This is a genomic window from Microbacterium sp. PRC9, from assembly GCF_031844125.1.
GTDB lineage: Bacteria > Actinomycetota > Actinomycetes > Actinomycetales > Microbacteriaceae > Microbacterium.
The window spans coordinates 56507-277310 of the sequence record NZ_JAUZUR010000002.1; the positions used below are offsets into that span (position 1 = coordinate 56507).

General features: G+C 70.5%; 221 protein-coding genes, 3 tRNA genes, 1 other RNA gene, 1 pseudogene and 1 riboswitch (2 of these 227 cut by a window edge). Of the genes and pseudogenes, 133 read left to right on the forward strand and 93 right to left on the reverse strand.

Annotated elements, in window-relative coordinates:
• From gabT to Q9R33_RS03795, 5 genes are all read left to right on the forward strand, one after another.
• Window positions 1-25, forward strand: the 3' end of a protein-coding gene (gene gabT / locus Q9R33_RS03775; protein WP_056369059.1) for a 4-aminobutyrate--2-oxoglutarate transaminase. 1337 nt of this gene lie to the left of the window's left edge; only the last 25 of its 1362 coding nucleotides appear in the window; its start codon lies off the left edge, out of view; it ends in the stop codon at window positions 23-25.
• A 98-nt stretch (window positions 26-123) separates the two neighbouring features.
• Window positions 124-1485, forward strand: a complete 1362-nt coding sequence (locus Q9R33_RS03780; RefSeq protein ID WP_311292919.1) for an NAD(P)/FAD-dependent oxidoreductase — start codon at window positions 124-126, stop codon at window positions 1483-1485.
• On the forward strand, window positions 1482-2363 hold the full coding sequence (locus tag Q9R33_RS03785) for a universal stress protein (protein ID WP_311292921.1): 882 nt from the start codon (window positions 1482-1484) through the stop codon (window positions 2361-2363). The genes Q9R33_RS03780 and Q9R33_RS03785 overlap by 4 nt, the downstream gene beginning before the upstream one ends.
• A complete protein-coding gene (locus Q9R33_RS03790; protein ID WP_200919480.1) occupies window positions 2363-3940 on the forward strand; it encodes an APC family permease in 1578 nt (525 codons plus the stop codon). The genes Q9R33_RS03785 and Q9R33_RS03790 overlap by 1 nt, the downstream gene beginning before the upstream one ends.
• Before the next feature lie 28 nt (window positions 3941-3968).
• Window positions 3969-5330: an NAD-dependent succinate-semialdehyde dehydrogenase gene (locus Q9R33_RS03795; RefSeq protein ID WP_310245099.1), complete on the forward strand. Its 1362-nt coding sequence runs from the start codon at window positions 3969-3971 to the stop codon at window positions 5328-5330.
• A gap of 154 nt (window positions 5331-5484) precedes the next feature.
• On the opposite strand, the gene Q9R33_RS03800 is transcribed toward Q9R33_RS03795, so the two are convergent.
• Window positions 5485-6099, reverse strand: a complete 615-nt coding sequence (locus Q9R33_RS03800) for a hypothetical protein (protein ID WP_311292922.1) — start codon at window positions 6097-6099, stop codon at window positions 5485-5487.
• Window positions 6100-6163: 64 nt separating this feature from the next.
• On the opposite strand from Q9R33_RS03800, the gene Q9R33_RS03805 reads away from it, so the two are divergent.
• The 7 genes from Q9R33_RS03805 to Q9R33_RS03835 all read left to right on the forward strand — a co-directional run bounded on the left by Q9R33_RS03805 (window position 6164) and on the right by Q9R33_RS03835 (window position 10836).
• Window positions 6164-6601 carry a pyridoxamine 5'-phosphate oxidase family protein gene (locus tag Q9R33_RS03805; protein WP_056369068.1) on the forward strand — a complete coding sequence of 146 codons (438 nt, stop codon included), beginning with the start codon at window positions 6164-6166 and terminating at the stop codon, window positions 6599-6601.
• Window positions 6602-6776: 175 nt separating this feature from the next.
• Window positions 6777-6849, forward strand: a tRNA-Trp gene (locus Q9R33_RS03810).
• 90 nt (window positions 6850-6939) lie between these two features.
• A complete protein-coding gene (gene secE / locus Q9R33_RS03815) occupies window positions 6940-7212 on the forward strand; it encodes a preprotein translocase subunit SecE (RefSeq protein WP_045300625.1) in 273 nt (90 codons plus the stop codon).
• A gap of 83 nt (window positions 7213-7295) precedes the next feature.
• Window positions 7296-8420: a transcription termination/antitermination protein NusG gene (gene nusG, locus Q9R33_RS03820; protein ID WP_056369070.1), complete on the forward strand. Its 1125-nt coding sequence runs from the start codon at window positions 7296-7298 to the stop codon at window positions 8418-8420.
• Window positions 8421-8551: 131 nt separating this feature from the next.
• Window positions 8552-8983: a 50S ribosomal protein L11 gene (rplK, locus tag Q9R33_RS03825; protein ID WP_045247325.1), complete on the forward strand. Its 432-nt coding sequence runs from the start codon at window positions 8552-8554 to the stop codon at window positions 8981-8983.
• A 14-nt stretch (window positions 8984-8997) separates the two neighbouring features.
• Window positions 8998-9690: a 50S ribosomal protein L1 gene (gene rplA, locus Q9R33_RS03830; RefSeq protein WP_056369071.1), complete on the forward strand. Its 693-nt coding sequence runs from the start codon at window positions 8998-9000 to the stop codon at window positions 9688-9690.
• Window positions 9691-9789: 99 nt separating this feature from the next.
• Window positions 9790-10836, forward strand: a complete 1047-nt coding sequence (locus Q9R33_RS03835) for a DUF561 domain-containing protein (RefSeq protein ID WP_311292923.1) — start codon at window positions 9790-9792, stop codon at window positions 10834-10836.
• Between the two features lie 65 nt (window positions 10837-10901).
• Here Q9R33_RS03835 and Q9R33_RS03840 read toward each other — a convergent pair whose 3' ends face one another.
• Window positions 10902-11177 (reverse strand): acylphosphatase, encoded by a 276-nt coding sequence (locus tag Q9R33_RS03840; RefSeq protein ID WP_310245104.1) that lies wholly within the window; start codon window positions 11175-11177, stop codon window positions 10902-10904.
• A gap of 63 nt (window positions 11178-11240) precedes the next feature.
• Between Q9R33_RS03840 and Q9R33_RS03845 the strand changes: the two genes are divergently transcribed.
• A complete protein-coding gene (locus Q9R33_RS03845) occupies window positions 11241-11594 on the forward strand; it encodes a DUF1801 domain-containing protein (RefSeq protein WP_311292924.1) in 354 nt (117 codons plus the stop codon).
• A gap of 15 nt (window positions 11595-11609) precedes the next feature.
• Here Q9R33_RS03845 and lysE read toward each other — a convergent pair whose 3' ends face one another.
• Complete coding sequence (gene lysE / locus Q9R33_RS03850; protein WP_311292925.1) at window positions 11610-12353, reverse strand: L-lysine exporter; 744 nt, start codon at window positions 12351-12353, stop codon at window positions 11610-11612.
• 71 nt (window positions 12354-12424) lie between these two features.
• Here lysE and Q9R33_RS03855 point away from each other — a divergent pair, with 71 nt between their 5' ends.
• The gene (locus Q9R33_RS03855; protein ID WP_311292926.1) at window positions 12425-13324 is read left to right on the forward strand and encodes a LysR family transcriptional regulator ArgP; all 900 of its coding nucleotides are present in this window, start codon (window positions 12425-12427) and stop codon (window positions 13322-13324) included.
• A gap of 97 nt (window positions 13325-13421) precedes the next feature.
• On the opposite strand, the gene Q9R33_RS03860 is transcribed toward Q9R33_RS03855, so the two are convergent.
• Both Q9R33_RS03860 and Q9R33_RS03865 read right to left on the reverse strand, forming a co-directional pair.
• A complete protein-coding gene (locus Q9R33_RS03860) occupies window positions 13422-14447 on the reverse strand; it encodes an NADP-dependent oxidoreductase (protein ID WP_310245108.1) in 1026 nt (341 codons plus the stop codon).
• 130 nt (window positions 14448-14577) lie between these two features.
• A complete protein-coding gene (locus Q9R33_RS03865; RefSeq protein WP_311292927.1) occupies window positions 14578-15771 on the reverse strand; it encodes an ROK family protein in 1194 nt (397 codons plus the stop codon).
• A 113-nt stretch (window positions 15772-15884) separates the two neighbouring features.
• On the opposite strand from Q9R33_RS03865, the gene Q9R33_RS03870 reads away from it, so the two are divergent.
• From Q9R33_RS03870 to Q9R33_RS03900, 7 genes are all read left to right on the forward strand, one after another.
• On the forward strand, window positions 15885-16991 hold the full coding sequence (locus tag Q9R33_RS03870) for a Gfo/Idh/MocA family oxidoreductase (protein WP_311292928.1): 1107 nt from the start codon (window positions 15885-15887) through the stop codon (window positions 16989-16991).
• Entirely contained in the window at window positions 16988-18562 is a 1575-nt protein-coding gene (locus tag Q9R33_RS03875; RefSeq protein ID WP_235560212.1) for a sugar ABC transporter ATP-binding protein, read from the forward strand. Before Q9R33_RS03870 ends, Q9R33_RS03875 begins: the two co-directional genes overlap by 4 nt.
• Window positions 18563-18567: 5 nt before the next feature.
• Window positions 18568-19659, forward strand: coding sequence for an ABC transporter permease (locus tag Q9R33_RS03880; RefSeq protein ID WP_311293253.1), 1092 nt, complete (start codon window positions 18568-18570; stop codon window positions 19657-19659).
• Window positions 19656-20732, forward strand: a complete 1077-nt coding sequence (locus tag Q9R33_RS03885) for an ABC transporter permease (protein ID WP_311292929.1) — start codon at window positions 19656-19658, stop codon at window positions 20730-20732. Before Q9R33_RS03880 ends, Q9R33_RS03885 begins: the two co-directional genes overlap by 4 nt.
• 2 nt (window positions 20733-20734) lie before the next feature.
• Window positions 20735-21946, forward strand: a complete 1212-nt coding sequence (locus Q9R33_RS03890) for a substrate-binding domain-containing protein (protein ID WP_056369089.1) — start codon at window positions 20735-20737, stop codon at window positions 21944-21946.
• 121 nt (window positions 21947-22067) lie between these two features.
• The gene (locus Q9R33_RS03895; protein ID WP_311292930.1) at window positions 22068-22925 is read left to right on the forward strand and encodes a sugar phosphate isomerase/epimerase; all 858 of its coding nucleotides are present in this window, start codon (window positions 22068-22070) and stop codon (window positions 22923-22925) included.
• 67 nt (window positions 22926-22992) lie between these two features.
• On the forward strand, window positions 22993-23289 hold the full coding sequence (locus tag Q9R33_RS03900; RefSeq protein WP_311292931.1) for a Dabb family protein: 297 nt from the start codon (window positions 22993-22995) through the stop codon (window positions 23287-23289).
• Between the two features lie 9 nt (window positions 23290-23298).
• Here the strand turns inward: Q9R33_RS03900 and Q9R33_RS03905 are convergent, their stop codons facing one another.
• Together Q9R33_RS03905 and Q9R33_RS03910 are read right to left on the reverse strand one after the other, a co-directional pair.
• Window positions 23299-23763: a MarR family winged helix-turn-helix transcriptional regulator gene (locus Q9R33_RS03905; RefSeq protein ID WP_056369903.1), complete on the reverse strand. Its 465-nt coding sequence runs from the start codon at window positions 23761-23763 to the stop codon at window positions 23299-23301.
• Between the two features lie 11 nt (window positions 23764-23774).
• Entirely contained in the window at window positions 23775-25535 is a 1761-nt protein-coding gene (locus Q9R33_RS03910; RefSeq protein ID WP_311292932.1) for an MDR family MFS transporter, read from the reverse strand.
• Between the two features lie 358 nt (window positions 25536-25893).
• Here Q9R33_RS03910 and Q9R33_RS03915 point away from each other — a divergent pair, with 358 nt between their 5' ends.
• Window positions 25894-26883, forward strand: a complete 990-nt coding sequence (locus Q9R33_RS03915; RefSeq protein WP_311292933.1) for a hypothetical protein — start codon at window positions 25894-25896, stop codon at window positions 26881-26883.
• Window positions 26884-27011: 128 nt separating this feature from the next.
• Here Q9R33_RS03915 and Q9R33_RS03920 read toward each other — a convergent pair whose 3' ends face one another.
• Complete coding sequence (locus Q9R33_RS03920; RefSeq protein WP_310245118.1) at window positions 27012-27698, reverse strand: helix-turn-helix domain-containing protein; 687 nt, start codon at window positions 27696-27698, stop codon at window positions 27012-27014.
• Between the two features lie 165 nt (window positions 27699-27863).
• Between Q9R33_RS03920 and Q9R33_RS03925 the strand changes: the two genes are divergently transcribed.
• The 6 genes from Q9R33_RS03925 (at window position 27864) to Q9R33_RS03950 (ending at window position 35646) form a co-directional block, all read left to right on the forward strand.
• The gene (locus tag Q9R33_RS03925; RefSeq protein WP_311292934.1) at window positions 27864-29639 is read left to right on the forward strand and encodes an amidohydrolase; all 1776 of its coding nucleotides are present in this window, start codon (window positions 27864-27866) and stop codon (window positions 29637-29639) included.
• A 43-nt stretch (window positions 29640-29682) separates the two neighbouring features.
• Complete coding sequence (locus Q9R33_RS03930; protein WP_311292935.1) at window positions 29683-31329, forward strand: ABC transporter substrate-binding protein; 1647 nt, start codon at window positions 29683-29685, stop codon at window positions 31327-31329.
• Between the two features lie 73 nt (window positions 31330-31402).
• Window positions 31403-32359, forward strand: coding sequence for an ABC transporter permease (locus Q9R33_RS03935; protein ID WP_311293254.1), 957 nt, complete (start codon window positions 31403-31405; stop codon window positions 32357-32359).
• Window positions 32359-33222 carry an ABC transporter permease gene (locus Q9R33_RS03940; protein ID WP_311292936.1) on the forward strand — a complete coding sequence of 288 codons (864 nt, stop codon included), beginning with the start codon at window positions 32359-32361 and terminating at the stop codon, window positions 33220-33222. Before Q9R33_RS03935 ends, Q9R33_RS03940 begins: the two co-directional genes overlap by 1 nt.
• Window positions 33219-35099: an ABC transporter ATP-binding protein gene (locus Q9R33_RS03945; protein ID WP_311292937.1), complete on the forward strand. Its 1881-nt coding sequence runs from the start codon at window positions 33219-33221 to the stop codon at window positions 35097-35099. Before Q9R33_RS03940 ends, Q9R33_RS03945 begins: the two co-directional genes overlap by 4 nt.
• A 43-nt stretch (window positions 35100-35142) precedes the next feature.
• The gene (locus Q9R33_RS03950) at window positions 35143-35646 is read left to right on the forward strand and encodes a 2'-5' RNA ligase family protein (RefSeq protein ID WP_311292938.1); all 504 of its coding nucleotides are present in this window, start codon (window positions 35143-35145) and stop codon (window positions 35644-35646) included.
• 24 nt (window positions 35647-35670) lie between these two features.
• Here the strand turns inward: Q9R33_RS03950 and Q9R33_RS03955 are convergent, their stop codons facing one another.
• Complete coding sequence (locus Q9R33_RS03955) at window positions 35671-36375, reverse strand: YqaJ viral recombinase family protein (protein WP_311292939.1); 705 nt, start codon at window positions 36373-36375, stop codon at window positions 35671-35673.
• A 113-nt stretch (window positions 36376-36488) separates the two neighbouring features.
• Between Q9R33_RS03955 and Q9R33_RS03960 the strand changes: the two genes are divergently transcribed.
• Window positions 36489-37124: a 4a-hydroxytetrahydrobiopterin dehydratase gene (locus Q9R33_RS03960; protein WP_056369109.1), complete on the forward strand. Its 636-nt coding sequence runs from the start codon at window positions 36489-36491 to the stop codon at window positions 37122-37124.
• 32 nt (window positions 37125-37156) lie between these two features.
• Here Q9R33_RS03960 and Q9R33_RS03965 read toward each other — a convergent pair whose 3' ends face one another.
• From Q9R33_RS03965 to Q9R33_RS03975, 3 genes are all read right to left on the reverse strand, one after another.
• Window positions 37157-37561, reverse strand: coding sequence for a heme-binding protein (locus tag Q9R33_RS03965; RefSeq protein ID WP_310245123.1), 405 nt, complete (start codon window positions 37559-37561; stop codon window positions 37157-37159).
• Window positions 37562-37608: 47 nt separating this feature from the next.
• Window positions 37609-38829 (reverse strand): formaldehyde dehydrogenase, glutathione-independent, encoded by a 1221-nt coding sequence (gene fdhA, locus Q9R33_RS03970; RefSeq protein WP_311292940.1) that lies wholly within the window; start codon window positions 38827-38829, stop codon window positions 37609-37611.
• A 168-nt stretch (window positions 38830-38997) separates the two neighbouring features.
• Window positions 38998-40623 carry a M28 family peptidase gene (locus Q9R33_RS03975; protein ID WP_311292941.1) on the reverse strand — a complete coding sequence of 542 codons (1626 nt, stop codon included), beginning with the start codon at window positions 40621-40623 and terminating at the stop codon, window positions 38998-39000.
• Between the two features lie 400 nt (window positions 40624-41023).
• On the opposite strand from Q9R33_RS03975, the gene rplJ reads away from it, so the two are divergent.
• From rplJ to Q9R33_RS04010, 7 genes are all read left to right on the forward strand, one after another.
• Entirely contained in the window at window positions 41024-41539 is a 516-nt protein-coding gene (rplJ, locus tag Q9R33_RS03980; protein ID WP_056369120.1) for a 50S ribosomal protein L10, read from the forward strand.
• A 44-nt stretch (window positions 41540-41583) separates the two neighbouring features.
• Window positions 41584-41970, forward strand: a complete 387-nt coding sequence (gene rplL / locus Q9R33_RS03985; RefSeq protein WP_056369123.1) for a 50S ribosomal protein L7/L12 — start codon at window positions 41584-41586, stop codon at window positions 41968-41970.
• Window positions 41971-42278: 308 nt separating this feature from the next.
• Window positions 42279-43205 (forward strand): carbohydrate ABC transporter permease, encoded by a 927-nt coding sequence (locus tag Q9R33_RS03990; RefSeq protein ID WP_056369125.1) that lies wholly within the window; start codon window positions 42279-42281, stop codon window positions 43203-43205.
• Window positions 43192-44115, forward strand: coding sequence for a carbohydrate ABC transporter permease (locus Q9R33_RS03995; RefSeq protein ID WP_310245129.1), 924 nt, complete (start codon window positions 43192-43194; stop codon window positions 44113-44115). The genes Q9R33_RS03990 and Q9R33_RS03995 overlap by 14 nt, the downstream gene beginning before the upstream one ends.
• 95 nt (window positions 44116-44210) lie before the next feature.
• The gene (locus tag Q9R33_RS04000) at window positions 44211-45548 is read left to right on the forward strand and encodes an ABC transporter substrate-binding protein (RefSeq protein ID WP_056369127.1); all 1338 of its coding nucleotides are present in this window, start codon (window positions 44211-44213) and stop codon (window positions 45546-45548) included.
• Between the two features lie 234 nt (window positions 45549-45782).
• On the forward strand, window positions 45783-47639 hold the full coding sequence (locus Q9R33_RS04005) for a DUF6807 family protein (RefSeq protein ID WP_056369128.1): 1857 nt from the start codon (window positions 45783-45785) through the stop codon (window positions 47637-47639).
• Window positions 47636-48742 (forward strand): Gfo/Idh/MocA family oxidoreductase, encoded by a 1107-nt coding sequence (locus Q9R33_RS04010; RefSeq protein WP_311292942.1) that lies wholly within the window; start codon window positions 47636-47638, stop codon window positions 48740-48742. Before Q9R33_RS04005 ends, Q9R33_RS04010 begins: the two co-directional genes overlap by 4 nt.
• Before the next feature lie 15 nt (window positions 48743-48757).
• Here the strand turns inward: Q9R33_RS04010 and Q9R33_RS04015 are convergent, their stop codons facing one another.
• The gene (locus Q9R33_RS04015; protein WP_056369132.1) at window positions 48758-49807 is read right to left on the reverse strand and encodes a LacI family DNA-binding transcriptional regulator; all 1050 of its coding nucleotides are present in this window, start codon (window positions 49805-49807) and stop codon (window positions 48758-48760) included.
• A gap of 244 nt (window positions 49808-50051) precedes the next feature.
• Here Q9R33_RS04015 and Q9R33_RS04020 point away from each other — a divergent pair, with 244 nt between their 5' ends.
• The 3 genes from Q9R33_RS04020 (at window position 50052) to Q9R33_RS04030 (ending at window position 53806) form a co-directional block, all read left to right on the forward strand.
• Window positions 50052-51392: an ABC transporter substrate-binding protein gene (locus Q9R33_RS04020; protein WP_056369134.1), complete on the forward strand. Its 1341-nt coding sequence runs from the start codon at window positions 50052-50054 to the stop codon at window positions 51390-51392.
• Window positions 51393-51485: 93 nt separating this feature from the next.
• Window positions 51486-52829, forward strand: coding sequence for a sugar ABC transporter permease (locus tag Q9R33_RS04025; protein ID WP_310245137.1), 1344 nt, complete (start codon window positions 51486-51488; stop codon window positions 52827-52829).
• On the forward strand, window positions 52829-53806 hold the full coding sequence (locus Q9R33_RS04030; RefSeq protein WP_056369141.1) for a carbohydrate ABC transporter permease: 978 nt from the start codon (window positions 52829-52831) through the stop codon (window positions 53804-53806). The genes Q9R33_RS04025 and Q9R33_RS04030 overlap by 1 nt, the downstream gene beginning before the upstream one ends.
• Window positions 53807-53889: 83 nt before the next feature.
• Here Q9R33_RS04030 and Q9R33_RS04035 read toward each other — a convergent pair whose 3' ends face one another.
• Window positions 53890-54564 carry a DUF305 domain-containing protein gene (locus Q9R33_RS04035; RefSeq protein WP_311292943.1) on the reverse strand — a complete coding sequence of 225 codons (675 nt, stop codon included), beginning with the start codon at window positions 54562-54564 and terminating at the stop codon, window positions 53890-53892.
• An 8-nt stretch (window positions 54565-54572) separates the two neighbouring features.
• Window positions 54573-55283 carry a DUF3105 domain-containing protein gene (locus tag Q9R33_RS04040; RefSeq protein WP_311292944.1) on the reverse strand — a complete coding sequence of 237 codons (711 nt, stop codon included), beginning with the start codon at window positions 55281-55283 and terminating at the stop codon, window positions 54573-54575.
• Between the two features lie 385 nt (window positions 55284-55668).
• On the opposite strand from Q9R33_RS04040, the gene Q9R33_RS04045 reads away from it, so the two are divergent.
• From Q9R33_RS04045 to Q9R33_RS04060, 4 genes are all read left to right on the forward strand, one after another.
• A complete protein-coding gene (locus Q9R33_RS04045; RefSeq protein ID WP_396654064.1) occupies window positions 55669-57024 on the forward strand; it encodes a multidrug effflux MFS transporter in 1356 nt (451 codons plus the stop codon).
• 203 nt (window positions 57025-57227) lie between these two features.
• Entirely contained in the window at window positions 57228-57887 is a 660-nt protein-coding gene (locus tag Q9R33_RS04050) for a phosphatase PAP2 family protein (protein ID WP_311292945.1), read from the forward strand.
• Between the two features lie 9 nt (window positions 57888-57896).
• Window positions 57897-59939 (forward strand): helicase HerA-like domain-containing protein, encoded by a 2043-nt coding sequence (locus Q9R33_RS04055; protein ID WP_311292946.1) that lies wholly within the window; start codon window positions 57897-57899, stop codon window positions 59937-59939.
• A 45-nt stretch (window positions 59940-59984) separates the two neighbouring features.
• Entirely contained in the window at window positions 59985-60671 is a 687-nt protein-coding gene (locus tag Q9R33_RS04060) for a DUF305 domain-containing protein (protein WP_311292947.1), read from the forward strand.
• 151 nt (window positions 60672-60822) lie between these two features.
• On the opposite strand, the gene Q9R33_RS04065 is transcribed toward Q9R33_RS04060, so the two are convergent.
• Window positions 60823-61569 carry a helix-turn-helix domain-containing protein gene (locus tag Q9R33_RS04065; protein ID WP_310245147.1) on the reverse strand — a complete coding sequence of 249 codons (747 nt, stop codon included), beginning with the start codon at window positions 61567-61569 and terminating at the stop codon, window positions 60823-60825.
• Entirely contained in the window at window positions 61566-63005 is a 1440-nt protein-coding gene (locus Q9R33_RS04070; RefSeq protein WP_311292948.1) for an APC family permease, read from the reverse strand. The genes Q9R33_RS04065 and Q9R33_RS04070 overlap by 4 nt, the downstream gene beginning before the upstream one ends.
• A gap of 251 nt (window positions 63006-63256) precedes the next feature.
• Between Q9R33_RS04070 and Q9R33_RS04075 the strand changes: the two genes are divergently transcribed.
• The 7 genes from Q9R33_RS04075 (at window position 63257) to Q9R33_RS04105 (ending at window position 71000) form a co-directional block, all read left to right on the forward strand.
• Entirely contained in the window at window positions 63257-64099 is an 843-nt protein-coding gene (locus Q9R33_RS04075; protein WP_056369161.1) for a hypothetical protein, read from the forward strand.
• A 17-nt stretch (window positions 64100-64116) separates the two neighbouring features.
• Window positions 64117-66018: a hypothetical protein gene (locus tag Q9R33_RS04080; RefSeq protein WP_311292949.1), complete on the forward strand. Its 1902-nt coding sequence runs from the start codon at window positions 64117-64119 to the stop codon at window positions 66016-66018.
• Between the two features lie 95 nt (window positions 66019-66113).
• Complete coding sequence (locus tag Q9R33_RS04085; RefSeq protein WP_311292950.1) at window positions 66114-66800, forward strand: DUF305 domain-containing protein; 687 nt, start codon at window positions 66114-66116, stop codon at window positions 66798-66800.
• A 122-nt stretch (window positions 66801-66922) separates the two neighbouring features.
• Window positions 66923-67423: a signal peptidase I gene (gene lepB / locus Q9R33_RS04090; protein WP_056369167.1), complete on the forward strand. Its 501-nt coding sequence runs from the start codon at window positions 66923-66925 to the stop codon at window positions 67421-67423.
• A 118-nt stretch (window positions 67424-67541) separates the two neighbouring features.
• Entirely contained in the window at window positions 67542-70052 is a 2511-nt protein-coding gene (locus Q9R33_RS04095; RefSeq protein ID WP_311292951.1) for an FdhF/YdeP family oxidoreductase, read from the forward strand.
• Between the two features lie 28 nt (window positions 70053-70080).
• Window positions 70081-70560, forward strand: coding sequence for a MogA/MoaB family molybdenum cofactor biosynthesis protein (locus Q9R33_RS04100; RefSeq protein ID WP_311292952.1), 480 nt, complete (start codon window positions 70081-70083; stop codon window positions 70558-70560).
• The gene (locus Q9R33_RS04105; protein WP_311292953.1) at window positions 70560-71000 is read left to right on the forward strand and encodes a molybdenum cofactor biosynthesis protein MoaE; all 441 of its coding nucleotides are present in this window, start codon (window positions 70560-70562) and stop codon (window positions 70998-71000) included. Before Q9R33_RS04100 ends, Q9R33_RS04105 begins: the two co-directional genes overlap by 1 nt.
• 327 nt (window positions 71001-71327) lie before the next feature.
• Here Q9R33_RS04105 and Q9R33_RS04110 read toward each other — a convergent pair whose 3' ends face one another.
• The 7 genes from Q9R33_RS04110 to Q9R33_RS04140 all read right to left on the reverse strand — a co-directional run bounded on the left by Q9R33_RS04110 (window position 71328) and on the right by Q9R33_RS04140 (window position 76386).
• Window positions 71328-71561 carry a MoaD/ThiS family protein gene (locus Q9R33_RS04110; RefSeq protein WP_310245158.1) on the reverse strand — a complete coding sequence of 78 codons (234 nt, stop codon included), beginning with the start codon at window positions 71559-71561 and terminating at the stop codon, window positions 71328-71330.
• Window positions 71561-71830 carry a DUF6457 domain-containing protein gene (locus tag Q9R33_RS04115; protein ID WP_056369179.1) on the reverse strand — a complete coding sequence of 90 codons (270 nt, stop codon included), beginning with the start codon at window positions 71828-71830 and terminating at the stop codon, window positions 71561-71563. The genes Q9R33_RS04110 and Q9R33_RS04115 overlap by 1 nt, the downstream gene beginning before the upstream one ends.
• Complete coding sequence (locus Q9R33_RS04120; protein ID WP_310245159.1) at window positions 71827-72453, reverse strand: NTP transferase domain-containing protein; 627 nt, start codon at window positions 72451-72453, stop codon at window positions 71827-71829. The genes Q9R33_RS04115 and Q9R33_RS04120 overlap by 4 nt, the downstream gene beginning before the upstream one ends.
• Window positions 72450-72941, reverse strand: coding sequence for a cyclic pyranopterin monophosphate synthase MoaC (gene moaC, locus Q9R33_RS04125; protein WP_310245160.1), 492 nt, complete (start codon window positions 72939-72941; stop codon window positions 72450-72452). Before moaC ends, Q9R33_RS04120 begins: the two co-directional genes overlap by 4 nt.
• Window positions 72938-74182, reverse strand: coding sequence for a gephyrin-like molybdotransferase Glp (glp, locus tag Q9R33_RS04130; RefSeq protein WP_311292954.1), 1245 nt, complete (start codon window positions 74180-74182; stop codon window positions 72938-72940). The genes moaC and glp overlap by 4 nt, the downstream gene beginning before the upstream one ends.
• The gene (locus tag Q9R33_RS04135) at window positions 74179-75312 is read right to left on the reverse strand and encodes a ThiF family adenylyltransferase (RefSeq protein ID WP_311292955.1); all 1134 of its coding nucleotides are present in this window, start codon (window positions 75310-75312) and stop codon (window positions 74179-74181) included. Before Q9R33_RS04135 ends, glp begins: the two co-directional genes overlap by 4 nt.
• A 96-nt stretch (window positions 75313-75408) precedes the next feature.
• Entirely contained in the window at window positions 75409-76386 is a 978-nt protein-coding gene (locus tag Q9R33_RS04140) for a phosphotransferase (protein ID WP_311292956.1), read from the reverse strand.
• Between the two features lie 116 nt (window positions 76387-76502).
• On the opposite strand from Q9R33_RS04140, the gene Q9R33_RS04145 reads away from it, so the two are divergent.
• Window positions 76503-78020: a protein adenylyltransferase SelO family protein gene (locus tag Q9R33_RS04145; RefSeq protein ID WP_311292957.1), complete on the forward strand. Its 1518-nt coding sequence runs from the start codon at window positions 76503-76505 to the stop codon at window positions 78018-78020.
• Window positions 78021-78044: 24 nt separating this feature from the next.
• Here Q9R33_RS04145 and Q9R33_RS04150 read toward each other — a convergent pair whose 3' ends face one another.
• Window positions 78045-78407, reverse strand: a complete 363-nt coding sequence (locus Q9R33_RS04150; protein WP_311292958.1) for an MmcQ/YjbR family DNA-binding protein — start codon at window positions 78405-78407, stop codon at window positions 78045-78047.
• 63 nt (window positions 78408-78470) lie between these two features.
• On the opposite strand from Q9R33_RS04150, the gene Q9R33_RS04155 reads away from it, so the two are divergent.
• The 7 genes from Q9R33_RS04155 (at window position 78471) to Q9R33_RS04185 (ending at window position 84680) form a co-directional block, all read left to right on the forward strand.
• Window positions 78471-79259: a hypothetical protein gene (locus Q9R33_RS04155; protein ID WP_311292959.1), complete on the forward strand. Its 789-nt coding sequence runs from the start codon at window positions 78471-78473 to the stop codon at window positions 79257-79259.
• A 60-nt stretch (window positions 79260-79319) separates the two neighbouring features.
• The gene (locus Q9R33_RS04160; RefSeq protein ID WP_310245170.1) at window positions 79320-79712 is read left to right on the forward strand and encodes a TOBE domain-containing protein; all 393 of its coding nucleotides are present in this window, start codon (window positions 79320-79322) and stop codon (window positions 79710-79712) included.
• A gap of 1 nt (window position 79713) precedes the next feature.
• Window positions 79714-80520 (forward strand): molybdate ABC transporter substrate-binding protein, encoded by an 807-nt coding sequence (gene modA, locus Q9R33_RS04165; protein ID WP_311292960.1) that lies wholly within the window; start codon window positions 79714-79716, stop codon window positions 80518-80520.
• Complete coding sequence (locus Q9R33_RS04170; RefSeq protein ID WP_311292961.1) at window positions 80517-81350, forward strand: ABC transporter permease; 834 nt, start codon at window positions 80517-80519, stop codon at window positions 81348-81350. The genes modA and Q9R33_RS04170 overlap by 4 nt, the downstream gene beginning before the upstream one ends.
• On the forward strand, window positions 81347-82435 hold the full coding sequence (locus tag Q9R33_RS04175) for an ABC transporter ATP-binding protein (RefSeq protein WP_311292962.1): 1089 nt from the start codon (window positions 81347-81349) through the stop codon (window positions 82433-82435). Before Q9R33_RS04170 ends, Q9R33_RS04175 begins: the two co-directional genes overlap by 4 nt.
• A gap of 16 nt (window positions 82436-82451) precedes the next feature.
• Window positions 82452-83063 carry a GNAT family N-acetyltransferase gene (locus tag Q9R33_RS04180; protein ID WP_311292963.1) on the forward strand — a complete coding sequence of 204 codons (612 nt, stop codon included), beginning with the start codon at window positions 82452-82454 and terminating at the stop codon, window positions 83061-83063.
• A gap of 66 nt (window positions 83064-83129) precedes the next feature.
• Window positions 83130-84680 (forward strand): SDR family oxidoreductase, encoded by a 1551-nt coding sequence (locus Q9R33_RS04185; RefSeq protein ID WP_056369200.1) that lies wholly within the window; start codon window positions 83130-83132, stop codon window positions 84678-84680.
• 10 nt (window positions 84681-84690) lie between these two features.
• On the opposite strand, the gene Q9R33_RS04190 is transcribed toward Q9R33_RS04185, so the two are convergent.
• The 5 genes from Q9R33_RS04190 to Q9R33_RS04210 form a co-directional block, all read right to left on the reverse strand.
• Window positions 84691-85635: a capsular polysaccharide synthesis protein gene (locus tag Q9R33_RS04190; protein WP_311292964.1), complete on the reverse strand. Its 945-nt coding sequence runs from the start codon at window positions 85633-85635 to the stop codon at window positions 84691-84693.
• Between the two features lie 38 nt (window positions 85636-85673).
• The gene (cydC, locus tag Q9R33_RS04195) at window positions 85674-87350 is read right to left on the reverse strand and encodes a thiol reductant ABC exporter subunit CydC (RefSeq protein WP_311292965.1); all 1677 of its coding nucleotides are present in this window, start codon (window positions 87348-87350) and stop codon (window positions 85674-85676) included.
• Window positions 87347-89041 carry a thiol reductant ABC exporter subunit CydD gene (cydD, locus tag Q9R33_RS04200; protein ID WP_311292966.1) on the reverse strand — a complete coding sequence of 565 codons (1695 nt, stop codon included), beginning with the start codon at window positions 89039-89041 and terminating at the stop codon, window positions 87347-87349. Before cydD ends, cydC begins: the two co-directional genes overlap by 4 nt.
• A 117-nt stretch (window positions 89042-89158) precedes the next feature.
• The gene (cydB, locus tag Q9R33_RS04205; protein WP_056369208.1) at window positions 89159-90193 is read right to left on the reverse strand and encodes a cytochrome d ubiquinol oxidase subunit II; all 1035 of its coding nucleotides are present in this window, start codon (window positions 90191-90193) and stop codon (window positions 89159-89161) included.
• 18 nt (window positions 90194-90211) lie between these two features.
• Window positions 90212-91657 carry a cytochrome ubiquinol oxidase subunit I gene (locus Q9R33_RS04210; RefSeq protein ID WP_056369209.1) on the reverse strand — a complete coding sequence of 482 codons (1446 nt, stop codon included), beginning with the start codon at window positions 91655-91657 and terminating at the stop codon, window positions 90212-90214.
• Between the two features lie 228 nt (window positions 91658-91885).
• Between Q9R33_RS04210 and moaA the strand changes: the two genes are divergently transcribed.
• Together moaA and fdhD are read left to right on the forward strand one after the other, a co-directional pair.
• Window positions 91886-92983, forward strand: a complete 1098-nt coding sequence (gene moaA / locus Q9R33_RS04215; RefSeq protein WP_310245185.1) for a GTP 3',8-cyclase MoaA — start codon at window positions 91886-91888, stop codon at window positions 92981-92983.
• A 1-nt stretch (window position 92984) separates the two neighbouring features.
• Window positions 92985-93899: a formate dehydrogenase accessory sulfurtransferase FdhD gene (fdhD, locus tag Q9R33_RS04220; protein ID WP_311292967.1), complete on the forward strand. Its 915-nt coding sequence runs from the start codon at window positions 92985-92987 to the stop codon at window positions 93897-93899.
• 12 nt (window positions 93900-93911) lie between these two features.
• Here the strand turns inward: fdhD and Q9R33_RS04225 are convergent, their stop codons facing one another.
• Together Q9R33_RS04225 and Q9R33_RS04230 are read right to left on the reverse strand one after the other, a co-directional pair.
• Window positions 93912-94520, reverse strand: a complete 609-nt coding sequence (locus Q9R33_RS04225) for an ArsR family transcriptional regulator (protein WP_311292968.1) — start codon at window positions 94518-94520, stop codon at window positions 93912-93914.
• A gap of 59 nt (window positions 94521-94579) precedes the next feature.
• Window positions 94580-94951, reverse strand: a complete 372-nt coding sequence (locus tag Q9R33_RS04230; RefSeq protein WP_235560214.1) for a hypothetical protein — start codon at window positions 94949-94951, stop codon at window positions 94580-94582.
• Window positions 94952-95279: 328 nt separating this feature from the next.
• On the opposite strand from Q9R33_RS04230, the gene Q9R33_RS04235 reads away from it, so the two are divergent.
• Window positions 95280-96695: an amidase family protein gene (locus tag Q9R33_RS04235; protein ID WP_311292969.1), complete on the forward strand. Its 1416-nt coding sequence runs from the start codon at window positions 95280-95282 to the stop codon at window positions 96693-96695.
• 119 nt (window positions 96696-96814) lie between these two features.
• Complete coding sequence (locus Q9R33_RS04240; RefSeq protein ID WP_056369219.1) at window positions 96815-97750, forward strand: SDR family oxidoreductase; 936 nt, start codon at window positions 96815-96817, stop codon at window positions 97748-97750.
• A gap of 13 nt (window positions 97751-97763) precedes the next feature.
• Here the strand turns inward: Q9R33_RS04240 and Q9R33_RS04245 are convergent, their stop codons facing one another.
• The 3 genes from Q9R33_RS04245 to Q9R33_RS04255 all read right to left on the reverse strand — a co-directional run bounded on the left by Q9R33_RS04245 (window position 97764) and on the right by Q9R33_RS04255 (window position 100140).
• Entirely contained in the window at window positions 97764-97985 is a 222-nt protein-coding gene (locus Q9R33_RS04245; RefSeq protein ID WP_157549640.1) for a hypothetical protein, read from the reverse strand.
• 114 nt (window positions 97986-98099) lie between these two features.
• The gene (locus tag Q9R33_RS04250; RefSeq protein WP_157549642.1) at window positions 98100-99116 is read right to left on the reverse strand and encodes a hypothetical protein; all 1017 of its coding nucleotides are present in this window, start codon (window positions 99114-99116) and stop codon (window positions 98100-98102) included.
• Between the two features lie 61 nt (window positions 99117-99177).
• Window positions 99178-100140, reverse strand: coding sequence for an alpha/beta hydrolase (locus Q9R33_RS04255; RefSeq protein WP_310245194.1), 963 nt, complete (start codon window positions 100138-100140; stop codon window positions 99178-99180).
• A 167-nt stretch (window positions 100141-100307) separates the two neighbouring features.
• On the opposite strand from Q9R33_RS04255, the gene Q9R33_RS04260 reads away from it, so the two are divergent.
• A complete protein-coding gene (locus Q9R33_RS04260) occupies window positions 100308-101051 on the forward strand; it encodes a sulfurtransferase (RefSeq protein ID WP_056369223.1) in 744 nt (247 codons plus the stop codon).
• Window positions 101048-101449 (forward strand): DUF3054 domain-containing protein, encoded by a 402-nt coding sequence (locus tag Q9R33_RS04265; RefSeq protein ID WP_235560215.1) that lies wholly within the window; start codon window positions 101048-101050, stop codon window positions 101447-101449. Before Q9R33_RS04260 ends, Q9R33_RS04265 begins: the two co-directional genes overlap by 4 nt.
• An 11-nt stretch (window positions 101450-101460) precedes the next feature.
• On the opposite strand, the gene Q9R33_RS04270 is transcribed toward Q9R33_RS04265, so the two are convergent.
• The 6 genes from Q9R33_RS04270 to Q9R33_RS04295 all read right to left on the reverse strand — a co-directional run bounded on the left by Q9R33_RS04270 (window position 101461) and on the right by Q9R33_RS04295 (window position 106460).
• A complete protein-coding gene (locus Q9R33_RS04270) occupies window positions 101461-101760 on the reverse strand; it encodes a hypothetical protein (protein WP_310245199.1) in 300 nt (99 codons plus the stop codon).
• A gap of 19 nt (window positions 101761-101779) precedes the next feature.
• Window positions 101780-103153 carry a hypothetical protein gene (locus Q9R33_RS04275; protein WP_311292970.1) on the reverse strand — a complete coding sequence of 458 codons (1374 nt, stop codon included), beginning with the start codon at window positions 103151-103153 and terminating at the stop codon, window positions 101780-101782.
• Window positions 103154-103301: 148 nt separating this feature from the next.
• Entirely contained in the window at window positions 103302-104213 is a 912-nt protein-coding gene (locus Q9R33_RS04280) for an ABC transporter substrate-binding protein (protein ID WP_056369229.1), read from the reverse strand.
• Between the two features lie 26 nt (window positions 104214-104239).
• Window positions 104240-104968 (reverse strand): ABC transporter permease subunit, encoded by a 729-nt coding sequence (locus Q9R33_RS04285; RefSeq protein WP_311292971.1) that lies wholly within the window; start codon window positions 104966-104968, stop codon window positions 104240-104242.
• Complete coding sequence (locus tag Q9R33_RS04290) at window positions 104965-105639, reverse strand: ABC transporter permease (protein WP_311292972.1); 675 nt, start codon at window positions 105637-105639, stop codon at window positions 104965-104967. Before Q9R33_RS04290 ends, Q9R33_RS04285 begins: the two co-directional genes overlap by 4 nt.
• Complete coding sequence (locus tag Q9R33_RS04295; protein WP_310245207.1) at window positions 105636-106460, reverse strand: ATP-binding cassette domain-containing protein; 825 nt, start codon at window positions 106458-106460, stop codon at window positions 105636-105638. The genes Q9R33_RS04290 and Q9R33_RS04295 overlap by 4 nt, the downstream gene beginning before the upstream one ends.
• A 153-nt stretch (window positions 106461-106613) precedes the next feature.
• Between Q9R33_RS04295 and Q9R33_RS04300 the strand changes: the two genes are divergently transcribed.
• The 4 genes from Q9R33_RS04300 (at window position 106614) to Q9R33_RS04315 (ending at window position 111051) form a co-directional block, all read left to right on the forward strand.
• A complete protein-coding gene (locus tag Q9R33_RS04300; protein WP_311292973.1) occupies window positions 106614-108032 on the forward strand; it encodes an NAD(P)/FAD-dependent oxidoreductase in 1419 nt (472 codons plus the stop codon).
• Between the two features lie 19 nt (window positions 108033-108051).
• Window positions 108052-108546: a DUF427 domain-containing protein gene (locus Q9R33_RS04305; RefSeq protein WP_311292974.1), complete on the forward strand. Its 495-nt coding sequence runs from the start codon at window positions 108052-108054 to the stop codon at window positions 108544-108546.
• 125 nt (window positions 108547-108671) lie between these two features.
• Window positions 108672-109229: a PadR family transcriptional regulator gene (locus Q9R33_RS04310; protein ID WP_311292975.1), complete on the forward strand. Its 558-nt coding sequence runs from the start codon at window positions 108672-108674 to the stop codon at window positions 109227-109229.
• 121 nt (window positions 109230-109350) lie between these two features.
• Entirely contained in the window at window positions 109351-111051 is a 1701-nt protein-coding gene (locus Q9R33_RS04315; RefSeq protein WP_056369239.1) for an AarF/ABC1/UbiB kinase family protein, read from the forward strand.
• 52 nt (window positions 111052-111103) lie between these two features.
• On the opposite strand, the gene Q9R33_RS04320 is transcribed toward Q9R33_RS04315, so the two are convergent.
• Window positions 111104-111649 carry an AAA family ATPase gene (locus Q9R33_RS04320; RefSeq protein ID WP_310245215.1) on the reverse strand — a complete coding sequence of 182 codons (546 nt, stop codon included), beginning with the start codon at window positions 111647-111649 and terminating at the stop codon, window positions 111104-111106.
• A gap of 55 nt (window positions 111650-111704) precedes the next feature.
• Between Q9R33_RS04320 and Q9R33_RS04325 the strand changes: the two genes are divergently transcribed.
• From Q9R33_RS04325 to Q9R33_RS04335, 3 genes are read left to right on the forward strand one after another with little or no spacing between them, the layout of a single operon-like run.
• On the forward strand, window positions 111705-112400 hold the full coding sequence (locus tag Q9R33_RS04325; RefSeq protein ID WP_310245217.1) for a DUF1345 domain-containing protein: 696 nt from the start codon (window positions 111705-111707) through the stop codon (window positions 112398-112400).
• Window positions 112401-112458: 58 nt separating this feature from the next.
• On the forward strand, window positions 112459-113547 hold the full coding sequence (gnd, locus tag Q9R33_RS04330) for a phosphogluconate dehydrogenase (NAD(+)-dependent, decarboxylating) (protein WP_310245219.1): 1089 nt from the start codon (window positions 112459-112461) through the stop codon (window positions 113545-113547).
• Window positions 113541-114164, forward strand: a complete 624-nt coding sequence (locus Q9R33_RS04335; protein ID WP_311293256.1) for a GyrI-like domain-containing protein — start codon at window positions 113541-113543, stop codon at window positions 114162-114164. Before gnd ends, Q9R33_RS04335 begins: the two co-directional genes overlap by 7 nt.
• A gap of 3 nt (window positions 114165-114167) precedes the next feature.
• Here Q9R33_RS04335 and Q9R33_RS04340 read toward each other — a convergent pair whose 3' ends face one another.
• From Q9R33_RS04340 to msrB, 3 genes are all read right to left on the reverse strand, one after another.
• Complete coding sequence (locus Q9R33_RS04340; RefSeq protein WP_056369248.1) at window positions 114168-115115, reverse strand: hypothetical protein; 948 nt, start codon at window positions 115113-115115, stop codon at window positions 114168-114170.
• A 134-nt stretch (window positions 115116-115249) separates the two neighbouring features.
• Window positions 115250-115804, reverse strand: coding sequence for a peptide-methionine (S)-S-oxide reductase MsrA (gene msrA / locus Q9R33_RS04345; RefSeq protein WP_056369249.1), 555 nt, complete (start codon window positions 115802-115804; stop codon window positions 115250-115252).
• Window positions 115801-116268: a peptide-methionine (R)-S-oxide reductase MsrB gene (gene msrB, locus Q9R33_RS04350; protein WP_056369251.1), complete on the reverse strand. Its 468-nt coding sequence runs from the start codon at window positions 116266-116268 to the stop codon at window positions 115801-115803. Before msrB ends, msrA begins: the two co-directional genes overlap by 4 nt.
• A 182-nt stretch (window positions 116269-116450) precedes the next feature.
• Between msrB and Q9R33_RS04355 the strand changes: the two genes are divergently transcribed.
• Both Q9R33_RS04355 and Q9R33_RS04360 read left to right on the forward strand, forming a co-directional pair.
• Window positions 116451-116684, forward strand: a complete 234-nt coding sequence (locus Q9R33_RS04355; RefSeq protein WP_311292977.1) for a FitA-like ribbon-helix-helix domain-containing protein — start codon at window positions 116451-116453, stop codon at window positions 116682-116684.
• Window positions 116668-117090 (forward strand): type II toxin-antitoxin system VapC family toxin, encoded by a 423-nt coding sequence (locus Q9R33_RS04360; protein WP_311292978.1) that lies wholly within the window; start codon window positions 116668-116670, stop codon window positions 117088-117090. The genes Q9R33_RS04355 and Q9R33_RS04360 overlap by 17 nt, the downstream gene beginning before the upstream one ends.
• A gap of 7 nt (window positions 117091-117097) precedes the next feature.
• Here Q9R33_RS04360 and Q9R33_RS04365 read toward each other — a convergent pair whose 3' ends face one another.
• On the reverse strand, window positions 117098-118600 hold the full coding sequence (locus tag Q9R33_RS04365) for a SulP family inorganic anion transporter (protein WP_311292979.1): 1503 nt from the start codon (window positions 118598-118600) through the stop codon (window positions 117098-117100).
• Window positions 118601-118760: 160 nt separating this feature from the next.
• On the opposite strand from Q9R33_RS04365, the gene Q9R33_RS04370 reads away from it, so the two are divergent.
• From Q9R33_RS04370 to Q9R33_RS04385, 4 genes are all read left to right on the forward strand, one after another.
• Window positions 118761-119969, forward strand: a complete 1209-nt coding sequence (locus Q9R33_RS04370; protein WP_310245228.1) for an MFS transporter — start codon at window positions 118761-118763, stop codon at window positions 119967-119969.
• A gap of 123 nt (window positions 119970-120092) precedes the next feature.
• Window positions 120093-122111: an acyltransferase family protein gene (locus Q9R33_RS04375; RefSeq protein WP_311292980.1), complete on the forward strand. Its 2019-nt coding sequence runs from the start codon at window positions 120093-120095 to the stop codon at window positions 122109-122111.
• Between the two features lie 71 nt (window positions 122112-122182).
• Window positions 122183-123142: an NAD(P)-dependent alcohol dehydrogenase gene (locus Q9R33_RS04380; RefSeq protein ID WP_311292981.1), complete on the forward strand. Its 960-nt coding sequence runs from the start codon at window positions 122183-122185 to the stop codon at window positions 123140-123142.
• 264 nt (window positions 123143-123406) lie between these two features.
• Complete coding sequence (locus tag Q9R33_RS04385) at window positions 123407-123751, forward strand: DUF2200 domain-containing protein (protein WP_045300220.1); 345 nt, start codon at window positions 123407-123409, stop codon at window positions 123749-123751.
• Here the strand turns inward: Q9R33_RS04385 and Q9R33_RS04390 are convergent.
• From Q9R33_RS04390 to Q9R33_RS04420, 7 genes are all read right to left on the reverse strand, one after another.
• Window positions 123682-124539 (reverse strand): FAD:protein FMN transferase, encoded by an 858-nt coding sequence (locus Q9R33_RS04390; protein WP_311292982.1) that lies wholly within the window; start codon window positions 124537-124539, stop codon window positions 123682-123684. The two genes, Q9R33_RS04385 and Q9R33_RS04390, sit on opposite strands and share 70 nt — an antisense overlap.
• A complete protein-coding gene (locus tag Q9R33_RS04395) occupies window positions 124536-125075 on the reverse strand; it encodes an FMN-binding protein (RefSeq protein WP_311292983.1) in 540 nt (179 codons plus the stop codon). The genes Q9R33_RS04390 and Q9R33_RS04395 overlap by 4 nt, the downstream gene beginning before the upstream one ends.
• 30 nt (window positions 125076-125105) lie before the next feature.
• Entirely contained in the window at window positions 125106-126527 is a 1422-nt protein-coding gene (locus tag Q9R33_RS04400) for a ferric reductase-like transmembrane domain-containing protein (RefSeq protein ID WP_311292984.1), read from the reverse strand.
• A 35-nt stretch (window positions 126528-126562) separates the two neighbouring features.
• Window positions 126563-127081, reverse strand: a complete 519-nt coding sequence (locus Q9R33_RS04405) for a hypothetical protein (RefSeq protein ID WP_311292985.1) — start codon at window positions 127079-127081, stop codon at window positions 126563-126565.
• An 84-nt stretch (window positions 127082-127165) separates the two neighbouring features.
• Complete coding sequence (locus Q9R33_RS04410) at window positions 127166-128203, reverse strand: HAMP domain-containing sensor histidine kinase (RefSeq protein WP_311292986.1); 1038 nt, start codon at window positions 128201-128203, stop codon at window positions 127166-127168.
• The gene (locus Q9R33_RS04415) at window positions 128200-128880 is read right to left on the reverse strand and encodes a response regulator transcription factor (RefSeq protein ID WP_310245244.1); all 681 of its coding nucleotides are present in this window, start codon (window positions 128878-128880) and stop codon (window positions 128200-128202) included. The genes Q9R33_RS04410 and Q9R33_RS04415 overlap by 4 nt, the downstream gene beginning before the upstream one ends.
• Window positions 128881-128957: 77 nt before the next feature.
• The gene (locus Q9R33_RS04420) at window positions 128958-129944 is read right to left on the reverse strand and encodes a lytic transglycosylase domain-containing protein (protein ID WP_311292987.1); all 987 of its coding nucleotides are present in this window, start codon (window positions 129942-129944) and stop codon (window positions 128958-128960) included.
• Window positions 129945-130192: 248 nt separating this feature from the next.
• Between Q9R33_RS04420 and Q9R33_RS04425 the strand changes: the two genes are divergently transcribed.
• Window positions 130193-131494: a M18 family aminopeptidase gene (locus Q9R33_RS04425; protein WP_311292988.1), complete on the forward strand. Its 1302-nt coding sequence runs from the start codon at window positions 130193-130195 to the stop codon at window positions 131492-131494.
• A 108-nt stretch (window positions 131495-131602) separates the two neighbouring features.
• On the opposite strand, the gene Q9R33_RS04430 is transcribed toward Q9R33_RS04425, so the two are convergent.
• Window positions 131603-133231, reverse strand: a complete 1629-nt coding sequence (locus Q9R33_RS04430) for an FAD-dependent oxidoreductase (protein ID WP_311292989.1) — start codon at window positions 133229-133231, stop codon at window positions 131603-131605.
• A 152-nt stretch (window positions 133232-133383) separates the two neighbouring features.
• On the opposite strand from Q9R33_RS04430, the gene Q9R33_RS04435 reads away from it, so the two are divergent.
• Complete coding sequence (locus Q9R33_RS04435; protein ID WP_311292990.1) at window positions 133384-134121, forward strand: CoA pyrophosphatase; 738 nt, start codon at window positions 133384-133386, stop codon at window positions 134119-134121.
• Between the two features lie 4 nt (window positions 134122-134125).
• Here the strand turns inward: Q9R33_RS04435 and Q9R33_RS04440 are convergent, their stop codons facing one another.
• Window positions 134126-134701 (reverse strand): DUF2510 domain-containing protein, encoded by a 576-nt coding sequence (locus Q9R33_RS04440; RefSeq protein ID WP_056369276.1) that lies wholly within the window; start codon window positions 134699-134701, stop codon window positions 134126-134128.
• Window positions 134702-134945: 244 nt separating this feature from the next.
• On the opposite strand from Q9R33_RS04440, the gene Q9R33_RS04445 reads away from it, so the two are divergent.
• Together Q9R33_RS04445 and Q9R33_RS04450 are read left to right on the forward strand one after the other, a co-directional pair.
• Window positions 134946-136619, forward strand: a complete 1674-nt coding sequence (locus tag Q9R33_RS04445; protein WP_311292992.1) for an ATP-binding cassette domain-containing protein — start codon at window positions 134946-134948, stop codon at window positions 136617-136619.
• Between the two features lie 44 nt (window positions 136620-136663).
• A complete protein-coding gene (locus Q9R33_RS04450; protein WP_310245256.1) occupies window positions 136664-137065 on the forward strand; it encodes a PPOX class F420-dependent oxidoreductase in 402 nt (133 codons plus the stop codon).
• A gap of 62 nt (window positions 137066-137127) precedes the next feature.
• On the opposite strand, the gene Q9R33_RS04455 is transcribed toward Q9R33_RS04450, so the two are convergent.
• Window positions 137128-138003 (reverse strand): SDR family oxidoreductase, encoded by an 876-nt coding sequence (locus Q9R33_RS04455; protein ID WP_311292993.1) that lies wholly within the window; start codon window positions 138001-138003, stop codon window positions 137128-137130.
• Between the two features lie 109 nt (window positions 138004-138112).
• Here Q9R33_RS04455 and Q9R33_RS04460 point away from each other — a divergent pair, with 109 nt between their 5' ends.
• Genes Q9R33_RS04460 through Q9R33_RS04470 form a run of 3 tightly spaced genes read left to right on the forward strand, consistent with a single transcriptional unit; the run spans window position 138113 to window position 140825 of the window.
• Complete coding sequence (locus Q9R33_RS04460; RefSeq protein WP_310245260.1) at window positions 138113-138475, forward strand: helix-turn-helix domain-containing protein; 363 nt, start codon at window positions 138113-138115, stop codon at window positions 138473-138475.
• Between the two features lie 35 nt (window positions 138476-138510).
• Complete coding sequence (locus Q9R33_RS04465) at window positions 138511-139740, forward strand: nucleotide disphospho-sugar-binding domain-containing protein (protein WP_311292994.1); 1230 nt, start codon at window positions 138511-138513, stop codon at window positions 139738-139740.
• Entirely contained in the window at window positions 139737-140825 is a 1089-nt protein-coding gene (locus tag Q9R33_RS04470; RefSeq protein ID WP_311292995.1) for a DNA glycosylase AlkZ-like family protein, read from the forward strand. The genes Q9R33_RS04465 and Q9R33_RS04470 overlap by 4 nt, the downstream gene beginning before the upstream one ends.
• Before the next feature lie 35 nt (window positions 140826-140860).
• Here Q9R33_RS04470 and Q9R33_RS04475 read toward each other — a convergent pair whose 3' ends face one another.
• Window positions 140861-141196 carry a cupin domain-containing protein gene (locus Q9R33_RS04475; RefSeq protein ID WP_056369289.1) on the reverse strand — a complete coding sequence of 112 codons (336 nt, stop codon included), beginning with the start codon at window positions 141194-141196 and terminating at the stop codon, window positions 140861-140863.
• Window positions 141197-141337: 141 nt separating this feature from the next.
• Between Q9R33_RS04475 and Q9R33_RS04480 the strand changes: the two genes are divergently transcribed.
• Complete coding sequence (locus tag Q9R33_RS04480) at window positions 141338-143095, forward strand: Na+/H+ antiporter (RefSeq protein ID WP_311292996.1); 1758 nt, start codon at window positions 141338-141340, stop codon at window positions 143093-143095.
• 15 nt (window positions 143096-143110) lie between these two features.
• Here the strand turns inward: Q9R33_RS04480 and Q9R33_RS04485 are convergent, their stop codons facing one another.
• The 3 genes from Q9R33_RS04485 to Q9R33_RS04495 all read right to left on the reverse strand — a co-directional run bounded on the left by Q9R33_RS04485 (window position 143111) and on the right by Q9R33_RS04495 (window position 145317).
• Window positions 143111-143722, reverse strand: coding sequence for a TetR/AcrR family transcriptional regulator (locus Q9R33_RS04485; RefSeq protein WP_056369292.1), 612 nt, complete (start codon window positions 143720-143722; stop codon window positions 143111-143113).
• Between the two features lie 66 nt (window positions 143723-143788).
• Window positions 143789-144145: an SPW repeat protein gene (locus Q9R33_RS04490; RefSeq protein ID WP_056369293.1), complete on the reverse strand. Its 357-nt coding sequence runs from the start codon at window positions 144143-144145 to the stop codon at window positions 143789-143791.
• Between the two features lie 140 nt (window positions 144146-144285).
• Window positions 144286-145317, reverse strand: a complete 1032-nt coding sequence (locus tag Q9R33_RS04495) for an LLM class flavin-dependent oxidoreductase (protein ID WP_311292997.1) — start codon at window positions 145315-145317, stop codon at window positions 144286-144288.
• Between the two features lie 136 nt (window positions 145318-145453).
• Here Q9R33_RS04495 and Q9R33_RS04500 point away from each other — a divergent pair, with 136 nt between their 5' ends.
• From Q9R33_RS04500 to Q9R33_RS04510, 3 genes are all read left to right on the forward strand, one after another.
• Window positions 145454-146407, forward strand: a complete 954-nt coding sequence (locus Q9R33_RS04500) for an aldo/keto reductase (protein ID WP_311292998.1) — start codon at window positions 145454-145456, stop codon at window positions 146405-146407.
• A 166-nt stretch (window positions 146408-146573) separates the two neighbouring features.
• Window positions 146574-147065: a bifunctional nuclease family protein gene (locus Q9R33_RS04505; protein WP_310245273.1), complete on the forward strand. Its 492-nt coding sequence runs from the start codon at window positions 146574-146576 to the stop codon at window positions 147063-147065.
• Window positions 147066-147199: 134 nt separating this feature from the next.
• On the forward strand, window positions 147200-148594 hold the full coding sequence (locus tag Q9R33_RS04510) for an FAD-binding oxidoreductase (protein WP_056369301.1): 1395 nt from the start codon (window positions 147200-147202) through the stop codon (window positions 148592-148594).
• A 116-nt stretch (window positions 148595-148710) separates the two neighbouring features.
• Here the strand turns inward: Q9R33_RS04510 and Q9R33_RS04515 are convergent, their stop codons facing one another.
• On the reverse strand, window positions 148711-149424 hold the full coding sequence (locus Q9R33_RS04515) for an MBL fold metallo-hydrolase (RefSeq protein WP_310245277.1): 714 nt from the start codon (window positions 149422-149424) through the stop codon (window positions 148711-148713).
• 98 nt (window positions 149425-149522) lie between these two features.
• Between Q9R33_RS04515 and Q9R33_RS04520 the strand changes: the two genes are divergently transcribed.
• From Q9R33_RS04520 to Q9R33_RS04535, 4 genes are all read left to right on the forward strand, one after another.
• Window positions 149523-150047, forward strand: coding sequence for a TetR/AcrR family transcriptional regulator (locus Q9R33_RS04520; protein ID WP_056369304.1), 525 nt, complete (start codon window positions 149523-149525; stop codon window positions 150045-150047).
• A gap of 148 nt (window positions 150048-150195) precedes the next feature.
• Window positions 150196-150534 (forward strand): metalloregulator ArsR/SmtB family transcription factor, encoded by a 339-nt coding sequence (locus Q9R33_RS04525; RefSeq protein WP_311292999.1) that lies wholly within the window; start codon window positions 150196-150198, stop codon window positions 150532-150534.
• Window positions 150531-151193, forward strand: a complete 663-nt coding sequence (locus Q9R33_RS04530) for a cation diffusion facilitator family transporter (protein WP_056369923.1) — start codon at window positions 150531-150533, stop codon at window positions 151191-151193. Before Q9R33_RS04525 ends, Q9R33_RS04530 begins: the two co-directional genes overlap by 4 nt.
• Before the next feature lie 46 nt (window positions 151194-151239).
• A complete protein-coding gene (locus Q9R33_RS04535) occupies window positions 151240-152121 on the forward strand; it encodes a metalloregulator ArsR/SmtB family transcription factor (protein ID WP_311293000.1) in 882 nt (293 codons plus the stop codon).
• 12 nt (window positions 152122-152133) lie between these two features.
• Here the strand turns inward: Q9R33_RS04535 and Q9R33_RS04540 are convergent, their stop codons facing one another.
• Entirely contained in the window at window positions 152134-152469 is a 336-nt protein-coding gene (locus tag Q9R33_RS04540) for a DUF6804 family protein (protein WP_056369308.1), read from the reverse strand.
• Window positions 152470-152527: 58 nt separating this feature from the next.
• Window positions 152528-152773 carry a hypothetical protein gene (locus tag Q9R33_RS04545; RefSeq protein ID WP_056369309.1) on the reverse strand — a complete coding sequence of 82 codons (246 nt, stop codon included), beginning with the start codon at window positions 152771-152773 and terminating at the stop codon, window positions 152528-152530.
• 317 nt (window positions 152774-153090) lie between these two features.
• On the opposite strand from Q9R33_RS04545, the gene Q9R33_RS20465 reads away from it, so the two are divergent.
• Together Q9R33_RS20465 and Q9R33_RS04550 are read left to right on the forward strand one after the other, a co-directional pair.
• Entirely contained in the window at window positions 153091-153258 is a 168-nt protein-coding gene (locus Q9R33_RS20465; protein WP_396654065.1) for a DUF2510 domain-containing protein, read from the forward strand.
• Window positions 153259-153363: 105 nt separating this feature from the next.
• Window positions 153364-153924, forward strand: a complete 561-nt coding sequence (locus tag Q9R33_RS04550) for a DNA starvation/stationary phase protection protein (RefSeq protein ID WP_311293001.1) — start codon at window positions 153364-153366, stop codon at window positions 153922-153924.
• Between the two features lie 78 nt (window positions 153925-154002).
• On the opposite strand, the gene Q9R33_RS04555 is transcribed toward Q9R33_RS04550, so the two are convergent.
• A complete protein-coding gene (locus Q9R33_RS04555; protein WP_311293002.1) occupies window positions 154003-154362 on the reverse strand; it encodes a PRC-barrel domain-containing protein in 360 nt (119 codons plus the stop codon).
• Between the two features lie 214 nt (window positions 154363-154576).
• Here Q9R33_RS04555 and dinB point away from each other — a divergent pair, with 214 nt between their 5' ends.
• A complete protein-coding gene (gene dinB / locus Q9R33_RS04560) occupies window positions 154577-155773 on the forward strand; it encodes a DNA polymerase IV (RefSeq protein ID WP_311293003.1) in 1197 nt (398 codons plus the stop codon).
• Window positions 155774-155884: 111 nt separating this feature from the next.
• Here the strand turns inward: dinB and Q9R33_RS04565 are convergent, their stop codons facing one another.
• Both Q9R33_RS04565 and Q9R33_RS04570 read right to left on the reverse strand, forming a co-directional pair.
• Window positions 155885-156574 (reverse strand): aquaporin, encoded by a 690-nt coding sequence (locus tag Q9R33_RS04565; protein WP_310245299.1) that lies wholly within the window; start codon window positions 156572-156574, stop codon window positions 155885-155887.
• Window positions 156571-156921 carry a metalloregulator ArsR/SmtB family transcription factor gene (locus Q9R33_RS04570; protein ID WP_056369322.1) on the reverse strand — a complete coding sequence of 117 codons (351 nt, stop codon included), beginning with the start codon at window positions 156919-156921 and terminating at the stop codon, window positions 156571-156573. The genes Q9R33_RS04565 and Q9R33_RS04570 overlap by 4 nt, the downstream gene beginning before the upstream one ends.
• Before the next feature lie 88 nt (window positions 156922-157009).
• On the opposite strand from Q9R33_RS04570, the gene Q9R33_RS04575 reads away from it, so the two are divergent.
• The 4 genes from Q9R33_RS04575 to Q9R33_RS04590 all read left to right on the forward strand — a co-directional run bounded on the left by Q9R33_RS04575 (window position 157010) and on the right by Q9R33_RS04590 (window position 160298).
• Complete coding sequence (locus Q9R33_RS04575; RefSeq protein WP_311293004.1) at window positions 157010-158323, forward strand: FAD-dependent oxidoreductase; 1314 nt, start codon at window positions 157010-157012, stop codon at window positions 158321-158323.
• Window positions 158323-158835 (forward strand): N-acetyltransferase family protein, encoded by a 513-nt coding sequence (locus tag Q9R33_RS04580; RefSeq protein ID WP_311293005.1) that lies wholly within the window; start codon window positions 158323-158325, stop codon window positions 158833-158835. Before Q9R33_RS04575 ends, Q9R33_RS04580 begins: the two co-directional genes overlap by 1 nt.
• An 87-nt stretch (window positions 158836-158922) precedes the next feature.
• Window positions 158923-159336, forward strand: a complete 414-nt coding sequence (locus tag Q9R33_RS04585) for an arsenate reductase ArsC (protein WP_056369328.1) — start codon at window positions 158923-158925, stop codon at window positions 159334-159336.
• 212 nt (window positions 159337-159548) lie between these two features.
• Complete coding sequence (locus Q9R33_RS04590; RefSeq protein ID WP_311293006.1) at window positions 159549-160298, forward strand: YhjD/YihY/BrkB family envelope integrity protein; 750 nt, start codon at window positions 159549-159551, stop codon at window positions 160296-160298.
• Window positions 160299-160848: 550 nt separating this feature from the next.
• On the opposite strand, the gene Q9R33_RS04595 is transcribed toward Q9R33_RS04590, so the two are convergent.
• Both Q9R33_RS04595 and Q9R33_RS04600 read right to left on the reverse strand, forming a co-directional pair.
• Window positions 160849-161184, reverse strand: coding sequence for a hypothetical protein (locus Q9R33_RS04595; RefSeq protein ID WP_311293007.1), 336 nt, complete (start codon window positions 161182-161184; stop codon window positions 160849-160851).
• Window positions 161185-161581: 397 nt separating this feature from the next.
• A complete protein-coding gene (locus tag Q9R33_RS04600; RefSeq protein ID WP_311293008.1) occupies window positions 161582-161998 on the reverse strand; it encodes a hypothetical protein in 417 nt (138 codons plus the stop codon).
• A gap of 820 nt (window positions 161999-162818) precedes the next feature.
• On the opposite strand from Q9R33_RS04600, the gene Q9R33_RS04605 reads away from it, so the two are divergent.
• Both Q9R33_RS04605 and Q9R33_RS04610 read left to right on the forward strand, forming a co-directional pair.
• Entirely contained in the window at window positions 162819-163394 is a 576-nt protein-coding gene (locus tag Q9R33_RS04605; protein ID WP_311293009.1) for a helix-turn-helix domain-containing protein, read from the forward strand.
• Between the two features lie 2 nt (window positions 163395-163396).
• Window positions 163397-163978 (forward strand): hypothetical protein, encoded by a 582-nt coding sequence (locus tag Q9R33_RS04610; RefSeq protein ID WP_311293010.1) that lies wholly within the window; start codon window positions 163397-163399, stop codon window positions 163976-163978.
• Between the two features lie 7 nt (window positions 163979-163985).
• Here the strand turns inward: Q9R33_RS04610 and Q9R33_RS04615 are convergent, their stop codons facing one another.
• Window positions 163986-164324: a hypothetical protein gene (locus Q9R33_RS04615; protein ID WP_311293011.1), complete on the reverse strand. Its 339-nt coding sequence runs from the start codon at window positions 164322-164324 to the stop codon at window positions 163986-163988.
• Between the two features lie 422 nt (window positions 164325-164746).
• Between Q9R33_RS04615 and Q9R33_RS04620 the strand changes: the two genes are divergently transcribed.
• From Q9R33_RS04620 to Q9R33_RS04630, 3 genes are all read left to right on the forward strand, one after another.
• Complete coding sequence (locus tag Q9R33_RS04620; RefSeq protein WP_311293012.1) at window positions 164747-165109, forward strand: hypothetical protein; 363 nt, start codon at window positions 164747-164749, stop codon at window positions 165107-165109.
• 84 nt (window positions 165110-165193) lie between these two features.
• Window positions 165194-165568, forward strand: coding sequence for a PadR family transcriptional regulator (locus Q9R33_RS04625; RefSeq protein WP_311293013.1), 375 nt, complete (start codon window positions 165194-165196; stop codon window positions 165566-165568).
• Window positions 165565-166251, forward strand: coding sequence for a hypothetical protein (locus Q9R33_RS04630; protein ID WP_311293014.1), 687 nt, complete (start codon window positions 165565-165567; stop codon window positions 166249-166251). The genes Q9R33_RS04625 and Q9R33_RS04630 overlap by 4 nt, the downstream gene beginning before the upstream one ends.
• Window positions 166252-166325: 74 nt before the next feature.
• Here Q9R33_RS04630 and Q9R33_RS04635 read toward each other — a convergent pair whose 3' ends face one another.
• On the reverse strand, window positions 166326-166703 hold the full coding sequence (locus Q9R33_RS04635) for a nuclear transport factor 2 family protein (protein ID WP_311293015.1): 378 nt from the start codon (window positions 166701-166703) through the stop codon (window positions 166326-166328).
• Between the two features lie 325 nt (window positions 166704-167028).
• Entirely contained in the window at window positions 167029-167907 is an 879-nt protein-coding gene (locus tag Q9R33_RS04640; protein WP_311293016.1) for a helix-turn-helix transcriptional regulator, read from the reverse strand.
• A gap of 150 nt (window positions 167908-168057) precedes the next feature.
• On the opposite strand from Q9R33_RS04640, the gene Q9R33_RS04645 reads away from it, so the two are divergent.
• From Q9R33_RS04645 to Q9R33_RS04685, 9 genes and pseudogenes are all read left to right on the forward strand, one after another.
• A complete protein-coding gene (locus Q9R33_RS04645; RefSeq protein WP_311293017.1) occupies window positions 168058-168897 on the forward strand; it encodes an SDR family oxidoreductase in 840 nt (279 codons plus the stop codon).
• Window positions 168894-169682, forward strand: a complete 789-nt coding sequence (locus Q9R33_RS04650; protein WP_311293018.1) for an SDR family NAD(P)-dependent oxidoreductase — start codon at window positions 168894-168896, stop codon at window positions 169680-169682. Before Q9R33_RS04645 ends, Q9R33_RS04650 begins: the two co-directional genes overlap by 4 nt.
• An 81-nt stretch (window positions 169683-169763) precedes the next feature.
• Window positions 169764-169901: pseudogene (locus Q9R33_RS04655) on the forward strand (aldo/keto reductase); the annotation flags it as partial.
• A 115-nt stretch (window positions 169902-170016) separates the two neighbouring features.
• Entirely contained in the window at window positions 170017-170763 is a 747-nt protein-coding gene (locus tag Q9R33_RS04660; RefSeq protein WP_311293019.1) for an aldo/keto reductase, read from the forward strand.
• Window positions 170764-170826: 63 nt separating this feature from the next.
• Complete coding sequence (locus tag Q9R33_RS04665) at window positions 170827-171198, forward strand: DUF2255 family protein (RefSeq protein WP_311293020.1); 372 nt, start codon at window positions 170827-170829, stop codon at window positions 171196-171198.
• A 66-nt stretch (window positions 171199-171264) separates the two neighbouring features.
• Window positions 171265-171786, forward strand: coding sequence for a cyclophilin-like fold protein (locus Q9R33_RS04670; protein ID WP_311293021.1), 522 nt, complete (start codon window positions 171265-171267; stop codon window positions 171784-171786).
• A 193-nt stretch (window positions 171787-171979) separates the two neighbouring features.
• Entirely contained in the window at window positions 171980-172207 is a 228-nt protein-coding gene (locus Q9R33_RS04675) for a DUF1653 domain-containing protein (protein ID WP_311293022.1), read from the forward strand.
• Between the two features lie 121 nt (window positions 172208-172328).
• Window positions 172329-172691, forward strand: coding sequence for an alkyl sulfatase C-terminal domain-containing protein (locus Q9R33_RS04680; RefSeq protein ID WP_311293023.1), 363 nt, complete (start codon window positions 172329-172331; stop codon window positions 172689-172691).
• A gap of 311 nt (window positions 172692-173002) precedes the next feature.
• Window positions 173003-173890, forward strand: a complete 888-nt coding sequence (locus Q9R33_RS04685) for a GNAT family N-acetyltransferase (protein ID WP_311293024.1) — start codon at window positions 173003-173005, stop codon at window positions 173888-173890.
• Between the two features lie 92 nt (window positions 173891-173982).
• Here the strand turns inward: Q9R33_RS04685 and Q9R33_RS04690 are convergent, their stop codons facing one another.
• Window positions 173983-174699 carry a hypothetical protein gene (locus Q9R33_RS04690; RefSeq protein ID WP_311293025.1) on the reverse strand — a complete coding sequence of 239 codons (717 nt, stop codon included), beginning with the start codon at window positions 174697-174699 and terminating at the stop codon, window positions 173983-173985.
• A gap of 19 nt (window positions 174700-174718) precedes the next feature.
• Window positions 174719-174898, reverse strand: coding sequence for a helix-turn-helix domain-containing protein (locus Q9R33_RS04695; RefSeq protein ID WP_311293026.1), 180 nt, complete (start codon window positions 174896-174898; stop codon window positions 174719-174721).
• Between the two features lie 129 nt (window positions 174899-175027).
• Here Q9R33_RS04695 and Q9R33_RS04700 point away from each other — a divergent pair, with 129 nt between their 5' ends.
• Window positions 175028-175609, forward strand: a complete 582-nt coding sequence (locus Q9R33_RS04700) for a hypothetical protein (protein WP_311293027.1) — start codon at window positions 175028-175030, stop codon at window positions 175607-175609.
• A gap of 71 nt (window positions 175610-175680) precedes the next feature.
• Window positions 175681-176844: a tyrosine-type recombinase/integrase gene (locus Q9R33_RS04705; protein ID WP_311293028.1), complete on the forward strand. Its 1164-nt coding sequence runs from the start codon at window positions 175681-175683 to the stop codon at window positions 176842-176844.
• Between the two features lie 463 nt (window positions 176845-177307).
• On the opposite strand, the gene Q9R33_RS04710 is transcribed toward Q9R33_RS04705, so the two are convergent.
• From Q9R33_RS04710 to Q9R33_RS04740, 7 genes are all read right to left on the reverse strand, one after another.
• Window positions 177308-177392: transfer RNA gene (locus Q9R33_RS04710), tRNA-Ser, on the reverse strand.
• Window positions 177393-177433: 41 nt separating this feature from the next.
• The gene (locus Q9R33_RS04715; protein ID WP_056369334.1) at window positions 177434-179713 is read right to left on the reverse strand and encodes a DUF3488 and transglutaminase-like domain-containing protein; all 2280 of its coding nucleotides are present in this window, start codon (window positions 179711-179713) and stop codon (window positions 177434-177436) included.
• Window positions 179700-180959, reverse strand: a complete 1260-nt coding sequence (locus tag Q9R33_RS04720; RefSeq protein WP_310245312.1) for a DUF58 domain-containing protein — start codon at window positions 180957-180959, stop codon at window positions 179700-179702. Before Q9R33_RS04720 ends, Q9R33_RS04715 begins: the two co-directional genes overlap by 14 nt.
• A 7-nt stretch (window positions 180960-180966) precedes the next feature.
• Complete coding sequence (locus Q9R33_RS04725) at window positions 180967-181992, reverse strand: MoxR family ATPase (RefSeq protein WP_235560217.1); 1026 nt, start codon at window positions 181990-181992, stop codon at window positions 180967-180969.
• Window positions 181993-182141: 149 nt separating this feature from the next.
• On the reverse strand, window positions 182142-182669 hold the full coding sequence (locus Q9R33_RS04730; RefSeq protein WP_311293029.1) for a hypothetical protein: 528 nt from the start codon (window positions 182667-182669) through the stop codon (window positions 182142-182144).
• Between the two features lie 3 nt (window positions 182670-182672).
• Complete coding sequence (locus Q9R33_RS04735) at window positions 182673-184760, reverse strand: primary-amine oxidase (protein WP_311293030.1); 2088 nt, start codon at window positions 184758-184760, stop codon at window positions 182673-182675.
• Between the two features lie 41 nt (window positions 184761-184801).
• Window positions 184802-186277, reverse strand: a complete 1476-nt coding sequence (locus tag Q9R33_RS04740; RefSeq protein WP_311293031.1) for an APC family permease — start codon at window positions 186275-186277, stop codon at window positions 184802-184804.
• Window positions 186278-186490: 213 nt separating this feature from the next.
• On the opposite strand from Q9R33_RS04740, the gene Q9R33_RS04745 reads away from it, so the two are divergent.
• The 3 genes from Q9R33_RS04745 (at window position 186491) to ffs (ending at window position 188809) form a co-directional block, all read left to right on the forward strand.
• On the forward strand, window positions 186491-187990 hold the full coding sequence (locus tag Q9R33_RS04745) for an APC family permease (protein ID WP_311293032.1): 1500 nt from the start codon (window positions 186491-186493) through the stop codon (window positions 187988-187990).
• The gene (locus tag Q9R33_RS04750) at window positions 187983-188681 is read left to right on the forward strand and encodes a helix-turn-helix domain-containing protein (protein WP_311293033.1); all 699 of its coding nucleotides are present in this window, start codon (window positions 187983-187985) and stop codon (window positions 188679-188681) included. Before Q9R33_RS04745 ends, Q9R33_RS04750 begins: the two co-directional genes overlap by 8 nt.
• A 31-nt stretch (window positions 188682-188712) precedes the next feature.
• An RNA gene (ffs, locus tag Q9R33_RS04755) (signal recognition particle sRNA small type) lies at window positions 188713-188809 on the forward strand.
• On the opposite strand, the gene Q9R33_RS04760 is transcribed toward ffs, so the two are convergent.
• Window positions 188804-189475, reverse strand: coding sequence for an NUDIX domain-containing protein (locus tag Q9R33_RS04760; RefSeq protein WP_056369337.1), 672 nt, complete (start codon window positions 189473-189475; stop codon window positions 188804-188806). The two genes, ffs and Q9R33_RS04760, sit on opposite strands and share 6 nt — an antisense overlap.
• 111 nt (window positions 189476-189586) lie before the next feature.
• On the opposite strand from Q9R33_RS04760, the gene pta reads away from it, so the two are divergent.
• The 4 genes from pta to Q9R33_RS04780 all read left to right on the forward strand — a co-directional run bounded on the left by pta (window position 189587) and on the right by Q9R33_RS04780 (window position 196304).
• Window positions 189587-191725, forward strand: coding sequence for a phosphate acetyltransferase (gene pta / locus Q9R33_RS04765; RefSeq protein ID WP_311293034.1), 2139 nt, complete (start codon window positions 189587-189589; stop codon window positions 191723-191725).
• A 4-nt stretch (window positions 191726-191729) separates the two neighbouring features.
• Window positions 191730-192956, forward strand: coding sequence for an acetate kinase (locus Q9R33_RS04770; protein WP_311293035.1), 1227 nt, complete (start codon window positions 191730-191732; stop codon window positions 192954-192956).
• Window positions 192957-193050: 94 nt separating this feature from the next.
• Window positions 193051-193782 (forward strand): HAD family phosphatase, encoded by a 732-nt coding sequence (locus Q9R33_RS04775; protein WP_056369343.1) that lies wholly within the window; start codon window positions 193051-193053, stop codon window positions 193780-193782.
• Window positions 193779-196304: a glycosyl hydrolase family 65 protein gene (locus tag Q9R33_RS04780; RefSeq protein ID WP_310245321.1), complete on the forward strand. Its 2526-nt coding sequence runs from the start codon at window positions 193779-193781 to the stop codon at window positions 196302-196304. Before Q9R33_RS04775 ends, Q9R33_RS04780 begins: the two co-directional genes overlap by 4 nt.
• A gap of 110 nt (window positions 196305-196414) precedes the next feature.
• On the opposite strand, the gene thiD is transcribed toward Q9R33_RS04780, so the two are convergent.
• The 3 genes from thiD to thiM form a co-directional block, all read right to left on the reverse strand.
• Window positions 196415-197890 carry a bifunctional hydroxymethylpyrimidine kinase/phosphomethylpyrimidine kinase gene (gene thiD, locus Q9R33_RS04785; RefSeq protein WP_310245325.1) on the reverse strand — a complete coding sequence of 492 codons (1476 nt, stop codon included), beginning with the start codon at window positions 197888-197890 and terminating at the stop codon, window positions 196415-196417.
• A complete protein-coding gene (gene thiE, locus Q9R33_RS04790; RefSeq protein WP_056369348.1) occupies window positions 197887-198561 on the reverse strand; it encodes a thiamine phosphate synthase in 675 nt (224 codons plus the stop codon). The genes thiD and thiE overlap by 4 nt, the downstream gene beginning before the upstream one ends.
• Window positions 198558-199376, reverse strand: a complete 819-nt coding sequence (thiM, locus tag Q9R33_RS04795) for a hydroxyethylthiazole kinase (protein ID WP_310245330.1) — start codon at window positions 199374-199376, stop codon at window positions 198558-198560. The genes thiE and thiM overlap by 4 nt, the downstream gene beginning before the upstream one ends.
• Window positions 199367-199461, reverse strand: a riboswitch (TPP riboswitch). Its footprint overlaps the gene before it by 10 nt.
• Before the next feature lie 155 nt (window positions 199462-199616).
• On the opposite strand from thiM, the gene Q9R33_RS04800 reads away from it, so the two are divergent.
• The 3 genes from Q9R33_RS04800 (at window position 199617) to Q9R33_RS04810 (ending at window position 203602) form a co-directional block, all read left to right on the forward strand.
• Window positions 199617-201896, forward strand: coding sequence for a DNA polymerase III subunit gamma and tau (locus Q9R33_RS04800; RefSeq protein WP_311293036.1), 2280 nt, complete (start codon window positions 199617-199619; stop codon window positions 201894-201896).
• Window positions 201897-201899: 3 nt separating this feature from the next.
• Entirely contained in the window at window positions 201900-202493 is a 594-nt protein-coding gene (gene recR / locus Q9R33_RS04805; protein ID WP_056369354.1) for a recombination mediator RecR, read from the forward strand.
• A 176-nt stretch (window positions 202494-202669) separates the two neighbouring features.
• Window positions 202670-203602, forward strand: coding sequence for a DMT family transporter (locus tag Q9R33_RS04810; RefSeq protein ID WP_056369356.1), 933 nt, complete (start codon window positions 202670-202672; stop codon window positions 203600-203602).
• Here the strand turns inward: Q9R33_RS04810 and Q9R33_RS04815 are convergent, their stop codons facing one another.
• Window positions 203603-204091, reverse strand: coding sequence for a hypothetical protein (locus tag Q9R33_RS04815; RefSeq protein ID WP_311293037.1), 489 nt, complete (start codon window positions 204089-204091; stop codon window positions 203603-203605).
• A 281-nt stretch (window positions 204092-204372) separates the two neighbouring features.
• On the opposite strand from Q9R33_RS04815, the gene Q9R33_RS04820 reads away from it, so the two are divergent.
• Window positions 204373-205674, forward strand: a complete 1302-nt coding sequence (locus Q9R33_RS04820; protein ID WP_056369929.1) for an aspartate kinase — start codon at window positions 204373-204375, stop codon at window positions 205672-205674.
• Window positions 205675-205717: 43 nt separating this feature from the next.
• On the opposite strand, the gene Q9R33_RS04825 is transcribed toward Q9R33_RS04820, so the two are convergent.
• Window positions 205718-206314, reverse strand: coding sequence for a TetR family transcriptional regulator (locus Q9R33_RS04825; protein WP_311293038.1), 597 nt, complete (start codon window positions 206312-206314; stop codon window positions 205718-205720).
• Window positions 206315-206388: 74 nt separating this feature from the next.
• Here Q9R33_RS04825 and Q9R33_RS04830 point away from each other — a divergent pair, with 74 nt between their 5' ends.
• From Q9R33_RS04830 to Q9R33_RS04850, 5 genes are all read left to right on the forward strand, one after another.
• Window positions 206389-206958, forward strand: a complete 570-nt coding sequence (locus tag Q9R33_RS04830; protein ID WP_056369361.1) for a dihydrofolate reductase family protein — start codon at window positions 206389-206391, stop codon at window positions 206956-206958.
• 198 nt (window positions 206959-207156) lie between these two features.
• Window positions 207157-208227, forward strand: a complete 1071-nt coding sequence (locus Q9R33_RS04835) for an aspartate-semialdehyde dehydrogenase (protein WP_056369363.1) — start codon at window positions 207157-207159, stop codon at window positions 208225-208227.
• 145 nt (window positions 208228-208372) lie between these two features.
• Window positions 208373-209887 carry a malate:quinone oxidoreductase gene (locus tag Q9R33_RS04840; protein ID WP_082497026.1) on the forward strand — a complete coding sequence of 505 codons (1515 nt, stop codon included), beginning with the start codon at window positions 208373-208375 and terminating at the stop codon, window positions 209885-209887.
• A 53-nt stretch (window positions 209888-209940) separates the two neighbouring features.
• A complete protein-coding gene (locus Q9R33_RS04845) occupies window positions 209941-211968 on the forward strand; it encodes a DUF2207 domain-containing protein (protein ID WP_056369365.1) in 2028 nt (675 codons plus the stop codon).
• Window positions 211969-212030: 62 nt separating this feature from the next.
• Window positions 212031-212678, forward strand: coding sequence for a thymidine kinase (locus tag Q9R33_RS04850; protein ID WP_056369367.1), 648 nt, complete (start codon window positions 212031-212033; stop codon window positions 212676-212678).
• Window positions 212679-212685: 7 nt separating this feature from the next.
• Here the strand turns inward: Q9R33_RS04850 and Q9R33_RS04855 are convergent, their stop codons facing one another.
• On the reverse strand, window positions 212686-213516 hold the full coding sequence (locus Q9R33_RS04855) for a DUF1295 domain-containing protein (RefSeq protein WP_056369368.1): 831 nt from the start codon (window positions 213514-213516) through the stop codon (window positions 212686-212688).
• A gap of 137 nt (window positions 213517-213653) precedes the next feature.
• Between Q9R33_RS04855 and Q9R33_RS04860 the strand changes: the two genes are divergently transcribed.
• Window positions 213654-214403: an FCD domain-containing protein gene (locus Q9R33_RS04860; RefSeq protein WP_311293039.1), complete on the forward strand. Its 750-nt coding sequence runs from the start codon at window positions 213654-213656 to the stop codon at window positions 214401-214403.
• An 18-nt stretch (window positions 214404-214421) separates the two neighbouring features.
• Window positions 214422-215870, forward strand: coding sequence for an alpha-hydroxy acid oxidase (locus Q9R33_RS04865; protein WP_311293040.1), 1449 nt, complete (start codon window positions 214422-214424; stop codon window positions 215868-215870).
• Between the two features lie 146 nt (window positions 215871-216016).
• Here Q9R33_RS04865 and Q9R33_RS04870 read toward each other — a convergent pair whose 3' ends face one another.
• The 6 genes from Q9R33_RS04870 to Q9R33_RS04895 form a co-directional block, all read right to left on the reverse strand.
• A complete protein-coding gene (locus tag Q9R33_RS04870; protein ID WP_056369374.1) occupies window positions 216017-216793 on the reverse strand; it encodes an HAD-IIB family hydrolase in 777 nt (258 codons plus the stop codon).
• 51 nt (window positions 216794-216844) lie between these two features.
• Window positions 216845-216921: transfer RNA gene (locus Q9R33_RS04875), tRNA-Pro, on the reverse strand.
• An 18-nt stretch (window positions 216922-216939) separates the two neighbouring features.
• Complete coding sequence (locus Q9R33_RS04880; RefSeq protein ID WP_311293041.1) at window positions 216940-218490, reverse strand: hypothetical protein; 1551 nt, start codon at window positions 218488-218490, stop codon at window positions 216940-216942.
• Window positions 218487-218741, reverse strand: coding sequence for a hypothetical protein (locus Q9R33_RS04885; RefSeq protein ID WP_056369378.1), 255 nt, complete (start codon window positions 218739-218741; stop codon window positions 218487-218489). Before Q9R33_RS04885 ends, Q9R33_RS04880 begins: the two co-directional genes overlap by 4 nt.
• A 103-nt stretch (window positions 218742-218844) precedes the next feature.
• On the reverse strand, window positions 218845-219777 hold the full coding sequence (locus Q9R33_RS04890) for a metallophosphoesterase (protein WP_056369380.1): 933 nt from the start codon (window positions 219775-219777) through the stop codon (window positions 218845-218847).
• Window positions 219777-220804, reverse strand: partial view of a transglycosylase domain-containing protein gene (locus Q9R33_RS04895; RefSeq protein ID WP_311293042.1) — the final stretch only. The gene runs 1795 nt beyond the window's last position; 1028 of the gene's 2823 nt are visible here — the last part of the coding sequence; its start codon lies beyond the right edge, outside the window — the gene reads right to left on this strand; the stop codon is at window positions 219777-219779. Before Q9R33_RS04895 ends, Q9R33_RS04890 begins: the two co-directional genes overlap by 1 nt.

Here is a 220804-nt window from a genome sequence, read left to right on the forward strand (position 1 = left end):
CGCCGCAGCACTCGCGGCTTCTTGATCAGGGATGCTGCGACCGCCGCACGCGCCGCGGTCGCAGCATCCGTCTCCCGCACTTCACGCAAGACCAACGCAACCTCGCCTGACGAAGGAGTCCGAATGACCGAGCTGACCCGTGACGTCGTCATCGTCGGCGCCGGCGCCGCCGGCACGACCGCTGCCAACGAACTGAAGAAGGCGGGCCTCTCGGTCGTCGTGCTCGAGGCGCGCGACCGCGTGGGTGGGCGCCTGTGGACCGATGTCGTCGACGGCGCGATGCTCGAGATCGGCGGGCAGTGGGTGTCGCCCGACCAGGACGCGCTCAAGGAGACCATCGCCGAGCTGGGGCTCGAGACGTACAGCCGCTACCGCGAGGGCGAGTCCGTCTACATCGGCAAGGACGGCGAGCTGACCCGGTTCACGGGCGAGATCTTCCCCGTCGCGCCGGAGACCGAGAAGGAGATCGTCCGCCTCATCGAGGTGCTCGACGGCCTGGTCGCGCAGATCGACCCCGACAAGCCATGGGAGCACCCCGACGCCGAGGCCCTCGACCGCATCTCGTTCGAGGCGTGGCTCGAGGAGCAGACCGACGACCAGGAGGCGCGCGACAACATCGCCCTCTTCATCGCGGGTGCGATGCTCACCAAGCCCGCCTACGCGTTCTCGACGCTCCAGGCCCTTCTCATGGCGGCGAGCGCCGGAAGCTTCTCGCACCTGGTCGACGCGGACTTCATCCTCGACGAGCGGGTGGTCGGCGGCCTGCAGCAGGTTCCCCTGCTCCTCGCCGAGCGTCTGGGAGACGACGTCATCCTGGGGCAGCCGGTGACCGAGGTGCACTGGTCGCAGGACGGCGTCCGCGTCGTCACCGACAACGGCCTCGAGGTGCGCGCCCGCTTCGTCATCCTGGCGCACGCGCCGATCCTCTACCCCTGGATCGAGTTCGCGCCGCCGCTGCCGCGTCTGAAGCAGCAGATGCATCAGCACATCTCGATGGGCTTCGTCATCAAGGTGCACGCGGTATACGATCGCCCGTTCTGGCGCGAGCAGGGCCTGTCGGGCACCGCCTTCAGCCCGTACGAGATCTCGCACGAGGCGTACGACAACACCAACCACGCCGACGAGCGCGGCACCCTGGTCGGCTTCGTGTCGGACCGCAACGCCGACGACCTGTTCCGCGTGTCGGCGGAGGAGCGCAAGGAGCGCATCCTCGAGTCGCTGTCGCACTACTACGGTCCCGAGGCCAAGACTCCGCTCGTCTACTTCGAGAGCGACTGGGGCGCCGAGGAGTGGACCCGCGGCGCGTACGCCGCGAGCTTCGACCTCGGTGGTCTCGCCCGCTACGGCGCGGACCTGCGCACCCCCGTCGGCCCGATCCACTTCGCGTGCAGCGACATGGCAGGCGCCGGCTACCAGCACGTCGACGGCGCGATCCGCATGGGCCGCCTGGTTGCGGCGAACATCGTCGAGGCGGCCCGCCGATGAGCGGCCGCATCGTCGTCGGGTACACCGCGACCGACGCCGGCGCCGACGCCGTCGCGCTCGGGGCACGCCTGGCCGCGGCCATGGACGCGTCGCTCGACCTCGTGCTGGTGCTCCCGGCCGAGGACCGCAGCGTCATCACCCCGCCCGATGCCGGCTACGACCGCTACCTCGTGACGCAGGCCGAGACGTGGCTCGCCGAGGCTGCCGCTTCGATTCCGGATGCGGTGACCCATGCGTCGCACGTGCGCTTCGGCGACTCCTTCGCCGAGGGCCTGATCGCCGCCGCGCACGAGCTCTCGGCATCCCACATCGTCGTCGGCGCGGCCAACGGCGGACTCCGTGGGCGTCACCGTCTCGGCACCGTCGCCAACGAACTGCTGCACTCGTCGGACGTGCCGGTCGTGCTCGCCCCCGAGGGATCACGTCGGCTGGAGGCGACCACCGTCACCCGCGTCACCGCCGCGATCGGCACCCGGCCGGGCGCGAGCGCGCTGCTCGACGAGAGCGTGACCCTGGCCACCGCGACCGGGGCGGAGCTGCGGCTGCTGTCGCTCGTCTCGGTGGACCTTCCGGTCGGCGTCGACACCGGCGTCATCCGCATCGCCGGCGCCGCCCACGCCGACGACGTGCTCGGCAAAGCCCTCGACGCCCTGCCCGAGGGCATCGAGGCAGATGTGGTCGTCGCACGCGGCGACAGCATCGAGGACGCCGTCTCGCACCTGAGCTGGGAGCCCGGCGAGCTCGCCGTGGTCGGCTCGAGCCGGCTGGCCCGGCGGCGGCGTCTGTTCCTCGGCTCGACGGCAGCGAAGATGCTGCACGAGCTTCCCGTACCCATGGTCGTCGTGCCCCGCACGCGCGGCAAGAAAGGCGCACGCTGATGAGCGCTTCCGAAACCCGCGGCACCCCGCCGCTGGCCCCATCCTCCGGCGCTCACGCCGGTGAGCTGTCGAAGAAGGGGCTGAGCGCCGGCGCGGTCGGCGTCCTCGGCGCCGTCGTGATCGGCGTCTCGACGATCGCCCCGGCGTATACGCTCACCGCGTCGCTCGGACCGACCGTGTCGGTCGTCGGCACGCAGGTGCCCGCGATCATCCTCGTCGGGTTCATCCCGATGCTGCTGACGGCGTTCGGCTACCGCGAGCTCAACCGTGCGATGCCCGACTCGGGCACCTCGTTCACGTGGGGCGTGCGAGCCTTCGGCCCGTGGATCGGCTGGATGACCGGCTGGGGGCTCATCGCGGCCACTGTCATCGTGCTGTCGAACCTCGCCGGCATCGCCGTCGAGTTCCTCTTCCTCTTGATCTCGCAGCTGAGCGGCAATCCCGACATCGCCGAGCTCGCCTTCAACCCGTTCATCAACGTCGTGGTGTGCCTGCTCTTCATGCTCGGCGCGACGCTGATCTCGTATCGCGACATGCAGACCACCCAGAAGTTCCAGTACATCCTGGTGACGTTCCAGGTCGTCGTGCTGGTGCTGTTCGCCGTCGTGGCCATCGTCAAGGCGGTCTCGGGCGACGCCCCCGACCCCACGGCATTCTCGTGGTCGTGGTTCAACCCGTTCGAGGTGCCGACGTTCAGCGCGTTCGCCGCGGGGCTGTCGCTGTCGATCTTCATCTTCTGGGGATGGGACGTCGTCCTCACCATGAACGAGGAGACCAAGAACCCCGCGAAGACCCCGGGCCGCGCGGCCATGCTCACCGTCGTGATCGTGGTCTCGCTGTACCTCCTGCTCTCGATCGGCCTCATCATGTTCGCCGGTGTCGGCACGGGCCCGCTGGGACTTGCGAACGAGGACATCTCGGCGAACGTGTTCTTCGCGCTGTCCGACCCGATCCTGGGGCCGCTGGCGTTCCTCGTCTCGCTCGCGGTGCTGTCGAGCTCCGCCGCCTCGCTGCAGTCGACGGCCGTCGGCCCCGCGCGCACTCTGCTGGCGATGGGGCACTATGGCGCCCTGCCGGCGAAGTTCGCCCGCGTGAGCCCGCGGTTCTTCACGCCCGGCTACGCCACCGTGGTGTCCGCGATCGTCGCGTCCGTGTTCTACGCCGTCATGCGCGTGATCAGCGAGAACGTCCTCACCGACACGATCCTGTCGCTCGGCATGATGATCTGCTTCTACTACGGCCTCACCGCGTTCGCGTGCGTCTGGTACTTCCGCAAGCAGTGGTTCGACTCGGTGCGCAGCTTCTTCTTCACCTTCCTGTTCCCGCTCGTCGGCGGTGCGATCCTCGCGGTGCTGTTCGTGACGACGCTCATCGACTCGATGGACCCGGCCTACGGCAGCGGGTCGAGCATCGGGGGCCTCGGCCTCGTGTTCGTGCTGGGCGTGGTTGTCATCCTCGCGGGTGTCGTGATCATGATCTGGCAGGCGATCAAGCGTCCGGCGTTCTTCCGCGGTGAGACACTCAGTATCGACGCTCCCGAAAGCCTTCGTCGCGCCCGCCGCCGGCAGGCAGACTGACCCACAACCATCCGATCGGAGAGTAAGCATGACCGACTACGCCGTCGTCAACCCGGCCACGGGCGAGACCCTGGCCACGTATCCGACCATCACCGACGAGGCCCTCGAGGCCGCGCTCGCGGGAGCGGATGCTGCGTACCGCACGTGGCGCGACCGGCCGGTCGCCGAGCGCGCTGCGGCCATCCGCAAGGTCGCGGAGCTGCATCGCGAGCGTCGCGATGATCTCGCCGCGATCATCGTGCGCGAGATGGGCAAGCCGCTCGAGGCGGCGCTCGGCGAGGTCGACTTCGCCGCCGACATCACCGAGTACTACGCCGACCACGCCGAGAAGATCACCGGCGACCAGCCGATCGACATCGACGGCGACGGCACCGCGGTCATCCGCCGCTCGCCCCTGGGCGTGCTGCTGGGCATCATGCCGTGGAACTTCCCGTACTACCAGGTCGCGCGCTTCGCGGCGCCCAACATCGTGGTCGGCAACACCATCCTCCTGAAGCACGCTCCGCAGTGCCCCGAGTCGGCCGCGGCCATCGCGGCGATCTACGCGGACGCCGGCCTCGAGGGCGTCTACACGAACGTCTACGCGACGAACGACCAGGCGGCGACCGTCATCGCGGACCGCCGCGTGCAGGGCGTCTCGGTGACCGGCTCGGAGCGCGCGGGCGCAGCTGTGGCTGAGATCGCGGGCCGCAACCTCAAGAAGGTGGCGCTCGAGCTCGGCGGGTCCGATCCGTTCATCCTGCTCTCGACCGACGACCTCGACGGGGCCGTGGAGGCCGCGGTCGCCGCGCGCCTCGACAACACCGGGCAGTCGTGCAACGCCGCCAAGCGCTTCATCGTGGTCGACGGCCTGTACGACGCGTTCCTCGAGAAGTTCACCGCCGCGATGTCGGGTGCGAAGGTCGGCGACCCCTTCGAGGGCGACACCGTGCTGGGCCCGCTGTCGTCGGTCACGGCGGCCGAGCGCCTGGCGGAGCAGGTCGACAAGGCCGTCGCTCAGGGGGCGACCCTCGTCGCCGGCGGGAAGCGTGACGGCGCCTTCTATCCGGGCACCGTCCTCACCGACGTCACGAGCGACATGGACGCCTACCGCGAAGAGTTCTTCGGCCCTGTGGGCGTCGTCTACAAGGTCGCCGACGAGGACGCCGCGGTCGCTCTCGCGAACGACACCAGCTACGGCCTGGGCTCCTACGTGTTCACGACCGACGAGGAACAGGCCCAGCGCGTCGCCGACAAGATCGACGCCGGCATGGTCTACGTCAACGTGGTCCTCGCCGACGAGCCCGGGCTGCCCTTCGGCGGCGTGAAGCGCTCCGGCACCTCGCGCGAGATGGGGCTGCTGGCCGCCGACGAGTTCGTCAACAAGAAGCTGATCCGCATCGGCGCCTGACCCTCTCCACGCAGGTCGCGTGACCCGTACGCAGAATCGGATCCGCACCTGCGGACGCGCGTGGCGACATGCCGGTGAGGGGCACCTCGAATCGGCGTGTCGCCGCAAGCGTCCGTACCTGCGGATCCGATGTTGACTCGCGCCGGGGCGGGGGTCAGAGCGCGGCGCGGGCCTCGGCGAGGGCTTCGTCGGCCCACTGCACCTGCTGCGGCGTGCCCCAGCGGGTCGCAGCATCCCGTGCCGCCTCGAACGAGGTGACCGCCTCGTCGGGGCGGCCGGCGTCGAGGAGGCGCCAGCCGGCGTTGTTGTGCAGCGACACGTTCCAGCGGAGGGTGCGGGGATCCGCGGCGCCCTCGAGCGCGCCGAGGGCCGCGGAGGTCCACTCCTCGGCCTGTTCGGGCTCTGCGATGGCGAGCATGTGCAGAGCGTCGACCTGCAGGAACGTCAGTCCGGCTCCAGACGCCGCATCCACGGCAGCGAGGAAGTACGGGACCGCCGCTTCGGGATCGCCCGCAGAGTTGCGCACGCGCCCGCGCTCCAGCGCGGCACGCGCCGCGACGGCGGCATCCTCGATCGCGACGGCGTCGAGGACCGCGTCGGCCTCGTCGAAGCGCTCCTGCAGGCCCAGGGCCCGCGCGACCTGCGTCTCGAGCTCGGCGCGGGCGGCAGCATCCGTCTCGTCTGCCGCCGCCGCGCGCAGGCGCGCTTCGGAGCCGGCCGCGTCGGAGAAGTCCCACAGCTCGTCGAGCCGGGTCTGCGCAAGGGTCATGCCGGAATGGTAATGCCGACATCCGGGGGTGTCGCCGACGGAGCGCGAGCGCGAGGATGGAGTCATGGCAGACACACCGGACCCCGTCGTCTCCCTCTCCGATGAAGAGTGCTGGGAGCGCCTGCGCACGCAGGAGCTCGGCCGCCTCGTCACGCATGTCGGCGATGTGCTCGACATCTTCCCCGTGAACTATGTCGTCGACGCAGAGAGCGTGCTCTTCCGCACCGCGCAGGGGAGCAAGCTGTTCGAGCTCACGGTCAACGACGAGGTGCTCTTCGAGGTGGACGACCACACCGACACCGACGCGTGGAGTGTGATCCTGCGTGGTCGCGCGCACCCGCTCGACCGCTCCGCCGACGTGGAGCGCGCCGACGGGCTCGGCCTTCGGCCCTGGATCCCGACGCTCAAGTACACGTACGTGCGCGTCGAGGCGACGTCGCTGTCGGGCCGCGCGTTCGAGCGTGCGCCCGAGCCCGACCGGTACGGCGTGCAGCAGTACTGAGCCGATGCGTGGGCGCGTGCGGAGCCGCCTCGGTTCGCGGGGCCCGTGGGCATGCCGTACACTGGATCGTGCAGTCGAAGTCTGCATTCTTTCGCTGTGCCCGGTCCTCGGGCACAGATCCTCAAGCCGCGGTGAGAGGGGAAGAGTGCGGGCTCCGCGAGACCTCCGGGTCTCTAGGGCGGTAGCTCAATTGGCAGAGCAGCGGTCTCCAAAACCGCAGGTTGCAGGTTCGATTCCTGTCCGCCCTGCGCGTCAGCGCAACGCCGGTGACATGCTGGTGGTTGACAACACAGTGTGCCGACCCGTGTCGGCTCACGGAAGGTAATCAGGTGGCATCGATGGTTCAGGACGAGCCGAAGGGCGAAGTCGTCCCCGCAGAGGGAACGGCCGCGCCTCGCGAGAAGAAGCCCAACGTCTTCGCTCGTATCGCCCTGTTCGTCCGCCAGGTCTTCGCCGAGCTCCGCAAGGTCGTCACTCCGACGCGCCAGGAGCTGCTGAAGTACACGGCGGTGGTGCTGGGCTTCGTCGTCGTGATGATGGCGCTCGTCTACGGCCTGGACGTGCTGTTCGTGTGGATCACGTCGTACGTCTTCGGTGTGCCCGGCGCCTGATCCCGAGCGCCTCCGACTCAGAGCGGTGGCATGACACGGGCGGACCGCAGGTCCGGCAGCGGACGGAACGGAAGAGAACTCACGTGACTGAAAGATATGTCGACGACGCCGATTGGGCGACCGCCGCGGAGCAGTCCTCCGAGGACGACGAGGCCCAGGAGGGCAACGTCCTCGCGGAGGAGGAGCGGTCGGTCGAGGCCGCCGAGCACGTCGCGATCCACATCGTGGACGACTCCGATGAGGACGACGCCGACCTGGACGACATCGACATCGACGACCCGGAGGCGGACGCCATCGTGAACGACGCTCTCAACCTGGACGAGGCCGCAGAGACCGAGGCCGCGGCCGAGGTCATCAACGACTCCATCGCGGAGGAGGTCGCCGAGCGCGAGGCCGAGGCCGCCGACGAGGTGACCCCCTACGACGGTCCCGACGTGAACGGCGATGAGGACGAGCCCGAGCTCGACGAGGACTTCGTCGCAGAGGTGGACGCCGCAGCCGCCGTCGTCGACGCCGCCGAGGCATCCGTGTCGCCGGCCGACGCCGCCGAGGCCCCCGAGACCGAGGACGACGAGGACGAGGACGAGGACCCCTTCGAGGCGTTCCGCGCGGACCTGCGCACCCTCCCGGGCAAGTGGTACGTCATCCACTCCTACGCCGGCTTCGAGCGCAAGGTGAAGGCCAACATCGAGCAGCGCAAGTCGACGCTCGAGGTCGAGGAGGAGATCTACCAGATCGAGGTCCCGATGGAGGACGTCGTCGAGATCAAGAACGGTCAGCGCAAGATGGTCACGCGCGTCCGTATCCCCGGCTACGTGCTCGTGCGCATGGAGCTCAACGAGGACACCTGGTCGGTCGTTCGTCACACGCCCGGTGTCACCGGCTTCGTCGGCAACGCCCACAACCCGACGCCGCTGCGCTTCGAAGAGGCCTTCAACATGCTGAAGAGCCTCGTCGAGGTCAAGGAGGTCGCCGGCGCCAAGGGCGGTGCGGCCAAGAAGGGCGCTGCTGCCGCGGCCCGCGTCATCCCCGCCGAGGTCGACTTCGAGGTCGGCGAGACCATCACGATCAAGGAAGGCTCGTTCGCGGGCCTGCCCGGCACGATCAGCGAGATCAAGCCCGAGAGCGGCAAGCTCACGGTCCTCGTCTCGCTCTTCGAGCGCGAGACCCCGGTCGAGCTGTCGTTCGACCAGGTCACCAAGCTCTGATCTACCACCTGGTAGACTCTGCAGGTTTGCGCGCGCCTTGAGCGTGCGCGTCTGACACCGCGTTCCGGAACCGCCGGATTCGCGGGAGAACCGGTTGCCCCGGCAGCCGTCGTTCGACGAAAGGAAGAAGAATGGCACCGAAGAAGAAGGTGACCGGCCTGATCAAGCTTCAGATCAACGCCGGTGCAGCCAACCCGGCGCCGCCGATCGGCCCCGCGCTCGGTCAGCATGGCGTCAACATCATGGAGTTCTGCAAGGCGTACAACGCCGCGACCGAGTCGCAGCGCGGCAACGTCATCCCCGTGGAGATCACCGTCTACGAGGACCGCAGCTTCACGTTCATCCTGAAGACCCCGCCGGCCGCGGAGCTCATCAAGAAGGCTGCGGGCGTGCAGAAGGGTTCGAAGACCCCTCACACGGTCAAGGTCGCCAAGCTCACCAAGGAGCAGGTGCGCCAGATCGCAGAGACGAAGCAGCCCGACCTGAACGCGAATGACATCGAGGCCGCCTCGAAGATCATCGCCGGCACCGCCCGTTCCATGGGCATCACGGTCGAGGACTGAGGGGGATAGGAAACATGGCTACCAAGTCCAAGGCCTTCCGGGCCGCCGCCGCCAAGATCGAGGCGGACAAGTTCTACAGCCCCACCGAGGCCGTCGCGCTCGCGAAGCAGACCGGCTCGGCGAAGTTCGACTCGACCGTCGAGGTCGCGCTCAAGCTCTCCGTCGACCCTCGTAAGGCCGACCAGATGGTGCGCGGCACCGTCATCCTCCCGCACGGCACCGGCAAGACCGCCCGCGTCATCGTGTTCGCGACGGGTCCGGCCGCTGAGGCCGCGATCGCCGCGGGTGCGGACGAGGTCGGCGGCGCCGAGCTCATCGAGAAGGTCGCCGGCGGCTGGACCGCGTTCGACGCGGCCGTCTCGACGCCCGAGCTCATGGGCCAGGTCGGTCGTCTCGGCAAGGTGCTCGGCCCCCGTGGCCTCATGCCCAACCCGAAGACCGGCACCGTGACCCCCAACCCGGCCAAGGCCGTCGAGGAGATCAAGGGCGGAAAGATCGAGTTCCGCGTCGACAAGCACGCCAACGTGCACTTCGTCGTCGGCAAGGCGTCGTTCTCGGCCGAGCAGCTCGACGAGAACCTGAAGGCCGCGCTCGAGGAGATCGTCCGCCTCAAGCCGTCGAGCTCGAAGGGCCGTTACATCCAGAAGGGCGCCGTGTCGACCACGTTCGGCCCCGGCATCCCGCTGGACGTCAACGCGATCGTCTGAGTCGTTCTCGTACGAAGGCCCCACCCGTCCGGGTGGGGCCTTCGTCGTTCCCGCGCAACTCACGGGCGCGGGCGCGAGCGCGAGAGTAGCGTCTGAGGCATGTCGAAGACGCTCCAGGACCTGTTCGGAATCGACGCGCCGATCGTGCTCGGCCCCTTCGGGGGACTGTCGTCCATCGAGCTGACGGCCGCGGTGAGCGAGCTCGGCGGACTCGGCTCGTACGGTCTGTACGGCTACTCCGCCGACCGCATCAGCGACACGATCGCCGCGCTCCACTCCGCGACGCGGCGTCCGTTCGCGGTCAATCTCTGGCTGCCGACGGGCGATGAGGTCACGCCGGGCGACATCGACCTGAGACCGGCGATCGAGGCCCTCTCGCCCCTCTACGACGAACTGGGTCTTGCCCACCCGACGCCTCCGATCGAGTTCCTGCCCGATCTCGACTCCCAGCTGACCGCGGTGATGGATGCTGCGCCCGCGGCGTTGAGCGTGGTCTTCGGCGTGCCGTCGGAGCACGTGGTCGCGGCGGCGCGAAGCCGAGGCATCTGTGTCATCGGCACCGCCACCACCGTCGCGGAAGCCGTGGCGCTCGAAGCGGCCGGGGTGGATGCCATCGTCGCGACCGGGGCCGAAGCGGGCGGTCACCGGGTCTCGTTCCTGCGGCCCGCCGAGCAGTCGCTCGTGGGCACGTTCGCGCTCGTGCCGCAGGTCGTCGACGCGGTGGAGGTGCCGGTCATCGCGGCCGGCGGCATCGGAGACCGTCGCGGCGTCGCGGCGGCGTTCGCCCTCGGTGCGTCGGGGGTGCAGGTGGGCTCGGCGTTCCTCCGCACGCGCCAGTCGGCCGCCACCGACGTGCACCGCCAGGCCATCGCCGACGCCGCCGACACCGCCACCGTGCTCACGCGCGCGATGAGCGGGCGGCTGGCCCGCGGCATCCCGAATCGGGCGATGCGCGAGATCGAGACGACGGGGATCATCGCGCCGTTCCCGGCGCAGAACTGGCTCACCGGCCAGTTCCGGGCCGAGGCCGGGCGCCGCGGCGACGGCGACCTCGTGTCGCTGTGGGCGGGGCAGGCGGCCGGGCTCGCGCCGAGCGACGACGCGGCCGAGGTGTTCGCCGAGCTCGCGGCCGGCGTCCCGGACTGACGTGCTCGGGGCTCACCTGTCACGAACTGTCGGGCGGGCGGCGTACCGCGACAGGTGAGCGGGGGTCAGTGGGTGGGGAGCACCTCGAAGCCCCGTTCGCCGGTGGTGGCGGCATCCGTCACCGTCGCCTGCTCGACGCGCGCACCGGGCGGGCCCTCTGCCATCCACGCCAGCACCTCGTCGATCTGACCGGGCGTGCCCTCGACCTCGGCTTCGACCGAGCCGTCGCGGCGGTTGCGCACCCATCCGGCCGCGCCGGCCTCGCGCGCGACTATGAGCATGGTGTAGCGGTAGCCGACGCCCTGCACGTCGCCGCGGACCGTCACGTGCACGCGTCTCATGCCGCCCATCCTGCCGTCGCGTGCGCCTTGCCGCGACCGGGGCACGTCGGCCAGGATGCCGACATGGGTACCGTCGACGAACTCCTGGAAGGACTCGACGCGGCCGACCGGCCGTCGGTCGAGCGGATCTACGCCATCGCGCGGGAAGAGGCGCCCGACGCGGAGCAGGGGCGCGGCTACGGGATGCCGGCGCTGGTGTACCGCGGCAAGCCTCTCCTCTCGGTGATGCGGGCGAAGAAGCACATCGGCGTGTACCCGTTCAGTCCCGACGCGGTATCGGCGGTCGCGGACACGCTCGCCAGGCACCCCGGCATCGGCCTCGACAAGGGGACGATCCGCTACCAGCCGGACCACCCGCTGCCCGACGACGTCGTGCGCGCCCTCGTGCGCGCCCGCAGGGAGCAGATCGACGGCTGACGGTGACGGCCCCGGTCAGTGCGGGAGCACGAGCGAGATGCCGAGGGCGATCATCACGACCGCGATCACCGCGTCGAGGATGCGCCAGGCGCGGGGGGTCGACAGCCAGCGTCCGAGCAGGCGCGCGCCGAACGCGAGGCCGAAGAACCAGATGACGCTCGCGGCCATGGCCCCTGCGGCGAAGAGCCAGCGGGAGTCGCCGTGCGTGTTCGCGACGGTGCCGAGGAGGAACACGGTGTCGAGGTAGACGTGCGGGTTGAGCCACGTCAGCGCCAGGCAGGTGAGCAGCACCGGGATCAGGCGTGCGTGCGTCGCGGGGGTGGCGGCGGTGCGGATGTCGCTGCGCACCGCGGAGGCCGAGGCGTCGGGTTCGAGGGCCTCGCCCGTGTGCGTGTGGGCGGGCGGCGCGGGTGTGGGCGCGCCGGAGGATGCCGACGGGCCCGAGTCCGCCGCGCCGGCACCGAGCGTCTCACCCGACGGGCGCCAGGCGCGCCGTGCCGCCAGCACGCCGTACACCACCAGGAACAGCGCACCCGCCCAGCGCACCACGTCGACGAGCCACGGCACGGCCTGCAGTACGAACCCGATGCCCGAGACGCCGAGCGCGATGAGCGCGGCGTCCGAGATCGCGCAGATCGCCGCGACCGCGAGGACGTGCTCGCGGCGCAGACCCTGGCGCAGCACGAACAGGTTCTGGGCGCCGATGGCGATGATGAGGGAGAAGCCGAGGCCGAGGCCGGCGAGGACGGGGGAGAGCACGAGTCGACGCTACGAGCCGCGGCATCCGTAGTCCAGCTCATGAATCTTCAGTACCATTAGCTGGACTTAATATGCGGATCCCGTTTGAGCTGGCTGAGACCCTGGCCGTCGTCGTCGACGAGGGCACGCTCGACGCTGCCGCACGCCGTCTTCACGTCACGCCGTCGGCGGTGAGTCAGCGCATCAAGGCACTCGAGGAGCAGCTCGGGCGGCTGGTGCTGGTGCGCTCCAAGCCCGCACGGCCGACGGCGGCCGGCATGTCGGTGATCCGGCTCGCGCGGCAGACGGCACTGCTCGAGCACGACGCGCTCGCGGAGCTCGGCGCCGGCGAAAACGAGGCCGCGCTCACCGTCGTGCCGCTCGCCGTCAACGCCGACTCGCTGGCCACGTGGTTCCTCGGGCCGCTCGCGCGGCTGGCCGAGCAGCATCCCGTCGTCTTCGATCTGCACCGCGACGACCAGGACTTCACCGCGGGACTGCTCGAATCGGGGACCGTCATGGGCGCCGTCACCTCCCGCGCCGCGCCGGTCGCCGGATGCCGCAGCTCGGCGCTCGGGGCGATGCGCTACGAAGCGGTCGCGACGCCCGCGTATGCGGCGCGGTGGCTCGGCGGGGACCGCGCGACGGCGTTGGCGCACGCGCCGCTCGTGGACTTCGACCGCCGCGACGACCTGCAGAACGAGTGGCTGTCCCAGCAGGGCGTCGACCCAGCCCAGCCGCCGCGGCACTACGTGCCCGCGTCGAGCGACTTCGCGTCGGCGGTGCGTCTCGGCCTCGGCTGGGCGATGCTGCCGCGGTTCCAGTCCCACGACGCCCTCGAGCGCGGCGAGCTCGTGCTGCTGGGCGGACCGCCGGTCGACGTCGCGCTGCACTGGCAGCAGTGGAACCTCCGCTCACCGCTGCTCGACGCCATCGCGGACGCCATCGTGGCGGAAGGGCGCCGCGTGCTCGCCATCCCCCCAGCCCGGTGAGACCACAGTCTGCGGACGAGACCCTGGGGTCGACCCGCGGTCTCGTCCGCGGACTGTCGTCTCACGGATCAGGCGCACCCTGCACGGGCCGACGCGGTCAGCCGTCGCTCACGCGGAGCACGACTTTGCCGCGCGTGTGTCCGGTCTCGATCGCGCGATGCGCGGCGGATGCCTCGGCGAGGTCGAACACCTGCTCGACGTAGACCTGGACCGAGCCGGAGTCGAGCAGGCGCCCGATGGTCGCCAGCGCGCCGCCGTCGGGGATCACCTTGTACGAGGTCGTGCGCACGCCAGCCTCGGCCGCAGCCTCGGCATAGCCCGGCCACGAGCCGGTCGGCACCAGCACGTAGAGCCCGCCGGGCCGCAGCACCTGGAGCGAGCGCGCGCCGGTCTCGGCATGGACGTTGCCGACGAGGTCGATGACGACGTCCACTTCGCCGACGACCTCTTCGAACCGCGTGGTCGTGTAGTCGATGACGACGGCGGCACCGAGTTCGCGCAGCCACGAGGCGTTGCGGCCGGAGGCTGTCACGGTGACGTGGGCGCCGAAGTAGGCGGCGAACTGCACGGCGAAGTGACCGACGCCGCCGCTTCCGGCGTGGATCAGCACGCGCTGCCCCTCGTGCGCGTGCGCGGTCTCGACCACGAGTCCCCAGGCGGTGAGCGCGGCGAGCGGCACGCCGGCGGCCTCGACGTGCGACAGCGACGCGGGCTTGCGTGCGACCGACAGCGACGGCGCGACGACGTACTCGGCGTACGAGCCGCCGGTGCGCGGGAAGGACGCCATGCCGAAGACCTCGGTGCCGGGTGCGAGCGGGTGCGCCTCGTACGGGCTCTTCACGACGATGCCGCTGAAGTCGTAGCCGAGGGTCGCGGGGTACGCCGCGATGGCGCCGGAGACGCCCCGGCCGCTGCGGGTCTTGGCGTCGATCGGGTTCACTCCGGCGGCGACGACCCGCACCAGAACCTCGCTCAGCACGGGGGAGGGGACGGGAACGGATGCTGCGTGCAGCGCGTCCGCGTCGCCCGGAGCGTCGACGACCATCGCCGTCATCTCGGCGGGCGGCGCCTCGACGGGGGCGAGCGGGGTCTCGGGTGCCGATCGCAGCGGTCGGATCCTCATCGTGCGCTCCTTCCGCGGGTGTGCCGCCTTCGGCACCAGAACTGAACCCCCGTGGTTACAGTCAACCCTGCCTTCGTCTCGCCCGTGTTACGCGGGTGCTACCGATCTCGCAAAACGTCGGGTCCGGCGGTCAGGCTCGGGCGGCGCGGAGTTCGACCGCCGCGGGAGAGAGCACCTGCTGGGTGACCATGATCGCCGCCCCCAGCACGCCGGCCGTCTCGTCGGCCTGGGACTGCACGATGCCCAGGTGCTGTGTGGCGAGCGGGATCGAGCGGCGGTAGACGACCTCGCGCACTCCCGCGAGCAGGTGCTCGCCGGCGCGGGCAACGCTGCCGCCGATGACGATGACCGACGGATTCAGCATGTTGACGACGGTCGCGAGCACTTCGCCGACCTCGCGGCCGGCCTGCCGCGTCGCGGTGATGGCGGCCCGATGCCCCGCACGGACGAGCGCGACGACGTCTGCGCTCCCGGCGGCGTCGATGCCCTGTGCGCGCAGATCGGCCGCGATCGCGGTGCCGCTCGCGATCGCCTCGAGGTCTCGCTGGTCGCCGGGCGGTCGCGGCGAGTCGTGGCTGTAGGGCACCTGCACGTGCCCCATGTCGCCGGCCGACCCCTGGGCGCCGCGCTGCAGCGCGCCGCCGGAGATGATGCCGGCGCCGATGCCCGTCGACACCTTGACGAAGATCAGGTCGGCGACGCCGGGCCAGCTCAGCGACTGCTCGCCGAGCGCGAGGACGTTGACGTCGTTGTCGACGAGGACCGGCACGTCGAAGGTGCGCTGCACGTAGTGCGGCACGTCGAAGCGGTCCCAGCCCGGCATGATCGGCGGGTTCGTCGGACGGCCGGTCGAGTGCTCGACGGGCCCCGGCACGCCGATGCCCACGCCGACGACGTGGGATGTCGCGATGCCCTGCTGTTCCAGCAGAGCCGCGCCCTCCGAGATCACGGCATCGAGCACCGCCTCCGGGCCGTCGGCGATGTCGAGGGGGTGCGTGTTCGACGTGAGGATGCTCGCGGCGAGGTCGGCGACCGCGACCGTCGCGTGGGTCGCCCCGAGGTCGACCGCGATCACGACCCCGGCCGACGGATTGAAGGCGACGCGCGCCGGCGGGCGTCCGCCGGTGGACACGGCCTCGCCCGCGGGCCGCAGGAGCCCGGCGGCCAGCAGCGTGTCGACGCGACCGGAGACCGTCGACCGGGCCAGGCCCGTCAGGGTCGCAAGCTCGGCTTTGGTGCGCGCATGGCCGTCGCGGAGGATCTGGAAGATCTCGCCCGCGCCGTTGCTTCCGACGGCTCCGCTGCCGCGCACTGCATCGACCATGGCGACAGTAAAGCACGGGCTTCTGACCGAAGTCAGCAGGACTTAAGGTCACGGCACGATCACTTTTGACGAAGTCCTAGCAAAAGTCGGATGCTGCGTGCCATGATCGCCGCATGACTACGGAAGTCATCGACACTGTCGTCGGCACGGTCCGCACCGGACTCGTCGGCGGCGGATTCATGGGGCGGGTCCATGCGGCCGCCGCGCGGCGGGCAGGTGCCCGGCTGGCGTCGGTGGCCTCCTCCAGCCGGGACCGCGCCGAGGCGGTGGCTCGAGAGCTCCGCGTCGCCCGCGTCGAGGACGACGCAGCCGGCGTGATCGCAGCATCCGATGTCGACGTGGTGCACATCTGCACCCCCAACGCCACCCACGCGGTTCTCGCCGAGGCGGCCCTCGCCGCCGGCAAGCACGTCGTGTGCGAGAAGCCGCTCGCGACCTCGGTCTCCGACGCGCGGGCGCTCGCCCGGCACGCCGCCGCGACCGGGAGCGTCGCCGCTGTCCCTTTCGTCTACCGCTATCACCCCATGGTCCGCGAGGCCCGCGCGCGCGTCGCCTCCGGCCGGATCGGAACACTGCTCTCGCTCGACGGCTCGTATCTGCAGGACTGGATGCTGCGGCAGAACGACGACGACTGGCGAGCGGATGCTGCGGCCGGAGGCCCGTCGCGCGCCTTCGCCGACATCGGCTCGCACCTGTGCGACCTGGTCGAGTTCGTGACGGGGGAGCGCATCGCGCGCGTGGCCGCCCGCACCCGCCGGGTGTTCGACGAGCGCGCCGGCCGGTCGGTCACGAACGAGGACGTGGCCGCGCTGCTGGTCGAGACGGAGTCCGGCGCGCTGGGCACGCTGCTCGTGTCGCAGATGGCTCCCGGCCGCAAGAACGCGCTCGTCCTCGAGCTGCACGGCACGCGCCGGAGCCTGCGCTTCGACCAGGAGCGGCCCGAGGAGCTGTGGGTCGGGGCACGCAAGGGCTCCCGGCTCGTGCTGCGGGATCCGGCCGCAGACCACCCCGACTCGGCGCGGCTGCAGACGGTGCCCGCAGGACATCCCATGGGGTACCAGGACGCCTTCGACGGGTTCGTCGCCGACGTCTACGCCGCCATCGGCGGTGCACAGCCGGACGGGATGCCGACGTTCGCCGACGGCCTGCGCGCGGCCGTCCTGACCGCGGCCGTGCTCGAATCCGCCCAGACCCGAACCTGGATCGAGGTGCCGGCATGACCGACACGATGCTCGCCGATACGCCGGTGCCACCGGGCGGCTCGGACGTGGTGCTCCGCGCCCGCGGCATCTCGAAGTCCTTCTTCGGCGTGCGCGTGCTCTCGGACGTCGACCTCGACGTCCGCCGCGGCGAGGTCCACGGGCTCGTCGGCGAGAACGGCGCCGGCAAGTCCACGCTCATGAAGGTCCTCGCCGGCGTCCACCACGCCGACGCCGGATCGGTCGAGTTCGAAGGGCAGCCGGTCGCGTGGGGCCACCCGCGCCAGGCGATGGACGCCGGCCTCGTGACGGTCTTCCAGGAGTTCAACCTGCTGCCCGAGCGCACCGTCGCACAGAACGTGTTCCTCGGTCGCGAACCGCGCCGCGGCGGCTTCATCGACAAGAAGGGCATGCAGCGCCGCACGCGCGAGCTGCTCGAGGGTCTCGGCGTCTCGTTCATCGACCCGGGCGCCCGCATCTCGTCGCTGACGGTCGCCGAGCAGCAGATCGTCGAGATCGTCAAAGCCCTCTCGTTCGACGCGCGCGTCATCTCGATGGACGAGCCGACCGCGGCGCTCAGCGACCACGAGGTCGAGCTCCTCTACGCGATCATCAGGCGCCTCACCGCACGCGGCGTCGCCGTCATCTACGTCTCGCACCGGCTGAAGGAGATCTTCGACCTGTGCGATCGCATCACGATCCTGAAGGACGGCGCGCTGGTGTCGACGGATGCCGCGACCGACCTCACCGACGCGGAGCTGGTCCGTCGCATGGTGGGCCGCCCGCTGCAGTCGTACTTCCCGGGCCCGGTCGAGGGCACGACGCTCGGCGGGCCCAGGCTGGAGCTCGACGACTGCGGCAACGAGTACGTGGACGGGGTCTCCCTCACCCTGCGCGCGGGGGAGATCGTGGGACTCGCGGGGCTCCAGGGGTCGGGTCGCACCGAGCTCGTCGAGGGCATCTTCGGCGTGCACGGCTTCACCCGCGGCGGCATGACCCTCGACGGACGATCGGTGCGGTTCACCAGCCCGCGGGCCGCGGTGCGGGCGGGACTGGCGCTGGTGACCGAGGACCGGAAGGCGCAGGGTCTCGCGCTCGGCCAGTCCGTGCTCGACAACTCGCTGCTCGTGGTGCGCAGCGTCTTCGCCGGACGAACCGGCGCCTCGCGCAAGCGGGTGCCCGGCATCCTGAGCTCGCTCGAGGTGTCGTCGCGCGGCGTCGATCAGGAGGCGCGGTTCCTCTCCGGTGGCAACCAGCAGAAGGTCGTGCTCGCGAAGTGGCTCGTCACCGACCCGCAGATCGTGCTGTTCGACGAGCCGACGCGGGGCATCGACGTCGGCGCGAAGGTCGCGGTCTATCAGCTCATGCGTCAGCTGGCCGCCGAGGGGAAGGCCGTGCTCATGGTGTCGAGCGAGCTTCCCGAGGTCATCGGCATGAGCGACCGCATCCTGGTCATGCGAGACGGCGAGCTCGCGGCGGAGCTTGCGGCGGGGTCCGCCGAGCACGAGGTGCTGGCGGCCGCCACCGGTTCCGCGGACGCGGAGGACGTGCCCGACGATCCGCGCACCGACGACGAGGGGAGCCGCCCGTGAAGCGCATGCGTGTCGACTCCACCGTGATCGTGCTCGGCATCCTGATCCTCGTCATCGCGATCGGCGCGATCCTCGTGGCGACGGTCGGCCGCAGCTTCTTCAGCCCCGGCAACATCCGCGACATCCTCACCGGCATGAGCGTGCTGGGTCTCGTCGCCATCGGGCAGACGCTCGTCATCCTCGGCGCGTCCCTCGACCTCTCGGTCACCTACGTCGTCAGCCTCGCGAGCCTCATCGCGGCCACCACGATGAACGGCAACCCGGCGAACATCCCCTGGGCGGTGACGCTCACGCTGCTGGTGTGCGCCCTCATCGGGCTCGCGAACGGGCTGATCGTCACCGTGCTGAAGGTCAACGGGTTCATCGCCACACTCGGTGTCGGGCTCATCCTGCAGGGCGTCCTGAACACGAACTTCCAGGGGAGCGCCGGATCGGTGCCGTGGGCGTTCCAGCTCATCGGCGCGACGGGCGTCGGGCCGGTGCCGGTGTCGACGATCATCATGATCGCGCTCGCCGCCCTGGTCTGGTTCCTGCTCGACCGCACCCGCACCGGCGCGCACCTGTTCGCGGTCGGCGGCGACCCCGAGGTGGCCCGCCTGTCGGGCGTGCGCACGCGGCCGCCGCTCATCGCGGCGCACGTGATCTGCTCCGTCTTCGCCGGGCTCGCCGGACTGCTGCTCGCCAGCAGGCTCGGCGTCGGCAGCCCGACCGTGGGCCAGCAGGGCGGGTACGCGCTGCTGTCGATCGCGGCCGTCGTGCTCGGCGGGACCCTGCTGCTCGGCGGCCGGGGGTCGGTCTGGGGCACGATCGGCGGGGTCGCGATCTTCGCGGTCGTCGACAACGTCATGAGCGTCATGCAGGTGAATCCCTTCCTCAAGGACGTCGTGCGCGGCGTCGTCATCGTCGCCGCCGTGGCCGTGTACAGCCGCCGCGCGATCGTCCGCCGCCGCACGCGGTTCGGCCCGGGAGGCACGAGGACCGGAGGCGACGCCCAGGCTGAGGCCGCCGCACCGGCGATGGTCGCGGCATCCCACGCCCTCGAGGCGGAGGCCGACGCCGCCGATGGCGGCGCCGCGACCCAGGGAGGTGCGCGATGAGGTTCCTGAAGGCGCTCGTGAGCCCGCGCGGCGCGGTGTTCCTCCTGCTCGTGATCCTGCTCGTCGCCATCATGCTGCTGAATCCGAACTTCGCCGAGCCCGGCCAGATCATGCGGTACATCCAGCGGGTCGCGCCCGTCGCGATCGTCGCGATCGGCCAGTACTTCGTCATCATCGCGGGGGAGTTCGATCTCTCGCAGGGTTCGCTCATCACCGCGCAGGTGATTGTCGCGGGCAATCTCGTCGGCCAGGACGATTCACGCACCGTGCCGGTCCTCGCGCTCATGATCGTGCTCGGGCTGTTCGTCGGGCTCGTGAACGGGCTGCTCACGACCCTCCTCAAAGTGCCGTCCTTCATCGTGACGCTCGGCATGATGCTCGCCCTCCTCGGCCTGGTGCTGTGGTGGACGGGCGGAGCGGCGACGGGAAATCCCGCCGACAGCTTCCGTCAGATCGGCCGCGGCGGCATCCGCGACCTTCCGGTCATCGACTTCCTGCCGTGGTCGGTGCTGATCCTCGCGGTGTGGCTCGCGCTCGGCATCTGGATCACCAAGCGCCCGCTGGGCAAGCTCCTGATCGCGATCGGCGACAACGCTCGCGCGACGCGCTACTCGGGGGCGCGCGACTGGTGGGTCACCACGCGCGCCTTCATGATCTCGTCGCTGTCGGCGACCGTCTCGGCCGTGCTGCTCGTCGGCTACGCGGGTGTGCACCCGTCGGTCGGACGCGGCTACGAGTTCGTCGCGATCACCGCCGTCGTGCTCGGCGGAGTCGTGCTGGGCGGCGGTCGCGGGTGGATCGTCGCCGCCGTGGCCGGCGCCTTCGTGCTCGAAGCGCTCTTCCTGCTGCTCAACATCGCCGGAGTGCCGTCGTCGCTGCGCGACGCGGTCCAGGGCGTCATCATCATCGCCGCCGTCGCCTACTCGGGACTGGTGTTCCGGTCCCGGCGGCGCAGCGGCCCACAGACCCCTCCCTCACCGGGGAAGGAACCCGACGCGCCCGACGGCGCCGAGGAATCGTCCGCAACACCGACCCTCGCAGGCGAGGGCGCAGCACACAACAACAGGAGCTAGCAATGCGACGATCAGTGAAGATCGCCACCACCGCGGTGGCGCTCGTCGGCCTCTTCGCCCTGGCAGGGTGTACGACCGACCCGAACGTGGCCCCGCCGGACTCGTCCGCCGCGCCGACCGAGGAGGGCGGCGCGAACGAGTGGTTCGACCAGGCGCTGTTCGACACCCAGATGGCCCAGCGCGAGGTCGTGCCCGAGGGGCCCGAGGACGAGCCGTACCTGCAGTACATCGACGCGGAGATGGTCGACACGTCGCAGTACGCGAGCAGCGGCCCCAAGAAGGCGTGCTTCGCGAACGCGTCGATCTCGAACCCCTGGCGCCAGACCGGGTGGATCACGATGAACGAGCAGCTCAAGGTGCTGCAGGAGGCCGGCGCGATCAGCGAGATGGAGACCCGCGACGCGCAGGACTCCGATGACACGCAGATCGCCGACATCGACTACTTCATCTCGGACGGCAACTGCGACGTCTTCATCATCTCGCCCAACAGCACGGCGGCGATGACGCCCGCCGTCGAGCGCGCCTGCGACACCGGCAAGCCGGTGATCGTGTTCGACCGCGGGGTCGAGACCGACTGCCCGGTGACCTTCATCCACCCCATCGGCGGCTTCGCGTGGGGCATCGACACCGCGCAGTTCCTCATCGACAACCTCGAGGAGGGCGACAAGGTCGTGGGCCTGCGCATCCTTCCGGGCGTCGATGTGCTCGAGCAGCGGTGGGCCGCGGCCGAGAAGATGTTCGCCGACGCGGGCATCGAGGCGGTCGACTACTTCACCGGCGCCGACCCGGCCGAGATCAAGAGCATCATCTCGGACGAACTGGCCAAGGGCGACGTGGCGGGCATCTGGATGGATGCCGGTGACGGCGCCGTGGCCGCCATCGAGGCCTTCGAGGACGCCGGCGTCGACTACCCGGTCATGACGGGCGAGGACGAGATGAGCTTCCTGCGCAAGTGGAAGGAGACGGGCCTCACCGGCCTCGCCCCGGTCTACTCGAACTTCCAGTGGCGCACCCCGCTGCTGGCGGCGCAGAAGATCTTCGCCGGCGAGGAGGTCCCGAAGGAGTGGGTGCTCCCGCAGAGCCCGATCACGGCCGAGGAGGTCGACCAGTACCTCGAGGCGAACGACGGCATGCCCGATGGGCACTACGCCAAGTTCGGCGGCGAGAACCTGCCGGGCTACCCCGAGGTCTGGCAGCAGCGCCAGATCCCGTAAGGGAGGTCCAGGGCGTTTCGTCTCGCTCCGCTCGCTCGACGACCGGTGCCCCCGGTCGTCGAGCGAGCGAGGAACGAGCGAGACGAAACGCCCCGAGCCGACGACGGACGAAAGGATCCGGATGCAGCGCACGATCGGCGTCAACACCTGGGTGTGGACCTCGCCGCTGACCGACGAGTCGCTGGCCGAACTCGCGCCGAAGATCGCGCGCATGGGCTTCGGCGCGATCGAGCTGCCCCTCGAGAACGCCGGGGACTGGGATGCTGCGCGCGCGGGCGATCTGCTCGGCTCGCTGGGTCTCGCTCCCGTCGTGATCGGCGCGATGGGCCCGGGCCGTTCGCTCGTCGATCGGGCGGGCAACGTCGCCGCGACCCAGGCGTACTTGCGCACGTGCCTGGCCGCAGCGCGCGGGGTCGGGGCATCCGTCGTCGCAGGGCCGTTCTATGCGCCCACCGGTGTGACGTGGCGGATGACCACGGGCGAGCGCACCGAGGTGGTGGCGCAGCTGCGCCGCAACCTCGAACCGCTCGTCGACGAGGCTGCGGCCGCCGGACTCGCGCTCGCCGTCGAGCCCCTCAACCGGTACGAGACGAGCGTCATCAACACCGTCGAGCAGGGCATCGACGCGCTGGCGCCGCTGTTCGGGCCGGGGCTCGGCCTCGCGCTCGACACCTACCACCTCAACATCGAGGAGAAGCGACCGGATGCTGCGATCCGCGCCGCCGCCGGCAACATCGCGCACGTGCAGGTCTGCGGCAGCGACCGCGGGCCGGTCGGCGACGATCACACCGACTGGCCGGAGACTCTCGCTGCCCTCGACGACGCCGGGTACGCGGGAATCCTGGGGCTGGAGAGCTTCACGGGCGAGAATGCCACGATCGCGGTCGCCGCGTCGGTGTGGCGGCCGCTCGCGGCGAGCCAGGACGACCTGGCCGAGCGCTCGCTGCGGTACCTCACGGCGCTGCAGGCGTCGCGCTGAGCTGTCACTGGCGAACCGCGGAGTCGGTCGTGGCCCCGGGCTGCCGATGATGCGGAAGACTCGGAGCATGCCGATTCAGCACACCGTCGTCTTCCGCCTCGCCCACCCTGCCGGTTCGCCGGCCGAGACGGCGTTCCTCGCCGATGCCCGCGCAGCGCTCACGTCGATCCCGGGTGTCGAGGATTTCCGCATCAACCGGCAGGTGAGCGCGAAGAGCGACCTCGCGCACCAGTTCTCGATGGTGTTCCAGGACGACGCCGCGTACCAGGCCTACAACGACCACCCCACTCACGTCGCGTTCGTCGCCGAGCGCTGGGTCCCCGAGGTGGCGGAGTTCCAGGAGTACGACTTCGTCGAGGCCTGATCCTCGGATTCAGGAGGCGGGGCTCTCTCCGGCCGTCAGTGCGTGGAGCAGGCGCGTCAGGTTCGTGATGTCGTCGAGCGGCCACTCCTCGAGCGCATCGACGAGGCTGTGCTCCTGAGGCGCTCGCGCCACTTCCAGGCGCTCGAGCCCGAACGGAGTCGGAGACAGCAGGCTGGACCGGCCGTCGTCCGGATCGGGCGTGCGCTGCACGAGTCCCAGCTGCTCGAGCTCGCGCACCGTGCGGCTGATCTGCCCTTTGTCGGCCATGAGCGATTCGGCGAGCCCCGAGAGGGTGATGCCCTCGCGCCGCACGATCGTGGTGAACACCTTGTAGGCGCCCGGCAGCATGCCCGGGCTCAGGCGGTTGGCGTTCTCGGTGATGATCCGCCGGAAGCGGTTGATCAGCTCCCCGAACTCCGCCTCGAGGGCGCGCACCGCTTCGGTGCGCGCCGCTCGGGTGTCGTCGGAGGTCATCAGGTTCGACATTAGCGTCGGGTGACGGATGCCTCGTCCGCGGCGTCCGCGGCGTCCGCGGCGTCCGCGGGCTCGGCGGTGCCGGCCGCAGTGCCGCGGGTTGCAGCATCCGTGTCCACCGTCGCTGTGGCGGTCAGCGTCTCCATGCCCTCGGCGACCGAGACGGTCGCGAGGTCGGCCTCACTCGCCTGGACGCGCTCGCTCGTCGTCATGCGGGTGAGCGGCTTGTTCGGCAGGAAGATGATCGCGATGAGGCTGATCACGGCCAGCGGCACGGCGATCAGGAACGAGTGGGCGATGGCCTGGGCGTAGATGTCCTCGACGATCACGCGGATCGACTCGGGCAGCGCCGAGACCTGCGGGATGGTGCCCGACGCGAGCTGCTGGCCGATGGCCGCGCCCTTCTCGCCGAGCGCCATGAGCGCGGCGCCGATGTCGTCCTTGCGGTCGGTGAACAGGTTGGTCGCCGAGGTCGCGAGGGCAGCACCCATGACCGAGACGCCGATCGTGCCGCCGAGGCTGCGGAAGAATGTGACGCCCGAGCTGGCGACGCCGATCTCGGACGGCTTGGAGGTGTTCTGGACGATGAGCACGAGGTTCTGCATCGTCATGCCGACACCCGCGCCGAGCAGGAACATGTACAGCGAGACCAGCACGAAGTTCGTGTCGTAGTGGATCGTCGACAGCAGGTACGAGCCGGCGATCAGCAGGACGCCGCCCACGATCAGGTACGGCTTCCAGTGCCCGGTGCGGGTCACGAGACCGCCGATGACGATCGAGGCGATCAGGAGTCCGCCGATCATCGGGATCGTCATGAGGCCCGCCTCGGTCGGGGTCGCGCCGCGCGCCAGCTGCATGTACTGGCTGAGGAACACCGAGGTGCCGAACATCGCGATGCCGATGGAGATCGACGCGATGACGGCGAGGGTGAAGGTGCGGTTGCGGAACATCGTGAGCGGGATGAGCGGCTCCTTGGAGCGCAGCTCGACGATCACGAAGAGCACGGCCGCGACGAGCGCGCCGCCGACCATGAGGATGGTCTCGGTGCTCCACCAGTCGTAGTCCTTGCCCGCGTTGGTGATCCAGATGAGCAGCAGCGAGACGGCCGTCGACAGCAGCACGATGCCGAAGTAGTCGATGCGCGCCTTCTTCTTGGGGCGCGGCGGCAGGTGGAGCGTCCGCTGCATGATGATGAGCGCGGCGACCGCGAACGGCAGCGCGATGAAGAAGTTCCAGCGCCAGTCGATCGTGTCGGTGATGAAGCCGCCGAGGAGCGGGCCGCCGACGGTCGCGACCGCCATGACCGCGCCGAACAGGCCCATGTACCGGCCGCGCTCGCGCGGGCTGATGATGTCGGCCATGATGACCTGGCTGAGCGCCGCGAGGCCCCCGGCGCCGATGCCCTGCACCGCGCGGAAGGCGATGAGCGTGCCGGGGTCCTGCGAGAAGCCGGCGGCCGCCGTGGCGAGCACGAAGATCACGATGGCGATCTGGATGAGCAGCTTGCGGTTGAACAGGTCGGCGAGCTTGCCCCAGATCGGGGTCGAGATCGCGGTGGTCAGCAGGGTCGCAGTGACGACCCACGTGAACGCCGCCTGGTCGCCGCCGAGGTCGTGGACGATGACGGGGAGCGACGTCGACACGACGGTCGACGCGAGCATCGACACGAACATGCCGAGCAGCAGGCCGGTGAGCGCCTGCAGGATCTTGCGGTGCCGGCGCTTCTCGTCGGCGATCGCGACCGACCCGGTCGCGGGGGTGGACGTAGCCATGAGAGTCCTTAGGAACGAGGAGTGGTGGTGTCGCGGCGACGTCGGCGCGCAAGAAGGTTGACGCAAGTCAACAGTTGATTCGCGTCAACTATACGCCGATGGTTGACGTACGTCAACCATCAGGTGAGTTGAGGGCGCAAGCGCGGGATGTTCACATCGGGTGCTCTCACCGAGATCACCCGTCGTGTGCGTTCACAACGCGTGCGCTCGGTGAGAGCACGTGATGTGAACGAGCGATGTGGGGCGGATGCTGCGGCCCGCGGCATCCATTCCTCCACAGGTCGTTGCGGGGACGAGCCGCGCACAGGCTGCGGGATCGGTCGAGCGTCCGGGTGCCGTCGCGGGCAGGCTGGGTCGCGTGCCGCGCCACCTGAGTCTCGACGAGGCGATGGCCGCGGTCCGCAGTCGCGAGCAGCTGCGGGCGAGCGGCATGACCGCGCGGGCGATCGGTGACGCGGTGGTGCGCGGGGAGCTGCGGCGGCTGCAGCGCAACCGATATGTCGGGGTGAAGCTCTGGAACGATCTCTGGCCGGAGTCGCGTCACCTCATCGAGGTGTGCGCCGCGGTCGCCGAGATGCGCGACGGCGATGGCGTCGCCTCCCATGAGTCGGCCGGGGTGGTGGCGGAGTTGCCCCTGTATCGGCACACGCCGTCGGCGGTCCACCTCCTCAAGCCCGAAGCGCGGCGCGGGTCCAGCCGCGTCGGGCTGCAGCACCATGCCGATCTGCTTCCCGCCGGCGACATCACGGTGGTCAACGGCATCCGGTGCACGACGCTGGATCGCACGGTGTTCGACTTGGTGCGCACCCTCAGCATGGAGGCCGCCGTCGCTGTGGCGGATGCCGCGTTGCGCCGCGAGGCGATGCGCGGATCCGCGTACGACGAACGCGCCGCGGAAGCCTGGCGTGAGCGAATGCTGCAGCGGTGCGAAGCCGCACGCGGTGGCCGAGGAGTTCGCCAGGCTGAGGCAGCGATCCGCTTCGCCGACGGTCGGTCGGAGTCGCCCGGCGAGGCGGTCAGCCGGCTGCAGCTGAGTCGTCTCGGATTCCGGGAGCTGCGGCTCCAGGTGCCGGTCAGCGGACCGGACGGGCGGACCTATCGCGTCGACATCGGCATCGAAGACGTGCGGAGCTTCTACGAGTTCGATGGCATGGGCAAATACGACGAACTCGCGCTCGCGTCGGGGAAGACGGTCAAGCAGGTGGTTCTCGATGAGAAGCGCCGCGAGGACTGGATCCGCGGCGCGACCCAGCGTCGGTTCGCGCGTGCGGAAGCCCCGCACATCCTGACGGCCGAGGCGCTCGGGCGCCGCCTCGCTGCCTTCGGGATCACCCCGCCGCGCCGGTGACCCTGCCGTTCACATCGGGTGCTCTCACCGAGATCACCCGTCGTGTGCGTTCATAACGCGTGCGCTCGGTGAGAGCACGTGATGTGAACGAGGGATGTGGGGCGGATGCTGCGGCCGCGGCATCCTTCTCAGGAAGGGCGGGCGGCGCGCTCGGCGGAGCGGATGACCGACTCGACGCCGAGCATGAAGAGCTCACGGTCTTTCAGGTCCAGCAGCTGCGCGGACATCTGCGCGATGTGGGGGTGCTTGATCGGGTCGACGAGCAGCGGGCCCTCGAACCACGGGCTGGAATCCGCGGAGGCGGTGGTGGTGCGCTCGGCCCGCGCGCGGGCGACGCCGGCGGCGATCGAGAGCACGTGGGTCGCCATGAGCGCGTAGTGCTGCACCAGGGCGTCGCCGGTGAGGCCCGCGCGGGAGAATGCGTCGAGCATGAACTCGATGGCGTCGAGCTCTCCGGGGCCGTGGGTGGTGAGGACGATCGCCTCCTGCCCCACGGCGGGGTAGCGGGCGAACTCGGTTAGCGTCGCCGACGCGAGCTGGCGAAGGCGCTCCTGCCACTCGTCGGGGTCGGCGGTGACGGCGGCGAGGCTCCGCAGGGTGAGCTCGTCCAGCAGTGCGCTCATCAGCTCTTCCTTGCCGCGGAAATGCCGGTAGACGGCGGTCGGGTCGGTGCCGAGCTTCGCGCCGAGGTCGCGGATCGAGAGGGAGGCGGAGCCCGTTGTCTCGGCGAGCTCGAGGCCCGCCGCGATGATGGTCGCGCGATCGAGGCGCTTCGCGCCCGGCTTCTCGGGCGTCGCCCCGGTGCGTGCCGCCATGATCCCCGCTTTCTGCGTCGCGTCCATCGTGCCACGCGGTCGTGTCTCGGCGTCGTGACGTCCCGAGCATAGTCGGCCTGTCATCGGATGTGTCAACACTGTTGACACGCCCGATGACAGCGGTCTATCGTCAAGCGATCCGTTCGACGACGAAGGAGAGGTCCCGTGGCCGCTGCCGTTCCTGCAGATGCAGACACCCCGTACGCAGACACCGTGTTCATCCGAGGCGCGCTGTTCAGCTCCGACCTCGTGCGGGCGGGAAGCGCCGACGCTCTGAGCGGCGTGGCCGTCGCCGTGCGCGACGGACGCATCGCGGCGGTGTGCGCCGAGGACGAGGCATCCGTCTTCATCGGTCCTGACACGGAGGTCGTCGACCTCGCGGGCGCGCTGCTCGCGCCGGGATTCCAGGACGCGCACGTGCACCCGATGTCGGGCGGCGTCGAGCTGCTGCAGTGCAACCTCACCGGCTCGGAGGACGCCGCCGACACGCTGGCGACGATCGCGCGCTACGCCGCCGAGAACCCCGACGCCGAGTGGATCGTGGGCGGCGGGTGGTCGATGGACCACTTCGCGGGCGGAGCCCCGCTGCGCGGCGCGCTCGACGCGATCGTGCCCGACCGGCCGGTGCTGCTCGCCAGCCGCGACCACCACTCCGCGTGGGCCAACACCGCGGCGATGCGCGCGGCCGGCGTCGACGCGGCGACGGCCGACCCGGCCGACGGCCGCATCGAGCGCGAGGCCGACGGGTTCCCCGCCGGCACCTTCCACGAGGGCGCGGCCGACCTGTTCGCCGAGGCGCGCCCGAAGGTCTCGGAAGACCTCGCCTACGCGGGCCTGCTGCGCGCGCAGGACGACCTCATCGCGCAGGGCATCACGGGCTGGCAGGACGCCCTCGTCGGGAACTTCCCCGGGATCCCCGGGGCGCTCGCCTCGTACCGTCGCGCGCTCGCCGAGGGGACGCTCAAGGCCCATGTCGTCGGCGCCCAGTGGTGGGAGCGCGGTGAGGGGATCGAACAGCTCGAGGGGATGATCCGCACGCGCGACGAGATCGCCGCGCTCGGGCGCGAGGACCGCTTCTCGCTGGGGTCGATCAAGTTCATGGTCGACGGCGTCGCCGAGAACCACACGGCCGCCATGCTCAAGCCGTACCGCGACGGGCACGGTCACTCGACCGACAACCGCGGCCTGTCGTTCATCCCGGCCGAGCGGCTGCGCGAGTACGCCATCGCCGCCGACGCCGCGGGTTTCCAGCTGCATTTCCACGCCCTCGGCGACCGGGCCGTGCGCGAGGCGCTCGACGCGGTCGAGGCGGCGGCGGAGGTCAACGGCGCGACCGACGGGCGCCACCACCTCGCCCACATCCAGGTGGTCGACGCGGTCGACGTGCCGCGCTTCGCCGCGGCCGGCGCCGTGGCGAACATGCAGCCGCTGTGGGCGTGCCACGAGGATCAGATGGACGAGCTCACGCTGCCGTTCCTCGCCGAGTCCGCCGCGTCGCGGCAGTACCCGTTCGGCGATCTGCAGCGCGCCGGGGCGCGCCTGGCCGGCGGCAGCGACTGGCCGGTCTCGAGCGCGGATCCGCTGGCCGGCGTGCACATCGCCGTCAACCGGGTCGCCCCGCTGTCCGACGACGAGCCGCTCGGCGGCGCCCACCAGCGCCTCGACCTCGCCACCGCGCTCGCCGCCTACACGTCGGGCACGGCGTACGTGAACCACCGCGACCACGACACCGGCTACGTCCGCGCGGGCTACCTCGCGAACCTCGTGATCGTCGAGCCGAACCCGTTCACCGTGCCCGTCGAAGACCTGTACCTCTGCCGCGTGGCCTCGACGTGGATCGACGGCGAGCGCGTCTACGCGCGGGCCGACGCCGACGCCGACGCCGACGCCGACGCCGACGCCGACGCCGAGGCCGACGCCGCAGCATCCATCCTGTCCTGAGTCCCTCCACCACCCGACACCGCCGTCACACCCGAGGAGCACCATGATCCGCACCCGACGCACCCGTCGCCTGCTCGCGTTCGCGGGCATCGGCGTGGCCGGGGCGCTCGTCCTGTCCGCGTGCAGCGCCGACACATCGAGCCCCGACGCCAGCGCCGCCCCCGAGTGGGAGTACACCGCCCAGACGGCCGCGCCGTCGGGCGACATCGACTCGTACTCGTGGGTGAGCTACTCCGAGCCGTACTCGCTCGACTACGCCTACGCGTTCGACTACGCCGACAACCAGGTGCTCGCGAACGTGTGCGAGTCGCTGCTGCGGCTGAACCCCGACTTCACGCTCTCGCCAGGCCTGGCGGAGGCGTTCGAGCACCCGACGCCCGAGACGTGGGTCTACACGATCCGCGACGGCGTCACCTTCCACGACGGCACGCCGCTGACCGCGGCCGACGCCGTCGCCTCCCTGAGCCGGCACCTCGATCCGGAGGTGGGTTCGTCGTGGTACTCGGTGTACCAAAACGTCGCGTCGATCGAGCAGACCGGCGACCGTGAGGTGACGGTGACCATGAACGGCCCCGACTCGCAGTTCAACCTCGCGATGGGCGGGTCGGCGGGCGTCGTCGAGTCCGCCGCGACACTGACCGAGAAGGGGGCCGACTACGGCAACTCGACGGGGCTCGTCAACTGCACCGGCCCGTTCGCGCTCACCGAGTGGAAGTCGGGCGAGTCGGTCACGCTGACCCGCTACGACGACTACTGGGACGACACGCTGCGGGCTCGCGCCGGCGAGGTCGACATCCTCTTCATGACCGACCCCAACGCGCGCGTCAACGCGCTGAAGTCAGGCGAGGTCGACGGCGGCTGGATGATCCCGGCCGACGCGATCGGGCAGCTGCAGGACTCCGGCAAGGGCGACATGTACTTCGGCCTCAACACCGCGGTCGGCAGCCTCAGCGTGAACAACCTGGAGGGTCCGCTCGGCGACGAGCGCGTGCGCCGGGCGCTGCTGATGGCGATGGACCGGCAGGGGATCCTGGATGCTGCGGCCCAGGGCTACGGCGAGGTCACGAACGCGCTCACCACCGAGTCGGTGTGGGTCGGCGCGAGCGGGGCGGGTCTGAAGGAGGCGTTCGAGGGGCTCGAGGAGTACCCGTACGACGTCGAAGCGGCGAAGAAGCTCATTGACGAGGCGGGGGTCGCGGGCGAGGAGATCGTGATCGCCGCCGCGCCGATCAGCAACGACTTCACCGTCATCTCGCAGGGGGCGGCCGCCGCCGCGCAGTCGATCGGCCTCACGGCGACCATCGAGACGGTGAGTCCGAGCGCGTACACGGCGCTGTTCTCCGACCCGAGCGCGCGCGAGGGCATCGACCTGTTCTACACGTCGTGGTACCTGTCGAGCCCGGATCCGCTCGAGATGTACAGCGTGCTGCGCACGGGTGAGTTCAGCAACTACGGAAACTGGAGCGACCCCGATTTCGACGCCCTCGTGAACGAGGCCGTCACGATCGACGACCCCGCGGCGCGCAGCGAGGTCACCGCCCAGGCGCAGCGCATCGCGAACGAGCAGCTGCCGTGGCTGCCGCTGTTCCAGGGCCCGATGACGCTGTTCCTCGGCGACCGGGTGACCGGTGTCGCCCCGTCGGTGGCGTTCATGTACTACCCGTGGGCGGCGACCATTGGCTCCCGTTGACGTGAGCGCGGGCCCGGCGGTCGCCGCCGCGCCCGGCCAGGATCGGCGGCGGGGCGGGGGCGGCGCAGGAGCGATGCTCGCCGTCCGCCGGATCGCCGGCAAGCTGGGCGGCCTGCTGCTCACGCTGTTCCTGGCATCCGTGCTCGTGTTCTTCTCGCGCTTCCTGGTGCCCGGCGATCCTGTGGCGTTCCTGCTGCGCGGCCGCAAGCCCAGCCCCGAGGCGGTGGCCCAGGTCACCGCGCAGTACGGTCTGGACCGGCCGCCGTGGCAGCACTACCTCAACTGGGTGGCAGGGCTCCCGCACGGTGACCTGGGGCGGTCGCTGCAGTACCGGCAGGACGTCACGGTGGTGCTCGGCGAGCGGCTGCCCGTCACCCTCGGACTGGTCGTCATGGCGGGCACGATGATCGCGGTCGTCGGCCTCATCGCCGGCGCGATCGCCGCCCTCCACCGGGGCCGCCTCGCGGACCGCTCGATCCTCATCGGACTCACCGTGCTCGGCGCGATCCCGTCGTTCGTCGGATCCATCGTGCTCATCGCGGTGTTCGCGGTGCAGCTCGGATGGTTCCCGTCGTTCGGGTCGGGCGAGGGCTTCTGGGACACGGTCTACCACCTCGTGCTTCCGTCGATCGCCCTCGCGATCGTGTTCGTCGTGCTGGTGGGCAAGGTGACGCGTTCGTCGATGATCGACCAGCTCGATCGCGAGCACGTGGAGGTCGCGATCAGCCGCGGCATCAAGCGCGGCACGGTGATCCGCCGTCACGTGTTCCGCAACGCCGTCGGGCCGATCCTGACGGTGAGCGGGATGCTGGTGGCCGGCCTCCTCGTCGCGAGCTCCATCGTCGAGGCGGCCTTCGGCCTCGCCGGCATGGGCTCGCTGCTCGTGCAGTCGGTCGACCGCCTCGACTTCCCGGTCGTGCAGGCGATCGTCCTCCTCGTCGTGACCGCGTTCGTGCTCGTCAACGCCGTGATCGACGTCCTCGAACCCTGGATCGATCCGCGATCCGCCGCCGGAGCCGGTGCCCGATGATGACCACGACGCCCACCCTCGCCGTCAAAGTGCTGCGCGCACCGCGGCTGCCCCGCACCAGCCTGACGTTCGCGATCGCACTCGCAGTCCTCGCCGCGATGACGCTGGCCGCGATCTTCGCGCCGTTCCTCGCGCCGTACAACCCGGACGCCGTCGACTTCGCCGCGGTGAACGCGCCGCCGAGTGCCGCGCACTGGCTGGGCACCGACGGTCTCGGCCGTGACACACTGAGCCGCCTCCTCTACGGTGCGCGCACGGCCCTGCTCGGTCCGCTCCTCGTGGTGATCGCGTCGACGGTGCTCGGCATCCTCCTCGGTCTCATCGCCGGCTGGCGCGGCGGCTGGATCGACTCCGTGCTCGGTCGCCTGTTCGACGTGCTGTTCGCCTTCCCGTCCCTGCTCATCGCGATCATGGCGGTCGCGCTCTTCGGCAAGGGGCTGGTCGCTCCCGTCATCGCGATGAGCATCGCGTACGCGCCGTTCGTCGCGCGCCTCACCCGCTCGCTCATCGCCGCCGAGCGCACGCGGCCCTACGTCGCGGCGTATCGCGTGCAGGGCTTCGGCGGTGCATGGATCGCGCTGCGGCGCGTGCTGCCGAACGTCACCCCGATCGTCGGGGCGCAGTCGACGCTCAACTTCGGGTACGTGCTCGCGGAGCTCGCGGCCCTGTCGTTCCTCGGCCTGGGCGTGCAGCCGCCCACCGCAGACTGGGGCGCGATGATCAACGAGGCGCAGGCCGGGCTCATCGGCGGGCACTTCCTGCCCGCGATCGTGCCGGCCGTGGCCGTCGTCGTGGTCGTCGTGGCCGTCAACATCATCGGGGAAGAGCTCTCCGACCGCATCGGTGGGGAGATCCCGGCATGAACGCAACCGAGACCTTCGCCGAACCTGCCGTCGCGCCGAATCCGGCCTTGCTCGGCATCCGCGACCTCACGCTCGACCTGCCCGACGGCACGCGGCTTCTGCACGGCATCTCGCTGTCGGTGGCCGCGGGCGAGACCGTCGGCCTCGTCGGCGAGTCCGGGTCGGGAAAGTCGCTGACCGCCCGCACCGTGCTGGGGCTTGTTCCCGACCGCTCCACGACCACCGGCGAGGTCGTGCTCGACGGCGCCGGAGTGCTCACCGCCGCCGCGCCCGAACTCCGGCAACTGCGTCGCCACGGCGCGGCGATGATCTTCCAGGATCCGCGGGCGGGCATCAACCCGGTGAGGACGATCGGCGATCACCTCACCGAGGCGCTCCGCCTCGCAGAGGGATGGTCGACGGATGCTGCGCGCGCACGCGCCGTCGAGCTGCTCGAGGCGGTGCGCCTCCCGCGCCCCGAAGACCACCTGCGCCAGTTCCCGCACGAGTTCTCGGGCGGGATGCTGCAGCGCGTCATGATCGCGGGAGCCCTGACGACGTCGCCGAAGCTCCTCGTGTGCGATGAGCCCACGACGGCCCTCGATGTGACCACCCAGGCGGAGATCATCGGCGTGCTCACCGAGCAGCGCGCGAGCCGTGGCATGGGCATGCTCTTCATCACGCACGACCTCAACCTCGCGGCGTCGCTGTGCGACCGCGTGTACGTGATGAGCGGCGGGCAGGTCGTCGAGCAGGGCCGCGCGCACGAGGTGCTGCGCGACCCGCGCGCCGAGTACACGCGGCGCCTCGTCGCCGCGACCCCGACCCTCGTCGGCGCCGCGCCGGGCTCGACCGCGGACCACAGCATCGGAGGCTCTGCGGAACACGCCGGGGCGCAGCATCCGTCCGCCGGCGTGTCGTCGATGACGTCCGATTCTGTGCACGACGACAGGGAAACGGATGCTGCGGCCACGGCCGCTCCCGCACGACCGATGCTCGAGGCGGCCGGGGTGTCGAAGACGTACGTCCGCCGGGGGAAGGAGCCGGTGCGCGCGGTGATCGGCGCGTCGGTCGCGGTGCCTCGCGGCGGCGCGCTGGGCGTGGTGGGAGAGTCGGGGTCGGGCAAGTCGACGCTCGCCCGCATGATCGTGGGGCTCGAGGCCGCCGACCAGGGCGACATCCGCATCGACGGTCGCGAGCGCACCGCGGTTCCCCGCAACCGGCGCGAGCGGCTCGCGCACGCACGCAGCGTGCAGATGGTGTTCCAGGATCCGTACCTGTCGCTCGACCCGCGCATCACGGCGGGCCGCGCGATCGAAGACGCCCTGCGCCTGCACACCCGAGTGAGCGCGACCGAGGCACGGGCGCAGGTGCTCGAGCTGCTCGCCCAGGTCGGACTGGGGGAGAAGCACGCCGCCGCGCGGCCGCGGACCCTCTCGGGCGGTCAGCGGCAGCGCGTCGCGATCGCCCGCGCCCTCGCGATCGAGCCGGACGTGCTCGTGATGGACGAGGCGACGAGCGCGCTCGACGTCTCGGTGCAGGCGCAGGTGCTCGACCTCGTCGACCGCATCCGACGGGAGCGCGGACTCACCGTGCTCTTCATCAGCCACGACCTCGCCGTCGTCAGGCGCGTGTGCGACGAGACCGTCGTGATGCGCCGCGGCGAGATCGTCGAGCGCGGTCGCACCGCGGAGCTCCTGGCAGCCCCGCAGCATGAGTACACGCGGCTGCTGATCGACTCGGTGCCGAAGCCCGGCTGGGACGCCGAAGCGGCGGGTGCCGAGGTCGAGGCCGCGGGTATCGATGGCGGCGTATCGGACGCGGGTGCGGACGACGGCGATGCAGAGGCCGCAGCAGTGGAGACGGCGAAGGTCGAGGCGGCCGGGCAGGCGCGGTGAGCCGGGTCCGGCGCAGGACGCCGGCGCGCGGGAGGATGGAGGGGTGTTCAGCGTCGAACTGATTCCGGATGACGAGATCGACCGCGTGGTGCGGGAGGACTGGGACCGGCTCCTCGGCGCGGATCTGCCGAGCTCAGGACGCAACCCGGCGCCCAGCAACCGCCCCCACGTCACGCTCGCGGTGCGGGAGCATCTCGAGCCGCCGGCCTTCGCCGGCCTCGCCGAGATGCTCCCCGTTCCCCTCGAGCTCGGAGGAGTGCTGCTCCTCGGCCACCGGGATCGGTACGTGCTCACACGCCAGGTCGTCGTGACCTCCGCCCTGCTGGAGATCCACCGCGTCGTGGCCGAGCTCGCCGGCAGACCCGAGCCCCGCTACTCGACCACGCGCATCGACCACTGGACGCCGCACATCACCCTCGCGCGCGGGCTGACCGCGGTACGACTGGCGACGGCGATGCGCACGATCAGCGCCCCGCACATCAGCGGGGAGGCCGTCGGTGCGCGGGTGTGGGATGCCGAGAACCGGCGCGTCATCACGATCCGGTGAGTGCGGCGCCGGCTGCCCGAGCGGTCAGTCCGCGAGGGCGAGCGCGCGGAACGGCTCGCGCGGCGCGGCGGGCGGCTGCGGAGTCCGTGCCGGCTGCCGTGCGCGCATGGTGCGCAGGTAGAGCTCGTCGATGAGGGAGGTCGCGAGGCGCACGAGCTTCGCGATCTCGGCGTCGTCGCGATCGACCCACGCGCACCGGGGCTCGTCGTCGACGGGTACGAAGCCGTCGTGCTGCTCCCACGCGACCAGCGTGCGCTCCGCGCCCAGCACGTGCTGCTGCCACCACACCTGGCGGAGGTAGCCCCGCGGGATGCTGCGCCACGCCTTGTTCGTCGTCTTGATCTCGGCCAGCGTGATGCGACCCGCGCTGTCGACACCGATGCCGTCGGGGGTCGCGAGGTGGCGCTTCTCGACGACCGCGTGGAAGAGCGCGGACGACGGCTGGATGCCGTGGGTCGCCGCGACCCACGCCGCGATCTCGGGCTCGCGGGCGCGTCCGTGCGCGGTGTAGGCGTTCCCCGAGAAGCCCGAGCCGAGGAGCTTCGCATCGGCCGCGCGGGCGATCGCCCTGTCGGAGGTGAGGGTGGCGACGTCCGTCGCGGTGATGCCCCGGGACCGCGCGCGCACCCAGGCCACCCGGTCGCGCGAGTCCGCGACGATGCGGGCGGCGACCTCCGGTGCCTGCGCCGCGAGCCCGGACGGGTGCGCGACGGAGGGAACGGGGTTCACCCTTCGAGGCTACGCCGCGAACCCGACATCCGCCGCCTGCGACGCACCGCGGTCGAGGGCCTGCGGCACGCAAGGGGGGTTGCGGTCGGCGGCCACGGTGGCATCCTCAGGGCATGGACACCATCACTTCAGGCGAGTTCCGCGCGTTCCCCGGTGTCGAGGACTGGCATCCGCGCGTGACCGGGGCGTTCGCGCTGTTCCGCACCGGCACGTTCGCCGCCGGGGCGCAGCTCTTCGGCGCGATCGCCGAACTGGCAGAGGCGGCCGACCACCATCCCGACGTCGACGTGCGATACACCTCCGTGCGCGTGCGGCTCATGACGCACTCGGCGGGCGGACTGACGCAGAAGGACGCGGCGCTCGCCGCGCAGATCTCGCAGGCCGCGCGCGAACTCGACATCCCGGCCGACACCGGGCGAATGCTCGACGTGATGCTCGCGGTCGCCACACCCGACCCCGGCGCCGTCGTGCCGTTCTGGAAGGCGGCGACCGGATTCTCGGAGGTGCGCGACGGCGTCCTGTTCGACAAGGACGGCCGCGGCCCGCTCATCTGGTTCCAGCCGGTCGACAAGCCGCTGCGGGGTCGATCGCACCTCGACGTCAACGGACCACGCGACGTCATCGAGAAGCGGCTCGACGCCGCGCTCGCCGCGGGCGGCGTCATCGTCGACGACTCGCACGCGCCCGAATGGTGGACGCTCGCCGACGCCGACGGTCACAAGGTCGATCTCTGCCCCTGGCGCACCTGACGTCGCCGGGGCGCCGGCCGGCGGCTGAGGCGTCAGAACGCCGCGGCGCCGGCCTCCGCCACGGTCTGGTCCTGCTCGCCCGAGCCTCCGCTGACGCCCACCGCACCGACGACCTTGCCGTCGCGGCTGAGCGGCACGCCGCCGGCGAAGATCGCGACGCCGCGGCCGTGTGCGTTGGTGGTGTGGATGCCGAAGAACTGCTGCGTCGGCTGCGAGTTGTCGCCGAGGTCCTTCGTCGAGATGTCGAACGCCTTCGACGTCCAGGCCTTGCTCATCGAGATCTCGATGCTGCCGATCCAGGCGCCGTCCTGGCGCACGTGCGCGACGAGGTTGCCGCCCGCATCGACGACGGCGATGTTCATGGGCTGGCCGATCTCGTCGGCGCGCTTCTCAGCGGCTTCGATCACGCGGCGGGCGTCTGCGAGGGTCACGGACATGGGGAGTTCCTTTCATAGCGGGACGGATGCCTCGGGCCGAGGCGCGGTCAAGCGGTCTGGATGTAGCCGTTGGGGTCGAGCACGTACTTCTTGGCGGCACCCTGGTCGAAGTCGGCATAGCCCTGCGGGGCGTCTTCGAGGCCGATGGGGGTCGCGCCGACGGCGTCGGCGATGTGCACCTTGTCGTGGAGGATCGCCATCATGAGCTGGCGGTTGTAGCGCATGACCGGGCACTGGCCGGTGGTGAACGACAGCGACTTCGCCCAGCCGAGGCCGAGACGCAGTGACAGCGATCCCACCTTGGCGGCCTCGTCGATGCCGCCCGGGTCGCCGGTGACGTAGAGGCCGGGGATGCCGAGGGCGCCGCCCGCCGCAGTCAGGTCCATGAGCGAGTTGAGCACCGTCGCGGGCGCCTCGTGCGAGGCATCCGATCCGTGTCCTCTCGCCTCGAAGCCGACGGCGTCGACGCCGCTGTCGACCTCGGGGACGCCCAGGATCTCGGCGATCTGGTCCTTCGGGTCGCCCTTCGACACGTCGACCGTCTCGCAGCCGAACGAACGGGCGCGGGCGAGGCGGTCGGCGTTGAGGTCGCCCACGATGACCACGGCCGCGCCGAGCAGCTGCGCGCCGACCGCCGCCGCGAGACCCACGGGCCCGGCGCCGGCGATGTAGACCGTGGACCCCGGCCGCACACCGGCGGTGTAGGCGCCGTGGAAGCCGGTGGGGAAGATGTCGGAGAGCATCGTCAGGTCGAGGATCTTCTCGAGCGCCTGGTCGCGGTCGGGGAAGACCAAGAGGTTCCAGTCGGCGTAGGGGACGAGGACGTATTCGGCCTGTCCGCCGACCCACCCGCCCATGTCGACGTACCCGTAGGCACTGCCGGGGCGGTCGGGGTTGACGTTGAGGCAGATGCCGGTCTTGCCCTCCTTGCAGTTGCGGCAGCGGCCGCACGCGATGTTGAAGGGGACGGAGACGATGTCGCCGACCTTGACGAACTCGACGTCGGGGCCGACCTCGACGACTTCGCCGGTGATCTCGTGACCGAGCACGAGCCCCGCCGGCGCCGTGGTGCGGCCGCGGACCATGTGCTGATCCGACCCGCAGATGTTCGTCGACACGGTCTTGAGGATCGCGCCGTGCGGCACCTTCCTGCCCACGTTCGCCGGGTTCACGCCCGGCCCGTCCTTCAGCTCGAACGTCGGGTAGTCGGTGTCGATGACCTCGACCTCACCCGGCCCCTTGTACGCCACCGCCCTGTTTCCAGACATCGTCGTCCTCTCCGTCGCTCGGCAGACGTGGTCGTGCGACTCTGTCGTGCTGGGGTTCGCGTCCGAGCATCGTCCTCCCGGGGGATCGGCGCAATGGGTTCCGATGTCGGGGCGCACGCGAAAGCGGGGGTGCCGAATCGGCACCCCCGCCTCGCTCAGCTCATCGACTCAGTCGACGTCGCCGTTCACGTGGTCGTGGTCGGGTGCGAGCCCCCCGCCACCGGGAAGGTTCACGGTGCCCTGGGGGCCGGCGGGAGCCGGGAACGTGAAGTTTCCCGGAACGTTCTTGCCGGGCACGCCGTTCACCGTCTCGGTGGAGTACGCGTACGTCATCACGGCTGCGGCGATCGCATCGGAGTTGACGTCGAGTGCGTCCAGCGCGAGGTTGTCGATGTCGTCGCACGCGAGGTGGTAGCACGGGTCGTACTGCTGGCCCGCCACACCGCCCCAGATCGCCTGCTGCTGCGCGGTCTTCGGCACCTCGGCGCCGGTGAACAGGCCGCCTGCCGGCACGCCGTTCAGGATGAACGCCTGGTAGTCGCTGCGGCCGCTGAACTGCGCGTCGTCGTACGGTACGCCCGCCCACGTGTAGTAGCTCTCGAACAGGTCCTCGATCTGGGTGGAGCCCTCGGGGATCGGCACACCGGCAGGCGCGTCCCAACCCGACTCGTCGCCGTCGTACACCATGAAGATGTAGTTCGGCGATGCCACCATGTCGAAGTTCAGGTAGAGCGCGACCTCGTCGAGGGTGCCCTCCGAGACCTGCTGGTCGACCCACGCGCGCGAGCCGAGCAGGCCGCTCTCCTCGGCACCCCACCACGCGAAGCGGACCGTGTTCTGGGGCTTGAGCTTCGAGATCTGCTGGGCGATCTCGAGGAGTGCCGACGAACCGCTGCCGTTGTCGTTGATGCCGGGACCGGCCAGCACGGAGTCGAGGTGCGCACCTGCCATGACGACGTTCGTGTCGTTGACGCCGGGCAGTTCCGCGATCACGTTGACCTGCGGACGCGACTCGGGCTCATCGACGACGATGTGCGCCGTCGAGCCCGCCTGGGCGAGCGCCGCGCCGTCGGCGAAGCTCGCGCCCACGACCGGGATGCTGAGTGGCGTCTGGTTGATGCCGAACAGCGTGCCCGTCACGAGCCCTTCGCGCAGCGGGGTGTTGCCCTGGTTGAAGATGATCACGGCCTCGGCGCCGGCATTCTGCGCGTTGATCGCCTTCACGCCGAACTCGCACGTGCCGCGCTGGATGAGCGCGATGTCGTTCGGCCCCGAGAAGTCGAGACCCACGAAGTCCGACGCGTCGCACGCGCTCGTGACCGGGTCTCGCGGCGGGGTGAGGACGATGTCGACCGGGATGACGTTGCCCGTGACCTCGCCGTACCCGGTTCCCGTGAACGTGCCGGAGCCGTACCCGGCGGCGACCGGCGTCAGCTGTTCGAGGACGGGCGGCGGCACGAAGGTGAACGGGAACTCGTCGAGCTCGACGTTCCAGCCCGCCGCCTTGAGTGTGTCGACCACGTACTCGACGCTCGCGGTGTAGCCCGCGGTGCCGGCCGCACGAGTCCCGCCGTTGGCACTCGCGATGGTCTGCAGCGCCTGCTCGTGTTCGAGGACCCCGTCGACGGTCACGCATGAGAGGAGCTTCTCGTACGTGTTGTTCGTGCGTGTCTCGCACGCCTGGGCGGGTGCCGCGAAAGCGCCGCCTGTCGGAACCAGCGCCAGGGCGGCGACCGCCGTCGTCGCGATCACCGCCACCTTGGCGCGCTTGGAAAGTGTTCTAGATGGGTACATCGTCTTCCCCTCCAACGCGGGCGTCATCGTTGACACCCGTCGCGAGGGAGCATATGCAAAGCGCTCTCCAAGGGGAAGTGAAGAAAGTGTGAGAATCCGGGCGGAGGCCTGCGCACATCGCCCGGAAACGCCTCTCCGTCTCGATTTGGCATTGGGTGCGACATCCTCTACCCTTGTGGAAGCCGAAGACCGCCGGTCATCGACGTGCGTGCGAACGCATGAAGATCGAAGCTCTGCAACGCAGGGGCCCGCGCAGGTGTCACGAACGATTCTCCTGGATTCAGGAATCCCGCTCCGTGCGCTTGCGCCGGAGCTTTTTTGTTGCCGCGACGAGGATGACCGGAAGCCTTCGGCCGGCGCCCCGCCACCGCGGAGCGTCTCATTCACACAAGGAGTGGCCATGGCGCAGAAGGAAGCATCGGTCGCCGAGCTCACGAAGCACTTCGAGGACTCGACCGCCGTTCTGCTGACCGAGTACCGCGGTCTGACGGTTGCCCAGCTCAAGGAGCTGCGCAACAGCATCCGTCAGGACGCGGAATACGCCGTGGTGAAGAACACGCTGACCAAGATCGCCGCGAACAACGCGGGGATCTCGTCGCTGGACGACGACCTCAAGGGTCCGTCGGCCATCGCATTCGTGCACGGTGACCCGGTCTCCGTCGCGAAGGGTCTCCGTGCCTTCGCCAAGGCACACCCTCTTCTCGTGATCAAGGGCGGTTTCTTCGACGGAAACCCCCTGAGCGCTGACGAGGTCAACAAGCTCGCCGACCTCGAGAGCCGTGAAGTCCTGCTGGCGAAGCTCGCCGGTGCGATGAAGGCCTCGATGACCAAGGCGGCATACGTCTTCAATGCGCTTCCGTCGAAGGCCGTCCGCACGGTCGACGCGCTGCGCGAGAAGCAGGAGTCCGCGGCCTGACACCGGGCCTCGGCGTAGCAAAACCACAATCAAGGAGAAACATCATGGCAAAGCTCAGCACTGAGGAGCTGCTCGACGCGTTCAAGGAGCTCACGCTCATCGAGCTCAGCGAGTTCGTCAAGGCGTTCGAGGAGACCTTCGACGTCACCGCCGCCGCCCCGGTCGCGGTTGCCGCTGCGGGCGCGCCCGCCGGTGCCGCTCCGGAAGAGGCCGAGGAGAAGGACTCGTTCGACGTCGTCCTCGAGGCCGCCGGCGACAAGAAGATCCAGGTCATCAAGGTCGTCCGCGAGCTCACCTCGCTCGGCCTGGGTGAGGCGAAGGCCGTCGTCGACGGCGCTCCGAAGGCCGTCCTCGAGGGCGCCAACAAGGAGACCGCCGAGAAGGCGAAGGCTGCTCTCGAAGAGGCCGGCGCGACGGTTACCCTCAAGTAATCCCGCGCTGCTTCTGCAGCGAACCCACGAAGGCCCCGGATGCACGGCATCCGGGGCCTTCGTCGTGCTGTCGGCGGTCCGCCGCCGAGTGAGACTGCGCATTCTGCGAAATCCCTTTCTCACGAATTGGTCACGCTCCACCGTTGATTTCACCGCAGGGCTTGCGCTGCAGCATCCGTTCTGACAAGAATGAGAAAGCGCATTCCAGAAAGCGCATTCTCACCCTCGAAGACGAGACCGGAGGATTCGGTGACGACGACGCACCGCCCCAGAACGCGGCCCCCGCGGCGCGCACGCGGAGCATCCGCATGAGCGCGATCAGCGAGCTCGGCAAGCTCAAGACAGCGAAGGGCGACGGCAAGAAGCAGAACAAGGCCGCCTACCTCTTCCTCGCCCCGTGGTTCGTCGGGCTGGCGCTGATCACGATCGGCCCGATGGTGGCATCGTTCGGCCTGTCGTTCACGCGGTACAACCTGCTCAGCCCGCCGAAGTGGATCGGCTTCCAGAACTACGCCCGCATGTGGGAGGACGAGCGGCTGCACTCCGCCCTCCAGGTGACGTTCACGTACGTGTTCGTGTCGCTGCCGCTGCAGCTCGCCGTCGCGCTGTTCCTCGCGATCGTGCTCGACCGGGGCCTGCGCGGGCTCGCCTTCTACCGGTCGGCCTTCTACCTGCCGTCGCTGCTCGGCGCGAGCGTCGCGATCGCGATCCTGTGGCGCCAGATCTTCGGCGTCGACGGTCTCGTCAATCAGGTGCTCGCGGTCTTCGGAATCGAGGGGCAGGGGTGGATCTCGAACCCTGACACCGCCCTCGGCACGCTCATGATCCTGAACGTCTGGACCTTCGGCTCGCCGATGGTGATCTTCCTCGCGGGCCTCCGCCAGATCCCGACGATGTACTACGAAGCGGCCGACGTCGACGGGGCCAGCAGGCGGCAGCAGCTCTTCCGCATCACGATCCCGCTGCTCACGCCGATCATCTTCTTCAACGCCGTGCTGCAGCTGATCGGCACGTTCCAGTCGTTCACCCAGGCGTACATCGTCTCGGGCGGCACCGGCGGGCCGGTCGACTCCACGCTCTTCTACACGCTTTACCTGTACCAGCAGGGCTTCACGAACTACAACATGGGCTACGCATCGGCCATGGCGTGGTTGCTGCTGGTCATCATCGGCATTCTGACCGTCCTGATGTTCTGGACCTCGAGATTCTGGGTTTTCTACGATGACCAAGATTGACGACGCCGCCACGACGGCCCCGCTCGCGACCGAGACGATCGTCACCGGACGCCAGCCGCGCACCCGCCGGCGGAGCCCCTTCCGCAGGCCGATGACGAGCATCGTGCGCCACACCCTGCTCATCGCGCTCGCGCTCGCGATGCTCTATCCCGTGATCTGGATGGTCGTCAGCTCGCTGCGTCCGAACGACGAGATCTTCCGCGATCCGAGCATCATCCCCGACAGCTTCGAGGTCTCGAACTACACCGACGGCTGGAACGCGCTCGCCTACCCGTTCAACGTGTACATGTGGAACTCGGCGCTGATCGTGCTCGGCTGCATCGTCGGCAACCTGGTGTCGTGCTCGATGGCCGCCTACGCCTTCGCGCGGCTGTCGTTCACCGGCAAGCGGTTCTGGTTCGCGGTGATGCTCCTGAGCATCATGCTCCCGATCCACGTGATCATCGTCCCGCAGTACGTGCTGTTCTCCCAGCTGGGATGGGTCAACACCTTCCTGCCGCTGATCGTGCCGAAGCTCCTCGCCACCGACGCGTTCTTCATCTTCCTGATGGTGCAGTTCATCCGCGGCATCCCGAAGGAGCTCGATGAGGCCGCGCGGATCGACGGCGCAGGTCACCCCCGGATCTTCCTCCAGATCATCCTGCCGCTGATGGTCCCGGCGCTTGCGACGACGGCGATCTTCACCTTCATCTGGACGTGGAACGACTTCTTCTCGCAGCTGATCTTCCTCACCAAGCCCGAGCTGTACACCGTGCCCCTGGCGCTGCGGTCCTTCGAGGACGCGCAGAGCTCCACCAACTACGCCCAGATGTTCGCGATGAGCGTCGTCTCGCTCATCCCGATCTTCCTGATCTTCCTGTTCGGCCAGAAGTTCCTCATCAAGGGGATCGCGACGACCGGGATCAAGTGACGCTCGCGTCACGCACCGCTTCGCGGGCCGCCGGGCCCACCCTCATCACAACGCACCAACACCACTCACCGACTTCGGTCGAAAGGATGCAAGACATGCGACGCACCACAACCGCACCGCGCTGGTTGCTGCTGACCTCCGTCGGCGCAGCGACGATGCTGACGCTGACGGCGTGCGCGGGTCAGGCGGAGACCCCCGCCACCGGCCCGACACTGTCCGACGAGCCCGTGACGCTCAGCTTCACCTGGTGGGGCAACGACGTCCGCCACGGGATCACCGAGGAGCTCATCGCGGCCTTCGAGGCCGAGCACGAGAACATCACCATCGAGCCGCAGTACACCGACTGGGCGGGCTACTGGGACAAGCTCGCCACCACGGTGGCGGCCGGCGATGCGCCCGACATCATCCAGATGGACGAGAAGCAGCTCTCGACGTACGCCGCGAACGGCGTGCTGCTCGACCTCGGAACCCTCGGCGACCAGCTGCCCACCGGCGACTTCCCGGAGTCGGTGCTCGGCACCGGAGCGCTCGACGGCACGCAGTACGGCATCCCGGTCGGCATCAACACGTACACATATATGGCGAACGTGGATGTCCTCGAGAGCCTCGGCATCGATGTTCCCGACGACGAGACGTGGTCGTGGGACGACCTCAACGAGATCGCCGAGGAGGTCACCGCCGCCAGCGGCGGCGCGGTCGTCGGCTCGCAGTCGTGGGGCTTCGAGGACGGCGGCCTCAACAACTGGCTGCGTCAGCACGGCGAGTCGCTGTACGCCGAGGACGGATCACCCGAGGTGACCGCGACCGAGAAGACGCTCGCCGCCTGGTGGCAGAACCTGCTCGATGTCACCGAGGCCGGCGGCACGCCCGTCCCCTCTGCGACGATCGAGCGCGAGTCGGCCGGACTCGCAGAGTCGTTCACGGCGACCAACCAGTCGGCCTTCGGACCGTGGTGGTCGAACCAGGTCGCGGCGCTGCGCGACGCGAGCGGTCAGAACCTCGTGCCGCTCATGGTGCCGACGCCGGACGAGGGCGAAGACGCCGCCGCGTACTACAAGCCGTCGATGTTCTGGTCGGCGTCGGCCAAGACCGAGCACCCCGCCGAGGTCGCGCTGTTCCTCGACTTCCTCGCGAACAGCGAGGAGGCGGCCGACCTGCTGCTCGCCGAGCGCGGCGTGCCGGCCAACGAGAAGATCCGCGAGTACATCACCCCCAAGCTCGACGAGGTCAACCAGGAGGTCGTCGACTTCCTCGACAAGATCGCGCCGCGCGTGGGAGACGCGCCCCCCGCCACCCCGCCGGGCGGTGGAGCCATCGAGACGATCATCGACCAGCACACCCAGCGGGTGCTGTTCGGCGAAGTGACGCCCGAGGACGCCGCGGCGAGCTTCATCGCCGAGCTGCAGCGGGCGCTCGACGACGCCGCCATCTAGCCGACGAGCGGGGTCGCGCCCATTCGAGCGCGCGACCCCGTCGTCCCCAGGACCGCGCGGGGCCGGACCGAAGTGATGAGGGGTCCGGTCCCGGGCGGGCACACGCCCCGGGGACGGCGGACTGCGGCCCGGGACGAGCGCCCACGGCGGGCAGGTCGCCCGCCTGCATGTCATCGGTCCGAATGCGCCGCACCGGGTCCGAACACGCCCACTATTGAGAGAGGAGGGGATTCCTTGAGCGAGGTCACGTCGCGCCCGATCACGATGGCGCAGGTCGCACAGCACGCCGGTGTGTCGCAGGCATCCGTCTCGCGCGTCCTCAACGGCGTCGCCACCGTCGACCCCGCGATCGTCGCGAAGGTCAACCGCGCGGTCGCCGCACTGAACTACTCGCCGAGCGAGGCGGCGCGCAGCCTCGTGCGGGGGAGCAGCCACACCATCGCGCTGCTGGTGCCCGACCTCGAGAATCCGATGTTCCAGGGCGTGCTCAAGGGCCTCACCGTCGCGGCAGCCCGCGACGGCTACCGCGTGCTCGTCGCCGACAGCGCCGAGGCGGTCGGCGTCGAGGCCGACATCGCGAGCGAGGCCCGCAGCAAGTGCGACGCGCTCGTGCTGGTCTCGCCCCGCATGCCGGACGCCGAGCTGCGCGATCTGATCCAGCGCACCACGCCGGTCGTGGTGGTGAACCGTCGCGTCGACGACACTGCCGCCGCGCAGCTGTCGGTCGACTACGCCACTGCCGTCAAGGAGCTGGGGATGCACCTGCGCGGCTTCGGCCATCGACGTATCGCGTACGTCGCGGGCCCGGCCCTCAGCTACGCGAACGAGCAGCGGGCCCTCGGACTGGGGGAGCTCGCCCGGGAGTACCCCGACCTCGAGTTCCTCACCATTCCGGCGGGATCGAGCATGGAGGCGGGCTACGACGCCGCCGACGCCGTGCTCGAGACCGGGGCGACCGCCGCCATCGCCTTCAACGACCTCGTCGCGCTCGGGCTCATGTCGCGCCTGCGCGAGGTCGGCGTGGAGGTGCCCGAACAACTCTCCATCGTCGGGATCGACGACATCCCGCAGTCTCGTTTCGCCGCCCCTCCGCTGACGACCATGTCGGTCCCGCGGATCGAGATCGGGCGGCAGGCTTGGAATCGCATGCGTCAAGCGCTGGACGGCGAGAGCGCCGACCACCCCCTGTTCTATCGGCCCGTCCTGGTCGCGCGCCACAGCTCCGGTCCGGCGTCCCACGCCAGCGGCTGGGTGGGGCCCGCGCGTCCGGTCCTCCGGCTGGGGTCCACCGTCGTCGCCCAGTACGAGGAGGGCGTGAACGTCGACTCGGTGCTGTCGCCGCGGCCCTATCTCGACGCCGTGATCTCCCGCACGGGCACCCCGCTCACCGTGACCGAGCCTACGGACCACCCCCACCACCTGGGCGTGAGCCTCGCCATCGCCGACGTCAACGGCACGTCGTACTGGGGCGGGCGCACCTACGTGCGCGGCGAGGGATCGGTCATGGTGCCCAACCACGGACGCCAGCGCCGGGACCGCCTCCACATCGAGGGGCACGCGCTCGACGAGCGGCTCAGCTGGGTCGACGAGCACGGCACCACGCAGCTCGTCGAAGTGCGGGAGCTCCGCTCCGCCGAGCTCGCGAACGGCTGGGCGCTCCGCTGGCGCAGCCGTCTCAAGGCGACCCTCGACGCGATCACGTTCGGCTCCCCGGCGACGAACGGGCGCGACGGCGCGGGCTACGGCGGCATCTTCTGGCGTTTCGCCCCCGAGATCGCCCGCGTCTTCAGCCCTGCCGGCGACACCGAGCGCGACGTGCACGGCGCGGCGACTCCGTGGCTCGCCTTCACCTTCCCCGAACGGGGCACGACCGTCGTGCTGACCCAGGGCGACGAGCGCCTGCCGTGGTTCGTGCGGTTCGCCGAGTACCTGGGCGCAGGGCCGTCCGTCGCATGGGACGAGCCCCGGACGATCCCCGAGGGAGGGGAGCTCAGCCTCGAGCTGACGGCGTACGTGCTCGACGAGGAGCTCGCCGACGCTGCGGCCGTCGAGGCGGCCCTTCCCGCGCTGCGCGCCGAGGCGGGGCTGTGACCGGAGGCCTCCGCGTCGGCGTCGCCGGCGTCCACGGCCACGGGCGCCGCCACGTCGACGCGGTGCTCGCCGCTTCCGACCTCGAACTCGTCGCCGTCGCCGACCCCCGGGGCGGCGGCGACGTTCCCTCCTCAACGCAGGTGTTCGCCGACGCCGTCGCCATGATCGACGCCGTCCACCTCGACATCGTCGTGCTCAGCACCCCGATCCCGACCCATGCAGGCCTCGCCCGGCTGGCGCTCGCGCGCGGCGCGCACGTGCTGCTCGAGAAGCCGCCGGTGCCGTCCGTCGCCGATCACCACGAGCTCGTGAGCGCGGCGGATGCTGCATCCCGAGCCGTGCAGGTCGGTTTCCAGTCGCTGGGGAGCGCCGGTGTGGCGGCGACGGCCGAGGCCGCAGCATCCGGGATCATCGGCGACGTGCTCCACTACGGGGCGGTGGGGCAATGGGCGCGGTCCGAGGAGTACTGGCGGCGCGCGCCGTGGGCGGGGCACCGCGTTCTCGATGGCCGGCTGGTCGCCGACGGCGTCGCGACCAATCCGCTGGCCCACGCGATCGCGACGGCGCTCGCGATCGCCGGTGCCGCCGCCCCCGAGGACGTCGTCGGGATCGACGCGGACCTCCGTCGCGCGAACGACATCGCGACCGACGACACATCGTCGCTCGTCATCGACCTGCGCGGGGGAGCGCGGGTGGCGGCCGGCCTCGCGGCGACCGCCGGGGAACGGCATGAGCCGTACGTGCTCGTGCGGGGCAGCCGGGGCTTCCTGGTGTACGTCTACACGCTCGACACCCTCCACGTTCACCGCGACGGAGCGGCGCTGCCACGCACCTACGCGTTCGAGCGCACCGAGCTGCTCGACAACCTCGTCCGGCACGTCCGCGGCGCGGAGGGGCTGCTCGCCCCGCTCGAGCGCACCGGTGCTTTCACCCGGGTGCTCGAGGAGATCGTCACCGGTCCGCCGCCGACGCCCATCGCGCCCGCGCTGGTGCGGGTCGAGGCGTCCGCCGGCGAGACCTTCCGCGTCGTGACCGGCGTCGAGGACGCCGTGGAGCGCGTGGCGTGGGAAGCTCGCACCTTCCGGGACCTCGCCGTGCTCTGACGCACGGTCCGAGGCTCAGGCGGTGCCGAGCGGGCCGACGCCGATGATTGCGGACGCGTCGTCGTCGACGGAGGCTGTGGAGTTGCGCACCACGAGCGGTGACGACTCGTACATGCGGTGGGTGGGGGCGTCGGGGTCGTCGAGCTGCCACATAAGCAGCTGCACGGCGGCGCGTCCCTGCTGGTGCGGCCGCTGCTGCAGCGTGGTGAGCGAGAACATCTCGGCGTAGGCGTGGTCGTCGATGCCGACCACGCTGAGCCGCTCCGGAACCCGGATCCCCAGCCGTCGCGCGGCGATGATCGCGCCGACCGCGACCTCGTCGCACACCCCCACGATGGCCGTCGGCCGCGTGCGGCGGTCGCCGAGCAGTTCGACGGCCGCGCCGTACCCGCCGGGCATCGTCACCTCGGACTGGACATGGCGAGCGGATGCCTCGAACCCTGCCTCGCGCATCGCAGAGCGATACCCGTCCAGGCGCCGGCCGTCGCCGAAGCTGGTGCGGCGGCCGTCGGGGTCGCCCCCGAGGAAGACGATCTCGTGGTGCCCCAGGCCGATGAGGTGGTCGGTGGCGATCCGGGCGGCCGCCTCGTCGTCGATCGAGACGGCATTGGTGCCGATGTCGTAGCCCCCGACGGCGACGACCGGCTTGCCGAACGCGACGAGGCGCTCGAGCTCGCGTGCGCTGGGCTCGATGCCGACCGCGATCAGCCCGTCGAACCTCTTGCGGGCGAGGAAGTGCTCGAACATCTCGCGGCGCGCAGCCGACTCGGGTGGCGCGCCGTAGAGGGCGAGGTCGTACCGGCGCTCGAGCAGCGCGTCCTGGATGCCTTCGAGAACCTGGGCGAAGAACCACCGGTCCAGCGACGGCATGACGACACCGACGGTCTGGGTGCGTCCCGTCACCAGGCTCACGGCGCTCGTCGTGGGCACGTAGCCCAGGGCGGTCGCGGCATCCCGCACCCGCTGGCGAGTGGCGGCGGAGACGTACCCCGAGCCGGTGAGAGCCCGCGAGGCCGTCGACTTCGAGACGCCTGCCGCCCGCGCAACATCGGCGATGCCCGCCATCGGGTCCTCCTCGCGCTCCCGGAGACGCCGACGTCACCCGGGATCCTGGAACCGGTTCCAGGGGTCATCATGCCGTGATCGCGCACCTCGCACCAGTCCCGGTGACGGTGTTTACCGAGTTGTGATCCCGGGTCATTGTGCGCTCTGGCGGCATCCCCTAGTTTGAGCATGGAATCGGTTCCCGATCTCACATCTGTGGAGCCCGAGAGGCGTGGCTCCGCGTACTCAAAGAGGAGGCAGACACATGACTGCACTGCGATCACGTCGTCGACACGGCTACATCGCGCTGGGACTGACGGCCGTCGCAGCACTCGCACTCGCCGGATGCGCCGAGGGCGGCGACGACGGCGGCGACAGCGGCTCCGTCGAAGGAGAGACCGTTCAGATCGCCGGCGGCATCACCGGCTCGGAGGCGGAGAACCTCCAGAAGTCGTTCGACCAGTTCACCGAAGACACCGGCATCATCGTCGAGTACACAGGTGACAAGGGCTTCGAGGGCAACATCGTCACGAAGGTCGCGGGTGGCTCCGCGCCCGACATCGCGATCGTGCCGCAGCCCGGCCTCCTGCGCTCTCTCATCGAGACCGGAGAGGTCAAGGAGGGCACCGCGGAGGTCGAAGCGAATGTCGACGAGTACTGGGCTCCGGCATGGAAGGACTACGGATCGCTCGACGGCACGTTCTACGCCGCGCCGATGCTCGCGAACCTGAAGGGCTACGTGTACTACTCGCCCCAGAGCTTCGCGGAGTGGGGCGTCGAGGTGCCGACGACCTGGGACGAACTCCTCACACTCACCGACACGATCCGGGAGAAGACCGGCCAGCCCCCGTGGTGCGCCGGGTTCTTCTCCGAGGCGGCGTCGGGATGGCCGGGAACGGACTGGGTGGAGGACCTCGTCCTGCGTCAGGCCGGCGCCGACGTCTACGACAGCTGGGCCGCCGGTGACACCCCGTTCACCGACCCCGACATCGAGGCGGCGTTCGACTCGGTCGGCGAGATCCTGCTGAACCCGGACTACGTCAACGCCGGCTTCGGCGATGTCAAGAGCATCAACCCGACGGCGTTCGGTGACCCGATCGCAGCTGCGGTGGCAAACGGAACCTGCGCGCTCACGCACCAGGGCTCGTTCCTCACGGCGAACTTCCTCACCGCGCAGACCGCGGACGGACAGACGCCGACGATCGCGCCGGACGGTGACATCTACGCGTTCATCCTCCCCGGCGTGAAGGAAGGGGAGCTCGCGGTCGAGGGCGGTGGCGAGTTCGTCACGCCGTTCTCGGACGACGCCGCCACGCAGCAGGTGCTCGAGTACATGTCGACGCCCGAGTTCGCCGACGCGCGCGTGGCGCTCGGCGGCGCGATCTCGGCCAACACCGGCGCCGATCCGACGCTGGCATCGAGCGAGTTCCTGACCGAGGCGATGCAGATCGTCCAGGACCCGAACACCGTGTTCCGTTTCGACGCCTCCGACCTGATGCCGGCGACCGTCGGTTCGGGCTCGTTCTGGCGCGGCATGGTCGACTGGATCGACGGCAAGCCGACGCCGCAGGTCCTGAGCGATATCCAGGCGGGATATCAAGACTGATCCACCGCATCCTGGTGCCGGGTCCGCGCGGGCGACGTGCGGCCCCGGCACCGGGGTGATTCATCCGTCGAGGTCGACGGGGGAAGGCAGAACATGTCTCAGACCACAACATCGGCGGCCGACCAGGAGCAGGGCGCGACGCCACCGGAACGCGGAGGAAGAAAACCTCCGTCGCGGCGGACCACGCGACTCGGCGTCGCGATCGGGTTGATCCTGATCGCAGCGCTGGTGATCTTCCTCCTCCTCAGCCCTCCCAACCCGGACGCGCGTCCGGTCTCGCTGGGCTTCTCGTACAACTCGTTCTTCCAGTGGCTTGGCAATCTGGGGCCGATCGTCCAGATCCCCATCGTCCTGGTCGTCTTCGCCGCGGTGGTCGGCATCCTGCTCGTTCTCATCGAGTTCGCTCCGCGCGCCGGCAGAGGCTACTTCTGGCTGCGGCTCATCTCGTGCTTCGCGATCCCATTCCTCGCGTTCATGCTGCTGCGGCCCTACCAGGGCGCCGTGATCTACGTGATCGCCATCGCCCTCGTCGCCGGAGGCCTGCTCTTCTGGGCGGACTACCGGGCGAGCCAGGGCGCCGGGTACATGTACCAGCTGACGCTGTTCATGGCGCCGGCCGCGATCGCGATCCTCGTGGGTCTGGTGTACCCGAGCATCGCGACCATCGTCCAGTCGTTCTTCGACAAGACCGGCGAGAACTTCGTCGGGCTGGAGAACTACGTGTGGGCCTTCACCAACCCTCAGGGGTTCTGGTCGATCATCAATACGCTCATCTGGGCGATCTTCGCCCCGATCTTCGCGACAGTCGTCGGCCTGGCGTACGCGGCCTTCATGGAGCGGGCGCGTGGTGAGCGGCTGCTGAAGCTGCTCGTCTTCATGCCGTTCGCGATCGCGCCGGTGAGCATCAGCCTCATCTGGAAGTTCGTCTACGACTATCGGCAGGGCGAGCAGATCGGCACCCTCAACGCGATCGTGGTGGCCTTCGGCGGCCAGCCGGTGCCATGGCTCGACATCTGGCCGCTGGTCAACACGTTCTGCCTTCTGTTCGCATTCGTCTGGGCACAGACCGGCTTCGCCATGGTCGTTCTCTCGGCGGCGATGAAGGCGGTGCCGGTGGAGCAGCTGGAGGCTGCACAGCTCGACGGCACCTCGGCCTGGCAGCGGTTCATCAACGTGACGGTGCCGGGCATCCGAACGTCGATCATCGTCGTCCTGACGACCGTCACGATCGCAGCCCTCAAGCTGTACGACATCGTGGCGGTGATGACAGGCGGACGGGCGAACTCGACAGTGCTGGGCTTCGAGATGGTCAACCAGCAGCAGCGGTTCCAGAGCTACGGCCACTCGGCGGCGCTCGCCGTGCTGATCTTCGTGTTCGTGACGCCGCTGATCGTCTACAACGTGTTGCAGCTGCGCAAGCAGAGGGAGGTGCGGTGATGACCGCCGTCGACTCCAAGTCCACGCCGCAGAACACCAAAGCCGAGGCGCGCAGGGTTGCGCGCGAGACGCGGCGCAACGAGGCGCTGGCACACAAGCGGCTGACGTCGCCCCTTGCCACCATCTTCGCCGTCGCGATCGCGTTCCTCTGGACGATCCCGACGCTCGGCCTGCTCATCACGTCGTTCCGGCCGGGCGCGGACTCGGCGACGACGGGCTGGTGGACGGTCTTCACCAACCCCGACTTCACGCTCGGCAACTATCAGGACGCACTGACATCGGGGGGGACCGCCCTGACGCTGGGCGAGTCGTTCCTCAACTCGCTCGCGATCACGATTCCGGTCACGATCTTCGCGCTCGCGGTCGCGTCTCTCGCCGCGTACGCGTTCGCGTGGATGGATTTCAAGGGCCGCGGCTTCTTGTTCGTCGCGGTGTTCGCGCTCCAGATCGTTCCGATCCAGATGGCGCTCGTCCCGCTGCTGAGCCTCTTCTCGAGGGGGCTCGAGATCGGCGACGTGCAGATCTTCCCGGGCCTCGAGATGCGCGAGGTCGATCACAGCTTCGCCACTGTGTGGATCGCCCACGTCATCTTCGCGATGCCGCTGGCGATCTTCCTGCTGCACAACTTCATCGCCGAGATCCCGTCCGACGTCATCGAGGCGGCTCGCGTGGACGGCGCCGGGCACGGGCAGATCTTCTTCCGGATCATCCTGCCGCTCGCGACGCCCGCGCTCGCGTCGTTCGCCATCCTCGAGTTCATCTGGGTGTGGAACGACCTGCTCGTCGCGACGATCTTCGCCCCGACGACATCGCTGCCGATGACGCAGACGCTGAACTCCTTGTCCGGCACCTGGGGCAACCAATGGTTCCTCGTTTCGGCCGGTGCGTTCCTCGTGCTGTTCGTGCCGATCATCGTGTTCCTCGCGCTGCAGCGGTTCTTCGTGCGCGGACTCATGGCCGGCGCGACGAAGGGCTGATCGACAAGAGACAACGATGCCGCGGGCCTGCGTCTCACGCAGGCCCGCGGCATCCGTTTGTGGTGCTGTACTCGCGGTCGGCGTCAGCCGGTGCAGCCGAGGCGGGTCTGGATCGATTTCATCGCGTCGATCTCGGCTGTCTGGCCGTTCTTGATCGCGGTGGCGACCTCGAGGGCGCGCGGGTCGGTGCCGAGCTCGAGAAGGGCCTCCGCCATCGGGATGGCGCCCTCGTGGTGGCGGATCATCAGAGTGAGGAACTGACAGTCCGCCGCCATGCCGGTCGCCGCCTCGAGTGCGGCGATCTCGTCGTCCGACGCCATTCCCATCGCGGCGTGGGCCTCATCGTCGGTCATCGGGCCGGCGGACGAGCCACCGTGCGCGTGGCCCGCGGCGGAGGCATCCATCCACTGCATCATCGGTCCGCCGGACTGGGGGAGCCCCCATCGCACGAGCCAGTCGAACATCTCGCCGCGCTGGCCGGCCTGACCGGTGGCGATGTCGTATGACAGCACACGCAGCTCGTCGTCGTCGGTCTTGCGATAGATCTCCATCGCCATCTCGATCGCCTGCGCGTGATGCACCTGCATGTCTCGCGAGAACCCGGCCTCAGGCGAGCTGGTTCCCGGACTGGACGCAGTCGCCTGTGAGCCGAACGTCGAGAAGCGCCCCACCGCGAACGCGAGGCCCGCGATGAGGATCAGTGCGACGGCGACGACGAACCATCGCCGGGAACCTCCCGCCGAGGGCTCGTCCGACACGCGGCGGCCTACTTCTTGCCGGGAGCGTCGTACGCGCCAGTGCAGGCGGCGTTCGGCTCGGGGGCGTTGGTGCTCCTCCAGTACGCCTTGATGAATTCCTCGATGCGCTCGTCGTCGGCGGAGTCGACCTTGAGCTGGGCGTTCCAGGCGCTCAGGGCGATGGGGGTGTCCATGTCGTTGTAGGGCGAGAGCACCGTGTAGGTCGAGGGCAGTTCGGCCTCGAGCTTCGCGATGTCGTCGTCGGACACCTGCGCGGGGTCGTAGGTGACCCACACCGCACCGTGCTCGAGCGCGTGGACGGCGTTCTCGTTCGGCACCGGCTCCGTGTACACGCCGCAGTTGAGCCACATGGCGTTGTGGTCGCCGCCGGCCGGGGGAGTCTGCGGGTACTCGACGGCGCCCTCGACGTGGTTGGCCGTGTTCGTGAAGGTCTCGACGCCCTCGATGCCGCTGCCGTCGCTGTCGCCGCGGGCGTACGACGGGGCCGGGGTCGGCGCGAAGACGATCGACGCGACGATGGCCGCCACGACCAGCACGGCGGCGGTCGAGCCGACGATCCACCACACGAGCTTGCCGCGCTTGCGCTTGGCGAGCTGCTTCTGGTACTCGGCGAGCTTCTCCTGGCGCTTCTGCTCGCGCTGCTGCTTGACGGTGAGGTCGATCTTCGCCTGGGTGGCGGGGTTGCCGCTCTGGCGCTTGTCGTCGGGGGTCGGGGTCATGCTCGTGATCTCTGCCAATCGATGAACAGGGGTCTGGGCGCCCGGCGCGAACCGCTCGAGGGCGGTTGACGGGTTGCCCTCATCCTATGCGAGTGCATGAGTCCGCCCCCTGGGAAGGAGCCGACAGCGGCGGGGCGAGAGGTGGGCCGGCGCAGCCGCGGGATTCCGCTTGCGGGCAGGCTGGAGGCATCCGTTATCATGGGTACTCGAATCGATTCGACCTCCACGGTCGATCGCGGGCCCCGGTGCCGATCGGCAGCGCCGGACGACCCGCGTCATCTCGGTCCGTTCCTCCCTGCGCGCCCAGACCGGCTCAGCCGGTGTCGACGCCGTTCCGCCTCGCTCGCCGCCCGTCGAACCCCTTGCCACGAAACGAAGTCCACTGTTGCTCGACACCGCCTCCATCCCCACGCAGAAGCCCGAAGCCCACCTCCCCGCCGCGCCCAAGCCCCAGCCGACGTCCACGGGTGCCATCCGCACCCTCGGCAGCAACCCGGCCACCGCGCCGATCGTCCTCCACCCGGGCGACTCGATCCCGCACCGCCGCCGCGTCCTCTACATCGTGCTGCTCGGCGCGCTCACCGCGCTCGGACCGTTCACGATCGACCTCTACCTTCCGGCGTTCCCGGTGCTCGAGGCGGACTTCCAGACCACGGCCGCGATGATCCAGCTGACCCTCACGGGCACGATGATCGGCTTCGCCCTGGGGCAGCTCATCGTCGGCCCGCTGAGCGACAAGGTCGGCCGGCGCATCCCGCTGCTGTCGGTGACCGCGCTGCACGTCGTGGCCAGCGTGGGGGCAGCGCTCGCGCCCACGCTCGAGCTGCTGTCGGTGGCCCGCGTGCTGCAGGGCGCCGGCGCCGCGGCCGGTGGCGTCGTCGCCGCCGCGATCGTCCGCGACCTGTTCGGCGGGCGCCGCCTGGTGGTCATGCTCTCGCGGCTCGCCCTCGTGTCGGGTGTCGCCCCCGTGCTCGCGCCGCTCGTCGGCTCGGCGCTCCTCGCGGTCATGCCGTGGCGCGGGATCTTCGTCGTCCTCGCGGTGTACGGCGCGGTCATGCTCGTCGCATCGATCGTCCTGCTCCCCGAGACGCTGCCGCCCGCACGCCGCCACGACAAGGGCGCCACGACGGTCTGGCAGCGCTACCGGAGCGTCTTCGGCGACCGCGTCTTCATCGGGGTGCTCATCATCGGCGGCATGACCTTCTCGGGCCTGTTCTCGTACCTGTCGAGCTCGTCGTTCCTCTTCCAGCTGAGCTACGGCCTCTCGGCGCAGCAGTACGGGCTGATGTTCGCCGTCAACTCCCTCGGCGTCGTCGTCGGCGTGCAGACCGCGTCGCGGCTGGCGGCGCGCTTCGGCCCGCAGTGGGTCATGGCCTGGTCGACCGCGGTGCTCGTGGTCGCAGCATCCGCCATCATCGTGACCGACCAGCTCGGCCTGGGCCTGTGGGGCACGATCGTGCCGCTCTTCGTCTTCATGACCGCCTGCGGATTCACGTTCCCGTGCGTGCAGGTGCTCGCGCTCGACCGCCACGGCAAGGCCGCGGGCACCGCGCAGTCGATCATCGGCGCGACGAACTTCGGCGTCGCCGGCCTCATCTCGCCGCTCGTGGGCTGGATCGCAAAGGACGCCGGCATCACCGCCACGACGATGGCGGCGGTCATGGTCGGGTGCGCCGTCGTCGGCGTGCTGGCGCTCTGGTTCGTCGTGCGCCCGCGCACGGTGGAGCGCCTCGCGCCCTGAGCCGGCGTCAGGCCGGTGCCGCACGCGCTGATGAGACCGCACGATAGCACCGGGCTGCGTTCGAACCCGGTGCTATCGTGCGGTCCCGCGCGGACCGGCGGCGCCTTCGGACCGGTCACGGCGACGTGGTGCGGGGGGTGCCATGCGGCGCGCCCGGTCCGCAAGGGGGTGGCGGGGACGAGCCTTCCGGGCAGAATGGGGCGATGACGACAGTCCAGCGCCGCGTGGCCACGCCGGTCATCGCCTACCTCGCGGTGGGATCGACCCTGGTGGTGCTGTCGTGCCTCCTGGGCTGGTGGATCTTGGCACGCGGCGACGAGCCGTTCGTCATCGACACGGCGTGGAATCTGCTCGTGGCAGAGCTGTGGCACCCGGTCCTGACCGGGTTCTCGCAGGTCATGGACTTCGTGGGCGGCGGATGGTTCAGCGTGCTCGCGGTGCCGATCGGCGGCGCGATCGCCCTCATCGTGCTGCGGCGGCCGTGGGCGGCCGCGTACTTCCTCGCCGCCGAGGCGGTCTCGGCAGCCGGGGTGCAGGTGCTGAAGCACCTCTTCGGCCGCGTGCGCCCCGAAGACATCCTCGTCATCTCGGATTACGGTTCATACCCGTCGGGGCATGTGGCCAACGCCGCCACGATCGCCGTCGCCGCGGTGGTCATCTTCCCGCGCGTCTGGGTGGGCGTCGTCGGTGCCGCGTGGGTCGTGCTCATGGCCTTCAGCCGCACCTACCTCCACGCGCACTGGCTGAGCGACACGGTCGGCGGGGCGCTCCTCGGCGCCGGCGCGGCGCTGCTCGTGGCCGCGGCGTTCGCCGTTCCGATGGCACGGGAGGGGATGGATGCCTCGGCCAAACGCCGTAACTAGGCTGAGCGCATGACCGCCTCCGCGCCCGATTCGCCCCCGCCCGATCCGGCCGTCGCCGCCGCCGAGGCCGAACTCGCGCGACTTCGCGCCGAGGCCGAGGCCGCAGAGGCCCAGTTGAAGGCCGCCCAGGCCAAGGCCGCGCTCGTCGCCGCCGAGGCGGCGGCCGCGAAGGCCAGGGCCACCGCCGCACCCGCGCCCACCGCATCCTCATCTGAGGGCGAGAGCCGAGATGCGGAGACTTCGGGTGGAACTGCTCCTCAACTCGGCGCAGATCCTCAATTGAGGACAGCGGAGGCGGCGGAGGGTTCGCAGGCCCAGGGGCCCGCGCGAGCGCCCGCCTCGGACTCGACCGCGCGGGAACAGAATCCGAACGGATCAGCCACGCAGCCGACGCACGACGGCCCTCTCGCCGCACCAGAGGTCGAGAAGGTCACCGCCGGGTACACCTTCGACGCCGCCACCGCGACCCTCGATCTCGGCGCCCTTCTCAACGGGGACCCCGTCCCCTCGGCGCAGATCCGCATCCCGCTGCCGATGATGAACCGCCACGGGCTCGTCGCGGGTGCGACCGGCACGGGCAAGACCCGCACCCTGCAGGGCCTCGCCGAGCAGCTCGCGGCGAAGGGCGTGCCCGTGTTCGCCGCCGACATCAAGGGCGACCTGTCGGGCGTCGCGACGCCGGGGGAGCCGAGCGAGAAGCTGCTCGCCCGCACCCGGGCGATCGGTCAGGACTGGAAGCCCGAGGCATCCGTCACCGAGTACTTCGCGCTGGGCGGCGTCGGCAAGGGCGTGCCGGTGCGCGCGACGGTGTCGGGCTTCGGTCCTCTGCTTCTCAGCAAGGTGCTCGGCCTGAACGACACGCAGGAGTCGAGTCTCGGCCTCGTGTTCCACTACGCCGACGCGAACGGCCTGGCGCTCGTCGACCTGTCGGATCTCCGCGCCGTGCTCACACACCTCACGAGCGACGAGGGCAAGGCCGAGCTCAAGGAGCTCGGCGGCCTGTCGGCGGCGACGGCGGGCGTGATCCTGCGCGAGCTCATCACCTTCGCGGATGCCGGAGCCGACGTGTTCTTCGGCGAGCCCGAGTTCGACGTCGCAGACTTCATCCGCACGGCGCCCGACGGCCGGGGCGTCATCAGCCTGCTCGAGGTGCCCGGTGTCATCGACAAGCCGGCGCTGTTCTCGACCTTCCTGATGTACCTGCTGGCGGAGCTGTTCGAGATCCTCCCCGAGGTGGGGGACGCCGACAAGCCGAAGCTGGTCTTCTTCTTCGACGAGGCGCACCTGCTGTTCAAGGACGCCTCGAAGGACTTCCTCGCGGCGATCGTGCAGACGGTGCGCCTCATCCGTTCGAAGGGCGTCGGCGTCTTCTTCGTGACGCAGACCCCGAAGGACGTGCCCTCCGACGTGCTCGGCCAGCTCGGCTCGCGCGTGCAGCACGCCCTGCGCGCCTTCACGCCGGACGACGCCAAGGCGCTGCGCGCGACGGTCGGCACCTACCCGAAGTCGGGCTACGACCTCGAGCGCGTGCTGCAGGAGCTCGGCACCGGCGAGGCGATCGTCACGGTGATGAGCGAGAAGGGCGCCCCGACGCCGGTCGCCTGGACGCGGCTGCGCGCGCCGCAGGGCCTCATGTCGCCGACGCCGGAGCCGGCGATCGTCGCGGCCGTGAACGCGTCGCCGCTCCTGGCCAAGTACGGCACGGCCATCGACCGCGAGTCGGCGCGTGAGATCCTCGCGAAGAAGATGCAGGCCGCCGACGACGCGGCCGCCGCCGAGGACGCCGCACTCGCCAAGGCGAAGGCCGATGCCGAATACGCGAAGCAGAAGGCCGCGATCGACAAGCAGCAGGCCGCGGCCGACAAGGCGAGCGCCGCGGCCGAGAAGAAGGCCCAGCAGGAGTACGAGCGCCTGCTCAAGAAGACGGCCGGCACGAGCCGCACGTCGCGGTCGGCCCAGAAATCGCCGATCGAGCAGATTCTCAACTCGAAGTCCACCCAGACGATACTGGGTGGGGTGATCCGCGGGATCTTCGGCACCGACAAGCGCTGACGCATCCCGACCCCGGCGGATCGCTCCCGATCCGGAAGGTCTCGCGTGCGCCGCAGAGTGGTTCTCGTCGTCGCGCTGACGCTCGCCCTGGCGACAGCCGCGGTCGGCGTCTGGCTCGCGGTCGCCGCGACGGCGGGGAACACGATCCCCACGGCCACTCCACCCGCCGCTGGCGCGTCGGGCGGAGCCTCCGGCCGCGTGGGCCCAGCCGCCCCCTCGGCGTCGGCGTCGCCCGCGGCACCGGTGACGGCCGACGACTACTGCTACGTCGAAGCGATGATCTACTACCGGGTCAAGGAGCAGGAACTCGCGGAGACCCTGCTGCGCGCGCAGGGGATCGACGCCGGGGCGAGCGGATTCGCCACCGGCATCGCGGCGCGCGACGAGGACGAGCTCGAACGGCTGCGGGCGTGGTACCTCTCCTGGGCGGATGCGCGCCCGGCCGAGCCGCCGTCCGACGGCCCGTGCGGCGGGCATGGCACCGATCATGCGCAGATGCCCGGCATGCCGTCGTGGAGCACGCTCCAGGGTTTCGTCGACGCGGAGCACCCCGACGCCGAGCGCCGCTTCGCCGAGATCCTCCAGGTGCAGAATGCCGGGATGATCGCTCTGGTCACGCTCATCCTCGAGGGAGACCCGCATCCGTCGGTGGCGGAATCGGCCGAAGAGGTGCTGAAGCAGGCAGAGGCCGATCAGGGGACCCTGCAGGGCATCCTCGACTCGCTGCCGTGATCACCTCCGCTCGGGTTCGCGCGGATGCAGCGGTCCACAGCATCCGTGTTCCCCCTCCTCCGACAGGTCAACCGGGCTTCTGCATGACCGGGGAACGCGTTCCGGTCCTGTGCAAGCCCGGTTGACCTGTTGAAGGCGGTGAGGCGCGACGTCACCAGCCGCTGAGGGAGCCGAGAGGAGCCAGCGCACGCGCCGCGTCGCGCAGCGCGCCGACGTGGCGGGCCGCAACGGAGAGGCGCGAGATCGACGTCGACAGCGTGACGGCGCCGACGGGTCGCGCCGCGTCGTCGTGGATCGGCACCGCAAGGCAGCCTCGATCGGAGGTGAGCAGGGCGACCTGCTCGGTGTAGCCGCGGACGGCGTACGCCTCATGGATCGCGCGCACCTCGTCCGCGGGCGGCGCGACGCGCCAGTTCGGCGCCTGCGGCAGCCGGCGGTCCGGGTGCGCGACCAGCCAGAGGTGACCGATCGCCGAGCGCGTCGGGTCAGCGAGGAGGGCGTCGGGGTCCGACAGGGGCCGCGTGGCGTCCTCATCGAGCACCATGAGGCCCGAGCGGTGGAACGCGAACAGATGCACGGCCTCGCCGGTGTCGTCGCGCAGCCGGTCGACGACGGCGGCGTGCTCGGGCCGGGTGCGCGCGCCCACGATCGCGGCGAGCTCCAGCACGCGCGTGCCGAGGAGGAACCCCGAGAAGTCGCCGCGGCGCACGAGGTACTCGTCGCGCACGAGCGAGTTGACGACGCGGTAGACCGTCGCGCGGGGCGCACCGACGGCACGGGCGATCTCGGCCGCCGAGGCGCCGCGATCGTCGCGCGCGACCTGCTCGAGGATCTCCAGGGCCAGGCCCAGGCCCTTCTCCGGCAGGCGGGTGTCACCCGCGAGGCCCGCGCCGCTCACGTTCGCGCCGGCCCGTCGATGCAGTCGGCGTCGGTCGGCCAGTCATGCACGCCGACTCTGGCGGCGACACGCGGATGGCGCGCCATCCGCACCGACCCGGCCACCACGACCGCGGCGAGGATGCCCACGGACCACAGCAGACCCGCCGGGTTGTCGCGCAGCGTCGCGGCGAGGTAGAAGCCCAGTACGCACAGGAGCCCGGCGAGCGGCACGACGCTGAGCAGGACGGCCCGGACGGTGAGCTCGCCGATCCGTGCGAGGAACACCGGAGCCGCCGCACAGACCAGTGCATACGCGAGCACGAACCCGAGGATGGACGCGGGCGAGGTGACGATGCGCATGTCCTGCCGGCTGCCGCCCCACGCGAGGATCGCGACCGGCACCAGCGTGACCGCAGAAGCAAGCAGCACTCCGCCGATCGCCGGCACCCCGCGCCGCGACACACGTCCGAACGCCGCGGGCATCAGCCCCTCGCGGCTCATCGCGAAGACCAAGCGCGTCGCGGCGTTGGTCATCGCGAGCGCGCACGCGAGGAACGAGATCGCCACGATCACGTCGATGAGGGTCGCCATTCCGGTGACGGAGGCGAGGGATGCTGCACCCGGCCGCTCCGCGACGATCGACAGCTGCGCCGCGGTGCCGACGAGCATCACGAGCCCCGTGGCTCCGACGCTCACCATGATCGCGCGCGGGACGGCGGCGAAGGGGCGACGGGTCTCGGGACCGAGCGCGGCGCCGCTCTCGAATCCGACGAAGCCGATCAGGGCGAAGGCGACGCCCGTGATGATCGCCTCGAGCGACACGTCCGGGGCGCGGGGGATGAGCAGACCGATGTCCCAGCGGGTGAGGCTGAGCGCGGCGATGGAGAGCCCGAGCACCGTCACGACGGCGATCGATTCGAGCACGAGCAGAACGCGCGTCGACATGCGCAGCCCACGGGCCACGACGAGGGCGATCACCGCCCCGAACCCGGCGATGAGGGCGATCACGAGCCACGGGGGCGCGTCGCCTCCGCTCAGGATGTTCGCCAGTCGCGTCGACCCGGAGGCGAGCGTGTTCATCGCCACGGCGAGGTAGCCGATGCCCAGCGCCGCACCGGTGATGAGACCGGCGTGCGAGCCGAGCCCCCGCACCGCGAACGTGTAGAGGGAGCCCGTGCTCGCGATGCGTCGCGCGAACATGCCGATCACGAGGCCCACGCCCACCACGAGGGTGATCGTGATCGCGATGTCGAGGAAGGCGAAGGACCCGCTGCGCGCGAAGGCGGCGGCGGGATGGATCAGCAGCACGCCCGCGGGAGCGGTGGCGGCCACGGACTGCGCGACCACGTCGATCGTGTGCGCGTGGCGTCGATGGAGTCCTGCGAACGGAGAGCTGGCTCCGAGATCGTTGCGCGGGCGAGCCCGTTCGATCGCGTCCGCGAGTGCACTGCTCACGCGACCTCCTCACTTCCGGCGCTCGCCGCCGTGCGGCTGGCCGTGACGCTACCGGGTGCGCGTTGCCGGGAAAGACGGGGCATGTTTCGGCCTCGTGACGAGCCGTGGGACCGAAGGACGCCAGGCGCGCGCCCGCGTCTCACCAGGTTTTCGCCTGGCGTTCGCAGCACCGAATCATCGGGAAACGGCGGCGTCCAAGAATCGGCCTCGATGCGGGTGCGAGCCGCGTCATCGCCGTCGAAAGGAACCCTGTGACCGAACAACAGCTCTCCACCGAGGGGGACTCGCCGCCCTCGGACCCGCGGCCCTCGAGGCGGGGCCGCTTCCTCACTCCCCGCACGCTGGGCATCGGCTCGGCGCTCGCCGCGACCGCCGCGGCTGTCGCGCTGGTGTTCGCGACGCAGACCGCGGTTCAGGCGACCTCGTCACCTGAATCGCCGGCGTCCACCCCGATCGCCGCCGACAGCACCGACGAGGACGCCCCCGAGAAGGCGACGGAGGTTCCGAAGCCGACCACCGTCGCCGCCGCATACGACGGCCTCACCGGTGCCGAGGTCGAGTACGTGCGCTTCCTCGGCGCCCAGGACGCCGCCTTCGCCGCGGGCAAGGACCTGTTCGGCGAGCCCGGCCTGCAGTTCCTCTCGACCGACGTCGCCGACCCGCAGGCGTACTCGGACGGGCACCGCCGGCTGCTCTCGCTGTACTACGACTACGCCACCAACGAGCTGGTCAGCATGATCGTCAACGTCACCAACGGCGCGATCGAATCGGTCGACCGTGCGTCGGGCACGCAGCCCGCGCCGACCGACGCCGAGACCTCGTTCGCATGGGAGCTGCTGCTCGACGACGACGCGGCGCAGCCCGTGGTCGACGAGTTCGCCGCCCTCACCGGTGGCTCCGTCCTGACCCCGGCGTCCGCCGAGGTGCTCCTCACCGCCCACTCGTTCGTGACGGACGCTGGATCCTTCGGCGCCGAATCGTGCGGCATCGACCGGTGCGTGCAGGTGCTCGCCCAGGTCGACGGCGGCGCCTTCCTCACCACCAGCACGTACGTCGTCAACCTGTCGACGCGTGCCGTCCTGTCCATCTCATGACCATGGAGACACCCCCGATGAAACGAACCTCCCTCCGCCGGCTTCTCGGCGCGGGCACCGCGATGGCCCTCCTCGCGGGCGGCCTCGTGCTGTCGGCGCCGGCCGCGGCATCTGCGCAGACCGTCACCGAGGCATCCTGCTCCGGCGAATCCCTCGTCTCGGAGACGCTGGAGTCCGGCTCGAGCTGGCAGATGTGCTGGCGCCTCGACACCTACCGCGGCCTCGTCCTCGACAAGATCGCCTACCAGCCGCGCGATGACGCGGCGCCGATCCTCGTGCTCGACTCGATCGCGCTCGCGCAGCTCAACGTGCCGTACGACACCGGCGCCACCGAGTACAACGACGTCACCACCTACCAGGTCGGCGGTCGTCGTCTGCAGGCGATCGAGGCGGTCGACTGCCCGGTCGGCGAGGTCTTCAACGCGTGGGCCGACCCGACCCGCGGCGCGATCCCCGCGCTCTGCATCGGCGAGGAGGACTCGGGTCTCGCGTACCGCTCGAACATCGCCCGCGACGCGCTCTACGCGGCGCAGGGCACCGACCTCGTGCTGCACACGGTGTCCCGCATCGGCTGGTACGAGTACCAGACCGAGTACCGGTTCCACGACGACGGCGAGATCTCGGTGCGCCTCGGAGCGACCGGCGACCTGTCGCCCAACGACTACGTGAACGTCGTCAACCAGGGCTGGCCGATCGCGCCGGGCCAGGAGGACTTCGCCGTCAACCACTACCACTCGGCCTTCTGGCGCGTGGACTTCGGCATCGACTCGGGCGCGAACCAGGTCGTCGAGAAGTTCGCCACCACCCCGACGGGCGAGTACGGCACGACGGGCGACACCGGCCACACCGCGATCCTCGAGACGCAGCTCACCCAGATCACGAACGAGACCAAGACGATGGGCGCGAACCGCGAGGCGTACCGGGTCGTGAACCCGGAGAGCCTCAACGCGGACGGCCACGCCCGCTCGTACGAGATCATCGTGCCGCGCGACCAGGCCTACAACCTCAACCCCGAGACCGACTTCGACATCGCGTTCACGTCGGCGAAGTCGGACGAGGTCCACGCGAGCCACAACCTCATCCCGTCGAAGGCGGGCCAGATGGTCACCGACTACATCGCCGACGGCGAGTCGCTCGAGGACCCGGTGGCGTGGGTGAACGTCGGCTTCCACCACATCAACCGAGACGAGGACCAGAGCCCCATGCCGATCCACTGGCAGGGTTTCACCCTCTACCCGCGCGACTTCGCCGCGCAGAACCCCAACATCCCCGAGGGCCGCAAGTGGGTCAACGGCGACATGCGGGGCGTTCCGAACCCCAACATCACGCCGACGCCGACGGCGTCGCCCACGCCCACCCCGACGACCGAGCCGACGGGTGAGCCCACCCCGACCGCGACGCCGACCACGCCGGGCAACGGCAATGGCAACGGGAACGGCAACGGAAACGGGAACGGGAACGGCAACGGCAACGGGAACGGGAACGGGGCTACGCCGGCCGCCGCGCCCGTGACGTTCGGCTCGGGTGAGGTCGCTCCGGGGGCCGCGCAGACGGCCACAGCCGGCGGCTTCACCCCGGGAGAGACGGTGAGCGCCGTGCTGCACTCCGACCCCGTCGACGTCGGCACGTTCGTCGCCGACAGCGAGGGCGTCGTGAGCGCGCAGTTCGTCGTCCCGTCGGCCACGCCGGCCGGCGAGCACACCCTCGTGCTGACCGGACAGACCTCGTCGGCGGTGGCGCAGGGCACGTTCACGGTGGCGTCCGCGTCGCCCGCGGCGGTGTTCGGCGCTCTCGCCACCACAGGAACCGACGCGAACCGCTGGGCGCTCTCGGGGCTCGTGCTCCTGGTCGCCGGGGCGGGCCTCGCCGGCACCTCGTGGTACCTGCGGCGTCAGCAGAGCCTGAAGGCTCACGCCTGACCCGCTCCCGCGGGGCGGCGCCCGGCGCCGTCCCGCGGGACCCTCCCTCGGCGCACCTCGCCGGGGACGAGGCATCCGACAGAAAGGGACCACTGTTGCGCAACCGCATCGCCGCACTCGGCGTCGTGCTGGCCCTGTCGACCGTGATCGTCGGCGGTGCCGCGGTCGCGCTCGCGCTGACGACGCCGAAGGACTCGGCTCCGCAGGCGGCAGCGTCAGGTGCGATGACGGATGCCGCCACCGCCGCCTACCCGACGCTCGAGGACCACTGCTACATCGAGGGCATGATCCCGCACCACGAGCAGGCGCTCGAACTGAGCGGCCTGGTGCTCGAGGCCGCTGGCGTGCGCGAGCGCACACGCGCGCTCGCCGAGTTCATCGTCGCGGACCAGACCGCCGAGATCGACACGATGCGCGCGTGGCAGACCGCGTGGCGCGGCGCCATCCCCGCCGAGGGTGCGGCCGTCGGCCACCAGGGTCACGGCGGTGCCCCGGCCGCCGCCGGTGCGATCCCGACCGGCTGCGGCGACCACGCACACTCGGAGATGAAGGGCATGGCGACCGCCGAGCAGCTGGCCGCGCTGGCCGCGGCCGACGGGGCCGCCGCCGACCGGATGTTCCTCGAGCTGATGATCGCGCACCACGAGGGCGCGCTCGAGATGGCCGAGAGCGCCGTCCGCGAGGGGTCGAACGCGTTCGTCCGGAACTCCGGCAAGCATGTGCTCGTCGAACAAGAACGCGAGATCGCCGCGATGACGGCGCTGCTCGCCGAGGCGCCGTGATCTCGGTCGCTCAACAGGTCATCAGGGCTTCGACAGGCGATTCGCGCCGGGTCGGATCCTGCGAGACCGCGGTTGACCTGTCGAAGCGTGGCGGCGGCGCGCGGGGCGGCCGCAGGCGGGGCATGCTCGTGGCCATCGGAGCGGTTGCGGCTCCCGTCGTCTCCGCGCTCGTGGTCGCCGCCGCCTTCGGCGTCGCAACGGTGCGCCACGACTCGATGAGCCCGACCCTGCACAGCGGCGCCACCGTCGTGTTCGATCGCTGGAGCGCGCCAGCCCGCGGCGATGTCGTCCTCCTCGTCGACCGCGAGGGCTGGTCGGGCACGCCCGACACGCTCATCGTGAAGCGGATCGTCGGCGTCGGCGGAGACATCGTGGTCTGCTGCGAAGCGGGCAGCGGTCGGCTGCTCGTCAACGACCATCCGCTTGACGAGCCGTACGCCGGCGAGGTGCGTCCGGGTGGCGCCATCCCGTTCCGCGTCACCGTGCCCGAGGGGTCCGTCTGGGTCATGGGCGACAACCGCGCCGGCTCGGCGGACTCGCGCCTCTCGGTGTCCGAGCCCGGCCAGGGCGCCGTGCCGCTCGGCGACCTCCGGGGGACGGTGCGTCTCTGGTGGGGTGCCTGATCCCTTCACCTTTCGGACGACGGTGAAACGTGGGGCGCAGCATCCGTCATCCAAAGTCGAACCGGCTGCGAGGCGGGTGCTCGGCCCTCGAGAGCCGAGCGAGGCATAGCCTGGAGGCATGGCGACGAAGCCCCCGACAGCCGACATCGACGAGACCCGCGTGCACGTGTCGCGACCCAAGAAGGTCGCGGTGGGCGTGCCGGCGGTGCTGCACGCGCTCGGGATCGCGAACGAGCAGATGGGGGTCGCGCGCTCGGTGCAGACGCTGATGCGCGTCAACCAGAAGGACGGCTTCGACTGCCCCGGCTGCGCGTGGCCCGAGGAGGACAAGCGCCACATCGCGGAGTTCTGCGAGAACGGCGCGAAGGCGGTCGCCGAGGAGGCGACGCTGCGCCGCGTGGGTCCGGAGTTCTTCGCGGCGCACTCGCTCGACGAGCTGCGCGCCCACGACGACTGGTGGCTCGGGCAGCAGGGGCGCCTGACGCACCCGATGGTGCTCGAGGACGGCGCGACGCACTACCGCCCGATCTCGTGGGACGACGCGCTCGCCCTCGTCGCCGACGAGCTCAAGGCCCTCGACGACCCCGACGAGGCGGTCTTCTACACGTCCGGCCGCACCTCGAACGAGGCGGCGTTCCTCTACCAGCTGCTCGTGCGCGGCCTCGGCACCAACAACCTGCCCGACTGCTCGAACATGTGCCACGAGTCGTCGGGCTCGGCGCTCACCGAGACGATCGGCATCGGCAAGGGCACCGTCTCGATCGAGGACGTCCACGAGGCCGACCTGCTCATCGTCGCCGGCCAGAACCCGGGCACCAACCATCCCCGCATGCTGTCGGCCCTCGAGAAGGCCAAGCAGCGCGGCGCGACGATCATCGCCGTCAACCCGCTGCCCGAGGCCGGGCTGATGCGGTTCGAGAACCCGCAGACGGTGCGCGGCGTCGCGTTCGGTGGCACGAAGCTCGCCGACGAGTTCGTGCAGATCCGGCTGGGCGGCGACCAGGCGCTGTTCCAGGCCATCGGCAAGCACCTCCTCGAGGCCGAGGCCGCCGAGGGCGGGGTTCTCGACCACGCCTTCATCGCGGAGCACACGAGCGGTTTCGACGCCTACCGTCAGGCGATGACGGATGCTGCGTGGCGCGACCTCGTCGTCGCCACGGGGCTGCCCGAGAACGCGCTGCGACGGGTCGGCGAGGCCGTGCGCACGTCGAAGGCCACGATCGTCTGCTGGGCGATGGGTCTGACCCAGCACAAGCACTCCGTGCCGACGCTGCGCGAGGTCGTCAACGTGCTGCTGCTGCAGGGCAACATCGGACGCCCGGGCGCCGGCGTGTGCCCTGTCCGCGGGCACTCGAACGTGCAGGGCGACCGCACCGTGGGCATCTATGAGAAGCCGTCGACGGCGTTCCTCGACGCGCTCGACGCCGAGTTCGGGTTCGCCGCGCCGCGCGAGCACGGCTTCGACACGGTGCAGGCGATCCGGGCGATGCGCGACGGGCAGGTGCGGTTCTTCATGAGCATGGGCGGCAACTTCGTCTCGGCCACGCCCGACACCGCCGTCGTCGAGGCGGGGATGACGAGGGTGGGGCTCACCGTGCACGTGTCGACGAAGCTCAACCGATCGCACGTGGTCACCGGCCGCCGCGCCCTCATCCTCCCGACGCTCGGGCGCACCGACCGCGACCGCCGCGGCGGACGCGAGCAGCGGGTCACGGTGGAGGACTCGATGGGCGCTGTCCACTCCTCGCGCGGGCGACTCGCCCCGCCCTCGGAGGAGCTGCTCAGCGAGGTGGCGATCGTCGCACGGCTGAGCGCGCTGGTCTTCGGCACCGCGGAAGCCTCGGCAACGCCGTCACGAGCGGAGGAGATGTCGCGAGCGGAGGACGGCTTCGCAGCATCCGCTCCTCCGATCCCCACATCCCCTCCGCTCGTCACCACCGAGCGGGGCAGTGGCAGGCCGCAGTCCGACCACGGGCTTCCCGAGCACGGCGCCGCGGAGGCCGAGCGTCCGGATCCGGCCGGGGTGCAGCATCCGTCCAACGTCCCGCAGGCGGACTGGGCGGCGCTCGAGGCCGACTATGCGCTCATCCGCGCGCACATCGAGCGGGTCGTGCCGGGCTTCGACGACTACGAGGAGCGCATCGACAAGGGGCGCACGCTGCACCTGCCGAACGGCCCGCGCGACGCGCGCCGTTTCGCGACCGTCGACGGCAAGGCGCGGTTCACGGTGAACCGGCTGGAGTATCCGGTGATCCCGCGCGGTCGGGTCCTGCTGCAGACCCTCCGCTCGCACGACCAGTACAACACCACGATCTACGGCAAGGACGACCGGTACCGCGGCATCCACGGGGGTCGTCGCGTGGTGCTCGTGAACGCGAAGGACATCGTGTCGCTCGGCTTCGCTGAGAACGACGTCGTCGACCTCGTCTCGGAGTGGACGCGCCCCGACGGCACGATCGAGGAGCGCCGCGCCGAGGAGTTCCGCATCGTCGCCTACCGCACGCCGCGGGGGAACGCCGCCGCGTACTATCCCGAGACGAACGTGCTCGTGCCCCTCGACTCGGTCGCCGACGTCTCGGGCACACCCACGTCGAAGTCGGTGATCGTGCGGCTCGAGCGCCGCGCGTGATCTGCGCGCCCGCGCCTAGGCTGGACGCATGACCCGAGCCGCTGTCGTCACCGTGTCGGACCGCTCGGCCGCGGGTTCGCGGACGGACGCGAGCGGACCGCTCGCCGTCGCCGCGCTCCGTGAGGCCGGCTTCGACTGCGCAGATGCCGTCGTCGTCCCCGACGGCGCCGACAGCGTCGAGCGTGCTCTCACCGCGGAGGTCGTCGCGGGCGTCAAGCTCATCGTCACGACCGGCGGGACGGGGGTCTCGCCGCGCGATCAGACGCCCGAGGGCACGGCGCGCGTGGTGACCCGTCAGATCCCCGGCATCTCCGAGGAGCTGCGTCGTCGCGGTGCCGCCGAGAAGCCCGTGGGCATGCTCACGCGCGGGATGGCCGGCGTCGTCGACCCCCACGGGGTGCTCGTGGTGAACCTTCCGGGATCGCCCGGGGGCGTGGCATCCGGCATGCCCGTCGTCGTCTCGGTCGCCCGCCACGTGCTCGACCAGCTCGGCGGGAGCGACCACTGATGGCCGTGTCGACCGATGCCGTCCGGGTCGCGGCGATCAGCGCCGAGCCGCTCGACCTCGACGCCCACCTGCGCGCCGTCGACGACGCGCACATGGGCGCCGTCACGACGTTCGTGGGGCGCGTGCGCGATCACGATCCGGATGCCGCCACCGCCGTCGTCGCCCTCGAATACTCCGCTCACCCCGACGCCGCGGTGACGCTCTCCCGGCTGGCGGCGGCCGCCATCGGCTCGACCGGCGCCCTCGTCGCGGTGTCGCACCGGGTCGGAACCCTCCAGGTCGGCGATGCCGCCGTCGTGATCGCGGTCGCCTCGGCGCACCGGGCGGAGGCCTTCGAGGTCTGCCGCACGCTCATCGAGACGATCAAGACCGACCTCCCGGTGTGGAAGCGTCAGGTCGAGTCCGACGGCACCGCGACCTGGCTCGGCCTCGGCGGCTGATCGCGCACGCCGGCGCCGCCCGCGTTCATCCTCGGATCCGCAGCAGCGGATGCGGGCGTCGACACGCCGGTGCGCGGCAGGCGGTGTCGGCGTGTCGCGTGCTCGGTCCGCAGGCGCGGATCCGCAGCAGCGGATGCGGGCGTCGGCACCCCGGCACCGCTCGCGCCCATCGTCGGATCCGCAGCAGCGGATGCGGGGGCCGACACGCCGGTGCGCGGCAGGCGGTGTCGGCGTGTCGCGTGCTCGGTCCGCAGGCGCGGATCCGATTGTGTGTTCGAGGGTGCGAAGGGTGCGTGGGCCGGAGGGTTGCTGGGGCGGAGCGGCTCGTCAGCCGCCGGCGAAGGGCGGCAGCACGTCGACGAGCTCGTCGGCGCTGAGAGGGGTGTCGTCGTCGACGCGCGAACCGCCGACGAGCACGGCGCAGCGGGGGAGGATCCCGCCGAGGCCCGGGTGGGCCGCCGAAACCGCCTCGCGCAGCTCGCCCAGCGTGGTCTCGGAGCGGCGCTCGGAGTCGAGGCCGGTCGCCTCCTGGGCGGCGGCGAAGTAGCGGACGACGGCCACTAGACCTCCCACTCGTTCGCCATCGCGGTGATCGCGGCTACCGCGGCCGCCGTGTCTTCGGGCGAGCCGCCCGCGCGACCGGCGACGAGTCCGGCGGCGAACGCGCTGAACGGGGCCGCCGGGCGTGCGACCCCGAGCGCGACGTCGCGTGCCAGATCGAGGATCAGCGCCACGGGAAGCTCTTCCGGCGCGAGGTCGAACCGCTCGCGCAGCGCGTCGGCCCACGCGTCGAGGGCCTCGGGCGGAAGGGTGCGGGACTGCTCGCTCATGACGGCTCCTCCGATGCGTGCTCGGCCCTCCTTCGGGCCTCCTCCAGATCCTCCCACGTGTCGACGTCGCGGGTCAGGTCGTCGGGCGCTGCGACGACCGTGATCGCGAGATCGTCGAGCAGCGCGCGGACGGGGGCGTCACGACCGGCATCGGGAAGAACGGATGCCGCGGCCCGCAGCGCGCTCGTGCGATAGGCGCCGATCAGCCACTGCGGCCGGCTCGACGCGTCGGCCAGGCAGAGGCCGTCGCTCTCGGCGGGGAGGAGCAGGATGTCGTCAACCAGCCGCCGCACCGCGGCGCCGACGCCGGGGAGGTCGCATGCGAGCAGGAGCGTCCACGTCGGGTCGTCCTCCTCCCGCCAGGAGGCGAGTGCCGCGACCACGGCCGCCGCCGGTCCGGTGAACGGCGGGTCCTCGCGCACCCAGGTGACGGGCAGCGTCTCGTCGAGGACAGGCGCCACCACCGTGAGCGGCCGGGCTGCCGCATCCGCCGCTGCTGCCACCGCTGCCGCCAACAGGGTGCGTCCGCCCACATCGAACAGCGGCTTCGCCGCACCGTCGACGCGAGACGCGCGGCCGCCGGCGAGCAGGATCGCGCCAAGGCCGCCGAGAGTCGAGGTCATGCCTCGCCCGGGCGGTGCCAGTCGCCGCTCTTGCCGCCGGTCTTCGTCACGATGCGCACGTTCTCGATCGAGGTGCCCTTGTCGAGGCCCTTCACCATGTCGACGACCGCCAGCGCGGCGACCGAGACCGCGGTGAGCGCCTCCATCTCGACGCCGGTGCGGTCGGCGGTGCGTACCGTCGCCTCGATGCTCACCCCGTGGTCGACGATCGCGAGGTCGACCGTGGCGCCGTGCACGCCGATGACGTGCGCGAGGGGCAGGAGCTCGGGGGTGCGCTTTGCGGCCTGGATCCCCGAGATGCGGGCGACGGCGAGCACGTCGCCCTTCGGCACCGAACCGTCACGCAGCGCGGCGACGACGTCGGGAGCGCACCGGACGAACCCGCGCGCGGTGGCGGAGCGCACCGTCGGCTGCTTGAGGGTCACGTCCACCATGCGGGCGTGTCCCGCCTCGTCGAGGTGCGTGAACGTCGGCTGCTCGGTGCTCATGAGATCAGCATGACATCGACGAGGTCGCCCGCCGCGACGGCGTCCACCTCCGCCGGCACGACGGCGTACGCCTCGGCGCGGCCGAGTCCGCCGGCGAGGTGTGATCCGCCGGTGGTCGCGGGGATCACGCGCCATGCGCTGGGGTCGGTGCGGTCGATGATGACGGGAAGGTACTGCCGCCGCCCGGGCGGCGTGCGCCAATCGGTGGCCGCGGGCAGCGTGAGAACGCGGTGTTCCCGCACGAGCCGACCCTGCATGAGCAGCAGGGTGGGCCGCACGAAGACCTCGAACGACACGGCGGCGCTGACCGGGTTTCCGGGCAGACCGAACAGCAGCGCGCCCGAGGGCAGGCGGCCGAAGCCCTGGGGCTTGCCGGGCTGCATCGCGACTTTCGAGAACGTCATCGTGCGCGCGAGCGTCGTCTTCACGACCTCGTAGGCGCCCGCGCTCACACCGCCCGAGAAGACGACGACGTCGGCAGGGTGCGCTGACCGCGGATCGGTCACCTCCGACAGCACCGCGTCGAGGTCGCCCGGCTCGTCGGGAACGCTGGCGCGCCGCACGACCTCGGCGCCCGCGTCGGTGGCGAGGGCGGCGAGCAGCAGGCTGTTCGACTCGGGGATCTGCCCGCGGCGCAGCGGCGCCCCGGGCTCGACCAGCTCGCTGCCGGTCGAGATGACCGCCACACGAGGTCGCCGCGAGACGGCCACCTCCGCGACGCCGCACGCCGCGACTGCCGCGACCTGCAGCGCGCCGAGCACGACGCCCGCGGGGAGCACCTCGTCGCCGGTACGCGCGTCTTCTCCTGCACGGCGCACGTGCGCGCCGACCGCGCGCGGCGCGCGCAGCACCGAGATCGACCCCAGTGAGTCGGCGAGTCCGCCGGCCGTGTCCTCGAAGGGCACGATCGCATCGGCGTCGGACGGGACGGGCGATCCCGTCATGATGCGGGCGGCCTCACCGGATGTGAGCGGGGGATCGGCGGCGGTCCCGGCAGGCAGGTCGGCGACGACCTGGAGGCTGACCGGGGCGTCGGGGGCGGCATCCATGACATCCGCGAAGCGCACGGCGAAGCCGTCCATGGCGGAGTTGTCGAACACGGGGATGTCGACGGCCGCCCGCACCGGCTCGCTGAGCGTGCGGCCGTGGGCGTCCGCGAGAAGGATGCGCTCAGCGGGCAGCGGCCGGGCGGCGGCCAGCACGTCGGCGAGCTGCTCCTCGACGGCGCGGAGCCCGCTCACGCGCGCACCGCGCTGATGTCACGGCTGTACGCGTCGATGCCTCCGGCGAGGACGGATGCCTCGACCCCGGCGTCACGCAGAGCCGCCGCTGCGCGCTGCGCGCGCATGCCCACCTGGCAGACGACGACCACGGCCGGCGCCCCGACCCGCGACGGGTCGGCGAGCACGTCGCCGAGGGGCAGCAGCATCGAACCCGGGATGACGCCCCGCTCGGTCTCGAAGGGCTCGCGCACGTCGAGCAGCACGGTGCCGGCGCGTTGGGCGGCCAGCGCCTCCGCAGGGGAGAGCTGCGGGATGGCGGGGCGCGGTGCCGCATCGCCGTGGCTCGATGCCGGTGCCGTGGGTGCAGCCGCAGTGCCCCTCGACGCCGGTCGCAGCGGCACCTCGTCGGTGCGACCACGGAGCGCGTCGATCACGAGCACCCGGCCCAGGAGCGGCTCGCCGACCCCGGTGATCAGCTTCACGGTCTCGGTCGCGAGGATCGACCCCACCTGCAGGCACAGGGAGCCGAGCACGCCGACCTGCGCGCACGACGGGGCTTCGCGCCCGGCGTCCGGCGGGTACAGATCCGCGAGTCCGACCGGTCGCTCACCCTCGGGCGGGGCCGACCAGAAGACGGTGACCTGCGCGTGGAACTCCTGCACGACACCCCACACGAGCGGCACGCCCAGCTGCTCGCAGGCCGCGGCGACAGCCTCGCGGGTCTCGAACGTGTCGGTGCCGTCGACCACGATGTGCGCGTTCGACAGGAGCTGCGCGGCGTTGTCGGGCGTGAGCAGCGCCCGCACCGGACGCACCACGGTGGTGGGTGAGAGGTCTGCGGCGATGCGCACCGCGGAGTCGACCTTCGGCGCCCCCACATCGCTCACCCGATGCATGACCTGGCGCTGGAGATTGGATGCCTCGACCCGGTCGTCGTCGATGACGGTGATGGTGCCGACCCCCGCGGCCGCGAGGGCGAGCACGACGGGGGAGCCGAGACCGCCGGCCCCGACGACCGCGACGTGTGCCGCGGCGAGCCGGCGCTGGGCGATCTCGCCGAAGCCGGCCAGCACACGGTGACGGGCGGTGCGCGTGCGTTCGGCGTCGGTCAGCTCGGCGACCGGCTCGACGAGCGGGGGAAATGCCATGTCCTCAGGCTAGCCGCGCCCGTCGCCCGAAGGCCGGTCGTCCGGCAGCTCCGATCTGTCCTTCGCCGGTCGCCCGGCCCGCCGGCGGGGCGCAGCTCAGCGGTGTTCGCAGGCGTCGAGCATCTCGAGCGACCAGTCGTCGACGATGCCGAGTCTCGCCGCGAACGCCGGGTTGACCTGCGCTGTGCCGGTGTACCAGAGCCCGAAGCCGACCTGACGGACGGCGATGTAGTCGTCGACGCGCGAGAGGTCGACCGAGCGGCGCGTCTCGTACCCCGTGCGCAGCGCCTCGACGTACGCGGGGTAGTCGTCCTCGAGGCGGTACTCCCACAGCGCGACCGCCAGTTCGTACAGCCGCGGCCCGGTGCCGCAGTCGTCGAAGTCGATCAGCTTGACCCGGTCACCCTCGAAGAGCACATTGCCGAGGTGGAGGTCGGCGTGGATGAGGCCGACGTCGTCGCCGGCCGCGAAGACGTCGGCCATGCGGTCGGCGACGGCTTCGAACCGGACGCGGACGGGCGTCGGCAGCAGCCGCCAGCACTCCGCCGCGGGGATGCCGCCGTAGATCATGCCGTCGCCGAAGAAGGTCTCGTGGTCCCACCGGATCCGCACGAAGTCCTCCGGCGGAGTCCAGGCGTCCGCGTGGTCGTGCAGCGCCGCCATCGCGGCACCCAGCCGCCCCAGATGCACCGGGCGCGCGGACTCCTCGTAGATGCGGCCGTCCATCCAGCGCAGCACCGAGCAGACCCGCGTCTCTCCCGCCGCGGTGGCGATGACGGTGACCGCCCCGTCGTTCGCTGAGAGCGCCTCCGGCACCTCCAGGGTCGTTTGGTCACGGATGCTGCGCAGCCACGCGATCTCGGAGGCGATGGCACTCGCCGAATCAACGCCATCGCCGTGGCGCTGGGGTCGATGCACCCGGACGAGGTGGCGGCCTGCCGTGCTGTCGTGCCGGAACGTCGTGTTCTCGCCATGCGTGACGAAGGTCAGCCGCCCTTCGGGCAGCGGGTACCCGCGAAGCGCCGCCAGCGCGACCTGCCGCATCGCGGCGATCTGCTGGCGGCGGGAGAGCATGACACCTACTGTGCTCCGCGACGGTTTCGCCGGCAAGCACGTCATGGGGCGACGCGCGGGGCCGCGCGACGTCATGTTCCGTCGCGGGGGACGGGAGCGCGGCCTAGCCTGCGTTCATGGGTGACGTGGTGGGTGTCGTGTCGCGGACGGGCCGGGCGGTCACGCGGGTCGACCAGCGAGAGCCGCCGGTGCTGGAACGAGTCTGGGCCGAGGCCCTCCCGGAACTCTCCCGCCCGGTCGCTCCCGTCCGCACCCCGCAGCCGCGGGTGCTCGTCCTGAACGACGATGTCGCCGGCGAACTCGGCCTCGATCCCGACGACCTGCGAACGCCCGAAGGGGTGCGCTTCCTGACCGGTGAGTCGCTCGGGTCGGGATCCGTCCCCGTGGCTCAGGTGTACGCGGGACATCAGTGGGGCGTCTTCAAGCCGATCCTCGGCGACGGTCGCGCGGCGCTGCTCGGTGAGCGGCGTGACCGCGCGGGACGACTGCGCGATGTGCACGTGAAGGGGATCGGCCCCACGTCGATGTCGCGGGTCGACGGGTTCGCCGTCGTCGGGCCGATGCTTCGCGAGTTCCTCATGACCGAGGCGATGCACGCGCTGCGCGTTCCCACGACGCGGGCGCTCGCCGTGATCGCCACCGGTGCGCCTCGCGACCACGACGCTCGCGTGCTGCCCGGCGCCGTGCTCGCACGCACCGCGGCCAGCCACGTGCGGTTCGGCTCGTTCGAATACGTGCAGGCGCGGGGCGACTCCGAGCTGTTGCGCCGGCTCGCGGATCACGTCATCGCACGCCACCACCCGGCGGCGGCCGACGCCGATCATCCGTATCGAGCGCTGCTCGACGGGATCGTGGACGCGGTCGCCGCCCTCACGGCGGACTGGATGCGCACCGGCTTCGTGCACGGCGTGCTCAGCACCGACAACGTGCTGGTGTCCGCGGAGACCATCGACTACGGACCCTGCGCCTTCCTCGACGCGTACGACCCCGGTGCGTACTTCAGCTCCATCGACGAGTTCGGCCGCTACGCCTACGACAGGCAGCCCTCGATCATGCGATGGAACCTCGAGCGGCTCGGCGACGCCCTGGCGCCGCTGCTTGCCGACGATCCCGTGGCCGGGAATCTCGTCGCCGCGGAGATGGTCGACACGTTCGACGCGCGCTATCGGTCGCACTGGGCCGTGGCGTTCCGGCGGAAGCTCGGCTTCGACGATCGGATCGACGCGCACCTCGCCGCCGAGCTCGCGCAGGCGGCGCTGGACCTGCTCGCCGACCACGAGGTCGACTTCACCGGGTTCTGGCGCGATCTCGCGGCGACTGCCGAGCAGGATCAGCAGCCGCTGCGCGATCGCTTCCTCGGTCGGGTGCCCGCACTGGACGCGTGGCTCGCCCGATGGTCGGCGCTGGCGCCGGATGCCGCCCTCATCCGGGCGACGAACCCGCTGTACATCGCCCGCAACCACATCGTCGAGGAGGCGCTGCAGGCAGCGACGGACGGAGATCTCACGCCCTTCGAGCGGCTGCTCGACCTGCTGCGCGACCCGTACACCGAGCGATCCGGGAGCGCGTACCGCCGCTTCGCGCGGCCCGCACCCGACGGGACACCGCGGCACCGCACCTTCTGCGGCACATGACCTCGGGCTCGACCCTGCCGGGGACTACTCGGCGTCCGGACCGCGGTACTTCTTCGGCAGTCCTGCGACCACCAGTTCGTAGGATCGGTCGATCGCCTCGCGAAGCTCGTCATCGGGAATGCCGCCGCCGGTCCTGAGCCGGTTCCAGCCGGAGCGACCGATATAGGCCGCGACGCTCGCGTCGTCCGGATAGCGCGTCAGCCAGTCGTCGGCCTCGTCGCGGGTCGTCGCCGCCTTGACGACGATCGAGCTGCCATCGCCGAGGAAGACGAAGATCTTGCCGCGTTCGCCCGGACCCACCTTGAAGACCGGGTCGTCCTCCCAGGGCACGTCCTCCCACGCTCCCCACTTCACTGCGCAGTACGCGCGGATCTCCTCGGGCGTCACGCCCTCAGTATCCTCGCTCGCCGGACACTATGGGGAGGCTGGACTCGGGTGTACGTTGCGGTTGTGGACGGATCGTCCGCCGGATCAGACTCCGACCCGGAGCCGCTCGGGCTCGCGCGTGGACATTCACGGCCGTCAGCAGTCGACCGCGAACTGGCCGACCTGCGCGCGCGTGCGTACGGCCCCGACGCCGACATCGAGGGCGACCCTGCGGCCTTGGCGAGGTTGTGGGAACTCGAAGCGGTGCACCTCGCCGAGGTGAGCGTCGCCCCCGTCGCCCCCGGAATCGCCGCGCCAGCCGGCCCCTCGCGGGCGACCACTGCGCCGGGCGCCGGTGCGACCACGCCCGCTGCGGACCCCTCACAGTCGCCGTGGCTGCGCGTCACCGCCACACGGAGCCTCCTCCCGTTGATCGCGGAGTCGGTCGTAGTCATCGCGATCCTCGCCTACGCCACGACCTGGCTGCTCGCGCCCCACCCGGATGCGACGCTGCAGCTTGCCGAGACCGAGCAGAGCGTGAGCGAGACCGGGCCGAGCGCTCTCGTTCTCGAGGTGCTCGACAACATCGGCGCCAGCGTGGAGCCGGACACGCTCCGTCAGTTCGAGCCCTATCGCGGCATCAACGTGTTCTCCGTCGAACACGGTGTTCTGCCGGGGACCTGCGTCGTCGTCTCGGACCCTCACAGCGGCAGATTCGACTATCACTGCGTCCCGCACGGGGTCGAGCCGATTCTCCACGAGTGGGTCGGTGAGCGCTTCGCCGAATGGCTCGCGGAGGGGAGCGTCATCAGTTTCCACCTCCACGAGAGCACAATCGATGTCTACCTCCATCCTCCACCCGCCGAGGGCTGACTCCGCATGTGCGGCGATGCCGAAAAGATATGCACGCATCTGCGGTGCTAGCGTGAGGGCGTGAGCAGCTACAAGATCGCCGAAGCGGCGCGCCTTCTCGGCGTGAGCGACGACACCGTCAGGCGGTGGGTCGACGCGGGGACGCTGCCGACGACCGGGGCATCGCCGATCGAGATCCCCGGCGACGCCCTCGCGGCGCACGCGGTGGGGCTGGCCGCGACGCCGAAGGACCCGGCCGACGTGCTCTCCAGTGCCCGCAACCGGTTCGTCGGGCTCGTCACGCGTGTGCAGATCGACGGCGTCATGGCGCAGGTCGACATCCAGTCCGGACCGCATCGCGTGGTCTCGCTCATGTCGTCCGAGGCGGTGCGCGAGCTGGAGCTCGAGCCCGGCTCCCTCGCCGTCGCCGTGGTCAAGGCCACGAACGTCATCGTCGAAACCCCGAAAGGCTGACATGCCGCGCTCCGCGCTTCGGCGCACCGCCGTCGTCCTCGCCTGGCTCGCGCTGGTGCTCACGGGCTGCGCGACCGGCGCCGATCAGGGTCCGGCGGCGACGTCCGCACCGACGACCTCGGCCGAGCCCGAGCTCGCCGGCGACCTCACGGTGTACGCGGCGGCATCGCTGAAGGCCGCGTTCGATGAGCTGGCGACCCAGTTCGAGGCGCAGCATCCGTCCGTCGATGTCCAGCCGATCACGTACGACGGCTCGTCGACGCTCGCGACCCAGATCATCGAGGGTGCTCCGGTCGACGTGTTCGCGTCGGCCGACGAGAAGAACATGCAGAAGGTCGTCGACGAGAAGCTGGCGTCCGGCCCGCAGCTGTTCGCGACCAACACGCTCGTACTGGTGGTGCCTGCCGGCAACCCGGGCGGCGTGGAGAGCCTCGACGACCTCGCGAACGCCGATCTCACCATCGTGCTGTGCGCCGCGGAGGTGCCGTGCGGGGCGGCGGCCGCGACGCTGCTCTCGAACGCGGGCGTCACGGCGAGCGTCGACAGCTACGAGCAGAACGTGACGGCGGTGCTCACCAAGGTCGCCGCCGGTGAGGCGGATGCGGGTCTTGTCTACGTGACGGATGCGGCGACCACCGCTGATGTCGACGCGATCGAGGTCGACGGCGCCGACGACATCGTGAACCGCTACCCGATCGTGGCTCTCTCCGCCGCGGCGGACCCCGAGGTCGCTGACGCGTTCGTCGCGTTCGTGCGGGGAGGCAAGGGCCAGGAGGTGCTCGGGGCCCTCGGATTCGGGGCCCCGTGACCACCACCGAAGCGGCGCACGCGTCCGCACGCGAGGAGCGCGCGGGGTTCGTGCCGCGTGTGCTCGCCGTACCCGCGGTGATCGGGCTCGCACTGCTCATCCTGCCGCTGGGCGCGCTCGTGCTGCGGGTCGAGTGGGGGACGCTCTGGAGCGACGTCACCTCGCCCGAGGCGCTGTCGGCCCTGGGACTCTCGCTCGCGACCGGCGCGGCGGCCACGGTGGTGTGCGTCGTGCTGGGGGTGCCGCTCGCGCTCCTCATCGCCCGGAGCACGGTGCGCACGGCAGCCGTATTGCGGGCCCTGGTGACGGTGCCGCTCGTGCTGCCGCCCATGGTCGGCGGTGTGGCGATGCTGTTCCTGTTCGGCCGGACGAGCTGGCTCGGCGGGATCCTCGCGGAGTGGGGCATCCGCATCCCGTTCACGACGACCGCCGTCGTGATGGCTCAGACCTTCGTCGCGCTGCCCTTCCTCGTGCTCGCACTCGAAGGAGCATTGCGGTCGACGGGGGTCGGCTTCGAGCAGGCGGCGGCAGGCCTCGGGGCGGGGCGCTGGACGATCCTCGCCCGCGTGACGCTTCCGCTCGCCGCCCCGGGGCTGGTCGCCGGCATCGTGCTGTGCTTCGCGCGTGCGATCGGCGAGTTCGGGGCGACCGCGCTGTTCGCGGGGAACGCCCCCGGCGTGACGCAGACCATGCCGCTCGCGATCTACACCGCCTTCAACGGCGCGGGCGTCTCGCAGGGCACGGCCGTCGCGCTGTCGCTGCTGCTGCTCGTGACCGCCGTCGGCGTGCTGCTCCTCGTGCGCGCTTGGCGAGCAGAGGCGCCGCGATGAGCGCGGTCGTATCGGAGCGAGGGAGGGATGCCGCGCCCGGCGCCGCAGCGGGCCTCGACGCCCGCGTGGTCGTGCGTCGCGGCGGATTCGCCCTCGAGGCCGTTGTGCAGGTGCCGGGCGGATCCGTGGTCGCCCTCATGGGTCCGAGCGGCGCCGGCAAGTCGACGCTGCTCGGGGTGCTCGCGGGGCTGACGGGGTTCGACGAAGGTCACGTGCGTCTCGGCGGTCGCACGCTCGACGAGTCTCCCGCACGCCGCACACCGCCCGCGTCGCGCGGTGTGGTGCTGCTCGGGCAGGATCCGCGCCTGTTCCCGCACCTCAGCGCGCGCGACAACGTCGCGTTCGGGCTGCGCGTGCACGGCGCGACCAAAGCCGCCGCCGCGGACGGAGCCGTCGACTGGCTCCGGCGCGTCGGCCTCGAGGATCTCGGCGGGCGCCGTCCCGCGCAGCTGTCGGGGGGCCAGCAGCAGCGCGTCGCGCTCGCGCGTGCACTCGCGACGGCGCCCGCCGCGATCCTCCTCGACGAGCCGCTGACGTCGCTCGACACCGAGACCGCCGGCGACGTGCGCGCCCTCCTGCATCAGCAGCTCGCCGCGACCGGTACCACGGCGGTCGTCGCGACCCACGACGCGGTCGACGCGGTGGCGCTTGCGAGCCGCCTCGTCGTGCTCGAGGACGGCCGCGTCACGCAGTCCGGTCCCGTCCGCGAGGTGCTCGCGTCGCCGGCGACGCGGTTCGCCGCGGCGGTGGCGGGGCTGAACCGGGTGGTCGGAACGGTGGATGCTGCGGCCTGGCGTGCGGGGAACCTCGTGCTGCCGCTACCCGCGGGGGCGCAGCATCCTTCGCTCGCGGCCGTCTTCCGGCCGAGCGACGTGCGGGTCGTCGACGGGGCGCCGAGCGGTGCGGCGGAGTGGACCGCGCACATCGTGCGGCTCGAGCAGACGCCCGCGGGCGTGCGGGTGCGCACCGCCGATCCCGACGTCGCGGTGGACGTCACCGCCGACCGCGCGGCGGGGCTCGCGCCCGGGGATCCGATCACTCTGCGGGTGGACCCGGCCGACGTGCGATTCGTGGTCGAGGCCTGAGCCGTAGACTCGGCCGGTGATGCGAATCCGTCCCTTCCGGCCGGGTGACGAGCCCGCCCTCGCCGAGATCTGCCTCAAGACCGCGGACGCCGGCGCCGACGCCACCGGCCTGCTCGACGACGACGATCTCTGGGCCGAGATCTTCGTGCTCCCGTACGCGGCGCGTCACCCCGAGTTCGCGTTCGTCGTCGAGACGGACGACGAGCGCGTCGTGGGCTACGTCGTCGGCGCGCCGGACTCCGCCGCCTTCGAGGACTGGTTCCAGACCGAGTGGTGGCCGCGGTTCGCCGAGCGGTGGCCGAAGCCGCAGGGGGACCCCCTGCCGGCGAGCGTCTCCCGGCAGGACGGCATCGTCCGCTACGCGTACGCGCGCCGCGGCGGCGCGCAGCCGTTCGGCGACGCGTATCCTGCGCACCTGCACATCGATCTGCTGCCCGAGACCCAGGGGCAGGGGCTCGGCCGCCGCCTCATCGAGACGCTCGAGGCGGCTCTCCGCGACGCAGGCGTGCGTGGCCTCCACCTCGTCGCGTCGTCCGACAACACGGGTGCCATCGCGTTCTATCCGCGCGTCGGCTTCGACCCGCTGCCGTCGCCGGAGGGCACGCAGGTCTTCGCGACGCGTCTCTGACCTACGCCCTCGGCACCCCGCCGTCAAGCCATTGGGGAGGCCGGAGGGCTCCCGTAGTCTGCGGACGTGGACGATGTCTCGGCGCCGACCGGCCGTGAGCCGGAACTGATCGCTGTGCCGCGTGCGGACGGCTCCGCGCCGCGCGCGCTCGTGCTCGGGGCCACCGGCTACATCGGCGGGCGCCTGGTGCCGCGGCTGCTGAACGCCGGGTACGAGGTCCGCGTGCTGGCGCGCGACCCTGCCCGCGCCGCGGCCTTCCCCTGGGGCGACCGCGTCGAGATCGTTCGCGGAGACGCCACCGACGCGGCATCCGTCGGTGAAGCGGTTCGCGACGTCGACGTGCTGTACTACCTCGTCCACTCGATGTCGGGCGGCACGAAGTTCGCCGACGCCGATCGTCGCGCTGCCCAGACGGTCGCGCAGGCGGCGACCGAGGGGACGGTGGGCCGGATCGTGTATCTCGGCGGGCTGCACCCCGACGACGTCACGCTGTCGCCGCACCTGCGGTCGCGCGTCGAAGTCGGCGAGACGTTCCTCTCGAGTGGGGCGCCGACGATCGTGCTGCAGGCGGGCGTCGTGATCGGGTCGGGATCGGCGTCGTTCGAGATGGTGCGCCACTTGACCGAGGTGCTGCCGTACATGCCGGCGCCGAAGTGGGTGCGCAACCGCATCCAGCCGATCGCCGTGCGCGACGTGCTGCACTACCTGCTGGGCGCTGCGCGTCTGCCCGCCGACGTGAACCGGGCAGTCGACATCGGCGGGCCGGATGTGCTGCGGTACGGCCAGATGATGAACGGCTACGCGGTCGAGGCGGGGCTGCGGCAACGGCCCATCGCGGCGCTCCCGGTGCTGACGCCACGGCTGGCCTCGCACTGGGTGAACCTCGTGACCCCGATTCCGCGCTCGATCGCGCGACCGCTCGTCGAGTCGCTGCAGAACGAGTGCATCGTCAAGGACCACGCGGTCGACGCCCTGATCCCGCCACCCGAAGGCGGACTCACGCCCTACCGGACGGCGGTGCGGCTGGCGCTCGGCCGGGTCGAGGCCGACGCGATCGAGACCAGCTGGCAGGACGCCGAGGTGCTGGGCGCGCCGAGCGACCCGCTGCCGAACGACCCCGACTGGGCGGGACGCGTCGCATTCACCGATGTGCGCACCGCGCACACTCCCGCATCGCCCGCTGCGCTGTGGGCCGTGATCGAGGGGATCGGCGGCGAGAACGGCTGGTACTCGTCGCCCCTGCTGTGGGCGATCCGCGGATGGATGGACCGCCTCGTCGGCGGCATCGGACTCGCGCGCGGACGACGCAGCAAGGGGCGGCTCGCCGTCGGCGACGCCCTCGACTTCTGGCGCGTGGAGGCTCTCGACCCGGGACGGATGCTGCGCCTGCGCGCCGAGATGAAGGTGCCGGGGCTCGCCTGGCTCGAACTGAAGGCGTCGCCCGACGGCGATCGCGGCGGCTCACGCTACGATCAGCGCGCCGTGTTCTTCCCGCGCGGACTGGCGGGGCGCCTCTACTGGCTCGCGGTGGTGCCGTTCCACGGGTTCATCTTCGCCGGGATGGCGCGGCGCATCACCGCGACGGCGGAGGCCGCGGCCGAGTCCGCCCAGCCATGACCGCGTCGGTTCAGCCGGCGAGGAGCGGTTCGCCCGACACCAACCTCTCCAGCACCGAACCCGTCGGCACGTCGTCGTACTTGTAACTGAGCTTCTGCACGATCGAAGCTCCGGCGACGAAACGGAGGGGATCGGGATCCCACGGCTGCATCATCCCGAGCTGCAGAAGGTGGCTCGCGGCGCTCGACAGCGTGGACGCAGCATCCCACTGGCCGTGGAACTCGGGGACGAGGTCGAGGAGCACCTCGAAGATGCGGTGGTACAGGAAGTAGTCGGGGATCCCGCCGTCGTGCTCCCACCATGCCTCGAGCGCGAGCCGCTGCAGCCGGATCAGCGGCGTCGCGGGCACGGCGGCGATGAACCAATTGCCGATCTGCCGGTGCGTCCAGCGTGGGTAGAGCGCGCCCGCGGTGAGGAGAGGAGCCACCGCCTCAGGCAGGGGCGCCGGCGCCCAGCACGTCGCGTCCACCCAGATGCCGCCGAGCCGGTCGAGCACGCTGATGCGGACGAAGTCGGAGAAGTGCGCGGGGTGGTCCTTCTCGAGGGCGTCGGCGACGGGGTCGGGGATGTCCACGAGCTCCCGCGCGGAGCGGCCGTCCAGGACCGTCAGCGGCGTCGGCAGGTCGGCGTGCAGCCGCGTCATCTCGCCGACGCATGCCTGAACCAGGGGCGGGGCGGTCTGGAGGGGGGTGTTCCAGAACGTGTAGAGGTTGAGCGCGGACGGGTCGACGCGCTCGCCGTCCCTCTCGGCGATGAGGCGGCCGTCCCGGCGCGTGCCGGGCTGCTCGGGGAGTCCCGCGGCCACGCGCAGCTCGGGCAGGCGCGGACGCAGGAAGTCGGTGAACGTGCGGTAGGCCGCGATCGCGGCGACGGGGTCGACCGCGTCACGGAACCTGTCGGCACGCCGCAACTGCGCCTCGAGCCCCTGCAGCGGGTTCGGGATGCCGTCGCTCACGATGCGAGCCTATGCGCTGGTGCCGGCCGGAACCGGGATCACGCGACCAGGCGTCCGTCCTCGATGCGCACGACGCGGTCGACCTGGCCGTCGGGTACCACCACATGTGAGATCAGCACCACGGCCTGGTCGTCACGGACGGCGCCGAGCAGATCGGTGAGCAGGCGTTCGGAGGCCTCCGGGTCGACACCCGCAGTCGGCTCGTCGAGCACCAGGACGGGGAAGCCCCGCAGGAGCGCCCGCGCCAGCGCGATCCGCTGCGCCTGCCCTCCTGACACGAGCGCGCCGCGCTCGCCGACGCGGGCGCCGAGACCCCCACGCTCGCGCAGCCACGGCCCGAGGCCGACGCGATCGAGCGCGGCCTCGAGCTCGGCGTCCGTCGCGGTGTCGCGCGCGAACAGCAGGTTCTGGCGGATGTCCTCGTCGAAGAGCATCGGATGCTGCTCGCACAGGCCGACGGTGAGCCGCACGTCGTCGGGAGAGAGGTCGTGCACCGAGCGGGAGCCGACGTCGTAGCCGCCCTCGGTCTCGAGGAACCGCACGAGCGCGTGCGCGAGGGTGCTCTTGCCGGCGCCGCTCGATCCCATGACGAGGACGCGCTCGCCGGGCCGGATGGTGAGGTCGACATCGTGCAGCGCGGGCTGGGCGGCGCCGGGCCACCGCACGCCGGCGGCCTGCAGGCGGATGCCGTCGCCGAGCGCCGGGGCGTCGCCGGTGGGCTCGACGGTCTCGGGCGCGAGTTCGGCGGGCGTGGCGGCCGGCAGCGAGTCGGCGATGCGCCCGGCCGACGCGCGGACCTGCCGCCACGCCGACGCCGCCATCGGCACGGACGCGAACACCTCGAACACCGCCATCGGCACGAGCACGGCGACAGCGAGCGACGGGCCGGTCAGGGAACCTGACGCCGCTCCCGGCGCGGTGACCAGCACCGCGGCGATCGATGCGGCACCGGCGAGGAGCGACACCAGGGCGGCGGTGCCCGCCTGCGCTCCCGAGCGGCGGACGACGGCGCGCCGCAGGTCGGCGTCGGCCCGGGCGATGCGCTCCCGGCTCTGCGCCTCGGCGCCGAACGCCGTGAGCACGTCGAGGCTGCCGATGTGGTCGAGCACCGCGTCGGCGAGGCGGGCGCGCAGGGGCGCGATGGCGCGCTCGGCGCGGGCGCCCGACATCCATCCCCACAGCGTCGCGATCGCGGCGCCGACCACGAGGCACGCGAGCAGGGTCAGGGCGGCCGGCCACCACACGAACGCCACCAGCGCGACGGCGCCGAGCGCGACGAGCGCCGACGCGACGAGCGGCTGCACGACCCGCAGCGGGAGGTTCTGCAGCTCGTCGACGTCGTCGACGAGGGCCCCGAGCACCGAGCCACGGCGGGTGCGGGCCAGTCCGTCCGGGGCCAGGGGGACGAGTCGGCGGACGAGGTCGGCGCGTGTCGAGGCGAGCTGCCGCAGGGCGGCGTCGTGGCCCGTGAGTCGCTCGAGGTAGCGGAACGAGGCCCGAGAGATCGCGAAGAACCGCACGCCCACGACCGCGGCAGACAGGTACAGCACCGGCGGCTGCTCGCTCGCGCGCACGATGAGCCAGGCGCTCACCGCGAGGAGGGCGACCGCCGAGGCCTCCGACGCGAAGCCGGCGGCGAGTGCCCACCAGAACCGCCGCGCGGGAGGCATCGCGCCCCTCAGCACCGACCCTGGCGTCGCGGCCTGCGCGATCATGCGAGCACCTCGCTCGACTCGAGCCGCACGACGTGGTCGGCGATGGCGCGCGCCGACGTGCGGTGCGAGACCAGCAGGACCGTCGCGCCCTCGTCGGCGAGGAGACGGATGCCTCGCCACAGCCGGGCCTCCGTCTCGGGGTCGAGCGCCGAGCTGGGTTCGTCGAGCGCGATCACCGGGGCGTTCCCGCGCAGGTGCCGGTAGAACGCGCGGGCCACCGCGACGCGCTGGGCCTGGCCGCCCGACAGCCCCGCGCCCTGCACCCCCAGCTCCTGGGCGGGATCGAGCGTGCCGGCGCACGCGAGGTCGAGCGCACGCCGGATCGCCGCCGGATCGGGTGCCGCGTCGCCGAGCGTGACGTTGTCGGCGATGCTCCCGGTGAGGAGCCCCGGCCGCTGGCCCGCCCATGCGAGCCACGCGGACGGCGCGAGGGCGCGCACGTCACAGCCGTCCCAGGAGGCATCCCCGTCGAACATCGCGGCGCCGCGCAGTGCGGCGAAAAGGCTGGACTTGCCGGCGCCGCTCGGTCCCTCGATGAGCGTGACGGTGCCCGGCCCGGCCGTCAGGTCGACGGGCGGCAGCATCCGCTCCCCGCGTGTGACGCGGACGCCGTCGAGCACGAGGTGTGCGCCGGGTGCAGGCGTTTCGTCTCGCGCGTTCCTCGCTCGCTCGACGAGCGGGGGGAGGGGCGCCGCAGAAACGGCCCGGGCCGCATCCAGCACGTCGAACACGTCGTCGGTCGCGGCGACGCCCTCGGACGCGGCGTGGAACTGCACGCCGACCTGGCGCAAGGGCAGGTACGCCTCGGGTGCGAGCAGCAGCACGAAGAGGCCTACGGCGAGCGTCAGTGCTCCGTCGATGAGCCGGAAGCCGATCGACACCGCGACGATCGCGACGGCGATCGACGCGAGGAACTCGAGCGCGAACCCCGACAGGAACGAGACCCTCAGCACCCGCATCGTCTCGCGGCGGTACTCGCCGGTGACCCGTTCGATGGATGCCGCGGCCCTGTGCTGCCGACCGAACACCTTGAGCGTCGAGAGCCCCTGCACGGTGTCGGCGAACCGCGAGGCGAGACGCTGGAGCGTGCGCCACTGCCGGTGCTGCACCGAGCGCGTGGCGAGGCCGATGAGCACCATGAAGATGGGGATCAGGGGGAGCGTGAGCAGGACGGTCAGCCCGGAGATCCAGTCCTGCCACCACATCACCGCGAGGATCAGCGGTGTCGCGACGACAGTCTGCACGAGCTGCGGAAGGTAGCGGCCGAAGTACGCCTCGAGCGCGTCGAGGCCTCGTCCCGCGGTCACCGCGAGGGCGGCAGAGTTTCGGGCGCCGAGCCACTCGGGTCCGAGCACGCCGATCGCCTCGACGAGCCCTGAGCGCAGCTGTCCCTGCACCCGAGCGGCCGCGCGGGCGGCGACGGCCTCGCGCGCCCAGAGCAGTGCGGCACGGAGAGCGACCGTGATCGCGAGCGCGCCGAGCGTCGCGGCGAGCTCGGCCGACGGCAACCCGTCGATGGCTCCGGTGACGGCACGCGTCAGCAGCCACGCGAACGCGACGATCACCGCGGTCTGCGCCGCGGCGATCGCGGCGATCGCGACGAAGAAACCGCGAGAGGCGCTCGCGTACCTCAGCAGCCGCGGGTCGACGGGCTTGCCGTTCACGCGAGGCGGGGCATCCGTCTCACTCATTCCTCTTCGACCCTACCCATCCGTCGCCCTGTCGCCGACGCGCTCGCCGGTGGCGCCGGTCGGCGAGCTGACGCGGGAGGACGGATGCCTCGGCCCGAGGCATCCGTCACCCGCACGTCAGTGCGCGGGCGCCGCAGCCGCCTTCTCGATGCGGGAGCGTGTGACGCGCTTGCGGAAGATCCAGTACGTCCAGCCCTGGTAGGCGAGCACCAGCGGCAGGAAGACGAGGGCCGCCCACGACATGATCGTCAGCGTGTAGTCGGTGCTCGACGCGTTCTCGATCGTGAGCGAGCCCGCGGGGTCTCCGGTCGAGGGCATCACGTACGGGAACAGCGCGAACCACACGGCGAGCACCGCGGTCACGATCGTGAAGGCGCCGAACCCGAAGGCCCAGCCCTCGCGCCCGCGGGCGTTCGAGATCCAGGAGGCGATGAGGAGCACCGCCGCCACCGCCGACAGGATCGCGGTGACCATCGCGAAGTCGCGGCTCTCGGAGAACGCCATGACGACGGTCCACACCAGGAATGCCGCGGCGACGACGATCGTGAGGAGCCCCGCGCGTCCGGCGAGCCGGCGTGCGTCGGCCGCGACCTGGCCGTCGGTCTTCAGCGCGACGAAGTACACGCCGTGCGTGAAGAACAGCAGCAGCGTCGTGAGGCCGCCCAAGAGCCCGTAGGGGTTGAGCAGGGTCAGCAGCGAACCGGTGAATTCGTGGTCCACGTCCAGCGGCACACCCTGCACGATGTTCGCGACGGCGACGCCCCACAGGAAGGCCGGCACCGCGGAGCCGACCACGATCATCGTGTCGAAGCCCTTCTTCCAGCGGAGCGAATCGCGCTGGTGACGGTACTCGAACGAGACGCCGCGCAGGATGAGCGCGAGCAGGATCAGCAGCAGCGCGAGGTAGAAGCCGCTGAAGAGCGTCGCGTACCACTCGGGGAACGCGGCGAACAGGCAGGCGCCGGCGACGATGACCCAGGTCTCGTTGAGGTCCCACACGGGGCCGATCGTGTTGATGACCTGGCGGCGGCTGATGTCGTTCCTGCCGAGGAACGGCAGCGACATGCCGACGCCGAAGTCGAACCCATCGAGCACGAAGTAGCCGACGAAGAGGAAGCCGACGATCCAGAACCAGAGGTAGGCGAGATCCATGATGTGCTCCTGCAGCCCTTAGTAGACCGTCGTCGGGGTGTCTTCGACCGCCAGGTCGCGCGCATCGGGCGCTCCGGGCTCGGGGAGGGGCTCCGGGCCCTTCTTGGTGGTCTTCAGGATGAGGCCGAACTCGACCACCGCCAGCGCCGCGTAGATGAGGGTGAACGCGGTCAGCGAGATGAGCACGGTCCATCCGGGCACCGAGGGTGAGACGCCGTCCTCGGTGAGCATGAGGCTGAACACGATCCAGGGCTGGCGGCCCATCTCGGTGAAGACCCAGCCCACGAGGATCGCGAGGAGTGAGGCCGGCCAGGCCCAGATCGCGAGGCGCCAGGCCCACGCGGGAACCTCGCGCTTGGCCTTCTTGCGGGTGAGCCAGAGCCCCACGACCGCGACAAGCGCCGCGACGCCGCCGAGGCCGATCATCCAGCGGAACGCCCAGTACGTGACCCAGAGGATCGGCGCGAAGTTGCCGTCGACCTGGTCGGCGAACTGTGGGAACAGCTCGGTCGTGTAGAGGTTGTTGAGGTCGTTGATGCCCTCGACGCAGCCGTCGATCGAATGCGTCGACAGCAGCGCCAGCAGGTACGGCACGCGGATCGAGAAGAGCTCGCTCGTGCCGTCGGGCGTGCCGAGCGTGAAGATCGAGAACGAGGCGTCCGCCCCGCAGGCGCTGTCGAACATCGCCTCGGCGGCCGCCATCTTCATCGGCTGCGTCGCCACCATCACGAGGCTGAGCTGGTCGCCCGAGATCGCGACGCCGGCGAAGGCGGCGATCAGGCCCCAGAGGCCGAACTTGAGCGACGAGCGCATCATCTCGACGTTCTGTTTGCGCAGCAGGTGCCAGGCCGAGATCGAGACGATCACGCCCGCGGTCATCATGAACGCCGCGAAGAGGGTGTGGGGCAATGCAGCGAGCGCCACCGGGTTCGTCAGCACGGCCCAGAAGTCCGTCATCTCGGCGCGCGAGCCGTCCTCGGCCATCTTGAAGCCGACCGGGTTCTGCATGAAGGCGTTCGCGGCGAGGATGAAGTACGCCGAGAACCATGCGCCGATCGTCGCGATCCAGATGCTCGCCAGGTGCAGGGCCTTGGGCAGCTTGTCCCAGCCGAAGATCCACAGCCCGATGAAGGTCGCTTCGAAGAAGAAGGCCATGAGTCCTTCGAAGGCGAGCGGGGCGCCGAACACGTCGCCGACGAACCGCGAGTAGGACGACCAGTTCATGCCGAACTGGAACTCCTGCACGATGCCCGTGACGACGCCCATGGCGAAGTTGATCAGGAAGATCTTCCCGAAGAACCTCGTCAGGTGCAGCCACTTCACGTTGCCGGTGCGGAACCAGGCGGTCTGGAAGATCGCGACCGTCAGCGCCATGCCGAGCGTGAGGGGGACGAAGAGGAAGTGGTACAGCGTCGTGAGGCCGAACTGCCAGCGCGCCAGCAGCAGAGGGTCCAGCAGATCCACGATGCGATTCTCCGATCGTTCCGGACTGGGTCTGATCACCGTAGCATGTGGTCAGACCACACGGGCGACGAATCCCCAGGGGCGCCCGGTCGTCCCAGATTCCCAGGAATTCGGGACGGAGGCGAGCGTCCCCGCCGTGAATAATGAGGTTGCAGCGGCGCCCGTCGTCCGCGGCGCGACTACCCTCGGAGACATGGCGAGCCGGGCACAGCGATCGGAGCCGGACGCGTGAGTGCGATCCCGGTGACGATCGGGCGACGGATGCCTCTTCCCGCGGCATCCGCGGACCTCGGCGCGTTCGAGGGAACGGCGCCGGTGGCTGCGATCGGTGCACCACTGGTCGACACGCACGGGCGTGTGCATCGCGACCTGCGGATCTCGCTGACGGATCGCTGTTCGCTGCGGTGCACGTACTGCATGCCCGAGCAGGGCAACGAGTGGCTCGCGAAGACGAGCATCCTGACGTTGGACGAGATCGTGCGCATCGCGCGGGTGGCCGCGGCCGACGGCATCACGACGTTCCGGCTCACCGGCGGCGAACCGCTGCTGCGCACCGACATCGTCGACGTGGTCCGCCGGCTGTCGGCGATCACGGGACCGGACGGCAGGCCCGTCGAGATCGCGATGACCACGAACGGCATCCGGCTGCCCGAGCTGCTGCCGGGACTGGTGGAGGCCGGGCTGACCCGGCTCAACATCTCGATCGACACGCTGCGCCGTGATCGGTTCCACGCCCTGACCCGCCGGGACCGGCTGGACGATGTGCTGGACGGGATCGCGGCGGCCGGAGCATCCGGTCTGCGGCCTCTCAAGCTGAACGCGGTGGCGATGCGCGACGTCAACGACGACGAGCTCGTCGACCTCGTCGAGTTCGCGATCGCGCATGATGCGCAGATGCGGTTCATCGAGCAGATGCCGTTGGACGCCGGCCACACGTGGGATCGGTCGCGCATGGTGACGCAGGACGAGATCCTCGCCGCGCTGTCCGCGCGGTGGACACTGACGCCGGTGCCGGGTCGGGGTGGGGCGCCCGCGGCGCGGTGGACGCTCGACGGCGGTCCGCATTCGGTGGGGGTGATCGCGTCGGTGACGGCCCCGTTCTGCGGCGACTGCGACCGACTGCGGCTGACCGCGGACGGGCAGCTGCGCAACTGCCTGTTCTCGACCACGGAGTACGACCTGCTGCCGATCCTCCGCGCGGGCGGTGACGACGGCGAGGTCGATGGGATGCTGCGCTCCTGCGTGCACGGCAAGCTGCCGGGGCATGCGATCAACGACCCGTCGTTCCTGCAGCCTGCGCGGGGCATGAACGCGATCGGCGGCTGAGATGGGCCGCATCACCACGCGCACCCCCGTCACCCGCATCGTGCTGAACGACGGAGACGTCGCGGTGCGCCGCCGCGCCGACACGCTCGTCGTGGAGGAGCCGCTCGAGATCCGCATCGCCGGTGAGCCGCTCACCGTCACGATGCGCACGCCCGGCAACGACCTCGACCTCGCCGCCGGATTCCTGGTCTCGGAGGGCGTGATCTCGGCTGCTGCAGACCTGCGTTCGGCGATCCACTGCGGCGGGCCGGGCACCGCGGCTGTGCCGTCCACCCCTCTGCTCACGATCGGCGTCGGTCCCACGCAGCCGACGACCTCGAACGAGAACACGTACAACATCCTCGACGTCGCGCTCGCGCCCGAGCTCGCACCGCTCGTCACCGACATCGCCCGCAACTTCTACACGACGAGTTCGTGCGGCGTGTGCGGCACGGCATCCATCGAGGCCATCGAGAAGCAGTCGCGCTACGACGTCGGGACGGATGCCGCAGCCGTCGACGCGACCATGCTCGCCGGTCTTCCCGACGCTCTGCGCGCCGGACAGACGGTGTTCGACAAGACCGGAGGTCTGCACGCCGCCGCGCTGTTCGACGCCGCGTCCGGTGAGCTGCTCGTGCTGCGCGAGGACGTGGGCCGGCACAACGCCGTCGACAAGGTGATCGGGTGGGCGCTGCTCGAAGACCGCCTGCCGCTGAGCGCAACGGTGCTGCAGGTGTCGGGTCGGGCGAGCTTCGAGCTCGTGCAGAAGGCCGTGATGGCCGGCATCCCGATCCTGTCCGCCGTGTCGGCACCGTCGTCACTGGCCGTCGAGCTGGCCGCGGCCTCGGGGCTCACGCTCGTCGGGTTCGTGCGCGGGTCGTCGATGAACGTCTACGCGCGGCCCGACCGGGTGCGGGTCACTGCCGCGGTGCGCTGACCGCGCCGGGATTCAGCCGTGCGAAGCGGCGAGCTGCACGACGCACTGCGTCGGGTCGCATGACGGTGCGATGCCCTCGACGCGCAGCGGGCCGCCGGCCTGGGCGAGCACGCTGTCCATGAGTCCGATGTGCACGCTGCACAGCACGCCGCGGTGCTCGGCGGCCGGCACGTGCGGGCAGGGCGTGAGATCGACCGTGAGGTCGCGCTGGTCGACGAGAGGGTCGAAGCCGGCGTCGCCGAGGTCCTCCACCAGCGCGTCGAGCTGGTGCAGCGCGTCTGCGCCGAGTTCGGCATCCGTGTCGGATCCGTACACGCGACGCAGCAGATCCCCGCGACGAGCCGCCTCCTCCGCCCGGCGGACGGCGACAGGGCTCGATGCCTCGTCGGAGCCGGTGGCCGCGGAGTAGAGCACGCGCGGGCGTCCGCGCGTGGTGCGGCGCTCGGTCTCGGCGATCACGTACCCGGCGTCGATGAGGCGCTGCACGTGCTCGCGCACGGTGTTGGCGTGCAGACCGGTTGCCTCGACCAGCTCGGAGATCGCCCGCTGCGGGCGCTCCTGCAGCAGGTGCATGATCTCGACGCGGGAGTAGCTCGAGATCGCGCTGTACCCGGTCGTCATGGACCCATTATCGCGGGGCGCCACCACGACCGGGTGCCCGCAGGTTCACCCGTGTCGGATCAGAACAGCTGGCCGAGGATGAGGATCGCGATGAAGAACACCGCGACGATGCCGACGATGATCGCGAGCGTGCGGCCGGAGAGCTTCGCGACGCCCCAGCCGACCAGCACGGGGATGGCGAAGAGGAACAGCGCGACGATCCACCAGAACGCGGAGTAGGCGCCGCTGGTCGCGTCCTCGAGGCGTCCGCCGAACAGCGACTGCGTCGCCGGGTGCGTCGCGAAGCGGACCGCGATCGAGATGGGAACCGCCACGAACACGAAGACGACGAGTCCGATGAGCCAGCCCCAGAGGGTGGAGCTTCCGCCGCCCGAGAGGACGCCGCCGTGGAGCTCGGGTTCGGGCTTCTGCTGCTGCTTGCCTGATGCCATGGGCATGACTCTAGTGGCGCGCGGTGGCGGGGCATCGCATGATTCGCATGATGATGTCGCCCGGACATGGCGCTGTCCGCCGGCGGGGAGGGGCGGACAGCGTCGGGGCGCCGGGGAGAACCGCCATGGGGGGAGCGATCTCCGCGCTCACCATCCACGATCGCCGTCCGTCAGGGGGTGAAGCGTCGGGGCGCGCGGTCGCGGGGTCTGAGAGAGAAGCTACGCCCGCCGCCGGTGTTCGCAAGGGGGATTGCCTGTGCGTCCCCTGAGTGCTACTCGGCCGCGCCGATCGCGGGTGTTCGCGCGCTCGTGGTGGGATGGGACCGACATGAGCGAGCCGCCTCCTCCCCTCGATTCCGCCACCGCGATCGCCGCTGCCGTGCGGCAGGGGGAGGTGACCGCGCAGGAGGTCGTGGAGGAGCATCTGGCCCGCATCACGAGGGTCGATCCCGCACTCAACGCGCTCACCGTGGTCTTCGCCGACCGTGCGCGGACCGCGGCCGCTGAAGTGGATGCCGCGGTCAAGGCGGGTCGCGACCCCGGGCCTCTCGCGGGCGTGCCGATCTCGGTGAAGGAGAACATCGACCTCACCTGGTCGGCGACGACGAACGGCTGGCGAGGACTGACCGACGCCGTGCCGGCGCGAGACGCCACCGTCGTGAGGCGGTTGCGGGGTGCCGGGGCGGTGCCCGTCGCGCGGGGCAACATGCCCGACTTCGGGATGCGGTGGGACACGGACAACGACGTGTTCGGTCGCACCCTGAACCCGTGGAACCGCGCTCGCAGTGCCGGCGGGTCCAGCGGAGGAGACGCCGTCGCCGTGGCGACCGGGATGAGCGCCATCGGCCTCGGCAACGACTTCGGCGGCTCGCTCCGCCTCCCCGCCTACGCGGCAGGCGTGGTCGGACTCCGCCCGTCGCAAGGGCGTGTGCCGCGCGCGGCGGTGCGTGAGCAGCCGGTGGCGCTCACGCTCCAGCAGTTCTCCGTGAACGGGCCCCTGGCGCGTCGCGTCGACGACGTCGCGCTCGCACTCGGGGTCCTGCAGGGAGGGGATGCCGACGACCCGGTGTCGCTCGCCGCGCCCGCGGTGCACCCCGACGCGGTGCCGCGCCGCGTCGGCGTGGTGCGCGATCCGGCGGGCCACGAGGTGGACCCGGAGGTGGCGGCCGGAATCGACCGGGCCGCGGCATCCCTCGCGCGTGGAGGCTGGGAGGTCGTCGACGTCGGCGTCCCTCTGCTCGAGGAGGCGGCCGTGCTGTGGCGGCGGCTGTCGTGCACCGACATGCTCATCTCGCTCGACCCCGCGGCCCTCGGTCTGCCGCTCGGGCGTTCCGCCACGGCATTCCTGCGCGACAGCACGGCGGCGGCGCGCCCGTACGAGTCGGCGCGCGAGTACGCGCAGGCGTGGGCACGGCGAGCCGCGATCGCGGCGGAGTGGCGACGGCTGCAGGTCGACGTGCCCGTGATCTTGGGACCCGTGTCGACCTCGCGGATGCGCGAGCCCGACTACGACCTGGGTGGTCAGGAGGCCGCGGACCGCGCGTGGCGCGATCTGTGGCTGACGGTGGTCGTCAACTTCCTCGGACTGCCCGCGCTGGCCTTGCCCACGGGTCTCGGCGCCGACGGCATGCCCACCGGCGTGCAGCTCGTCGGCCCCGGGTTCGGCGAGGAGGTGCTGTTCGAGGCGGGGCGTGCGGTCGAGGCCGGAGTGCCGGCCCTTCCTCCGATTCCTTCGCCGGTCTGACGCGACCTCTGGCGCCCGCAGGCGCCCCTGCGCCAGGCTGAGGCAGGCCCGCCGGGGTGCGGGCCGGTATCAGCGGCATCCGTCCGTCCTCCTCCGAGACGGAGCCGAACGGAGGACCCATGTCTCGCACGCAGGCGTCGCCGGTCACGCTGCCCGATCTGCGGGGGCGCACCGCACTGGTCACGGGCGCGAGCGACGGCGTCGGCGTCGAGATCGCGCGCGGCCTTGCAGCGGCGGGCGCCGATCTCGTGCTGCCGGTGCGCAATCGCGTCAAGGGAGAGCGGGCCGTCGAACGCATCCGGGAGAGCGCGCCCGACGCGCGCGCCGAGCTGGTCGACCTCGACCTCGCGCGGCTGGACTCGGTGCGCGCGCTCGCCGCCGCGGTCCTGGCCGAGCGGACGCCCCTCGATCTGGTCGTGCTCAACGCCGGCATCGTGCTGCTCGGCGACCGTGTGCGCCATATGAGCGCCGATGGTTTCGAACTGCACTTCCAGACGAACTTCCTGGGGCACTTCGCGCTCACGACGGCGCTGCTGCCGCTGCTGCAGCAGCGGGGAGCGCGCGTCGTCGTGCAGCTGAGTCTGGCCGCCGGCGTGTCGCGCCTCGCCTGGGACGATCTGCAATGCGAGCGACGCTACTCCCCGCTGCGCGCCTACGGCGCGTCGAAGGTGGCGCTGGGACTGTTCGGCTGCGAACTCGCCCGGCGCGCGGCGGCGGGAGACGGGGGCGTGACGGTGCACCTCAGTCATCCCGGCGTGGTTCCCGACACCGGGATCGCGCCGGCCATGCGCGCCCGCGATCGCGGCGGTCTCGGACGCCGACTCGCCGACGGCCTCGGCAATACGCCCGCGCAGGCCGCGCAGCCGGCGCTGCTGGCCGCGGTGACGAATGCGCCGGCCCCAGGCTTCTTCGGCCCTACGGGAGCGCTGCACTTCGGTGGGGCGGCCGGCCCCGTGCGCCCGTATCGACGGCTCGCCGACCCTGTCGACGGTGCGCGGATGTGGGCGGTGGCCGAACAGCTGCTGCAGGACCGCAGCGACGCCGTGCGCGCCTGACCCGGAGCGTCGCCTACGGTCCGGGCGTCTCGGGCGTCTGCGGGAACGGCGGTTCCTCCGGGTGGGGCGCCAGCGGCTCATCGGGCCAGGGCGCCAGCGGCTCATCCGGCGGCAAGGGGATGCTGGGGCCGGGACCCGGGTCAGGGCTGCCCGGTCCGGGAGAGCCCGGTCCGGGAGGCATCTCACCCGGAGGGGTCTGGCCCGGCAGCGGCTCGGGGGTGGTGGGGTCGGTCATGAGGTCTCCTGGGAGGAACGAGGGCCGCGCATCGTGCCCTGCATCGACCCCAGCCTGCGGCGCGGACGACGACGCGGCGAGGCCCTTGACCGCGAGGCGATGCGGGTCTACGGATCAGCGGCCGGGATCGAACCGCGCGTGCGCCAGCCGGTGCAGCATGAGCGCGACGTCGAGGCGTGTGCGCCCGCGCGCTGTCGACGGGTCGTACCCGAGCCGCGTCGGAAGCTCGTGCAGCCGTGCGCCCATCGTGGAATGGTGCACGCCGGCGTCGGCGGCCAGCGAGCGCTGAGAAGCGCCGTTCGCCAGGGCGCGCAGCATCCGTTCGCTCCACGCGGTCGCGAGCAGCGCGTCGATCCCGAGCACGTCGGGATGCGGCGATGCGCGCAGGTCCTCGGTCTCGGCGAGCTGCAGCAGCGGGCCGAGGTCGGCGGCGCGCACGACGGGCTCGTCGTCGTCGGCGAGGCGCAGCGCGACGAGGGCGGAGCGCCACGACTCGCGCAGGTCGGACAGCCCGGAGGCTGCCGTCCCGATGCCCGCTCGGGGTGCGGGCGCGCGATCGTCGGGCGAGAGAGCGGCGCGCGCGAGGCCGAATCGCGTCGCGACCACCGCGTGGGCGAGAGGACGGTCGAGGCGCACCGTCGGCGGCACGGCGACCGCGTGGATCGCGGTGTGGGCGCCCAGCGACAGCCGGGCGGCCGCCTGCTCGCGCTCCTGTTCCGAGGCGTCGCCCGCCAGCAGCACCTCGACCGCGCGACGCGTGGGCGCGCTGGTGTCGAGCCGCACCGACTGGATCGACAGCGCGATCGCCAGCCGTTCGAGCACCATGGCGTCGTTCGCGTGAGCGGCCCCGGCGCGCTCGAGCCACACCGTCGAGCCGTCGGCGGAAGGGACAGCCGGCCAGTCGTCGGGACGGCCCGGCGCCAACTCGGCACCATCCACGCCGAAGCGGCGCCCCTCCGCCTGACCGGCGCGCACGTGCCCGATCGGCGCGCCGCTGAGCACGGCGGCTCCGCGCAGCATCCCCTCGGGGCCGACGCGGCCGTCGACCAGCGCATCGAAGTACGCGATGACCTTGAGCGTCTCGCTCGCCTCGGGATCGAGGGCGCTGAGCCTGCCCACGAGTTCCTTCATCGGCATCCCCCTCGACGCTGCTGAGCCCCACCCTACGCGGGCGGGGGTTCAGCAGCGTGGCTCAGGCGTCGAGCATGCGGGTGAGCCAGCGGTTGCGCGTCTCGATCATCGCCATCGAGATCTGGGCCTGCGGGGCGAACCCATCGAACCCGTGGAAGCCGCCCGGCCACACGTGCAGCTCGGCGATCCCGCCGGCCGCCCAGATGCGCGACGCGTACGCGACGTCCTCGTCCCGGAACACCTCGGCGCTGCCGACGTCGATGAAGGTGGGTGGCAGATCCGAGAGGTCTTCGGCGCGGCCGGGAGCGGCGTAGATCGACACGTCGTCGGTGCCGCGGCGGTCGCCGAGCAGCGCGTTCCATCCGGTGAAATTGCTCGTGCGGTCCCACACGCCGATTCCCTGGATCTGCAGGGCCGACACCGACTCGTTGCGATCGTCGAGCATGGGGTAGATGAGCAGCGAGGCGCGCAGCGGCGGGCCCTGGCGGTCGCGGGCCAGCAGCGTCACTCCGGCCGACAGGCCGCCCCCCGCGCTCGCCCCGCCGACGATCAGCCGAGTCGGGTCGATGCCGAGCTCGTCGGCGTGCTCCGCCGTCCACACGAGGCCCGCGTAGCAGTCCTCCACCGGCACCGGGTCGGGGAATTCCGGCGCGAGGCGGTACTCGACGCTCACCACGACGGCGTCGTGGCTGGCGATATAGGGCAGGAAGGCCTGCACGCCCATGAAGCGGTTGCCGATCACCATGCCGCCGCCGTGGATGTGGTAGATCCCCGGCCCCGTCGTGGTCTGGCCGGGGCGACGGTAGATCGACAGCACGATCTCGCCGCCGTCGTGGCCGGCGATCGTGCGCTCCTCGTGGACGGCGCCGACGGCAGCGACCTGCTCATCGAGCGTCGGGTCGGCGGGCATCTCGCGCATCAGCGGGATCATGTCGGGCGTCAGTGTGGGCTTGATGACCTCGGCGATGAGGTCGAGCGCGGCGTGGAGCTCGGGATCGAAGGGTGGTGCGGTCAGTTCGGGCATGGGGTCTCCGTCGTTCTGGTCCGCCGCGGCGCTGCGGCGTACGTCGATCCTCACTTCATGGTGACGGATGCCGCGACCGCCGTGTGCGGCGGTTTCAGGGCGCTGAACCCGCCAGGTGCGCGGCCGCTCCTGCGCAGGACGCCGCGGGGGCTCCTTAGGCTGGAGGGGTGGCATCCGTTCTCAACATCTCGGCGTACCTCTTCACGCGCATCGACGACACCGGCGAGCTGCGCCCGCTGCTGCGAGAGCGCGCGGTCGCTGCCGGATTGAAGGGCACGATCCTGCTCGCCGAGGAGGGGATCAACCTCTTCCTCGCGGGCGACGCCCAGGGGGTGCGCGGCTTCGTCGCTGAGCTGCGGGCGGATCCGCGCTTCGCCGCGCTCACGACGAAGGACAGCTGGTCGGACGCGCAGCCGTTCGGCAAGATGCTCGTCAAGGTCAAGCGCGAGATCATCCGCATGGACCACCCCACCATTCGCCCCGAGGGCGATCGCGCGCCCGCCGTCGCTCCCGCCACGCTGCGCCGTTGGCTCGACAGCGGTCACGACGATGACGGCCGCGAGGTCGTGCTGCTCGACACCCGCAACGCCTTCGAGGTCGACTACGGCGCCTTCGACGGCGCTCTCGACTGGCGCATCGAGAGGTTCACGCAGTTCCCGGATGCCGCGGCCGCCGCAGCGCCCGACCTCGCAGGCAAGACCGTCGTGAGCTACTGCACCGGTGGCATCCGATGTGAGAAGGCCGCGATCTACCTGCGCGAGGCGGGCGTCGAGGCCTACCAGCTGGACGGTGGCATCCTCGGCTACTTCGAGCACGTGGGCGGCGACCACTGGAGCGGCGACTGCTTCGTCTTCGACGAGCGGGAGGCCCTGACGCCGGGGCTGGCGCCGCGAAGGGGAGCCGTCGCGTGACCGCGCAGGAACCGGTGGCCGCTGCTCGTCCCGTCAGTCGCGCCGCGGTCCTGGTCGCGCTCGGGGTCGACGTCGTGCTGGTGATCGCGTTCGCCGCCATCGGTCGCGCGAGCCATGACTCCGACGTCTGGACCGGCCTCGGGCAGACCGCCTGGCCGTTCCTCGCCGGCCTGGGCGTCGGCTGGCTCGTCACGCGAGCGTGGCGTGCACCGGCGGCGCCGGTGCGCACCGGCTTGGGCGTCTGGGGGATCACCGTCGCCGGTGGGATGCTGCTGCGCTGGGTGTCGGGTCAGGGCACAGCGCTCGCGTTCATCATCGTGGCGGCGCTCACGCTGCTGGTTGCGCTCGTGGGCTGGCGGGTCATCGTCGCGATCGTGCGTCGCGTGCGCCGGCGCTGATCGGAGCGGTCTCAGGCGGTCTTGCGGAGGCCGGTCTCGATCACGATCCGGTTGCCCTCGATCACGCCGGGGCCGTCGCCGGGGAGAGGGGCGGGTGCCGGCGTGATCTGCTCCGCCTCCCACACCGCGCGGGCGTTCTCCGCCGTCGGGTAGAAGAACTCTTCGACCCCGAGCAGTCCGCCCGACGAGTGCGACGGTGTCTCACCGCGCCGGCGACGGCGGTGCGTGTCGAACGCGAACCACAGGAAGTACACCGGCAGCGCGACGACCGCGGAGACGAATCCCCACACCATCGCGTCGCCCACGGTCATGACGACAGCGTACGTCGCGTCAGCGGTGAGCGGAGGCCTGGAGGGTCACGTCGGGAGGTAACTCGGCGAACCACGCCTCGAACGGCACCGGGGTGCCGTCGCCGGGCACCTCGTCGACATACGCGGTGGCAGCGCGCACGATGCGGCCGTCGGTCGCCCGCGCGACCACGGTGACGGCGACGTAGCGCTGGTCGTCTGCGAACCGCCCGCTCACGGTGCCGGTCGCGGCGCCCGGCGGTGTTCGTGTCGATGTGCCGCCGGGATCGGGCGCGCCGGTGAGCCCGTCGACGCTGAACGAGCCCGTCTCGTCCCCCGGCGAGAGCGTCGCTTCCGGGGCCTCGGGCACGGTCACCTCGATGGCGTCGATCAGCGCTTCGCCCTCGATGGTGAAGTAGCCGACGACCGCGGTCTGACCCGACAGGAGGGTTGCGACGGCGGTCGAGGAGCCGATGACGGCGCCGTCCTCGGCGTACGCCTGTGCGTCGAGGAAGGCGTCGAACACATAGTCGGCATTCGGGTTGTCGACCACGACGACGTACCACCAGATGTCGCCGAAGTCGTGCCCGAACGCGGTCTCCGTCACCGTCGGCCGCTGGGGCGCCGGGAACTGCGCGCCGGGGTCGGGCTGGCCGTCCGTGCCCGGCGCGGCGACGCCGGGGATGGCGTAATCGTCGTAGTAGCCGTCGCCTGGGTTCGAAACGACGTCATCGCCGGAGGAGGTGCCGAACGGTCCGAGCCACGCGACCGCGATCACGATGGACACCAGGCCGCCGAGGACCGAGGTCACCAGCGCGCCGACGCCGAAGCCTTTGCCTCCCTGGTGCCGGCTGAGGAGAGCGACCAGCGACAGTACGAACGCCGCGAGGAGCAGCAGGGGAGCGAGCAAGCCGGAGCTCGACCCGAGCCCTGCACCGGCGAAGAGCAGGAGCACACCGGCGCCCGCGAGGACCAGCGCGACGATGGCGAGCGCCTTGGGTCGGCTGTCACGGGCTCCGGGCACGGGGTACCCGGCTCCACCGGGTGCCGTCGGAGAGCCTGGCGCGGCAGGGTACGCCGAGGTCGTGGGGTAGCCGGGCCCGAGGGGGTGCCCGGATGCCTGGGCCGCGCCGACCCGTGCATAGGGCGGGAGCAGGTGCTCGGCTCCGCGCGGGTCCGTGCCGGCGAGCGCGTAGCCGTGCGGCGCCGCGTAGCGGCCCGGGGTGCCCGACGCCGTGGGCGGGGGTGCGGCGTCGCCGGGTTCCGGCGCCGCGTACGCCGGGACCGCGTACTGCGGGGCGTCGAGGTCGGGTGTGCGATAGCGCCGCGGGGTGGGTGCGCCGTCCGGAGTCGACGCGTCGGCGGGCGCGCCCGGAGTCGCCGTGTCGGCGTCGCCCGGAGGCAGGGGATCGGGCATGAAGCTCCTGTTCGCGGTCTCCTGGGTGCCCAACCTAGCGAAGGTCCGTGCCCGTGGTCGGGCGCCTGAGCGCGCCGGCACGACGACAGCGCCCCCTGCGCAGCCCTGGACGGGCGACGCCGGAGGCGCTGTCGGTGGCTTCGCGGTGTCAGCTCAGGCCGTTGTCGGCGAGCCAATCCTTGGCGATGTCTTCGGACGAGCGCTGGTCGACCGTCGATTCGACATTCAACGCGACGAGGCCCTCGGGCGTCAGCGCGGCGCTCACCGCGTTGATCACGTCGGCGATCTCGTCGGCGATATCGGCGTTCACGACGGGCACGACGTTGGACGCCAGGAAGAGGCCCTTCGGGTCTTCGAGCGTCACCAGCTCGTCGGTCTTGATGCGGGGGTCGGCGCTGTAGACGTTCGCGACTTGAATGTTGCCGGCGACCAGCTCGTCGACGGTGGTGTCGGCGGTGGCGCTGAAGGTGACGTCCACGTCGTACAGATCCTTGAGACCCTTGGGGCCGTAGGGACGCTCCTCGAGCTCGGGCGCACCGCCGAGCACCAGGCCGTCGATGCCGGCGAGGTCGGCGATCGAGGTGATTCCGTTCTCCTCGGCGAAGGCGGCCGTGACGTTGTACGAGTCCTGATCGGTGGCAGGCGACTGGTCGAGGACCGTCAGCCCGTCCGGCAGGGCGCCCTCGAGGGCTGCGTAGACGTCATCGGGAGTAGTCGCGGTCGTGTCGGGCTCGAAGTACTGCAGCAGGTTGCCGGTGTACTCGGGGAACAGGTCGATCGAGCCGTCCTCGAGCGAGGGGATGTATACGTCGCGCTGTCCGGTGTTGAAGTTTCGCTCGACGGTGAAGCCGGCGCCCTCGAGCGCCTGCGCGTAGATCTCGGCGATGATCTCGTTCGAGTAGTACGCCTGCGAGCCGATGACGATGGTCGACGAGTCAGCGGTGTCGCCGCTGTCGCTGTCGTCGCCGAGGGGGTCGCTCGAGGCGCAGCCCGCGAGGGCGAGCGCCGCGATCGCGGTTCCGGCCAGGGCGACCGCGAGGCGGGTTCGTGCTGTGGACATTGTCGTACCTCCGGTGTGGTGGGGGATCAGTGGGAGACCTGCAGCGAGCGGACCGTGTCGGTGCGGGCGGCTCGTGACGGCCGACGGCGAGGGCCGTCGGTGTGAGGGACGGCGAAGCGGGCGAGCAGGGCGAAGAGCCCGTCGAGAACGAGGGCGAGGACGACGACGATGATCGAGGCCCCGAGGATCTCGGCGAAGTCGCGCAGCGCGATGCCCTGGAGGATGTAGAACCCGAGGCCGCCCACCCCGATGTACGCCCCGATGGTCACCGTGGCGACCACCTGCAGCGTTGCGGAGCGGAAACCACCGATGAGAAGAGAGAGTCCGAGCGGCACTTCGATCCGGAACAGGATCTGCCGCTGGGTCATTCCCATCGCGCGCCCGGCGTCGATCACCGATCGGTCGATCGCCTCGATGCCGGCATACGCTCCGGCGAGGATCGACGGGATGGCGAGCACCACGAAAGCGGCGACGGCGGCCTCGGTCTTGAGCGAGACCCCGAACAGCAGGTAGAGAAGCACGACGAGCCCGAGCGCGGGCAGCGCGCGGGCGGCCCCCGACAGGAACACCGCTACCTCGCGACCCTTGCCCGTATGACCGATCATCCAGCCGACGGGGACGGCGATCACGGCCGCGATCGCCACCGAGCCGAACGTGTACGCGAGGTGCTGGGCGATCGCGGTCGGCACTGGCAGGGAGCCCGCCAGCCGCGCGGGGGAGAAGATCCAGGCGAACGCCTCGGCGAGCAGGTTCATGCGGTCACCGCCCGGGGCCGGGCGCGGCGCGGCGCGGCGATGCGCCGGGTCCACGGCATGAGGGCGCGCCCCGCCAGCATGAGCAGGAGGTCGATGACGACCGCGATCACGACGACCGCGACGACCCCGGCGAACACCTCGGCGATGATGCGTCGCTGCGACCCGTTCGTGAACAGGTAGCCCAGGTTCTGAACGCCGATGAGCGCTCCGACGGTCGCCAGCGAGATCGTGGACATCGCCGTCACGCGCAACCCTGCGAGCACCACAGGGCTGGCGAGGGGGAAGTCCACCGTCCAGAAACGTCGCCAGGCGCCGAAACCGACCGCGACCGCGGCGGACCTCGTGCCGGTGTCGACCGAGGCGAGCCCGTCCGTGACGGATCGGGTCAAGATCGCGACGGCGTAGATCGTGAGCCCCACCACGAGGTTCAGCTCGGATTGGTAGGGGATGCCGAACAGTGTGGTGAGCAGCGCGAAGAGCGCGAACGACGGGATCGTGTACAGCAGGCCGACGACGGTGAGCACGGTGCCCCGCAGCCTCGTGTACCGGAAGGCCAGCCACCCCAGAGGCACCGACAGCACGAAGCCCGCGATGATCGCGATGGCGCTCTGCCGCAGATGATCGAGCGTCAGCGCCCAGATCAGGTCGACGTTGTCGGCGACCCAGCTCACGGCTCGTCCTCCACGAGCACGCCCTGTGTGCGGCCGGCGTCGTCGACGAGCACCGTGCCGCGTGCGGTGCGCTTGGCGCGCAGCGCCCGCGTGCCGCGCTCGACGCCGATGAAGTCGGCGACGAAGTCGCTCGCCGGGTTCTCGATGATCTCGCTGGGGCTGCCGATCTGTGCGATGCGCGCGCCCTTTTCGAGGATCACCACCTGATCGCCGAGCAGGAACGCCTCGTCGATGTCGTGGGTGACGAAGACGATCGTCTTGTCCAGCTCCTTCTGCAGGCGGAGCGTCTCTGTCTGCAGTTCGCGGCGGACGATGGGGTCGACGGCGCCGAACGGCTCGTCCATCAGCAGGATGTTCGGGTCGACGGCGAGGGCGCGCGCGACGCCGACGCGCTGCTGTTGACCGCCCGAGAGCTGGCTCGGATACCGCTTGGCCAGACCGCGCTCGAGGCCGACGACATCCATGAGCTCCAGGCCCCGCTCGCGCGCCTTCGCCTTCGGGACGCCGTTCAGCACCGGCACCGTCGCGATGTTGTCGACCACCGAGAAGTGGGGGAGGAGGCCGGCGTTCTGCAACACGTAGCCGATGCCCCGGCGCAGCGCGACGGGGTCGCGCTCCGAGATCGGCTCGTCGTCGATCGTGATGACGCCGCCGGTGGGGTCGACGAGCCGGTTGATCATGCGCAGCAACGTGGTCTTGCCGCTGCCGGACGAACCGACGAGCACCGTGGTCTTGTGTGCGGGGATGAGCACACTGAAGTCCTCGACGGCGGCCGTGCCATCGGGGTATCGCTTCGAGACCCCACGGAATTCGATCGCCATGCTGCCCTTTCGGCCGGGGTTCCCAGATAACCACAGGCCGCGGACATGGCGGCTCGGACTGGACAGACGCCGTAACCTGCGCCATCCTTCCGTCTGCAGGCGCCGCAGGCAATGGCTTCGCCGCTGTCACCGGCGGCCGCTACCGTGGGGCGCATGACTGCTCGGGAGTACGACCTCATCGTCATCGGCGGCGGTCCTGTCGGCGAGAACGTCGCCGACAGGGCGACCCAGGGCGGCCTGTCGGTCGTCGTGGTCGAGAGCGAGCTCGTCGGCGGCGAGTGTTCGTACTGGGCCTGCATCCCTTCGAAGGCGATGCTGCGCGCGGGCGCCGCGGTGCGTGCCGCGCAGCGCGTGAAGGGCGCCGCCGAGGCGGTGACCGGAGACGTCGACGTGGCCAGGACCCTGGTGCGCCGCGACGAGTTGGTGCACAACTGGGACGACACATCGCAGGTCGAGTGGCTCCAGGGGGCCGGCATCGATCTCGTCCGCGGGCACGGGCGCCTGACCGGCGAGCGCGAGGTCACCGTCACCGGTGCCGACGGTGGTGAGACCGAGCTCGTCGCCCGCCACGCGGTCGTGGTGTCGACCGGTTCGGCGGCGCTCCTGCCCGACATCCCGGGGCTGCGCGGGGTCGCACCGTGGACCAGCCGCGAAGCCACTGGCGTCCACGACGTCCCGGCCTCGTTGGCGGTGCTCGGCGGCGGCACCGTCGGAACCGAGATGGCGACCCTGTACGCGTCGTTCGGCTCCAACGTGACCGTGATCGCCCGTTCCGGCCTGCTGCGAGGCGTCGAGGCCTTCGCGGGCGAGGCCGTCGAGAAGGCACTGACGGAGGCCGGGACCACCGTCAAGACGGGCGTCGAGGTCGAGCAGGTCTCGCGTGACGACGCCGGCGATGTGGTGCTGGCGCTGTCGGACGGATCCGAAGTGCGGGCGGCCGAAGTGCTGGTCGCCACGGGCCGGGTGCCGCGGACCGAGGATCTCGGGCTCGAGGCGGTCGGGCTCGAGCCCGGTTCCTGGCTCGACGTCGACGACACGCTGCGCGTGCGCGGCGTGGACTGGCTCTACGCCGTCGGCGACGTCAACCACCGGGCGCTGCTGACGCATCAGGGCAAGTACCAGGGCCGCGCTGCGGGCGATGTCATCGCCGCGCGCGCGAAGGCCGCCGACGTCGACGACGCCCCGTGGGGCAGGCACGTCGCCACGGCCGATCACACGGCGGTCCCACAGGTGATCTTCACCGACCCCGAGGTCGCCGCGGTGGGGCACACCGAGAAGTCGGCGCGCGAGGCAGGCCTCCGCATCCGTGTCATCGATTACGACCTGTACTGGATCGCAGGTGCGAGCGAGGTCGCCGACGACTACCAGGGGCGAGCACGGGCGATCGTCGACGAGGAGCGCCGTGTGCTCGTCGGCGCCACGTTCGTCGGGCAGGACGTCGGCGAGATGCTGCATGCGGCCACGATCGCGATCGTCGGCGAGGTGCCGATCGAGCGCTTGTGGCACGCCGTGCCGTCGTATCCGACGATCAGCGAGGTGTGGCTGCGCTGGCTCGAAGAGTACGGCCGCTGATCCCGTGAGGAGGACTGCCATGCGACCCGAACCACTGCCCGCCGGTCCCGGCCAGGAATCGGTCTGGGACTACCCGCGCCCGCCGCGTCTGGAGCGGGTCGGGCGCCGCGTGCAGATCCGGCTGGGCGGCGAGGTCATCGTCGACACCGACGACGTCATCCGTGTCCTCGAGACGAGCCATCCACCGGTCTACTACCTGCCGATCCAGGCGTTCGCCCCGGGGGCGCTCATGCCCGGCGAGGGGTCGTCGTACTGCGAGTTCAAAGGTGGTGCCGCCTACTTCGATGTGCACGGAGGCGACCAGGTGCGCCCGCGCGCGGCGTGGACGTACCCGCGCCCCTCCGCGGGGTTCGAGCAGCTCGCGGGTCGGGTCGCGGTGTACCCGCGTGAGATGGACGGCTGCACGCTCGACGGCATGGAGGTCGTGCCCCAGCCCGGGCGCTTCTACGGCGGCTGGATCACTCCCGACGTCGTCGGTCCCTTCAAGGGTGAGCCGGGCTCGCTGGGCTGGTGAGACACCCGGATGCGGCGACATCCGTCCTGAGAACTGCACAGCGAACGCTCAGGCCGGACTCTTGTTCACCGATATATCGCTAGGTATCGTCAGGGTGTCGGCACACGCTCGTTCAGGAGGTCGTCATGAGCGGTTCGTTCCAGGGATTCGGTTCGCGTCCATCAGGGCAGGGCTCGGGGCTTCCGAGCAGCTTCTGGGATGCGATGGACCAGTTGAAAGACACATTCGAGAAGAGCTTCTCGCCGCGGGCCACGAAGGGAGACGTGCGCGCAGCGGTGCTCGCGATCCTCGCCGAGAAGCCCATGCACGGGTACCAGATCATCCAGGAGATCGAGGAGCGCAGCGACGGCGCGTGGAAGCCGAGCCCCGGCTCGGTGTACCCGACGCTGCAGATGCTCGCCGACGAAGGACTCGTCGCCGCCGAGGAATCGAACGGCAAGAAGACCTACTCGCTCACCGAGGCGGGTCGTGCGGAGGCGTCGGCCGCCGAGGGGCAGTCGGCCCCGTGGGAGGCGGCGGGGGCGCGCGACTCCGGACGCACCGCGCTTCCGAAGGCCGGCGCGAAGCTCGCGCAGGCGGCGGCGACGGTCGGTCGCAGCGGCACGTCCGAGCAGGTGGCCAAGGCCGTCGAAGTGCTCGACGACGCGCGGCGTAAGCTCTACTCGATCCTGGCTCAGGACTGACGGCCGGCGTGCGGGAAGACGGCGTCGACCCGGGTCCGCGGGTTCGGCGGGGCACGCGATCCCGGGCGACCGGGATCGCAGGCACCCCTAACCGCTGAACACCACCGTCCGAGGAGCTTCGATGGCCGACGTCGGGAACCCGCGCGCCCGCTACCGCCGGATCCTGCGCTTCGCCGGCCGGTACATCGCGCAGGCGTGGTGGTACGAGCTCGTCCTGCCCCGGTTCGGCTTCGGCGCGCTCGCCGCGCGCGGCCGCACGCAGCGCCTCCAGAACATCGCCCGCCGGTTCCACGTGCTGGCCGTCCAATACGGCGGGCTCATGATCAAGGTGGGCCAGTTCCTCTCGTCGCGGCTCGACGTCCTGCCGCCCGAGATCACGAAGGAGCTGGAGGGGCTGCAGGACGAGGTCCCGCCGGTGGCCTTCCCGGCGATCCGCGCCCTCGCGGAGGCGGAGCTGGGCATCCCGCTCGGCCGGGCATTCGAATGGGTCGACGAGACACCCGTGGCCGCAGCATCCCTCGGCCAGGTGCATCGTGCGCGACTGACGCCGGCCGACGCGGCCGAGACCGGGTTCGCCGGCGTCGTCGTCAAGGTGCAGCGGCCCGGGATCGAGGAGATCGTCGACGTCGACCTGGCGGCGCTGCGCCGCGTGGCCGGCTGGCTCACCCGCGTGCGGATCGTGCGCGATCACGTCGACCTGCCCGCGCTGGTGGAGGAGTTCGCGCACACCAGCCGTCAGGAGATCGACTACCTTCACGAGGCGCAGAACGCGGAGCGCTTCGCGACGGACTTCGCGGGCGACCCGCGCGTCACGGTCCCCGAGATCGCGTGGGAGCGCACGACGCGCCGCGTGCTGACGCTCGCCGACGTCACCGCGATCAAGATCAACGACGTCGACGGACTGCGGGCCGCGGGCATCGATCCGGCGGAGGTCGCCGTCGAGTTCGCGAACGTGATGTTCGACCAGCTCTTCCTGCGCGGCTTCTTCCACGCCGATCCCCACCCCGGGAACATCTTCGTGACGCCGGTCACGAGGGCCGCCGGCGACACCCGGCACTCGTGGACCCTCACTTTCATCGACTTCGGCATGATGGGCGAGGTCCCCGACAAGCTGCGCCACAACCTGCAGCGGCTCATGATCGCGGTCGCCTCGCGCAACAGCGCGCAGATGATCGACAGCATCCGTGCCGTCGGCGTGCTCCTCCCGTCGGCGGACACGGTCGAGCTCGAGCGCGCCATGACGGCGCTGTTCGGGCGCTTCGGGGGCATGGGGTTCGCGGAGCTGCAGGAGGTCGACCCGCGCGAGTTCCGCCAGTTCGCGAAGGAGTTCGGCGACGTCATGCGGTCACTGCCGTTCCAGCTGCCCGAGAACTTCCTGCTCATCATCCGCGCGGTCTCGCTCACCAGCGGCATGTGCAGCTCGCTCGACCCCGCCTTCAACGTATGGGACGCCGTCGAGCCGTATGCCGCGCGCCTGCTGCGCGACGAGCGCGGCAACGCCGCGAAGGCGATCGCGCAGGAGGCAGTATCGACCGCCGGCGTCATGGCCCGCCTGCCACGTCGCCTGGACGACATGGTCACGCGCATCGAGGATGGGCGCCTGGTCGCCGACGTCCCCAAGCTCGACCGGTGGCTGCGCCGTCTCGAGCGCCTGATCCGGCGCGTCGTGGCGGCCGTGCTGTTCGCCGGGCTGCTGATCAGCGGGGCGGTGCTGCGCGCGGAGGACCTCACGATCGGCACCGTGCTCATGATCGGCTCGCTCGTGCCGCTGCTGTACGCACTGTTCGCAGGCTTCTCCGGCAGGCGCGGCCCGCAGGGCTGAGCGCGCATCGGCAGGTCGAGAAGTCGGGCGACGGATGCTGCGCCCCGGCGCGTCAGCGGCCGTCGAGGTCTGCGATCGCCGCCTCGACCTGCGCCAGCCGAGAGTTCGGGTCGCCGGTGACCTCGATCACGCGAGTGCCACCGAGCAGGTCGGGGTCGTCGGAGAGCTCGAGCAGCGCGTCATCCATGGCCTCGCGCAGCTCCGGGTCCTCGTCCTCGGGCACCCGGATGTCTCCGCCGAGCGGCAGGAGCACGAGCAGGTCCACGTGCGCCATCGCGGCCACGGTGAGGTCGACGGCTCGGGCCGGGTGACCGCCGGGGCGCGACGGGCGGCCGAGCTCGTCGAGGGCGGTGAGGTAGGCGAGGAAGTCGAGCGGGCCCCGCTCGGCGATGACCTTCGCGCCGTTCTCGAACTCGGTGAGGCGCCGGGCCGAGATGCCGAGCTGGGCGAGGAACATTCCCGCAGCGGGCTCGTCGCCTGCCTCATCCAGGAGTTCGTAGGGGTCCGACAGGACCTCGTACCCGGGGTGCGTCGCCGAGAAGTCGCCGATGAGGGTGCTCTTCCCGCTGGCATGGGTGCCCGAGACCACGATCCGCATGATCGGAGCATACGGGTGGCGCGCGTCCGGCTGGGCAGGCTCCCCACCCGCTACGGTGGCACGCAGGAACTCGTCCTCGGGGGTGCGTGTGGTCTGGGCGGTGGTCGTGCGGGTCGCAGATCTGCTGGTGCAGCTCGCCCTGATCTGGCTCGGGCTCCAGATCCTCCTCGTGGATGACATCGAGCCCACCCTTGACGCGCTCGCCGCATGGTGCGCGCTCGGCGGGCTCTACTGGCTGGCATCCGTGATCGCCGTCGGCGTGAGTGCGAAGCGATCGCGGATCGCCGCCCCGCGGTGGATCGGACAGTTCGACGCCCATCCGGTCGTCGCGGCGATCACCGTGTCTGCGACCTTCCTCGCGAGCATCGTCGGAATCGTGGCGGCCATCGAGATCGTCGTGCTGCGGGGCGACCCGGACTGGGCCGGCTGGGTGGAGCCGGTCGGCGTCCTGGCGATGCTGCTGTCGTGGGGGCTGTACCACTGGGGCTTCGCGCGCATCTACGACCGCCGCTACCGCCTCGCCGCCAGTCCGCCGCTGATCTTCCCCGGCACCCCGAACCCGCGCCTGGCCGACTTCGTGTACTTCTCGTTCACGAACGCGACCACGTTCTCGGTGTCGGACGTGCAGGTGGTGACGACGCGGATGAGGTGGACCGTGGTGTGGCACACCACGACCAGCTTCTTCCTCAATGCGCTCATCATCGTCCTCGCGTTCAGCACCATCATCAACGCCGACCTGACGGCTCCCTAGACTTTCGAGCACGGGCGCCCGCGCACGGCGCCCTCGACAGGTGAGCAGAGGAGCGGCGATGCAGCTGGGAATGGTGGGCCTCGGCCGGATGGGCGGCAACATCGTCCGGCGTCTGATGCGGGACGGTCACGAATGCGTCGTATACGACGTCAGCCCGGATGCGGTGTCCGCTCTCGCGGGTGAGGGCGCGGTCGGATCCGAGAGCCTCGCTGACCTCGTGTCGAAGCTGGAGGCACCGCGCGCCGTCTGGCTCATGATCCCCGCAGGGCTCACGGGCAAAGTCGTGGACGAGGTCGCCGCGCTGCTCGATCCTGGAGACATCGTCATCGACGGCGGCAACTCGAACTACCGCGACGACGTGCGCCGAGCGGCCGCGCTGCGCGAGAGCGGCATCCACTACGTCGACGTCGGCACGAGTGGCGGCGTGTTCGGCCTCGAACGCGGGTACTGCCTCATGGTCGGCGGGCCCGACGAGGCTTTCGCCCGCATCGAACCCATCCTGCGAACGATCGCACCGGGGAACGGCGACGTCGAGCGCACGCCCGGCCGCGCCGGAGACTTCGCCCCCGAGGAGCTGGGGTACCTCCACTGCGGGCCGTCCGGCGCCGGCCACTTCGTCAAGATGGTGCACAACGGCATCGAGTACGGGGTGATGGCGGCGCTCGCCGAAGGTCTCAACATCCTCGAGCACGCGGATGCCGGTGTTCAGGAAGCCGAGCACTCCGCCGAGGTCGCACCGCTCGAGGAGCCCGAGTTCTACCAGTTCACGATCGACACCCCGAAGGTCGCGGAGCTGTGGCGCCGGGGTTCGGTGATCTCGTCGTGGCTCCTCGACCTGACCGCGGCGGCGCTCCAGGGCAACCCCACCCTCGACGGCCTCGCGGGGCGCGTCTCGGACTCCGGCGAGGGCCGCTGGACGGTCAAGGCAGCCGTCGACACGGGGGTGCCGGCGCCGGTGCTCGCAGCATCCCTGTTCGAAAGATTCGCCTCGCGCGGCGAGGACCATTTCGCCAACCAGGTGCTCTCGGCCATGCGGCTGCAGTTCGGCGGCCACCAGGAGCTGCCCGCCGGCGACGTGCTCGAGGCGGGCTCGCGCAAGTCGGAGTCGTCGAGCGGCGGTCAGCCCGGGACCGACGGCGCATCGTGACGAAGGCCGACCTCAAGAAGTCGATCGCGGCGTACACCGCCCCCCGTGGGTCGTTCGAGATCGTCGACGTTCCACCGATGCAGTACCTCATGGTCGACGGCCACGGTGACCCCAACACCTCGGACGAGTACGGCGAGGCGGTGGCGGCGGTGTTCGGGGTCGCCTACAAGCTGAAGTTCCTGAGCAAGGCCGAACTCGGCCGCGACTACGTCGTGATGCCGCTCGAGGGCTTGTGGTGGTCTGACGACATGGCGGCGTTCACGTCGGAGCGCGACAAGTCCCGGTGGAGCTGGACGATGATGAGCCTCGTCCCGGAGTGGCTCGACGGCGGCCATTTCCAACGCGCGCGGGACGCGGCCGTCGCCAAGGGCACGTCACCCGCCCTGGAGCGGCTGCGCCTGGCGGAGCTCGCCGAGGGCCGGTGCGTGCAGACGCTCCATGTCGGGTCGTACGACAACGAAGCGCCGGTGCTCGCCGAGATGCACGAGCGCTTCATCCCCGACGCAGGGCTGCGCATGCGTGGGCTGCACCACGAGATCTACCTCGCCGACCCCCGCCGCACGGCCTCCGAGAAGCTCCGCACGATCCTGCGTCAGCCCGTCGACCCCTCGCGCTGACGTTCAGGCGGTCGGCGGCTTCGCGGCGTCGGGCGCGTCCTGCGCCGAGTGGCCGTGGGCGCCCTCCGCCGTGCTGCCCGGACCGCGCGAGATGAGGTTCGTCGCCCATCGTTCGTTGAACCCTGCCAGGAATCCGACGGCGCCCCAGAAGAACCAGCTCGCGATGTGATCGTCGGGGACGGTGAAGATGCCCGCGAGCAGGCCGCTCTTCAAGAAGAACACCACGGCCGCGGCGAAGAACCAGCCGAGGAAGATGCGGTAGATCGCCGCACCCCGGGCGGCCGACTCGATCGTCAGATTGTGCATCCGGTGCATGCGCAGCATGACGCTCACGCAGGCGCCCGCCGCGCCTGCTCCGACGGCGACCAGCACATCGCGCAGAGCCTCGCTCTGGTCCGCCGGCATCGGCCCATGGCGCCACAGCGTGATGACCGCCACGCCGCCCGCGCCGATGAGCAGGAGGAGGAAGAACGTCATCGTGACGCCGCCGAGCAGGCCTCGCGCGTACCGTCGGCGGGCGATCTCGCCCTCTCTGCGCTGGAGGAAGTCTGCCGCGTAGATGATGCGGCCGTTCAGCGCGGTGAGCTCCGAGGTGTGTGGGCCCGGTCCGTCGAGGCCGATCGCGGCGATTCTCACCGCTTCGTGCACGAGTTCGTCGAGCGTGGCGACGTCTTCACCGCGCAGGACGAAACGGCCGCGCAGGATGATCTCGTCCAGCCTGCCGAACTGCTGCGGGGCGCTCACGGCGACGATCAGGGCCGCCTTCTGGAACTGCGCGTCGTCGACGTGGAGGAGGCCGATCGGCTTCTTCCGCGAAGTCGCTCTCTTGCGTGCGGCCGCGCGTGAACGCGCAGCCTCCCGCATCCGTCCGATCTCGAGGGCGATCCACGACCTGCCCTCGGGGATCTTGATGCCGACGGTGGGTGGCGCCGGCAGCGTCGCATCAGCCACGATCGCTCTCCCTTGGCCTCGCGGCGCGGGTTGCGCCGCATGCTGTGAGGAGAGCGCTCACGCGCCTCGTGATACCCCGACGGACGAACGGATGCCGCGACCCGGCCGGTCGCGGCATCCGTTTCTCGTCTTGCTTACGCCGTGGCGCCGGCGCGCTTGGGAAGCACCCAGCCGGCCCGCGGGAAATGGCACGTATAGCCGTTGGGGATGCGGATCAGGTAGTCCTGGTGCTCGGGCTCGGCCTCCCAGAACGGGCCCTCGGGCTCGATCGTGGTGACGGCCTTGCCGGGCCAGAGACCCGACGCGTCGACGTCTGCGATGGTGTCGCGCGCGACCTCGGCCTGCTCGGGGGAGAGCGGGAAGATCGCGGAGCGGTAGCTCGAGCCGATGTCGTTGCCCTGACGGTTCAGGGTAGACGGGTCGTGGATCTGGAAGAAGAACGCAAGGATGTCGCGGTACGAGGTCTTCGTGGGGTCGAAGACGATCTCGACCGCCTCCGCGTGACCGGGGTGCTTGCGGTAGGTCGCGTGCGCGTTCTCGCCTCCGGTGTAGCCGACACGGGTGTCGAGCACGCCGGGCTGGCGGCGGATGAGGTCCTCCATGCCCCAGAAACAGCCGCCGGCGAGGACCGCCGTCTCGGTGCCGGGGGTGCGGGTGATCTCGCCGGTGTCGAAGGGACCGCTGGTCATGATGCGTGCTCCTGGTTCTCGGTGGTGAAGAGGTGTCGGTAGGCGCCGTAGCCCTCGTCCTCGAGCGACGAGGCGGGCACGAAGCGCAGTGCGGCCGAATTCATGCAGTATCTCAGGCCTCCCGCCTGGCGTGGGCCGTCCGGGAAGACGTGCCCCAGATGGCTGTCGGCGCCCGACGAGCGCACCTCGGTGCGCGGCAGGAGCAGCTTCCAGTCCTTCTTGGTCGAGACGGCGTCGGGCTCGATCGGCTTGGTGAAGCTCGGCCATCCGGTTCCGCTGTCGTACTTGTCGGTCGACGAGAAGAGCGGCTGGCCCGAGACGACGTCGACGTAGATGCCGGGCTCGTGGTTGTTCCAGTAGGCGTTGCGGAAGGCGGGCTCAGTGCCCTCCTCCTGCGTGACGCGGTACTGGGTGTCGGTGAGGCGGCTCAGCGCCTCGGCGGTCTTGCGGTACTCGTTGCTCACGATTCCTCCAGGTTCGACGCGGCTGGCTGCGGCGTCATAGAGGAGAACGGATGCCTCACGGGTTTTGGTCCCGCGAACCTGGGAGCGCGCCGTGAGTTCCGTTGCACGCCCCTAGCTGCGATCGACCCCGGGGCGACCGAGGAATGAATGCATTCTGCAGGCGTGGAAGGTATTATGCATGCATGGCCGTCACCGTCACGATCCGCAATGTGCCGGACGACGTGCGCGATGAGCTCGCCGCTCGCGCTGCGCGGTCCGGCAGGTCGCTCCAGGAGTACTTGAGCTTCGAACTTCGCCGCCTGGCGACGACGCCGAGTGCTGCCGAGGCCATCGCACGTGCGCGCCTCAATGCGCAGACGTACCCGCAGCTGAAGATGGATGAGATCGTGGGCGCCGTCGATGCCGAACGGCCCTGATGCTCCCGGCATCCTGGTCGTAGATGCGAGCGTCGTGGTCGCGCTCGTCGCAGCACAAGCCGCACGCACGGCGACGCTCGCGGGCCGGATCGGCAGTGCGAGCCTGCATGCGCCGGCCATCCTCCCGATCGAAGTGGACAGCGCGCTTCGTGGCCTCGAGCGCGGAGGGCGGCTCAGTGCGGCGCAGGCGTCGGCAGCACGTCTGCATGCCCACGCTCTTCCGATCGAGCTGTGGCCATGGGAGCTGCTCGCTGATCGGGCGTGGGCCTTGCGGGCGGACCTTTCGACCTCCGACGCCGGCTACGTCGCGCTCGCCGAGCGACTCGGTGGGACTCTTCTCACCGGCGATCGGCGCATCGCCTCGGCCCGCGTCGCGGGCTGCCCCATCGAGGTCGTCGGCATCTGACCCGGGCTCAGGCCGAGCCGAGCTCGCCGCTGAGGCGGCGGTGGAAGCGCGCCGCAGCATCCGTCATCCCGTGCAGCTCGACGCTCGTTCCGCGCGCCTCGTACTTCGTGACGACGGCGTCGAGGGCGGCGACCGTCGAGGCGTCCCAGACGTGGGTGCGCGAAAGGTCGATGACGACGTGGGGCGGGTCGGCGGCGTACTCGAACTGCGTGGTGAGGTCGTTGCTCGAGGCGAAGAAGAGCTCGCCGTCCACGCGGTAGCGGGCGGTGTGGCCGTCGACCTCGCGCGTCACGGTCGTGAAGTGAGCGACGCGGCGGGCGAACAGCACCATGGCGGCGAGCACGCCGAGGATCACGCCGACGGCGAGATTGTGCGTCCACACCGTGGCCACGACGGTGACGAGCATGACGAGGGTCTCGCTGAGCGGCATCCGCTTCAGCGTCGACGGACGGATGCTGTGCCAGTCGAATGTCATGACCGACACCACGATCATCACGGCGACGAGCGCCGCCATCGGGATGAGCCCGACGATGTCGCCCAGAGCGACGACCAGGATCAGCACCCACACGCCCGCCATGAACGTCGAGATCCGCGTGCGACCGCCGGACGTCTTCACGTTGATCATCGTCTGGCCGATCATCGCGCAGCCGCCGGTGCCGCCGAAGAACGCCGAGGCGATGTTGGCGACGCCGAGTCCCCACGCCTCACGGGTCTTGCGCGAGTGGGTGTCGGTGATGTCGTCGACGAGCTTCGCGGTCATCAGCGACTCGAGGAGCCCCACCAGCGCGGCGGCGAACGCGTAGGGCGCGACGATCTGCAGCGTCTCCCACGTCAGCGGGACGTTCGGGATGAGGAGCTCCGGAAGGCTCCGGGGCAGCTCGCCCTGGTCGGCGACGTTCGGCACCGCCGAGAGGCCGAACACCACGACGACCACCGTCAGCACCGCGATCGCGATGAGCGGTGCGGGGATCGCGCGCGTGATGCGCGGCCAGACGAACAGGATGCCGAGACCCGCGGCGACGAGCACGTACACCGCCCAGGGCACGTCGACGAGCTGCGGCATCTGCGACAGGAAGATCAGGATCGCGAGGGCGTTCACGAAGCCGACCATGACGCTGCGGGGGATGAACCTCATGAGCCGGGCGACGCCCAGCACCGCGAACAGCACCTGGATGAGGCCGGCCAGCGCGATCGTGACGATGAGGTAGTCCGAGCCGTACTCGCGCGCGACGGGTGCGATCACCAGCGCGACCGCGCCCGCGGCGGCGGTGATCATCGCCGGGCGCCCGCCGGTGAACGCGATGACGACGGCGAGCACGAGGGATGAGAACAGTCCCACCCGCGGGTCGACGCCCGCGACGACCGAGAACGCGATCGCCTCGGGGATGAGGGCGAGCGCGACGACGAGGCCGGCGATGACCTCGCGCGTGACGAGCCGAGGGCGCCGCAGCGCCTGCAGCACGGTCGGCTCGCTGCGGTAGCGATCGGCGGAATCGGCGACGGCGGACACGGGCACTCCTCGGGTTTCGCGCGCACCGTTGCGCCCGCACGGGGTGGATGAGGGGAGGGATGCCGCGACCCGCGCGGCCCTTCGACTCTAGCCGCGCACCCGACGACGCCAGCGATCTCAGGGGTCTCCCCGTCGGTCGCGCAGAGTAACGTGGAGGCCGATGTCGGCCTCCGTGTTCACAGGGCATCTGCCCGGTGATCGGGCGTACCGCCGGCTCATCGCGGGACTGTTCTTCGCCGGCGTCGCGACGTTCGCGCAGCTGTACTCGCCGCAGGCGGTGCTGCCGCTGATCGCCGCCGAGTTCGCCGTCCCGCCCGCGACCGCGGCGCTCACGGTGTCGGTGACCACGCTCGCGCTCGCCGTCACGGTCATTCCTTGGTCGGCCGTTGCCGACCGCGTGGGCAGGATCCCCGCGATGACGGTCGGAATCATCGCCGCGACGGTGTTCGGCCTGCTCGCCCCGTTCAGTCCGGACTTCGGCACGCTTCTCGCGCTGCGCCTGCTCGAGGGTGTGGGTCTCGGCGCGGTTCCGGCGATCGCGCTCGCCTATCTCAGCGAGGAGGTGGATGCTGCGCACACGGCGGCCGCCGCGGGCAGCTACATCGCCGGCACGACGATCGGCGGGCTCGCGGGCCGGATCGTGGCGGGACCGGTCGGCGACTTCGCAGGCTGGGAGATCGGGGTCCTCGTCGTCGCCGTCGTGTGCGCGGTCTCGGCGGTCGCGTTCCTGATGCTGGCGCCGAAGGCGCGCGGATTCATCGCGCTGCGGCATCGCCCGCACCCGGGACCGTCGCTGCTGCACCGGCTGGCAGAGAACCTGCGGTCGCGGCGGCAGCTCGCGCTCTACGCGCAGGGATTCCTGCTGATGGGCGGCTTCGTCGCGCTCTACAACTACCTCGGCTTCGCGCTCGCCGAGCCGCCGTACTCGATGCCGCACTGGGCGGTCAGCCTGCTGTTCCTCGCGTACCTCGCCGGCACGGTCGCGTCGCCGGTCGCGGGAACGCTCGCGTCGCGCTTCGGGCGCCTCCCTGTGCTGCTGATCTCGAGCACCGTGATGGCGGCGGGAGCGGCCCTCACGCTCGTGCCGGCCGTCCCCGTCGTCCTGGCGGGCCTCCTCGTCTTCACCGCCGGCTTCTTCGCCGCGCACGCCGTCGCGTCGGGCTGGGCGCCGGTCGCGAGCACCCCGGACGCGAGGGCGCAGGCCTCGTCGCTGTACTACCTCGGCTACTACGGCGGCTCCAGTCTGTTCGGCTGGGCGTTGGGCCTCGTGTTCGTCGCGGCGGGATGGGACGGCGTCGCGGTGGCGGTGCTCGCCCTGATCGCGACGGCCGTGCTCCTGGCGGTGGCGTGGCTGCGGCCGACGCCGTGATGCGCGCAATGAGGGAACAGCGGATGCCGCGGGCCGAGGCATCCGTGGCCGAATGGTGGAGTGCAGCCGCGCTCCCGTCAAGGGGGTGTCAGCTGTTCACCTCGCCGACCTAGAGTCGCTCGAGTGGTGGACCGAGCCCGCGCCCAGCCCGACCACTCGGGCTTTCGCGCCGATATCCAAGGACTGCGTGCGATCGCAGTCGGGTCGGTCCTGCTCTATCACGCGGGCCTGCCGTTCCTGCCGGGCGGCTACGTCGGAGTGGACGTGTTCTTCGTCATCTCGGGCTTCCTCATCACGTCCCACCTCCTGGGACAGCTCGAGAGCCACGGCACGCTGAGATTCGGGGAGTTCTACGCGCGACGTGCGCGTCGGATCCTCCCGGCGTCGTTCGTCGTGCTCGCGCTCTCGGTGGCCGCCGCGCTCATCTGGTACCCGCCGCTGCTGATGAAGGACCTCTGGGCGGCGGCCGTCGCCACGGCGCTGTACGTGCCGAACTACTTCTTCGCCTCCGCGAACTCCGACTACCTCGCCGAGTCATCGAACCCGTCGCTGTTCCAGCACTACTGGTCGCTCGGCGTCGAGGAGCAGTTCTATCTCCTGTGGCCGGTGCTGCTCGCGCTGGTGTGGGTGCTGGTCCGGTCGCGACGAGCGCTCGTGGGTGTGCTCATCGCGGTGGTGGCCGCGTCGTTCGCGCTCTGCGTGTGGCTCACGTTCGCCGCGCAGCCGTGGGCGTTCTTCTCGCTCCCCTCGCGCGCGTGGGAGCTCGGCGTCGGGGGACTCGTCGCCGTGCTGCTGCAGCGGCGGCCCGGGATCGTGGGGGAGCGATGGGCGGCACCCCTGGGCTGGGCGGGCATCGCGGCGATGGCGGCATCCGTCTTCCTCTTCTCGTCCGAGACGCTCTTCCCGGGCGCGGCGGCCGCGCTCCCTGTGCTCGGCACGGCTGCCGTGATCGCGGCGGGCGAGTCGCGCCGCGGACCGACACGGATGCTGTCGGCCCGGGGCATGGTCTTCCTTGGAACGATCTCGTACTCGCTGTACCTCGTGCATTGGCCGGCACTCGTGCTTGCCGGAACCGCGCTTCCGGGGGAGCAGCCGCTGTGGACGACGCTCGGCATCGCCATCGCGTGCGTGCCCGCGGCGTGGCTGCTGTACCGGTTCGTGGAGGATCCGGTGCGCCGGACGCCGCTGCTCACGAAGCGGCGGGCCCGCGTCACGCTGGTGGGCGCGCTGGCCGGCTCGCTCGCGTGCCTGGGGCTCGCCAGCGCCGCGTATGCGGTGGCAGACACCCGGTCGCTGCACGCCGAGCGCGCGGCGTCGAGCACCGTCATCGCCGACGCTCCGCGCGGCACCGACTTCGTGCCCGACAACCTCGCGCCCGCGCTGCGGGACGCGCGCGACAGTCTTCCCGAGGTCTACGACGACGGCTGCATGCTGGGCATCGCCTCGACGGACGCCGAGGGCTGCGTCTACGGGGATCCCGCGGCGCCACGCATCGTGCTCTTCGGCGACTCGCACGCCGCGCAGTGGTTCCCGGCGCTCGAAGGGTTCGCGAGACCGGCGGGGTACTCCGTCGAGGTGCACGCCAAGAGCTCCTGCCCCGCCGCCGACATCGCGTCGCTGCGCCGGGGTGCGCCGTACCCGCAGTGCCCCGAATGGCGCGATGCCGTGATCGACCGCATCAACACCTCGCCGCCCGCCCTGGTGCTCGTGGCGACGTACACCGACCCCGAGCTCGCCCCGGGCGTCGACGACGATGCCGAGACGTGGGCGGCGGCGTTCGGCCGCACGCTCGACGCGATCGACGCGCCCGTCGCGATGATGGCCGACACCCCCGACATGCGGGAGGATCCGGCGCCCTGCCTGTCGGCGCATCTCTCCGACGCGGCGGCCTGCGCGCAACCGCGGACTGTCGCGCTCGAGGGGCCGGCGCGTGACGGCGAGGCGACAGCGGCCGCGAAGCGCGGCATCCCGCTCGTGGATCTCAACGAGTACCTCTGTGACGCCGACGCCTGCCCGCCGATCATCGGCAACACGCTCGTCTACCGCGACTCGCACCACCTCACCGCCGCCATCAGCGCCGACATGGCCGACGTGCTCGGCAGGGCGCTGCAGCCGCTGCTGCCGCCCGCTTCGGGCGGCTGATCGGCGCGACGCCCAGCCGCCGGCAGGACGGCCGTTGCGCGCGGCCCCTCGCGCCCGGAACGATGGGGGACATGCGCGCGGTCGTGTACGAGCGGTACGGGTCGCCCGAGCGGCTCGAGCTGCGCGACGTCCCCCGGCCGGTGCCCGGCGCCGGCGAGGTGCTGGTAGAGGTCGTCGCGACGTCGGTCAACCTGTCGGACTGGGAAGGGCTGCACGGCAGTCCCGCCTATGCCCGGCTCGGCGGGCTGTTCCGGCCCCGCCGGAGGATCCTCGGCTCCGACATCGCCGGCCGGATCGCGGCCGTCGGCGACGGCGCGACCCGCTTCGCGGTCGGCGACGCGGTGTTCGGCGACATCATGCCCCGCTACGGCGGGTTCGCCGAGTTCGTCGCCGTGCCCGAGTCGATGCTGGCTCCGAAGCCTGCCGAGCTGTCGTTCGCCGAGGCGGCCGCTCTTCCGCAGGCTGCGGCGATCGCGACCCATGCCGTCGCGCTGGCGAAGCCGGGAGCACGGATGCTGCTCAACGGCGCCGGCGGAGGCTCGGGGAGTCTCGCGATCCAGCTCGCGGTCCAGCAGGGCGTGCAGGTGACCGCGGTCGACAACGCGGGCAAGCTCGACTTCCTTCGCGCACTCGGTGCGGACGAGGTGATCGACTACCGCCGCGACGACTTCACCCGACAGGGACCGTACGACCTCATCGTCGACCTGGTCGCCCGCCGTTCGGTGTTCGCCTACGCCCGCGCGCTCGCGAAGGGCGGCCGGTGCGTGATGGTGGGCGGAACGGCGAGGACGCTGATACGGATGCTGACCGCCGGCGCGCTGCTCGGAGCACTCACCCGCAAGCACCTGGGTGTGCTCTTCGTGCGCCAAAGGCCCTCCGCGTTCGTGCCGGTCGCCGAACGCTGCGCGGCGGGGGAGGTGCAGGTGCACATCGATCGCGTGTTCCCGCTCGACCAGGTGCCCGAGGCTCTCGCGTGGCACGGTGAGGGCCGCGCCCTCGGCAAGGTCGTGGTGGCGGTGCGCGGGGAGTGACCTCTCAGGGCCGCAAGGCTGCGGTTATCAGTCCGGCGCGGAGCGTGTCAACGGGCAGACGGATCCGGGTGTCGATGCATAACCTGGCGGAGCAACACAAGCAGTTCAACGCGTTGCGGTCGAGCTTCGGCGTTCGGGTCGCCGTACCGTCTCCCGTCGACGCGTGATGGTCCCGGTGGGAGGGCAACCCACCGGGACCGTCTTCTTCGTCGGGGCCTCCGGATGCCGGGTGCCGAGGCATCCGTCCGGCATTAGCCTGTCGGCATGCACCGGATCTTCACGATCAGCTTCGCCTCGGTCTACCCGCTCTACGTCACGAAGGTCGAGAAGAAGGGACGCACGACCGCGGAGCTCGACGAGGTCATCGAGTGGCTCACGGGATTCGACGATGCGGAACTGAAGCAGCACATCGACGAGCACACGACCTTCGAGGACTTCTTCGCGGACGCCGACCTCAACCCGAACGCCTCGCTCATCACGGGCGTCATCTGCGGCATGCGCGTCGAGGAGATCGAGGACCCTCTGATGCAGAAGATCCGCTACCTCGACAAGCTCGTCGACGAACTCGCCCGCGGCAAGTCGATGGAGAAGATCCTGCGCGCCGCCTGATCGACCGGGTCGACGCCTACCTCGACGCCGTCGAGCCAACGGCGCACGCGCCCGGCGTCGTCGACGATCAGGCCGGTCGTCGGGCCGGCGCGTCCGATCCACCCGAGGTCGTCGAATCCGGCCACGACAGCCGCGGTGGCCAAGACATCGGCGTGGGCGAGGCTTGCCGACACCACCGTCGCCGACGCGGCTCCCGTCGCCGCGCGGCCGGATCGCGGATCGATGATGTGCGCGCCGCGCTCCGCGCTCCCCGAGGTCGCTACGGCTCCATCGCGCACGGGCACGGTGGCAAGCATCCGAGTGCGGTCGAAGGGATCGACGATCGCGACGTTCCAGGTCCAGTCCGCTCCCGGCGCGGTGAACAGCTGGAGGTCGCCGCCCGCGTTGATCCCCGCGGCGATCACGCCCGGGCACTCGAGCAGCGGGGCGAGGTGCGCGCGGGCGGTCCGCTCCGCGGCCCATCCTTTGACATACCCGGTCGGGTCGAACACCCCGGCCCATGTCGCGGTGAACAGGCCGCCGGCGTCGGACTCTGCGTGCACGCATGCCTGGGCGACCTCGGCGACCCAGGGCGAGGCATCCACCATCGCGAGCTCGCCGCGCGCCACGCGCAGCAGGTCGGAGTCGTCGCGATACGGCGAGAACACCCGATCCACGAGGCGCAGCTCGTCGAAGAGGGCGGCGGTGGCGGCGGCGAACACGTGAGAGTCGACGTCACCGATCACGTGCACGCTGATCGCCGTGCCCATGATGTCGGCGACCTCCACGTGCCGGGGCGGACGTCTCATGCCCGGGCCTGGTCGATCGCGCTCTGCAGGGACTGCAGGTAGCCCTGGCTGGTGTACGTCGCGCCCGACACCATGTCGATGTCGGAGGACTGGGCGGCGGTGGTCTCGGCGACGAGCACCGGCAGTGCGCGCTGGTTGATCTGGCGGTCGCGAGGGTTGCCCGACGGGTACTCCGGGACCTGGACGTCGGTGATCTGCCCGCCCGAGACCGTGATCTGCACCTGGACCGGGCCGAAGCGGGTGTTCGCCGACGAGCCGGTGTAGGTGCCGTCGGAGAGTCCGGTCGACGACCCGGCGCCCGGATCGCTCGAGTCGCTCGAGCCCGCGTCGGTCTGGGCGCCGCTGCCGGTCTGAGTGCCGTTGTCGGTTTCGCTGCCCGTCGAGCCGGACGAGCCGGACGAGCCGGATGAGCTCGACGAGGTGCTCGCGGTGTCTGCGGCGACCGGTTGGATCGCGTCGATGTGCGAGGTCCGGTAGCTGAACAGCAGCACCAGGCCGCTGATGGTGGCGAGGACGGCGTAGACGATCTTCTTCATCGCGGACTCCTGGAACGGTGCATGACGGCCTCAGATCGTGAAGGACTCGGTGTGGATGCGGGCCGGTGCGACGCCGGCCGCACGCAGGTCACGGGTGACGGCATCCATCCACGGCTGCGGACCGCAGACGAACACGTCGTACTCGGCGAGGTCGGGCGCGAGGTGGCGGAGGGCCTGGGCGCCGTTCCATGCGGCGTGCGACGCGGGCAGCCACGGCGTTGCGGACGACGCGCGCGGCCCGTCGAGCCGAACGAGCCGCACCCCGCGATCACGCACGAGCGCGGCGATGGCGGCGCCCCGCAGCGCGGCGTGAGGGGTCGAATCGCGGGTGACGAGCGTCGCCTCGCCCGGGGCGTACGGCTCGGACTCGAGCAGCGACACGAGTGGGGACACCCCTGCGCCGGCGCCGACCAGGAGCAGCTTGCGCCCGCGGCGCTCCTCTCCGGTCATCCGGCCGTACGGACCCTCGATGAGCACCCGTGTGCCAGGGCGCAGCCTGGCGAGCCGCGCGGTGCCGTCCCCGACGATCCGTGCCGAGATGGCGAACTCGTCGCCGCGGGGTGCCGCGGAGAGGGAGAGCGGATGGCCGCGCGACCACCCCGCGCCGTCGAGGAAGCGCCAGACGAAGAACTGGCCGCCGCGTGGGGCGAGGCGATCGAGCCGGCGTCCGCTCATCCGCACTGTCACACCGCCCGAGCCGTCGGCTTCGACGGCGGCGACCCGCAGACCGTGCCGCCACGACCGCACCGCCGGGACGCCGAGCCGGAACACGACCACGGCGGCGGCCGCGAGCGCCCACAGGGTCCACCAGTAGACGGTCGCCCACGCGGACGCCGTGAAGTCGGCGCCGGCCCACAGCTGGTGCGGCAGCGCGATGCCGACGCCGACATACGCGTACAGGTGGAGCAGGTGCCACGACTCGTACCGCAGCCGGCGCCGTGCCCGCCGGATCGACGTGACCGCGACGAGCACGATGAGCACGGCGCCCGCCGTCGCGAGCAGCATGCCGGGGTACTCCCACACGAACTCCCACAGCTGCACGAACGGGCTGATCTGCGCGACCGCAGCGTAGCCGGCGACGAGCAGCGCGATGTGCGCGAGCATGAGCCAGAACGACCAGAATCCGGCGATGCGGTGCATCCTCGTGATGCCGTCGCGACCGAATCCCCGCTCGAACAGCGGCACCCGCGCCATGAGGAGCACCTGGTACAGCAGGAGGTTCGCCGCGACCAGGCCGCACAGGCGCCCGACCGCGTTGAGCGCCTCCGCGCCGCCTCCGAGGACCGCGTCGACTCCGCCGCCCGACACCCACAGGGCCGCCACGAACAGGCTCGTCAGCCAGATGACGACGATCGCGCCGGCATTCCACGCGGCCGCACGGCGCGGGCCCGTCGAGACGGCCGCCGGATGCCGCAGGCCGACCGGTGCGGTCGGTGACGCGATCGTCGCCATGACTGCTCCTCAGGATTCGGGTGGGTGGGGAAGGGTCAGGACCCGTCGGAATCGGTGCCGGAATCGGTGTCGGAGTCGGAGTCGGAGCCGTCGCCGCGCGGGTCGCCCTGACCGGGACCGCCGTTCTGCCAGTCGTCGTCGGGGCCGCCGCGCTGCCCGGACCCGTCTCCGGGCCGGCCCGGCGCGTTGCCGTCCTGGTTCCAGCCGACCGGGCCGCCGGCGGGTCCGCGAGAGCTGCCCGCCGCCCAACCGGTGCCGAAGCCGACGCCGAGGAGCAGGACGGCGGCGACCGCGGCACCGGTGACCTTGACCCACGTGCGCCGCAGGAACGGCGCCTTCTCCCCGGCGGGTGCGGGGGCGGTCGCTTCGGCCGGAACGGCGTGGGCCGGCTCGTGCGCGGCGGGCGCAGACGCGACGGGGGGCTGCGGCGGGAGGGGTGTCGCCGGCGGGGTGGGCGCCGCAGGTGCGGGAGGGGCGGGCTCGGGCGTGACCGGCTCGGTGGGTGCGGCCTCGTCGGGCGTGCCGGCGGGGTTCTCAGGGGTGCTGTCGGACATGACCACACTGTCCCGCCGCGGTTCCAAGAATGCTCAAAGAGTCGGTCGATCTGGGCATTCTCATAAGTTCCCGCCTCGGAAGGCTCAGCGTTCCCGCGTGTGCCGGCCGCCCGAGGGCAGATCCAGCAGGAACGTCGTCCCGGCGGGCGACGTGTTCTCCACGCGCACGCTGCCGTCGAAGCGCGTGACGATGTCGCGCACGAGAGCGAGGCCCAGCCCGAAGCCACGTCGCCCGTCACCGCCCGGCGCGTCGTTCGAACGGGCGAAGCGGGCGAACAGTCGATCGGGATCGATGCCGGCGATGCCGCTGCCCTCATCGACGACCCTGATCTCGACGCGGCGGCCGGCGGGTCGTGCGCGGACCGTGATTGTCGAGCCGGCGGGGGAGTAGCGCACCGCGTTGTCGAGCAGCGCCATCACCGCGCGCGTCAGCGACGTGTGGTCGGCGGCGACGTGCAGATCCGCGGATGCGTCGGCGACGAGTGCGACGCCGCGCTCGACGGCTCTCGGCTCGATGACGGCGATCGCGTCGTGCGCGGCGGTGGCCACAGATGCCACGGCGTCGTCGTCGCCGGCGCGGGCGCCGGCGGTCTCGGCCGTGAGCAGCAGGTCGGTGAGCACCGCGTCCATCACCGCCGCGTCGCGGCGCAGGTCGGCGAGGACGGCGTCGACGTCGCCACCGCGTTCAACCCGATACTGCGCGAGCTGGATGCGGCTGGTCAGGGTGGTGAGGGGCGTGCGCAGTTCGTGGCTGGCATCGGCGACGAAGGTGCGCTGCACCTCGAGGGCGTCCGCCAGCGGCTGCGCCGCCCGTTTGGACGCCCACCAGGCGACGAAGCCCAGCGCGACGACGCCGATCAGGCCGATCAGGATCGCGAGCGGAACGACGTCGTCGAGGTCGATCACCCGATCGCCCGGTCCGTCCCATCCTCCACCGCCCGGGCCGGGGTGCGGCGGACCGTGTTCGGGGCGCGAGGTCGCGAACATCACGGCGACGATGACGGTCGTGATGATCGCGACGACCGCCGCCGCGGCGACGGCCACCCAGACCCCGGCACGCAGGGCAGCCTGCTGCACGCGCCGCCGGTCGGCGGCGGTGGCAGCATCCGTCCGCTCGCTCATCGGGGCGTCCCGCTGCGATAACCGCGCGCGCGGACGGTCTCGATGATCTCGGGCGTCGACTTCCGGCGTACGTAGTGCACGTAGGTGTCGACGGTGGTGGCCGAGCCGCCGGGGAACACGTGGGCGAGGATCTCGTCGCGCGAGAACACGTGCTCGGGGCTCGAGGTGAGGAGCTCCAGCAGCTCGGACTCGGCCTGCGTGAGCGGGATGCGGCCGTCGGCGGGGGAGTAGAGCGCCTGCGAGGCGGGGGTGAACACCCAGTCGCCGAGCTCGCGGCGATCCCCGGCTCCGCGCCCGCGGCGCAGCGCCCGCAGCCGCGCGCGCAGCTCGGCGAAGTCGAACGGCTTCACGAGGTAGTCGTCGGCGCCGGCGTCGAGCCCGGTCACACGGTCGTCGACCGCGCCGAGCGCCGTGAGCATGAGGGCGGGCGTCGCGATGCGGGCCGTGCGGACCGCGCCGACGAGATCGACGCCCGACATCCCGGGCAAGCGGCGATCGACGACGATCACGTCGTAGCGGCGCCCGAGTGCAAGGCGCAGGCCCTCCTCGCCCGTCGACGCGTGGTCGACGTCGTACTCATCGCCCAGCATCTCGACGACGATGCCGGCGATCTCGGCCTCGTCCTCGACGTACAGCAGGCGCGGCGCGGCCGACGGCGGAGACGACGAAGAGGGCACGTCCACAGTCTGGACGTGCCCTCTTCGAGGCTGTCAGGCGAGCGCTATGGATCGCCTATGAGCTTGGTGGGCTGTGATCAGTACCAGCCGGTCGACTGCGAGTGGCTCCACGCGCCGCAGGGGCTGCCGTAACGGCCCGAGATGTAGCCGAGGCCCCAGGCGATCTGCGTCGCCGGGTTGGTCTGCCAGTCGGCGCCGGCGCTGCCCATCTTGCTGCCGGGCAGTGCCTGCGGGATGCCGTACGCGCCGCTGGAGCGGTTGTAGGCCTGGTAGTTCCAGCCCGACTCCTTGTTCCACAGCGACACGAGGCAGCCGAACTGGTCGTCGCCCCAGCCGTAGCCTCCGAGCATCGATCGGGCGGTCGCCTGCGCGTCGGCCGGGCTGGTGCCGCCCACGGCGCCGCCGGTGGCGAACACGGGCGCACCGCCGCCGGACGAACGCGGCGCCGACGACTTCTTCGCCGCGGCTGCCGCCGCGGCCTCCTCGGCGGCCTTGGCGGCTGCGGCGGCCTCGGCCTCCTTGCGGGCCTTCTCCTCCGCCTCGCGCTGCGCCTTGAGGGCGATCGCGGCGTCGAGCTTGCCGCGCAGTCCCTGCGCCTGCTCGTTGACCGAAGCGGAGAGCGTGGTCACCGCATCCGTGACCTCCGTCGTGTACTCGGCCGGGAGCGACTGTGCGCGCTTCAGCTGAGCGACGGCGCCCTCGAGCTCGGTGGTGTCGACGGTCGTGTCGGGCGTGCCGACGTCCAGACCCGACGCGGCGATGTCGGCGGCGACGGTGGTCGCGGCGGTCACCGCGGCGTCCGCGTCGGCGAGCGTCTTCTCGAAGGCGCTCGGGGCGGCGGCGGTCTCGGCCGTGACGGACGCGGTGGAGTACGACGCCAGCGCGAAAGCGGTCAGCGAACCGGACGCCTCGGCCTGCGATGCGGGGGTCGCCGTGCTGAACGCGGCGGTGGCCAGCACGCCTACTGCGAGCGTCGCGGCGACGAGCACCGGGCGGCGGCGGAGGCGGCGTTCGGCGCGGCGGAGAGTGCGACGTGCGGGCAGAAGAGACGTGTGGGAGCGCATATAAGACCGGGTTCCGTATCAGCGAAATGCGCCATCGGGAGGCGCGTCGTGACCGTTCGGGCGGGCACAAGTCCCCGAGTCTCCCGGGCCTTTCTGGACGCTTCCGGTGCGTTACCTGAACGTTACATGTGAGTGGAATGTTCGAAAAGACCAGATCAAGGGGTCGGATCCTGGGTTGCAGGGCCGCCTGGGAAGGTCCTCCGAACTACGATCGAAGCACCCGCCGCACGTCTACAGGAGGCTCATCCGTGCCCTCGTCCACTGTTCCCACCCGCCCCGCAGCACTCGCGCACGCCGACGATCTCGCCGCGTTCGTGGCGGCGTCGCCGTCGAGCTTCCACGCCGCTGCCGAGGTCGCGAGCCGACTCGAGAACGCGGGGTTCACGCGTCTCGACGAGGCGGCCGAATGGCAGGCTCCCGCCGGTGGGAAGTTCGTCGTGGTGCGCGACGGCGCGGCGATCGCGTGGGTCGTGCCGCAGGGCGCGTCGGCATCGACGGGTGTGCGCATCTTCGGCGCCCACAGCGACTCGCCGGGGTTCAAGCTCAAGCCCAAGCCGACCACCGGCAGGCTCGGCTGGCTGCAGGCCGGCGTCGAGATCTACGGCGGCCCTCTCCTCAACTCGTGGCTCGATCGCGAACTGCGGCTGGCGGGTCGCCTCGTGCTCGACGACGGCACGGACGTGCTCGCCGCGACCGGCCCGCTGCTGCGGCTGCCGCAGCTCGCCATCCACCTCGATCGCGAGGTCAACGACCACCTCGCCCTCGACAAGCAGTCGCAGACCCAGCCGGTGTGGGGTCTGGGTGAGGCCGAGTCCGCCGACATCCTCGGGGAGCTCGCGCGTGAGGCGGGCGTCGACGCCGCGCGCATCCGCGGCTACGACGTCGTCACCGCCGACGCCGCGCGCGGTGCGACCTTCGGGCTCGACGACGTCTTCTTCGCCTCCGGCCGCCTGGACGACCTGGCATCGGTGCACGCGGGCGTCGTCGCGCTCGAGAACGCGGCCGACGGCCACGACGCCGACCACATCGCGATGCTCGCCGTCTTCGATCACGAAGAGGTCGGCTCGGGCACCCGGTCGGGTGCGGCCGGTCCCTTCCTGTCGGACGTGCTCGAGCGGCTGTGGCTGTCGCTGGGCGCCGATCGCGAGCAGCAGCTGCGTGCGCTCGCCGCGTCCTGGTGCGTCTCGAGCGACGTGGGCCACTCGGTGCACCCCAACTACGCCGACAAGCACGACCCCGTCGTGCAGCCGGTGCTCGGCTCCGGCCCGATCCTCAAGATCAACGCCAACCAGCGGTACGCCACGGATGCCGCGGGCGCGGCCGCCTGGAACGGGTGGTGCGCCGCGGCGGGCGTCACCAGCCAGGAGTTCGTCTCGAACAACGCAGTGCCGTGCGGATCGACGATCGGCCCGATCACGGCGACCCGCCTCGGCATCCGCACCGTGGACGTCGGCATCCCGATCCTCTCCATGCACTCGGCCCGCGAGCTCGCCGGCGTGAGCGACCTGTGGGACCTCGCCCGCGTCGCGGAGACCTACTTCCGCGGCTGAGTCCGCGCCGGTGGCGGTGGCATAGCGTCGGAGGTCTTCGGCGACATGCAGGGGGACGGATGCCGCCACCCGGCGTGTCGCGCGAATCCTCCGATGCTGTGCATGGCGTCAGGTACCGGCCGCGCCGAGGGCGAGGTACTGGTGCGTGAACGCGATCGCGGCGCCGCCCTCGCCGACGCCGGCGACGACGCGCTTCACCGAACCCGACCGCACGTCGCCGATCGCGAAGACGCCGGGCACGGTCGTCTCGAGGGCGAACGGGCGGCGCCCCTCGCGCCACGAGCCCGACTCCGCCGCATCTGCTCCGGTGAGCACGAACCCGCGCGCGTCGCGGGCGATCTCGGCCGGCAGCCACGCGGTCTCGGCGTCGGCCCCGATCATGACGAAGAGCACGTCGACGTCGCGCTCCGCGACGGCGCCCGTGCGCCGGTCGGCGATGTCGGCGGAGCGGAGCGCATCGCCGCCGTGCAGTCCGACCACCTCGCTGCGCGTCTCGACGCGGATGGCCGGGATCGCCGCGATCTGGTCGATGAGGTAGCGCGACATGCTCGCCTCGAGCGACTCGCCGCGCACGAGCATCGTGACCGACCGTGCGTGCCGGCTGAAGAACAGCGCCGCCTGCCCGGCCGAGTTCCCGGCGCCGACGATGCAGACGTCCGCGCCCTGCGCCACGGCCGAGTCGCTGCGGGCGGCGCCGTAGTAGACGCCGCTGCCGAGGAACCGGTCGACGCCCGCGACCGGGAGCGTCCGCCACACCACGCCCGTCGCGAGGATGACGACCTCGGCGCGCACGACGTCGCCGCCGTCGAGTGTCAGCTCGCGCGTCTCGGGGTCCAGCGCCTCGACCGTGCGGGTGACCACGATCTCGGCGCCCAGCCGCTGGGCCTGCGTGAACGCCCGTCTCGCGAGGTCGTCTCCCGAGATGCCGAACGGGAAACCGGTGTAGTTCTCGATCCGTGTCGAGGTGCCCGCCTGGCCGCCGGGTGCGAAGGTCTCGACGACGAGCGTCCGCAGACCCTCGGCGGCGGCGTTCACGGCGGCGGTGAGACCGGCGGGGCCGGCACCCAGGATCACGACGTCGTAGTGGCCGGCTGCGGGCGTCACATCGAGCCCGACCGCCTCGGCGATCTCGCGCATCGTCGGATTCTCGAACCGCGCGCCGCTCGCGAGCTCCAGCACCGGGTAGTGGGCGGCGTCGGCGGCGGCATCCACGTCCACGCGCTCGAAGTCGACCTGGTTGCGCGTGAGGAACCCGATCACGCGATGCGCGCGGGCGCTGCGCCGTGGCTGGATGAGCCGGACCTCGTACTCGTGCTGCTCGGCGGCCATGGTCTGCAGCGAGTCCAGGTAGCGCCGCGCGAGCCCCGCGACCCGGTCGGGCACCGACGGCGCAGCCGCGGCGAGGGAGTAGTAGACCGCGGGCTCGAGTTTGAGCACGCGCGTCGGCTCCCCGGCGCGGCCGCTCGCCGGAAACGGCGTGCTGAGGGTCATCGGGACCTCGCCGAAGAACTGACCCGGCCGGCGCGTGCCGATGACGCGCTCCTCGGCGCCCACCACCTTCGTGATCTCGGCCAGCCCTTCGATCACGACGAAGAGGGCGCGGGTGTCGCCCTCGTGCGCGAAGTACTCGCCCGTCGCGAGCCGGATGTCTTCCACCGCACCGGCGAGGGAGGCGAGGGCCGCGTCGGGCACCTCGGCGAAGACGTGCAGCGCCCGAAGGCCTTCGACGGTGATCATGCGGCTCCCCAGCAGCGCAGGCACACGCGGCGCGGTGAGCCCGATGGCGCCGGTGCGCCACGGGGCGAACGTAGCGGCACGGCCGAGCGGCGGTCAACAGCAGGTTCCCTCAGCAGCGACCGCGTGTCGGTGATGCGGCGTAGCCTGAACGGATGCCGCAGCCGTCGACTCCGCAGACCGGCGAGGCACGTCCTGGTCTCGCCCTCGGCGCGCGTGCCCAGCTCTCCGCGCTCGCCGACGCGTCCGCGACCGGCGCGGGCGCGCTGCTCGATCTGCCCTCACCGGCCGATCCGCGCCCGGCGGCGGTGCTCATGCTCTTCGGGGTGCTCGACACGCTCCCCAGCGACCACGACACGCAGGCCCACGCGGTGTCGCGCGATCTCGACGTACTGCTCCTGTCGCGCGCGACGACGCTGCGCGCGCACCCGGGCCAGGTCGCCTTCCCCGGCGGCCGTATCGATCCGGGCGACGACGGCCCCGTGGCCGCGGCGCTGCGCGAGGCCCGTGAAGAGACCGGCCTCGACCCCGCCGGCGTGGAGGTGCTCGGCGAGCTCGTCGACATCCCCCTCGCGTTCTCGCAGCACGTGGTGACTCCGGTGCTGGCGTGGTGGCGGCATCCGTCACCGGTCCGCGTCGTCGACGAGGCGGAGTCCGCCGACGTCTTCCGCGCGCCTGTCGCCGATCTGCTGAACCCGGGGAACCGGGGTGTCACGGTGATCCGCCGCGGCGGCCAGGAGTGGCGGGGCCCGGGATTCCTGGTGCGGCATGCGACCGGCGAGCACCTGGTGTGGGGGTTCACGGGCATGGTGCTCGACGCGCTGTTCGGCCGCCTCGGGTGGACCGAGCCGTGGGACGAGGAGCGGGAGCTCCCCCTCACGGTTCCCGACTGATGCGTCAGCGGTAGCGGTAGTGGTCGGCGCTGCTGTTCACCCAGGTGATGAAGCGGCGGGCCTCGGTATCGCGCGCCGGCGGGAACGGCACGACCCACAGCTGCGGGCCCGCGATCACGAGGTGCGGGGCGACGCGCGTGATCGCCCGGTTGAGCGTGCGCGGCGTGATGGGACCGGCGGGCCCGAACATCCGCCGCTCGACCGCCGCCTTCGTGAACTCCGCGCGTCGCAGCAGCGCATCGCCCGAGTCCGCCGAGGCGGCGACCTCGCTCACCGGCTGGCTCAGGTCGCCGAAGTGGATCCATCGGCCGTCGATCACCACGCCGGCGAAGTCCTGCTCCTGGCCGCTGTATCGCACCTCGCCGGTCCAGCGGCGGCCGTCCCACCACCGCGTGCGTCCGCGCTGGTCGTCGTACCAGCCCGCCTGCGCCGGCCGGGAGGCGGCGGGACCGGCGTCCGTCCGCAGCGCGGTGTCGCGCTCGCGCAGGTCGATGTACTGGTCGGTCCAGTGCGTGCCGTCCCACCAGCGCTGCTTGCCGGAGCCGTCGTCGTACCACCCCGGTGCGGGCTGCGTCGCCATGGTCCGAGCGTAGTTCGTGCCCGGGCGGTGTCCAGCAGCGGCGGCTATGCTCGACCCGTGCATTTCTACTTCTTCATCTGATCCGACGGCGCGGCCACGCCCGCACGTCGCTCGTCGAGTCATCCGAGCGACGCGTGCCCGCAGCATCCGGCCCCTTCGGGCCCTCCGTCAGATCATCCGCACGCGCGCGCCCCCGGGCCCGGCGTGCCCGCAGAGACCTCGGTCTCGGAAGTGGACACACCACATGCCTTCCCTCACGCACACTCCTGCGCGCGACCGCGCGCAGCTCACCGCCGCGCGCGTCTCGTTCTCGCGTGCGGGTCACCGGATCCTGAACGACGTCGACCTCGTGGTCACGCCCTCCGCGCGCATGGCGATCGTCGGCGAGAACGGCCGTGGCAAGTCCACACTGCTGCACCTGCTCGCCGGCCTGCTCGTGCCCGACGCGGGCGACATCGCGCGCGTGGGCACCCTCGCGCTCGCCGAGCAGGAGATGCCGAACGGCGATCGCCGCACGGTGGGCGACGCGGTGGCCGAGGCGATCGCGGACGCCCTTGCGGCTCTCGACGCGTTGGACGAGGCATCCGTCGCCCTGAGCACGGATCACCCGACAGGCGCTGCTGCCGACGCGTACGCGGAGGCGCTCGACCGCGCCGTCGTGCTGGACGCCTGGGATGCCGAGCGGCGTGTCGAGGTCGCGCTCGAAGCGCTCGGGGCCGAGACGGACCGCAAGAGGCCGCTGGCGGAACTCTCCGTGGGGCAGCGCTATCGCGTGCGTCTCGCGTGCCTGCTGGGCGCGGACCACGACTTCCTGCTGCTGGACGAGCCGACCAACCACCTCGACCGGCAGAGCCTCGACTTCCTCACGGCGCAGCTGCGCGCGCGGGCAGGCGGCGTCGTCGTCGTCAGCCACGATCGTGCGCTGCTCGCCGATGTGGCCGACACGTTCGTCGACCTCGACCCGACGTCCGACGATCGTCCGCGCGTGTACGGCGGCTTCGACGCCTACCGCGAGGGGCGCGAGGCCGAACGTGAGCGCTGGGAGCAGCTGTACGACCGCGAGCAGGCCGAGCGGACACGGCTGCAGGACGACCTGAGCGCGGCGCAGAACCGGCTCGTGACCGGCTGGCGGCCGGAGAAGGGATCGCCGAAGCACGGGCGGGCCACCCGCGCCGCGGGCATCACGCAGACGGTGCACCGCCGCCGCGCCGCGCTCGAGGCGCACGCCGTCACCGTGCCCCCGCCGCCGATGCGGTTCGCATTCCCGGCGCTGCCGTCCCGCGGCGCGGCGGCGCTGCTGGTCGCCGAGGACGTGCACCTGGACGGACGGATGCCGCGGCCTGTCTCGCTGGTGCTCCACAGCGGCGCGCGGGTCGTCGTCACCGGCCCCAACGGCGCCGGCAAGTCGACGCTGCTGGCGGCGCTGGCCGGCGCCGTCCACTCCCACGATGCGGACGCTGCGGCCCAGGAAGCGGGTGCCCTGGGGGGCGCGGTGCGCCGGGGCGGCAGCATCCGTCTCTCCCTGCTGCGTCAGGAGTCCGTGCTCGATCCCGACCGGCGTGCGTCCGAGCTCTACGACGAGCGGATCGGGAAGGCAGTCGCGTCCGGCGCGCTCGCGGCGTCGCAGGCGACCGGCCTGAGTGGGCTCGGGCTGCTCACGTCGCGGGAGACCGGGCGCCGCGTCGGAGAGCTGTCGATGGGGCAGGTGCGCAGGCTCGATCTCGCGCTCGCCCTCGCGGTGCGCCCGCACGTGCTGCTCCTCGACGAGCCCACGAACCACCTCTCATTCACGCTCGTCGACGAGCTGACGGCGGCGCTGCAGGCGACGGATGCAGCCGTGGTCGTGTCCACCCACGACCGGCAGCTGCTTCGCGACGTCGTCGAGTGGGACCGCATCGACCTGGGGGTGCGTGTGTGACACCGTTCGACCCTCAGCCTCCGGAGCAACGGCAGACTGGAGCCATGCCTCACGTCGACGACATCGTCCCCGCTGACCGCCGCCACCTGCTCGCGCTCCCGGTGTACGCGCACCTCGGGACCATCCGGCCCAACGACACCGTGCAGGTCAACCCGATGTGGTTCGAGTTCGACGGGGAGCACGTCCGGTTCACGCACACGAACTACCGCCAGAAGTACCGCAACCTGCAGCACAACCCGTCGATGTCGCTGTCGATCCTCGACCCCGACTCGCCGTTCCGGTACCTCGAGGTCGCGGGCAAGCTCGTCGACGTCGTCCCCGACCCCGAGGGTGCGTTCTACGTGCGGCTCCAGAACCGGTACGGCAACCCGAGCTCCACCCCGCCCCGCGACAAGGAGGACCGCGTGATCCTCGTGATGGCGATCGATCGCGCGACCCGGCAGTAGGGCCGACGGCGAAGGGGAGGGATGCTGCGGCTGCGGCATCCCTCCCCTTCGTTGTCGGCGGGTCAGGCGTTGACGCGCGATGCCTGCACGGCGGCGCGCAGGCCCTCGCCGACCGGCGTGGTGGGGCGGCCGAGGAGGCGCGCGAGCGTCGGGTCGGCGCCGGCCAGGACGCCGCGCGCGATGCCGGCCTCCATCTCGGCGACGAAGCCGACGGTGCCCGCATCGAGGCCCGCCTCGGCGAGCGCCGCCTCGAGCTGCTCGCGAGAGACCGGCACATAGGCGACCTCGCGGCCGAGCACCTCGGCGGCGGCCGCGGCGAGGTCGGCGTACGACACGGCGGTGTCGCCCGAGAGCTCGTAGGTGCGGCCCAGGTGGCCGTCGTCGGTGAGCACGACGGCCGCAGCCTCGGCGTAGTCGGCACGGCTCGCGGCGGCGACGGTCGCGTCACCGACGGACGCGGCGATCGCACCGGTCTCGGCGGCGCGCAGCACATCGGGCGTGTAGTTCTCGGTGTACCAGTTGTTGCGGAGCACGACGGCGGGGACGCCGCTGGCGGCGAGGTACTCCTCGGTCGCCTTGTGATCCGGCGCGAGCACGAAGTCGACGGAGTCGGCGTGCGCGAGGCTCGTGTACACGACCTTCGCGGTGCCCGCGGCCTTGGCCGCGTCGATCACGTTCACGTGGCCCTCGTAGCGCCGGCCGGGCTCGGACCCCGAGATGAGCAGCAGGGCGTCGACACCCTCGAGCGCGGCGGCGACGGACTCGGGAGCGTTGTAGTCGAGCGGGACGACACGGATGCCGCGGTCCACCAGATCGGCGACCTTCGAGGTCGTGCGGGCGCCGGCGACGATGTCGCCACGGGCGACGCCGCGATCGAGGAGCGCGTCGATGACGAGGTGGCCGAGCTGTCCGCCGGCGGCGGTCACGAGGATGGTCATGGGTGTCCTTTCGGTGGGGAGGCGCCTTGCGCACTCACCCCAGGCCAACGCCCGCGGCGACCAGTGACATTCCAGACGGAGGGTACCCACTTTGAGGTAAGGTACCCACGTGGTGGTGAGTTTTGCGGAAATCCGGGCAGAGATTCCCGGCGTCTTCGACGAGGCGTGCCCGACGCGGGTCGTCCTCGACCACGTCATGAGCAAGTGGGGCGTGCTCGTGCTCATGGCCCTCACCGAGGGCACCATCCGGTGGGGCGAGCTGCGTCGCACCGTCGAGGGCATCAGCGAGAAGATGCTCGCCTCGACGCTGCGCACCCTCGAGAAGGACGGCTTCGTCGCGCGCACGTCGTATCCCGAGGTGCCGCCGCGCGTGGAGTACTCGCTGACGCCGCTCGGCGACGAGCTGATGGAGCGCATGATGCCGCTCATGGCGTGGATCGGCGTGCACGCGGGCGACATCGTCGAGCGCTGAGACGCCCTGGGCGGTCCGCCTGCCAGGATGACGGCATGGCGACCGTCCTCTTCTGCCCCGTGACGTTCAACCTCGCCGAGGTGACGCGCATGATCGAGGTGGCGCGGGCGCTCGATCCCGCACATCGGGCCGTGTTCCTGGGGTACGAGCCGGACTTCGCGCATCTGATCACCGACGCGGGCTTCGACTACCGCTCGACCGAGCCTTCGATGAGCGCCGCGCAGCGGGAGCAGCTGATGCGGTTCGACCAGGGCAAGACGCTGCGCAGTCCGCTCACCGACCAGCTGGTGTCCGCACGGGTGGACGCCGAGCGCGCGCTGATCCGGCGGACGGAAGCCGCAGCCGTCGTGATCGGGTCGAACGTGACGTCGATGATCTCGGCGCGGGCAGAGAAGGTGCCGTTGTTCTATGCGGTGCCGTTCGCGCTGACTCGCCCGCAGGTCGCCCAGACCGTGCGGCTCGGGATGGTGCGGGGGAGCGGCCGGATCGCCCACGCGCTCGACCGCGTGGCGACGAGCGCGCTGCGCCTGGCCTACAACCGGCTGCCGCTCGCGCCCCGGGCGTTCGGCCGGGTTGCGAAGGCGAACGGTGTTCCGCCTCTCACGACCGTGGTGTCGCTGCTCGAGGCCGACCACAACCTCCTCACCGTGATGCCCTGGGAGCTCGAGGGCTACACGCTTCCTGCCGCCTACCAGCGGGTCGGACCGATCTTCGCCCACATCGACGTGCCGATGCCGCCCATCGTGGCCGAGCTCGCGGAGCGCTCCGAGCCGCTCGTCTACCTCGGGCTCGGCTCGTCGGCGAACCGGGAGATGGTGCTCGCGGCCGCGTCGCAGCTCGGCACGCTTCCCGTGAATGTGATCGCGCCGGTGCAGCACTACCTGCGGGACGACGACGCTCTTCCTCCGAACGTCCACGTGACCGGGCTCCTGCCGGCGCACCGCCTCGGCGGGCTCGTCGACGCGGCGGTGCTCCACGGCGGGCAGGGAACGGTGCAGACGGCCTGCGCTGCCGGCATCCCGTTCGTGGGCATGGGGCTCCAGCCCGAGCAGGTCTGGAACGTCGACCAGTGCGTCCGGCAGGGCAACGCTCTCGCGCTGACGCCGAAGCAGGCGGGCACGCCCGCGCTCGCGGACGCCGTGCGGCGGCTGCTGGCGGACGAGGGGATGCGCACCGCGGCCGAGCGCGTGCGCGCCGCGTATGCCGGCGAGGACGGGGCCGCAGCATCGGCCCGCGTCATCGAGAAGAGCATCGCGACGCTGTGACGGCGCATCAGCTCACGCGGGATCAGGCGCGGCGCATCGTGGTGCGCGCGCAGCTGCTCGACGCCGAGCGGCCCGGTGACGTCGTCGAGGTGGCCGAGCAGCTCGGCTACATCAAGATCGACCCGACCGCGACGATCGCGCCGTGCGAGCACACCGTGCTGTGGTCGAGGATCGGCTGGTCGTATGAGCCGGGTCAGCTGCGCAAGGTCGTCGAGGACGACCGGCTGCTCTTCGAGTTCGACGGCACGTTCCGGCCGATGAGCCTGTTGCCGCTGATGCTTCCGGCGATGCGCCGGTGGCCGCAGCGCGAGAGCAGCCGGCAGTGGCTGGAGGCGAACGCGGGGTTCCGCGCCGACGTGCTCGCACGGCTGCGCGCCGAGGGTCCACTCCTCGCGAGCGACATCCCCGACACGGCACAGGTGAGCCGCGCGCCCGACGGCTGGTCGGGATCGAACCAGGTGCCCCACATGCTGGACTTCCTGCTGCGCCAGGGCGAGGTCGCGGTCACCGGCCGTGAAGGTCGGCACCGCGTCTGGGACCTCGCCGCGCGCGTGTACCCGCAGGACCTGCCCGTGTACGCGGACGACGAGGCCGCTGAACTGCTGGCGGCGCGCCGACTCCAGTCGGCGGGACTCACGAAACCCCACTGGCACTGGAGCGGCGTCGCGAAGGACACCGGCGAACCCGCCGTCGTCGAGGGCAGCACCACGAAGTATCGCGTCGACCCCGAAGCGCTCGCCGCGCTCGACGAGGAGGACTCCGGCGGTCGTGTGGCCTTCCTGAACCCGTACGACAGCCTGCTCTTCGACCGCAAGCGGCTCGAGGAGGTCTTCGAGTTCACCTACGTGCTCGAGCAGTTCAAGCCGAAGGCCCAGCGGCGATACGGCTTCTTCGCGCACCCGATCCTGATGGGCGACCGATTCGTCGGGATGCTCGACGCCGAGGTCGACCGCGAGCGCGAGGTGCTCAAGATCAACGCGCTGCACGAGTTCCTGCCGTTCGAGCCCGAGGAATCCGAGATGGTGCGTGCCGAGATCGCCGAACTCGCAGAATGGCTCGGCGTCTCGGTCACGGGACTGCCCTGAACGGGGCCAGGCGGCGGGGCACCGGAGGCCGAGTGTCAGGGCACGCGGTTCGAGACGGTCAGCAGCACGACCGAGTCCTCGAGCGCAGCAAGGCTGTGGCGCTGCGGCGGCACCGTGAGGTGATCGCCGGATGCTCCGTCCCACGCCTCGTCGCCGGCGAGGAGTCGCACCCGCCCGCGCAGCACCTGCAACGTGGCCTCGTGCGGGCTCTCGTGCTCGGCGAGCTCGTGACCGGCGCACAGCGCGATGACGGTCTCGCGCAGGGCGTGCTCATGACCGCCGCGGATGGTGCGCGCGGCGCGCCCGCTCGACGCGTCGCGCGCCTTCGCGGTCAGGTCGTCGATCAGATCGGCCAGATCCGTGCTGTCCATCCGCGTCGCCTCCATCGCCTCGACAGGCCGGAGTCTACCCGCGCGGCCGCCGACTGAGACAGGCCCTGCGGCCGCCGGCATCGGGAATCCCTTCGCCCCGTGCGCGGTTGCGTGGATCATTGCACTGAAGGGAGACCGCGCATGAACGGACTCGAAGTCACCGTGCTCGTCGGGATCACTGTGCTCACCGGCGCGATCCTGGCGCCCCGGCTCCGGGTGGCGGTTCCGCTGCTGTTGGTGGTCGCGGGGCTGGCGCTCGGATTCATCCCCGAGGTTCGCGAGATCGAACTGCCGCCTGAGACCGTGCTGCTGCTGTTCCTTCCCGTGCTGCTGTTCTGGGAGAGCCTCACCACCTCACTGCGGTCGATCCGCCGCGACTTCCGCGGCATCTTCTTGATGAGCACGGCGCTGGTGGTCGCCAGTGCGTTCGCCGTCGCCGGCATCGCGTACCTGCTCGGCCTGCCGTGGGACGCCGCCCTCATCCTGGGGGCGGCGGTCGCCCCGACGGATGCGACCGCGGTGGCGGCGCTCGGCCGCATGCTGCCGCGTCGCAACTTCATGAACCTCAAAGCCGAGAGCCTCACCAACGACGGCACGGCGCTCGTCATCTACGGGGTGGCCGTGGGAGTGGCGGTCGGCGGCACGTACACCCCGCTGGACGTCACCGGCCTCGTCGCGCTGTCGTACGTCGGCGGGGCGGCCGCGGGTATCGTCGTCGCGGGTCTCGCCTACCTGGTGATGCGACGCACCCGCAACACGCTGAACCTCAATATCGCTCTGCTGCTGGTGCCGTTCACGGCGTTTCTGGTGGCCGAGCTCATTCACGCGTCGGGCGTGCTCGCCGTTGTGGTCGCGGGCCTCATCATCGCCTACATCCAACCGCGCATCAGCACCGCCGCCTCGCGCCGGCAGGCCGCATGGACCTGGCCCCTCGGCTCCTTTCTGCTCAACGGCTCGCTGTTCGTGCTGATCGGGTTCGAGGTGCAAGCCGTCGCTCATGAGATCCCCGGCCGCGAGATCGGCTGGCTGGCGGTGATGACCGTCGCGGTGTGGCTCGTGCTGCTCGTCGCGCGGTTCGTCTTCCAGACGACGTCCGTCATGATCATCCGCCTGCTCGATCGCCGGCCCTCGCAGCGTCTGCGCCGCACGACCTATCGGGCGCGGATCGTGAGCGCCGTCGCCGGGTTCCGCGGTGCGGTGTCGCTCGCGATCGCCCTGTCGGTGCCGCTGACCGCCGCCTCGGGGGAGGCACTGCCCGGCCGCGACGAGATCATCTTCGTGACGGCCGGCGTCATCCTCCTGACGCTGCTCGTGCAGGGACCTCTGCTGCCCACGGTCGTCCGGTGGGCGCGCCTGCCCGACGACATGGCGATGCAGAAGGAGCTCGAACTCGCCGAGCGCGCGATCACGGGTGCCGCTCTCACCGCGGTCAAGGAGATCGCGCTCGACCATGGCATCAGCGAGGAGACGCGAGATCGGCTGACTCGCGACTACTACGAGTTCCTCGAGCGCAACAACGAGCGCGCGCAAGCGCGAGAGCAGGCGGAGGTCGACCGCCAGATCGCCGACCTCGACCGCAGGATAGGGGAGACGGGTGACGCCGTGCCGGATGCGGCGACGGCTGCCGGCTTGTCCCGAGCGGGCGCAGAGCGGCCGGAGGCGGCGGAAGAGGCATCCGCCACGGCCACGGCTCTCCTGGAGGCGCCCGCCCCGCTGCCCTCGCCCCGTGAGCGCGACGAGGAGTACTCGCGGCTGCGCATCGCGGTGCTCGATCGCAAGCGCGAGGTGCTCTATCGCCTGCGCCGCGAAGGCGCGGTGGATGATGCCGTCGTGACGCAGATCCAGACGCGTCTCGACGTCGAGGAGCTGCGGATCACCGGCATCGAGACGCTCGACTGACGCCCGTCGGCGGGTTCACACCGCAGTGTCGCGCAGGCCGGCCGAGATCAGGTCCGCGAGGGCGGGCAGGTCCGCCGACTCCGCGGAGTCGATGGGCATCTCCTCCTCACCCGTGATCGGCTCCTCCTCGCCGAGGCGGTCGAGGAGCGTCGGCGTCGTGATGATCGCCACCCAGGCCGCCGCCGCGGTGCGCACCCGGCGCGCGGCGATCGGGTGGAGGATGCTCGCGCCGAGCACACGCTCGACGAGCGCCTGCAGCTGACTGCGGTAGTCGTGGAGCTTCTCGCGCACCTCCGGGTGCGTGCGGTGTTCGCGCCAGACGATGACCCGCTGCACCGCCGACTCTGCCTGCAGTTCACGCAATCGGTCCGTCACGTTCAGCAGGGTCTGTGCCGGATCCCCGCGCGCGATGAGTCCGGAGGTGTCGATCGGATCCAGGTCCAGGCGCTCACCCACCAGGGCGCGGAGCAGATCGGTCTTGGTGGGGAAGTAGTAGAACAGCAGCCCTTTGGGCACACCGGCGAGGTCGGCGATCGCCGTCGTCGGCGTGGCATCGAAGCCGCGCTCTGCGAAGAGGCGCTCGGCGGCGTCGAGGATCAGCGTGCGGCTCTCGCGACTGCGGGTCATGTCGAGTCCTGGAAAAGGTCGGCGGGGGCGTCGGTCTGATCCGGCGCCCCCGTCTCGGCTCGCACCTCAGTGCGGGAGGGCCTGGTCGTGCATGTGCATGGCGGGTCTCACGGCGAGCGCGGCGACGATCACCGCGACCGCTCCACCGATCCAGCTGACCCAGGCGGCGCCGGACTGCATGTCGGCGTATCCGCCCAGCCAAGGAGCCACGAACAGCAGCGCGCCGAGCGCGAGCTGCACGTACTCCATCGCCACCATCCCCGGCATCGCGAGGTTGGCGACACCTGCGGCGATCAGCAGGACGCCGACGATCAGCATCCACGGCATCGACGCGCCCATCTGCGGCAGGGCGAACGCGCACACCACGGCGATGAGGCCGACACCGGCTGCGACCCAGTCCTCCCAGCGAGTCCACTTCTTCATTCGGATCTCCTCCTTTCGAGATCAGATGGCTCCCGATCGGGGGTCGATTCGAACGGTACGCCCGACTGACCGACCGGTCAAGAACCCGCCCGCGCGACGATGAGGGGTTCCGCGGCGCCTCGAGGAGAGAGGGAATCCGGTCAGACGCGCGTGGACTGCCAGCCGAGCGCTGGTGCGACGTACTTGGCGAACGACTCGACGACGCGCAGGTTGAACTCGACGCCCAGCTGACTCGGGATCGTGAGCATCAGCGTGTCGGCCGATGCGATCGCGGCGTCCTCCTTGAGCTGCTCGACGAGCTCGTCGGGCTCCGCCGCGTAGGTCTTGCCGAAGGTCGAGCGGATGCCGTCGATCACCCCGATCTGGTCGCCGTCCTGACGACCGCCGAAGTACATCCGCTCCTCGGCGGTGGTGATGGGGAAGATCGACCGGCTCACCGACACCCGCGGCTCTCCGGCGTGCCCGGCTTCGCGCCACGCGGCGCGGAACGCGTCGATCTGCTGCGCCTGCAGCAGGTCGAACGGGGTGCCGTCGGCCTCGGTGAGGAGGGTCGACGACATGAGGTTCACGCCCGTCCGGCCGGCCCATTCCGCGGAGTCGCGGTTGCCGGCGCCCCACCACACGCGGGAGCGCAGGCCGGGGGAGTGCGGCTCGATGCGCTGCAGCCCGGTGGTGCCGGTGCCGAAGGGGGACGAGGCATCCCGTTCCGCCAGCCCTTCGCCGTCGATCGCTCGCAGGAGGAGGTCGAAGTGCTCGCGCGCGAGGTCCGCGCCCCGCGGGTCCTCCGAGCCGGTGTAGCCGAACGTCTCGTAGCCGCGGACGACGGTCTCGGGTGAGCCGCGGCTCACCCCGAGCGCCAGCCTGCCGCCCGAGATGAGATCGACGGATGCCGCCTCCTCAGCCAGGTAGAGGGGGTTCTCGTAGCGCATGTCGATGACGCCGGTGCCGACTTCGATGTTCTCGGTGCGTGCGGCGATGGCGGCCAGGAGCGGCATGGGGGAGGACTGCTGGCGCGCGAAGTGGTGCACGCGGAAGTACGCGCCGTTCACCCCCAGCTCGTCCATGCCCTGGGCGAGGTCGATCGCCTGCAGCATCGAGTCGGCGGCGGTGAGCTGTCGCCCGCCGCCGAGCGGGCCATAGTGTCCGAACGAGAGGGTTCCGAAACGCTGCATGTCGTCTGCAACCGTACGCGCGCAGCATCCATTCCGGTGAATGCACTCGCGCCACGGCCGATGCCGCGGCCGGTCGCGAGGCGTCATGTCGCGTCATCGGGGAAGCGATCGGCGCACCCCATGGTTGCCTCGAAGCATGACCTTCATCGGAACCAGCTCCCTCGACGTCCTTCCCCTCTCGCTCGGCGGCAACGTGTTCGGCTGGACGGCCGACCGCGACGCGTCGTTCGCGATCCTCGACGCGTTCCACGCCGGCGGCGGCAACTTCATCGACACCGCGGACTCGTACAGCGCGTGGGTCGACGGCAACTCCGGCGGCGAGAGCGAGACGATCATCGGCGAGTGGCTGGCGGCGCGGAGGCCCGAGAACGTCGTCGTCGCGACGAAGGTCAGCCAGCACCCAGGATTCAAGGGGCTGTCGGCGAAGAACGTGCGGGCTGCTGCCGAAGCGTCGCTGAAGCGCCTCGGCGTCGACGCGATCGACCTCTACTACGCCCACTTCGACGACGAGGCGGTTCCCCTGGAGGAGACCGTCGCCGCCTTCGGCGAGCTCGTCACCGACGGACTTGTGCGCTACACCGCGGTCTCGAACTACAGCGCCGACCGCATCCGCGAGTGGGTCGGTCTCGCGCAGGCCGCCGGCAGTGCGCTGCCCGTGGCCGTCCAGCCGCACTACAACCTCGTGCACCGCAATGACGTCGAGGAGCACATCATCCCGCTCGCGCAGGAGTTCGACCTGAGCCTGGTGCCCTACTTCTCGCTCGCGAAGGGCTTCCTCACCGGGAAGTACCGGTCGACGGATGCTGCGGGCCAGTCCTCCCCGCGCGCCGGCGCCGCGTCGCAGTACGCCACCGCCCAGGGGCTCGAGATCCTCGACGCGCTCGAGGGCATCGGCCGCGCCCACGGCGTCTCGATCGCGGCAACGGCCCTGGCGTGGCTGCGCGCGCAGCCCACGGTGGCCGCCCCGATCGCGAGCGCATCGCGCGTGGAGCAGGTCGCCGATCTGCTCGACGGCGCCCGCGTGGAGCTCACGGCCGATGAGGTCGAGGCGCTCACCCGCGTGTCGGAGTGGACGCCCGCGGCCGTCTGATCACCCTGCAGTGCGGCGACGACGAGCACGGTGCACGTCATCGTCGTCCGACCCGGCCCTCGAGAACGCACCGCGCGCGCACCCCCTGTCCCGGGTGCGCGCGCGGTGCCTACGATGGCCGAGAGAAGACGGCGCCGACGGATGCCGCGAGCCGAGGGGGTGCGCAATGGTCCAGGTCCGGGTGGCCGGTGTGGCGCTCGACGCGTCGGGGCAGCACGTGCTGCTGCTCAAGCCCGTCGACCAGATCCCCGGCGACGGCTTCGTCCTGCCGATCTGGATCGGTCAGCTCGAAGCCACCTCGATCCTGGTCGCCGTCGAGAACGCCGAGGTGCCGCGACCGCTCGCGCACGATCTGATGGGGCTCATCCTCACCGCCCTGGATGCGGTGGCCGTCAAGGTCGAGGTGACCCGCATCGAGGACGGCACGTTCTACGCCGAGATCACACTGTCGATGGCGCTGGGCGAGCGGATCGTCGACGCGCGTCCGTCGGATGCCGTGGCCCTCGCGTGTCGCGTCGGTGCGCCGATCTGGGTGGCCGACGCGGTGCTGGCCGAGGCGGGCGTGCCCGACGTGCTGACCGAGACCGATGCGGCGGAGCGGCTGGACGAGTTCAAGCGGTTCCTCGACGAGGTCGAGCCGGAGGACTTCGAGAGCTGAGCCGGATTCGCGCCGCCGTGTATCTGGGGCGGCGGAGCCCGCTCTTTCGTGGGGTGGCCGCCGCGTGTGGCGCGGCCACGCGGACGGAGCCCGTCGTGATGCTCCGCTGCGCTCCTTCACCGAAAGGCATCTCCATGTCCCTCAACGACCTCGCCCTCGACGTGCCCCACGCTGCCGTGGCCGCCGCCGCGGCCGAGCTGCGCGCCGCTCTCGGTGACCGCGCCCTGCTGCGCGGCGACGCCGGGTACGACGCCGCCCGGACGCCGTGGAATCTCGCCGTGGCGCAGCATCCGTTCGCCGTCGTGATCCCGGAGTCCCCGCAGGACGTCGTCGACGTCGTGCGTGCAGCGACGCTCTCGGGGCTGCGCATCGCGCCGCAGTCGACCGGCCACGGTGCGGGCGCGCTCAGCGACACCGACCTCGCACATACCGTGCTGGTCTCGCTGCGGGCGCTGCGCGGCGTGACGGTCGACCCGAAGACGCGCACCGCGCGCGTGCTCGGCGGCTCGCTCTGGAACGACGTGCTCGAGGCGGCCGCCCCGCACGGACTGACGGCCCTCCACGGCAGCGCCGGCGACGTGTCGGTCGTCGGGTATTCGCTCAGCGGCGGGCTGTCGTTCTATGCCCGTGCGCACGGCCTCGCCGTGAACGCGGTGCGTGCCGTCGAGGTCGTGACGGCCGACGGCTCGCTGGTGCGCGCGACCGCCGACGAGCACCCCGAGCTGTTCTGGGCGCTGCGCGGCGGATCGGGCTCGTTCGGCGTCGTCGTCGCGATCGAGATCGAGCTGCTCCCGCTCGCGGAGGTCTTCGCAGGCATGCTGCTGTGGGACGCGTCGCGCGCTTCGGAGGTCTCGCACGCGTGGGCGCAGTGGACGCAGTCCGCGCCCGAGACCGCGACCACCACCCTGCGCATCCTCCACATCCCGCCGATGCCCGAGCTGCCGCCGTTCCTGTCGGGTCGGTCGGTCGTCGTGATCGACGGGGCGATCGAAGAGACGGATGCCGCGGCATCCGCTCTGCTCGAACCGCTCCGTGCGCTGCAGCCCGAGGTCGACACGTTCGCCCGCATCCCCGCGCCCGCGCTCGTCGGCGTGCACATGGACCCGCCCGAGCCTTCGCCGTCGGTGACGTGGCACGCGGTGCTGAGGGAGCTGCCGGCACGTGCCGTCGACGCCTTCGTCGAGGCGGCTCAGACCCCGGGGATCTTCGTCCAGGAGCTGCGTCACCTCGGCGGCGCCGTGAATCGGCGGCCGGAGGGCGGCGGCGCGATCGCCTCGCTCGACGGGGAGTATCTCGTGCACTCGATCGCGATGGTGCCCGCGCCCGAGGCCGTGGCCCCTGCGACGGCTGCGGTGCGCGCGGGTGTCGCGGCCATGGTGGCGTGGCGGGTCGATGCGCTCGCCCTGACCTTCGTCGACGCTCCCGGCGCCGATCGCTCGGTGGCGTTCGGTGCGGCGTGGGCGCGGCTGCGTCAGCTCAAGCTCGACTACGACCCGGCGAACCTCTTCGCCGCCGCACGGCCGGTCTGAGTCGACGCGTCCACGTCGAGACCGTGGATTCTCGCCGAGACCAGGGGTCACGTCCCCGGTCTCGCCGAGGGTCCCGGGTTTCAGCGATCGGCGGTGGGTGTCGCGGTGGATGCGGCTCAGGCCGCACCCACCCGAACGGCTGCCGCGACGTCGGCGGGCGATCCCTTCCAGGGTGCGCCGTGACCGGGGAGCACCCACGAGGCCTGCAGCCCGGCGAGGTGTTCGAGCGATGCCAGAGCCTCGGCGGGGTCGTCGGTGAACGGCGCGGGCTGCATTCCCTCGCGGCCGGTGAGCACATGGCGCGTCGTGAGCGCGTCGCCCACGAACACGGCGTCGGCGACGGGGATGTGCACCGCGATGCTGCCCGGCGAGTGGCCGGGCATGCCGATGATCACGGGGGAGCCGGGCAGATCCAGCACATCGCAGTCGTGCACCTCGACGACCTCCGACACGTAGGTCGTCGGCATCGCGCGCTTGCGCAGCGCGTATGCGAAGAACCCGAGCGTCGGCCCGAGCTTCATCGGCCCCGTCGACACCTTCGGCTTCTCGCCGGTCCGGGCGCGCTCGGCATCGTCCGCGTGCACGTAGACGGGCACGCCATGGTCTCGGCGCAGGCGCTCGGCGAAGCCGATGTGGTCACTGTCTCCGTGGGTGAGCACGACGCCCTTGACGTCGGCGGGGGAGAGGCCGAGTCCCTCGAGCTCGCGCACGAGGTCTTTCCAGTGGCCGGGAAGGCCCGCGTCGATGACGGTGACGCCGTCGTCCGTCACGACGAGGTAGGCGGCGACGATGTCGTTGCCGATGCGGTGCAGGTGGGATGCGAGCTTCATGGGGGATCCTTCGCGGGAGCCGTCGGTTTTTCCGGGTTGGCATGGCTACGATACGTAGCTATCATGGCTACTGTCAATAGCCATCGAAGGAGGCTTGCATGCCGACGCCGGAACGCACCTCGTACGCCGAGATCGTCGCGGCGGGACGCGACATCCTGGAGGAGTCCGGCCCGACGGGCCTGACGATGCAGAGCGTCGCGCAGCGCGTGGGAGTGCGGGCGCCGTCGCTCTACAAGCGCGTGCGGGATCGCGATGCCCTGCTCGAGGCCGTCGCCGCCGCGACCGTCGACGACCTGACCGGCCGGCTCGAGGCATCCGATCGCTCTCTCGAAGGTCTCGCCCGTGCCTACCGGGCGCTCGCGCACGAGCGCCCGGAGGGATTCCGGCTGATGTTCGCGGCCGCCGCTCCTCAGGAGCTGCTCGATCGCGCGGGGATGACGATCGTCGACAGCGCCGCGGTCATCGCCGGTGAGAAACACGCCCTCGACGCCGCGCGCCTCGTGACCGCGTGGGCGACGGGGTTCATCCACATGGAACTCGCCGGAGCCTTCCGGCTCGGCGGCGACGTCGACGGCGCGTTCGACTACGGTCTCGCCGCACTGCGCCGCGGCCTCGGCGCCTGAACCGGCCGCGTCACGCCGCGCGGCCGGGGTGCGCGGAGCATCGTGAGGCTCGCATGCCACGTCATCTCCGAGGACACGAGTTCGAGGGCGTGAGCGTGGGCGCCGGGTGAGGTCGATTCGATACAGCGATCGCTGTACTATTGCGGCCATGACATCGGCGACCGCCACTGTGTCCCACACCGCCGCCGTCGCGCGGCTCGGCTACGCGCTCGCCGACCCCACGCGCAGCGCCGTCCTGCTGGCGCTTCGAACGGGCCCCGCGTACCCGTCCGATCTCGCCGACGCCGTGGGCGTGTCGCGTCAGGTGATGTCGAACCAGCTCGCGTGCCTGCGCGGCTGCGGTCTGGTCGAGGCGACTCCCGAGGGTCGACGCGCGTCGTACCGGCTCGCGGATCCTCACCTCGCGCCGGCGCTCGACGAGCTGCTGCAGGTCGTCCTGTCGGTCGATCCCGCGTGCTGCACCGGCGAGACCTGCGGGTGCGTATGAGCGCCGGCATCCTCACCCGCGAGCGACGGAAGAGCCTCGAGCGTCGCATCCGCTGGATCGTCGCGGCAACGATCGCCTACAACGTGGTCGAGGCGATCGTCGCGATCACCGCCGGCACCATCGCGTCGTCGGGCGCGCTCATCGCCTTCGGGCTGGACTCGACGATCGAGGTGCTGTCGGCGGCGGCTGTCGCCTGGCAGTTCACACGTCGCGATCCCGAGCGCTGGGAGCGGCCCACGCTTCGGGTGATCGCGGTCGCGTTCTTCGCGCTCGCCGCGTACGTGACCGCGACGTCGGCACTCACTCTGATCCTGTGGGTCGACGTCGAGCACAGCCCGGCCGGCATCGTGATCACCGCGCTCAGCGTCGTGATCATGCCCTTCCTCTCGCTGGCAGAGCGGCGCGCAGGCCGCGAGCTCGGGTCGGCGACGGCGGTCGCCGATTCGAAGCAGACGCTGATCTGCACGTATCTGTCGGCGTCGGTTCTGCTCGGACTCGTGCTCAACAGCATGTTCGGCTGGTGGTGGGCCGATGCGGTGGCGGGACTCGTGATCGCGGTCTTCGCCGTCCGTGAGGGACGGGAGGCCTGGCGCGGCGACGCGTGCGCAACGTCTGTCGGCATGCTGCTCGAAGACGCCGACGACCACCATCGCGGGTGACAGGGTGGGGCCTCGTCGACCATCGAGCGTCGATAGAATCCCATCTATGAATGGCGCGGCCCAGCGCGGACTCACAGTCCTCGCCGACCCGACCCGTGCCCGCATCCTTCGCTTGATCCGTGACGCGGACGGCGGGCACGCGCTGGTCGGAAAGCTCGCCGACGCGCTGCGCCTCCGGCAGCCCACCGTGAGCCACCATATGAAGGCGCTGCTGTCCGAAGGCGTCGTCGTGAGGGAGCGCGACGGACGACGCGTCTGGTATTCGATCGCGCCGGATCAGATCGATCGGGTGAACGCGCTCGTCGGCGCCGATGACTCGGCGTCGTCGGAGCCCGATCTCGACCGGATCGTGGACGATCTGTCGCTGCGGTTCCGCGGTACGTTCAGTGCCGAGACCGTGAGGGCGAGCGTTCAGAACAGCTACGACCTCCTCGCCACCGGATCGACCTCGCCGCTCCTCGCGTCGAGGACCGCCGCCTTCGCGGCGACGCGACTCGAAGCGCTCAGCCGCGCCCAGGGTGATCTGCCCGCCCGACCCGAGGTGCTGTTCGTCTGCGTGCAGAACTCGGGGCGGTCCCAGCTCGCCGCGGGAATCCTCCGGCACCTCGCGGGCGATCGTGTGGGGGTGCGCAGCGCCGGCTCGGCGCCCGGGCCGGAACTGCGCACGTCGGTCGTCCAGGCGCTCGACGAGATCGGCGTGTCCGTCGGCGGGGAGTTCCCGAAGCCGCTCACCGACGACGTCGTCCGCGCGGCCGACGTCGTCGTGACGATGGGATGCGGCGATTCCTGCCCGGTCTACCCGGGCCGGCGGTATCTCGACTGGCCGCTCGAAGACCCCGTGGGCAAGCCGATGGTCACGGTTCGCAGCATCCGTGACGACATCGAAGGCCGTGTGCGCGCGCTGCTGGACGAGATCCTCGCGTACTGACGCGGCGTGCCGTCAGCTCCGGGTGGTCCGGATGGTCGCCCCCGCGACCAGGAACAGCACGGCGGCGACGGGCTGCGCGGCGGTCCAGACGGGCCCGTCGAAAGCGAAGGGGAAGATCGGGTTCCACAGGACGGCGATCGCCGCGAACACCGGGATCCACCACCAGTGCCGTGCCTGGAATGCGAACCACGCGACGATCACGGCCAGGATCGCGACGATGAACCGGATCAGCAGGAACCACTCGCCGCCGATCAGCAAGGGCGCCAGGAAGAGCGCGATCGCCGCGATCAGGCTCGGCGCGAAGGCGTTGCGCTGATACGTCGCGGCGGTCCGGTCCTTGTTCGCCATGCTCCGACTCTCTCACCGTTCCCGGCGCGGCGAGAATCCGCGCTCGCTGAGCGGAGACCTACTGGTCGTCGGACACCCGCGACGCCCGACGGCGCTCGAGTCGCCAGTGGATCTCGTGCGTCTCGGGGTGGCGCCACTCGTGCATCCGGTACTCGAATCCCGGCAGCAGCACGATCGGGATCGGATCCGGGGATGCGGGGGCCACGGCGCCGACCACGATCTTGGCGTCGGCCGGAATGAACGGCGACTGCGCAGGAACGGGAGCGGTGATGATCTCGACGGGGTCTCCGTAGGGGCGCGCCATGCGGGCACCTTAGCACGGCCAGGGAACATGCTGAGAGTCACCTTGAGGCTCCTATACACCACGCATAGGGCAGTTATAGAGTCTCCATAGAAGACGGAGCGTTCGTCGCATCGAGGCCGACCCGAAGGCCTCGGTCCTTGCCGGTGTGTGGGGCTGGCGAGCCGACGGCGCTACCCGCCGTCTTCTAGCCGGTGCTGGTTTGGGGGCGTACTCGTTACGCGGGGGAACCCGGCCCACAGCACTGCGGCGGCTCGCCCCTGGATGCACGGCGTCCAGGGGCGGGTCGCCCCGGCCCTTGTACGACGAAAGGAATCCCCATGTGCGACTCGGCACCCGCAGCGGCGAAGGCCGGGTGGTATCCCACCCCCGTGCACGGGAGCGAGCGCTACTGGGACGGGGTCCGCTGGACCGAGATGTTCCGCCAGGCTCAGGTCGGTAGACCGAGACCGATCGGTGAGGGCGTCACCTCCGCAGCCTCCACCTGAGGTTCGTCGCGGGGGCTCGGCGGCGGGTCGGTGAGCGACTAGCACGACCGACGATCGGGCACAATCCCTGCGCGTGAGTCGGCGTCCGTCCGTACGGTCGGCCCCATGGCCACAACGACGAAGAACTCCACCACGTCCGCCACACGCAACAAGCGGCGCGCTCCCCGCGGCGCCCAGCTCACCAAGGAACAGAACGCCGAGAGCGGGTTCACCGCCTCGGCCGCGCTGAGCGACAACCTTCAGAAGGTGCTCGTCGATCTCATCGAGCTGGCCTCCCAGGGCAAGCAGGCTCACTGGAACGTCGTGGGCAAGAACTTCCGCGACACGCACCGACAGCTGGACGAGATCATCGAGTCGGCTCGCGAGTTCAGCGATGCCGTCGCCGAGCGGATGCGGGCGCTCCACGCCCTTCCCGACGGGCGCAGCGACACTATCGCCGAAACCACCAGCCTTCCCGAGTTCCCGCAGGGCGAGATCGCCACCGCCGACGTGATCGACCTCATCACGGAACGACTCGAGAACACGGTCGCCACCTGCCGGGACGTGCACGACGCGGTCGACGAGGAGGATCCCACCAGCGCGGATCTGCTCCATCAGATCATCGAGAAGCTCGAGCAGTACGCATGGATGGTCAGCGCGGAGAACCGGGTGCCGAAGCAGGGCTGACCCTGAGCCCCGAGAAACGGGGTGCAGCCGTAAGGCTGCACCCCGTCTTGTCATAGCGGGAGGATGGCAGCCCTCCGATCAGCGATAGAAGCCGCCGTAGTAGGTGTCGAGCTGGCCACGGTACCCGTCATCCTGACCCGTCGTGGACTGATCCCACTCCGGAGAGTTCTTGATCTGGTCCTTGGTCAGGTCGACGTAGACCTTCTCGTCTTCGTCGTCGACACGCTCGACCGTCCCCGCCGGAAGGATCACCTTCCGCCCGAAGATCCACGGCGCGGTATCCACGACCAGCCGGCTGCTGCCGGCGTCGTTGCTCGCCTCGTCGATCTTTCCGATGTCGCCATCCGTGGCGTGCACGTGGTAGCCCACCAGGTCGCGGGAACCGGCCCCGCGGTCGACCGACTGACGGTAGTCCCAGGCGTCCCAACTCGAGGACATGAGTGCTCCTTGTCTTCATGCGAGGGATGGATTCGGAAGTCGACCGGGGTGGTCGCTCCGGTTTCCACGTTAGGAAGTGGTCGGGAGATCGGGGACCCCCTGGCGCATCCGGCGCAGGAGGCGTAATGGCCCCGACCTGCGCGCGCGGACTCTGGAGGGATGTCGTCGGTCGGTGCCACCATGATCAGAACAAATGTTCGATGGAGGGGGCTGTATGCGAGGCGAGGCGACCGTGCTGCACGCGGATCTGGACGCCTTCTACGCCTCGGTCGAGCAGCGCGATGCCCCCGCGCTGCGTGGCCGGCCCGTCATCGTCGGCGGCGGCGTCGTGCTGGCGGCCAGCTACGAGGCGAAGGCTCGCGGGGTGCGTACGGCGATGGGCGGCCGACAGGCGCGTGACCTCTGCCCGGAAGCGGTGGTCGTGCCGCCGCGGATGGAGGCGTACTCGGCGGCCAGTAAGGCGGTCTTCGCGATCTTCCGGGATACGACGCCCCTCGTCGAGGGGCTCTCCATCGACGAGGCGTTCCTCGAAGTCGGAGGGCTCCGGCGCATCGTGGGCACCCCCGAGCAGGTCGCCGTGCGCCTCCGGGAGCGGGTTCGTGCGGAGGTCGGGTTGCCCATCTCCGTCGGGATCGCCCGAACCAAGTTCCTCGCCAAGGTCGCCAGCGCCGTCAGCAAGCCCGACGGGCTGCTGGTGGTCGAGCCCGACAGGGAGCAGGAGTTCTTGCTCCCGCTGCCGGTAGAGCGTCTGTGGGGTGTGGGCGCCGTGACCGCCGGGAAGCTGCACGGGCTCGGCATCCATACCGTCGGTCAGCTTGCGGAGCTCGAGGCGGCGACCGCCGAGAGGCTGCTGGGGAAGGCGGCCGGCGCGCACCTGCACGCACTCGCCCGGCTGCGGGATCCGCGGCCGGTTGACACGACGCGTCGCCGCGGGTCCATCGGTTCGCAGCGCGCCCTCGGCACCCGTCCCCGGACGCCCGAAGAGCTGGAGGTCATTCTCACGCAGATCGTCGATCGGCTCGCCCGTCGGCTGCGCGACCGCGACCGCGTCTGCCGCACCGTCGTGCTGCGGCTCCGTTACGGCGACTACGCGAAGGCCACCCGGTCCCGCTCGTTCCGCTCACCGACCGACCGCACCGCACTGATCCTCGCCGTCGCGCAAGGACTGCTCGCCGCCGCGCAGCCGCAGATCGCAGAACGCGGCATCACCCTCATCGGCGTCTCGCTGTCGCAGCTCGGCCGTCTCGACAGCGTCCCGCCGGAGCTTCCGATCGATTGGGACGACGGCGTGCGCCTCGATACGGTGCTCGACGCGGTGCGCGATCGCTTCGGCGCGGCATCCGTCTCGCGGGCCGCTCAGCTCGGCCGCGATCCGGGCTGGTCGACGCCGCTGCTTCCGGAGCACGAATGAACCGGTCGCGTGCCGGACGACCCCGCGAGACGGCGTGTCCGTCGTGCGACCTCGGAGGGGGCGACTTGAGCACGGCGAGTGTCGCCAGGCGCCTGCCGTTCGGAGTCTCCCTCAGCGTCGAGCGACCGTGTGCTCGGGTGTCACTTGCGGGAACAGCAACAGGACCGCTGCATATCCCAGCGCGGCGCCGAGCAGCTGCGCTCCGATGAAGGGCAACACGGAGGCCGGAGCGATTCCGGCGAACGTGTCGCTGAACATTCGGCCGACGGTGATCGCCGGGTTCGCGAAGCTCGTCGACGACGTGAAGAAGTAGGCCGCACCGATGTACGCGCCGACGGCGGGCGCGGCAAGATGTGAACGGCCGGTCCGCACCAGGGCGAAGATCAGGAGGATGAGCCCGGCGGTCGCGACGACCTCGGACAGTAGCAGCGGCCACGCCGAGCGGTCGGTGGTGCTCCACGCGACCGGGGGAACGTCGAACATCACGTTGGCAAGCACCGCGCCGGCGATGCACCCGAGCACCTGGACGGGCAGGTACACCGCCGCGGTCGACCACCTCCGGCGGTGCAGAGTGATGTCGACCAGCGTGACGACGGGGTTGAAATGGGATCCCGAGACCGTCGCGAAGGCGAGGATCAGTACGGCGAGGCCGAGGGCGGTGGCGAAGGCGTTCTCGAACAGCTGCAGTCCGACATCACCGGGGGAGAGGCGCTGGGCGGCGATGCCGGACCCGATGACGACAGCGGCGAGTCCTGCACTGCCGAGGAACTCACCGGCGGCGGCGCGTGCGGCGTGAGTCACGAGGCGACGAGGAGCTGCGAAACGCGGTCCAGCGCACCCGGCACGAGCTTGAAGTAGGCCCAGGTGCCGCGTTTGCTGCGGGAGAGGAATCCCGCAGTGGTGAGAATCTTCAAGTGGTGGGAAACCGTGGGCTGACTGAGTCCGACGGGCTCGATCAGGTCGCAGACGCACGCCTCGGAGTCCTCTGACGCAGCGACGATGGACAGCAGTCGGAGCCGGGTCGGATCGGCGAGCGCTTTCATCGTGAGGGCGAGCTGCTCCGCCTCCTCGGCCGTCAGCGGCTCGCGAACGAGGGGTGTGCAGCACACGCCGGCCGTGACATCCGTCACGTCGAGCATCGTGGTCATATATCGAGGTTAGTCGATATTGACAGGTGTCGATAGATGGGTCCAGAATCGGGGTATCGAAGTTCATCAATATCTATGGGAGGACGTTGTGACCCTGCTCGACCTGAGCCCCCGAGTCGTTGAATCCAGCCCGCTGTCGACTCTGCCCGTCGCGATCATCGGTGCGGGGCCGATCGGGCTCGCCGCCGCTGCGAACCTCGTCGAACGCGGCATCGATTTCGTGGTCTTCGAGGCTGGCGGCGAGGTCGCCGCCAGTGTGCGCTCGTGGGGTCACACCCGTCTGTTCTCCCCGTGGAAGCACCTCGTGGATCCGGCGTCGCGCCGCCTTCTGGTGGACGGAGGGTGGGAGATGCCCGACCCCGAGCGGGCGCCGTCGGGGACGGAACTCGTCGAGAAGTACGTCGCGCCGCTGGCTGCTCTTGAGGAGATCGCACCGCGCATCCGTCTCGGTGTCGAGGTGATCGGCGTGACGCGCGAGGGCATGGACCGCACCCGCACGGCCCGCCGCGCTACGACGCCGTTCGCGTTACGGATCCGAACTGCGGACGGCGAGGTCGAAGACGTCGCCGCGCGCGCCGTGATCGACGCGTCGGGCACCTACCTCTCTCCGAACTCGCTTTCCTCCAGTGGACTCGAGCTGCTGGGGTTGGCCGATATCGCTGACCGTGTCACTCCCGCGCTTCCCGATGTGCTCGGCCGAGATCGTGCCGAGTTCGCGGGCCGGAGTGTGACAGTCGTCGGGGCCGGTCACTCTGCGGCCAATACGCTGCTCGCCCTCGTGCAGCTCGCCCGCGAGGAGGCCGGCACCACGGCTACCTGGCTGATCCGCAATGCCAGGGCCGCGCGGGTCTCGTCCTCGCCCGACGATGAGCTGATCGGTCGTGCGAGCCTCGGGAGTCGCGTCGACCGGGCCGTGGAGCGTGGCGACATCGCCCTCGTCGACAGCTTCGAGATCATCCGCGCCCGCCGCGCGGGCGATGCCGTCGAGCTGGTGGGGCACCGCGGCGGAGAGGTCGTGACCCACGAGGCCGACATCGTCGTGAATGCCACCGGCTTCCGGCCGAACCTCGACATCCTCCGCGAGATCCGCCTCGAGCTCGACGAGATCGTCGAAGCGCCCAAGCGCCTCGCGCCGCTCATCGACCCGAACGTTCACTCCTGCGGCACCGTCGAGCCGCACGGCTTCCGCGAGCTGACGCACCCGGAGCAGGGATTCTTCATCGTGGGGATGAAGTCCTACGGGCGGGCGCCGACCTTCCTTCTCGCCACCGGCTACGAGCAGGTGCGTTCGGTGGCGGCGTGGCTCGCTGGGGATGTCGCGTCGGCGTCGAACGTCGAACTCCAGCTTCCCGCGACGGGTGTCTGCTCGACCGATGCCGGCAACGGCGGTGGATGCTGCTGATGACGGAAGTGCGCGAGATGACGCCGGCCGATTGGCCGGCGGTCGAGGAGATCTACGCACAAGGGATCGAGGACGGGGAGGCGACCTTCGAGGTCGCCACTCCGACCTGGCGGACGTTCGACGCCGGCAAGCTGCCGGAGCTGCGTTTCGTTGCCGGCGACGAGCGTGGCGCTCTCGTCGGCTGGATCGCCGCCTCCCCCGTGTCCTCACGTCCGGCCTATTGCGGTGTCGTCGAACACTCCGTCTACATCAGCCGAGACGCGCGCGGGCAAGGCATCGGCCGCCGCCTGCTTGAACTGTTCATCACCGCTGCCGAGGGTGCGGGAATCTGGACCATCCAGTCGAGCATCTTCCCTGAGAACGCCGCGAGCCTCCGACTCCATGAGGCTGCGGGATTCCGTGTGGTGGGCCGCCGTGAGCGCATCGCCCGGTCAGGGGTCGGCCCCCACGCGGGCGCGTGGCGCGACACGCTCCTCATCGAGCGACGCAGCACGACGGTGAACGCCGTCTGAGCATGCACGACGCGATCGCCCGCCCGCGGCTTCGAATATAGATAGACCACGGTCTATGCTTCTCTAGAGAGAGAAAGCGAGCCCTCTATGAGTGACAAGCCCACCGTTCTGTTCGTCTGCGTGCACAACGCCGGCCGTTCGCAGATGGCTGCCGGGTACCTCCGTGCGCTCGCGGGCGACGATGTCGAGGTGCTCTCCGCGGGGTCCGCGCCCAAAGAGGTCATCAATCCGGTCGCAGTCGAGGCGATGGCAGAAGAAGGCATCGACATCGCGGGCCACACGCCGAAGGTGCTGACAGTCGATGCTGTCAAGGAGTCGGACGTCGTCATCACGATGGGCTGCGGCGACGCGTGCCCGATCTTCCCCGGCAAGCGTTATGAGGACTGGGAGCTCGACGATCCCGCCGGACAGGGGATCGAGGCTGTGCGACCGATCCGTGACGAGATCCGCCGGCGCATCGAGGCGCTGATCCACGACCTGTTCCCTGAGCGGGTCGCGTAGCCAGAACGGGACACTCTTTCTCCCACGCTTCTGCTGTTGTCTTTTGGGCGTAGCCTCTGACTGGATCGGGACGTCGTCTCAGATCGTGAGGTGCGCCTATGGCTCGGTGGACCAGGAGTCGTCTTGTCCGCAGCAGTGCGCGCTCACCTGCCGGGCGATTCGTGTTGCGAGTCGCCCGCGATCTCGCTGATCTGGGCCTTATCGATCGCGGCATGACCCTCGCGGCGCATACATTCACGTCGGTGCTGCCCATATTGATCGTCGTGGGCGCTGTGCAGTCCAGACTCGACACTCGCACTGCCGCGATCTTCGCGGAGCACATGGGATTCGATGCGGCCACGGCCGAGACTCTGGAGAAGTCGCTGCCGGGCGGCGCTCAGGAGCTTCGCGCGACAGGTGTCATCGGGGTGATCCTCCTCGTCATCGCCGCAACCTCGTTCGCGCGGGCCCTGGAACGGAGCCTTCGCAGGATCTGGCGCACGCCCGCCGTCAGCCTGAAGTTCGCCTGGCGGTGGCTGGCGGCGGTTGCCGCTGTCGTCATCGGAATCGCGGTGGTCGTCGCGACGCGCGTCATCATTCGCGACGACGGACCGTTGCCGGTGATCGAGTTCATCGCCGAGGTTGCGCTGTGGGGTGCGCTCTGGTGGGTCGCTTCGTGGATCGTCGTCAATCGCCGGGTCAGCCTTCGAGAACTGCTGCCCGGCTCCGTCCTTGCGGGAATCGGATCCGCGGTGGCCGGAAGGTTTGGCAGAGTATTCCTGCCACCGCTGCTCGCGGACTCGGCGCTGCGATTCGGCGTCTTGGGCATGGCGTTCACCTATATCGGATGGCTGCTCGTGCTGGCCTGCGTCCTCCTCATCGCGGCGACCGCCGGTCGAGTCGTGTATCTCACCTACTCGGGCCGAGCATGGCGTCACTCCGTTTCGAGGTTCCGCGTCGGGGCTCGAGTTGGTGGGGTGTAGGAGAGGGAACCTTCGCCCTTCCCTGAAGCACGCCGCTGAAGATCCGGTGCAGCTACTGGCGCTCGTCCCGAGAGGTCAAAGCGAAATCGCCGAGCCCTCACGGCCCGCCACGTCACCGCACGCAGGCCGGTCCGCCCGCGGGCCTCGCGCAGCACAGTCGGATACGCGGCCACCCACGGGACGGCCCTCCGGGCGAATGACACAGTCGTTGGCGGAACGCCATCAACCGCCGCTCGCGGTGGAGACACCTGGCCTTTGAGACGGTTGGTCTCAAAGGGATCCGCCGAATAGTGTGGTGACGCCGGGCCCGCGCTGCTAGAGCGTCACAACGATGTCCCCAGCGTCGAGCCTGTCCCCAGCGGGCGCGTGACGCACGCGGGCAAGGCAAAGGTCCCTCGGACGCCACAAGCTCTAGTTGCGGCGTCCGAGGGACCGTCTCATGCGCAGGTAGTTGCGCACAGGGAGTCAGTGGCCCCAGCCCCAGAGATCCCCAGATTGGTGTCGCACGGGGGCCAATTCCCAGGGTCCCCGCGAGCTCACGTCGCCCACCCTACCGTGTCCCCCGTTCGGGGGACAGCATCGATTCGCTTGACGGCGCTCGGAGGGTCGAACGCATACTCGATGGGCGGAACCCGGCCCCATCGACCCCTGCGCGGTCGACGTCGAAGATGACTCGCCCGAGACCATCCACCTCGTCGTCGCTGGGCGGCTGCGGGTCGGGAGCGAGGTCGTCGACGTCCCGGGCGCGCTGACCACCCGTTCGCCCACCGGGTCGGTGGGCGTGCGAATCAGGTCGATAAGCCGTCAGCAGCGCGAGGTACACCGCGAACGCGACGAGGACGATGCTGCGGCTGCGGTGCGAGGAATGGCTGGCAGAGGTGGTCACAGGGCATCTTCTCCCAGAACCCTCTGAGCTGCCGAGCCCAGTCGATCGATGATCCGGCGGCGGCGCTGCCACTTCGGGAACTCAATGGGGCAACGGGCCGTGCCCGCTACGGTTTGAATCCTTCCCGACGGCGCATGTGGGCCGGATCCATTCCGAAGCGAGTGATGCGGCCAGAGATCCTCGAGGCGGCGAACAACTCGTCCCGTGAACTCGAAGACGGCGAGTGGGTGCCGTGGACTCCTCGAACAAGTGCCGTCTGGGTGCGGCCGAGCACGTTCGTACGCCGGTCCGCGAACGGGCGACCTGAGACGGTCTGCTGAGCGCTCAGGAACCAGTAGCGCTCGTTCGATCGTGTCTTCGCGTCCGCGGGCACCATCGCCTGGCTCGCCGACTGATGTTAGCTCTCGAGCAGCGCTGCGAGCGCGGCCAGGTCGTGCTCAAGGCTGTGCTGAACTTCGTCGGACATCTCCCTTGCCAGTTGCGCTTCGCCTGGCCCGTCGAGCCATGCAGACAGTGTGACCTCGGTGCCGTCGAGCCCTTCGACGGCTTCGTGGTGCACGGTCAACTCGGCCCCATCGAGTTCGGTGGTGTCGGCATAGACGAAGCCCGGCCCCACCGTGGTGATGCGGAACGGCGTCTCTTGGCCACCGACCGCTTTCAGGACTCCGCGGGCGCCCACGCCGAAGGGCTCTGACAGCTTGAAGTACTCCATGCTCGGCGCCCACTCGGGGTGTGTTTCGATAGCGCACCAGCGCTCGAAGAACAGCGAGGCCGAGGCACTGGACGTGCGGCGGGTTCGGGCAATCTCGATCACGAATCGACGCTAGCGCCAATCCCCGACAGTGAAGAGGCCGAGCTCTTTGGCCGCTCTGATCCGGTCGTTGGTGTCGGTTGACGGTCGATCAGCGGGCGTTTTCGGGCACCAGGAGATCCCACCGCGTCGGCCATTGCATACCGCCGGCCGTGGCTTGCTCGCGTTTCAGTGAGGAGTGAGCATGAGCGCGACGAGCATTGCGACGATTGCCGAAATCACCGGTGCAACCCGAATGAGGAGCTGTCGCCCGTCGCTGTCTAGCGTCGAGAACCACCAACGACGGAATGGCCCGCGCCGAGCGCGCGCTTGTGCGCGCGGATCGTTGTCTCGCCGCAGGGTCATTCGTCAAAAAAGGAGCGCAGCGCAGCCTCTACCGCGCGTTCAGCGGTCGCTCAGCGGGCGACCCGAGCGAGCAGTGGGCGGAGGCAGGGGCGTCAAGGTCGCCGGACGCTACGCGTCTGCTTCTCTTCCAAGGAGTCGCGACCCCTTGAAAACACTGGGATCACAGTGGCGGAGGATGGGGGATTCGAACTCTCATTTTCTGAGGCGCGTATGGGCCGTTTTGCCGCGTAATTCCGCGGTTTTCAGGATGGTCGGATCCTGCTCGCCGGCATGTTCCTGCATCGATCTGCACGGGGTGTCGCCGGTTAGTGTGCCTTAACTGTGCCACGAGGATCGATCGACTGAGCTAGGCGTGCAGATCGGGCCCAGGTGGCGTCGGCGACCGATTGGCCACGCGGTCGAATTTCGGGTCCTGGCAGCCGGCTCTTGACGCTGTCGCGTAGAATATGTTGTCAACGACATAATCCGAGAGGTGCTCATGACCGCCGCTGCGACACTCGTGCGCGCTGCCCGTAAGAGCCGCAGGCTCACCCAGCAGCAACTCGCTGAACGCGCCCACCTCGATCAGAGCAGCGTTTCTCGCTCTGAAGGTGGCCGCGATGCAGAGTTCAGCACTATCCAGCGCTTGCTCGCCGGTGCGGGGCACCGCTTGTACTCGGCACCCACCCAGCGGGACGACGCCGCGACGGTTGCTGTGGAGATCCGCGAGCAGCTCAGCGTCAAGGACAAGGACCGCGCGTTGCGCGCGCTGCTGCAGCTCAACGACAACCTCGTCGCCGAACGAGGGCTCGTCCGTGGCGTGCTCGGGCTGGCTGAGCCGGAGTCGACCAAGGATCCCGTATGGGATGCGGCGATCGCTGGCCTTGTGGCATGGCGACTACGCGAGGAGGGTCTGCCAGCGCCTGATTGGGTGAACGCGCCCGATAGGCACCTCAGCACCCCTCGCACACTCGACGTCGATCCAGCCGACCCTGCGCCACCAGAGTCCGAGGTGCCGGAGGAGTTCGCACAACGAGGCGTGCACGTATGGCGTGACACCTTCGCGAGCGTCTGAGCGTGGCGACCTCGCTGAACCGCGACGACATCATCGACCGACTCCGCGAACTCATCGCGGAGTTGCGTGAATCAAACGAGGTCGCCGGCATCCGTCTTGTTGGCGGTGCCGCACTTGCGCTTCGCTACTTCGACCGCGGCACCACGCAGGATCTCGATTCGCTGCATATTCAGCCCGGCAGCGATGAAGCGGTGGCTGCCGCATCCGCGCGCGTTGCGGATCGCCACGGGTGGGCTCCTGAGTGGCTGAACTTCAGAGTCGAGCAAGCTGATGCGTTGCCAACGTTCGGGCGCCAGGTCGAGTGGGAGACGATTTTCGACCAGAACGGCATTGCGATCGAGGTGGCTTCCAAGGAGGCGTTGCTCGCGATGAAGCTCCGCGCCAATAGGCCCGGCCGGGACACCAACGACATCCGCCAGTTGCTCCGCCTGTGTGATGTCGCGTCGCTCGAGGCCGCGGAGGACCTCTACGAGGACTACTACCCGGGCGATGGACTCAGCGACCGTGCCGTCGGGATGGTGCAACGCATCCTTGATGGCGGTCTGCCTGATTATGTGCCGTCACCGGGTCCTATCGACCTATGAGCACGACTCACTGAGGGATCACGCCCCTCTTCATCAGGGCCTGCCGGCTGAGCTTCGTCCGCGAGCTCAACGCAACCCAGGTCTGCCCTCGACCCCGGAGCCATGACACGAGCTCGTCGCGTTCGTGCAGGAGCTTCGCCTCTTCGCGGTGAAGCTTCTCCAGGTCGCGGCTGAGTGTGCTCAGACGATCGAGACCTGCACGGGTGTCGCCCCATTTGCGCGCCAGCCAGCGCTCTGCCGCTGATCGTGCGTCCGCGTCGCGACGGGCGCGCTCGGCTTGTTCGTGGGCCTCAGCTTCGCGCTCCTGCGCAGCTTCACGCTTGGAAATTCGGCGTCCGCGGACCATGTAACCAGGTTGTCACGCGTGCCCAGTGTTCTCAAGGTATCCGGGCGTGTCACTGATAAGTGCCTGCGTGCATTCCGATTTTCTTGGTCGCGCGCCTCCTCGTCCTCGTCCTCGTCCTCGTCCTCGTCCTCGTCCTCGTCGTCCTCGCTGCTCGTCGCTCGCTCGCGCGATCTTCGTCATCGCGGGCTTCGTCGGGGGCGGGCGGCGTCCGGGGATCTAGACCTGGCGTTCGCAAACGAAGCCCTCATCGCGCACCTCATCGCCCCGTCTATCCGTACCTGCAGTTGCCACGGCTCCGATCGCGCTGCCGCAATCCTTGGCGCCGCGATCAGCGACCGCCTTGCGGTCGTTTGAGCCCAGTAGCTCGCGGCATGGATCGGTGTGATGATGGGCCGGTGGCGCGGCGCTCCAGAAACTATCCGGTGGCGGTCGCGACCGTCGTTCTCGGGATCGCCCTGATCGTCGCCGGCGTCGCTGCGATGAGCGGGCTGGCCGTTTCAGCGACGAGGAACGGCGCGGAATATGCGTGCCTGGTCGACTCGATGTACAAGCCCGATCTGGGCGCGGGTCACCACCCCGAGTCCGTGGCCGCCGAAGGGTCTTGGTCTCTGGTTCCGCTCGGACTCGAATGCACCTTCGTCGCAACGGACACAGGCGCACGCGACTCGGTTGGTCCCTCACCGCTCCCGTCGGCGCTAATCCTCGGCGGGACGCTCATCGTCTGCATCGCAGCGATCATGGCGCGCCGAACCCGGCGGACTAACACTCTCAGAGTGCGCGGCTAGGGACCCACGAACGAACAGCGTGGAGCTGACTCCACAGGTGGCCAATCCTTGCGCATGCTCTACTGGTCAGAATATGCTCGCCGCATGAGTTCAGTTGCTCGCGAAGTCGCCAACGAGGCGTCGTTCTGGATCCTCGTGTCTCTCGCCGAAACAAGCAAGCACGGGTACGGGATCCTTCGCGACGTGGAACTGCTCAGCGCTTCGGGCGACCGGTCCGTTTCGCTCAAGGTTCCCACGCTCTATGCCGCACTCGATCGGCTAGAACGCGGGGGGCTGATCGAGGTGGATCGCGAAGAGGTCGTCGACGGCCGTGCGCGGCGTTACTACCGCAGCACCGCACCGGGACGACACGCACTTGCTGAAGAAGCCTCCAACCTGGAAGGCAGGGCGCGCGCCGCCCGCGAGGCGCTTGCCAGGACCACCCCCAGCACACACACCTCTGTCGCGGCTCAACGATGACGTCGCCGAACGAGAGCATCTACCAGCGGCTGCTGCGCTGGTATCCCCGATGGTGGCGAGACTCCCACGGCCCGGTGGTGCTAGCCACGCTGCTCGACCTTGACGACGCGCGCGGCCGCACCGGACCCACCCCCAGTGAGGCCTGGGCACTGCGACTCGACGGGATTCGCCACCGTTTGCTGCGGCGACCAGCCGCGTCACGCACGGAGGGACAGACATCCGCCACCGCAGCCCGCCGCACATGGACTCGCGCGACCGCGGTCGTCGGCGCAGCTGCGGTGATGACGCTCGCCGTCGGCGGATGGGCAGCTGTGCGGGCGCAGGAGGGCCGCCTCGGCGACACGGGACGGACTCTCGACGTACTACTGCGAGACGCATCCGACTACGAGCGCGAGATTCTGAGCGACGGCGTCGTGACAACCGCGGAGTATGAGCAAGCCCTGCTCGACTGGAGAGACTGCGTCACGGCGGCCGGAGCGCAACCCAGTGAGATCTACGCCATCGGCGACAACGAGCTCACGTTCGACTACGAGATCACCGCAGCCAGCGACGATGCACGCGTACAACTCGAAGTTGAAGCAGAGGCCTGCCTGCCCGAGTACTTCAACGCAGTCGGCATCTGGTGGGTCGAGCAGGATCCCCGGCCCACGCCGCACATTGCCCTTACGTCCGGAACGAAATAGCTGCACACCGACCCGGGTAACGCGAACGGTGGCCGACCGGCAATCGCACGCTGCTGGTTGGGTTCGACGGCGGCCTATGTGGCCCGGAAGACGGCCATGATCTTCGTGATGGGCAGGTACGCTCGCAGCGCGCTGATTCCGCTTTCTGTCACGTCGTAGAAGACGACGTAAGGGATCCGGAGCTCTTGCCCCGTAGCCGCCACCCCCTCATAGTCACCGGTGTTCGTTCCCGCGAAATCGAACTCCCCCGCGACGAGCCCCTCCCCGACCACGAGGTCCTTGAGCACCGGGTGGGCGTCGAACAACGTCGTGTGCATCGAGCCGATGAAGTTCCGGACCGCCTCCCGACCGACAATCTGCTCACCCGACTCAATGGTCGTCCAGAGGACATCCTCAGTGAAATGCTGGGCGAAATCGCCACCACTCATAAGCGCCGACAGGTAGGAGTCCATAGTCTGCTGTGTGGCCCCCACGGACATCGTTGTTGTGTCACGTGACATTTCGATTCCTTCTTCCGTGCGGCTGCCTGGTGCAGATGGGTTCGCGAGTCTAAATATCCTCCTGGGCGATCGGACTGTCGAGGGCGCCCACCGGAACCGTCGCAACACGGCATCGGCGAACTCAGCGCGCTCTCGCAGCGGGGAACATCGCCCACGAGCCACAACGTCCAGGTCATGTTCGGAACCTGCCCCGCACGTGCTTCTGCGCGCTGGCGGACCGTGTTTCGCGCTTGCATTGGCCGCCGTCGAGCGAGGCGGTTTCAGTCGAGGTGTGTAGTCAGTGCGCGGCTGTTGCCTGACGAACGCTGGGCTCTGCCCAATTGGCGAGCAGCTGCAGTCGGTCGTGAGATGCGGATCCGGGTTCGGCGGAGAACACCAGCATCTGCAGGCCGCGGTCGGAGGTGAGGTCCATGCTTTGGAAGGTGAGGTCGAGGTCGCCGACGAGGGGGTGGTGGATGCTCTTCGTGCCGGTGCGGTGTTCTTTGACGTCGTGGGCGCCCCAGAGTTTGCGGAACAGGTCGCTGCGGGTGGAGAGTTCGCCGACGAGGTCGCTGAGCTGTCGGTCGTATGGTGAGCGGCCGGCTTCGGCGCGGAGGATGGCGACGATCTGACGGGTGTTGGCTTCCCAGTCTTGGTAGAAGTCCTGGGCCTTCGGGTTGAGGAACACGAACCGGGCCGCGTTCACCGGGGGCTTCGCGTCGTCGAACATCTCGGAGAACAACGCACGCCCGAGCCTGTTGGTCGCGACGGCGTCGAGGCGGCCGTTCTGGATGAACACGGGCACGGTCGACATCGCGTCGATGGTCTGCTGCATGCCCGCCGTGAGCTGTGTCTTCCGGGTGGTGGCTCGGCGTCGCTGCGGGTGGGCGCCGGCGTTGGCGGTGCGGATCAGGTCGTAGAGGTGCGCGTGCTCGGCGTCGGTGAGTTGCAGGGCCCGGCTGATGCCGTCGATGACCGCTTCGGAGACTCCCGAGGCGTTGCCGCGCTCGAGGCGCTTGTAGTACTCGGCGCTCATCCCTGCCAGCAGGGCGACCTCTTCGCGGCGAAGTCCGGGGACACGGCGACGGCCACCGAAGTCGGGTAGTCCGGCCTGGGTGGGGGTGAGTTTCGCCCGCCTCGAGGTGAGGAACTCGCCGATGTCGTCATGGGTGTCCATGTCTCGACGGTACGCCGATCACCGTCGCGGTGAGGGGCCCTGCTAGGGCACCCATAGATGGGGCCACGCTAAAACTTGGCGGACCGAGTTGACTCGAAACATCAGCCCACCCAGCCGGGGTCGGCCACCAATTTCGAGAAAGGCAACATCATGGCCAGCAACGTTTGGTTCGTCACCGGAGCAGGCCGCGGCCTCGGCGTCGACATCGCCCAGTCCGCCCTTGCCGCCGGACACTTCGTCGTCGCCACCGGCCGCGACGCCGCCAAGGTCGAGACCGCGATCGGCGCCCACGAGAACCTCCTCACCGTCGCGCTCGACATCACCGACCCCACCGCCGCCGACAACGCGGCCGCCGCAGCGGTCGAGCGGTTCGGGCGCATCGACGTGCTGGTCAACAACGCAGGCAACTTCTACGCCGGCTACTTCGAGAACACCAGCCCCGCCCAGGTGCGCGCGCAGATGGAGACGAACTTCTTCGGTCCCTTGAACGTCACCCGCGCGATCCTCCCCGTGATGCGCAAGCAGCGCTCCGGCCAGGTCATCACGATCACCTCGGCCGCCGGTCTGATGGGTCAGGAGTTCGTCGCCGCGTACGCCGCGTCGAAGTTCGCCCTCGAAGGCTGGATGGAGTCTCTGCGCTACGACGTCGAACGCTTCGGGATCAAGACCATGGCGGTCGAGCCCGGGTTCTTCCGCACCGAGCTGCTCGTCGAGGGCTCCTCAACGATCTGGCCCGAACTGGACATCGAGGACTACGCCGAACTCACCGCGCAGACCATCGAGGCGTGGAAGGGCATGAACGGCCTGCAGGGCGGCGACCCCAAGAAGCTCGCCGAGGCGCTCGTGACCCTGTCCGACTCCGGTGAGCTGCCGCTGCGGTTCCTCGCCGGCGCCGACGTCATGGAGAACGTCGAGAAGAACCTCGCCACCATCCAGGGCCAGATCGACGCGCACCGCGACCTGTCCGCCTCCCTCGCCTTCGACGAGTGACCCGGACGGACACGATGATCGACTCCAAACTGGCCGGCACCGTCGCGATCGTCACCGGCGCGAGCAGCGGCATCGGGAATGCCACCGCCCGGTTGCTCGCCGAACACGGCGCCACCGTCGCCGTGGTGGCTCGACGCAAGGACCGGCTCGACGCCCTCGTGGACGCCATCACCACCTCCGACGGCACGGCTCTCGCCGTCGAAGCCGATGTGACCGATCGCACTCAGGCCGAGCACGCGGTCAACACCGTCGTCGACAGGTTCGGTCGCCTCGACATCCTCGTGAACAACGCCGGGCTGATGCTGTTGGGCACCGTGCTCGATCAGGACGTCGACGATTGGGAGCGGATGATCGCGATCAACCAGCGGGGCCTGCTGTACATGACCAAAGCCGCCCTCCCGCACCTTCTCGCGGCAGCGGAAGACCCGCTGCGCGGCGTGGCCGACGTCGTCAACATCTCGTCGATCGCCGGCCGACAGGCATGGCCAAAATTCGCGGCGTACAACATGACCAAGTTCGGGGTGAACGGCTTCACCGAAGCACTCCGGCAAGAGGTCACACAGAAGCACGTCCGCGTTGGCGTGCTCGAACCCGGAGCGGTCGCGACCGAGCTGAAATCGCACAACAGCTCCGAGGTCGAACAGGAACTCCTGGCATCCGAGGCCGAGAACATCCCCCAGCTGCTCGAACCAGAAGACATCGCCGAGAGCATCGCGTTCATGGTCACCCGACCGCGGCGTTCGTCAATCGCCGAGCTGTGGGCCATGCCCACCGCCCAGGCATAACCCCCAGAACGGAGCACCACACTGAAGTACCGCACCCTCCCGGGTACCGGGATCAGCGTCTCCAACCTCGCCCTCGGCACCATGGGATTCGGCACCGAGACCGACGAAGCCGAAGCGTTCTCGATCCTCGACCGGTTCATCGAAGCCAACGGCAACCTCGTCGACACCGCCAACGTCTACGGCGTCGGCGCCTCCGAAGAACTCCTCGGCCGATGGTTCGCCACCCGCCCCGCCGATGTCACCGACCGGGTCTTCCTGGCCACCAAAAGCCCGCTTCGGCACCGGCCCGGACGTCAACGAGGTCGGCTCGTCTCGCCGGAACCTCGACCGGGCATTGAACGCATCACTCCGGCGTCTCGGCCACGACAACGTCGACCTGTACCAGCTGCACGGGTGGGATCCGCTGACCCCGATCGAGGAGACCCTGACGTTCCTCGACGATGCGGTGCACGCCGGAAAGACTCACCACATCGGCCTGTCGAACTTCACCGGCTGGCAGATGCAGCTCGCCTCGTCCACCGCGAAGGCGCTCGGTCTGCAGGTGCCGGTGACACTGCAGCCGCAGTACAGCCCGCTTTCCCGCGAGATCGAGTACGAGATCATCCCGGCCGCGCTGCACAACAACATCGGCCCGCTGCCGTGGTCGCCGCTCGCCGCCGGATTCCTCAGCGGCAAATTCCACAAGGGACAGAAGCCCGCATCCGACACCCGGGCCGGGTCCGGTACCGCGCGGAATGACCACATCTACGCCGACTACGCCGGCAAGGACCAGAACTGGGCCACCCTCGACGTGGTCCGCGACATCGCCGCGCAGCTGGACGTCACCCCAAGCCAGGTCGCGTACAGCTGGGTCGGCAACCGCCCCGGCGTGATCGCCCCGATCATCGGCGCGAAGACCATCACGCAGCTCGAGCAGAACCTGCCCGCCGGCGACCTGATCCTCGACGCGGACGCGACCGCGCAGCTGGACGACGTCAGCGCTCCGACACCGAACGACTACCCGTACGGGCCGTTCGGGGAGAAGCAGCGCGGCCGCTACGTCGACTCAAGCGAGCAGGTCATCGTCGAGCTCGGCCAGTAACCCACCCACTCGGGGTGCGGCACCCGAAGCCGCACCCCGGACCCTCTTAGAAGAAAGGTCGCCATGACCGCATGGACCGGCGAGCAGCTCGCCAAAATCGAAGCCAATCAGGATCTGTTTGTCTCCCCGTTCCGCGAGGACGGCACCACCTACGGCACCCCCACCCAGACCTGGGCGCTGGTCGTAGACGGGAAAGTCTACGTTCGCGCCGCCAACGGCCCCGCGTCCCGCTGGTACCAGGCCGCGATCACCCAGAAAGCGGGCCGCGTGCGGGTCTCCGGCACGTTCTACGACGTCACCTTCGCGCCTGCCGGCACCGACGACGAAGCGGCGATCGACGCAGCCTACGAAGCCAAGTACCCCGGCAGCTCCGCCGTGCCGATCATGCAGGGCGATGGCCCCAAGTCGGCAGCCGTCCTGATCTCTCCCCGCTGAGCCAGCGGCGTCTCATCCCGTCCACGCTCCGCGTCGACGGCCACCCCCATACGGAAGAAGCCACACATGAAGAAGCCTCTCACCACTCTGATCGTCGGATCCGTGCTCGCCCTGACTCTCGCCGGGTGCGCAGCCGAGACCGCGGCAAGTCCGAGCACCGCCCCGTCGACAGCCACCAGCCCGTCTGCGACCGTCGAGCCCACCCCCACGGCCGACGCTGCCCCCGCCACCGGCGACACGGCGATCACCCTCACGTCTGGTGACACCGTCATCACCGCGACGCTCAACGACACCCAGGTGTCGCGGGACTTCATCGCGATGCTGCCCATCACCCTGCCGTGGTTCCGCAACTCAGGCATCGAATACATAACCGAACTGTCGGCACCGCTGACCGAGGACGGCCCGTTCTACACGGACGTGCAGCCCGGCGACCTGGTCTACTACAACCCACGCGACAGCATCACGATCATCTACGAAGAAACCAGCTCCGTCCCCACCCTCACCTACATGGGCGAGATCACCTCAGACCTCACCGTGTTCCGCGACCTCCCCGACGACGTCGAATGGACGATCGCCCTCGCCGAGTAGGCATCCTCACCGGGCACCCGGGCATGGGTGCCCGGTCAAGGATCGCGACCGTGCTCGTCCCGATCGCGATCGTGCTCGTCCCAATCCGCCCGGGACGGGCCTTGTACGGGCACCGCCCGTTTGCGGACGCTCATTCGCGCTGGAGAAGGCCGGTCCCTCGATACCGCGATCGTGAGACCCGTACGATCGCGGAATGATGTCACCCACACCCACCGCCGTCGAGCCCGGCATCTACCAGCACTTCAAGGGCGCCCGCTACGAAGTGATCGGCACGGGGCGACACAGTGAGACGGAGGAGGACCTCGTCTTCTACCGCAAGCTCTACGACGACTACAGCTTTTGGGCGCGCCCGGTCGACATGTTCCTCGAGCCCGTCAGCCGCGACGGTTACGAGGGCCCGAGGTTCGTCCGCATCGCCTGACGACGGTCGGGATGCCACGCCCCCGCGTCGGCGCAATGGCCCATCACGAGAGCACCGGCGCACGAGCGACCGTTGGTACCGGAAACTAACGCTCGCACGAGGACCGGCCTACGTACCCGTGATGCTGGACCTCGGGTCTGTCCTGCTGGAGAGCCTGCGGTTCCGGATCGACCCGCAGAAGACTCGCGATACGAACATCGCCCTCGGCGTGAAAGTGACCGACACCGACGAGACCGTGGGCCTGATCATCCGGCGAGGCATCCTCGAGGTCACCGACTCCATCCCAGCTGAAGCCACCGCCGTGATCCACGCTCCCAAGCAGCTCATCGCAGGAATCGTGCTGATCGACGCGCGACAGACCCTCGCCGGCGGCACCGAGTCCGGAGCGCTCACGATCGAGACAGGAACCCTCGACGAGGCGAACGCGTTCTTCGACGCCTTCGACCCGCGCAGTGAGGAACGCCTCCACCTCGCCGACCGCTGACGCCGACTAAGGCACCAAAGACGAACGACGTTTCAGACTGTCCAGGCTCGAGTGCCGTCCGCAACGGGCGCCGCTCGACCACCACAAGATGTGCAATTGCACGTGGGTGGTCCCACACCCGTTCAGTGCCCTTGCGAGGACCCGCCTGCGGGCTTGGGGTAGTCAGTTCCGCAAACGATGCCGATCGCCCTTGGATCAGCCGCCCGGGGTTAATCTGGGTGCTTTCGACGATTGTGCGAAGCCTCGTGTTCGCGGTGGCCGCGGTGGTCACGAAACGATGCATCGCTTGTGCGGCTGGAAAAGGAGGGCTCATGTACGCGAACGCGAGAACGCCGGACCGCCGAGAGCTCGAACACATCGGCCGCGTCCTGGGCGGGTGGCAGGACGATGATGGACCACTGCATCTGCATCCGGGCGATCTCGGATGGTACTCACTGCGAGGCGCCGCCGCCACCGCCGCCGCGATGCGCGTGTGGTCCGACGCGGACACCATTGTCGCGATCGCACTGCTCGATGGCCCCGACCTGCTGCGGTTCGCGATAGACCCGGCGCGGTGCCAGGACGCCTCTCTCGCTTCTCGAATCTCGGCGGACGTCGGTGATGCGACAGCCGGTGTCTTCGAGCCCGGAAGCGCGACGATCGAGGCGCGCGGCGCCGCCGCTCTCGGGGAAGAACTCATGAAGCGCGGGTGGGAGCCCGACGAGCCGTGGACACCACTTCGTCGGAGTCTTGCAGAGCCTGTCGAGGTCTCCAATCTGCGCATTGAGACTGTCGAGCCGGAGCGCACCGCGGAATGGGTGTCGGTTCATTGGTCGGCTTTTCGCGGGACACCCATGCCCCACAAGCGGCTTCGCAGCTTCGTCGACGGATGGTGTGCGGCTGCGGACGCTCCATTCTTTAGTCCCGGGCGTATCCTTCTGCTGCGCGACGAACAGGACCGCCCGGTCGCGGTCTCCGCGGTGTGGTCCAGCGGTGCCGCGCGTCCGGGACTGATCGAGCCGTTGGGAGTTAGTCAAGAGCACCGCGGGCTTGGGTACGGCGCAGTCATGTCGAGGGCTGCCGCGGCGACACTGCGCGAGATGGGTTCGTCGAGCGCCACGGTTTGCGCAGAAAGCTCTAACGTGGGCGCGGTCGCGACCTACCTCGCGGCCGGGTTCGTCGCCGACCCCGAAGTCACCGACTGGCGCCGCGACGCGTGATGCACCGCCGGGCTGCTTGCGGGCGCTGAGCGACCCCTCTACGTCCGGTCGACCGTTGCAGAGGACAACCCTGCATGACGGCCTGAGGGGTACTACGCGACAGAGCGATCTGGGCGGAACGCGCACACTGCACACGTGCCGTCGGTGACGAGCTTGTGACCGTCGACCATGCAGTCCCAGCCGCCGATCGACAGTCGGTTCTCACGGGCCTCCAGCGCCGTCCTGGCGCGAGCGCACGCACCGCAGGGCTCCAAGGTGCCCTCTGGGTGTTTCGCGCAGAATGGCGAGTCCGCGTGACGCGTGACGTGTGCCGTCGTGTCACGCGTCGCGTAGGCTCTCGTCTTCTTCCCAGGTTCGGTTAAGGAGCCTGAGCCTACGTTCGACGTCACGTCACGCGCTCCGTTATGCGTCACATCCTCAGCAGGCAATGCGCCGATCGCGCGCGGCGGGGGAGTGACAGCCGGCATGGCGCGCTGCCGGTCGCGATACTCCTTCTGCCGCCGTCGGGCGCCCTCGCGGTAGCGCTCGACTTCCTCTGCGGTCGACTGCCGGAGAGCAGTCGTCCAGCCGACGAGGCGGTAGCCGTCATCGACGTGCTCCCAGAGGCCGGCACGCTCGAGCTCATCGAATGCTGCCCGGTCGTCGCCGTCGGGGTGGAGGTACTTCGTGTACCGGGCCGGAACCGCCCCGTCCGTCCCCTGGCCGTTGCACCACATCAGGGCGCCGGCGAGCACCCGGAAGGCACGGTCGCTGAGGTTGTCGATGCGGATGCTCCCCAGCCACTCGGCGGGGAGGCGTGCGTCGACCATGACGATCAGTGGCGGCGGCTCAAGGCTCGACGCCGAACACTCGTAGCAGCGCCGCGCGCGGGATCATCCGTCGGGGTCCGAGCTGCACCGTGGGGATCGTGCCCCGCTCGACGCCGAGCTTTATGGTGCGGTACTCGACGCCGACCAACTCGGCCGCGTCCTTGTAGGTGAGAGCGAGTGAGTTCGGTGTGCGGTTCATCTGCATCTCCTTCGTGAGCCACCAATGTCATCACACGCGCACACCGTAGCACTTCCCTGAGCCAGTTACGACATGAATGCGTCATGTCGTACCTTGTTCAGCGATTATCTGCCTGCGATACTGGCGGGCATGGTGGACCTCGAGAACGTGGATGTCAGCGAGGAGCGCGTTGCCGTCGGCAACGGCGTCAGCGTCCCTGCGAGCTGGACGGTGGTCTTGAAGAGTGAGCCCGACGTCCCCGGCGAGATCCGCGTCCGCGCCGCGTACGACCGACGCCTCAATCGGGTCGTGGCGACGGAGGTCAGTGTGAGTCGGAGCGGGGAGGGCGACGAGGTGACGAGCCTCACCTTGCGGGAGGTTCGCGTGCAGACTGCCCTTCAGATCAGTGGCTTGAGAGTTTCCACAGTCGAAGAGCCCGACCATGCGATCTGCTCGGGCGGGGACTACATTCGGCGCATGCGCACACGCGAGGGGCGCGACCTCACGGCGAGCGTCGTGGACGCGTCGACGACGTACCGACTCGCGGCCGCCATCAATCTGCCTCCGTTGAGGGCCGTCTCCGACTGCCTCGGGGTCAGTCAGAGCACCGCGACTCGTCTGATGAACCGAGCCCGTCTTGCGGGTCTCGCGCCGGGAGTGGATCTCCCTGACCCGTCGGCGACTGGCCCGGTGATCAACGCGCCGACTCCCGGCGGTCCGACGATCGGCTGAAAGGAAGACCGATGCCGCGGCGATCCAATCAGGACGGCACAGTCTCGTCATACACGACGCAGTCGGGGGAGATGCGATACCGAGTCGCCTACTGGATCGAGCGTCCCGAGGGCGACTCTGTCCGCAGATTCCGGCGCGGATTCGCTACCGAGCGAGACGCGCTCAACGCACTCGTCGAGGTGCAGGTCGACATCCGCCGCGGCGTCCACGTCGATGAGACGCGCGAGACCTTCAATGCGTATGCCGACAAGTACTTCGATTCGCTGCGCGTGCGTCCGACGACCCTCGCCGGCTACCGCAAGCATTTCCGTGTCCATGTGCTTCCGTCGTCGGTCGGGCGGGCGCCCATCGCCGACATCACCAAGGACCAGCTCAACCGCTTCTATCGGCAGCTCGAGCAGACCGGCCGGAAGGATCGCGGTCACGTCGGGGAGCCTCTGGGCGCCGCGACTGTCAGGCACGTCCATGTGCTGATCTCGCAGGTGCTGCAGCACGCGCTTGAGGATGGGTTGATCCGCTTCAACCCCGCGAAGCGTGCGTCACCGCCGACGAAGCTCGAAGCCGCGCCACCGGAGATGACGACGTGGTCGGCAGAGGATGCACGGCTCTTCCTCGACTGGTCCGAGTCGGCGGGGGACTACCTGTGGCTGGCCTGGCTGACGCTTCTCGGCACGGGGATGCGGCGGGGAGAGATCCTCGGCCTCCGATGGAAGGACCTCGATCTCGACAACAACGTGATCACGATCGCCCGCGCCATGTCTTACGTGAAGGAAGCCGGCAGCAGGCCAGTGATCGACTTCCGGGCCACCAAGAGCGGTCGTGTCCGCAACGTCGACATCGACGCCCGCCTCGCGGACGCGTTCCGGGCGAAGCATGAGATGCTCCGCGCCGTCTCCCCGGAGCATGCGCGAGGCGAGCACCTGATCTTCTGCAACCGTTATGGGGAGCCGCACAATCCGACCCAGTTCTCGCGCCAGTGGCGGGAGCGCGTCGCCAAAGCGGTCGAGGCGCACCCGGATCTCGATGCGCTGCACCTGCACGAGCTGCGGCACACCCACGCGACACTGCTGCTGCGCGCAGGCGTGCATCCCAAGATCGTCTCGGAGCGGCTGGGCCACGCCGACATCCAGACCACGCTCAACACCTACTCTCACGCCGTGAAGACGCTGCAGCGCGGCGCCGCCGACCTCGTCGGCGCTCTCCTCGCACCCGTGGCGGTCGAACAGCCAATCTGAACAGGCTCAGCCCCTGGCGCCGCTCCGACAACCGGCTGACCCAGCGGGCGGGGGCGGTGGAGTGCCCGTTGTGAGCGGTTGATAAGCGGAGCCCGGAGCGCAGCGGAGAGCGGAGTCTGCAAAGAGCGAACGGCGGACACGCAACTGCCCCGGTCCGCTACGCTCTCGCGGTCGGAGGGCGCCACGGCAGGGATTGTCGTCTCGCTCCGTGCTGACCGGACACGTGGAAGTTCGTGCTTCTCGGGCGTGTCGAACGGGGCGCCACGATCGGTCGCATGTCCGAAAACCGCTAGCGCCGGTTGTGACATGAGGCAGTCATGTCGCAACCGGCGCATCAGGGTGGTCGAGATCCGCGGAATTCCGGGCCTCTCGGAGACCGAAAGTGAACGATAACTGTGCCACGAACTGTGCCACGAGATCTCGAGCGAGTCGCGATCCCTTGAAAACACTGGGACAACAGGTGCGGAGGATGGGGGATTCGAACCCCCGAGGGCTTGCACCCAACACGCTTTCCAAGCGTGCGCCATAGGCCACTAGGCGAATCCTCCAGGAGGCCCCGGAGGGCCGCCGACCATCCTACCCTGCTCCGCTACCGTGCCCGAACCGGGGCCGTCCCGGCGTACACGCTGCCGGGCCTGATGACGAGCGAACGCGGCGCCAGCAGCGCGAGAATGCGGCGCGAAGGCGGCACGGATGCGAGTAGCGATGTGCGGACGGATGCTGCGGCATCGGCCGCCGCGTCGCCCATCCAGTACGAGCGGGTGCCGGCGCGCGAGTAGCTGGCGCGTTCGATCGCGAGCAGGACCGTGTTCATCTCGGATGCGGCGACCCCGTGCTCGGCGACGAGCCTGCCGGCGAACGCGCGCGGCGTCTCACTGGCGGGCACGGGGATGCCGACGTCGATCGCCGCCTCCTGGACCGACTGCCACGCGGCCGCCGCATCACCGCCCCGGGCGGCGGCATCCTGCTGTCGGCGGCGCAGCTCCCGGATGAGGAAGGGGAGTGCGAGGAGCACGATCATGGCCGCGACCACACCGAGGATCGGCAGCGGGTCGAGGGCGTCCTCCGACGTGCCGTCGGAGGCGTTCTGCCGCTGCTCCTCGAGGTCGATCTGCGCCTGGTCGCCCCGCGCCGTCGGGGTCGGGTTCGTCTCAGAAGTCGTGGCATTGGGGTCGGCGGGCTGGCCCGGAATCGTGAGCTCCGACGAGAAGGTCGTGGGAACCCCGAGTCCGGAGGTGGGCTCGAACGGGATCCAGCCGATGCCCTCGAAGTACACTTCCGGCCAGGCGTGAAGCTGCGAGCTCGACACCGAGAAGACCGGCTGATCGTCGATGGTGTCCGTGGTCGGAGTGCCCGGCAGGTAGCCGACCACGATGCGCGACGGCATGTGGAGCGTGCGTGCCATGAGCGCGAACGCCGATGCGAAGTGGATGCAGTAGCCCTCGCGAACCTCCAGGAACCGCGCCACCGCCTCTGCGCCGCTGCCATCGAACCCGTCCTCGACGGGCGACTCGAGCGAGTAGCGGAAGTCGGTGCCGCGGAACCATCGCTGCAGCGCTGTCAGTCGGTCGTAGTCGGTGGTGGCATCGGCCGTCATCTGCACCGCCAGTTCACCGATGATCGGCGGGACGTCGTCGGGCAGCTGCGTCGTCTCGTCGCGCACCTGCGAGCCCACTGACACCGCCGCCCGGACCTGCTCCAGCGACGGCCGGGGGACGTCGTACGCCACCTCGTACGACTGGCCCTGTGTCGAGCCGCCGGTCGTGGCCACCGTGTGGTTGTAGGGCACCGCGCCCCACGTGCCGCCGCCGAGACCGCTGATACCCACGGCCGGATATGGCACCGGCGCCCATGGGGAGTCGAGGTTCACGATGTCGATCTTCGCCGTGTACTCGCCGATGCGGATGTCGTCGCCGGAGTCCACGACACCGAACGCGCGCTCGCTCTGGAGCGACACGGTCTGCGAGCGATCGGGCTCCCAAAGCCCGCCGTCGAATCGAGAGAGCGTCGTCGCACGCAGATAGGGCACGGACGGCGCGTTCGTGCGAACCCGGATGACCTCCACCTCCTGGGGACGGCGCAGGTCGTCGCCGAGCTGCAGTGTCGCGTCGATCCCCGGTCCAGGGCCGAGACCCGAACCGGCCCGCGCTCCGGGCTGCGGCAGCACCGGCGTCGCGACGACGGCGACGACGATCGCGATCGCGCCGATGCCGAGTGCCGTCGCGGGGACGCCTGCGGTGCGCTCCGCCTCGCGCTCGACCGGCTTCTCGCGCGAGCGCGTCTCGGAGCGCAGGAGGAACAGGACCGTGACCGCGAGGAAGACGAATCCGATGACGTCGACCTTGCTCGGCGCGGCGATCGCCGGGATGAGCGACACCGCGACGACGCCGACGGACGCCAGCAGCGGCATCCGTGCGGTCACCACGACGTGATCGACGATGATCGTGAGGAGTCCCATCGACCCGACCACGACGAAGGCGAGCGACAGCGTCGGCTCGAGCGGCGCCGCGCCGACTGCGATCTCCTCCATCGCGGCCCGCACCAGCATCGGCGCGACGCGGAAGGTGTCGAGCGTCGGGATCACCCACAGCAGGGCGGTGTCACGCAGGAAGATCAACGTCATGAACACGACCCACACCGCGACCTCGATGAGGGTCACCGCGACCGCGGGGAGACGGTAGAGGCGGGCGGTGTAGCCGGCGGCGAGCACCAGGGCCGACAGCACGAGGGCCGCGACGAGCCACCACCCGGGCTCGATGACCCGGACGACCGGCAGCAGCGCCGCGAGCAGTGCCGCGAGGATCGCGAAAGTCAGCAGTCGTTCCCCGCCGTGCGCACGTACCTGGCGCCCCGTCTCAGCCGAAGACATGGTGCACCCCCCGTCCGATCGCGTTCGCCCACGCGTGACCCAGGTCGCGGTCGGGACCGATCGCCGCCACGTGCCAGCCGTGATCCGCGGCGATGTCGAGCGCGTCGCCGATCGGCGACGCGGACAGCAGCAGGGGGAGCGTGCTGTGGTGCGAGACCGGCCCGATGGCCACTGCGTCGGCCGGGTCGAGCCGTCCCACGATGAGCACGATCGGACCCGTCGACGCCCCCGCGAACAGCCGCGACAGGCGCGGGAGGTCGTCGTCGCGATGGGCGGTGATGGTCGCGAAGTGGACCAGCATCGCGTCGACTTCGGTCATGTCGCCGCCGTCGATCCGGTCGGCCAGCACCGTTCCCTCCGTGTCGAGGACCTCGACGGCGTAGCCGTCGTGCACGAGGCGCGCGACCGCGGAGACGCACGCCGAGATGCCGGCTTCGAAGCCGGGGTCGGCGCCGGGCGCGCGCAGAGCCTCGGGAGACCAGCGCAGCGCGGCGCGGTCGATCACGACCGTGGCCTCGGGTGTGGACTCCTGCTCCTCCTGGCGCACCATGAGCGCATCGCGGTGGGCGGTCGCCCGCCAGTGGATGCGCCGCATGGAGTCGCCCGGGGCGTAGGGCCGCGCGACGAGGTTGTCGGCGCCCTGGCCGAGCTGGTCGGTCGTCGTGTGCAGCATCCCGCCGGTGGCGCCGGCGTAATCCACGAGCGGCGGCAGCTCGACGACCGGCGGCGCCACCGTGACCGGCGTGCGCTGGCTGAACACGACCGTGCGTCGTGCGAGCCCGAACGGATCCGACGATCGCACCGTGAGCGGTCCGAGCGAGTGGACTCCGCGCCGCACGCCGGTGACGATGTACACCAGGTCGATGCTGCGGGCACCGCCGCGCTCGCCGCCGCGCAGCCCCGAGCCGAGTGCGGGGAAGGCACCCTCCGATTTGCCGCGCAGCCCCTTGGGCAGGGCATCGCGCCAGGTTCCGGGCGCCGTGGGCAGCGCCGTGCGCACCTCGACGCGCACCGATACGCGCGCGTCGCCTCCGACCGAGACGACATCCGGGGCGAGTGCCCGGGTGACCGCGTCGGAGCGGCGCCCGACGTACAGCGAGGCGATGCTCGCGACGACGACCGCGAGCAGCAGGATGCCGAAGTACATCAGCTCGACGATGCTCGCCTCGTTCGCCACGATGAAGCACGCGATCGCGAGGACCAGCGCTCCGGTGCCCCGGACGGTCAGCGGCCACACGCTTCTCATCGCTCTGTCACTGACGTGCGGCGATCGGCACCCGCACGCTCGCGGCGATGCGCTCGAGGATCGTCGCGATCGCATCTGCGGCGCTCGACCCCCGGGCGCCGCCGGCGGCCCGGGTCGGGATGAGCCGGTGCGCGAACACCGGGGCGAGGAGCGCCGTGATGTCGTCGGGGATGACGAAGGCGCGACCGTCGAGTGCGGCCCACACCTTGGCCGCGCGCACCAGCTGCAGCGTCGCGCGGGGGCTGGCGCCCAGGCGCAGATCGCTGTGCGTGCGGGTCGCCTGCGCGAGGGCCACGGCGTAGTCCTCGATCGCGGGTGCGACATGCACCGCCCGCGCCCACGCGACGAGGCTCGCGACCTCCGCGGCCGAGACGACCGGCGTGAGCTCGTCGAGCGGGTTGACCGTGTCGCGCTGACGCAGCATGAGGGCCTCCGACCGCGCGTCGGGGTAGCCCATCGAGATGCGGATCATGAAACGGTCGCGCTGCGCCTCGGGGAGGGCGTAGGTGCCCTCCATCTCGAGCGGGTTCTGCGTCGCGACGACGAGGAACGGCTCGGGCACGAAGTGGGTGCGGCCGTCGACGGTGACCTGGCGCTCCTCCATGGCCTCCAGGAGCGCGGACTGCGTCTTGGGGGAGGAGCGGTTGATCTCGTCGGCGATGACGATGTTCGCGAAGATCGCGCCCGGCTTGAACTCGAACTCGCGCTCGACCGGGTTGAACACGCTCACGCCGGTGACGTCACCAGGCAGCAGATCGGGCGTGAACTGGATGCGGCGGACCGTGGCATCCACGCTGGTCGCGAGTGCCCGCGCGAGCATGGTCTTGCCGACGCCGGGCACGTCCTCGATGAGGAGGTGTCCCTCGGCGAGGAAGCACACCAAGGCGGTGCGCACCGCGTCCGGCTTGCCGTCGATGACGCTGCCGACCGCATCGAGGATCGCGTCGGTGACGCGGGCGAACCCCTCGGCCGTCGTGGCCCCGAGCGCACCCGAACCTTTCGATGCAGCATCCGTCATCGCGGTATCGACCATCGCCGGCTCCTGTTCCGCCCTCGAACGAGCGGGTCGCGGGTGGGGCGCGGGCTCCCTCGCCCACGGGACCGATCCTAATCGCGCCGTTATCGGATCGGTATCGATCGCGCTGGGAGAACCCTGGACGGCGTCCCCCCTGGTGTACTCGGCTACACCGACGCGCCCACCGCCATGAGCAGCACCGACGCGCCCATGCAGATCAGCTGTGCCCGATCCAGGGCCCGATGGGCGCGGAAGACGAGGAGCGCCGACAGGGCGGCGTACGCGACCGCACCGCCCATCAGGAGAACGGCCAGGAGCGTTCCGCCGCCTCCGCCGTGGCCGTGCGCTGTCGCGGCGATCGCGCCGACCGACGGGTGGGCCATGCCGAGCTGCAGCGCGGCCATCGCCACCAGCCCGAGTCCGGTGTGGACGGTCATCGTTCCCTGGGCTGACGCGGCGCGGCCGTCGTTCCGGCGCGGGCGTTGCCAGGCAGCGAGCGCCATCGCAGACACGAGAAGCAGCGCGGCCCAGTAGACGGGTGCGACGAGGCGGGTGGTCGCCGCGTCGAGCATGGCGATCAGCATGATCGCCGACGCGACGGCGTCGGACCACCGCGCCCGGCCGCGGTCGGCCGCCAGACAGCAGGCGCCGATCGCGGCCGGGGCGATGGCCCAGGCGTGGAGCAATTCGGTCACGGATCAACCGTGGTGGTGATGCTCGCCGTGCGCGTGACCGTGCGCGCCCGAGTCGTGCCCGTGAGCGCTCGAGTCATGCCCGTGCGCACCGGGCGTCGGCCCGTAGCCGCCGGTCGCGCCGTGGACGTGGCCGGTGCCGGCCGAGCAGTGCGCCGACTCGGGCGCGGGCACGTTGAGCGTGGGGTTGCGCTCGAAGAAGTTGTACGGCTTCAGCGTGAACTTCGCGTAGTCCATGGGCATGACGGGCCAGTCCTCGTTGCGCGGGAAGTGCGTGAGCCCGAACGTGTGCCACAGCACCACGTCTTCGCCGATCAGCGGCTCGTCGCCCTCGATGAACGCGGGGATCCCGCCGCCGCCGGGGTGCTGGTTCACGAAGTCGCCGGCCGCGTACCGCTCAGCCGGGTCGTACTTCGTCACGAACAGGTTCTTCGTGGCGAAGGCGGCGCGCGAGGCGATCGACGACGCATCGTCGGCGAGCAGCACGGGCGACTCGGTCGGGAACAGCACGTATGAGGTGGGCTGTCCCATCGACGTCGTCTTCTCGGTCGACGCGATCTGCCACACGCGGTTGCGCGCACCGTCCGCGAGGCGGCCCGAGACCTTCTCGGACGAGATCGGCACGACGCTCTTCGTGAACGCGTTGCCCGCCGGGTTCTCGGCCGAGATCGGCACCCGCACCGCGTCGATCTCGTTCACGACGTTCGCGACGCCGTCGACGGTCATGTCGAGTCGTGCCGAGAACAGGTGCTGGTGGTAGGGCGCCCCGAGGCCCGGTGCGACCTCGGACGCGAACCCGTACGGCGATCCGTCCTCGTTCGGACGCGGGTAGGCGGACGTGAACAGGATGCCGGTGAGCTTCGCCTCGCACTCGATCGTGCCGTCGAGGTACAGGTACCAGAAGAACCCATAGTCGTAATTGCCCACGGTCGTGAAGAACGAGATCACGAGGCGACGCGACCGACGCACCTCGGACGCCCCGGTGAACAGGTCGGTGTGCTTCCACAGCGACCCGAAGTCCTCTTCGTGCATACACACGCCGTTGCGCACGGTGCGCGGCATCCCGAGCTCGTCCGCGAGGATCGCGTCGACGTAGGTGATGTCGCCGACGCAGTCGCAGCCGAGCTCGAGCTCGTTGGTGTAGCGGCCGAAGAGGTACTCGCCGGTGTCGAAGTAGTTCTGCCAGAACCGGTTCGGCTGCGGGTCGGCGTACGGCACGACCATCTCGCTGATCGAGCCGCGGTACATGACCGGCCGGCCGGCGAACGACAGCTGCCGGAGGATCAGCCCCTCGCGGGTGTCGAAGCCGATCCGGAAATCCCACTCACCCCATGTCACGTGCTCGTCGTCGACGGTGAAGCTCGACCCTTCCGGCTGGGTGATCACGATCGGCTTGAGGCCCTCGAGCGGTGCGCCCTGGAGCTCCGGATCGTCGTAGTTGCCGCTGGTCTGCGGGATGTCGTAGCCGGGGTTGTCGACGATCTTGATCACCGCCCGTGCGGCGACGTCGATGTAGGCCGTCAGCCCGTCCACGGGGTGCGCCCACGGGTGGTCGGCGGCGTGGAACTGCTGGAATGCGAACGTGCGCAGGATGCGCCGGCCCGCCTCGTCCTCGTAGCCGTAGTGGCCGGCGGACAGGGGGACGAGCACCACGTCCTCGGATGTCAGTCCCCGCGCCGCCAGGGCGGCGACCCACTCCGCGCTCTCGTTCGCGATCACGCCGACCTCTTCGAACTCGGCATCCAGGATGGGCAGCTGCCCGGCCGTCCCGTCCAGCGTGACGCTCGAGAGCACGGCGCCGGTCGCGAGCGAGACGACCAGATCCAGCGACAGCGCCGAGCGCATGTCGAGCAGCTGCACGCGCGCCCGGCGCTCCGGCAGAGCGCCGGTGCCGGCCTCCCACGCGAGCACCTCCGGCTTCGGTGCCTCCTCCAGCCCCACGTAGGCGAACCGGGTGGCGTCGGTGGTGGACTCGAGCCCGAGGACGATGGCGCGGACGGCCTCGATCTCAGCGGGCGTGAGAGAGGCGAGCGGATGCTGCGGTGCCGGCGCCGCGGTGAACCCCGAGGCGGTGGCGATGTCGGTGATGGTCATGGTTCTCCTTTGTTGCGGGGTGACGCGGGGCGGTCGCCGGGTCAGCCGGCGATCGAGTCGGTGAGCTTGGCGTAGGCGGCGGGACGCCGGTTCTTGATCCAGGCGGCCTGGGCGTAGCCGATGATCGGCACGACCGCCACGAGGCCCAGGAGGAACCAGCTGACGGCGCCGAAGACGGGGTTCCCGTCGGCGTCGACGTCGCCGACCATGATCGGGAAGTAGGCCACGATGAGCGCCGCCGACAGCACGAGCCCGACGAATCCGAGCGCAGGCGCGATCACGGTGTTCCACACCCGGCCGTCCTTCTTCGTCTTGACGAAGTAGACGATGACGGCGACCGAGGTGACTGCCATGAGGATCGCGATGGCGAGGGTCGCGACGCCCGCGAACCACGTGAACACCTGGAGGACGGGGTCCAGGCCCAGCACCGCGAAGACGGCGATGAGCACGACCGCGGTGACGGTCTGCACGAGCGACGACACATGTGGCGACAGGTGCTTCGCGTGGACGGCGCCGAGCTTGTCGGGCAGCACTCCCGCGTTCGCCATGGAGTGCTGGTAGCGCGTGACGACGTTGTGGAACGACAGCACGCACGCGAACATCGCCGTGATCAGCAGGATGTTGACGGCGACCTCGCCGAAGGGGCCGAGGTAGCGGGCCATGGTCGCGATGATGAACGTGCCCGGGTCTTCGGCGATCACCTCCAGCACGCTGCTCGGGCCCCACGCCATGACCAGGCCCCACGAGGCGAGCGTGTAGAAGACGCCGATGCCGATGACCGCCGCGTACGTGGCGCGGGGGATCGTGCGGTTCGGATCCTTCGCCTCGTCGCGGAAGATCGCCGTCGCCTCGAAGCCGATGAACGCCGCGATCGCGAACATCAGTCCGACCCCGGGGGAGCCGGCGGCGATGTTGGCCGGCTCGAACGGCGCGAGGCTGAGGCCCTCGGCCCCGCCGCTCGCGATCACGACGACGACCATCGCGAGCACGATGCCGACCTCGGCGACCAGCAGCACGCCGAGCACCTTGCTGGACAGGTCGATGTGCCGGTAGCCGAGCACGCCGACGACGGCGATCGTCGCGAGCGACATGAGCCACCAGGGGATCGCCGGTCCGCCGATCGACTGCACCGTGACCGAGAGGATGTAGCCGAGGTAGCCGTACACCGAGACCTGGATGGTCGTGTACGTCAGCATCGCGATCCACGCGCTGGCGAGGCCGGTCGATCGCCCCAGGCCGTAGCCGACATAGGTGAAGAAGGCCCCGGGCTTGGGGACGTGACGAGTCATCGCCGCGAGCCCCACCGCGAACAGGAGCAGGATGACGGCGCTGATGGCGTAGAGCGCGGGGAAGCCGATCCCGTTGCCGAGCAGCATGCCCAGCGGCGCGGCGCCGCCGATCACGGTGAGAGGGGATGCGGCGGCCACCACCATGAAGACGATGGCGGTGACTCCGAGCGAGCCGGTGAGCGTGCGCTTGGCGGACGCCTCGACTCCCTTCGATTCGAGCTGGGTCATGGCAGGACCTCCGGGGCGAACGCGGGAACGGGATGCCCCGAGCATCGCGGCACCGCGTTGCACCGTCGTCACCCGCTCGTGAAACCTCCCGCACGCCGACTGAGACCCGGCGTCGGCGGTGTCTCATTCGGGCGACACGCGGCCGAAACACGAGGGAAGCGGGGTGGCAACGGCAGCGGCGTATCGTCTGGTCCGCAACACCCGGAGGGCGACATGACCGCATTGGAGCGCGCGATCGCGCGGCCCGACCCCGTCCACGACTTCGGTGCCCGCTCGCCCCTGTACGGTCTCGAGCGGCGCAGCGTCGGCTTCGTGGACGTGCTCGCGCAGTCCGTCGCCGCGGTCGCACCCGCCGCTGCGGCGACGACCGTCGTGCTCCTCGTCGCGGGCATCTCGCCGTCGGCGACCGTGCTGTCGATCGTCCTCGCCGGGGTGCTGAGCCTGCTGGTGGCCCGCACGATCTCGCAGTTCGCGCGCCGGCTCGCCGCCGCAGGCTCCACCTACACCTACACGGCGCGGGGTCTGGGGGCCGGTGCGGGCCTCGCGTCCGGCGCGGCGATCCTCGTCGGCTACGGCGCGATCGCGATGTTCGCCCTGCTGGGCGGCGCCTACTACGTGACGTTCCTGCTGGAGGCGGTCTGGCCCGCGTTCGGCGGACCCGGCACCGTGGCGGCGGTCCTGGCCGCGGAGGCCGCATTCGTCGCGGTCGTGCTGGTGCGCGGCATCCGCATCTCGTCGCGGATCGCCCTCGTCGTCGAGGGTCTGTCGGTGGTGCTCATCGCGGTGCTCCTGGTGGTGCTGCTGGTCCGGATCGGCCCGATCGATCCGGCGGAGGTCCTGGGACTCGGCGGGATCGACCCCGCCGCGCTCGCCGCGGGTTCGGTGATCGCACTCACGGCGTTCGTCGGCTTCGAGAGCGCCTCGACGCTCGGCGTCGAGGCGCGCACGCCCCTGCGCAACGTTCCCCGCGCGATCGTGTGGACGGTGATCCTGTCGGGTGGGCTCTATGTGCTGGCCGCCGTCGCCCAGGTCGCGGGCTTCGACGCGCTCGGAGCATCGCTCGCCGCGAGCGCCTCTCCGATCAACGAGCTCGCAACGGCGTACGGGCTGGGCGGATGGGGTGTCGTTGCCGACATCGGCATCGCCGCATCGTTCCTCGCGTGCGCGATCGGCTCGACCACCGCGCTCACGCGGGTCGTGTTCACGATGGGCCGCGACGGCGTCCTTCCGCCGCTGGCCGGGCGAGCCCACCCACGCTTCGGAACGCCGATCGGCGCTGTCGCGCTGGCCCTGCCGGTGATCATCGTGGTGCCGTTCGCGCTGCTGCTGGCGGGACTCGACGTCCGCAGCGCGATGCACGCGACCATCGCCGTCGGGGGCGCCGGCTATATCGTCGCGTACATCCTGGTGTGCGTGGCGGCGCCGGTGTTCCTGCGGCGCATCGGCGAGGCGACGATCGGGTCGACGGTCGCGGCGACGGTGTCGGCTGTCGTGCTCGCAGCCGCGCTCGTCACCTTCTTCGCGGTCGACGCCGCGGCGGGCAGCGTCGCACTGTGGGTCGTGCTGGCGGTCGCCGGGATCGCCGCGGCCGCGGTGGTCCTGCGGCTGGGACGGGGGCTGCCGTCCCTGGCGCGGATCGGCTCGTACGACGAGCCCGTCGCCTCCCAGGTGCTCGGCGGTGTCGCCCGACCGGAAGCGGCCGGCGGTGACTGACGAGCCCGCGCGGGGGCCGACGCTCACGGCACGCCAGCCCAAGGCGGTGCACAGTGCGCTCGGCGTGCTGGAGGCCGTGGCGCATCTGGGCGCGGGGGCGACGGCGCGCGAGATCTCGCAGGAGCTGGAACTGCCCCGCGCGACCGCCTACCGGCTGCTCAACCTCCTCGTGCAAGACGAGTACCTCGTCCGCACGCCCGACCTCACGGGCTTCGCCCTCGGCGCCAAGGTCGTGCAGCTGGCTGCGGTGGCCGCGGGACCGGCGCGCCTGACCTCGGCCGCGCGGGGCGTCGTGGCCGAGGCCCGCGCGGCCCTGCGCGGCGGCGTGCACGTGGTGTTCTTCGTCGACGGGCGCGTCTCGGTGGTCGACGCCGATCCCGACTTCCCGCTGTCGGACGAGGTGCGCCTCGCGCGCGAACCCGCCAGGTCCGCGATGGGGCGCCTCCTGCTGGTCGAGCAGGAGAGTGCGCAGAGCACGACCCGACAGGACTTCGCCGAGCTCGGCGCGACGCGGCAGCTGGGCGAGCTCGTGCCGGGCTACGGCTGCGTCGCCGTGCCCATCCGGGATGCGACCGGCCGCTTCGCGGGCGCCGTCGGCTTCTCGGGTCCACGTCATCGGGCCGACGAGCCTTCGCAGGTGCTGGCGGTCCTTCACCCGCTCGCCGTGCGTCTCGGGCCGCTGGTGGTGTGACTCACCGGTCCGCGGGACGGGTTAGACTTGACCCAGCTCTCCGCGAGGCGGCATCCAGGCCAACTCCCCCAGGACGGAAACGTAGCAAGGGTAACCAGGCTCTGCCGGGTTCGCGGAGAGTCTTAATTTTCCCGGGCGAAGGGGCCCTCCAGCACGGACCACTGCAGCAGCATGATGGTCTTCGCATCCTGGATCCGCCCGTCGCGGACCATCGCGAGCGCCTCCTCGATGCCGAGGTCGAGCAGCTCGATGTGCTCGCCCTCATCCTCGAGGCCGCCGCGCTCCCCGACGCCGGCGGCACCGTCGTAGGGCGCCGCGAAGAAGTGCAGCCGCTCGGTGACCGATCCGGGACTCATGTAGACGTCCCACACGTGTTCGAGCTCGCCGATGTCGACGCCGGTCTCCTCCACGGCCTCTCGCCGGATCGCCGTCGAGGGGTCGTCCTGGTCGAGCAGTCCCGCGGCGGTCTCGATCAGCATCCCGTCGGGGTGGTCGTTGACGTACACCGGGTAGCGGAACTGGCGCGTGAGCAGCACCGTTCGCCGCGCCGCGTCGTAGAGCAGCACCGTCGCGCCGTTGCCGCGGTCGTACGTCTCGCGCTGCTGCGTCTCCCACTGGCCGGACGGCCCGCGGTACTCGAGTGTCGTGCGTCGCAGCACGTGCCATGCCGACGCCAGCACCTCGACATCCGTCACCCGCACGCCGGGGTTGCGGTCCAGGTCGCGTCCGGTGAGATCGAGGCCGGTCCGGCCGCGGTGATCAGGGACGTCGATTCCGGGACGAGGTTCGTGCATGCCGTCGAGGCTATCCGCGGGCGGCCACCGACGTGGCCCCGGGCGGTCGTGCTGCTTTTGATCCGGTGGCACGCCTGGCCGCGGCATCCGTCCCGCCCATAGGCTGGTCGCGTGGCGCAGAGCATCTACATCACGTCGGCAGAGGGTCATTCGGGGAAGTCCACGGTCGCGCTCGGGGTGCTCGATGCGCTCAGCCACGCGACGCCGCGGGTGGGAGTGTTCCGCGCGATCGCCAGGTCGACCGTCGAGCGCGACTACGTGCTCGAGATGCTGCTCGATCACGACGGCGTCGATCTTCCCTACGACGACTGCATCGGCGTCACTTACGACGACGTGCGGCATGATCCGGATGCTGCGCTCGCGACGATCGTCGAGCGCTACAAGGCCGTCGAGGCCCGGTGCGACGCGGTCGTCATCGTCGGCAGCGACTACACGGATGTGGGGAGCCCCGCCGAACTCGCCTACAACGCCCGCATCGCGGCGAACCTCGGCGCTCCGGTGCTGCTGGTGCTCGGCGGCCGCTCGGCGCAGAACCAGACGCAGCCCGAGCAGCTCGGCTCGTCGCTCGCGCGCACGCCCGCCGAGATGGGGCAGATCGCCGACCTCGCGCTCGCCGAGCTCGCCCACGGCCGCGCGAAGCTGTTCGCCGTCGTGGCGAACCGCGCCGACGCGGAGGGGGCCGACGAGACCCTCGAGGCCATCCGCCGTTCGATTCACGCCCATCAAGGCGCCGGGCCCGCAGCGCCCGTGCCGGTCTGGGCGATCCCGGAGGACCGGTTCCTCGTGGCGCCGTCGATCCGCGGCATCATGCGTTCGGTCGACGGCGAGCTGCTCGCGGGCGACCCCGGCCGCCTCACGCGCGAGGCGCTCGCGGTGGTGGTCGCGGGCATGTCGATGGTGAACGTGCTGCCGCGCCTGCTGGAGGGCGCCGTCGTGATCATCCCCGCGGACCGCTCCGAGGTGCTGCTGGCGACGCTGCTCGCGAACGCCTCGGGCACGTTCCCCTCGATCTCGGGCATCGTGCTCAACGGCGGCTTCGAACTGCCCGAGCCGGTGACACGCCTCATCGACGGCCTCGGCTCGAGCGTGCCGATCATCACGACCGAGCTCGGAACCTACGAGACCGCGGTGCGCATCATGGGCACCCGGGGTCGCCTCGCCGCCGACTCGCAACGCCGGTACGACACGGCGCTCGCTCTCTTCGAGCAGAGCGTCGACACCGATGAGCTCCTCGTCGCCTTCGGCCTGGCGCGCGCCACCGTCGTCACGCCCCTCATGTTCGAGTTCCAGCTCATCGAGCGGGCGCGCGCGCAGCGCAAGCGCATCGTGCTCCCCGAGGGCGACGACGACCGCGTCCTGCGGGCCGCGGCGACGGTGCTCAAGCGCGGCATCGCGGACCTCGTGATCCTGGGCGAGCCCTTCGAGGTGCGCGCCCGCGCGATCGAGCTGGGCATCGACATCCAGGGTGCCGAGGTGCTCTCGCCGCTGGACGCCGTCCACGTGCACAAGTTCGCCGAGGAGTACGCGCGGCTGCGTGCCCACAAGGGCGTCACGATGGGGCAGGCGGCCGACACCGTCACGGATGTCTCGTACTTCGGCACGATGATGGTGCACCTGGGTCTCGCCGACGGCATGGTGTCGGGCGCCGCGCACACGACGGCGCACACGATCCGCCCCGCGTTCGAGATCATCAAGACGCGACCCGGCGTCTCGGTCGTCTCCAGCGTCTTCCTGATGGCGCTCGCCGACCGCGTGCTCGTGTACGGCGACTGCGCCGTGATCCCCGACCCCACCAGCGAGCAGCTCGCCGACATCGCGATCTCGTCGGCCGCGACCGCCGCGCAGTTCGGCATCGAGCCGCGCGTGGCGATGCTGTCGTACTCGACGGGGGAGTCGGGGTCGGGTGCCGAGGTCGAGAAGGTGAGGGATGCCACGGCCCTCGTCCGCTCGCGAGCCCCCGAGCTTCTCGTGGAAGGGCCGATCCAGTACGACGCGGCGGCCGATGCCGCGGTCGCCGCCGCCAAGATGCCCGGCTCGGCGGTCGCGGGACGCGCGACGGTGTTCGTCTTCCCCGACCTCAACACCGGCAACAACACCTATAAAGCGGTGCAGCGCTCGGCCGGGGCCGTCGCGATCGGACCGGTGCTGCAGGGCCTCAACAAGCCGATCAACGACCTGTCGCGCGGTGCGCTGGTGGACGACATCGTCAACACGATCGCGATCACCGCGATCCAGGCGCAGGGAGAGTGACGCGATGACCCCGGTGCTCGTGATCAACAGCGGCTCGTCGTCGTTCAAGTACCAGCTCCTCGACATGGACTCCGAGCGCACGCTCGCCTCCGGACTCGTCGAGCGCATCGGCCACCCGATGGGCGTCGCCCGCCACACCGTGTACGCGACACCCACGGACGGACCTTCGGCGGCCTTCCTCGACGCCACGCGCACGCGGGAGCTCCCGATCCCCGACCACACCGCCGGGTTCGCGGTCATGCTCGAGGCTTTCGCGTCGGACGGCCCGTCGCTCGCCGAGACGCCGCCCGTGGCCGTGGGACACCGCGTCGTGCACGGCGGGGCGCGCTTCTTCGAGCCGACGCTGATCACGCCGCTCGTCGAGATCAACATCGACGAACTGTCGGTGCTCGCGCCTCTGCACAACCCCGCGAACCTGGCCGGAATCGTCGCCGCCCGCGCGGCCTTCCCCGACGTGCCGCACGTTGCCGTCTTCGACACCGCCTTCCACCAGACCCTGGCGCCCGCGGCCTACACCTACGCGATCGACGCCGAGGTCGCGGCATCCCATCGCATCCGCCGCTACGGATTCCACGGCACGTCGCACAAGTTCGTCAGCGAAGCGGCGGCGGCGTTCGCCGGGCGTCCGCTGGCCGAACTCAAGCAGATCGTGTTCCACCTCGGCAACGGCGCGTCGGTCACCGCGATCGACGGCGGCCGCTCGGTCGACACCTCGATGGGGTTCACCCCGCTCGAGGGGCTCGTCATGGGCACGCGCTCGGGCGACCTCGACCCGGCCGTGCTGTTCCAGCTCGAACGGCGGGCGGGTATGACCGTCGACGATCTCGACGAGCTGCTCAACAAGCGCAGCGGTCTGCTCGGGCTCGCGGGCTCCAACGACCTGCGCGACATCCGCGCGGCCATCGAACGAGGAGAGGAACGCGCGATCCTGGCGTTCGAGGTCTACGTGCACCGGCTGCGCGCCTACGCCGGTGCCTACCTCGCGCAGCTCGGCGGCGCCGACGTCATCTCGTTCACCGCGGGAGTGGGCGAGAACGCCCCGCACGTGCGCGCCGGTGCCCTCGAGACCCTCGGTTTCGCGGGCGTCGAGATCGATCCCGAGCGCAACGAGAGCCGTGAGCGCGGCATCCGGATCATCTCGACGGATGCCTCGGCCGTGACCGTCCTCGTCGTCCCGACCGACGAGGAGCTCGAGATCGCGCGCCAGACCCTGAGTGTCGCCCGCACGTAACCGTCACGGGGTGCGACCCGACACCCGCCCGCATTACGCTTGCTGGACGGCGCGATGCAGTGCCGAAGCACCCGCACCCGCTCTCGGAGGTTCTGTGGCTGACGACGCCCTGCCCGATCTGACCGCCTACGACGCCGTGCTGTTCGATCTGGACGGCGTCCTCACGCCCACAGCCGAAGTGCACATGCACGCGTGGCAGACGATGTTCGAGGAGCTCTTCGCGGCGTGGGACATCACCCCGCCGTACACCGAGCGCGACTACTTCGACCACCTCGACGGCAAGAAGCGCTACGACGGCGTCGCGAGCCTGCTGCGCTCGCGCGATGTCGAGGTGCCGTGGGGTCACCCGTCCGACGCGGTGACCGCCGACACGGTGTGCGGCATCGGCAACCGCAAGAACGCCGTCTTCGAGCGCGTCCTCCGCGCCGAGGGGATCGCCCCGTACCCGGGGTCGATGCGCCTCCTCGACGTGCTCGCGGAAGCGGGCACGCCCGTCGCCGTGGTGTCGAGCTCCAAGAACGCGGAGGAGGTGCTGGCGGCAGCCGGCATCCGTGATCGCTTCACCGTCGTGATGGACGGCGTCATCGCGGAACGCGACCACCTCGCCTCCAAGCCCGCACCGGACGTGTTCGTCGAAGCGGCACGGATGCTGGAGGTCGAGCCTGCGCGGAGCGCGGCGGTCGAAGACGCCATCAGCGGCGTGCGCTCCGCTGCCGCCGGCGGCTTCGGGCTTGTGGTGGGTGTCGACCGGGGCGTCGGCGTGCAGGACCTCGTCGACGCCGGTGCGCACGTCGTGGTGAAGGATCTGGAGGAGTTCGCACGATGATCGATCGCGATCGGTTCCCCGTCGACCCGTGGCGTCTGGTCGAGACGTCGTTCGAGCTCGACGACGCCGGCGTCACCGAGACGCTGTTCGCCGTGGGCAACGGATACCTGGGCCTGCGCGGCAATCAGCCCGAGGGGCGTCACGCGCACGAGCACGGCACGTTCATCAACGGGTTCCACGAGACGTTCCCGATCCGTCACGCCGAGCAGGCCTATGGATTCGCCGAGGTCGGTCAGACGATCATCAACGCCCCTGACGCGAAGGTCATGCGCGTCTACGTCGACGACGAGCCGCTGTCGCTCGATGTCGCCGACGTGCGCGAGTACGAGCGGACTCTCGACATGCGCGACGGCGTGCAGCGCCGGCACATCCTGTGGGTCACGCCGTCGGGCAAGGAAGTGCGGATCGACTACGAGCGGCTGGTGTCGTTCGAGGAGAAGCACCTCGCGGTCATGACGGTGGACGTCACCGTGCTGAACGCCGACGCGCCGGTCACCGTGAGCTGCCAGATCCTCAACCGGCAGGACGGCGAGGACGTCTACGGCGGCACGCCGCTGGCGCCGCGCAAGGCCGGGTTCGACCCGCGCAAGACCGAGAAGCTCGAGGAGCGCGTCCTGCAGCCGCAGGAGTACTGGCAGGACAAGCTGCGCTCCGCCCTGTCGTACCGCGTCACGGACTCGGGCATGACGATCGCCGTCGTCGCCGACCATCTGGTCGAGACGGCGAACGAGTACACCTCGCGCACGCTCATCGAGCCCGACATCGCGAAGAACGTGTTCCGCGTGAACGCGAAGGCCGGAGTGCCGATCCGCGTCACGAAGCTCGTGAGCTACCACACCTCCCGCGGCGTGCCCGCGCGCGAGCTCGTCGACCGCTGCCGCCGCACCCTCGACCGCGCCCTCGGCGAGAGCGTCGACGCGATCCGCGCGCAGCAGCGCGAGTGGCTCGACGCGTTCTGGGAGCGCTCGGACGTGCGCATCGGCGGCCACGACGACCTGCAGCAGGCGACCCGCTGGTGCCTGTTCCAGCTCGCGCAGGCCTCGGCGCGCGCCGACGGACAGGGCGTTCCGGCGAAGGGCATGACGGGCTCGGGGTACTCCGGACACTACTTCTGGGACACCGAGATCTACGTGCTCCCGTTCCTCGCGTACACGACGCCGCTGTGGGCCCGCAACGCGCTGCGCATGCGGTACCTGATGCTGCCCGCCGCGCGTAAGCGCGCGTTCCAGCTCAACGAGGCCGGCGCGCTCTTCCCGTGGCGCACGATCAACGGCGAGGAGGCTTCCGCCTACTACGCCGCCGGCACCGCGCAGTACCACATCAACGCCGACGTCAGCTTCGCGCTCGCGAAGTACGTGCGGGCGACCGGCGACAACGACTTCCTCTTCCGCGAGGGCGTCGACATCGCCGTCGAGACGGCGCGGCTGTGGGCGACCCTCGGCTTCTGGCGTTCGAACGACGGCGTGGTCGACGGCGAGGGCGACACGTTCCACATCCACGGCGTCACCGGGCCCGACGAGTACACCACCGTCGTCAACGACAACCTCTTCACGAACGTCATGGCGCGGTTCAACCTCCGCTTCGCCGCCCGCACCATCCGCGAGATGGCGGAGGCCGACGGCGAGGTCTACCGTCAGATGGTCGACCGCCTCGCCCTCGAGCCCGGTGAGCCCGAGGCGTGGGAGCGGGCCGCCGAAGCCATGCACATCCCGTTCAGCCCGAGCCTCGGCATCCATCCGCAGGATCATGTGTTCCTCGAGCGCGAGATCTGGGACCTCGAGAACACCCCGCCCGACAAGCGGCCCCTGCTGCTGCACTTCCACCCGCTGGTGATCTACCGGTACCAGGTGCTCAAGCAGGCCGACGTCGTGCTCGCGCTGTTCCTGCAGGGCAACCACTTCTCCGACGAGGACAAACTCGCCGACTTCGAGTACTACGACCCGCTGACCACGGGCGACTCGACGCTGTCGGCGGTCGTGCAGGCGATCCTCGCCGCGGAGGTCGGCTACCAGGACCTCGCGCTCGAGTACTTCCGGCAGTCGATCTTCGTCGACCTCGGCGACCTGCACCACAACGCCGCGGACGGCGTTCACGTGGCCTCGGCCGGTGGCGTGTGGACCGCACTCGTCGCAGGATTCGGCGGCATGCGCGACCACTTCGGTGAGCTGTCGTTCAATCCGCGGCTTCCCGTCTCGTGGCCGTCGCTCGAGTTCGTCCTGCACTGGCACGGCACGCGGCTGGTCGTCACGGTCACCCGTGAGGAGCTGCGTGTGCGCGCCACGGAGGGCGACCCCGTCGGCTTCAGCGTGCGAGGCGTGGGCTACGTGGTCGGTGCGGGCGAAGAGGTGGTGGCACCGCTCGACGGGCAGGGCCCGGTGATCCCGGGGCGTCCGTCGCTGCGCGAGCTCGGCGACGCGCGCCGCGAGGACGGTTCGCTGCTGTCGGCCTCGGTGCCCACCGTCACCTCGACGATCCCGATCATCGTCGGCGCCGCCGACGTCGAGCACGGCGCCGACGTCTAGCCCTGCTCCGGATCAGGAGATCCGGCGAGGACAGCACCGACTCTGCGGAATCGTCCTGTCGCCGCCGGATCTCCTGATCTCGACCACACCCTCGACGCCCTGGCCTCAACTCACGCCCGGGCGAAGAACTCCCGCTCGTGCTCCATCGAGCGTGCGAAAGCCGCGTCCATGCGCGCCCGTTCGATCGGGCCTGCCTCGAGCGCCGCCGCATCGGCGATCTCGGTCGCCCGCGCCGTCGCCGCGGTGAAGGCGGGGTCGCCGTACATCGCAAGCCAGTCGTCGTACGGGTGCTCGTCGTGTCGCCGGGTGGCGAGACGGATGCCGAGATCGGTGTAGAGCCAGAAGCAGGGGAGCAGCGCCGCGACCAGCTCGGCGTACGAGCGGGCCGACGCGTGGAGGTGGTTCGTGTACGCGAGGGTCTGCGGCGCCGGGGCTGCGACGGTCGCGCCGAGGTGCGACTCGTGCAGCCGCCGCTCCTCGACGATCGAAGATTCGGCTGACCGCGCCCAGAACGTCTGCTCCTCCGGCGTCGGTGCGAGCGCGCTCGCCTTCGCCAGCACGCGGGAGTACTCGCCGAGGTAGATCGCGTCCTGCGCGAGGTACCGCAGGAACGCCTCGCGCGGCAGCGTGCCCTCGCCGAGCCCGCGCACGAAGTCGAGGTCGTCGACGTCGGCGCGCACGGCGGACGCCTGCTCCCACGCCAGCGTCGACCACGATGCGGGGACGATGGATGCTGCGCCCCGCAGTTCGTGGAAGTGGTCGATCGGACCGTTGCCCTCGCCCACCCGCAGTGCGTCGGCGTGGGCGAGCGCGCCGGTCAGCCACGTCTTCGCGCGCCGAAGCGCCTCGGGCCAGGTCGCGCCGCCCGCGCGGAGCGTCGCCATCGCGGACGAGAGCGAGCAGCCGGTGCCGTGGGTGTGACGCGTCTCGACGCGTGCGCCGCCGACCTCGTGCACGGCGCCGTCGGCCGCCACGATCGCATCCGGGCACTCGGCGCCGTCGAGGTGCCCGCCCTTCAGCAGCACCGTCGTGCCGGTGTCGCGGGCGAGGGTCTGCGCGTCGTCGACGGCCTGCGCCCACGAGGTCGCGCGGGCGCGGCCGGTGAGAACCGCGAGCTCCGCGAGGTTCGGGGTCACGAGATCGACGTCGCGGGCGAGCTCACGGAGCGCCTCCTCGGCCGCGGGGTCGAGCAGCCGGTCGCCGCTCGTCGCCACCATCACCGGGTCGAGCACCACGATCGGCGGGCGCACGCGTCCGAGCCACCGCCGAACCGTGCCGATGATCTCCGCCGACTGCAGCATGCCGATCTTGACCGCGTCGATCTCGACGTCGTCCGACACGGCATCCAGCTGCGCGACGAGGAACTTCGTCGGCGGCACGTGCACCTCGCGCACTCCGCGGGTGTTCTGTGCCACGAGCGCGGTGACGACAGCCATGCCGTAGCCGCCGAGCGCGCCGATCGATTTGAGATCCGCCTGCACACCGGCGCCGCCGGTCGGGTCGGTGCCGGCGATGCTCAGCACCCGCGGGATCGCCACCGCGCGAACCGGCGTCGGTGCGGCAGCGGCGAACGACGTGCCGGTCACCGCGCGACCCCCTCGAGCGAGGGCGCATCGGCCGCGTCCCGCAGCGCGCGGGCCGCCGCCGCCGGGTCGTCCGCGCCGCAGATCGCGGACACGACCGCGATGCCCGCGGCTCCGGCATCGCGGAGCGCCGCGACATCCGACTCGACGACTCCTCCGATCGCGACGCACGGCAGGTCGGTGCCCGCGGCGAACGCGGCGAAGCCCTCGACGCCGAGCGCCGGCGGGTGGTCGGGCTTCGTCGACGTCGGCCGGATGACGCCGACGCCGAGGTAGTCGATCGTGCCGGAGCGGCGCAGATGTGCGGCGGCCCGGTGCTCCGCGGAGTTCGCGGTCCATCCGATCACGGCGTGCGCCCCGAGCAGCCGCCGTGCCGTCTCGGGCGGGAGGTCGCTCTGTCCCAGGTGGACGCCGTCGACGCGGGCACCGGCATCCCGGGCGGCGACGGCCACGTCGACGCGGTCGTTGACGAGGAGCAGGCAGCGGCGATCGATGACGTCCGAGAGGGCTCGCGCCTGGCGCATGAGCTCACGAGCCGTCACCGACTTCGCCCGCAGCTGCACGACGTCGACCCCCGCGCCCGCCGCAGCGTCGACCACGTCGAGCAGCCGGTCGAACGGCAGGCGGCCGTCGGTCACGAGGTGCAGCGCGAGGCGGGCGCCGAGCCCGCTCATCGGATCGCCAGCACGTCGGCGACGCGCGCGTCGAGCTCGGCCGGCTCCGCGGCCACGGCGTCGAGCGCGTCGAGGAACGCCACGGCGAACGTGCCCGGTCCCTCCGCGCGCGCGGCGGCCCGCTCCGACGCGGCCGCGTACAGGACGGATGCCGCCACCGCCGCTTCGAACGGAGCGCACACGCCGAGGAGCGCGGCCATCACCGCGCCGAGCGAACAGCCGCCGCCGGTGACGCGCGTGAGCAGCGCATCCCCGCCATGGACGCGGACCACCCGCTCGCCGTCGGTCACGAGGTCGACCGGGCCCGAGACGGCCACCACGCCGCCGGTGCGCAGCGCGAGCGACCGCGCGGCGCCGGCCGCAGCATCCGTCCCGTCCGTCGCGTCGACGCCGCGACCGCCGCCGCCCTCGCCGGCCACAGCCAGGATCTCGGAGGCGTTGCCGCGGACGATGGCGGGACGGTGCTCGAGCAGTTCGGCGGCGAGAGCCGTGCGTACGGGCAGCACTCCCACCGCGACGGGGTCGAGCACCCACGGGGTTCCAGCGCGCACGGCCTCGCGGGCGGCGTCGCGCTGCTCGGCGGTGGGGGTGCCCAGGTTCACGAGCACGCCGTCGGCGACGCCGGCGAAGAGCCCGGCCTCGCCTGGGATGTCGCACATCGCGGGGGCGGCGCCCACCGCCAGGAGCGCGTTCGCGGTGTAGTTCGTCACCACCGCGTTGGTGATGCACTGCACCAGGGGCGAGGTCTCCCGCAGCGCCGTCAGCGCGGCGGCGGGGGAGAGGGCGGACAGGTGTGCTTCGGTGCGCGCGTTCATCGCGACATCCCTTCGCTCGCATGATCGAGATCAGGTTCGACGGGTGTGTTCTCAGCCCGCCGTGCGGGCACCCCGTGTCACTGCTGAGCAATCTAGCAGGGGATCCCGACGGGTCATCGCCGTGTGTCCTCGGCGTGCACCGTGCGCGTCCGGTCCCGGTCGCCGGGCCCGTCGAGCTGCGGACGCGATGCGATGCGCCGAGCCTGCCGCAGTGTCGGCCCCACACCGTAGGCTGGGGGAGTGACCACCGCCCTCTACCGCCGCTACCGGCCCGAGTCGTTCGGCGAGATGATCGGGCAGTCGCAGGTCACCGAGCCGCTCATGACCGCGCTGCGCGGCGACCGGGTCGGTCATGCGTATCTGTTCTCGGGACCCCGCGGGTGCGGAAAGACCACGTCGGCGCGCATTCTCGCCCGCTGCCTCAACTGCGCGCAGGGGCCGACGGACACGCCGTGCGGCACGTGCGACAGCTGCGTCGAGCTCGGCCGTGGCGGCGGCGGTTCGCTCGACGTCGTCGAGATCGACGCGGCCAGCCACAACGGCGTCGACGACGCCCGAGACCTGCGCGAGCGCGCGGTGTTCGCGCCCGCCCGCGACCGCTTCAAGATCTTCATCCTCGACGAGGCGCACATGGTCACCCCGCAGGGCTTCAACGCCCTGCTCAAGCTCGTCGAAGAGCCGCCCGACCACGTGAAGTTCATCTTCGCGACGACCGAGCCCGAGAAGGTCATCGGCACGATCCGGTCGCGCACCCACCACTACCCGTTCCGACTCGTGCCCCCGGCCGCGATGCTCGAGTACGTCGAGCAGCTGTGCGCCCAGGAGGGCGTGAACGTCGAGCAGGGGGTCCTGCCGCTCGTCGTGCGCGCGGGCGGCGGATCGCCCCGAGACACCCTGTCGCTGCTCGACCAGCTGATCGCCGGCTCGGAAGACGCCAAGGTCACCTACGCCCGCGCCGTCGCGCTGCTGGGCTACACCCACGCCGAACTGCTCGACGAGGTGATCGACGCGTTCGCCGCCTCCGACGCCTCGGCCGCCTTCGCCGCGGTCGACCGCGTGGTGCAGACCGGACAGGACCCGCGTCGCTTCGTCGACGACCTGCTCGAGCGCCTGCGCGACCTCATCGTGGTGTCCGCGACCGGCCAGGGCGCCGGGGCGGTGCTGCGGGGCATCTCGGCCGAAGACCTCGCGCGCATGCAGCGCCAGGCCGACGCATTCGGTCCGTCGCGGCTGTCGCATATCGCCGACCTCGTCATCGCGACCCTCGACGACATGACCGGCGCCACCTCGCCGCGCCTGCAGCTCGAGCTGATGGTCGCCCGCGTGCTGGCGCGCGGCGCCGGCGCCGCTCCCGTCGCCGCGCCGGCGATGGCGGCTGCACTGGCCCCCGCCGCGACAGCTCCCGCAGCGACAGCTCCCGCAGCGACAGCACCTGCACCTGCAGCGCCCGCGCCTGCAGCCGCTGCTGCCGCTGCTGCCGCGCCCGCGGCCGCTGCTGCTGCGCCCGCAGTGGCGGCGGCGCCGGCTCCGGCCGCGCAGCCTGCCGAGTCTGCGCCCGTGGCTGCGCCTCCCGTCCCTGCCGGCCCGGTCACGCTCGACCGCCTCCAGCAGGCCTGGCCGCAGGTTCTCGCGCAGCTCGAGAACGTGAGCCGCTCGTCGTGGATGCTCGCTTCGGGCGCCCGCACCGTGGCGCTCGACGACGACGTGCTCACCCTCGCGTTCTCGAGCCAGAGCGACGTCGCGAAGTTCAAGCAGCTCGCCGCGGGCAAGGGCCCCAGCGAAGACCTGCGTCAGGCGATTCTGGCCGTGCTCGGCATCCGCGTGAAGTACATCGCCCGTCACGACGCTGCCGGCGGTGGCGCGGGTGGCCCGGCGGCGCCGGCGCCTTCAGGTCCCGGTCGCGAGGCTCCGCGTCAGGCGGCAGCACCAGAGGCGCCGGCCGCCCGCTCCGCCGCTGCCCCGCCGAGCGGGTCGCGGCCTGCGCAGGCTGCGCCACCACGTGCGTCGGCACCTGCCGCACCTGCGTCGGCCCCGGTTGCGCCGCGCGCGACAGCTTCCGCTGCGGCGCGACCGACCGCGCCGGCTGCGGCGCCGGCGTCGGCTGCCCCGGTCACCGACTGGGCCGTCGCACCCATCCCGTCCGACGACGACGCCCCGCCGCCCGACCCTGGCCCCGCCGCCTTCCCGGCTGAGACGCCGGCCCAGTTCGCGGTCGACGACGAACCCGAAGACGCCGAGGCCGCGACCGCGCGGGTCGCGACGCTCGCGCCCCCGCGCGAGGGCGAGGTCCTGCCGCGTGCCGAGGTCGCACCGGCCCTCGAGCGTGATGACGATGACGAAGACGACACGGATGCCGTCGCCGACCTCCCGGTTCCGCCCACCGTCGTGCCGCCGCTGACCCCGGTGGTCACGACCCGCAACGGCGGCGTGCAACGCTACGGCGAGGCGGTCGTGCGCCAGGTGCTCGGCGCCACGTTCGTTCGCGAGGAACCCTACGAGCCCCCGACGAGGTTCAGCTAGCCCATGTACGACGGCATCGTCCAAGACCTCATCGACGAATTCGGCCGCCTCCCCGGGATCGGGCCGAAGTCGGCTCAGCGCATCGCGTTCCACATCCTGCAGACGCCGAACTTCGACGTGTCGCACCTCGCTGAGCTGCTCAGCGACGTGCGCGAGCGGGTGCGCTTCTGCGAGGTATGCGGAAACGTCTCCGAGCAGGAACGCTGCTCGATCTGCCGCGACCCCCGCCGCAACCAGACGCTGATCTGCGTTGTGGAGGACGCGAAGGACGTGGCGGCGATCGAGCGCACGCGCGAGTTCCGCGGGCTGTACCACGTGCTGGGCGGCGCGATCAGCCCGATCGCCGGCATCGGTCCGGACGACCTGCGCATCACGCAGCTCATGCAGCGTCTCGCCGACGGCACCGTGCAAGAGGTCATCCTCGCGACCAACCCGAACCTCGAGGGCGAGGCGACGGCGACCTACCTGAGCCGTCTGCTGCACACCCTCGAGATCTCGGTCACCCGCCTCGCCTCGGGGCTCCCGGTCGGTGGCGACCTCGAGTACGCCGACGAGGTCACGCTGGGTCGCGCCTTCGAGGGCCGTCGCTCGGTCTGAACGCCACGCCGGTCCGGGTGTGCTCCGCGATCGCCGAGGATGTCGGAAGTCCGCCGTAGATTGGCGGTCGGCCGTCTCGCGCGCAGCGCCGACGACCGCGGAACCTGAGTCGATGACGACGTCCGTCCGGCGGCGTCTCGGCTGACTTCGCCACACGACGTTGGGAGACACCCCGCATGAACTCCTCACAGCGGTTCGACACGCGCGCATGGCTGCTCTTCGCCGCGATGGCGCTGCTGTGGGGTGTCCCATACCTGTTCATCAGCGTCGCCGTCGAGTCCTACTCGCCCGCGGCGGTGGTCGCCGGCCGCACACTGCTCGGCGCGCTGCTCCTGCTGCCCTTCGCCGTGCACCAGAAGGCGCTGCGCCCCGCGTTCGCGAAGATCGGCTGGGTGCTGCTGTTCGGGGCCATCGAGATGGCGGGGCCCTTCCTGCTGCTCGGCCATGCAGAGCAGACGCTGCCCTCAGGGCTCACGGGACTCCTGGTGGCGACCGTGCCGCTCTTCGCGGCGCTGATCGCCTTCGGCGGCGGCGACCGGTCGGTGCTCAGCCCGGCGCGCGCGATCGGCCTCTTCATCGGCTTCGCCGGCGTGTTCGTGATCGTCGCCGGCCCCGGGCTCGCCATCGAGGGCGGCGGTGGCCTCCTGGCGGTGGGGGAGGTGCTCCTCGTCGCGCTCCTGTACGCGATCGCGCCCTTCGTCATCGCGGCCAAGCTGCGCGACGTGCCGTCCCTGGGATCGATCACCCTCGCCCTCTTCGCGGTGGGCATCTTCTACACGCCCATCGCGTTCCTGACGCAGCATCAGGTGCCGACCGTCGAGAGCACCGTGTCGCTCGTGGCCCTCGCCGTGCTCTGCACGGCGCTCGCGTTCATCGCCTTCTTCGCGCTGATCGCGCGGGTCGGCCCGGTCAAGGCTCCGCTGTTCACCTACGTCAATCCGGTCGTGGCGATCGTCCTGGGCACGATCATCCTCGGGGAACCGCTGACCCCCGGCCTCCTGATCGGCTTCCCGCTGGTGCTCCTCGGCTGCTGGCTCGCCGCCACCGGCGGCACACTGCGCGCCCGCAAGAGCGAGACGGCCGACTTGCCGCCGATCGCTTCGAAGTAGTCAGCGAAGTACTTCGACCAGCACGATCCACGACACCAGCAGCGCGGCGCCGATCGCGACGATCGACCCGACGGCGAACCACGCCAGGCCGGCGGGCTGGCCGGCCGCCAGGAGTGCCCCGCCGATCAGATAGTCGAGCGGGGCGAGGAAGCCCACCGCCGACTTGAGCCAGCGCATCCGGTTGGCGGGATGCTGATTCTCGAAGATCCTCCGGGTCGCCTGCACCTGGAACACCCCGGCGCCGAGCGCGATGACGATCATCGCGACTCCGTACAGGACGGGCCCGACCTCCGGAATGAGCCCGATCGCGGAGCCGATGAGCGCGAGCACGAGGCCCGAGATGCCCGCGGCGAGACGGGCGGTGAGCGAGGCCTCCTTGATGATGTCGCCGATGTTGACGCTCGCGGCGACGATCACGAGACCCGCCAGCGCCGCCGTCGCGCCGACCATGGCCACATTGAAGTCCGACCACGTCTCGATCTGCTCCATCCTCGGATGCTACTGGCGCGCGCCCGCGGCGCACAGAATCGGATCCGCACCTGCGGAGTGGGATCGCGACGCGCCGCTTCGCACCATCCTGATCCGGCGTGTCGGGCCGCCGATCCGCAGGTGCGGATCCGATCTTGCGGCGAGGCCTGCAGAGCGAGCCGCTCGACACATGGCTGGGCGCGCATGAGCGCATCCGTAAGATGGACCCTTGGGTTGACAGGAGACCGCGGTGAGCGGCATCCGTTCTCGCCCGCCCTCAGACAAAACGCGTGGAGTTCGATGTGGCGCTGATCGTCCAGAAGTACGGCGGATCGTCGGTGGCTGATGCCGTGAGCATCAAGCGCGTCGCGAAGCGGATCGTCGACGCGCGTCGCGCCGGCCACGATGTCGTCGTGGCCGTCAGTGCGATGGGCGACACGACCGACGAGCTGCTCGATCTCGCCAGCCAGGTCGCGCCGATCCCGGCGCCGCGCGAGCTCGACATGCTCCTCTCGAGCGGCGAGCGCATCTCGATGGCGCTGCTCGCGATGGCGATCCACTCGATGGGCTTCGAGGCACGGTCGTTCACCGGCAGCCAGGCGGGCATGATCACGACCGCCGACCACGGCTCGGCCCGCATCGTCGACGTGACGCCGATCCGCCTGCGCGAGGCGCTCGACGAGGGCGCGATCGTCATCGTCGCCGGTTTCCAGGGCTTCAATCGCGACACCCGCGACATCACCACGCTCGGGCGCGGCGGCTCCGACACCACGGCCGTCGCCCTCGCGGCGGCGCTCGAGGCCGACGTCTGCGAGATCTACAGCGACGTCGACGGCATCTTCACGGCCGACCCGCGCGTCGTGCCGAAGGCGAAGAAGCTCAACGTCGTGTCGGCCGAGGAGATGCTCGAGCTCGCGGCCAACGGCGCGAAGGTGCTCTACATCCGTGCCGTCGAATACGCACGCCGCCACGGCGTGCTCATCCACGCCCGCTCCACGTTCAGCTCGGGCGTGGGGACCTACGTGCTCGGCCAGGGGATGAACCTTCCCGAGGGCACAGTTCCCGACACTTCAGGGGGAGAAGAGATGGAAGAGCCCATCGTCGCCGGCGTCGCCACGGACCTCGGCCAAGCCAAGATCACCGTGATCGGCGTTCCCGACGTGCCCGGCAAGGCCGCCGAGATCTTCAAGGTCGTCGCGAAGTCGGGCGCCAACGTCGACATGATCGTGCAGAACGTGTCGGCCGCGACGACCGGCCGCACCGACATCTCGTTCACGCTTCCCAAGACCGACGCCGCCACTGCGCTCAAGGCGCTCGCCGCCGACCAGTCGGAGATCGGGTTCGAGAATCTGGTGCACGACGACCAGATCGGCAAGCTCTCCGTCGTCGGCGCGGGCATGCGCACCCACTCGGGTGTCTCGGCCACGCTCTTCGAGGCGCTGAGCGTCGCGGGCATCAACATCGAGATGATCTCGACCTCCGAGATCCGCATCTCGGTCGTGGTGCGCGGAGACGACCTCGCCGAGGCCGCCCGCGTCGTCCACACCGCCTACGGCCTGGACGGCGACATCGAGGCGACCGTCCACGCCGGCACCGGCCGCTGACGACATCTCGGGTGAGATGGATGCCTCGGCCCGAGGCATCCGTTCATCCCCGGCGTTCGCCGTCGCCCGTGCGATCCCCCAGCAGCCCCTCCACGAACGCTTCGACGATCTCGTCCGTCGACACCTCGGGGTCGATCGGCACCGTGAGCCGGTCGAGGATCAGCCCTTCGATCGCATAGTGGAACAGCGCGATCTCGAACGCCCCGCCTGGGAGCCCGGCGTCCCGGTTGAAGGCGACATCCGCGGCGAACCCCGCCCGCATCCAGTCGCCGAGCGCTGAAGCGATCGCGGGCGAACGCGGTGCTTCCAGCCGCAGCGTGAACAGCGCGAGGGTCACGTCCCGCTCGGCGCTGAGCCGCCGCACGATGTCCCGGGTGTAGTCCGCGAACAGAGCGGGGGTCGGGGTGCGGTCGCGCCACTGCGCATGGACCGCGGGATCGGGGGCGAGGCGTTCGCCGATCCGCTCCACGAGCGCTCCGACGAGTGCCTCCCGGCTGCGGAAGTAATTCGACGCGGTTCCTGTCGGCACTCCTGCGCGCGCGTCCACCGCCCGGTGCGTCAGCCCTCGCATGCCGTCCGCAGCGAGGACGTCGATCCCGGCATCCGTGAGCAGTCGGCGCCGTTCGTCGTTGCGTGCCATGCCCGTCACTCTAGCTAATCCACGACAGATGTCGTAGTCTCATCAATCACTACACATGTCGTGAAAGGACCCTCATGCGCGAGCTCATCTATTACGCCGCCGTCTCGCTCGACGGCCGCATCGCCGCACCGGACGGAGCCTTCGACGCCTTCCCCGTCGAGGGCGACCATGTCGACGCGATCAACGCGGAGTGGGCAGACACCGTGCCCGGCCTGCTCTACGACGCAATGGGGTCGACCGCCCCGCGCGGGCGCTTCGCGACCGTGCTCATGGGCTGGAACACGTTCGCTGCGGGACTGCCGCTCACCGACGATCCGTACCCGCACCTCGAGCAGATCGTCTTCTCGCGCTCGCGCACCTCTCGTGATGTCGGGGGCAGTGTCCGCATCACCGCCGACGATCCGCGCGGTGTGGTGGCCGACCTCAAAGGGCGGCCGGGTGCCGACATCTGGCTGTGCGGCGGCGGAGTGCTCGCGGCGCAGCTGCGCGACGACATCGACCGGCTCGTGCTCAAGGTCAATCCGATCGTATTCGGTGACGGCTTGCCGCTGTTCGCCGGCGGCTACGCCCCGGAATCGCTCGTACTCGAGCGGTCGCGCGCTTTCGGTTCGGGGGTCGTGATGAACGAGTATCGCCGCCGGTGACGGGGCGCGGCGAAGGGGTCCCTCGCGCCCCGACGGGCGGGCGAGGGGCTGGTCGTCCCTAGGAATGCGTCTCCTGCCTACCGCTCGCCGTAATCCGGCCTGTCCCGCTCTCGCCCGGCGGTAGAATCGCCGAAACCCCGCGCGATCGACGGCGCCCGCGCGTCCGCTCCACGCTTGTGCCCACGCTGAGGAACTCCCATGACCCGCATCTCCGATTCAGGACTCTCCGTCGCCGTCGTCGGCGCCACCGGCCAGGTCGGCGGCGCGATGATCGACATTCTCGAAGAGCGCGGGTTCCCGATTCGTGAGATCCGCGCCTTCGCCACCGCGCGCTCCGCCGGCTCGGACATCGTCTTCCAGGGGCAGGCCGTGACCGTGGAGGACGTCGCGACCGCCGAGCTCGGCGGCATCGACATCGCCCTGTTCTCGGCCGGCGCCACCGGCAGCCGCGCCCACGCCCCGCGCTTCGCCGAGGCCGGCGCCGTCGTGATCGACAACTCCAGCGCCTGGCGCATGGACCCCGACGTGCCGCTCGTCGTCAGCGAGGTCAACCCGCACGCGATCGCCGAGGCGCGCAAGGGCATCATCGCGAACCCCAACTGCACCACGATGGCCGCCATGCCCGTGCTCAAGGTGCTCGACACCGAGGCAGGCCTCGACCGTCTCATCGTCAGCACCTACCAGGCCGTCAGCGGCTCCGGTCTCGCGGGCGTGCAGGAGCTCCTCGGCCAGGTGGAGGGTGTGCTCGCTCAGGGCGATGTCGAGCGTCTCGCACGCGACGGCTCTGCGCTCGACTTCCCCCAGCCCGACAAGTACATCGCGCCGATCGCCTTCGACGTGATCCCGTTCGCCGGCAACCTCGTCGACGACGGCCTCAACGAGACGGACGAAGAGAAGAAGCTTCGCAACGAGAGCCGCAAGATCCTCGAGCTCCCCGACCTCCGCGTCGCGGGCACGTGCGTGCGCGTGCCCGTCTTCACCGGTCACTCGCTGTCGATCAACGTCGAGTTCTCGCGGGACATCACCCCTGAGCGCGCCACCGAACTGCTCTCGAGCGCACCGGGCGTGAAGTTCGAAGAGGTTCCGACGCCGCTCCAGGCCGCGGGCACGGATCCCAGCTACGTCGGCCGCATCCGCGCCGACCAGTCGGCGCCCGAGGGCAAGGGCCTCGTGCTCTTCATCTCGAACGACAACCTGCGCAAGGGCGCTGCTCTGAACGCGGTGCAGATCGCCGAGCTCGTCGCAGCCAACCTCGGCGTCAGCGCCTGACACCGCCGCCAAGACGCTTCGAAGCGAGCGGATGCTGCGACCCGCGGCATCCGCTCGCTTGTCGTTGCGGCAAGAACCGCCGGACTTTCGGTGTGAGAACCCGGCCAGGGCCGGGGGTGCTTTCGCACCGAACTAGAATCGTCTGGTGACCGCAACGCCCGCTGAGAACCACGCCGACACCAATCCCCACGTCGAGACCGTCGATGTGCTGCTGATCGGCGGCGGGATCATGAGCGCGACGCTCGGCACGCTCCTCCAGGAGCTGCAGCCCGACCTCAAGATCGCCGTGTTCGAGCGGCTGAGCGACGTCGCGCTGGAGAGCTCGAATGCGTGGAACAACGCCGGCACCGGCCACGCCGCCCTGTGCGAGCTGAACTACATGCCCGAGGGCAAGGACGGATCGGTCGATCCCGCCAAGGCGATCTCGATCAACGAGCAGTTCCAGCAGAGCCGTCAGCTGTGGTCGTCGCTCGTCGAGGCCGGCGTGCTCGACGCTCCGTCGACGTTCATCAACTCCGCCCCGCACATGACCTTCGTGCGCGGCGAGAAGGACGTCGCGTACCTCAAGAAGCGCTACGAGGCCCTCAAGGACGAGCCGCTCTTCGCCGGCATCGAGTACAGCGAGGACTCCCGCGTCATCAACACGTGGGCACCGCTGCTGATGCAGAAGCGACGCAAGGGCGAGCCGTTCGCGGCGACGCGCGTGCCCGCCGGCACGGATGTCGACTTCGGCGCCCTGACCCGCCAGCTGGTCGACCGGCTCGCCGAGAACGGCGCCGACGTGCGGACCAACACCGAGGTGCGCAAACTGAAGCGCCTCTCGGACGGAACCTGGAGCGTGAAGTACCGCCGCACGATCGGCCGCACGCCGGGCGAGATCCGCGCGAAGTTCGTCTTCGTCGGCGCCGGCGGCTGGGCGCTCAAGCTGCTGCAGCGCTCCGGCATCCCCGAGATCTCCGGCTACGGCGTGTTCCCGATCGGCGGGCAGTTCCTCAAGACCTCGAACCCCGCGGTCGTGGCACAGCACAAGGCGAAGGTGTACTCGCAGGCCTCGGTCGGCGCGCCGCCGATGTCGGTGCCGCATCTCGACACGCGCGTCGTCGACGGCGAGGCCTCGCTCCTGTTCGGCCCGTTCGCGACGTTCAGCCCGAAGTTCCTGAAGACCGGCTCCTGGTTCGACATCGTGGGCCAGGTGCGCCCCGGCAACCTCGGGCCGATGCTCAAGGTCGCGTGGGACAACCCCAGCCTCATCACCTACCTCGTCGGCGAGCTGCTGAAGAACCACAAGAAGAAGGTCGACAGCCTGCGCACCTTCATGCCCACCGCGAAGGACGAGGACTGGGAGATCATCCAGGCCGGCCAGCGCGCGCAGGTCATGAAGAAGGACCCGGAGAAGGGCGGCGTGCTGCAGTTCGGCACCGAGGTCGTGACCGGCGCAGACGGCACGATCGCCGGTCTGCTCGGCGCCTCCCCGGGCGCGTCGACCGCCGTCTCGATCATGCTGGGTCTCTTGAAGACCTGCTTCCCCGACCGCATCGAGGAGTGGGAGCCGCGACTGCGCGAGCTCATCCCGAGCTACGGCGACACGCTCAACGCGCGGCCCGAGGTCGCGCGCGAGTCGCTCGGCGAGACCGCCGAAGCGCTGGCGCTCACCGCCTGATCCGCAGCGCGCCCTCCTGGGCGAGAGGGCCCGCGCGCCCCTAGGGTGGGTGCATGTCGGTGTCACGACGCGGGTGGCGTCGCTGGGGGATCGCCGCCGGGGTGTTCGCCGCGCTCGTCGTCGCGGGCGCGATCACGCTCGGCGTCGCGACGGCCGCCGCGACGCCCGCGGCGATCGGCGCGCGGGGGAGCGAACGCCCTGCTGTCCTGAATGCGATGGCGGCAGCATCCGTCGACGATTTCACGTTCGATTCGTTCCAGGCCGACTACTGGCTCGTCCGCGGCACGGGCGAGCGCAGCCGCCTGCTCACCACCGAGACGATCGTGGCGCGCTTCCCGGACTTCGACCAGAACAAGGGCATGGTGCGGGCGCTGCCGGTCGTCGACAGCGGCATCGACCTCGGCACCGTCGTCTACACCGTGACCGGGGCCGACGGCGCGGCGATCCCGTGGTGGACCGAGCGCGACGGCGACTGGATCTACGTGCTCACCGGAGACGACTCGTACGTGCGCGGTGCGCAGACCTACGTCATCACGTACGAGATGAGCGACGTCGTGCTGCGCTACGACGACACCGCGGCCGACGAGTTCTACTGGGACACCGTCGGCACCGACCATGCGCAGCCGTTCGGCGTGGTGACCGCCGACGTGCATGTGGCGACGGATGCTGCCGCCGGCCTGATCGAGGGGCGCGCGTTCTGCTACACCGGCCCCTACGGATCGACCGAGCGGTGCGCGATCGAGCGCGCGGCGGAGGCGGAGCCGCTGCCGGACGCCGTGCAGGCGTGGGCGCAGGCCGTCGGCGCGCCGGCCACGACCGCCGTGGCGTTCACCGCCGGGGACGAGGGGCTCGGCCCGAACGAGAACGTGACCGTGGCGCTCGGCTTCGAGCAGGGGACTTTCGCGGCGCCGAGCCCGCCCCCGCCGCCGCCGTACCCGTGGTGGCTGTGGATCCTCCCCGGGTTCGCGCTGCTGTCGGGCATCGGCGGTCTGGTGTTCGTGCTCGTGGTGAAAGCCGCCGCGCGTCGGAACCCCGACCGGTCACCGGTGATCGTGCAGTACACGCCGCCCGACGACGAGTCGCTGACGCTGTCGGCCGGGGTGCTCGACGTCCCCGAGCGCGCGCTGGCGGCGAACGTGGTCGATCTCGCGGTGAAGGACGCGGTCGAGATCCGGGCGACGGGCGACCGCGAGGATGCCGACGACTTCGAAGTGGTGTTGCAGGGCAGCGCCGGTCTCGACAGTGACGAGCGGCGCATCGTCGACACGCTGTTCGGCCGCAAGGCCGAACCCGGCGCTGACGTGGATCTCGGCGCGTTCGCGCGCAAGCCCCCGGCGCGCGCTGTGACCTACGTGCGGCGGATCGACGAGTTCACCGTTCAGCGCGGGTACCGCAGCAAGCTGCCGGACTGGATCACGCTGCTGCGCGGCTTCCTCCAGCTGGCCGGGCTGCCGTTGGCGATGCTGCTCATCTTCTTCGCTGACGGCGCGTTCGTGGTGCTCGACCCCCTCGGACAGTGGGGGAACGTCATCTACTTCGCCGCGCTGGGCAGCGCCTTCTTCGCGTTCATTGGTCTGCCGTTCTTCTCGCTCCCGAAGTCGGTGCTCACGGTCGCGGGCGGCATGCACAAGACCTATCTCGAGGGGATCCGCGAGTATCTGCAGCTCGCGGAGGAGGACCGGTTGCGCGCGGCGCAGTCGCCGCGGACCGCCGATCTCGTGTCGTCGGGGCGTCGTCCCTACGGGGAGGTGCCAGACGCCGCTGGCGCATCCGTCGTGAACCTCTATGAACGCCTGCTGCCGTACGCGGTGCTGTTCGGCATGGAGCGCGAGTGGGTGAACGTCATCCGCGCGGCCGGAGCAGACGAGGTCGGCTCGCAGCTTGCGCTGTTCGACGCGGTGACCTCGCACTCGCTGTCCGACGCGTCGTCGTCGATCGGACGGCTCGCGGCCACCCCGGTGTCACGGCCGGGATCGTCGTCGAGCTCGTCCTCGAGCTCGAGCTGGTCGTTCTCGGGCGGATCGTCCGGAGGCGGGTTCTCGGGTGGTGGAGGCGGCGGGGGAGGCTTCGGCGGTCGCTGATCCTCGCCCGGCGCCGGCTCAGGTGCGGCGGGCGCCGGAGCGCCACCGACTACGCTCGATCCGTGGCCAAGCTCTACTTTCGCTACGGGGCGATGAACTCCGGCAAGTCGACGTCGCTCCTGCAGGCCGCGTACAACTACGAGGAGCGAGGGCAGCACGTGCTCCTCGCCAAGCCCGCCATCGACACCAAGGGTGCCGACCAGATCGACAGCCGCCTCGGGGTCAAGCGCACGGTCGACTTCCTGGTGCGTCCCCAGGACGACATCCGCACGCTGTTCGCGGAGCACCGCGCGCGCGTCAAGGCCGAGGCGGCCGACACCCTCGTTCCGGAGTCCGAGGAGCACGAGGTCGATGTCGCGTGCCTGCTCATCGACGAGGCGCAGTTCCTCACCCGGGAGCAGGTCGACGATCTGCTCCGCATCGTCGTCTTCGACGGCGTGCCGGTGCTGGCGTACGGCATCCGCACCGACTTCCAGACCCAGGCGTTCCCGGGGTCCGCGCGGCTGCTCGAGCTCGCCCACAGCCTCGAAGAGCTGAAGACCATCTGCCGCTGCGGTCGCAAGGCGCTGTTCAACGCCCGCCTCGTCGGCGGCCGATTCGTCTTCGACGGCGACCAGGTTGCGATCGACGAGCTCACGGCAGACCGCGTCACGTACGAATCGCTGTGCGCCGAGGACTACCTCCGCGCCTCGGGCGGCCGTCTGGAGTAGGCCGGGCTCAGGCCGTCTCGGGTGCGCGTCCGCGCCGGCGGGGGAGCGGGATTAGCATCGATGTCGTCCGCTGGTACTCGCGGTAGGCCGGGTACTTCGAGGTCGAGATCGATTCGGTGAACACGGTCGACCCGATGAACAGCACCGTCAGCAGGGCGGCGCCGGCGATCGTCCAGTTCAGCCAGCTGCCGCCGTCGGCGACGAGGGCGACGGCGCCGAGCGCGTAGAACGCCCACCACTGCGCTTGCTCGAAGAAGAAGTTCGGGTGGCGGCTGTAGCCGAAGAGCCCGGTCGTGACGAAGCCGGGCTCGAGCGTGCCGCCCGCCGCCTTCTTGGCCTGGTGGAACGCCCACTGCTGCTGATCCGCCACAGTCTCACCGACCAGGAACGCGGCGAACAGCACCGCGAACGCGGCATCCCATCCGGTGAACGGCACGGGATGCTGCCACGCGATGTACGCGGGAAGCGAGATGAGGACGAGCAGCGCGCTCTGGAAGAGCACGATGAAGAAGAAGTTGAACAGCTGGAACTGCCAGCGCGTCATGCGGCCGCGCAGGATCGCCCACCGGTAGTCCTCCATGCCGGTGTAGCCGCCCTTGCGCGCGAAGTTGAAGGTGAGGCGCGCGCCCCACGCCGTGACCAGGAGCGCCATCACGACGAGGCGCGCCGCGTCGACGCCCGCGATCAGCGCGGCGGCGGCGAAGATCCAGACGTAGATCACGGGGACGATCGACCACAGCCTGTCGATCCAGGACGTCTCGTTCGTGACGAGTGAGGTGATCCAGCAGAACGCGGCAGCCACGCCCGCGACGATGAGGACGAGGAGGAGGGGGTCCATAGGGTCAGCGTAGTGGTCCGCGCGGACACGCGGCGTCACGCGGGTTGTATGTGGTCCGACCACACGCTATCTTGGTCAGACCACACCGTGCCCTTCAAAGACGGAGGGCGCCGGATCCGACATCGACGAGGAGATCCGTGGCAGGCACCCCGACTCCGCCCGCGCTCGCGCCCGCACGCGCGTGGCGCGTCGTGCTCGAGAAGATCGAGACCGACCTGCTCGACGGCACCCTCAAGCCCGGTGATCGCCTCGCCCCCGAGCGCGAGCTCGCCGCCACTCTCGGTGTGGGGCGCTCCAGCGTCCGCGAGGCGCTGCGCGTCCTCGAGGTGATGGGGCTCATCCGCACCGGCACCGGGTCGGGGCCGACCTCCGGGGCCATCATCATCGCGACGCCGCAGGGCGGCATGTCGGCGCTGCTGCGGCTGCAGGTCGCCGCGCAGGGCTTCCCGTTCGACGACGTCGTCGCCACGCGGCTCGTGCTCGAGTCGGCCGTCGTCGACGCGCTCGCCGCCGATCCGACGCGCTCGACGGTGCAGGCGCGCGAGGTGCTCGTCGCGATGGACGCCGACGACCTCACCGCCCCCGAGTTCCTCGCGCTCGACGCCCAGCTGCATCTCGCCCTCGCCGAGGCGTCCGGCAACCTCGTCATCGCGGCGATGATGGCGGGCCTGCGCACGGCGATCGAGTCGTACGTGCAAGCGGGTGCGGCGGGCATCGCGCAATGGGATGCCGCGGCCGAACGCCTGCGCCACGAGCATCACGCGATCCTCGACGCCGTCGACGTAGGCGACCCCGCGCTCGCCCGCACCCTCGTCCACGACCACATCGTCGGCTACTACGCAGCGGCGGGTCTCGCCCGCTCGACCGCCGCACGCACGCAGATCTGACCCATCGGAGAGGTATTCATGGTCACCCGGCAGTTCCCCAACCCCAAGGAGCTCCTCGAGCTCATGCAGTTCAAGAAGCCCGAGCTCGACGGCAAGAAGCGCCGCCTCGAGTCCGCGCTCACGATCTACGACCTGCGTGACATCGCCGAGCGCCGCACCCCCAAGGCCGCCTTCGACTACACCGACGGTGCGGCCGAGGGCGAGCTCTCGCTGTCGCGGGCGCGGCAGGCGTTCGAGGACATCGAGTTCCACCCCGACGTGCTGCGCCCCGCCGAGAACGTCGACATGTCGACCGAGATCCTCGGCGGCCCGTCGGCCATGCCGTTCGGCATCGCGCCGACCGGCTTCACGCGCCTCATGCAGACCGAAGGCGAGATCGCCGGTGCCGGTGCGGCCGGTGCCGCCGGCATCCCGTTCACGCTGTCGACGCTCGGCACGACGTCGATCGAGGGTGTGAAGGCCGCGAACCCGAACGGGCGCAACTGGTTCCAGCTGTACGTCATGCGCGACCGCGAGATCTCGTACGCCCTGGCCCGCCGCGCCGCCGAAGCTGGCTTCGACACGCTGCAGTTCACGGTCGACACGCCGGTCGCCGGCGCCCGCCTGCGCGACAAGCGCAACGGGTTCTCGATCCCACCGCAGCTGACGCTCGGAACCATCGTCAACGCGATCCCGCGCCCGTGGTGGTGGTACGACTTCCTCACCACGCCCAAGCTCGAGTTCGCATCGCTCTCGACGACGGGCGGCACGGTCGGCGAGCTGCTCAACTCGGCCATGGACCCGACCATCAGCTACGACGACCTCGCGATCATCCGCGAGATCTGGCCGGGCAAGATCGTGATCAAGGGCGTGCAGAACGTCGCCGACTCGAAGCGCCTCATCGACGCCGGCGTCGACGGCATCATCCTGTCGAATCACGGCGGCCGTCAGCTCGACCGCGCGCCGATCCCGTTCCGACTGCTGCCCGAGGTCGTCCGCGAGGTCGGCAAGGACGCCACGGTCATGGTCGACACCGGCATCATGAACGGCGCCGACATCGTCGCCTCGATCGCACTCGGTGCGAAGTTCACGCTCATCGGCCGCGCGTACCTGTACGGCCTGATGGCCGGCGGACGACAGGGCGTCGACCGCACCATCGCGATCCTGCGCAGCGAGATCGAGCGCACGATGAAGCTCCTCGGCGTCTCGTCCATCGCGGAGCTCGAGCCGCGACACGTCACCCAGCTGCAGCGTCTCGTCCCGGTCGCGGTGCCGGCCCCCGCCGCTGAGGCGGCCGTCGCCGCGGCACCGCGCCCGCGCGCGGCTCGCGCCACGACCGCGTCGAGCAGTGCGAAGTCGGTCCCCACGCCCCCTCCGGGCGACGCCGGCGCGTCGGCCGGAGCCTCCGGGCGCGGGGGCCCCGCTGCAGCATCCCGTCCCGTGAAGGCCCCGGCTGCGAAGAGCACCGGGCCGCGCGCCAAAGCCTGACCTTCCGACGGCTGCTCGCCTGTCACGATGTGCCGCTCACCGCGGCAGGTTGTGGCAGGCGAGCAGTCTTGTCAGCGGGGATCCTCCTCACCTGTCACGACGTGCCGGCACGAGCCGCAGGTTGTGACCGGCGAGCGGATGGCGCGTCAGACGCGGACGGGGAGCGTGGGGATCAGCTGCTCGAGGTAGACCACGGTGTCTTCCCAGCCGTCGACCGCGTGGCAGCGCACGCCCATCGCGAGCACGGGGTAGTCGTTGCCGTCGGGGTCGAGGCGGTCGCCCACGAAGAGCATGTCGTCGAGGGAGATGCCGGTCTGCTCGGCGAGCTGACGCATGCCGTAGGCCTTGTCGATGCCCTGCTCGGTGATGTCGACCGAGGTCGAGCCGCCGGAGCGCACCTCGAGATCGGGCAGCAGCGCCGCGACGGCGGCGCGCAGGCTGTTCTTCTTCTCGCCAGTGGGGTCCCACGCGGTCTTCGCGGGGACGGGGGCCTTCTGGCCGAGCGCCGAGAAGGTGATCTGAGACCCGCGGTCCTCGAGGATGTCGCCCCACGTCTCGGACTCCCAGAGCCCGAGGCGGCGAGCCTCGCCCTCGACGGCGGTGAGCGCGCGGGACTTCTGATCGTCCGTGAGCGAGCGCTTGTAGACCGTGACGACCTCGTCCTCGGTGAGACGGTAGTACTGCGTGCCGCACGTCGGGAGCAGGTGCAGGCGCGCCAGAGTGTCGGCGGAGGCGTCCGGAAGGCGGTCGACGACCTGCGTCGTGAACTGCAGGAGCTGGCCGCCGGAGATGATCGCCACCTCGACGCGCTCGGCCAGCGCGATCAGCAGTTCGCCGATGCGGGGGTCGATCTGGCTCTTCGAAGGAGCGAGCGTGTCGTCGAGATCGAAGGCGACGAGGAGGGGCGGGATGCTGTGGTCCATGACGTCCGTCCTTTCATGCAAGAGGCTCCGCCTTCCGGCGGAGCCTCTCCGTGGTCGGGGTGACAGGATTTGAACCTGCGGCCTCTTCGTCCCGAACGAAGCGCGCTACCAAGCTGCGCCACACCCCGTTTTGCAACCCTCCGAGTCTAACCGATCGTCAGGGGTGCTGCTGACCACGGCCGCCTTGAGCTGACGATCGCGGCGCCGAGGCTGAGGAGAGCGATGGCGATCGCGGCGGGCCCGCGGAGGGAGGCGGCCTCCGCGCCGGTGGCTGCCAGCTCCGGCAGAGGCGCATCGGCCGGGGCTGGAGGCGCTTCGGCGACGGGAGGGGGAGTGGGCGTCGGCGCCGGTGGCGGCGGGGCGATCACGGCGACCTGCGAGGGCTCGCCGAACCGTTCGGTCCAGGCGAAGTCTGCGCCGGTGTGGGCGACGACGGAGGGGATCTGGTCGGCCGCACGCAGGCTCCACACGGCGGTGTAGTACCCCGACTTGGTCATCTCCCACGAGGAGCTGACCGTGTACGCGGCGGCCGGGCCTGTCGCGGGGTCGGTCGTGAGCTGCAGCGTGCCGACGATGGCCTCGTCACCCGGCGCCGTCGACCCAGCGACGGGCTCGGTGTCGGTGCGGTAGACGATGGCGCTCGCGGTCACCGGCAGGTAGGAGCCGTCGTCGGCGCGCGGCCACGAGCCCTCGGTCGCGGTGAAAGTGACCTCATCCACGTACGGACCGCCTGCTGCGTCGCGCGTCGTGACCTGCGTCGAGATGGCCGGGGCGAACGGAGGGATGCGCGGGGCGGCGTCGGCCCCGGACACGTCGAACTGAACATGCCCCACGGGTCCGGCCGTCTCCTGGCCACCCGGCGTCGTGAAGTGTCGCACAGCGGCGGCGAGGCCGGCGTCGAAGCGACCTGTTCCGCTCACGGTGTAGGGACGACCTTCGGCCGGCGGCGAGGTGCGGATGGCGTACGTCGACCCCGATGCCGCGTTCTCGAGCGTCGGCGAGCCCGACTCCGCGAAGACCGCGTTCGTCAGGGTGATCGTGCCCGTCGCTGCGGCGGTCGTGTCGACCCGGACGGTCCCGCTGCGGTGGTCGGCGGCATCCTTCGTGAACACGAGGCTTCCGCTCGCGGTGGAAGGACCCGCCGCAGCACGTATGGCTTCGTCGTAGTACGCCACGGCACGCTCCTGGACGGCGCGGTCGTGCTGCGGGGACAGCGCGGACATCGTCCAGTGGATGGCGCCGGCGAGCGAGTCCCCACGGTAGCCGAAGGCATGCAGCGTCTCTTCGCGGTTCGCGATGGCCTTGACCGCCCACGCCACCGCGGCGGCCTGGACGGGGTCGCCGGTCTGTCCGTACCTCGTCACCAGGAGATTGATTCCGGCGAGCTGCTGCGGCGAGAGACCGGCGGCCGACCCGCTCGTTCCGTGGTCGGCGGTCTGGCCGGTCGGCGCGGGCGCTCCGGGGGTGATGCAGTACGTGTGCACGCCGTCGACCAGCATCGATCCGTGCCACCCGTAGGCGGAGATGGGAACCCACGTTCCGAATCCGCTGCCGCGCTCGGCGGCGTCGGCGCTGGACGGCGCGAGGAAAGTGATCGCGATCACGATCGCGATCACGGCGAGGAACACGGCAGGCGTGCGCAGACGGACAGGAAATCGGATCGGCGCTGCCGCGTCGTCGGTCGCAGAGCCGCTCATTCGGCGTCTCCGCTGACGGGCACGAACGGGAGGTGCCGGCCGAATCCACGGGTTCGTTGATCGTCGCCGTGATCGGCACCGTCCGTCGTGTCGGGGACGAAAGGAGCAGACACGACCCCGATGACCAGCGCGATGAGGAGCGCGAGCAGTCGCAGTCGCACGGGCAGCCCGATGCCGTGAACCATCGTCGCGGCGACGAGCGTGTTCCGGAAGGGGGGATCAGCGGGTCGTGTGGAACGCGGAGCAGCCATGCATCGAGGATCGGCGCCTCGGGCCGGCGGCGGCGGCCGCGGGCGGCGAACTGTGGATGGCCGATCCGCGAGCGCGGTTGGGGAGGAGGCCCGGGGGACGCCGCTACGCGCGCGGAACCAGGGTGAGGAGCGAGGCCTCGGGACGACAGGCGAAGCGCACCGGAGCATAGATCGAGTGGCCGAGTCCTGCGCTCACGTTGAGCGGCACCGAGTGACCGCCGTGCTTCCACGCGCTCAGCCCGCGGGCCTGACGAAGCGGGATGTCACAGTTGGCGACGAGTGCGCCGAAGCCGGGGACGCGGACCTGGCCACCGTGCGTGTGGCCGCCGAAGATCGCGTCGGCCCCCAGATCGACGAAGTCGTCGAGCACACGGCGATAGGGGGCGTGGGTCACGCCGATCGAGAGGTCGGCGGACTGCTCGGCGCGGAGTGTGGACAGCGGCTCGGGAAGCTCCCCGAGACGGTCCCAATGACGGTGCGCGTCGCTCACGCCGAAGGCGGCGATGCGCAGACCGCCGGCATCCAACGATCCGACCTTGTTGTTGAGATCCAGCCAGCCGAGCTCGCGGGTGAGGTAATCGTCCAGCGCGTCGGTATCGAGTGGCTCGGCGGTGTGCTTCACCTTCGACGGACCCGTGAAGTATCGGAACGGGTTGCGAGGAGACGGTGCGGCGTGGTCGTTCGAGCCGTGCACGAAGACGCCAGGGACGCCGCGCAGGGGGTCGTACGCGCGGCGGAGTCCGCGGAGACCGTCGAAGTGGCCCATGTTGTCGCCGGTGTTGACGATCAGGTCGGGCTGGAGGTCCGCGAGCCCCGCGATCCATTCCTGCTTGCGGTGCTGCCAGGGCGCCATGTGCGCGTCCGACAGGTGCAGCACGCGGATGGGCGTAGCTCCTGCGGGAAGCACGGGGACCTCATGGAAGCGGACCGTGAAGAGGTAGCGCTCGATGCCGACGCCCCAGACCACGGCGCCCGCGCCGACCGCCCCCACCGTGCCGAGCACGGTGAGGGCGGTGCGCGTTGCTGAGGACGGCACTAGCCGTTGCCGCCGCCGTTGTTGCCGCCGCGGCCGCCGCCCCCGCCGCAGACCGCTGCGGCGTAGTCGACGGTGATCGACGCGTTGCGGTTCACGACCGAGCCCGCGCCCGGGTTCGTCGCTCCGGCCTTCGTCTGCGCACCGAGGCTGGCATCGGCGGTACAGGTGCCGTCGCCGACGTTGCCGAAGCCCGCGCTGCGCAGCGCCTTCTTCGCATCATCGAGCGAGCGGCCCGACACATCGGGCACGGCGATGCCCTCCCCGTTGCTCGGGTTGATCGTGACGGTGCTGCCGCCTGCGACCTTGCCGGCGCCCGGGTTCTGGGCGGCGACGACGCCCGCCGGCTGATCGGAGTCGACCGGCCCGCCGACCTCGACGGTGAAGCCCGCGTCGGTCAGGATCTTGGTCGCCTCGTCGACCGACTTGCCGACGACGTTCGGGAGGTCGGTGAGGACCTGCTTCGTCAGATCTGCGTCGGGGCTGGCGAACCGGTCGCCGCCGTAGGCAGCGTTCGCCGCACCCTGCACGTCGCGTGTGACCCGGTACCTGATATCAGCGAGGCGGAGACCGTCAGCGGTGTACGTCTTGAAGATGTCTCCGCCGCCCTGGACGTTGCCGGCCCAGGTCGCCGTCGCCACCTTCGTGCTCGACTCGATGAGCCAGGACTGGAGTTCCTCGTGCGTGCCGGTCTTTCCGATGAGCGGAACGTTGTCGCGCGGCTTGCCCTGGGCGCCGGTTCCGCCGTTCATGACACCCTGCAGGGCGTACGCGGCCGTCGCAGCCACCTTAGGGTCGAGCACCTGGCTGCACGTGCGCTGTGGCACGGGCAGGTCGCTGCCTTCGGAGTCTGTGACCCGGTCGATCACCTTCGGCTGGCAGTAGGTGCCGTTGTTGGCGACGGTAGCGTACGCCTCGGCCATTGCGAGGGGTGAGACTGACTCCGTGCCGATGACGGAGTTGAGGGTGTTCATGTCCACCGGTTCGTTTTCGTACGTGTCGATCACGCCCATCTTGGTCGCGACCTTGC

Excerpts from the sequence above, each read along its gene's own strand:
- Q9R33_RS04255 (WP_310245194.1), bottom strand. The coding sequence starts at position 100,140 with ATGCCCGAACTGACCGCACCACCCTTCGATCCCGAGCTCCACGCCGCG.
- Q9R33_RS04485 (WP_056369292.1), bottom strand. The coding sequence starts at position 143,722 with ATGACCCGCAGTCGCGAGAGCCGCACGCTGATCCTCGACGCCGCCGAG.
- cydC (WP_311292965.1), bottom strand. The coding sequence starts at position 87,350 with ATGATCGCGCAGGCCGCGACGCCAGGGTCGGTGCTGAGGGGCGCGATG.
- Q9R33_RS04120 (WP_310245159.1), bottom strand. The coding sequence starts at position 72,453 with ATGACCTCGACTCTCGGCGGCCTTGGCGCGATCCTGCTCGCCGGCGGC.
- Q9R33_RS04400 (WP_311292984.1), bottom strand. The coding sequence starts at position 126,527 with ATGGCGACGATCGCGTCACCGACCGCACCGGTCGGCCTGCGGCATCCG.
- Q9R33_RS04720 (WP_310245312.1), bottom strand. The coding sequence starts at position 180,959 with ATGAGAAGCGTGTGGCCGCTGACCGTCCGGGGCACCGGAGCGCTGGTC.
- Q9R33_RS04235 (WP_311292969.1), top strand. The coding sequence starts at position 95,280 with ATGAGCGAGCCGCCTCCTCCCCTCGATTCCGCCACCGCGATCGCCGCT.
- Q9R33_RS03835 (WP_311292923.1), top strand. The coding sequence starts at position 9,790 with ATGTCGAAGACGCTCCAGGACCTGTTCGGAATCGACGCGCCGATCGTG.
- Q9R33_RS04725 (WP_235560217.1), bottom strand. The coding sequence starts at position 181,992 with ATGGTCGATACCGCGATGACGGATGCTGCATCGAAAGGTTCGGGTGCG.
- Q9R33_RS03855 (WP_311292926.1), top strand. The coding sequence starts at position 12,425 with ATGCGGATCCCGTTTGAGCTGGCTGAGACCCTGGCCGTCGTCGTCGAC.
- Q9R33_RS03960 (WP_056369109.1), top strand. The coding sequence starts at position 36,489 with ATGGACACCATCACTTCAGGCGAGTTCCGCGCGTTCCCCGGTGTCGAG.
- thiM (WP_310245330.1), bottom strand. The coding sequence starts at position 199,376 with ATGAACGCGCGCACCGAAGCACACCTGTCCGCCCTCTCCCCCGCCGCC.
- Q9R33_RS04440 (WP_056369276.1), bottom strand. The coding sequence starts at position 134,701 with ATGGCGACGCAGCCCGCACCGGGGTGGTACGACGACGGCTCCGGCAAG.
- Q9R33_RS04080 (WP_311292949.1), top strand. The coding sequence starts at position 64,117 with ATGAAACGAACCTCCCTCCGCCGGCTTCTCGGCGCGGGCACCGCGATG.
- thiE (WP_056369348.1), bottom strand. The coding sequence starts at position 198,561 with ATGAGCGGGCTCGGCGCCCGCCTCGCGCTGCACCTCGTGACCGACGGC.
- modA (WP_311292960.1), top strand. The coding sequence starts at position 79,714 with ATGCCGCGCTCCGCGCTTCGGCGCACCGCCGTCGTCCTCGCCTGGCTC.
- Q9R33_RS04410 (WP_311292986.1), bottom strand. The coding sequence starts at position 128,203 with ATGAGCGAGCGGACGGATGCTGCCACCGCCGCCGACCGGCGGCGCGTG.
- Q9R33_RS03905 (WP_056369903.1), bottom strand. The coding sequence starts at position 23,763 with ATGACCTCCGACGACACCCGAGCGGCGCGCACCGAAGCGGTGCGCGCC.
- Q9R33_RS04295 (WP_310245207.1), bottom strand. The coding sequence starts at position 106,460 with ATGGCGATCGAATTCCGTGGGGTCTCGAAGCGATACCCCGATGGCACG.
- gnd (WP_310245219.1), top strand. The coding sequence starts at position 112,459 with ATGCAGCTGGGAATGGTGGGCCTCGGCCGGATGGGCGGCAACATCGTC.
- Q9R33_RS04270 (WP_310245199.1), bottom strand. The coding sequence starts at position 101,760 with ATGACCGTGGGCGACGCGATGGTGTGGGGATTCGTCTCCGCGGTCGTC.
- Q9R33_RS04495 (WP_311292997.1), bottom strand. The coding sequence starts at position 145,317 with ATGCAGCGTTTCGGAACCCTCTCGTTCGGACACTATGGCCCGCTCGGC.
- Q9R33_RS03895 (WP_311292930.1), top strand. The coding sequence starts at position 22,068 with ATGCAGCGCACGATCGGCGTCAACACCTGGGTGTGGACCTCGCCGCTG.
- Q9R33_RS03780 (WP_311292919.1), top strand. The coding sequence starts at position 124 with ATGACCGAGCTGACCCGTGACGTCGTCATCGTCGGCGCCGGCGCCGCC.
- dinB (WP_311293003.1), top strand. The coding sequence starts at position 154,577 with ATGCGAGGCGAGGCGACCGTGCTGCACGCGGATCTGGACGCCTTCTAC.
- Q9R33_RS03790 (WP_200919480.1), top strand. The coding sequence starts at position 2,363 with ATGAGCGCTTCCGAAACCCGCGGCACCCCGCCGCTGGCCCCATCCTCC.
- Q9R33_RS04465 (WP_311292994.1), top strand. The coding sequence starts at position 138,511 with ATGGCGACCGTCCTCTTCTGCCCCGTGACGTTCAACCTCGCCGAGGTG.
- Q9R33_RS04540 (WP_056369308.1), bottom strand. The coding sequence starts at position 152,469 with ATGGCGAACAAGGACCGGACCGCCGCGACGTATCAGCGCAACGCCTTC.
- Q9R33_RS04285 (WP_311292971.1), bottom strand. The coding sequence starts at position 104,968 with ATGAACCTGCTCGCCGAGGCGTTCGCCTGGATCTTCTCCCCCGCGCGG.
- rplA (WP_056369071.1), top strand. The coding sequence starts at position 8,998 with ATGGCTACCAAGTCCAAGGCCTTCCGGGCCGCCGCCGCCAAGATCGAG.
- Q9R33_RS04635 (WP_311293015.1), bottom strand. The coding sequence starts at position 166,703 with ATGGACTCCTACCTGTCGGCGCTTATGAGTGGTGGCGATTTCGCCCAG.
- Q9R33_RS04225 (WP_311292968.1), bottom strand. The coding sequence starts at position 94,520 with ATGACGACCGGGTACAGCGCGATCTCGAGCTACTCCCGCGTCGAGATC.
- Q9R33_RS04115 (WP_056369179.1), bottom strand. The coding sequence starts at position 71,830 with ATGAGCGAGCAGTCCCGCACCCTTCCGCCCGAGGCCCTCGACGCGTGG.
- Q9R33_RS04845 (WP_056369365.1), top strand. The coding sequence starts at position 209,941 with ATGTCGGTGTCACGACGCGGGTGGCGTCGCTGGGGGATCGCCGCCGGG.
- Q9R33_RS04530 (WP_056369923.1), top strand. The coding sequence starts at position 150,531 with ATGAGCGCCGGCATCCTCACCCGCGAGCGACGGAAGAGCCTCGAGCGT.
- Q9R33_RS04175 (WP_311292962.1), top strand. The coding sequence starts at position 81,347 with ATGAGCGCGGTCGTATCGGAGCGAGGGAGGGATGCCGCGCCCGGCGCC.
- Q9R33_RS04550 (WP_311293001.1), top strand. The coding sequence starts at position 153,364 with ATGGCCACAACGACGAAGAACTCCACCACGTCCGCCACACGCAACAAG.
- Q9R33_RS04370 (WP_310245228.1), top strand. The coding sequence starts at position 118,761 with ATGTCGGCCTCCGTGTTCACAGGGCATCTGCCCGGTGATCGGGCGTAC.
- Q9R33_RS04300 (WP_311292973.1), top strand. The coding sequence starts at position 106,614 with ATGACTGCTCGGGAGTACGACCTCATCGTCATCGGCGGCGGTCCTGTC.
- Q9R33_RS04025 (WP_310245137.1), top strand. The coding sequence starts at position 51,486 with ATGTCTCAGACCACAACATCGGCGGCCGACCAGGAGCAGGGCGCGACG.
- Q9R33_RS04020 (WP_056369134.1), top strand. The coding sequence starts at position 50,052 with ATGACTGCACTGCGATCACGTCGTCGACACGGCTACATCGCGCTGGGA.
- Q9R33_RS04040 (WP_311292944.1), bottom strand. The coding sequence starts at position 55,283 with ATGACCCCGACCCCCGACGACAAGCGCCAGAGCGGCAACCCCGCCACC.
- Q9R33_RS04760 (WP_056369337.1), bottom strand. The coding sequence starts at position 189,475 with ATGCACGAACCTCGTCCCGGAATCGACGTCCCTGATCACCGCGGCCGG.
- Q9R33_RS04640 (WP_311293016.1), bottom strand. The coding sequence starts at position 167,907 with ATGGACACCCATGACGACATCGGCGAGTTCCTCACCTCGAGGCGGGCG.
- lepB (WP_056369167.1), top strand. The coding sequence starts at position 66,923 with ATGCTCGTGGCCATCGGAGCGGTTGCGGCTCCCGTCGTCTCCGCGCTC.
- Q9R33_RS04015 (WP_056369132.1), bottom strand. The coding sequence starts at position 49,807 with ATGGCGGGCATCGCCGATGTTGCGCGGGCGGCAGGCGTCTCGAAGTCG.
- Q9R33_RS04590 (WP_311293006.1), top strand. The coding sequence starts at position 159,549 with ATGACCCTCGCGGCGCATACATTCACGTCGGTGCTGCCCATATTGATC.
- Q9R33_RS04825 (WP_311293038.1), bottom strand. The coding sequence starts at position 206,314 with ATGGCACGCAACGACGAACGGCGCCGACTGCTCACGGATGCCGGGATC.
- Q9R33_RS04835 (WP_056369363.1), top strand. The coding sequence starts at position 207,157 with ATGACCCGCATCTCCGATTCAGGACTCTCCGTCGCCGTCGTCGGCGCC.
- Q9R33_RS04135 (WP_311292955.1), bottom strand. The coding sequence starts at position 75,312 with ATGGCATTTCCCCCGCTCGTCGAGCCGGTCGCCGAGCTGACCGACGCC.
- Q9R33_RS04380 (WP_311292981.1), top strand. The coding sequence starts at position 122,183 with ATGCGCGCGGTCGTGTACGAGCGGTACGGGTCGCCCGAGCGGCTCGAG.
- Q9R33_RS03860 (WP_310245108.1), bottom strand. The coding sequence starts at position 14,447 with ATGAGGATCCGACCGCTGCGATCGGCACCCGAGACCCCGCTCGCCCCC.
- Q9R33_RS03965 (WP_310245123.1), bottom strand. The coding sequence starts at position 37,561 with ATGTCCGTGACCCTCGCAGACGCCCGCCGCGTGATCGAAGCCGCTGAG.
- Q9R33_RS04385 (WP_045300220.1), top strand. The coding sequence starts at position 123,407 with ATGCACCGGATCTTCACGATCAGCTTCGCCTCGGTCTACCCGCTCTAC.
- Q9R33_RS04740 (WP_311293031.1), bottom strand. The coding sequence starts at position 186,277 with ATGACCCAGCTCGAATCGAAGGGAGTCGAGGCGTCCGCCAAGCGCACG.
- Q9R33_RS04580 (WP_311293005.1), top strand. The coding sequence starts at position 158,323 with ATGACGGAAGTGCGCGAGATGACGCCGGCCGATTGGCCGGCGGTCGAG.
- Q9R33_RS04700 (WP_311293027.1), top strand. The coding sequence starts at position 175,028 with ATGGTGGACCTCGAGAACGTGGATGTCAGCGAGGAGCGCGTTGCCGTC.
- Q9R33_RS03870 (WP_311292928.1), top strand. The coding sequence starts at position 15,885 with ATGACTACGGAAGTCATCGACACTGTCGTCGGCACGGTCCGCACCGGA.
- Q9R33_RS03805 (WP_056369068.1), top strand. The coding sequence starts at position 6,164 with ATGGCAGACACACCGGACCCCGTCGTCTCCCTCTCCGATGAAGAGTGC.
- Q9R33_RS04735 (WP_311293030.1), bottom strand. The coding sequence starts at position 184,760 with ATGACCATCACCGACATCGCCACCGCCTCGGGGTTCACCGCGGCGCCG.
- Q9R33_RS04570 (WP_056369322.1), bottom strand. The coding sequence starts at position 156,921 with ATGACCACGATGCTCGACGTGACGGATGTCACGGCCGGCGTGTGCTGC.
- Q9R33_RS04240 (WP_056369219.1), top strand. The coding sequence starts at position 96,815 with ATGTCTCGCACGCAGGCGTCGCCGGTCACGCTGCCCGATCTGCGGGGG.
- Q9R33_RS04685 (WP_311293024.1), top strand. The coding sequence starts at position 173,003 with ATGTACGCGAACGCGAGAACGCCGGACCGCCGAGAGCTCGAACACATC.
- rplK (WP_045247325.1), top strand. The coding sequence starts at position 8,552 with ATGGCACCGAAGAAGAAGGTGACCGGCCTGATCAAGCTTCAGATCAAC.
- Q9R33_RS03840 (WP_310245104.1), bottom strand. The coding sequence starts at position 11,177 with ATGAGACGCGTGCACGTGACGGTCCGCGGCGACGTGCAGGGCGTCGGC.
- Q9R33_RS04520 (WP_056369304.1), top strand. The coding sequence starts at position 149,523 with ATGCCGACGCCGGAACGCACCTCGTACGCCGAGATCGTCGCGGCGGGA.
- Q9R33_RS04680 (WP_311293023.1), top strand. The coding sequence starts at position 172,329 with ATGCTGGACCTCGGGTCTGTCCTGCTGGAGAGCCTGCGGTTCCGGATC.
- Q9R33_RS04630 (WP_311293014.1), top strand. The coding sequence starts at position 165,565 with ATGACGTCGCCGAACGAGAGCATCTACCAGCGGCTGCTGCGCTGGTAT.
- Q9R33_RS04625 (WP_311293013.1), top strand. The coding sequence starts at position 165,194 with ATGAGTTCAGTTGCTCGCGAAGTCGCCAACGAGGCGTCGTTCTGGATC.
- Q9R33_RS04050 (WP_311292945.1), top strand. The coding sequence starts at position 57,228 with ATGACGACAGTCCAGCGCCGCGTGGCCACGCCGGTCATCGCCTACCTC.
- Q9R33_RS03910 (WP_311292932.1), bottom strand. The coding sequence starts at position 25,535 with ATGGCTACGTCCACCCCCGCGACCGGGTCGGTCGCGATCGCCGACGAG.
- Q9R33_RS04475 (WP_056369289.1), bottom strand. The coding sequence starts at position 141,196 with ATGGACAGCACGGATCTGGCCGATCTGATCGACGACCTGACCGCGAAG.
- Q9R33_RS04870 (WP_056369374.1), bottom strand. The coding sequence starts at position 216,793 with ATGGACCACAGCATCCCGCCCCTCCTCGTCGCCTTCGATCTCGACGAC.
- Q9R33_RS03785 (WP_311292921.1), top strand. The coding sequence starts at position 1,482 with ATGAGCGGCCGCATCGTCGTCGGGTACACCGCGACCGACGCCGGCGCC.
- Q9R33_RS04445 (WP_311292992.1), top strand. The coding sequence starts at position 134,946 with ATGCCTTCCCTCACGCACACTCCTGCGCGCGACCGCGCGCAGCTCACC.
- Q9R33_RS04665 (WP_311293020.1), top strand. The coding sequence starts at position 170,827 with ATGACCGCATGGACCGGCGAGCAGCTCGCCAAAATCGAAGCCAATCAG.
- Q9R33_RS04320 (WP_310245215.1), bottom strand. The coding sequence starts at position 111,649 with ATGCGGATCGTGGTCTCGGGCACCCATGCCAGCGGGAAGAGCACCCTC.
- cydB (WP_056369208.1), bottom strand. The coding sequence starts at position 90,193 with ATGGATCTCGCCTACCTCTGGTTCTGGATCGTCGGCTTCCTCTTCGTC.
- Q9R33_RS04525 (WP_311292999.1), top strand. The coding sequence starts at position 150,196 with ATGACATCGGCGACCGCCACTGTGTCCCACACCGCCGCCGTCGCGCGG.
- Q9R33_RS04880 (WP_311293041.1), bottom strand. The coding sequence starts at position 218,490 with ATGAGCGGCTCTGCGACCGACGACGCGGCAGCGCCGATCCGATTTCCT.
- Q9R33_RS04515 (WP_310245277.1), bottom strand. The coding sequence starts at position 149,424 with ATGAAGCTCGCATCCCACCTGCACCGCATCGGCAACGACATCGTCGCC.
- Q9R33_RS04405 (WP_311292985.1), bottom strand. The coding sequence starts at position 127,081 with ATGTCCGACAGCACCCCTGAGAACCCCGCCGGCACGCCCGACGAGGCC.
- Q9R33_RS04100 (WP_311292952.1), top strand. The coding sequence starts at position 70,081 with ATGACCCGAGCCGCTGTCGTCACCGTGTCGGACCGCTCGGCCGCGGGT.
- Q9R33_RS04480 (WP_311292996.1), top strand. The coding sequence starts at position 141,338 with ATGAACGGACTCGAAGTCACCGTGCTCGTCGGGATCACTGTGCTCACC.
- Q9R33_RS04810 (WP_056369356.1), top strand. The coding sequence starts at position 202,670 with ATGAACTCCTCACAGCGGTTCGACACGCGCGCATGGCTGCTCTTCGCC.
- Q9R33_RS04280 (WP_056369229.1), bottom strand. The coding sequence starts at position 104,213 with ATGTCCACAGCACGAACCCGCCTCGCGGTCGCCCTGGCCGGAACCGCG.
- Q9R33_RS04605 (WP_311293009.1), top strand. The coding sequence starts at position 162,819 with ATGACCGCCGCTGCGACACTCGTGCGCGCTGCCCGTAAGAGCCGCAGG.
- Q9R33_RS04770 (WP_311293035.1), top strand. The coding sequence starts at position 191,730 with ATGACCCCGGTGCTCGTGATCAACAGCGGCTCGTCGTCGTTCAAGTAC.
- rplL (WP_056369123.1), top strand. The coding sequence starts at position 41,584 with ATGGCAAAGCTCAGCACTGAGGAGCTGCTCGACGCGTTCAAGGAGCTC.
- Q9R33_RS04455 (WP_311292993.1), bottom strand. The coding sequence starts at position 138,003 with ATGACCATCCTCGTGACCGCCGCCGGCGGACAGCTCGGCCACCTCGTC.
- Q9R33_RS04505 (WP_310245273.1), top strand. The coding sequence starts at position 146,574 with ATGGTCCAGGTCCGGGTGGCCGGTGTGGCGCTCGACGCGTCGGGGCAG.
- Q9R33_RS04395 (WP_311292983.1), bottom strand. The coding sequence starts at position 125,075 with ATGAAGAAGATCGTCTACGCCGTCCTCGCCACCATCAGCGGCCTGGTG.
- Q9R33_RS03995 (WP_310245129.1), top strand. The coding sequence starts at position 43,192 with ATGACCAAGATTGACGACGCCGCCACGACGGCCCCGCTCGCGACCGAG.
- Q9R33_RS04545 (WP_056369309.1), bottom strand. The coding sequence starts at position 152,773 with ATGGCGCGCCCCTACGGAGACCCCGTCGAGATCATCACCGCTCCCGTT.
- Q9R33_RS04745 (WP_311293032.1), top strand. The coding sequence starts at position 186,491 with ATGACCGCATTGGAGCGCGCGATCGCGCGGCCCGACCCCGTCCACGAC.
- Q9R33_RS04420 (WP_311292987.1), bottom strand. The coding sequence starts at position 129,944 with ATGCGCTCCCACACGTCTCTTCTGCCCGCACGTCGCACTCTCCGCCGC.
- Q9R33_RS04390 (WP_311292982.1), bottom strand. The coding sequence starts at position 124,539 with ATGAGACGTCCGCCCCGGCACGTGGAGGTCGCCGACATCATGGGCACG.
- Q9R33_RS04140 (WP_311292956.1), bottom strand. The coding sequence starts at position 76,386 with ATGCTCTCCCGCCGCCAGCAGATCGCCGCGATGCGGCAGGTCGCGCTG.
- Q9R33_RS03845 (WP_311292924.1), top strand. The coding sequence starts at position 11,241 with ATGGGTACCGTCGACGAACTCCTGGAAGGACTCGACGCGGCCGACCGG.
- Q9R33_RS03940 (WP_311292936.1), top strand. The coding sequence starts at position 32,359 with ATGACCACGACGCCCACCCTCGCCGTCAAAGTGCTGCGCGCACCGCGG.
- Q9R33_RS04830 (WP_056369361.1), top strand. The coding sequence starts at position 206,389 with ATGCGCGAGCTCATCTATTACGCCGCCGTCTCGCTCGACGGCCGCATC.
- Q9R33_RS04305 (WP_311292974.1), top strand. The coding sequence starts at position 108,052 with ATGCGACCCGAACCACTGCCCGCCGGTCCCGGCCAGGAATCGGTCTGG.
- Q9R33_RS04355 (WP_311292977.1), top strand. The coding sequence starts at position 116,451 with ATGGCCGTCACCGTCACGATCCGCAATGTGCCGGACGACGTGCGCGAT.
- Q9R33_RS04500 (WP_311292998.1), top strand. The coding sequence starts at position 145,454 with ATGACCTTCATCGGAACCAGCTCCCTCGACGTCCTTCCCCTCTCGCTC.
- Q9R33_RS04000 (WP_056369127.1), top strand. The coding sequence starts at position 44,211 with ATGCGACGCACCACAACCGCACCGCGCTGGTTGCTGCTGACCTCCGTC.
- Q9R33_RS03930 (WP_311292935.1), top strand. The coding sequence starts at position 29,683 with ATGATCCGCACCCGACGCACCCGTCGCCTGCTCGCGTTCGCGGGCATC.
- Q9R33_RS03920 (WP_310245118.1), bottom strand. The coding sequence starts at position 27,698 with ATGGCGGCACGCACCGGGGCGACGCCCGAGAAGCCGGGCGCGAAGCGC.
- Q9R33_RS03885 (WP_311292929.1), top strand. The coding sequence starts at position 19,656 with ATGAGGTTCCTGAAGGCGCTCGTGAGCCCGCGCGGCGCGGTGTTCCTC.
- Q9R33_RS04055 (WP_311292946.1), top strand. The coding sequence starts at position 57,897 with ATGACCGCCTCCGCGCCCGATTCGCCCCCGCCCGATCCGGCCGTCGCC.
- Q9R33_RS03900 (WP_311292931.1), top strand. The coding sequence starts at position 22,993 with ATGCCGATTCAGCACACCGTCGTCTTCCGCCTCGCCCACCCTGCCGGT.
- Q9R33_RS04145 (WP_311292957.1), top strand. The coding sequence starts at position 76,503 with ATGGGTGACGTGGTGGGTGTCGTGTCGCGGACGGGCCGGGCGGTCACG.
- Q9R33_RS03795 (WP_310245099.1), top strand. The coding sequence starts at position 3,969 with ATGACCGACTACGCCGTCGTCAACCCGGCCACGGGCGAGACCCTGGCC.
- Q9R33_RS04645 (WP_311293017.1), top strand. The coding sequence starts at position 168,058 with ATGGCCAGCAACGTTTGGTTCGTCACCGGAGCAGGCCGCGGCCTCGGC.
- Q9R33_RS03935 (WP_311293254.1), top strand. The coding sequence starts at position 31,403 with ATGCTCGCCGTCCGCCGGATCGCCGGCAAGCTGGGCGGCCTGCTGCTC.
- Q9R33_RS04360 (WP_311292978.1), top strand. The coding sequence starts at position 116,668 with ATGCCGAACGGCCCTGATGCTCCCGGCATCCTGGTCGTAGATGCGAGC.
- Q9R33_RS03890 (WP_056369089.1), top strand. The coding sequence starts at position 20,735 with ATGCGACGATCAGTGAAGATCGCCACCACCGCGGTGGCGCTCGTCGGC.
- Q9R33_RS04675 (WP_311293022.1), top strand. The coding sequence starts at position 171,980 with ATGATGTCACCCACACCCACCGCCGTCGAGCCCGGCATCTACCAGCAC.
- Q9R33_RS04245 (WP_157549640.1), bottom strand. The coding sequence starts at position 97,985 with ATGACCGACCCCACCACCCCCGAGCCGCTGCCGGGCCAGACCCCTCCG.
- secE (WP_045300625.1), top strand. The coding sequence starts at position 6,940 with ATGGTTCAGGACGAGCCGAAGGGCGAAGTCGTCCCCGCAGAGGGAACG.
- Q9R33_RS03875 (WP_235560212.1), top strand. The coding sequence starts at position 16,988 with ATGACCGACACGATGCTCGCCGATACGCCGGTGCCACCGGGCGGCTCG.
- Q9R33_RS04510 (WP_056369301.1), top strand. The coding sequence starts at position 147,200 with ATGTCCCTCAACGACCTCGCCCTCGACGTGCCCCACGCTGCCGTGGCC.
- Q9R33_RS04250 (WP_157549642.1), bottom strand. The coding sequence starts at position 99,116 with ATGAAGGAACTCGTGGGCAGGCTCAGCGCCCTCGATCCCGAGGCGAGC.
- Q9R33_RS04705 (WP_311293028.1), top strand. The coding sequence starts at position 175,681 with ATGCGATACCGAGTCGCCTACTGGATCGAGCGTCCCGAGGGCGACTCT.
- Q9R33_RS04615 (WP_311293011.1), bottom strand. The coding sequence starts at position 164,324 with ATGGTCCGCGGACGCCGAATTTCCAAGCGTGAAGCTGCGCAGGAGCGC.
- Q9R33_RS04885 (WP_056369378.1), bottom strand. The coding sequence starts at position 218,741 with ATGGCTGCTCCGCGTTCCACACGACCCGCTGATCCCCCCTTCCGGAAC.
- msrA (WP_056369249.1), bottom strand. The coding sequence starts at position 115,804 with ATGACCAGCGGTCCCTTCGACACCGGCGAGATCACCCGCACCCCCGGC.
- cydD (WP_311292966.1), bottom strand. The coding sequence starts at position 89,041 with ATGAGTGAGACGGATGCCCCGCCTCGCGTGAACGGCAAGCCCGTCGAC.
- Q9R33_RS04030 (WP_056369141.1), top strand. The coding sequence starts at position 52,829 with ATGACCGCCGTCGACTCCAAGTCCACGCCGCAGAACACCAAAGCCGAG.
- Q9R33_RS04450 (WP_310245256.1), top strand. The coding sequence starts at position 136,664 with ATGCCTCACGTCGACGACATCGTCCCCGCTGACCGCCGCCACCTGCTC.
- Q9R33_RS03945 (WP_311292937.1), top strand. The coding sequence starts at position 33,219 with ATGAACGCAACCGAGACCTTCGCCGAACCTGCCGTCGCGCCGAATCCG.
- Q9R33_RS04815 (WP_311293037.1), bottom strand. The coding sequence starts at position 204,091 with ATGGAGCAGATCGAGACGTGGTCGGACTTCAATGTGGCCATGGTCGGC.
- Q9R33_RS04435 (WP_311292990.1), top strand. The coding sequence starts at position 133,384 with ATGCCGCAGCCGTCGACTCCGCAGACCGGCGAGGCACGTCCTGGTCTC.
- Q9R33_RS03865 (WP_311292927.1), bottom strand. The coding sequence starts at position 15,771 with ATGGTCGATGCAGTGCGCGGCAGCGGAGCCGTCGGAAGCAACGGCGCG.
- Q9R33_RS04230 (WP_235560214.1), bottom strand. The coding sequence starts at position 94,951 with ATGGCATCAGGCAAGCAGCAGCAGAAGCCCGAACCCGAGCTCCACGGC.
- Q9R33_RS04430 (WP_311292989.1), bottom strand. The coding sequence starts at position 133,231 with ATGATCACCGTCGAAGGCCTTCGGGCGCTGCACGTCTTCGCCGAGGTG.
- rplJ (WP_056369120.1), top strand. The coding sequence starts at position 41,024 with ATGGCGCAGAAGGAAGCATCGGTCGCCGAGCTCACGAAGCACTTCGAG.
- Q9R33_RS03800 (WP_311292922.1), bottom strand. The coding sequence starts at position 6,099 with ATGACCCTTGCGCAGACCCGGCTCGACGAGCTGTGGGACTTCTCCGAC.
- moaC (WP_310245160.1), bottom strand. The coding sequence starts at position 72,941 with ATGAGCACCGAGCAGCCGACGTTCACGCACCTCGACGAGGCGGGACAC.
- Q9R33_RS04780 (WP_310245321.1), top strand. The coding sequence starts at position 193,779 with ATGATCGATCGCGATCGGTTCCCCGTCGACCCGTGGCGTCTGGTCGAG.
- Q9R33_RS04695 (WP_311293026.1), bottom strand. The coding sequence starts at position 174,898 with ATGAACCGCACACCGAACTCACTCGCTCTCACCTACAAGGACGCGGCC.
- Q9R33_RS04585 (WP_056369328.1), top strand. The coding sequence starts at position 158,923 with ATGAGTGACAAGCCCACCGTTCTGTTCGTCTGCGTGCACAACGCCGGC.
- fdhD (WP_311292967.1), top strand. The coding sequence starts at position 92,985 with ATGGGCCGCATCACCACGCGCACCCCCGTCACCCGCATCGTGCTGAAC.
- Q9R33_RS04310 (WP_311292975.1), top strand. The coding sequence starts at position 108,672 with ATGAGCGGTTCGTTCCAGGGATTCGGTTCGCGTCCATCAGGGCAGGGC.
- Q9R33_RS04555 (WP_311293002.1), bottom strand. The coding sequence starts at position 154,362 with ATGTCCTCGAGTTGGGACGCCTGGGACTACCGTCAGTCGGTCGACCGC.
- recR (WP_056369354.1), top strand. The coding sequence starts at position 201,900 with ATGTACGACGGCATCGTCCAAGACCTCATCGACGAATTCGGCCGCCTC.
- Q9R33_RS04315 (WP_056369239.1), top strand. The coding sequence starts at position 109,351 with ATGGCCGACGTCGGGAACCCGCGCGCCCGCTACCGCCGGATCCTGCGC.
- Q9R33_RS04865 (WP_311293040.1), top strand. The coding sequence starts at position 214,422 with ATGGTCACCCGGCAGTTCCCCAACCCCAAGGAGCTCCTCGAGCTCATG.
- Q9R33_RS03990 (WP_056369125.1), top strand. The coding sequence starts at position 42,279 with ATGAGCGCGATCAGCGAGCTCGGCAAGCTCAAGACAGCGAAGGGCGAC.
- Q9R33_RS04095 (WP_311292951.1), top strand. The coding sequence starts at position 67,542 with ATGGCGACGAAGCCCCCGACAGCCGACATCGACGAGACCCGCGTGCAC.
- Q9R33_RS20465 (WP_396654065.1), top strand. The coding sequence starts at position 153,091 with ATGTGCGACTCGGCACCCGCAGCGGCGAAGGCCGGGTGGTATCCCACC.
- fdhA (WP_311292940.1), bottom strand. The coding sequence starts at position 38,829 with ATGTCTGGAAACAGGGCGGTGGCGTACAAGGGGCCGGGTGAGGTCGAG.
- Q9R33_RS04275 (WP_311292970.1), bottom strand. The coding sequence starts at position 103,153 with ATGCCCGATCCCCTGCCTCCGGGCGACGCCGACACGGCGACTCCGGGC.
- Q9R33_RS04535 (WP_311293000.1), top strand. The coding sequence starts at position 151,240 with ATGAATGGCGCGGCCCAGCGCGGACTCACAGTCCTCGCCGACCCGACC.
- Q9R33_RS04105 (WP_311292953.1), top strand. The coding sequence starts at position 70,560 with ATGGCCGTGTCGACCGATGCCGTCCGGGTCGCGGCGATCAGCGCCGAG.
- Q9R33_RS04690 (WP_311293025.1), bottom strand. The coding sequence starts at position 174,699 with ATGGTCGACGCACGCCTCCCCGCCGAGTGGCTGGGGAGCATCCGCATC.
- Q9R33_RS04855 (WP_056369368.1), bottom strand. The coding sequence starts at position 213,516 with ATGGACCCCCTCCTCCTCGTCCTCATCGTCGCGGGCGTGGCTGCCGCG.
- Q9R33_RS03880 (WP_311293253.1), top strand. The coding sequence starts at position 18,568 with ATGCGTGTCGACTCCACCGTGATCGTGCTCGGCATCCTGATCCTCGTC.
- Q9R33_RS04715 (WP_056369334.1), bottom strand. The coding sequence starts at position 179,713 with ATGTCTTCGGCTGAGACGGGGCGCCAGGTACGTGCGCACGGCGGGGAA.
- Q9R33_RS03975 (WP_311292941.1), bottom strand. The coding sequence starts at position 40,623 with ATGTACCCATCTAGAACACTTTCCAAGCGCGCCAAGGTGGCGGTGATC.
- Q9R33_RS04490 (WP_056369293.1), bottom strand. The coding sequence starts at position 144,145 with ATGAAGAAGTGGACTCGCTGGGAGGACTGGGTCGCAGCCGGTGTCGGC.
- Q9R33_RS04670 (WP_311293021.1), top strand. The coding sequence starts at position 171,265 with ATGAAGAAGCCTCTCACCACTCTGATCGTCGGATCCGTGCTCGCCCTG.